Below are 228,613 nucleotides of genomic sequence, written 5' to 3'. Positions count from 1 at the left end.
GTGACCATCGACACGCCCGGACGATGCACGCCACGCGTAGTCATGCACTGATGCCCCGCCTCGAGGATCACCGCCACGCCATGCGGCTGCAGCACGTCGTTGATGGTGTTGGCGATCTGCGCCGTCAGCCGCTCCTGGATCTGCAGCCGCCTGGCATACACATCGACCACGCGCGCCAGCTTGCTGATCCCAACCACACGCCGCGCCGGCAGGTAGGCCACATGCGCGCGGCCGATGATCGGCACCATGTGGTGCTCGCAATGGCTCTCGAACCGGATATCGCGCAGCAGCACGATCTCGTCGTAATCCTCGACCTCCTCGAAGGTGCGGGCCAGCATCGCGACTGGGTCGTCCGAGTAACCCTGGAAGAACTCGTTGTACGAACGCACCACCCGCCGTGGTGTATCGAGCAGGCCCTCCCGGGTGGGATCCTCGCCGGCCCAGCGCAGCAGCGTGCGAACTGCCGCCTCCGCCTCCTCCTGGCTCGGCCGCGCCGCGGCGAGCTCGGACGCACCGGCCTCGCCGAGAATGCCGTCCTCCAGGATGTCGATGAGCTTGTCCATGCGACGGTCGCCCGCGCTCCTGTGACTAGTGGACGATGCCCGGCTGGTGCGGGCTGTCCAGGCTGAATGGCGGGATCGCCACGTCGAAGCGCTCCCCCGATACGGTGGCGATCATGTGGTAGGCGCCGGACATGAATCCAGACGGCGTCTCCAGCGGCGTGCCCGATGTGTATTCGAACGCCTCCCCCGGATCGAGCTGCGGCTGCTCGCCGACCACACCCTCGCCCTGAACGTGCTGCACCCGTCCGGCCGCGTCGGTGATCAGCCAGGTCCGACGCAGCAGCCTGACATTCTCGGCCCCGTGATTCTCGATGCGGATCCGGTACGCCCAGAGGTACTGGCGATCCTCCGGCTGCGACTGGTCCTCGAGATAGAACGACCGCACGCTTACCTTGATGTCGCGGGTGACGCTCGAGTAGTCGCCGCCACCACCGGGGCCATCGCCCGACCCGAGGTCGGTGTCCATCGCCACATGCACCGGCACGCGTCCCTTGTCCTTCATGACGGCCGACCCTTCATTCCGCTGCCTGGCGCCCCGGCTGGACCACATCCGCATGCCCGCCTGCCGACAGCAACGCCAGACCGCGCGAAAGATCATCCGTCAGGTCGCGCACGTCCTCGAGCCCGACCGACAGCCGGATCGCCCCGTCGGTGATGCCCAGCAGGGCGCGCGCCTCGGCACCGATCTTCATATGGGTGGTGGTCGCCGGGTGCGTCACCATCGACCGGCTGTCGCCCAGGTTGTTCGACACCGCGATCAGCCGCAGCGCGTTCATCAGCCGGAACGCAGCCTCCTTGCCGCCCTCCACCTCGAACGTCACCAGCGTGCCGCCATCGGTCATCTGCCGCATCGCCAGCTCGGCCTGCGGATGGTCCGCCCGACCCGGATACCACACCCGCGACACCCCCGGCGCGCTCGCCAGGAAGTCCGCCACCGTCTCCGCATTGCGGGTCATGGCATTCACCCGCAACGCCAGCGTCTCCAGTCCCTTAAGCAGCACCCACGCGTTGAACGGCGACATCGCCGGCCCGGTGTTGCGGATGAACGGCTGCAGCGTCTCCTCGATCCACGCCTTGCGGCCGAGCACCGCTCCGCCGAGCACGCGGCCCTGGCCGTCGATATGCTTGGTGCAGGAATACACCACCACGTCGGCGCCGAACTCGAGCGGCTTCTGCAGCAGCGGCGTCGCAAACACGTTATCGACGACCACGACGGCGCCCGCCTGGTGCGCCATGTCGCACACCGCCCGCATGTCGACGATGTCGAGCATCGGGTTCGACGGTGTTTCGAGCAGCACGCACGCCGTCGGCACCGACAGCGCCTCGGCCCAGGCCGCCAGGTCGCCGCCATCGACGAACACGCTCTCGATGCCGTAGCGCGGCAGCAGCGTGGCGACGATCCAGTAGCACGAGCCGAACAGCGCCCGCGCGGCCACGATGCGGTCGCCCGCCTTCAGGTGGCTGAGCAGCGCCGAGCTGACCGCGGCCATGCCGGTGGCGGTGGCGCGGCAGGCCTCGGCCCCTTCCAGCATCGCCATTCGGCGCTCGAACATGGCGACGGTCGGGTTGCCGAAGCGGCTGTACTGGTAGTGCGTGGCCTGGCCGAGGAAGGTCGCTTCGGCCTGCTCGGCGTCGTCGTACACGAAGCCGGAGGTGAGGAACATCGCCTCGCTGGTCTCGCCATACGGGGTGCGCTCGGTGCCGGCATGCACCAGCAGGGTGGCGGGCCTATATGCGGCGGCGTGGTCGTCAGGCTGGTCGTTCATCTCGGCGTCCCCGATCGATCGAAGAACACGGGCGGGCCCGCGCTTCCGGGAGGTGGTGGATGCCCGAGCCGTGGCTGCCGAGACGGGCCGCATCGCGCGAGCCACCGCCTGAGCCTCTTTAGCGCGCTTGTTTCACCTCGCCGCAAGCCGGCCGGACAAATCACGAGGGACCCCGGATGACCGCGATCAGTCCCAAGTTCTAGGAGCCCCGCCCCGCCCCCGTCAACACTGACGCGAAGCCCGCCCCGACCGTCATTGCGCCCCCTGGCCGCCGTTGCGAACCGACGGAGGCCGACTTATAATCCCGGAGACAGTGCCACCGCGACGGCGATCCGGGCGGGTGTAGTTCAATGGTAGAACGGCAGCTTCCCAAGCTGCATACGAGGGTTCGATTCCCTCCATCCGCTCCACGGCACTCCCTTCCCCCCGCGCTGATCCCTGGCGATCACTGACCGCCAGGTGCCGCCGCTGCGGCAGCTGCGTGGGCGCGGGCGCGTTCCTGGTGGCGTTCGACCGAGCGCTTCAGGTTGCCGATCGGTTCGGCGGGCAGGGTGTCCTGGTATCCGGTGCCGGCCCAGACCCAGCGATCCTTGTCGCCGACCACGAGGTCGTGCATGCCGCCGCGGCTGGTGGGCAGCACCTTGATCGGCCCGCTGACGGAATCCAGCACCTTCACCCACTCGGCGCCCTGCTTGAGATAGACCGACGTCGAGCAGCCGGCCGACCCGCACAGGCTCGCCGACTGCACCTGGACAAACAGGGCGGTGTCGCCGTGGTGGGTGGAGAGCGGTGCCGAGCCGATCAGCACCACCGGCTGCTCGCCGCGCTTGACCGCGCCGGCGATGTCCTGGTCGTTCAGCAGCCGCGCCGCCCGGTCGAGCGCGCTGCCGGTCTGCTGGGTGAGGATGACCGGCGCCGCACCCGGCCCATGCGACGGGCGGTGGTGTGCCGCGTTGGCGGGGATGGCGAGTGCCAGCGGCAGCATCAGGGGCAGCAGGAGCGGCAGGCGGCGGATCATGTGGACTTCCTGGTGGCGCGTCGCCGGAGTGCGATCCGTCCCAACATAAACGGATCCCGGAAATGCGACGAGAGGGCGAAACGATGCAGCCAACGCAGCCTGAGCCTGGCCTCTACCGGCACTACAAGGGCGGTTTCTACACGGTGACCGGCCTGGCCCGCCACAGCGAGACCGAAGAGTGGCTGGTCCTCTACCGCGCCGAAGCCGACGGCTCCCTGTGGGTGCGTCCCCAGGCGATGTGGGTGGAGACGGTGGTGCATGAAGGGCGGGTGGTGGCGCGGTTTGGGCTGGTTTCTGGCTAGCGGTCTGGAACGTGTGCGGATGCACGTTGGTTCTGCCGAGCCCGGAAGGCCGAACAGGTCCTTGACGGTCGTGCGCTAACTAATTGCCTGTTAGGCTTTAACTGGCTGCGTCGAGAGCGATCGTCGCTGATAATATGACTACGACATATGAAGCAAGCGTTCCAGCACCTCTGGCATAGCCGGTGTAAGAAGCAGCATGTCTATCGACAACGACCGGCAAATAACTGCCGCGGTCTTGATCGCGTAATCTTGCTGATCCTCCAATTGCTCGACCGTCCGTGCGGGTCGCGAACGGATCTCGTCGCGCGATCGACGAAGTCTGATCCTATCCGGCTCGTCTTGCAGAAAAACCATATGCTTCGCGCCGATCCGACGGAATGTCTCAGCAGGGATCGGAACTATACCGTCTTTTCCGTCGATGAGCACGTGGCCATCCAGAATGATCGGAAGAGTTGTCCCAGCGGCCTCGTGAAGAAAGCCATTAGCTAGTAATCTCTGATTATCGAGTATGGCGCCGAGCCGCAGTTCTTCCGAAGATAAGTCGCCCTCACCTTGTCGCACGAGCTCATCCCTGATGATCTTGCTGGCAACAAAATGATGGAAATCGACCTTCTTAGACACGATGTCGAGAAACGTGGATTTGCCAACGCCCGAAATTCCTACCAAGACTATTAAGCTCATGTCACACCTCAAACCCCATACAGCCGCGTTTCAGCACCTCTCGTGTTTTAGCTACGTCAAGAGAAGCTATTGCCTGCGGGTGCGCAGAAAGGATCTTGTCCCGCCGTAAGTCTTGCAGTGTCACTGCAGGCACAATGTGCCTAGCGAGCAGAAAGTTTATGACTTTTACAGGCGATTCTGGACGCGCGTCCAGAAGTTTCAATTGCACCTCACTATAGACAGAGCGACCGCCGGCTAACTGCCTAAGATGCTCTGTTGAGTAGGCGAGTGTCATGTCTTCAAAGATGCCAACTGCCGTGACGGCCTGTGATGGCCTCATTACGGATTTTCCCTTGTAGAAAATTATTACTGCTCCTGGATCCTCCATTAGCGCGGGGGCACGGCAAAGGTAAACTTTTCGAATCGTATTACCTGGAGTCTTCGGTTGAGAGTTTCCAAAAAGCACAAGCTGGCTGTGATCCGCAAGTTCTGGAAATAAAGCATCATGAAACGCTTCTTGTATTGGGATTGTATACGCTTTTACAGATGGACCGAGATGAAACCGAGGATAATTTTGTCTTGCTAAATCAAAAGAAGAAACGCCGAAAACCGGCTGTAGCGCGTCAATGCCCATCGGCTTCTCGTACACTAACTCCTCGTTTTTCTTCGTGTAGGTATGTCTAAATCCATAATATACTAGCAAGTCTATTAGGGTTGCCTGTCGCGCAAAAGTTGTCAGATAAACGACATCATACTTGTTTGACTGAGAGAACCACAGAATCTGCTTGAGTAGAAGTTCACCAAGTTTGACGCCGCGCTGTTCTGGACTGACCTTAAACGTGCAAATCTTTAGTATCTTCTTCCCAGGAAGCCTTGCGTCGGTATCGTCTGTATGCTCGTCTTTGCGAACAACCAATCCGGAGAGGCTGCCACCATCCACGACAACCCAACACTTCCGCATCGGCTGAACACATTTATTACGCCACCACTGGTCGAAACCGGGATAGTCGTCGCGGAGGCCAACGAAAATAGGATCTGTCTGCGGAATGCTATGCGCCTCGACCTCTTCAACATAACGCAGAGGGACATCGATCGGTTCATAGGAGGATCGAAGAAGTAAGACCGCATCGGCTACATAAAGAACCCGATCGGCAAGCTCTGGCGCATAACGACGGGCACGTTCATGAAGACCGCGATCCTCCGTTATGACGAAATCCGCGACGCCTAAACGCAGAGAATGAAGAAGCGTAGCGTCAACTACATCGTTTACTTTAGAGAGCGGTCCAAACTCGGCTGACAAGGCGTCCTTTTTTAGATCGCGCACCTTAACAATAATTTGGAACTTTTTAATTTTGCTTAGCGATACTTGACGCCGATTAACGTTTTTATCTCGTTCAATGTCGTCGACAGCCGCTGCATGAATAAATATGCCAACTCCATGCCTTGCTGCCAGCTGAAGCAACGCCGCGAAATTCGGCGACACTTCAGACTGATCTTCAAGACCTATGAAGACGTTAGTGTCTATTAGGTAGTTCGGAGCACTCATAGTCAAGAGCTTCCCGCATCTGGCGAGTGACATACAGAAACGATTGTGGTGGTTCAAAGTTAAACCGTTGCCGCAGCTCGCTTAACTTAAGCGCCCGGCGCAGCGGGCGTGCGCAACATAGCTCAATTGCCACACCTGTTTCGACGCCTGAGAAATAGGACTCAAAGTCCTTATGCGGAATGCAAGCACGACTTGCAAAACGATCCCAGATCTCAGATGGCGAGCACCGTTGAATCTCACCGATTTCAGCAACACCAGTAAGCGCCCTTATTGGACTCGTGGCATAAATCAATGCCAAGGTTCCACGACTTACCGCACTTGGAAAGCGACGCCGGAGTTCAATAGTCTTAGCCCCATCAACAATTTTTTCGCTATATTCCGGCTTTATACTAAATACGACGTCACGCCGGGCAACAAACGGTGCTTCCCCGATAATTGGAAGCACAAGCTGATGTTCGTCGGCCACGTCAAAACGCAGCCCTGCCTCTTCAAAGCCCGTAATCAAACCTGACGCGTCATTGAAGTGAGCGCCGACTCTGAGAGTTGCGCCTAAGGCACTTAGATAGTCCCGCAGTGTTGAAACAAGGATGTCGCTACGCCTCTCAATACGCGCGAGCGCGGATTGGCCGATCTGCAGACGCCCAGCTAATTCCTTTTGCGTCAAGCCTGCAAGCTTTCTGATATCGCGTAAACGCTCCCCAACGCGACCTAGGTCGTCACCTGTCCCAGCACGTGCCTCAAAGATCTTACCTAAAACTGGCAACCGAGTAGCCTCACCTAGCGAACGCACTAACCCTATCGCGGCTGAATATTACACGCAAGGCATATTCGGCCGGAAGATGATGGCATTGCGTTCACGATGGTGATGAGCGACATTTTGATCTATGCGCGGAACACTAGCCCTCTGGTATGAACCTACGGAGTCCTTGGATCCGCCGGATGTTGACACACCGGCGGCACCACCGGCCGTTGAGATTCACCTCAACCTGTGGCGCGACATGCCTAGCTGGACGAATGCGCTCGATATAGGGTTGAAGTTAACGAACATGGCGGCAGTTAGTCGCTTCTACCTTTATGTTCCGGGTCCAGTTGAACGGAGCAGCGTTCAAGACCTTGCCCCTGTTCTCCGGATCGGATCAACTTTAAATGCAGTGTTTAATGATGTGGTCACACTCGGGCCAGAGACAGATACGAGTTATGAAGTTACTGTGGGTGGGCGAGAATCCTTTACGATACTATTTGTGACAGATCATGACATATTAATAGAGCCCTTTAAGCAGGAAGAAAACACAGTTGGGAGCCGGATTGTATTCGTTGAGCCCTTTTGTCGCCGGATCAACGAAAGTAGGCGAGGCGCAGTCTACATTCGTGTACGGATAGAGCTACTCGGCCCGACCGCTGATTTATTCAGCTCGGAGCTTGTCGCAGGTGATCGGTTCTTTGCATCGACAACAGGACGTTTAGAACTCACGGAGTTACGTCTTAACGAGCGACGTAGCTATCCTCAGCGCATTCTAGAGTTGACCAACCGCGGCGATTTCCGTATTACCGCCGTCCACTATTTTCTGATCCGCGACCTTCAGCACCGTTTAGTCATACAGCACGCACCCTTTCGGAAGGTTCGGCGCCTGGAACATAATCTTTGGGCCGAATATCTCGCCGGTGACACGTCACCAGCAAGGTCTCAACTAGGTGCAAAACTCGCCTCCCGGTTGGCAATCTATCACTGGCGCGAGAAGGCGGCTGAAGGCAAAACGCTAAACGGTTTTATAGCCTTCGCAAGCTTTAGCGCGTCGTCAGCTAGCTTATTCCCCTACGCCGCTGGGATTGTGTTGCTGGGAGCTACAGGAAGTGCTTTGGCGGCCGGGGTTGCCGTCGCCCTCGAACACGTTGGGCCGTTTGAGCGGAAAGCTTCTATCTATTGTGCAACAAAGCCGGACTGCATAACGGAGATCAGCAACCTTACGCTCGTGCTTCTCTTACTCATTGCGTTAGTTGTACTTATCACCGCGATTGCCCCTTGGAGTACACGTCGAAGCTCCGCTCGCGGGAGAGTAAGATCTGGATGGGTCGCGATCAGGCGCCGGTGGTCAACTCCCTCAAGCACCAGCGCTTCTTCAGACATGCCAAACTCAGAATAATTAGTTCCTCCACGGTTGGTAAGCTTGCGTTGATCTTGAAATGCCCCATGATCTTCCATTTAATCATGCTCGAACCCGTACATCTCCGGCAGAATGAAGATCGCCGCCAGAAGCCCCGCCAGCGGGAAGATCGCCACGAACAGCGTCGCCCCCGCATGGCCGATCGCGGCGAACAGCGCCGGGAACAGGAAGATCGCCAGGAACGACGGCAGCTTGACGAACATGTAGGCGAAGCCGCTGGCGGTGCCGCGATATTCGGGCTTCGCCACCACGGTCGGGATGGTCATGCAGTTCGACGCGTCCCAGTAGTGGCCCCACAGCATCGTCGCCGCCGCGATCGGCAGGATCACCAGGTGCGACGTCCACAGCGCCCACGCCGCCACCACCAGTGACACCAGCACGATGCCGAACCCCGCGATGCTGATGCCGCGCTGGCCGATTTTTGGCGTCAGCATCGGGCCGACCCAGCCGGAGATCGCCGCCAGCACATAGAGCCCCATGGTGACCAGGTCGGTCCCCAGGATCGTGCTGACGCCGACGCTCAGGAACAGCGTCGGCAGGTAGAAGGCGAAGGTCGAGAACTCGCTGCCCTGCGCGAAACAGGCGATCCAGCCGAAGATCGTCGCACGCCAGCGGATCGGATCGCGCCGCATGTCGGCCAGGAACGCCGACGCACGCGGCCGCGGCACCAGCACGTCCTCGTCGGGCAGCATGTCGAGCGGATCGTCATACATCGAGCGCGCCACCGCCTTCGCCTCGCGGAACCGGCCGCGGCGGACCAGCCACACGGCGGTCTCGGGCAGGTTGTGGCGCATCAGCAGGATCACCAGCGCCGGCAACGCACCGAGCCCCAGCGTGACCCGCCAGATCAGCTCGTGCGGCAGGTGGGTGACGAGCAGCACGGCGATCACCGCCAGCGTCAGCACCTCGCCCAGCGCGAACATGAACTGCCAGCGGTTGCCCATCACCTCGCGCTTGCCCTTCGGCATGCTCTCCATGATGTAGGTGAAGCCGTTGGAGATGTCGCTGCCGAGCGGCACGCCGAGCAGGAAGCGCACCACCACCAGCCAGGCCACGCTGGTCACGAAGGCCTGCGCCAGCGCCAGCACGATGAACATGATCATCGTGGAGAGGAACATGATGCGCCGGCCGATCCGGTCCGACAGCCAGCCTCCCAGCAACGCGCCCACCATGGCGCCACCCTGGGTGCCGGCGGCGGCCAGGCCCAGCAGCAGCGGGCCCGGATGGTACTGCTCGCGGATGAACACCAGCACGAAGGCGATCGAGTAGAGATCCCACGCCTCGATCAGGATCGAGGAGATCATCAGCCAGCCGACCCGGTTGCCCTTCGGGTTGTAGTGGCTGACCAGGTGGCGGACAGCACTGTCCATGGCCGATTGCGGCGGTTGCGCCGACGAGCTCGCAAAAGACAATGCGTGTTCCTTCCCAGATGGTCGTGTGGCCGGCCATGCCGCGCCCCGAGCCTTGGAAGCGATCATGCCCCGCTCGCGCCGACTGGGAAAGGCCACGACCGCCAGGGAGTGCCCGGCTCCCGCGACCGGGACGCAAAAAAGGCCGGAGCGAACCCCGGCCTTTCCTGTCCGTGATGCCCGGGAACCGACCGTTTCCGGCCGGCCCCCGATACAGGGAGTTTCCTACTGGAACGGATAGTAGCGGAAGGAGAACATGACGATGTTCTCGTTGGTGCTCGGATCGCCGCCGACGCCGCTGAAGATCGACTTCTTGGTGTAGGAATACTGCATGCCGGTCTGCATCGTGCCGTAGCTGCCGTGCAGGAACTTCCACCAGGTGCCGATGGTGCCCTGGACGACGCCCGAGGTGTTGGCGGTGCAGGTCCCGGTGCTCAGCTCGACGTCGCAGCCGACGTTGGAGTAGCGCGGGTTGCCGTAGCCGTAGTTGTTCTTGCCGATGCTGTAGGCCTCGCGGTGGGTGATCTGCTCGGTGCCGACATAGGTGTAGAAGTCGAGCGCCTTGGTGGCGTGCAGCGTCAGGCCGGCCAGCGCCATGACCTCGGGCAGCGGCTGCGGCGCGCCGTTGCGGGCGATCGTGGCATCGGCGAGCTGCGCCGACCCGTAGCGGCCGATGCCCTCGCCGGCCATGAACGAGCCGCGGAAATCGAGAACCTTCGGGATGATCGGGAAGGTCATGCCGGCACCGCCGCCGCCCGCGAGGACGGTGTTGTTGACGCCGCTGCCGACCACGCTCTCGCGGTCATGCAGGAAGCGCGCGACGCCGAACAGCTCGTAATGGCCGCGACCCGGATCGGCGGTGACCTTGGCGATCACGTCGGGCGCATACTCGGTCGAGTAGGTGGCGAGCGAGTTGAGCGTCGAGCCGTTGCCGCCGAGGCCGGCGTTGGTGGTGTTGAGCGTAGCGCCCGGCAGCGAGGTCGCGGTCTGCGAGTAGCTGTCCTGCGGACTCTCGACCGACACGCCGACGTCGATCTTGTCGTGGTTGAAGCCCTTCACCACGCGCAGGCCGACGTTGCGGGTCCAGACGAAGCCAGGGACGTACTGGGCGTCGATGACCGACGGCAGATCCTCGCTGCGGCCGGCCATGCCCGCCTTGCTCATCGTCAGCAGCGACCAGGCCTGGCCGCCGAGGACGAGGAAGTCGAGATCGGAGCGGGCATACTGCGCGAACAGCTGGCGGGTGCGCAGCGTGTAGCTGTTGCTCTCGTTCGAGTTCGAGGTCACGCCCGAGCTGTTGAAATCGGTCTCGTAATAGGCGCTGAGCGTGGTGTGATCATCCGGGTTGCCCTCGGCGAGCAGCGAGAAGCGGCTCTGACGGGCGGTGCCGCGGAACTCGCCCTGCGCGTAGTTCGGGCTCTGCGGATACGGGATGCCGGTATTGAAGCTGGACGAGATGTCGGCGGTCTCGTTGCGGGTCCGGTAGATGCCGGCCGCCTCGATGAAGCCGCCGAGGGTGACGCGCACGCCGCCGACCGCAAACTGGCCCTGCTTGAGCTTCGGACCGCTCGGCACGTAGGCCGGATAATTGGCCGTGTTCATGTAGGGCGAACCCGAGCCGCTATAAATATAGCCGGGCGGTGCCGAGAGCGGTCCGGGGGGTAGCGGACGACCACTGGCATCGTAACGAACCGGCCCCATCCGCTCCTCGGCTTCGCGCGCCTGGCGGCTGGCCGTGGCGGCCTCGGTGCGCGCCGCCTTCACTTCCTCGCCGCGGGCGGAGAGGTCGTGCTTCATGTGGTTGAGCTGACCTTCGAGCGCGTGGATCTGCTTCTCGATCGAGCTGATCTGCGTGGTCGTCGTGTCGGCCATCGCGGGGGCAAATGTGATGGCCGCACTGCCTAGCGCAGTTGCGGCCAGCAGGCCCGCCTTCGGGAAGGAGCGTCTTGTCATCAATTTAAATTCCCTGCCCGACAGGAACCCCCCTGCCGCTCGGCTGCGGAACGAATAGCCAAAAGTTCGTTCTGGATGAGTGTCGGTTCGGCGATACTATCATGACGGTTTCAAGACCACGCGATTGTGATCGCTAGTGGCAAGTGGCTGTTTTCGCGTGACATCGGAGCAACAGGTTCACCCTGGTGACCGCGCAGTCTCACGGCGTGACACGTGGCCACGCCGGTCCGGCCGATCCGGTCGCGGCGGCCCGCGGGATCGCCGGCGGCAGCCAGACACTGAAGCGTGCACCCAAGCCGGGGCGGCCATCGATGACCAGACGGCCTGCATGCCGCCCGACGATGTGCTTGACGATGGCTAGGCCGAGCCCGCTCCCGGCCTTGCCGGCAATACCTTCCTCGACCCGGTAGAACCGCTCGGTCAGCCGCGGCACATGCTGCGCGGCGATTCCCGGCCCGTCATCCTCGACCACCAGCACGACTCCGTCCGCGGAGGGATCGCGCCCCGGATCCGGCCGCCGCGCCGCCAGCAGCACCCGCCCGGCCCGATCCCGCCGGCCGGCATATTTCAGTGCGTTGTCGAGCAGGTTGTGCAGCACCTGGACGAGCTGGTCCGCATCCGCCGGCACCTGCGGCAGGTTGCTCTCGATCTCGATGCTCAGCGTGATCCCGCTCGCCTTGATCTGCGGCTCGTGCTCGTCCGCCACGTGGCGCAGCAACGCATCGACCGCGACCAGCCCGCTCGGACGCTCATGCTCGTGCATCTGGATGCGCGACAGGCTGAGCAGGTTGTCGATCAGCCGGCGCATCCGCGCGGCCTGGCTGGCCATGATGCTGAGGAAACGGATCCGCGCCGGCGCATCGTTCGCCGCAGGTCCTTGCAGCGTCTCGATGAAACCGATCAGGCTGGCGAGCGGCGTGCGCAGTTCATGACTGGCATTGGCGATGAAGTCGGCGCGCATCCGCTCGAGCGCCTCCTGCTCCGAGCGGTCCGTCAGCGACAGCAGGATCACCCCGGGCCCGCGGCCGGGCCCCTCCGGACGTCCCTCTGCACGCAAGGTCGCACGCAGCACGCGCCGGATCGGCACGTCCACCGCCAGCTCGACATCCACCGCCGTGGTGTGGGCGAGCCGCTGGATCGCGTCGCCGAGCAGCTTGTGGCGCAGCAGCGAGGCCAGCGCGTCGCCGAATTGCGCATGCGCCGCCTCGTTCGCATGCAGCAGATGGCCGTCATGGCGCAGCGCGATCACCGGATGCGGCAGCAGGTCGATCAGCTCGCCGAGCAGCCAGCGGCGCTCCGGCTCATTCGATTCCGTGCCGGATGAGGCGCCGGATGAGGTGCGGCCGGTGCCGAACCGAAGCGGGGATTCCATAAGCGGCGCATCGGGATCGTCGCGGGGCGGCGGTGCCGGGCCGAGCGACTGGAAGGCGCGCCGTTGAATGGCGCGGCTCCCGCCAGCCGTACGGAACCAGGCATGGTGCCGCTGCCGCCACAGCGCCGCGCCGGTGCCCGCCAGAAGGATGACGGATCCGCAAACCGACCAGCTGAGCTCGAACATCGGCCCTCCGTCGTCAGCCGGCTTCAGTCCAGGTACGGCAGCGTGGTCAGAGTGCGTCGAGGTCGAGTGCGTACCCGGCGGTGCGAACGGTGCGCACCACGTCGATCTCGTCCGGGCCGTTCAGTGCCTTGCGCAGCCGGCGGATATGCACGTCGACGGTGCGCGCCTCGACATGGATGTCGGCACCCCACACCGCATTCAGCAGGTCCTCGCGCGAGAACACCCGGCGCGGGTGCTGCATCAGGAACTCCAGAAGCCGGTATTCGGTCGGCCCCAGATGGATCGGCCGGTTGTTGCGCTGGACCCGATGCTCCGCGCCGTCCAGCACGATATCGTGGAAACGCAACGTGCGACCCACCGCCTGCGGTTGCGCCCGACGCAGCAGCGCGCGCACCCGGGCGGCCAGCGCCTCCATGCTGAACGGCTTGGTGATGTAGTCGTCGGCGCCGATGTTCAGGCCGCGGATCGAATCCTGCTCCTCGACGCGCGCGGTCAGCATGATGATCGGCAGGTCCCGCGTCTGTGGCCGGCGGCGGATCTGGCGGCACACCTCGATGCCGGACAGGCTCGGCAGCATCCAGTCGAGCAGCACGATGTCCGGCGTGGTTTCCGCAACGCGCAGCAGCGCCTCCTGGCCGTCCGCCGCCTCGTCGACCAAGTAGCCGAGCTTCTCCAGGTTGTAGCGCAGCATCACCGCGAGCGAGGGGTCGTCCTCGACCACCAGCACGCGCAATCGCACCTCCTCGCGTGCGGCGGGAGCGCGGCGGCTGACCGCCGGCTCCTTGGTGGCACCTGTGCGCGGGAAGCCGCTCAACTGGTTCATGGCGTCACTCCATCGGATACGAAGCCGCTGCTGCCGCCGCCTTTCGGGCGGCTCGCGGGAAGCATCTCGCCGGTCACCGAGTAATGCACGCGCTCGGCGATGTTGGTGGCATGGTCGCCGATCCGCTCGAGGTTCTTGGCGATGAACAGCAGGTGCGTGCAGGCGCCGATATTGCGCGGGTCTTCCATCATGTAGGTGACCAGCTCGCGGAACATCGCGGTGTAGATCTCGTCGATCGCCTTGTCGGACCGCCACACGTCGAGCGCCTTGCCGGCATCGTTCTGGCCGAGCGCGTCGATCGCCAGGCGCAGGCTTTCCTGCACCAGCCGGCCCATGTTGCGCAGCCCGCCCAGCGAGATGTCGAGGCTCGCCGGCCCCAGCCGCAGCGACCGCTTGGCGACGTTGGCGGCGTAATCGCCGATCCGCTCGAGATCGCTGGTGACCTTCAGCGCCGAAACGATCTCGCGCAGGTCCTGGGCCATCGGCGCGCGCAGTGCCAGCAGCTTGATCGCACGGGCCTCGACCTCGCGCTCGAGGGCGTCGACCTCGGGGTCCTGCTCCATCGCCATCTGCGCGCTGTCGGCGTTGTGGTCGATGATCGCCGAGATCGCATGCGCCGTCTGGTTCTCGACCAGTCCCCCCATGCGCGCCATCAGCGCACGAAGCTGGTTCAGCTCCTGCTCGTAACTCTTGACGATGTGGCCAGGCTCACTGTTTGCCATGATCTACCTTCGAAGCCTTATGACCGTCGCGGACATGAGAGTGTTCGGGAACGTGTTGTGCCGAGTGAGAGCGCAGCGCTCAGCGTGGATGTGGAGAACCGGAGCGGAGCGGCCCCGGACACTCTCAACCGAACCGGCCGGTGATGTAGTCCTGTGTCCGCTTCTGCTTCGGCGTGGTGAACAGGCGGTCGGCGGCATCAACCTCGACCAGCTCGCCCATGTAGAAGAACGCCACGCGATCGGCGCAGCGCGCGGCCTGCTGCAGGTTGTGCGTCACGATGACGATGGTGAAATCACGTTTGAGTTCGTCGAGCAGCTCCTCGATGCGGGCGGTGCTGATCGGGTCGAGCGCGCTGGTCGGCTCGTCGAGCAGGATCACCTCGGGCCGCGTGGCGATCGTGCGCGCGATGCACAGCCGCTGCTGCTGACCACCGGAGAGCGAGCCGGCGCTGCTGCGAAGCCGGTCCTTGACCTCGCCCCACAGCGCCACCCGCTTCAGCGCATCCTCGATGCGGGCTTCCATGTCGGCGTTCGACAGCCGTTCGTGCAGCTTCACCCCGAAGGCGATGTTGTCGGCGATCGACATCGGGAACGGCGTCGGCTTCTGGAACACCATGCCGACGCGGCTTCGCAGCTGGTTGGTCTCGACATGCGGGCCGACGATGTTCTCGCCGTCGAGCAGCACCTCGCCGGTCGCGCGCTGCCCCGGATACAGGTCGTACATCCGGTTCAGCACGCGCAGCAGCGTTGACTTGCCGCAGCCCGACGGCCCGATCATGCCGGTCACCTGCCGCACCGGGAAATCGATGGTGATCGACTTCAGCGCCTGCGACGCACCATAGAAGAAGTCCAGGTTGCGGATCGCGATCTTCGCCGGCGCATTCGCCGGGGCCGCGTTGATGCCCGAGAAGGCAAACGAGGTCATTGCCGGAACCTGCACGGTGCGGTTTGTGCGCTCGTCCATCTACCTGTCCTGTCTGCGCAAGCCCAAGCGGGCAATGATGTTGATCAGGAGCACGCCGGTGGTGATCAGCAGCGCCGAGGTCCAGGCAAGCTGCACCCAGTCATTGTACGCCGATCCCGCGTACTGGTAGATCGTCACCGGCAGGCTCGCCATCGGGCGGGCGAGCGATACCGACCAGTTCAGGTTGCCGAGCGAGGTGAACAGCAGCGGCGCGGTCTCGCCGGCAATGCGGGCGACCGCCAGCAACACGCCGGTCATCAGCCCGGCCCGTGCGGCCCGCACCGACACCAGCAGCACCACCTTCCAGCGTGGTGCGCCCAGCGCCGCGGCGGCCTCGCGCATCGAGATCGGCACCAGCCGCAGCATGTCCTCGGTGGTGCGCACGACGATCGGCACCACCAGGATGGCGAGTGCCGCGACACCCGCGAAGCCCGAGAAGTGTCCGACCGGCGCCACCAGGATCAGGTACACGAACAGCCCGACCAGGATCGACGGCGCCGAGAGCAGCATGTCGGACACGAAGCGGACCGAATTGGCGATCACCGACCCGGCGCCGTACTCGGCCAGATAGATGCCGGCGAGCAGCCCGACCGGGGTTCCGATCAGGGTGGCGAGGGCCGTCTGGATGATGCTGCCGAGGATCGGGTTGAGCAGCCCGCCGCCGCTGCCCGGCGGCGAGGTCACCCGCGTCAGCGTGTCGAAGGTCAGGCCGCGGATGCCGTCCGAGACCAGCGTGAACAGGATCGAGGCGAGCGCTGCCAGAACGATCAGCGTGGCAAGCGCGCACAGCACCGTCACCGTGCTGTCGACCAGCCGGCGCCGGCGCAGCAATCCGGCATTCTGCCGTGTGCGCTCGCGGACCGGATTGGTCGAGGGACCTGCGTTCTGCGTGAGGGTCGGGGACATGTCGGCTACCCCCCGCCCTATCGCATCGCCTGGCCGCGTCGCAGCAGGATGCGCGAGCAGGCCAGGGTGATGAAGGAGATGACCATCAGGATGAAGCCGAGTGCGAGCAGCGACGACAGCTTCAGGCTGCCGGCCTCGCTCTCGGGAAACTCGAGCGCGATCAGCGACGCGATGGTGTTGCCGGGCGAGAACAGGCTGGCGCTGATCCGGTTGGTGTTGCCGATGACGAAGGTGATCGCCATCGTCTCGCCCAGCGCCCGGCCGAGCCCGAGCATGATGCCGCCGATCACCGCGGTGCGCGACCACGGCAGCACCACCTGGCGCATCACGTCCCAGCGTGTCGAGCCGAGGCCGTAGGCGCTCTCCTTCAGCACCGGCGGCATCGAGTTGAACACGTCGCGCATCACCGCCGCGATGAACGGCGTGATCATCACCGCCAGGATCAGCCCGCCGGTCAGCAGTCCGGTGCCGAAGGGTGCTCCGGAAAAGAACGGATGCAGCAGCGGCACATGGCCGAGGCTGTGGATCAGCGCCGGCTGGATGTCGCGCGCCATGATCGGCACGATCACGAAGAAGCCCCACATGCCGAAGATGATCGACGGCACGGCCGCCAGCAGCTCGACCGCCGTGCCGATCGGGCTGGAGAGCCAGGCCGGCGCCATCTCGGTGAGGAAGAAGGCGACGCCGAACGCCAGCGGCACCGCCACCGCGAGGCCGATGAACGAGGTGACGATGGTGCCGAACACCGGTGCCAGCGCGCCGTAATGCTGCAGCACCGGATTCCAGGCCGAACTCGTGAGGAAGTGCCAGCCGAACGTGGCGAACGCGTGCCGGCCGCCGATCAGCATCACCGCGATGATGCCGCCGATCAGCAGCAGCACCAGGATGCCGCAGGCGCGAACCAGGCCGCCGAACGCCGGATCACCCCAGTCGCGCCCGGTGCCCGGGGCCCCGGGCTGGCCGGGACCCTGATGCATCGGGGATCCGCTGGTCGAGAGGCTCACTCTTCACCCATGGGTCGTTTCCCCGCCGGCCTGTCGCGTCGCTCCTTATCGGCTCATGGCGGGTGCACCCGCAACGTTGGTCCAGGCGTGGCGGACGTTCGCCTGCACCGCGGCCGGCAGCGGCACGTACTGCAGCGAGCGGGCCGTGGCGGCACCGTTATCGAACGCCCAGTCGAAGAACTTCAGCACCGCCGCACTGCGCGCCGGGTCCTTCGGGTTGGTCGGCAGCAGCACGAAGGTGGCCGACACGATCGGCCAGGCGCCCTCGCCCGGGGTGTCGAGCAGGTCGACGGCGAACTCGTTGGCACCCGCCCAGTCGGCAGCGGCGGCGGCCTTGGTGAAGCTTTCGAGGTTCGGGGCGACGAACGCGCCGGCCTTGTCCTTCAGCTCGACGGTGGTCAGGTGGTTCTTGTCGGCATAGGCGTACTCGACGTAGCCGACGCCACCCTCGGTGTTGCGCACGGTCGCGGCCACACCGTCATTGCCCTTGGCGCCGGCGCCGGTCGGCCAGGAGATCGAGCTGGCGGCACCGACATTGGACTTCCACGACGCGCTGGCCTTAGCCAGGTACGAGGTGAACACGAAGGTCGTGCCGGACCCGTCGGCGCGATGCACCGCAGCCACCGCCGTCTCGGGCAGCTTCAGGCCGGGGTTGAGGGCGGCGATCTTGGGGTCGTTCCAGGTGGTGATGGCGCCCGAGAACAGGTCGGCCAGCACTTCGCCGGTCAGGTGCATCTGGTTCGGCGCGATCCCGGGCAGGTTCACGATCGGCACGACGCCGCCCATCACCGTCGGGAACTGGATCAGCATGTTGGCGGCGAGCTTCGCTTCCGGCACCGGTGCATCGGAGGCGCCGAAATCGACGGTGCGGGCGATCACCTGGTTCTGGCCGGCGCCCGAACCCAGCGCCTGGTAGTTCAGCGCCACGCCGATGGCGGATTTCGCTGCAGCACCCCAGGCGCCGTAGATCGGCGCCGCGAAGGTCGACCCGGCACCGGTGATGTCGACGGCGCGGGCACCGGAAGCGGTGGCGCCGATGAAGCCGAGCCCGAGCAGCAGGCTGGTTCCGCAGGCGAGTGAGAGCCGGTGCTTCGGAGACTGGCGGGCCATCTTCGACGTGGAGCGCATTATTGGGATTTCCTTCAGGAAAGGTGCCGCATCTGAAGGCCTGCGGACGCGCCGGCTTGTAGGCTTTAGCCGTGGCGTCCCTGTTGCAGTCTCGTGACCGTTGCATGACAACGGTTACCGAGCGAAATGATCCTTTCGGCGCGTGAGGGACAAGCCCCTCAGGACGCGGAGGATTTGCGGCCCTTGGTGACCTGGTCCGAACGCTGCTGCCAGAACGCCATGTCGGCGGCCTTGCTGAACATCACCCGCGTACCCTTGCCACCCTGGCTGACGCGGATCTTGCCGCCGTTGCGGGCACGATGGTCGGCCAGCCACTCCAGCAGGATCGGGTCCTCGGCTCCGCGTCCCTCGAACTCCAGGATGCCGGCGATCTCTTCCTCTTTGTGACGTCTGACCATGGTCTGTCTCTCCTGGGCGCACCGCCCGGTATGGCCACGTCGGCGCGACCCGGCGCGATCCGTGACCCGGCATGACTGAATTGTGGCAAAGGATATGGGCCCGGCGACCACGCCGTTCACGCACGACCCCTCACGATGCAGCGGCTTATGGAGGCATTCTACCGCCGCTGTCATCCCGCCGGACGACGAATTATGCGACACCCGGGCGGTCGCGTCAGGCCCGGCTTCTGGTGAGCCCCGACTGTGCAACCACCGCGAGCAGCAGGAACGCGCCACTCGCCAACCCCTGGTAGGCGGCACTCAGCGATCCGATCTGGTTGATCACGTTATCGATCAACCCCAGCAGCAGAACGCCAGACAGCGCTCCGAGCATGGTGCCGACACCGCCGGTCAGCAGCACGCCTCCGATCACCGCGGCCGCGATGGATTGCAACTCGTAGCCGGTTCCGGCGGATGACAGCCCCGACGACAGATGTGCTGCCAGCAGCGACCCAGCCAGGCCCGCGAGGCCGCCCGACAGGCAATAGGTGAGGATCTTGGTGCGCTCGACCCGCAGGCCGAGCATCCGCGCCGCCTCCTCGTTGCCGCCGATCGCGAACACAGCCGCGCCGTACGCGGTGCGGTTCAGCAGCAGCGCCGCCAGCATGTAGGCGACCGCCAGGATCACCACGAGGTTGGCGATGCCGAACCAGCCGCCATTGGCGATCTGCCCGAACAGCCCGGGAGCCGCGATCACCAGGCTCTCGCCGGCCAGCACCACGGCGAGCCCCTTCAGCGCCAGCAAGGCCGCGAGCGTCACGATGAACGGCGCCATCCGCGCCCGCACGATCAGCAGCCCGTTGACCAGCCCGACCAGGATGCCCGCGGCAACCGGCGCGGCGATGGCGGCGAGTGCCCCGTATGGTGCCGCATAGGCCGCGAGCACGGTGCCGAGCCCGACCATCGAGCCCACCGACAGGTCGAAGCCGCCGAGGATCACCACCAGCGTCTGGCCGATCGCCACCAGGCCCAGAAAGCTCGCCGCCGCAGTGATGTCGCTGAGGTTGCCCGGCCGCAGGAAGTCGGGGAACGCGGCGCCGGCGGCAATCACCGCCGCCACCAGCACCGCGATCGCACCGCGCGACTGGATCAGCCCGATGATGCGCTGGCGGGTATCCGATTGACCCGCGGGAACGATCGCCTGGCCGCTCATGCGCCGGCCCGCTGGACATACAGGGCGCCGATGATGAACGCGGCCTTCAGCATCTGTGCGTAGTTCGCATCGACGTTGTTCATGATGAAGCTGGCATCCAGCACCACCAGCAGAAGCACCCCGAACACCGTGCCGAGCGTCGAGATCCGGCCGCCGGACAAGGGCGTGCCACCGATCACCGCCGCCGCGATCGCGTCGAGTTCGAACTGCACGCCGATATAGTTGGCGTCCGCCGCTCCCAGGCGGGCGGTGGCGAACACCCCCGCGATGCCGGCCAGCATGCCGGACAGGCCATACACGAAGGCCAGCGTCGCGCGGACCGGATGCCCGGCCAGCACCGCGGCGGTCCGACTGGCGCCGACGAAGATCGCGTAGCGGCCCGGAGTGGTGCGACGCACGACGAAGGCGAACAGCGCCGCCACCGCCAGCGCCAGCAGCGCCGTCATCGGCAGGCCGTGGAACGTGATCTGGCCGATGCCGGCAAGCGGCCCGTCGAGTGGCAGGTCGAGCCTGGCGCCCCCGAGCAGCGCCTGTGCCAACCCGCGCGCCGCCACCAGCAGAGACAGCGACGAGATCAGCGGCGCAATGCGGAACACCGCCACCAGCAGCCCGTTCAGGATCCCGCACAGCAGCCCGGCGCCGATGCCGGCCGCGATCGACACGCCTTGGCCCAGGCTGAGGGTGATGCCGATCACCGCCGAGGACAGCGCCATCACCGAGCCGACCGAGAGGTCGATGCCGCGGGTGCCGATCGCCAGCGACTGCCCCAGCGCGATCAGGATGACCGGCGCCGCCTCGAACAGCAGGCTGCGCACCACGTTCGGATTGCGGAAGCCGGGCGTCACCACAAGGTCGAACAGCACCAGGGCGGCGAAGGCGATATAGACGCTGCGACTGCGCAGGACGTAACCGGACACCCGGATCCGGCGCTCCGGCGGCAGCGTCCCGGCTGGTACGCTCACGATGCGGCTCCCGCGGGCGCGCTCTCGCCGAACCCGCCGGCCAGCAGCGCCAGCACGTCATCGCCGTCGCGGCCTTCGGTGGTGAGCTCGCCGGTCACCGCACCCTCGTCGAGCACCACCAGGCGGTCGGCCAGCTCCACCACTTCCTCGATCTCCGACGACGTCACCAGAACTCCGAGCCCTTCCAGCGCCAGCCCGCGCACCACCCGGTGCACCTCCGCCTTGGCGCCCACATCGATGCCGCGCGTCGGGTCGTCCAGCATCACGATGCGCGGGCTCGTGCAGAGCGCGCGCGCGATCAATACCTTCTGCTGGTTGCCGCCGGACAGCGAGGTGATCGGCGCACCCGGGCCGCCGCTCTTCACGCCCAGCTCGCGCAGGTAGCGCGCCACCAGCTCGTCCTGCCGGCGCCTGGAAATGATGCCCCAGCGCGAGATCCGCGGCAGCACCGAGGCGGTCAGGTTCTCGGCGACGGAGAGGTTGCCGAAGATGCCCTCGGAGCGGCGATCCTCCGACAGGAACGCGAGCCCGCGGCGGATGCTCTCGGACGGTCGCGGCGCGCGCATGCGCTGCCCGGCGATCTCGACCGTGCCGGCATCCGGCGGCTCGGCGCCGTAGATCGCCTTGAAGGTCTCGGTGCGTCCGGAGCCGAGCAGACCGGCCAGCCCGAGGATCTCGCCGCGCCGCACCGTCAGCGACACGCCACGCACCCGCCGCCGCCAGGACAGATCCTGTACCCGCAGCGCCGCCTCCTCACCCGCGACGTCGCCGCCGGTCGCCACCGGTGCAGCCGGGTTCCGCACCCCTGCCGGCCCGGCCTCGCGACCCAGCATTGCCGCGATCAGCCGCGCCCGCGGCAGGCTCGCTGTGGCGGCACTTTCCACCACGGCCCCGTCGCGCAGCACCGTCAGCCGGTCGCACAGCCGGTAGCATTCGGACAGGCGGTGGCTGACATACACCAGCCCGATGCCGTCGCGCCGGAGCTGCTCGACGACGCGATACAGCAGCTCCACCTCGGCACTCGACAACGCCGAGGTCGGCTCGTCGAGGATCACCACCCGGGCGCCGAGCGACACCACGCGCGCGATCGATACCAGCTGCTGCAGCCCGAGCCCGAGGGTGCGCAGCGTGCGCCGCGGGTCGATCTCGAGCCCGTAGCGCGACAGCAGCGCCTGCGCGTCGGCGATCATCCGGCCGCGGTCGACCAGCAGCCCGAAGCGCCGGGGCTCGCGGCCGAGGAACAGGTTGTCGGCGACGCTGCGCTCGGGGATCAGGTTGATCTCCTGATACACCGCCGCCACGCCGGCCGCCTGCGCCTCGCGCGGGCTGGCGAAGCTCACCGGCCGGCCCTCGAGCAGCATCGTGCCGCTGTCGGGCTGGTTCAGGCCGGTGAGCAGCTTGATCAGCGTCGATTTGCCGGCGCCGTTCTCACCCATCAGGCCATGGATCTCGCCGGCCTGCAGGGTGAAGGACACGTCGCGCAGCGCCTTCACGACGCCGAACGACTTCGTCAGCCCACCCGTCTCCAGCAGCATCCGGTCAGGTCCCCGGGCGACGCGAACCGCGGACGCTCAGTACGGCGCACCGCTGGCAACCGCGCTGGCGGCGTTGTCCTTGGTGTAGAGCGCATCCTTCATGATGATGCTCTGCGACACCGCGTCGCCGTTGAACCAGGCCTTCAGCGCGTCGAAGGATTGCGGCCCGAAGCGCGGGTTGGTCTCGACGTCGGCCTGCGCCTGGCCGGCCGCGATCGCCTGCACCAGCGCCTTGGTGCCGTCGATCGAGACGATGCGCACGTCGGTGCCGGGCTTCTTGCCGCCCTGCTGGATCGCCCGCATCGCGCCCAGCGTCATGACGTCGGCGTGGCTGTAGAGCGCGTCGATGTTCGGATGCGCGAGCAGCAACTGCTCCATCACGCGCTGCGCGTCGGTGGCCGACCAGTTGCCGGTCTGCGCCGCGAGCAGCACCAGGCCGGGGTGCTTCTTGATGCCGTCGGCGAAGCCCTGGGTGCGCTGGCTCTCGACCGAGTTGCCGTAGGCGCCCTGGATCTCGACGATCTGCGCCTTGGAGCCGGTGGCATCGGCCATCGCATCGGCAGCGCGCACGCCTTGCGTGTAGAAATCCGAGCCGAGGAAGGTGATGAAGTCGCGGCAGGGGGTGCCGGCGGTGGCGCGGTCGATCGTGACCACCGGGATGTTCTGGCTCGCCGCCTGCTCGAGTGCGGGCTGCAAGCCGGTCGCGTTCAACGGCGCCACGATGATCGCCTTGGCACCCTGCGAGATCATGCTCTGGATGTCGGCTACCTGCTTGGCCTGGCTGTCATTGGCGTTGGTGTAGAGCAACCGCGCCACGCCGGCCTGTGCGGCAGCCGACTTCACCGACGCCGTCTCGGCCGCACGGAACGGATTCTGCTCGTTCTCCGACTGCGAGAAGCCGACGACCATGCCGGACAGCGAGGCGTGGCTCGGATGGCCATTGGTGCAGGTCTCGGCCGACTTCTTGCCGATCACCTGGCCGCCGGTGTCGCTGGTCGCCTGGGCCAGCGCCGGGCCGGCGGCGAGTGTCAGGAGCGCCAGCCCCGCGACGGCGCGTGTGGCGGCGACACGGCCGCGTCCTGTGCTGAATTGAAGCATCGTCCATCCCCGAAGATGTCGGGCTTTGCGCCCGATCCACCCCTGCTCGTCGCAGGATTGACGACGACCCTAGCCCGGTCGGGGGCGCTGCGACAGGTGCTTTCCGCATTGCGGCCCTGCCGGCGCCCCGACGGCTCGTTCAGAAACGGACCCCGGCCTTGAAGTAGTAGTAGCGGCCGAGATAGTCGTAGCTGTTGGTCAGCGAGTTCGTCGATCCGTCGTAATAGAACGGCGGGTCGCGGTCGAACATGTTGTCGATGCCCGCAATCAGCGTGACGGTGTGCTTGCCGGCGACCTTCAGCGCGTAGCTGCCGACGATGTCGTGGTAGACGATCGCGCCGACGCTGCCGCCATAGCTGGTATCCGCCGGCTGGCCCGGCGCCACGTAGTTGCTCGACGGGCCGATATAGCGAACGGTCCACTGGAACGACCATTTCGGCTGGACATAGGCGATGCTGCTCGTTGCCTTGAAGCGGGTGAAGGCCTGCGGCGTCGTCGTGGAAATGATCGCGCCGGCATCCTGGCGCACGCTCCCGTCCGGCAGCTGTTCGGTGTAGTCCAGCAGCAACGTGTCGAGGTTGCTGAACTCCAGCCGGCCGGCCCAGCTCGGCAGTCCGAGACGGCTCAGCTTGAGGTTGTAGTTCAGCCCGAAATCGAGACCGTCGGTATTGACGAAGCCGGAGTTGGTGTTGATCGCGCTGATTGTCGTCAACTGGCCGCCGCCACGGTTGCCGACCAGCAGGCATTGTGGGCTGCTCAAGCCGGCGGAAGCGTAGCAGCTATCCACGATCGTCTGCGCATCCGGCGCCGTGATGTGGTTGGCGATCTTGATCCGATAGTAGTCGACGGTGGTCGACAGGTCCGGGATCCAGCGCGGCGTGATGATGGTGCCGAGATCGAGCTGCCGCGACGTTTCCGGCTGGAGCCGCGGATTGCCGCCGATATAGGTGTAGAGCTGCGTCTGCTGCTGCGTGAAGGTCCCGGGCGCCAGTCCAGCACCGGACAGCACCTTGTTGCAGTTCGCCGCGGCATTCGCGTTGCTGCGTCGCAGACCGACATTGATGTCGCAGGGATCGTTGACGGTGTTGGCCGCCTCGTACTGGCCCGAATACAGGTCGGTGATGCTCGGCGCGCGGAAACCCGTGCCGGTATTGAAGCGGAACCGGACATCACGCGTCGGCGCGTAGGCGACCGAGACGTTCCAGGTCTCGGCACTGCCGAAATCGCTGTAATCCGAATACCGGGCGGCGCCGTCGACCGACAGCTCCTTGGCCATGAACATGTCCTTGAGCACCGGTATCTTGAACTCGAGGTAGCCTTCCTTGGTGTTGAAACTTCCGGCCGTCGGGGCCTGGTCGAAATCGCCGTTGCCGCTGGTGATGGTGCTGTCGGGCGCGTACTTGCCGGACTCGTGCCGCAACTCGCCGCCGAGGGCGAAGCTGAGCGGGCCGGCAGGAAGTTGCACGATCGGACCGGTGACCTTGCCGAACCAGTAATGCTCGCCGACATCGACCTTGTTGATCTGGGTGAAGCCTATATAGCGGGCCTGTGCCGGTGTCAGGGTGTTGGGTCCGAAGAAATCACCGACGCTGCAACCCTGTGCGGCATCGGCTGCACTGCACGGCAGATACCCGCTGACCTGCAGGATATGGGTCTGGTTGTACTGGTTGGTGAAGGTGAACTTGTCGTGCGACGCGCCATTCTTGTAGCCGGCCTCCCAGTCGAAGCGGTTGAACAGCGTCCCGGACAGCCCGATCCCCAAACGGTAGGTCGAGCCGGTCTCGATGTAGTCCCGATTGCCGACTTCTGCCCGCCTGGTCCGCTCGACGACATCCACGCCGTACGGATTGTACGGGTTCGAGGCGGGAATGATGAAGCCGTTCGGATAGCGGTCGGTCACGACATCGCCACCTTCCGCGTCGGGCCCGAGCTGCTGCTGGGCGTGATGGTCGGTGAACAGCTCGTCGATGTTGACGTTGACGTTCGGCAGAATTTCGTAATGGCCGATGGCATTGAAACTGCGCCGGTCCAGCTGCGTGCTGGAATAGCCGTAATCGTTCAGCAGCAGGTCGTCCTGTGCCGGATTGAAGGTCCGGAACACGCCGTTGCCGAAGGCGCGATCATTGATCGATGGCTGGCCGGTGACGACGTCGAACGCGGTCGGGTTCTGCACCAGCCCACCCAGCGTTCGGGTGCTGCCGAGCGTCTGCGAGCCATCCGGCAACGACTTGTTCTGTGACCAGGCGCGGTTGTTCTGCGGCAGCGGATCGCGATCGCTGTATTCGAAGTTGAAGAGGATGTTGCCCTTGTCGAAGTTATGCCCGGCGGTCCCGCTGAAGTCGTAGGACTGCGCGTCGTGCCGGTCGCTGATCCCCTCCTGCGCATTCACCGTGATGCCGTCGAAATGCTTCTTCAGGATGATGTTGACGACGCCGGCGATCGCATCCGATCCGTAGATCGCCGACGCGCCGTCGCGCAGGATCTCGATGTGATCGACCATCGAGACCGGAATGTTGTTGAGGTCGACCGCGTTGACGGTGTCGGTGCCGCTCGACACCATCCTGTGTCCGTCGATCAGCACGAGGGTGCGGGTCACGCCGAGATTGCGCAGCTCGACGAACGAGACACCCTCGCCGCCACCGTTCTGGTTGGAGTTGACGCCCTGCTGGCCGAATTCCGGGATCTTCTGCAGATACTGCTCGAGCGTGACGGTGTTCGAATCCTGCAGCTGCTTCGACGTGATGACCGTGATCGGCGTGTTGCTCGACGTGTCCTGCCGGATCTGCGACCCGGTGACCGTGATCTGCTCGCTCGGCTCGCCGATCTGCCCGGACTGCACCGGCGTCTGCGCGAATGCAGCGCCAAGCGGCAGCGCCAGTCCACCCGCGACGAGCACCAACCCTGCCGCAGTTCCCTTCTTCAAGGCGTCAATCGGGCCAATACGCATCGAGGACCATCCTTTATCACTGAACCATGCAGAAAGCCCGACCCGATCGCTCGCCATCCGGAACACGTTCAGTCTCCGGAACGGCGTAAACTGAGCGATCGTGCGTCTCAATTGATACGTTATTGAGACGGTCGGGAACCGCCGATGCAAGACCCTTCTACATCCTGTTCACATGACCTCAGCGCATATGCGACTACCGAAACACCTCGCTCCTGATGCAGGCAGCCTGGTGATCGTGCCCGATATGACGCAGCGCCGGCAGCACTTCGTCGCAGGCCGCGATACGATGCGGGCAACGCACCGCGAAGGGGCAGCCGTTCGGTGACGACTGCCGTTCACCGGGTTCGACCAGTGGCGGTAATTGCTGGCGCCGCATGGCAGGATGCGAAACCGGTGCCGCATCGAGAAGCGCCTGCGTGTAGGGGTGCGCCGGGTGGCGAAACAGCGTCTCGACCGGCCCGGTCTCGACGATCCGCCCGCGATACATGACGATCACGCGGTTGCAGACATGGCGGATCACCGACAGGTCGTGGCCGATGAACAGCATCGCGAGCTGGCGTTGCTCCTGCTGTTCCATGAGCAGGTTCAGGATCTGCGCCTGGATCGACATGTCCAGCGCCGAGACCGGTTCATCTGCGATGAGAAAGTCCGGTTCGACCGCGAGTGCCCGGGCGATGCCGATCCTCTGGCGCTGGCCGCCGGAGAATTCATGCGGGAAGCGGGAGCCTGCGTCGGCCGGAAGCCCGACCTGCGCCATGACCGCAGCAACACGCGAGGCGATTTCGTGGCGCGCGCACAGGCGCTGCAGCCTGATCCCTTCGGCGATGTTGTCCGCAGCACTCATCCGCGGATTGAGGCTCGTGTAGGGGTCCTGGAAAATCACCTGCATGCGGCGGCGCAACCGCCGCATCTCGGCGGCCGGCAGTGTCAGCAGGTCGACGCCTTCGAAGCGGACGGTGCCGGAGCTCGCCGGCAGCAGGCGCAGCAGGGCGCGCGACAACGTCGTCTTGCCGGAACCGGACTCGCCGACCAGCCCCACGATCTCGTTCGGCCGCACCGTGAACGACACGTTGCGCACCACAGGGATCGCTGTCGGACGTTGCCACGGCAACCGGCGGCCCTGGGCGAACTCGACGCACAGGTCGATGACATCGAGAACCGGCGGCGGCTTCACGCGAGCTCCTGCCAGCGCAGGCAGCGCGACCGGTGCGCCAGGCCGATGGTCCATTCGCCCGGCACCGCCGCCTCGCAGGCCGGCAGCACCATGTCGCACCGCGGCGCGAACCGGCAGCCCGGCGGCGGACGGCGCGGGTCCACCACGCTGCCGCGGATCATCGGCAGCCGGCGGTGCGTTTCCGGGACCGCGTCCATCCGCGGCAGGCTGGCCATCAGCGCCCGCGTGTAGGGATGACCCGGCGCGTCGAACAGCGCCCGCACCGGCGCCGACTCGATCACCTGGCCGCCGTACATGACCGAGACCCGGTCAGCGATCTCGGCGACCACGCCCATGTTGTGGGTGATGAACAGGACGCCCATCCCAAGCTCGAGCTGCAGGCTCCGGAGCAGCCGCAGGATCTGCGCCTGCACGGTCACGTCCAGCGCCGTGGTCGGCTCGTCGGCGAGCAGCAGCGACGGCCCGCAGGCCAGCGCCATCGCGATCATGACACGCTGGCGCATGCCGCCGGACAGCTGATGCGGATAACTCTCGACCCGGCGTGCCGCGTCGGCGATCTCGACCAGCCCCAGCAGCCGCACCGCCTCGGCCATCGCCGCGCGGCGTGTGATCGGACGATGCAGACGCAGCGCCTCGGCGATCTGCGTACCGATCGTGCCCGTCGGGTTCAGGCTCGTCATCGGTTCCTGGAATATCATGGCGATCTCGTTGCCACGCAGCGCCCGCATCGCGCGCGCGTCGAGCTGCGCCAGATCGCGCTCCAGTCCGCTGCGACCACGGAACAGGATCCGCCCGGAAACGATGCGGGCGGCGGGCGCCGACAGCAACCGCATGATCGACATGCTGGTCACCGACTTGCCCGATCCGCTTTCGCCGACAAGCGCCACCGTCTCGCCGCGGGCAACCGTGAGATTGACCCCGTCAACGGCCCGGAACTCGCCGCGGGGTGTGCGAAATGCGGTCACCAGGTCGCGGACCGCCAGCACCGGTATGTCCCTGTCCGCAGACGGGCCCGCGTCGCTCACCTGAGTTGGCCGGCTCGCGCCATCTCCGCCTCGATCGCGTCGACCGGAGCATGGCCGTATCCGAGCAGGGTGTCGTGGAACTGCTGCGTGCTGCCGGTCCAGCGTGCGCGCAAGCCACGGATCGCCTCGACCCCGGCCCAGTACATCAGCCGGCTACCCGGAAACATCGAGTTCCGGACGACCTCGTTATGCACGCGCTGCAGCGCGAAGCCGGCCTCGTCCCGGTAGAAGCGCTCCGCCTCCTGCTGGCTCCACACGCCGCAATGCAGCCGCACATCGACCAGGACGCTGGCCGCATTGCGCCGCTCGTACTGCTTCAGCAGCAACGTCTCGGCGTCGCCATAGAAGCCTTGAGCCTCCATCAGCAGATCCTCGGCGTAGCAGGCCCATCCCTCCACAGCCATGCCGCCGGACAAGAGCGCGGTGCCGCTGGCGCAGTCGGTGCCGGCGATGCGCGCGAGCAGGCTTCCGGCGCTCCGGGCCCGGGTGTTGTGCGTGTGATGGCCGATGCTGCCGTGATGCACCGCATGGATCAGCTTGATGGTCGCGTCGTTCTGCTGGCGCAGATAGGCGTCGAGGTCGGGCCCGGCGGGCATCACCCAGTACACGCTGCCGACGCCGGAACGCATCGGCGGAGGTGAGCGATACGACAGGAAATACATTTCGCCCGCGATGCCCAGCATCGCCTCGGGAAGCAGGCGATACTCCAGGCCGTACTCCGTCGCCGGCGTCACCAGCCCCTGCGCGGCCTCGATCGCCGCCGCGTTCCAATGCCGGTAGCGGGGCATCACCGCATCTGCGTCGGGGTGCAGCAGGGCCAGCTCGTCGAGCACATCCTGGCAGCGCCGGCCGCCGAAAAGCCGCGCCGCGTCGGCCTCGAGTTCGTCGCCGAGCCGGTCGAATGCCGCCTGGGCCGCATCTGCCAACGCCTCCGGCCCCTGCTCCAATCCGTGCAAGGCGGCCATGGTCAGCGCCAGCCGGTTGCGCCCCGCAGCGGGGTCGGCATCAGCCAGGCTCGGCAGCATGTCCGCGAAGTCCCTGAACGCACCGGCAGCGGCCTCTGCCGGCACCCGCCACCCGGACTGCCAGGCCGGATGCCGGGTCACGTCGCCGGTGAGGAAGCGGCTCATGGCGTCGCACTCGCGCGCCGCCCGCTCGCTCCATCCGGCCGGCGCCGCACCCGCCTCCCGCAGCCTCTCGCGCCCGTCGGCAAGAAAGTCCGGCAAGGCGTGCAGCCGGGCAGCGAACCCGGCCGGATCGAGCGGCTCAGATTGCGGCAGCAGCAGCCCGATCAGCGCGAACGCCGCCTCGCCGGTGAACCAGGCCGGATTGTGCCGGCGCGGCCGGTCGTCCAGGGCCGCGTCCGCGCAGGCAAGCTCGCCGGCGACGATCCGCTTGTCGATGCGCTGGCCGACGCTGTCCTCGGGTTCGTTCGGCAGCCGGGCGCGCAGCGTGGCGATGCCACGACGTTCGTCGGCAGCAACCGCGCGGTCGGCACGTGGCAGCAGGTGGTCATGGCCGCCGACCCCCATGAAGCTGGCATCGACCGGGTGGAAAGCCAGATGGTGGTCGAGAAATGCCTGCCCCAGGCTGTGCGGATCGTTCATCGCGACGTTGCCGGCAGATCGACCCAGCGACGTTCGAAATGCGCCTGCACGACCGCGTCGACGATCTCCTGGCTCTTAGCACCGTCGAAGAACGTGCATTCCTCCGGCCGATCATCGAGGATCTCGTCGACGAAATGCCGGATCAGGTTGCGATAATACAGTTCCGGCCATGGCGTGTGCAGGTCCGCACCTGGCGGCAGATGCTCCGGTCCCAGCACGACCGGCTTGAACTCGACCTCGTCCGCGGTGGCGGCGTGGAGGGTTTCGGCGATGCCGAACTCCGAGATCAGCCGGGCGACCGCAGCACCCTTGGAGCCATAGACGCGGATCTCCACGCCTGGATAGTTGCCGACCGCGATGTAGCTCGATTGCAGCATGCCCTGGGTGCCGTTGGCGTATTCGACCAAGGCCACGGTGCCGTCCTCGACCGGGATCGCCTGCCGCCCGACCATGCCGCGCACCAGCCGTTCGGGCACGAAGTTGCGCATGCTTGCGGCCACCGAGCCGAATTCGCCACCGAGCCACCGCATCAGATCGACCAGGTGCGAGCCATAACCAACGATCGAGGACGGGATCAGCCGGTCGCGCGGCGCATCCGGCGACACCTGACGCAAGGGATAATCCGGATCCAGAAACTGCGAGTTCTGCTCGAAGCCGTGGATATGGAAAATCGTCCCCAGCGTCCCGTCATCGATCCAGCGCTTGATCTGGCGGATCGCCGGCGAGTACCGGAAGGTGAAGCCGAGCTTCGTGCGCACACCGCGCGCGGCCGCAGCAGCAGCGGCCTCGAAAGCCGGACCGGCCGACGTCGCCAGCGGTTTCTCCGACAGCACGTGACGTCCGGCGGCGATCGCATCGAGGCTAAGCGGCAGGTGGGTGTGGGTCGGCGTGCAGACATCGACCGCCTGCACCGCAGGGTCGGCCAGCAGCGCATGGTGATCGGTATAGACACGCGCGATGTTGAACCGCGCCGCCATGGCCGCGGCACGTTCAGGCACCACGTCGCAGATTGCCGCCAGATGCACGCGCTCATGCGCCGCATAGGCCGGCAGATGCGCCTTTTCCGCCCAGTCATGCGCGCCGATCACCCCGACGCCGAGGCGCGTCGCGGCACTCATGGCAGTGCCCTGCCGATTTCGGCGGCGTAGGCCTCGAGCTCGTCGTAGTTCTGCAGGCCGAGCGGGCGGGTGCCGTTCTCGATCTCGTAGATCATGCTGCACATCCTGTCGTTCAGGCGGGTATCGGCGCCGACCCGTCGGCCATACTCGACCAGCTTGCCGTTCGACGCCCGGACTTCGGACGGACGGTTGCGATAGACGATGTCCCACCAGATCCCGGACCCCTGCTTCTTGAAGGCATAACCGGTATTCTGGTCCTTCTTCAGCAGCCAGATCGCGTGGTTGATATTGTCGAGCAGCCGCCGGGTATCGTCCGGTGTCTGCGGGCGATAATTCGCAGGGTCGAAGAAATCGAACGCCTCGACGACAATACCGTTGGCTTCCGCGATCTCGAGCGCCTCGCGCACGATCGCCCCAGCGATGCGGGCATAGCGTTCGACGCCCAGCGTTTCGCGGATCGGCGCATCGACCAGGGCGGAAAATACCACCTGCGCGGAATAGACCTCCTTCGCCCAGATCTGGCCCCAGATGTTGGCCGAGAGCTGCACCTCGGTCAGCGCCGACAACTGTCCGGCGAGCGATCGCAGCCGCTCGCTCATCGCGCCGTCCATCTCGCCGAGCTGGATCGCGCCCTCATGCACGAACTCGATCCGGCCCGGATCGAGCAGCGCGCCGCCATAGTTCGGGATCGAGCCGATCACCTGGCTGATGCCCGGCAGTCCGTGGCCCGAAAGCAGCTCCGCGATATCCGGCTCGTTGAAGCCGTTCTGGAACGACACGATGGCGCTGTCGGCGGTCAGCAACGGCAGGATCTGCCGGATCGCCTCGATCGTGTGCTGCGACTTCGTTGCCACCAGCACGACGCCGAGCGGGCCCTCGAGGCTCTCCGGGGTGCTGGCCCGCACCGGGATGGTCATCGGCCCGCGGACGCCGTCGATGACCAGGCCGTGGCGGTTCATCGCCTCGACATGCTCGACCCAGCGATCGACCAGCACGACGTCGTGCCCGGCCTGCGTCATGAACGCTCCGGCAAGGCCGCCGATCGCCCCGGCGCCGAGCACCACCAGCCGCCCGGACGCGGGTGGAACAGGATCGGCCATCACGCGATGCCCGGCTGGAACAGTGCCAGGCTCTGCGGCGAGTGCGCATTGGCGTAGAGATACTCGATGAACTCCGGCATTGCCTCGGCCGGGGTACGCTCGCGCACCTGCCTGACCGCAACCGCCCCGGTCCAGTACGACGAGATGAACGGACCGCGGAACGGGTGTGCCGCCATCCGCAGCCGACCCTGCACCCACGGTTCTTGGCCGGCCGCGACCTCGCGCAGATAGTTGGCGACGGCATCCGGCTCCCAGCCATCCGCCATCATGTACCAGGCCGCACTGGTCTGCACCGCGCTGCGCAACCGGCGCAGCTCGATATGGATCATGTCGTCCTCGTCCTCGAGCCAGTCGATCAGCGCCACGCCATCGTCGGCGATGCCTTCCTGGACGCAGCCGAGCACCGTGTTTGCCGTGCAGAGCAGCACTTCCGGCTGCGCCCGCCCCTGATCGACCCGCGCCCGCGTATAGAGCAGCTGTGTCGCGTGCCCCGGAAACACCTCGTGTGCGACAAGATGTTTCAGCGATGCGTGCGTGAAGCCGTTATCGACGTTCAGGTCCATGAGCCCGTCGCCGAAGCTGCAGCGCGCCGTATAGGGCACGTCGCGCACCGGGTTGAGCGCCATCCTGAAGTCGCCGCAATCGAAGACCCGGTCCGCGGTGCGGCGCCTGCCCTCTGCCATCAGCTCCTCGTAGGTCGCCTCGATCCGGGATGGCTCCAGGAAATTCGAAGACTCCCATTGCGAGATCCGCTGCGACAGATCGCCGCGCACGATCCCGCGGCGGGTGAGCAGCGTGTCGAGGGTGTCGCGCAGGCCGTCGATGATCGCCGGTTCGACCGGACCGGTCTGCGCGCCGACGAGATCGCGCACCTTGACCTCGAACGAGGGACTCGATCCGGCGAACAGCCGCAAGGCGATCTTCAAAGACCGGATCATCGCCGTTGCGAAGAGCTGTCGGTGCTGCGGCACGAGTGCGGGAAGACGCTGCTGCAGTTCGTTCAGATCGTCCTCCACCACCCACCAGTTCTCGTAATGGCGTGGCCCGACGATGTCGTTGCCGAGATAGATCGGCACCAGGCCTTCGGTATCCAGCAGACCGGCCTCGCGATTGATCCGTCGCTCGAAGGCGTCGATCCCCATCGTGATGGCCGCGAGGTCGGCGCCGAAGGACGCATTCGACGCCGATGCAGAACTGATCATGGAAAGCCTGTCTCCGATGGCGGTGCGAGTGTTCCGGATGTGGTACGGTGCGGTTTTTGCAAGGCCTCGCCTGCTCAAGGCTATAGGTTCGAACGTGGCGCGCAAGCACACTTAGATCCTGCCCTCATGCGACAAAGGAATGCATCGGATGCGCCGACGCCTGCTCCCGTCCCTCAGTGCCCTGCGGACTTTCGAGGCCGTCGCCCGATACGAGAGCTTTACGCTCGCCGGGGCCGAGTTGAACGTGACCCAGAGTGCCGCCAGCCGACAGGTGCGCGCACTCGAGGAGTATCTCGAGCTGGCCTTGTTCAATCGCACCAGCCGGCGCAGCGAGCTGACCACCAGCGGTCGCTATTATTTCAACCTGATCCGCGAGGCGCTCGACAAGATCGAGGCCGGCACGAACGAGCTGATCGCGACGCGCAAGGGCGGTGGCACACTGACGATCGGCGTGCTGCCGACCTTCGGGACCCGCTGGCTGATCCCGCGGCTCGGGCTGTTCCGCGCCCAGCACCCCGAAATCCTGATCAACATCATCAGCACCGATGGCGAACTTGCCGTCGACATGCCGAAACTCGACGTGGCGATCCAGTTCGGCAGCGGCAGCTGGCCCGATACGGTCGCCGAACCGCTGCTGGCCGAGGAAATCCTGATCGCCTGCGCGCCGGCGCTGCTGCAGGCGGGAGCACCGCTGCGCACGGTCGGAGACCTCGCCGGGTATCCCCTGCTGCAGCACACGACGCGGCCGCATGCCTGGTCGCACTGGTTCCATGCGGTCGGGTTCGCCGAGGAGGATGCCAACTGGGGCGCCAGCTTCGAGCACTTCTTCATGCTGATCCAGGCAGCACAGTCCGGGCTCGGCGTGGCGCTGCTGCCCCGCATCCTGATCGAGGAGGAACTGGCGCGGGGCGTGCTGGTGGCGCCCCTGGCCTACCGTGTCGCCGGTCCCGGCGCCTATTACCTGGTCACGCCCAAAGCCAAGCAGGACGTTGCGCGGGTTCGACTGTTCCGCCGCTGGCTGCTCGACGAGGTGGCGCGCCTACCCTCCGACGAGGCGCTTTCGCCGGCGGCGACGGTCCAGTCAATGGCTCCGACTATCCAGCGCGTCGCGCAGCCCGTCGCCGAGGAAATTGACGGAGAGCACGGTCGCGAAGATCAGAATCCCCGGCGGCAGCGCCATCCAGGCCGCGGTGCCGATCCACGGCGTCGCGGCGTTGAGCATGTTGCCCCAGGTCGGGATCGGCGGCTGCACACCGAAGCCCAGGAATGACAGCGCGGATTCCAGCATGATCGCGTTGCCGACCGCCAGGGTCGCCGAGACGATGATCGGTCCGGAGGCATTCGGCAGGATATGGCGCAGCATGAGGCGCATCGACGTCGCCCCGAGTGCCCGCGCGGCATCCACGTAATCGAGCGTCCGCAGCGACAGGAACTGACTGCGCACCAGCCGGGCGGCACCCATCCAGGTGAGGCCGCCGATCACCAGCACCAGCATCGGCACGTCCGGCCGGAACAGCCCGGAGAGCAGCAGCACCAGCGGCAGCAGCGGGATCGACAGCACGACATCGGTCAGGCGCATCAGCAACTGGTCGACATGCCGGCCATGGAACCCCGCCAGCCCGCCGACCAGGGTGCCGAGAAACGTCGAGACCACGGCGCTGGCGATGCCGACGGCGAGCGAGATCCGGCCGCCATACAGCAGGCGCATCAGCAGGTCGCGCCCGAGCTCGTCGGTGCCGAGCCAGTGCGCCCGGCTGGGTGGCGCCGGCTGGCCGATCAGGGTCAGGTCCTGGCCATCGAACGAATATGGCGACAGCAGCGGCCCGATCAGCACCAGCACCGCCAGGCCGCAGAGGAACACGAGTGCGATGCTGGCCGGACGATGCTCGAGCAGGCGGTGCAGCATGCCCGTCAGCCGAACCTGATCCGCGGATCGATTACCGCATAGGCGATGTCGGCCGCGAGGTTGGCCAGCACCAGCGCCAGCGAACCGGTCATCATCAGTCCCATCAGCACCGGATAGTCCCGCCCATCCATGCTCTCGATGAACAGCCGGCCGATCCCGGGCCAGGCGAACACCGTCTCGGTGATCACCGCGCCGGAAATGATGCTCGCGAGATCGAGCGCCATCACCGTCACCATCGGCACCAGCGCATTGCGCAGCGCGTGGTGCACGAGCATGCCGGCGGTGGTCTGACCCTTGGCGTAGGCTGTGCGGATGTAGTCCTGGCGCAGGACGTCGAGCAGGCTCGATCGCAGGAAGCGGCTCCAGCCGGCGGCGGTGGCCAGCGACAACACGCAGGCCGGCATCGCCAAGTGGGCCAGCCGGTCGCCGAGCGAGGCGTCGCCGAAAACGGTGTATCCGGCCGCCGGCAGCCAGCCCAGCATGATGCTGAACAGCAGCTGCAGCATCAGCGCCAGCCAGAACACCGGGATCGAGATGCCGGAGAACGACAGCAGCGTCAGCAGATGGTCGAGCCGGCTGGAGCGGTGCAGCGCCGTGAGCACACCGACCGGCAGCGCCAGCAGGAAGGCGAGCAGCATGGCGGTTCCGCCGAGCAGCAATGTCGCCGGCAGCCGGTCGGCGATTTCCGCCAGCACCGGACGCCCGGTGCGGATCGAGAAACCCCAGTCCCCGACGACCATCGATCGCAGCCACATCAGGTATTGCAGCGGCACCGGCCGATCCAGTCCGTAGGCGCGGCGGATATGCTCGAGTGCTGCGGGCGTCACCGACGGGTTGTCGGTGTACATGTCGAGCGGACCGCCCGGCGCCAGATGCACGATCGCGAACAGGATCAGCGAGATCGCCAACAGCAGCGGGATCGCGCCGAGCAGCTGCCGCAGCAGATAGGCGGGGCTCATGGTGCGCCCGGCGCTGTCACGGGCGCCAGCCACCAGGTCGCGGCGCCGACGAAATCGGTCATGTTGGTCGGGTTCGGCACGTAGCCGCGCAGGCGGTCGGACGTCGCGTTGACCGAGACCGTGCTGAGCAGCGGGATCGTCGGCAGGTCGCGCGCCAGGATCGCCTGCATCGCCGCCGCATCCTGCCGTCGCGGCTCCGGGTGCATCTCGGTTTCCAGCCGGCGCATCGCCTCGTCGAGCTCCGGGCTGGCATAGCCCTGGCCATTGTTCGGGCCATGCGTGCCGTAGAACACGCTGTACACGGGGTCCGCCGCGGTGACCCAGCGGCCGTACAGCAGGTCGTACGTGCCGCGGTAGCGTGCCTGGCGGAAACTGATGCCGGACTTGTTGTCGGCGGCAAGCTCGATGCCGATCGCGCGCAACTCGGCGATGATGATCTGCTCGGCGATCTCGTCGTCGATCTGGCCGGTCTGCGCGGTGATCCCGAACGACAAACGCTTGCCGTCCCGCACGCGAATGCCATCCGGACCGCGCGCATAGCCCGCTTCGTCGAGCAGCCGGTTGGCCTGCGCCGGATCGTAGGCCAGCACCGGGACCGCCGGATCGTACAGGTCGGTCAGCGTCGGCACCACCACCGAGCGGATCGGCAGCGGGAAACCGCCGGCCGCACGCACCAGGATGCTGCGGTCGATCGCCTGCGCGATGGCCCGGCGCATGACGGGATCACGCAAAGCCGCCGGTCCCTTGAAGCTGAAATCGAGATGTTCCCAACCAAGCGACGGACCGCGCACGATCCGGGTGCCGCGTGTGCCCTGCAGCTGCTTTGCCAGCATGTAGGGGATCAGCGGCGCCAGCCCGATCTCGCCGGCCCGGATCAACGTCCCGAGCGTGTTCGAATCCGGCACGATGCGGAACACGATGCGATCCAGGTACGGCAACTGCCGGCCCGCGGCATCGTGCTGCCAGTAGTTCGGATTGCGATCCAGCACGACATATTCGCCGCGTCGGAACTCGCGCACCATGAACGGCCCGGTGCCGATCGGCCGGGTATTGTACGGATCGTGGTTGAGGTCGTGGCCCAGCAGCAGGTGACGCGGCAGGATACCGAAGGTGAACAGCGTCGATGCGAAGGCCGCCGAGCTGTGGCGGTAGTTCACCACGACAGTCAGATCGTCGGGCGTATCGATGCCTTCGATATCCTCGCTGCCATCCTTCGATTCCGCCAGGAACGCCGGATCGCGCACCGCATCCCAGGTGAATTTCACATCGGCGGCGGTGAACGGCGCGCCATCCTGCCAGCGGACACCCGCCCGGAGGTGGTAGGTGACATGCATGCGGCCATCGGCGTCGAGCACGATGCCGCCATTGCCGACCGTCGGCACCATGGTGGCGAGCACCGGCCGGTACCTCGCCTGCGCATCCGGTGCTACCAGCCCCTCCACCACCGCCGCCTCGACATCGCCGAGAAAACCGGTGGCGTACACGTTCAGCGTGTCGAGATCGAAGGACAGCCCGACCGTCAGCGTACCCCCCGGTTGCACCGCCTCCGCAGCGCACTGCACCGCGGGAAACAACACCAGCAGGAAAACCGATGCTGCAGACGCCAGGTTTCGGAACGCCACCGGCCGGCGCCGTCGCTCGTCAGTAGCCGCGCGACCGGTCCACGACATGGCGCAACGCCATCCCGGACTCGAAGCCACGGATGTTCTGGGTGATGGCGGCGACGGCCGTTGCGGGATGCGTGGGGGCCGCGACATGCGGCGACAGATAGACGCCCGGATGGCTCCAGAACGGATGCTCCGGCGGCAGCGGCTCGGTGCGGAACACGTCGAGCACAGCCGCCCGGAGATGGCCCTCGTCGAGCAGCGCCATGACCGCCTCGTCGACCACGTGCCGACCGCGACCGCCATTGATCAGCACCGCACCCGGCGCCAGCCGCCGCAGCAGCACTGCATCGATCAGCGTCTCGGTCTCCGGCGTCAAGGGCAGCAGGTTGATCAGGAAGTCCGCAGCCTCGACGGCGGCGGGCAGCTCGTCGATCCCGCGGCACGACGCAACGCCCGGGATCGTCGTGCCGCTGCGGCTCCAGGCCCTGGTGCTGAACCCGAGCGACGCAAGCTGCTCGGCCACCGGACGTCCGAGATGGCCGGCACCCAGCACGCACACCGTCCGCTCGAAGGCCATCTTTTCCGCGAGCGGCGCCCAGCGTCGCTCGAGCTGCGCCGTCCGGTAGTCGAAAAGGTTGCGGTGCCAGGCGAGCGTTTCCGCCATCACCCATTCCAGCATGCCGGCCGCGAGCCCGTCATCGACCATGCGGACCAGCGGCATATCGTCCGGCACCTCGCCGCTCTCGAGCAGCGCCTCGATCCCGGCATTGACGCTGAACAGCGCGTCGAGCCGGCCGAGTGCCGCGATCGCACCAGCCGGCGGCTTGCCGACGACCGCATAGGACAGCGGCCCGTCCGCCTCGGACGCGTCGGTGACGACCGCGTGCTCCGGCAAGCCGAGTTTCAACAGCCGCACCCAGTCGTCGGCGTGCGCACGGAGCATGACGAGGATCGTTTTCATTCAGCGATGCTGGCACACGCTTGCGCACGCGCAACAACAAAAAACTTATGCCGATCGACGATCCACGCGGCCCGGCACTCCCGTCATTCCGCAAACTCATGCGTACAAGACAACTTTCGACATTGTCGGTGCATCACGGAGTTCGTAGAGCCGTGGTGTCCGGAGACTCGCGTCACGGGCCCCCCTCTTCCGGCAGGCGCGCATGTTCGATCCATCGCATTATCTGCGAGATCCGGGGCCGAAGGAAACGGTCACCGGCAAACGCTGTGTCTGCAGCACAGACAATGCGATCGTCACCGAGACCGTTCTCGCGACGCTCGCTGCCGGCGGCAACGCGGCCGACGCCGCCGTTGCCGGGGCGATGGTGCAGGCTGCCGTCGAGCCGTTCATGACCAACCATACCGGAACGGTCAGCCTGCTCTATCGGGAGGCAGCGACCGGCCGGTATCACCAGCTGCACAGCGCCGGCACCTTCCCGCCGCACCTGCCGCCGTTCAGGCCGACGCCGAAGACCGATGGCGGTCTCGGCCGGATGCCGCCCTCCGCGTGCATCCCGGGCTTCATGCCGGGCCTCGCCGCGATCCACCAACGCTTCGGGACGCTGCCGTGGGCGGACCTGTGCCAGGACGCGATCCGCTGGGCGGAGACCGGCCACCCGGTCTCGAGCTTCGAATACGGCGCCCTGCTGGGCGAGCTCGACTTCACGACCTACTTCCCGGAAGGCCGGCGCTTCTTCATGCCGGGCGGCCGGCTGCCCATCGTCGGCACCCTGTTCGGCAACGCCGACATGGCGGCAACGCTGCGCCACGTCGCGGCCGAAGGTCCCGGCTACATGATCGACGGGCCCTGGGCGGCGGCCTTCGTCGCGACCGCCAATCGCATGGGCTGGCCGATCTCGATGTCCGACATGAGCGCCAACCCGCCGCGCTGGATCGAGCCGCTCCGCTTCGGCCATGGCGGGTTCGAGATCGTCGGCCTGTCGGCGCCCGAGCAGCAGGGCGTGTTCCTGTCGATGGTGCTGGGGATGCTCGACGAACTCGGACTGCGCAACATGGTGCACGGGTCGGCCGAGCATCTGTTCGCGATGGGTCACGCGCTGCGGCTCGGCCTGTATTTCTGCGGGTTCCTGGGGGATCCCACCGTCGGGCCCTACGACACCGACCAGCTTCGCGACGGCGACTTCCACCGGGCGCTGGCCCGCCTGATCCGCGGCATGCGGCCGGCGCGCGACCTCGCGAACCACGTGCGGCTCACCGACGCCGCCTCGTTCCGCAGCGACGGTCATGGCCTGCCCGGTATCCCGTCTTCCGAGATCCAGTCCCGGCAGCCGTCCGGAAGCTGCGAGCTCAGCATCGTCGACGCCGATGGCAACTGGCTGCAGATGATGAACACGCTGCAGTCCGGCGGCATTCCGGGGATGGTCGTCGGCGGCATCCCGATGATCGGCTCGCACGCGACCTTCGCCGGCGTGAGCGGACATTTCGACATCAAGCTGGTCGAAGGTGCCCGGCTGCGCAGCATCGTCGGCCACAGCTTCATCCTGCAGGACGGCGAACCGATCTACGGGCTCGGCACACCCGGCAACGTCTATTGCACGGTGCCCCAGGTGATCAGCAACCTGCTGGATTTCGACCTGTCTCCCGAGGCGGCCGTCGAGGCGCCGCGCATCCTGCCGCTCGGCGAGGACAACCGCCTGATCATCGAGGACCGGGTCAGTGCCGGCACGGTGCAGGGGCTCGCCCGGATGGGTGTCGGGATGGCGGCGATGCCGGCCTATGACTGGCACATGGGCTCGTTCCAGATGTGCTTCCGCGACACCGCCGGAAGCCTCGGCGCGGTGGCCGACCCACGCCGGTGCGGGATCGCCGGCGGTCTCGACTGACCGGCATCACCGCTTCGAACGATCAGCGAAAGGACTTCGATGTCGACATTCCACATGGCGTTCCGGATCGACGAGATCGAGAGCACGCGCCGCTTCTACGGCGACCTGCTGCAATGCAGGCAGGGCCGGGAAACCGCCACCTGGATCGACTTCGACTTCTTCGGCAACCAGATCTCGGCGCATCTCGGACCACGGCCGGACTGGAAGCTCGAAACCATGGTCGACGACACAGCCGTTCCGCTGAACCATTTCGGTGCGGTCGTCAGCTGGCAGGAGTGGGAGCAACTGCATCGGCGGCTGCAGCACGCAGGCGTTCCGTTCATCCTGGAGCCGCAGGTCAGGTTCGTCGGCATGCCTGGGGAGCAGGCGACCTTCTTCGTCAGCGACCCATCCGGCAACGCACTGGAATTCAAGGCCTACCGACACGAGGACGCCGTCTTCGAGCGCTGAACCCGCGATTGCGCCGACGATCCGGGGTCATCCCCGGGAATGCCCGATCAGGACCTGTTCGCCCGGAAGGCCGCCGGGCATGACACGGTCTGTGTCACTCGGTGGCCATCAGCAGACCCTCGATGTCGTGCTTCTGGGTGATCGGGATCAACTCCTCGACCACCCGGCAGACCAGGTGCTTGTGCACCGAAGCCGGCAGCGCGTCATGGAAGTGCTGCGTGACCATCATGTCGTGGAACGCCGAATGACCGGCACCCGGGGCATCGATCCCCAGCACCAGCACGGGCCGCGAGATCGGTGACAGATGCGTGGTGCCGCGGTGAACCGTCAGCGCCGACCGGCAGGAAATGTCACCCCGCTGCGGATACTTGCGCACCGCCTTCGCCTCGAAGCGCGGCCAGACCGCCCGGTCGGGAAACATCCCGCCCTTCCAGTCCAGCCCGTCATCCCACTGCGTCCCGGGCGCCACTTCGAACGGCCCCATGTCCGGCGTCACGTCGACGCCGGTGAGGTTGAACGCGAGCGAGGTGATCCGGTGATCCCGGTAGGTCTCGACGGTGGACGGGAAATCGCGGTGCCAGGGCTGGTTCCGGGCGCCCTGGACCGGCATGTCGAAGCCGATCTCGACGATCTGGTAATCCGCGCCCAGTACCCGCTCCGCCATGCCGGTGATCCACGGATGGGTGACCAGGTCGACGAAGCCCGTGAGCGCCTCGGGATGGAGCTCGACATACCAGCGCCGCGGACCCCGGCCGATCGCGCCCCCCGGGCGCTGAATCGCATCCCAAAACGCCGTCATCATGTCGTCGCGGAGGCGGTCGGCCCACTCGGCGGTAAAGCCACGCTTCCTGCCCGCGACGCCGTCCCGCTCGAGGATGGCCACGTCCCTGTCGATACTATCGATCAGGCTGGTCTCAACCCCCGTATTCATTGTCACGGCTGGGCCTCCCTTCGGGCGCCGCCACCCGATGCCGGGGCGACGCACCGCAAGCATCGATTTCGGCGGTGGATGACTAGATCCGATCCGCCTCAAGCAGGGCTGAACGTCAGGCGAGACAGGCGGTTTCCCGCCACCCGGCCCGGATTACCCGGCGATCCGCTCCGGACCCATCGACTTGATCAGATCCAGCACCCGCTTGCGAACAGGTTGCTCGCTGATGCGATAATAGGCGCGGACGAGGTCGACTGTCTCCTTGCGGCTGAACAAATCGTCCGGAGCGCCGAAGCCGTCCTGCGATTCCGCGAAACCGCCGATCTGCATGGCGGGGCTTCGGGCGCCACCGCCATTCCCGTAAGCGGCCGGCATGTCGTCGAAGAAGAAGCTGACCGGCACGTCCAGCACCTTGGACAGGTCGAACAGCCGCGATGCGCCGACCCGATTGGCGCCGCGCTCGTATTTCTGCACCTGCTGGAAGGTCAGGCCCAGCGCATCACCCAGGCGCTCCTGCGACATCTGCAGCAGCGTCCGACGCAGCCGGATGCGACCGCCCACATGAACGTCGATCGGACTAGGCCGCGTTTCGCGATCGCCCGTCGCAGCGTCGGTGGAAGACGCGGATTTGCCGGGATTCTCCGACATTTTGGCGGAGGCACTCTTTACCATCGGACCTGCTCGCCCATTCGATGCATCCAGGCTAGAATTACAACCTTGAATTGTCAAGACGAACCAGCTGCAAGGCATGTGTTCCCACGTCGGTCAGACGCGCAAACGACATCCCGACATCCCGCCAGGCGAGCGGTAGCGGTCCAGCGACAATCCCTGGATGTGGTATATGTCCCACGCCACGCGAAGGCGAGTTTATTTTGAGACTACACGCCGATTTCGTTTCGGCGCCAAGCCGGCCAGGATGATTACGAGGCTGATCGAGAATGGAATGACCAGGCCGAGCCGGGCAAACAAGGTCAGCGGCAGCGCTCCCGGAAGCGGCACCACCAGCGTGCCGGCAGCCCCCCAGCCGAGCCTCGCAAGCTGCCGGCCGTAGCCGTCGAACGCCGCCGAGATCCCGGTATTGGCGGCCCGGGCCAGCGGCAGGCCTTCCTCCACGGCGCGCATCCGGGCCGCGTCGAGATGCTGGCGCGGCCCGGAGCTGTTGCCATACCAGGCATCGTTGGTGATGTTGAGCAGCCACGCCGGCCGGTCACCCCGACGCACCACACGACCCGGGAAGATGACCTCGTAACAGATCAACGGCCCGATCGGCGCCAGCCCGGGAACATGAAGCGTTCGGATGCCGGGCCCGGCGACGAACCCGCCACCCGGGACGATCTGCACCGGCAGCATCGCCGGCTGGTACTCGCCGAACGGCACCAGATGCGACTTGTCATAGATGCCGCCGACGCCGGCATCGGGCATCACCACGACCAGGCTGTTGCGCGGCCGCTCGTCCGCCCCGAACCGGACGCTGCCGATCAGCCCCGCGGCCGCGCCGGGAACCGCCTGCATCAGCACCTGGCGCGCCTCGACGTCGCGATCGAGCAGCCCCGGGAAGGCACTTTCCGGCCAGGCGAACACGATCGGCCGCGGCGTCACCCCGGGCGCGGCCCTACGCTCGGCCGCAGCCCGGTCCACGCCTTCCCGGGTCAGTGCCAGGTAGCGCCGATAGATGCCGAGCGCCGCCTCCCGGTCCTGCTTCTCCTGCTCCGGCACGTTGCCCTGCACCAGCACGACGATCGGACCCTGAGCACCCTCCGCCGGCGGCCATTCCAGCCGGGCACTGCCGGCCGCGATCCAGGCAACCAGCAGCGCGGCCCCGGCCGGCATCCCGGCCCGGCCCAGCACCGGCGTCGCCGCGACCAGCACGGTGAGCAGCGTCAGCCCGTGCACCGAGACCCAGGCGGCCGGCTGGATCATCACGTCGCCGGCCAGGCCCGGAAATTCCCAGACGCTGCCCCACAGGTTCCACGGAAAGCCCGACAGGATGAACTCGCGGCCGAGATCGGAGAGCGTCCACACCCCGGCGAACACCAGCACCCGCCGCCAGCCGACCCCCTGCAAGCCAGGCGGCACCAGCCGCACCGCGACGCACGGCATCGCGGTGAAGCATGACAGCGGCACCGCGCCGAACGGGGCGGCGAACGGCACCAGCCACCAGAACTCGTCCGCCCTGACCAGCACGGCGTCGGTCAGCCAGTACAGCCCGGCGGTGTGCAGCCCCATGCCGAACACGAAGCCGTAGCGCAGCGCCACCTTCCAGCTGGCAGCCTGCCCGACCAGCCGGAGCAGCATCGGCATCGTCAGCAGCAGCACGAACACCAGGTGCAGCGGCGGCAGCGCCAGTGCCGAAAGCAGCCCGAGCGCAAGCGCCAGCGCGTCATTCCTGAAGCGTCTCATCGAACCGCCGTGATGCTTTGCTAGGGGCTTCGCTCAGGCCACCAGGGGCCGGCTTAGTAGATCGCTTCGCGCAGCTGCCGCTCGTAATGGCGGTAGTACTTGTCGGTAATGAGGTCGGTCTTCACCACCACCGCGACGTCGGTGGTGTTGAACTGGTGGTCGATCACCGCGCCATCGCCGATGAAGCCGCCCAGCCGGAGGTAGCCCTTGATCAGCGGCGGCAGCGTCTGCTGCGTGCGGCGGTGGTCGAAGCTGGACGGGTCGATCCGGCGCATCTCGATGTGACGGCTCGGCAGCGCCCGCAGCCGCAGCGCCGGCGGTGCCAGGTGGTTGTGGTACAGGTAGGTGAGCTCGTTATCGAGCCTGTCCGGATCGGTCCCGGGCAGGCTGGCGCAGCCGAACATCACGTCGATCCGGTGCAGGAACACGTAGGCCGCAATGCCGCGCCAGAGCAGCTGCATCGCCGCCCGGCCGCGATACTCCCGGTCGATGCAGGACCGCCCGAGCTCCAGCAGCCGGCCGGGGAACCCGGTGATGGTGCTGATGTCGTATTCCGCCGAGGTGTAGAACCGGCCGATCCGCTCGGCGGCCTCGTTCTGCACCAGCCGGTAGGTGCCGATGATGCCTTTCGGGCCCGGGCCGATCGCATGGTCGACCACCAGCAGATGGTCGGCGACGTCGTCGAACACGTCGATATCGCGTTGCAGCCGGCGCGCCTGGTCGTCCGGAGCGGCGCCCATCTCGTTGTAGAAGATCCGGTAGCGCAGCGCCTGTGCCGCATCCCGCTCGGCGTCGGTGGTGGCGATCCGCACGCCCAGATGGCCGGCCCGGAGCTCGCCGATGCCCATCAAAGGTGGGCTCGGCGCGAGCTGCGATGCCAGGATCGGCTTGGTGATGGTCACCGGCTCTTGCCTCCGCCGCTCGCCGTTTGTGGGGTCGTTCCAGGCTGTGAGCCAGGCGCCGAAGCCGTCGTCGCGCCGGCGACCGGAGCCGTCCGGGCCAGTGCCACCGGTGCCTCGGCCCGCCTGCGTCCGAACAGCTCCATGCGGTGCGACATCAGGTCGAACCCGAGCCGGATGGCGATCTGCCGCATCAGCTGCTCATGCTCCGCATCCTCGAACTCGATGACCTTGCCGGTATCGATGTCGATCAGGTGATAGTGGTGGCCATGCTCGGTCGCCTCGTAGCGGGCGCGGCCGCCGCCGAAATCACGCCGCTCCAGGATGCCCTTCTCCTCGAGCAGACGGACCGTGCGATAGACCGTGGCCACCGAGATGCGGCTGTCGAGGGCAGTGGCGCGGCGATACAGTTCCTCGACGTCGGGATGATCCTCGGCCTCGGAGAGGACGCGGGCGATCACGCGACGCTGCCCGGTCATTTTCAGCCCGCGGTCGATGCACAGGCGCTCTATGCGCGATTCCATCGGTTCACCACCGCGAGCCATGTCAGGCGGCGTAGCCGATCAAGGGCCGTACTGTCCAATCGCCGCTCCGCATCTGTTGCCCGTGTGCAACACCCCGCTACCGGCCCTGCCGTGCCGTCCGGCCAAGGCCGATCTTCTTGGCCAGGGAAGAGCGGTGGCTGGCGTAGTTCGGCGCCACCATCGGATAGTCGGCGGGCAGCCCCCAGCGCGCACGATACGCGTCCGGGGTCATGTCGTAGGCGGTCTTCAGATGCCGCTTCAGCATCTTCAGCTTCTTCCCGTCCTCGAGGCAGATGATGTAGTCCGGGAAAACCGACTTCTTGACCGCCACCGCAGGTGCCGGCTTGTCGACCAGGACCGGTGGCTGGCCGACCTCGCTCAGGGCGCGAAACACGTCGTGGATCAGCGCGGGCAGGGATTCGCCGTCGACCGGGTTGTTGGAGACGTGCGCGGCAACGATCTGTGCCGTGAACTCAAGCAGGTCCGCGTCGCCTGCGTGATCAACCATTGCCGTTTCCCGAAACCTTATTGTTGTCCAATATTAGACACTCGTCCGACCCCTGCAACCTGTATTCCGCAACCCGATGAACTGGCTGAAATGATCGAACGTCCCGTAATCGAGGAGCTCGACATCACGCGCGAGGTCTGCCCGATGACCTTCGTGCGGACACGCCTGGCGCTCGACCGCATCGCGCCCGGCAGCATCCTGCGGGTGCACCTGCGTGGGCCAGAACCGCTGCGCAACGTGTCGGCGAACAGCATCGCACTTGGGCATGAGCTGCTCGAGACCCGCGGCCTCAAGGACGGCTCCACCCTGGTCGAGATCAGGCGTCGCTGATGCCGGACGATCGGGCGCCGGCGACACCGATGTCGCGCGCGAGCAGCAGCGCGTCGGTGCCGTCCGGGTAGTACTGCCGGCGCCGGCCGAGTTCGTCGAAGCCGAGGCCGAGATAGAGCGCCAGCGCCGCCGCGTTCGCAACCGAGACCTCGAGGAACAGCCGGACGGCGCCACGTGCCGCCGCCGCCCCGGTGAGCTCGCCGAGCAGGCGGCGGGCGACCCCCTGGCGCCTGGCTTCCGGCAGCACGCCGAGCGTCAGCAGCTCGGCCTCGTCCGCCGCGACCCGCACCAGTGCCAGCCCCGCCGGAAGCGACCCTGCCCCCATGACGACGCAGGCAAAGCTGCCCGGGACCGCCAGCAGGGCTGCCATCGCGGCCTCGTCCCACCGCTCGCCGGGCGGGAAACACTGCGCATGCAGGGCGGCCGCCAGCCCGGCCGTGGCGGCGCCCTCCAGGATCATCCGGCGGCCTGCCGTTCCTGGTGCGGCACCGGCGGCTTCGGAGCGGGTAGCTTCGCTTCGGGGGGATCCACGTAGAGCGGCTGGGCGTCGCGTGGCGGCAGTGTTTCGGCCTGACGGGCCAGCGCCGCCGCGGCAACTGCCAGCGGCGTGGGGCCCGCGAGCCCGGACGGGTGCACGGCAACGCCCAGCTGGTGCAGCCTGGCCGCCACCGCATCCGCCGCGTCGCCGCCGAGCAGCACCGGACCGGCCGGGAGCGGCAGCGCGTCCAGCATCGCCGCCTGGACGCTCCAGCCGGACGGGTGGCCGGGCGGCTGCTCGATGAACACGCGGTCCCGGCGTGCCTGGCTGACGCACCAGATCTCGGAGAGGTCGCCGATCGTTGCTGCGGCGGCGTGCAGTGCCGGTGCCAGCGTCTCTCCCACGGTGACGCCGACCACCGCGGCCGAGCCACCGAGCGCCAGGCCATGCGCCAAGGCGAGCGTTGCCCTGAGGCCGGTGAAGCTGCCAGGCCCGACCACCACGGCGATCAAGGTGAGGCTCGCGGCGCGCCAGCCCAGGACCCGCAGCTGCTCGGCCAGCAGCACCGGCAGACGTTCCGACCCGCCCTGCCCGGCAACCAGCGTCTCCGCCACCACCGCGAGACCACCTGCCGGTGCCAGCCCGGCTGCATCACCGTTCAGCAAGGCGAAAGCTGCACCGGTGCCGCTCGACGCGCCGTTCAGCACCAGGATCCGCATCTGCCCCTCAACGAACATCTACGTCTGCGCTCCCCGAGCGGAATTCGGAGCACGGTGGGACCGGCAGGACCGCGTCGAATGACCGCCGCAGGTGCATCCCCGCACGGCCCGTCAGAGCAGCATGCAGGCTTCGTCGAAGGTCAGCCGCGGACCCCGAGGCGTCGCCGGCGCACCGTCCGCGTAGCCGAGATTGACCAGGAAGTTGGACCGCCAGCCGCTGCCGGCCAGGAAGATCTCGTCGACCTTCAGGCTGTCGAAGCCGGACATCGGCCAGGCGTCCAGCCCAAGGGCGCGGGCGGCGAGGATCAGGTAGCCACCCTGCAGCGTCGCGTTGCGGAACGCCGTCTCCTCGGCCAGGCCATGGTCGGCGGCGAACCAGGAGCGCGCCTCCTCGGCCGGGTACAGCCGCGGCAGGTTGTCGAAGAACATCGGGTCCTGCGCCACGATCACCGTCACGGCGGCACTCATGGTGCGCTCGACGTTGCCCGCGGAAAGCGCCGGACGCAGGCGCTCGCGACTGTCACGGGTGGTCAGGAACACGAACCGGCCGGGCGAGCAGTTGCCGGATGTCGGCCCGAGCTTCACCAGGTCGTAGAGAGCCCGGATGGTCTCCTCGGCGACCGGCGCCGGGCTCCAGGCGGAGGGCGTGCGTGCGGTGCGGAACAGCCGGTCGAGGGCTGCCGCATCGATCGCGTCGACCGGCGGTGGTCCGAATTCCGGGGTCGCCGAAGACACCTCCAGTGGGGGGGCCGCCGGCGGGGCCACTTCGAGGCCAGGCTCCTCCAGCGGGATGCCCTCGGCCGGATGCCCCACGACCGGCGTCGCCTCGATCGGTGGCGCAACGCCGTACGCGGGCGCCGCCACCGGCGTTGATGCCACCGGAACCGCGTCCGTCACCAAGGCTGCATCGTCGTGTGTCATGTCGTCACCGGCCGTCGGACCCTCGGGAATGCGCTGCGCCCGCCTACACTATCCCGCAGCGTCGGGCCGGGGCCAGCCCGCGTCGTTCAGGCGTCGACCTGCTCGACGCTGGTGACTTCCGGAACATAGTGGCGGAGCATGTTCTCGACGCCATGCTTCAGCGTCGCCCGCGAGGACGGGCAGCCGGAGCAGGCGCCCTGCATGTGCAGCCTGACCACGCCGTCCCGATAGCCGCGGAACACGATGTCGCCGCCGTCACCCGCCACGGCCGGACGCACCCGGGTGTCGAGCAGCTCCTTGATCTGGTCGACGATCTCGCGATCCTCGGGCGCCACGTCCTCGTCGGCGGCCTCGGCGTGGCCCTCGATGAGCGGCTGGCCGGAGACGAACTGGTCGACGATCACCGACAGCACCAGCGGCTTGAGCTCGCTCCAGGCGACGTCGTCGGACTTGGTCACCGCGATGAAGTCGGCACCCATGAATACCCGCGAGACGCCGGGCTCCGCGAACAACGCGGACGCCAGCGAGGAGCGGCCGGCGGTCTCGGCCGAGGTGAAGTCCGCGGTGCCGGTGCCCATGACGTCGCGTCCGGGCAGGAACTTCAACGTGGCGGGGTTCGGGGTGTCCTCGGTCTCGATGAACATGCGATCGCGTCCTGAAATGGGAAGAGTGGGCGTGGGCAGAGCGGGCTGGTGCTCCACATGTGGCAAAGCCCGGCCCGGAGGCAAGGCACCGCCGGTATTCGCCGGAATTCGATTGACACGGTGCTGCCGTCTCTGGCCATCCATGCAGCGCAATGACGCCATGCTCCCGGTGCCGGAAAACGTGGCCGCACCGGACCTTGGCCGAACGAGCTGGTGCGATAGATGAGCAGATCCCGCCTTTCCCGCATGCTTGCCCCGGTCCTCGCGGTGGCCGCCGTCGCCGCGCTTCCGGCCGCCGCCGCACACGCGACCGGGATCGCCTTCGTGCTGAATTCCGCCGACGCGTCGATCAGCGAATTCGACATCGACACCCACAAGGAGATCCGCCGCCTCCCCGTGCTGCGCGAGCCGCACCACATGGCGCTGACCCCGGACGGCCGCTCGCTGGTGGTGGGCGACACGGCCGGCAATGCGGCCTTCTTCCTGGATGCGCAGACCGGCGAGATGCAGCGCCACGTACCGATCAGCGACCCGTACCAGCTGCAATACAGCCCGGATGGCCGCTTCCTGACGGTGGCCGGCCTGGCGCGCGACCAGATCGACATCTACGACGCCAAAACCCTCGCGCTGCTGCACCGCGTGCCCGCCGCCTCGATGCCGAGCCACATGAACTACGCGCCGGACTCCTCGGTCGTGTACGTGAGCCTGCAATCGACCGGCAAGCTGATCGCCATCGAGACCGCGACCGGCCGCGTGCTGTGGGACATGCCCGTGGGCAGCACCCCGGCCGGCGTGCTCTGGCATAATGGCCGCATCCTGGTCGGCGACATGGGCGAGACCTTTGTCGCGGTGGTCGACCCCGCGGACGGCCATGTCGAACGCAAGCTCACGATGGCGCCCGGCCCGCACAACCTGTTCGTCTCGCCGAGCCACCGGCTGCTGTACGTGACGTGCCGGGTGTCCGGCACCATCGAGCAGCTCGACTGGGACAGCCTGGCAATCGTGAAGAGCTGGCACGTTCCGGGCGGCCCGGACGACATCGTCATCGCCCCGGACGGCAAGCTGTGGGCGACGCTGCGCTGGCGCCAGAAGGTCGCGATCATCGATCCGGCGGGTGGGGCGACGAGCTACATTCCCACCGGTCGCAGCCCGCACGGCATCTGGCTGAACACCAACGCTCCCCCACGCCAGCTCAGCATGCGGTAGCCCACGAGGCGACGAGCGCCACCACTTGTTGGCGGAAACCACCCGGCCGGGCTGTACCCGCAACGGCCAAGTCGCGGATATCATGACGTAAACGCGCTGGCCTGTTGCTTGCCTTGTCGGGAGATATCCCGCCTGGCGGAACAAGGAGCCAACGTGCCACGCCCATCCGATACCGCCCCCCATCCATCCCCCGCGCGCCACGACCGTAGCCTGTTCCGGCGGCGAGCCGTCCGGTCCGTCCTGGCGCTCGGCGTCGCGGCAGGTGCCTTGGCCGCTGCGGGCGCCGCGTTCGCGCAAGCACCGCCGACGCTGCCGGCGTTCGACCAGGAGCCGTACACCCACCCGCAGCGCCTGGTTGCGATCGCGCCCGGCCGCCGGCTCAACCTCTATTGCACCGGCCATGGCGCACCGGCCGTCATCCTGGATTCCGGCTGGGGCGGCCCGACCACCGCCTGGGCCTATGTGCAGCCGGCGGTCTCCGCGTTCACCGAGGTCTGTTCGTATGACCGCGCCGGCCAGGGCTTTTCCGACCCGGGCCCGCTGCCGCGCGACACCAGGGCGCTCGTCTCCGACCTGCACGCGCTGCTGCACAAGGCCGGGATCAGGCCGCCCTACATCCTGGTCGCGCACTCGCTCGGCGGTCTCGATGGGGTGATGTTCGCCGACCGATACCGAAGCGAGCTTGCGGGCATGCTGCTGGTCGATCCCGCGTTCGCGCACCAGGGCCGGGAGATGTCACACATCCCGGGGATCGACGCGGTGATGAAGCAGACCAATCCGGACCTGAAGCCGTGCGAGGCGGCAGCGCGCGCGCATCGCCTGCCGACGACACCGCAACTGGTCGATCTGTGCCTGAGCCACGACCCAAGCTACACGCCGGCGCTGGTGTCGGCGCTCGACGCGATGGCGCTACGTCCGGAGTACTGGTCGGATGTCGCGTCGGAGACTGCATCCTTCGAGAGCGGACCGGGTTCGACGCGCAATGATCTGGATAGTCGCGAACTCGATGCGGCGGCCCGGGGGTTCGGTGCGCTGCCGCTGATCGTGCTGACGGCGGGCGACAGGATCGCGCTGCCGGGCATCACGCCGGCGCAGGCGGACGCCGAGTTCGCGGTCTGGAAACACGGTCACGACGTGATCTCGGCCCGATCGGCGCAAGGCCGCAACCAGGTGGTGCCGAACACCAGCCACTATATTCAGTTCTATCAGCCGGCGACCGTGATCGCCGCGATCCACGAACTCGTCGACAGATCCGGCAGGAAGCCGGGCAAGGGCTGAGTTTCCAGGCCCGCTCGGGCACAAAAAAAGGGACCGGCACTGAATGCCGGTCCCCCGCAGAAAGTTTTTGTCGGATCGTTAGAAGTGGGCTTTGACCGTGAAGGTGACGGCGGCGGGCTCGCCCGGCAGGCCGTCGTTGAAGGCGGCGCTGCAACCATAGTTGCTGATCGGCTTGCCCTTGAACGGACCGCTGGTGAAGTTGCCGCAGGAGGCCGGAGTCTCCTGGTTATAGAAGTACTGGAAGTAGCCCTGGTTGAAGATGTTCTGCACGTTCAGGTCGAAATCCAGGGACTTCAGCGGTCCGGCAGAGCGGATCGGCATCTTGTAGTTCATGTCGAGGTTGAAGATCGCGAACGGCGAGATGCCGCCACCGGTGGTGTTGGTGAAGGTCTGGCCGGAGGTGGCGTTGTAGTAGTTGTAGCTGCCATAGGCGTAGGGCAGGCCGGGGATCGGGCCGAGGTTCTGGAACCCATTGCCGTCGATGGTGGTGTACTGGTGCCCGGTGTACTGGCCCTCGAAGCGGACGTTCAGCTCGTCATTCGGCAGCGCCAGGCTCTTATGATCGTAATCGACGCCGAAGGTCGACAGCCAGTCAGGAATGCCGGAGATCGGAGCACCACGGATCGCCAGGCCGAACTGGTCCTCCTGCACGGTGACGGAGGCAAGCGACGTCTCGAGGTATTTGGCAAGCGTATAGGACACGTTGCCGAACACCTGCCAACGCGGCGTGATCTGATAGATCGCCGAGGCCTCGATACCCTTGAACTCGCGCTGGCCGTCGTTGGTGAAGACTTCCTGCCCGAGGAAAGGTCCGGACTGATACTGGAAGAAGCCGAAGTCGCGGGTGACGTGCTGGTAGAAGTAGTCGAAGTTCAGGCTGAGGTTGTTGCGGTTGTACTTGATACCGGCCTCATACATATGAACGATCGACGCGTTCGGCGGGCCGGCTCCAGGGACCGCATTCGGCGTGTAGTCACCGATCGGTGCGAAAAGTGCCGATGTGCCATAGCTTGCATAGAGCGAAACGCCACGCAGCGCGGGAACGACCTTGTCCAGGTCATAACTGGCGTTGAGGAACGGCAGCCAAGTGCGATCCCACTTGTGCACCTTGTAGGGGCCGTAGGCGTCGCCGAACTCCTGGTAATACGCAGTCTGCTGGGTCGCGGGGCTCGGCGTTGCGTTGAGGGTGTAGGTACCGTTCTCGCTGCTGTCGCTGGTCTGCAGGGTCACGCCCGGGGTGATGTGCAGGGTGTTGTGCAGGAGGTCGATCTTGTCCTGCGCGTAACCGTTGTAAATGGTCCGCTGGCCGCCGCCATCAAAGCCCTGGATCTGGTTGGATGTGGTATGCGCGAACTCGGAGGTTGTGCCGAGATAGGCTTGGCCGCCGTTCGGACCGTTCTCGGTCTCTTTGGCAATAATGCCACCGATGTGGATGGTATTGTTGATGCCGAAGATCTCGGGCGGCGTGATGCTCACATGCGGCTGGATGCCGTAGGTGTCGTTATGCTGCCTCAGATACTCGGAATTCGTGCCGCACGGGCTGGTCTGGCCGGCAGCGGCAAAGCTGTTCGTCACGCTTGCCGGGCAGTTTGCGGTCAGGTTCGGGTTGTACGGGTATGCGGTCGGCTCATAGAAGAAGTTGCCGTAGCCATAATCGCCCTGCTCGCCGAAACCGGCGGGAGTCTGGATGAACGGGTTTGCACCTCCGACGGCTGCCGAGCCAGGACCGCCGTTCGGGGCAAACACTGTCGGGTTGGCATAATCCTGGGTGTAGCTATCGGAATACAGGTAGAACCCGGTCAGGCCGGCACTCAGGTAGTCGTTGATGTAGGTGTCGTTCTTCAGGATCAGGGTGAAATAGTCGTTATTCTGCCGGAAGAATTCCTGGCCCGGGTTGTAGTTGCTGAAGGCGCCATTCTGCTGGGTGTACGGCGTCGGCACCGGCTCCGGCGTGATCAACGCGTTGGCGGTATTGTAGATCGTGGTCAGCTGGAACAACGACTGGCCCTGGTCGTAGGGCTTGTCGAAGGCGAACTCCATGTTGTTGTAGCGCGCCGGCGTGTAGTCGATGTAGCCGCTGGTCTGCAGGTTGGAGTATTTCAACATGAACTTGGGTGCATCGACGCCGGTGCCGAGCGGCCCATCCAAGCGGCCGGAATTGACGTCGAAGCCCTCGTTGAAGGTCTTGAACGAGCCGACCGAACCGAACAGGTCCGCGCCTGCCTTGTTGTCAGGGCGCAGGCTCGTATAGGCGACCGTGCCGCCGATGGTGCCGAAGGTGCTGTGATCGGGGAAGGCGACGCCCGGATAGATCGACACGCCGCTGATCTGGTCGAGATTGAAGTGCGAGCCGACGATGTCGCTCAGGAACGAACCCGAGCCGCCGCTCAGCAGGTCCTGCGTCGGCACGCCGTCCAGGGTGCTGGCGACCTCGCTACCGCGGATGCCGCGGATGGTCAGCACCGGCTCGTTGTCGCCGATGCCCTGCTGATAGACGTTCACAGACGGAGCCTGACGCAGCAGCGTCGCCACACTTCCCTGAACGCCGACCTGCGAAATTGCTGCAGCGCCAAGCTCGGTCACCGCACTCGGTGCATCCTTTTCACGCAGCAGGCGCTTCTGCGCGCGAACCGTAATGGTCTCGCTGCTGGACGGCGTGTTGCCGTTCGCGGTGGTCGGCTGGCCGGTGCCGGCGTTCTTCGGAATTCCCGACGGAACAGTTTCCGATGAAACCTGTGCCCACGCCGGTGCGTAGGACAGTCCGACAATGATCATGGCAGTGGCGCCATGAAGAGCGGTGCGGCGGCTGGGCCGCGGTATCGTTGGCATCAAGTCACTCCTGGCGCGGTCCGTTGGGACCTTGTGGCCCGATCGCTGTCGCAAGCGCTAGGCCATCAGTGTCAAACCATGAGCGTCACGTAATGTTCGCCATGCGTATGTTGCAATCGTGACACACCATGGACGCGTGGCCGTCTGGATCAGCCCGGCGTCGGCCCTTCCGGCCACAGGATCGACACCCGCAGCCCGCCTTCGGAACGGTTTTCCAGGGTCAGGATCCCGCCGTCGCGCTCGACTTCGCGCTGCACGATCGCAAGTCCGAGCCCGAGACCGCCGGTGGCACGTCCGCGCGAAGCTTCCACCCGGTAGAACGGCGTCAGCACGCGCTCGAGTTCCGCATCCGGGATGCCGGGACCGTCATCCTCGACCATGACCCGCATTCCGTCGGGCGTCCGGGCAAGCGTCACCACCACATTGCCTGCGTACGCGAGTGCATTGCTCAATAAATTGGCAAACACCCGCTTGGTCGCGAGCGGTCGCAACCGCGCGCTGGCATGGTCCGGCCCGATGAAGTGCGCGTTCCGTCCGGCATCGGCGGCCTCGTCCACCAGCGTCGCCAACAAGGCCGCGAGATCGATGATGCGGACCGGCTCCGGATGGCTCTCGCCTGCCAGGTAGGACAGCACCGAGTCGACCATCGCCTCCATCTCGTCCAGGTCTGCCTCGATCGCGCCCTGCACGTCCGCATCATCGAGGAAGCCGGCGCGCAGCCGCAGCCGGGAGAGCGGCGTGCGCAGATCATGCGAGACCGCCGCCAGCGCTTCGGTGCGGTCGGCGATCAACCGGCTGATCCGCGACTGCATCGCGTTCATCGCGCGGGCCAGGTGACGCACCTCGCGCGGTCCGTATTCCAGCACCGGCACCTGTGGCCCGCGACCGATCGCGTCGGCCACCCGCGCCAGCGCCCGCAGCGGCAGGCTGAGCGTGTGCACCAGCATCGCCGCCGCCAGCAGCACGCAGCCGGCCAGGATCGCGGCCGACAGCAGGCCGCGGGTGACGGTGTGGCGCGCCATCATGCCGGGCGAGGTGAAATCCAGCACGCTGCCATCGCCGATCGGCAGCACGCCGCTGACATCGCCGGCCTGGCCGGGCTCGTGCAGCATCAGCCCCTGCCGGCCGTAGGCGAGCAGCTGCTTGCCGAGCTGGCGATGCAGCCGGTGCATCTGCGCAGTTTCCGGCTCGACCGTGGCGTCCGGCCGCCACTCGAGCCGCAGGTCGCTGGTCGAGAGCATCCCGGCGAGCAGCGTCCGGTGGTCCTTGGGCGTGACGCTCAGCAGCCGGACGTCGGTGGCGAGCTGCTCGGCGGTGCGGGCGAGATGGGCATTGTCGGCGCTGTAGGTTTCGGCCTGCTCGTAGAACACCGTGCTGCCGGTGAACTCGAGCAGCACCGCGGCGAGCAGCACCACGGTGACCCGGCCAACCAGGCCACGCGGCCAGAGCTGGATCCGGGAGGAACGATCCGGTGGGCGCGCGTCCGGCAGCGTGTGCGCCCGGCTACACGCGTTCGACGGCGGCGGTGAAGATGTAGCCGAGACCGCGCACGGTGCGGATCAGCGCGTCGGACTCGACCCCCAGCTTGCGTCGCAGCCGGCTCACCAGCACGTCGACACTGCGGTCCGACACGTCGCCGAGCCGGGTGCGCGACAATTCGAGCAGCCGGTCGCGGCCGATCACCCGTTGCGGGTTTTCCAGGAAGCTCGCCAGCAGGTCATGCTCGGCGCCGGACAGCTCCACCGCGGCGCCGTCCGGATCGCTCAGCTCGCGCCGGCGCAGATCGAGGCTCCAGCCGGCGAAGCGGAAGATCTCGCGCCTGGGCTCGGCATCGGCACGCTGGCTGTTGGGACCGCCACGACGCAGCACCGCACGCACCCGGGCGAGCAGCTCCTTCTGGCCGAACGGCTTGGCCACGTAATCGTCGGCGCCGAGCTCGAGCCCGAGCACCCGGTCGAGCTCCTCGCCACGGGCACTGACCATGATGACCGGAACCTGGCTGTCGGCACGCAGCTGGCGGCACAGGTCGAGACCGTTGGTCCCGGGCAGCATGACGTCGAGGATGACCAGGTCGAACGGGGTGGACGCGAACGCCTCCCACATCTCCCGGCCGTCCTGGGCCCCGCGGACCGCGAAACCGTTCGATTGCAGCACGCGCAGGATCAGCATGCGCATGCCGGGATCGTCCTCGACGACCAGGATGCGGGGGAGAGGATTGTGTTCTGACATCGGCCGCCATGATGCCGCGTCCTGCAGCATCATGGCGATTTCAAAGTACGTCGGCGCGTGGGCCGGCGCGGCGGGTATGGATCAGCGCTTGCCGATCTGCAGGATCCAGAGCTGCGCCAGCTGGGCTGCGCCATCGGTGCCGCCCACGGTCTTGAGGATGCGTACGGCGTCGGCCTTGCGACCGGCATCCATGTTGGCGAGCCCGAGATGCAGGGTGGCGTCGTCGACCGACACCAGGTGGTCCTTGGCAATGCCCTGCTGCATCAGCGCCAGCCCATGATCGGCCTGGCCGAACGCGACGTAGTTGTAGCCCAGCACCAGCAGCGGATCACCGCTCGGCAGCGCCTGCGCCGCGGTCTCGTCGGTGGCCAGGCTGGCCTTCTTTGCCGCTGCGGTCTGGTCGACCAGCGCCTTCAGCCGGGCCTCGCGTGCCGCACCGGCATCCTTGCCGAGCGCCCCGCTGGAGTAGCCATACGCGATGATCTGCTGCGCCTGCCCCGGATAGCCGGCCTGCACGGCAAGCTCGGCCATGTCCATCAGGTCGGCGGTCGAGGTCAGCAGACCGACGGCCAGCCGGATGCGGTCGACGTCGTATTGCAGGCGGTCCGGAATGTTCGGATTGGTGCGCAGGCCGTGCACCAGCTGGGCCCAGTACAGCGGCTTCGGGTAGTACTGGACCAGCTTCACCATGGTGGCGTTGAAGCCGTTCGGATCGTTCGACAGCTGCTGCACCGAGGCCAGCAGGTTCAGCTGGTTCTCCGGCGGCACCTGGCGGGCACGTTCCTCGGCGGCGATCTGCGCCGACTGCGTGCGAGCTGCGTTCGGGTAGTCCTTCTGCAGATAATACGACTGGATCAGCAGGGTGCGCATCGACGCGTCGGTGCCGCCCGCCTTGAAGTAGCGCTCCAGGGCGGTGATCGTCCGGGCGTAATCATGTGCGGTGTAGGCGATGCTCGCCTCGGCCATCAGCAGCCGGGTCTTTTCCGCACCGGGCGTCCGCGACGAGGCGATCAGCGCGTCATCCGCGGCGATCGACTGCGCCACATCACCCGACGACTGCGCCACCGCGGCGCGCATCTGCGCGATCACGTAGGTCTCGTTCGGGGTCTTGTCGCGAACCGCGTCGGCCGTGTTCACCGCCGCCATCGCCTGCGGGAACTGCCTGGCCCGCAGCGCTGCCTGGGCGCGCTGCAGCGGCTTGCCGACCTCGGGACGCAGCGCCTCCTGGGCCTGGGCCTGGGTCGGTGCCAGCAGGGACACGGTGGCAGCGCAGCTAGCGGCGAGGATCGAGCCGGAGAGCAGAGCGGCGTGGAAGAGGCGAGCCGTCATGTGATCAATCTTGTCCGATGAACTGTTCGTTGCCGACGATGCCGAGCTTGGTCATGCCGAGCCGCTGGGCGTCGGCCAGGACGTGCGCCACGTACTTGTAGTCCGCGAGCTTGTTCGGCCGCAGATGGATCTCCGGCTGATCGGGCTGGGCTGCGGCATTCTGGAAATGCTGCACCAGCGCCGCCTCGTTGGCCATCGGATCGCCGTTCCAGGACACCTGGCCATCAAAATCCACGTCGATCGTCACCACCGTGGGCGGCGTCAGCGGCGGAGGCGGATTGCCCTGCGGCAGGTCGAGCTTCACCGCGTGCGTCTGAATCGGAATGGTGATGATCAGCATGATCAGCAGCACCAGCATGACGTCGATCAGCGGCGTCGTGTTGACGTCGACCATCACCTCCGGGTCGCCGGAAGAGCCTTCGGATCCGACATTCATCGACATGGCGGTTCATCCCTGAAAAGGCTGGCCTGGTGGCCGGCCTGGAGTGCTGCCGCGTGCCGGGCCGAGGCATGACGCCCGACCGGCACGCGGATGGAGTGGGAAGCGGGCCCGTCACCGAGCCCGCACGTGACCTAGCCGCCGTGCGGTGGCGGCTGGGTGATGAAGCCGACCTTCGAGATGCCGGCCTGCTGGCAGGCGAAAATCACCTTGCCGACGCTCTCGTAGCGCGACATCCCATCGCCGCGGATCTGCACCTCGGGCTGCGGCACCTTGACCGAGACCTGCTCCAGACGATGCAGCAGGTCCTTGGTGCCGGTGACCGGGGTCGTGTCCCAGAAGATCTGGCCGGCCTGGTCCACCGCGATGGTGATGTTCTGCGGCTTCGTTTGCGCGACCTGGTTGGCATCCTTCGGCAGGTTCACCTTCACCGTGTGGGTGACCACCGGGATGGTGATCAGGAAGATGATCAGCAGCACCAGCATCACGTCCACGAGCGGCGTGGTGTTGATGGCCGAAACGACCTCGTCCTCGTCGTCCGGGGACCCGACATTCATCGACATGGATCAGGCGACCCGTGTCACGCCGGTGGTGGTCGCAACCGGCACCGCCGGAACTGCCGTCGACTGGCTGCCGACGCGCACGCCGCCGAGCAGGATCGAGTGCAGGTCGGACGAGAAGTTGCGCACCCGCTCGACCGCGCCCTTGTTGCGACGGACCAGCCAGTTGTAGCCGAGCACCGCCGGAACCGCGGTGGCCAGACCGATCGCGGTCATGATCAGCGCCTCACCCACCGGGCCGGCGACCTTGTCGATCGAGGCCTGGCCGGCGATGCCGATGGCGGTCAGCGCGTGGTAGATGCCCCAGACGGTGCCGAACAGACCGACGAACGGTGCGGTCGAGCCGACGGTGGCGAGGAACGCCAGCCCGCCCTGCAGACGGGACTGGATGGTCTCGACCGAGCGCTGGATCGACATCGTGACCCACTCGTTCAGGTCGATGCTCTGGGTCAGCGTGCCCTCGTGGTGCTCGGTCGCGGCGATGCCGGTATCGGCGATGTAGCGGAACGGCGAGCTGGTCTTGAGGGCTTGGGCGCCGTCCTGCACCGTCGGCTTGGTCCAGAACTCCTTCGCCGCCGTACGGCTGGCGCTGAACAGGCGGGCCTGCTCGAAGTACTTGGTGATCATGATGTACCAGGTGCCGAGCGACATGATCACCAGGATGATCAGCACGCCGCGGGAGATGAAGTCACCACCCTTCCAGAGCGCGTTCAGGCCGTAGGGATTGGCGACTTCCGCAGTGGGGGTCGCAGCCTCCGGGGTCGGCGTGGTCGGCGATGCGCCGTTTGCGGTGGCGCCGGCGGCGTCCGGCGAGCCAGGCGCACCGGGGGCGGTCGGCGAGACTGCAGGTGCGGCACCCGGAGCGCCCGGAGCAGTGGCATCCGGAGCGGCGGGCGCACCGGCGGCAGGCGGTGCACCAGGGGCCGGCGGTGCACCGGGTGCGGCACCCGGCGGCACGGCGGCCGGTGCGTCCGGAGCCGGGGCGGTGGCAGCCGGAGCCGGTGCGGCCGGGGCCGGAGCGGCGGCGGGCGGGGTTGCCTGGGCGAACGCGGCCGGGGCGAACGCGACGGGAGCCGCCATGCCCAACGCCATCGCCAGGGCCGGGGCTGCAAGAACGGGAAGGCGATGCAGTCTGGTCATCGAGAGATCCTCTAGTGGCGGCCGGGGGGCGATTGGGCCCGCACCGGCACAAGGCGGCGCTGAAGGTTTCGGGAGTAGGCGGTGAGCTACTGGTCGCTGTCGGCGAGCGTGTAGTTGATGCTCCAGACGTGGTGCGGCTGGGCGGCCGGCACGCCGTTATGGATCGCCGGCTGGAACCGGGCGCGCTGCACGTATTCCAGCGCCGAGCGGGCGAACGACTGTCCACCGACGACGCTGACCACGGCGCAGTTGCTGGTCGTTCCGGCCGCGCTGATGTCGCAGGACATCACGACCTTACCCGACCGACCGGCCTCCTGCATGTCGTCCGGGAACTCCGGCTTGACGTTGTTCAGCGGCACGACGCCGGCCGAGCGATCCGGCACCGACGGGCCCGGAGGTGCCGGACGCGCTGCCACGAACGGCGCCGGGTTCGGCGTCGGCGGCGGCGTGCGCGTCACGGTGCGGATCGCGTGCGGCGGCGGCGGCTGCTGGATCTGGATGTCCGGCGGCGGGATGTAGGGCGGCGGCGGCGACGTCAGCACCGGCGGCGGCGGCGGTGGTGGCGGCGGCGGTGGCGGCGGCACTTCCTTGACGATCTTGGTGGTGATCGGCGGCTTGATCACGTCGATCACGGCGCGGCCGAGGCCGTTGATCAGCGCGTAGATCAGGATGATGTGCAGCAGTACGACGATGCCGAGGCCGATGATGTGGCGCATCGGGCTTCGTTGCTGTTGCGCGTAGTCCATTCACAAACTCCCTGGGCCGTCCCGCGGGACGATCTGATGCCACCGGCCTGCACGTCCGTGCGCAGGACCGGCCGCACGCAAATCTCTACCGGCACGTCCTGCAGACGGTCGGAGAGCCTCCGTCAGACGTGTCCTTGAGGGACAACAAACGGTTCCAGTGCGTGTCATGTCAAGAACGTTGTCCAGCCATTCGGACAAGGCCGTTCTCGCAGCAAATACACGCGCCGTGCCTAATTTTTGAGCGCACGAGAATTGTGCGTAGCAACAGGGGGTGGCCTTGGTGTCGAGGGGCATCGACGGCCGCCACCCGGCGTGGCTGCCTCTTTAGTGTGCAGATTTCGGCATTACACGTTCCGGCGAGGTGGTTGCCGCGAACCCCGTCAGGCGCGTGTTCTGCCTTGAACCGACGTCCTACTGGGCCGAAGCGCTCGCCTCGCTGCGGGTGGCGCCGACCCTGGCGGCGAGGGATGCCGCCATGAAATCATCGAGCCCGCCATCCAGCACGGCGTCCGGATTGCCCTTCTCGACGCCGGTGCGCAGGTCCTTCACCAGCTGGTAAGGTGCCAGCACGTAGGATCGGATCTGGTGGCCCCAGCCGATATCGGTCTTGCCGGCCTCGGTGATCGCCGCCGCCGCCTCACGCTTCTGCAGCTCGGCCTCGTACAGCCGCGCCTTCAGCATGCCCATCGCGGTCGCGCGGTTGCGGTGCTGCGAGCGATCCGTCTGGCAGGCGACGATGATGCCGGACGGCACGTGGGTGATGCGGATCGCCGACTCCGTCTTGTTGACGTGCTGGCCGCCGGCGCCCGACGCCCGGAAGGTGTCGACCTTCAGGTCGGCATCGTTGATCTCGATGTCGATGGTGTCGTCGACCACCGGATACACCCAGATGCTGGCGAACGAGGTCTGCCGGCGGGCGGCGGAATCGAACGGGCTGATCCGGACCAGGCGATGCACCCCGGCCTCGGTCTTCAGCCAGCCATAGGCGTTCGGGCCGGTGATCTGCAGGGTGGCGGATTTGAGCCCGGCCTGCTCGCCCTCGCTCTCCTCCATCAGCTGGATCTTGTAGCCATGCTGCTCGGCCCAGCGGGAATACATCCGCAGCAGCATCTCGGCCCAGTCCTGCGCCTCGGTGCCGCCGGCACCGGCATTCACCTCGAGGAACGCGTCGTTGGCGTCGGCCTCGCCGGACAGCAGGCTCTCGATCTCACGCCGCTTGGCATCCGCCGCCGACGCCTTCAGACTGGCGATCGCGTCGGCCACCATCGCCTGGTCGCCCTCCGCCTCGGCCATCTCGGCGAGCTCCATCGCGTCGCGCACGTCGGTCTCGAGCTTCTGCACGCCCTCCATCCGGGCGGCCAGGGTGTTGCGCTCGCGCATCATCGCCTGCGCGGCGGCAGAATCGTTCCACAGGTCCGGATCCTCGACCCGGTTGTTCAGCTCCGCGAGGCGGTCGAGGGCAACATCCCAGTCAAAGATGCCTCCTCAGCAGCGCCACCGACTGCTTGATCTGCTCGTTGAGGGCTTCGGTCTCGGCGGACATGTTTGATCCACTTGGGAAAAGCTGCGCGGTCGCCGCTGCATACTGCCTGGGGCCATCGCTGTCATCCCGGACTTGGCGTGGCCTCAATCAGGCTGCAACCCGTGCCCAATTCCGGGCGATTGCGGTTACGGGCAGCATGGTCAGGACACCCGCCTTGCCGGGGCAGCCGGCAGGATGCCGATCAGCAATACGAGCGCGTCATCGCGAGGCTTGAATGCCGCCTCGCTGCGCCATGTCCGCCCGCCCGGTCAATACAGCCCGCCCATGCCGATATCGGCAGCCCCCGGCTTGGCCGGCGCGTTGCCGGCGGCGAGCGCGCCAGGCTGCCCAGGCGGGTTCAGGCCTGGTTGTGCCGGATTAGCGGGCGATCCGAGGGTGCCGGCCCGGCTATCCACCGACTGGCCATCCACCGACACGCCGCCGGCGGATGCGATGTCGGCACCAGGTGCCGGCGCCGAACCCATGTCGCTCTCCGCATCCGGCACGTTCTCCGCGCCGGTATCCATCGCGCCGAGCTCGGCCGGCGTCGCCTTGGCGACGAACAGGTTGTTGCTGATGCCCGGGATCTGGCCCGGCTTGTAGGCGTCGATCGCGTCGCCAACCTGCACCACCGCCACGCCGTCCGGGACGCGGAACTGGACGTGCGGCCGGTTCGCCATCGCCGCCTTCATGAAGCGGTTCCAGATCGGACCGGCGACGGTATCGCCATCCTCCTTCTCGCCGAGCGACTGCGGGTTGTCGAAGCCGACCCACACGATGGTCAGCAGGTTCGGCGCGAAACCGGCGAACCAGGCATCGCGGAAATCCTGGCTGGTGCCGGTCTTGCCGGCGATCGGGAAATCGATCCCCGCCCCGGCCTTGCGACCGGTGCCGCCGGGCTTCAGCACCGCCTGCATCATCTGCACGACCTGGAACGCGGAAGCCGGATCGGCGACCTGCCGGCGGGTGTCGGTCAGCACCGGCGGCTGGCTCGGATCGGCGGAGGCCTGCACGCCAAGCCCCGCGGGACGCCAGATCACGTGGCCGTCGCGATCCTGCACGTCGTCGATCAGGCTCGGCAGGACCTCCTTGCCGCCCGAGGCGATCGAGGCATATGCCCCGGACTCGCGCAGCACCGTGGTTTCCACCGCACCGAGGGCTGCCGGCAGCACCTTGGGCATCGCGTCGACCTCGTGCAGGTCGATCGCCAGCTTGGCCACGTTGCTCATGCCGATATGCGCCGCCAGCCGGATCGTCACCAGGTTCAGCGACCTGCGCAGCGCGTCGTGCAGCGTGGTGGGGCCGCCGAAGGTCTTCTCGTAGTTGTTCGGATGCCAGGTGCCGTTGGAATACGGCTCGTCCTCGAACTTCTGGGACGGCGAGATGCCCTGCATCATGCCGGCGAGGTACACGATCGGCTTGAACGAGGAACCGGGCTGGCGCAGCGCCTGGGTCGCGCGGTTGAACTGGCTGCTCTCGAAGCTCCAGCCGCCGACCAGCGCCAGCACCCGGCCGGTGGTCGGGTCCATGCTGACGATCGCGCCCTCGACCTGCGGGATCTGCCGGATCGCCACCTTGTCGGTCGGCTGGCCGTCGGTGCCCTTGTGCGGCTCGACCATCAACACGTCGCCCGCCCGCAGGCCCTTGTAGGTGCGCATCCAGGCCATGTCGTCGCTGTCCAGAGTGGCCTGGTGCGGCGAGCCCGGGCCGCCCGCGGCGTCGGGATTGTCGAGCCAGCCGACCGAGCCGAGTGCCGGCGACAGCACCACCGCCATCCGCCAATCGGGCACCATGCCGGCCGGCCGGGCGACGGCCGCGAGCGACGCCTCCCAGCTCAAGGCGGGCGCGTCCGGAGCGTGGCCGCGTCGGGCATGATGGACGACGACCGGTCCGATCCCGTCCAGATGCGTAACCGCGCCGCGCCAGCCGCCATGTGCCCGGTCGTAATGCATCAGCCCGTCGCGGAGGTCCTGGGTGGCCTCGTCCTGCAGCGCCGGATCCAGGCTGGTATGCACCACCAGGCCACCCTGCATGGTCTGGTTCTCGCCGTATCGATCCAGCAGCTGGCGGCGCACCTCCTCGGAGAACCACTCGGAGCCCGGCACCGGACCCGGACGCACGAACGCCTTCGGCACCAGCGGCTCGGCTTTGGCGGCCTGGGCTTCGGCGACGGTGATCGCGTGGGTGTCGGCCATGCGGTCGAGCACCCAGTCGCGGCGGGTCTTGGCGGCCTCGGGATTGCGGTACGGATTGTAGTTGGTCGGCGACTTCGGCAGCGCGCCCAGGAACGCGGCCTCGGCGGCGTCGAGCTGGTCGAGCGGCTTGTTGAAATAGGTCTGGGAGGCCGCGGTGATGCCGTAGGCGCCGGCGCCGAGATAGATCTCGTTCAGGTAGATCTCGAGGATGCGGTCCTTCGACAGCGTCTGCTCGATGCGCATCGCCAGCACCGCCTCCTTCGCCTTGCGCTCGAAGGTGCGGGCGTTGGAGCCGAGCAGCATGATCCGGGCGACCTGCTGGGTGATGGTCGAGGCGCCGATCGGCCGTCGCTTGTGGAAGGTCTCCAGATCGGTGACCGCAGCGCGCAGGATCGCCAGCGGATCGACGCCGCCGTGAGTGTAGAAGTTCTGGTCCTCGGCCGAGACGAACGCCGCCTTCACCTTGTCGGGGATGGCGTTGTACGGAACGAACAGGCGCCGCTCGGCCGCGAGTTCGGCAATCACCCGGCCGTCGCCCGAATAGATCCGGCTCATCACCGGTGGCTGGTAGGTGCGCAGCACGCCGACGGTCGGCAGGTCCGACACCAGCTGCTCGTACTTGCGCCAGACGATCAGCGACGCGGTGCCGACAGCCAGCAGCAGCACCGCCAGCATCGCGCCCGCCAGCTTGCGCACGACCCGGAATCGCGGCCGCCGCGGGCCGGGGCCGCCGGGTCCGAACCGACCGCCCGGACCGCGGCCCATGGGGGTTCGGCGGCTTGCACCGGCACCGGATTCGGGCGTTGCCGACGCGCGGTCGCCCGACATGGGACGACCCGCTGTCAAGCCAGGTGGGGTCGGACGATCGTAGGGGCCGCTCATGCCGCGTTCCTTACCATCGCCGCGTGCGGTCGTCGCCCCTCCTGCACGCGTCGGCCCGGCACTTCGGCGTGGCTACCTGGCGGACGCTTTCTTCCAGGCCTCCGCCCCTTGCGCATCGAGCCTCGCCGCCTCGTCGTCGCTCAGCTGCAGGGACGCACCCGCGACGTTCTCCTCCAGGTGCGACGGGCTGCCGGTGCCCGGGATCGGCAGCATCACCGGCGAGCGACGCAGCATCCACGCCAGCGCCACCTGGCCCGGCCCGGTGCCGCGATCCTTCGCGATCTCGGTCAGCGCCGACCCCTCGCGGGCGAGCGCGCCGCCATCCAGCGGCGCCCACGGGATGAAGCCGATGTTCTCGCGCTGGCAATGCTCGAGCACGTCCTCGCTCTTGCGGTCGACCAGGTTGAAGCGGTTCTGCACGCTGACCACCGGGAAGTGCTTGCCCGCAGCCTGGATGGTCTCGACCGACACCTCGCTCAGACCCACGTGGCGGATCAGGCCTTCGCGCTGCATGTCGGCGATCACCCCGAACTGCTCCTCCTCCGGCACCTTCGGATCGACGCGGTGCAGCTGCCAGAGGTCGATGCGCTCGAGCCCGAGCCGGCGCAGGCTCATCAGCACGCACTGACGCAGATATTCCGGCCGCCCGACCGGCCGCCAAATGTTCGGACCGTGCCGGGTCAGCCCGCCCTTGGTGGCGATGACCAGGCCCTTGTACGGCCGCAGCACCTCGGCGATCAGGTCCTCGCTGACGAACGGGCCGTAGCTGTCGGCGGTGTCGATGAAGTCGATCCCGAGTTCGACGGCGCGCCTGAGCGTCTGTTTGGCGCCATCGAGATCCCTTGGCTGCTCCCAGATCCCGGGCCCGGTGATGCGCATGGCGCCGAACCCGAGCCGGGTGACCTCGAGGTCGCCGCCGATAGTGAAGCGGCCCGAAGTCCTGGCGTCGAGGTCTGGGTGTTGCGTCGGCATGAGGAGATCTCCCGGCTGGTGATCCCCTGCAGATGGGTCGCCGGAGCGCCACCGCCAGCCACGCTCGCCGCACTCGCACGCCGGCCGTGCCGCGTAGAAGCGGCACTCTCACTCGCCACACCACATTCTCGATCCGTCTCCGGACCTTGGATACAAAGCGCAGCATCGACGGCACCCGCGGGTTTCGCTAGAGCAGCGGCCCATGTCGACACCGACCCGCGCGCAACAATTCTCCGTCGTCCTGATCATCGAGCTATGGGAGCGGTTCGGCTTCTACGGCATCCAGGCCGTGCTCCTGCTGTTCATGGTCGAGCGCCTCGGCATGGACGATGCGCGCGCCACCCTGCTGTGGGGCGCTTTCACGGCACTCCTGTACTGCACCCCGGTGCTCGGCGGCTGGCTCGGGGACCGCGTGCTTGGGTCCAGGCGCTGCATGGTGATCGGCGCCACGACGCTGGCCTTCGGCTACCTGCTGATGGCGTTGCCCGCCAGCACGACCACACTCCTGTACGTGGCGATGGGAGCGGTGGTCGCCGGATACGGGCTGTTCAAGCCGAACGCCGCCAACCTGGTCCGCAGCATCTATGCCGGCGACGACAGCCGCCTCGATGCCGCGTTCACGCTCTATTACATGTCGGTCAATGTCGGCTCGACGGTCTCGATCCTGCTCTCGCCGTGGCTCAAGGACCGCTTCGGCTGGCACGTCGCATTCGCCGCCAGCTTCGTCGGACTGAGTGCCGCACTCGCCGGCTACGCGCTGCTGCATCGCCGGCTCGAGGGCATCGGCAGCACGCCCGATCTCGTCCCCCTTAATCGCGGCCGCGCGGCGGTCACGCTGGCCGGCATTCCGGTGGTGACTCTGGCGTCGGCGATCGTGCTGCAGCACCCCGCATTGGCACGCGCCTGCGTTTGGCTGGCGGCGATCGGCGTGGTGGCGTTCGCGGCCGAGCTGTTCCGGCGGTCGAGCCGCGCCGAACGTCCCGGCCTGCTCACGATGTACCTGCTGACGCTGCAGGCGATGCTGTTCTTCGTGTTCTACCAACAGCAGGCAACGTCGCTGACCCTGTTCGCGCTGCGCAACGTCGACCTGCATTTCGGGATCGGCGGCACCACGCTGTTCACCATGTCGCCGGGGCAGTTCCAGGCGCTGAACCCGATCTGGATCATGGCGCTGAGCCCTGTGCTGGCCTGGGGCTACAGCCAGCTCGGCCGCCAGGGGCGCGACCTGCCGATCGCGGTCAAGTTCCTGCTCGGCTTCACCTCGATCGGGGCGGCGTTCCTGGTCTGGATGCTGAGTGCAGGCGACCCGGCGCATCCGATCGTCTCGCCGTGGATCATGGTCGCCGGCTACGGGCTGCTGTCGTTCGGCGAGCTGCTCACCAACGGCCTCGGCTACGCGATGGTGTCGCGCTACGTGCCGAAGCAGACCGGCGCGCTGATGATGGGCGCGTATTCGGTGGCGGCCGGCGTGGCGCTGTATCTCGGCGGCATCGTGGCGAACTGGGCAGCAATCCCGCACGGCCTCGGCACCCTCGACCCGGCCATCAGCCTGCCGGTGTACCACGCGCTCTTCCTCCGGCTGCTGCTGCTGGCGCTCGGTGTGATGGTGCTGTGCGCGCTGCTGCTGCCGCTGATCGCCAGGCTCGATCGGGCGCACAAGCTGGCGCAGGCGCCGGCATCGCCCCGGATGTAGAAGCGCAGCGCGAATGCTTGCACCATGCCGGCGGTCCACAGTGCCGGAACTGCCGTCACGGGGGCATGAGCCGGTCGGCCTTCACGTGCGGCAGGCCCGGTACGAAGTAGCGGCCCTGGACACCATCGACAGAGCGGGCGCCGACACGGGTGCGGCACAGGTCGTCGAGAAGGAAGATGCGCAGGATCGCGGCGACGGCTGCAAAAGCCATGACCCCCTGCCCCGCCGGATCCAGCAGCGCACGATCGGCTCCCGACACCAGAAGTACCGCAACAGCCGGAGCCGGCCGTCCAAGAATACGCCGCCGACAATGCGACGTCGCTCCAGCCCAGCACGCCGACGAACTCCTGGAGGGAGGGCAACGCCGGTCGCGCGTGGCCGGTGGAACCGCCGAGCGCGACTGCGCCGAGCTGCCCGCTATGTCCGAGCAGGAAGTGCAGCCGGGCACCCGGGGCGACCCCGCAATAGCCGTTGGCGTCGATCAGCGTGAACCAGGTCGCGAGGGCCGCCCAGGGCACCGCCGCCGCCACCATGCCCGTCGACGCAAGCACGTGCTGGCAACGGGGCAACTCCGGCAGCAGCGGCGGCGTGATCAGGGCGGAGGTCCGGCTGCCGGCATACCGGCGCGCGAGCCATCGGCCCAACGCCACCTGTGCGGCGCGGTGAACGTGGTCGATCTCGTCCAGCGGCGTCACCAGCAGCACGGCGATCGTCGCATGGGCGAGCAGCCTCGGCCCGTCGGACCGGATCGCGCTTGGTTCGGGTTTTCCGCGGGCGGGTGATCGGCCCCCCGGCTACGGGCAGCCGTTGCGGAAGATCAGGATGATCGAGCGGCGATCATGGCCGACGCTGTATCCGGGTCCGGTGGGGCGGTAGCCGGGACAGAGCGAGGCGGCCGGGTCGGGATCGCTGAACACGATGCCGTCCTCCAGGCCGTACTGCCAGAGCAGCGCCACGCCGAACCAGGAGATCCCGTTCAGCGGGTTGTCGAACAGCGGCTGCAGTCCGCTGGCACGGTCGAGCCCGTGCCGCATCACCACCGGATACGGCATCGCACCGAGCATCTGCAGCGTGCCGATGCCGGTCGCCGCGTGCACCGTGTTGATGTCGCGGGCGATGCCGGGCAGCACGCTGGCCTCGTATCGATCGAGGTCGCGGATCAGTGCGCCATAGGCGAAATCCTCGCGCATGAAACAGCCCGCCAGCAGCATCCCGGCAATGATCGGCAGGGTGCGGAACCGGCCCGAGGGCAGCAGCCGCATCGTGCACAGGCTGGCCGCACCCACCATCGCGCCGATGCCGACGAACACCCGCGGCTGCACCACCGGATTGCGCAGCAACGCCATCGGGCCGGCGAACGCGGTCAGCAACACCGATGCCGCTGTTCCGAACAGCAGCCACGGCAGGATCCGGGTGCGCGCGCCGCTGTCGCGCAACCGGGCCCGGAGGCCAGTGCCGCACAGGATCAGGCAGCCGCCGAGCAGCAGCAGGATCAGCACGCCCTGAACGCTGCCGGCCGGGATCACCCGGGTGACCAGCGACAGCATGTCGGCCAGGTTGTCAGGCAGCAGGCGGTGCAGCTCGCGCACGCTCATCATCGACACGTGCTGGGACTGATAGGTCGGGAACACCACCAGCCCGGTCGCGCGCAACAGGACGAGGACGATGCCGTCGACCAGCACTCCGGCTACCAGAACGGCCAGCGCACGAACCGCTGCGTGCTGTGCGGTCATCGGGGTGCGCGCCAGGCGGTAGAGGATGTCGGCGGCGTTGAAGGCCAGGAAGACGTTGAGCGACGGCTGGTAGAGCATCAGCACCGCGACCAGGGACACCACACCGGCGGCCGCGTGCCGTCGCCCCGGCCGTTGCAGCAGCAGCCACGACCACAGCGCCAGCACCACCGACGTGGTCATGCTCAGGCTGTCGAACACGTAGGTGATGTTCTGCAGGTAGAACGGCGTGGCGAACAGCAGGATCGACACGATCACGATGCGGCCAGGCGAAAGAGACAGGAAGGCACGCGCGAGCAGGGTCGCGGCCACCCCCATCAGCGCGACGGCAGCGAGTTGCGGACCGGGCGAGATGTCGAACAGGCGGCCGCCGAAGCTCAGCCCCGCCATCATCGCGGCGGTGAGCAGCCGTCCGTCCTCGGCCCACAGGTTGTAGCCGACCTGCACCCGGCCGAGATCGTCGAGCTCGAGATAGCCCGTCGTCAGCAGCCGAAAGTAGCAGCAGAGGAAGAAGCCGACGACGCAACCGAACGCCGTCAGGTCGCGGATGGTGAGCCGCCCGGTCACGCGGCGCTCACTCAGAGAGGGCGGTGAGCACGGCCTGGTCGAACGGATCGGGCCACTGCAGCATCGCGAAATGACCGACATCGGGGAGGATCACCAGCCTGGCGCCGGGGATCGCGTCCGCCATGAAGCGGTCATGCGCCTGGGAGATCGCCTCGTCGTGGTCGCCGTCGGCGATCGTCGTCGGCACGGTGATGGCGGCCAGGTCGGCGCGGGTCCAGTGCGGCTCGCTCTGCCACATATGGCCGATCTGGCGCACGAACAGGTCGTACTGGTCGGGCGTCGGCGACAGAGCCTGGTATTCCTGGCGGGCGCGAAGGATGAAGGCCGCGAACACCGGCGAACGGGCAAAGCCCTTGTTCAGGCCCGACGGATCGGTGTTGGCACCGAACGCGAACAGGTGGTCGATCCGGTCGGGGTCGTGCATCGCCAGGTCGAGCCCGATGATGCCGCCATCGCTCCAGCCGACCAGGTCGACCTTGGCCAGATGCAGCCGGTCGAGCAGACGCAGGATGTCGGAGGCCATCAGGTCGTATCCGAAGGGCTGGCTCGAGCGGGTGCTTCGGCCATGCCCGCGACTGTCGGCGACGATGACCGTACGGTGGTGCGCCACCAGGAACGGCACCAGGTGGCCCCAGTAGTTCGAGTTGGCGAGACCGCCATGCAGCAGCAGCACAGGCTTGCCGACCCCGAACTCGGCGTACCACATCCGGATGCCGTTGACCGGGAGATAGCCGCTGCGCATCGTCGCGGGCAGGTCTGGTGTCGGCGGAAGCGTCTGCCAGGGTGCGGCTGCACGGGCGACCGGTGTGCCGGCTACAAGCGCCAGGAACACGCCCAGCCACGGCAAGGCTCGACCCATCGTCATGAAACGTGGGCCTTCAGCTTTCCGGCTCAAGATCCTTCGCCACCACCGGCGAGCGCAGCAGGGCGTCGATCTCCATCGCGTAGTCCAGCGCGGTATCCGGCTGGAAATGCAGCTCCGGAACGCCGCGCAGCCTCACAGAATGGCTGAGCTGGCTGCGCAGGAACGGCGAAGCCCGCTTCAACGCCGGCAGGTAGGCCTCGACGTCGCTGTGCCCGAGCCGGGTGATGAAGGCGGTGGCATGGCGGAGGTCCGGACTGATCCGCACCTCGGTCACGGTGATCTTGATGCCGACCAGCGTGGGATCGCGAAACTCGACGCGCGTGAACAGGTCCGCCAGCACGTGCCGGACCTCCTCGGCCACACGAAGCTGGCGCTGCGAGGGACCGGCCGGACCCGGCGCACGACGCTTGCCCGGGGCTTTGGGCTTGCCCTCGGCCCTTGAGTCGCGAAGGCCGGCAGGTTGCCCTGCCGGCCCTTTCGTCTCGGTCCTGCTGCGGGAGGCGTTCCGACTCACGCCGGGACGAGCTCCATCTCGTAGCACTCGACCACGTCGCCTTCCTTGAGGTCGTTGTAGCCGGCGAACGACAGGCCGCACTCGTAGCCGCGTGCTACTTCGCGAACGTCGTCCTTGAAGCGCTTGAGCTGGCTGAGGTCGCCCTGGTGGATGACTACGTTCTCGCGCAGCAGACGCACGCCACAACCGCGCTTGACCACGCCCTCGGTGATGTAGCAACCGGCGACCATGCCGGTCTTGGTGATGTTGAACACCTTGCGGATCTCGGCGTAGCCCAGGAACTTCTCCCGGTGCTTCGGCGCGATCTTGCCCTTCACGAGCTGCTCGATGTCGTCCGACACCTGGTAGATGATCGAGTAGTAGCGGATGTCGACGCCGTCCCGCGTCGCCAGCTCGCGCGCCTGGCTGGTGGCACGCACGTTGAACGCCACGATGACCGCGTCCGACGCGCGGGCCAGCTGGATGTCGCTCTCGGTGATCTGGCCGACGCCCGCGATCAGCACGCGGACCTTCACTTCCTCATGCTCGAGCTTGAGCACGGTGGCCTGGATCGCCTCCGCGGAGCCCTGCACGTCGGCCTTGATCAGGACCGCGACTTCCTTCTGCGCGCCGGCCTGGATGCGGGCGAGCATCTGGTCGAGCGTGCCGCGCGCCGCGGTGATGCCGGCCGACATGCGCTCCTTGATCTTGCGCTGGCGGAACTCGGAGATCTCCTTGGCGCGGGTCTCGTTCTCGACCACCACGAACGGCTCGCCGGCACCCGGCACCGAGGACAGCCCCAGCACCTCGACCGGCGACGACGGACCGGCTTCCTTGATCGGCCGGTTCTTGTCGTCGAGCATCGCCCGGACCCGGCCCCATTCGGCGCCGGCGACGATGATGTCGCCCTGGTTCAGCGTGCCCTTCTGCACCAGCACGGTCGCGACCGGACCGCGGCCACGATCGAGACGGCTCTCGATCACGGTGCCCTCGGCGGCACGCTCCGGATTGGCGCGCAGGTCGAGGATCTCGGCCTGCAGCAGGATCGCCTCCTCGAGCTTGTCGAGGCCGGTGCGCTTGGTGGCCGACACCTCGACGTCCTGGGTGTCGCCACCCAATTCCTCGACGACGATTTCGTACTGCAGCAGCTCCTGGCGCACCCGGTTCGGATTGGCGCCCGGCTTGTCCATCTTGTTGATGGCCACGATGATCGGTGCGTTCGCCGCCTTGGCGTGGCGGATCGCCTCGATCGTCTGCGGCATGACGCCGTCATCGGCCGCGACCACCAGGATCACGACATCGGTCACCGACGCGCCACGGGCGCGCATGGAGGTGAATGCCTCGTGGCCGGGGGTGTCGATGAAGGTGATGCGCGAGCCGGCCGCGGTCTCGACCTGATAGGCGCCGATATGCTGGGTGATGCCACCGGCCTCGCCCGCCGCCACGTCGGTCGCACGCATCGCGTCCAGCAGCGAGGTCTTGCCGTGATCGACATGGCCCATGATGGTAACGACAGGCGCACGCGGCAGACGGTCGAGATCCTCGTCGACCTCGCCCTCGATGCCGATCTCGACGTCGCTCTCCGACACGCGGCGCACGCGGTGGCCGAATTCCTCGATCACCAGCTCGGCGGTGTCGGCGTCCAGGATCTGCGTGACGTTGGCCATCACGCCCATCTTCATGAGCGACTTGATGACGTCGGCGGCACGCGTCGCCATGCGGTTGGCGAGCTCCTGCACGCTGATCGTCTCGGGCAGCACGACGTCGCGCACGACGCGGACCTGGTCCGCACGCAGGCGCTCGAGCTCGGCCTGGCGACGCTCGCGATCGCGCTGGCGACGCACCGAGGCGAGCGAACGGGTCTTGTCGTCATCACCCTCGATCGCGGCCTGCACGTCGACGCGACCGGTCACCCGTCGGTTGCCGACTGCCTTCGGCGCAACCAGGGGCGTCTTGCGGGCAGGAAGCACCGCACCACCCGGACGACGGACCGGACCGCCGCGACGGTCATCCTCCTCCGGACGGCTGGTGCGCAGGCGCAGCGTCTCGGCCGGCGCTGCGGACGGGGTGGAACCCGGACGGGTGTTGACGACCGGCGCATGGCCGATCGCGCGGGAGGCGATGGTACGCAGCACTTCCTGCGCGCCACTGACCGGAGCCGCAGCAGCACGGGGCGCTGCAGTTTCGGTCTCGGGCTCGCCACCGGCGGCAGGAGCCGAACGCTCCTCCTCGGCGCGACGGGCCTCGGCCTCGGCACGCGCGCGAGCCTGGTCGGCCACCGCAGCGCGGGCGGCTTCCTCGGCGGCCTTGCGGGCCTCGTCTTCACGGCGCCGGGCTTCCTCGGCGGCCGACAGGATGGAAATCTTTTCCTGCTCGCGACGCTCGGCATCGCGGCGGGCAGCATCCTTCTGCTGCTCCTCGAGCACCCGCTGGCGGGTCGCCAGCTCGGATGCCGTCAGGGCCCGACCGGCACCCGCCGGACGTGCGCCCGGGGCGCTGCCGGGGCGCGTCGCACCACCAGCCGGCGCCGCACCCGGCGTCGGTGTCGGCCCACGCTTCTTGCGGACCTCGACCTGGACAACCTTCGAACGGCCATGGCTGAAGCTCTGCCGCACCGATCCGGCATCGACAGTGCGTCCCACTTCGAGACGTGCCGCCGGCCGAAGCGAGAGGCGCCCCTTGCCCTGGTCCTGATCGTTACCTTCGCTCATACACCCGCCTGTTCCAACCCATCCGCCGGACCGACCACCTGACCATTGTCAGACCCGTGGCCCCGTCGGACCGGAGCCGCCAACCCGGCAAGCCCCGCAAACCGTTCACTTTCCACGACCAGGCGATCCGCCAGGCCCCCACGCGACAATGCCGCGTGCACTACATGGTCGCGCCCGAAAGCGGCAGCCAGCCTCGTTCCGGACATGACTGCCACGACCGGTAAATCGCGTGCCCCGGAGAGGAGCCGCGATCGTTCGTCCGGACTTCCGTCCGTCGCCTGCACGATGACCACCGCACGACCCTCGGTGATCCATTCGCGGGCCTTCGCGTAACCGCACACCGCCTGTCCGGCGCGTCGTGCCAGGCCGAGACAATCGGCAATACGGCGGAGCAATCCGTCCTGCAGCAACGCGGGGAGCTCGGGAGGCAGAATGACCTGCCCACGAGCAGCCCTTGCGAACGCTCCGCGCGTCCGGGCGGTTTCTAGCACATCCCTATTCGCACTCAACCAGATTCCCCGTCCGGGCAGACGCGCGCCCAGGTCTGGGGTCAGCACGCGATCGGGCGAGACGACGAAACGGATCATCCGCTCCTTCTCGATCCGCTCGCGCGTGACCACACACCGCCGCAGCGGACCCCGTTCGGGCTCGTCGGCATCCGGACCCGGATCGGCGACCGGATCCTGCATCAGTGCCGGATGCGAAAGGTCGGGCGCGTCAGACGTGAGAGGCCTCCGCATCGCCGCCGCCGACTGCTTCCTCGGCGATCGGGTCCTCGGCGTCTGCGTCCTCGGCGTCCGCAGCCTCCTCGCCCGTCGCCGCACCGGCCTCGGCCTTCACCGCGCCGTCCTCGTCCGCAAACCAGTGCGCGCGCGCCGACATGATGATCTCGTTGGCGGCCTCCTCGTCGAGCCCGTCGGCGCCCAGGATTTCCACTAGCTCGTCGCCGGCCAGGTCCGCCAGGTCGTCGAGCGACTTCACGCCCTTCTCGCCGAGGGCGACCAGCATCTGGTTGGAGAACACCTCGAGCGCGATCAGCTCGTCGCTGACACCCAGCTCACGATGCTTCTCCGCTAGCGCTTCTTCCCGGCGGCCCAGGAAACCCTCGGCGCGGCGGATCAGTTCCTCGGCCACGGTCTCGTCGAAGCCCTCGATCTCGGACAACTCCTCGAGCGGCACATAGGCCAGCTCCTCGACGGTGTTGAAGCCCTCGGTCACCAGCAGCCCGGCGATCACGTCATCGACATCGAGCGCCTCGACGAAGGTGCCGGTGCGGCGCCGGAATTCCTCCTGGCGGCGCTCACTCTCCTCCGCCTCGGTCAGGATGTCGATGTCCCAACGGGTCAGTTGCGAGGCAAGGCGCACGTTCTGCCCGCGACGCCCGATCGCCAGCGACAGCTGCTCGTCCGGCACCACGACTTCGACGCGGCCGGCCTCCTCGTCCATCACCACCTTGGACACCTCCGCCGGCGCCAGCGCGTTCACCACGAAGGTGGCGGCCTGCGGGCTCCACGGAATGATGTCGATCTTCTCGCCCTGCAGTTCCTGCACGACGGCCTGGACACGCGACCCGCGCATGCCGACGCAGGCGCCGACCGGGTCGATCGAGCTGTCCCGCGACAGCACCGCCATCTTTGCGCGGGAGCCGGGATCGCGGGCCACCGCCTTGATCTCGATGATGCCGTCATAGATTTCCGGCACTTCCTGGGCGAACAGCTTGGCGAGGAAGGTCGGATGCGTGCGGCTCAGGAAGATCTGGGGCCCGCGCGGCTCGTCCCGGACGTCATAGATGTAGGCACGCACGCGATCCGAATTGCGGAAGCTCTCGCGCGGGATCAGCTCGTCGCGACGCAGGAGTGCCTCGGCGTGACCGATCTCGACCATCAGGTTGCCGTACTCGGTGCGCTTCACGGTGCCGTTGACGATCTCCCCGATGCGGTCCTTGAACTCGTCGTACTGGCGCTTGCGCTCGTATTCGCGCACCCGCTGCACGATCACCTGCTTGGCGGTCTGCGCTGCGATGCGGCCGAAATCGATCGGCGGCAGCGGGTCGATCAGATGCTCGCCGATCTGGATCTCGGGCTTGAACTTGCGCGCGATGTGGACGGGGATCTGGGTCTCCTCGTTCTCCACGGTCTCGACCGCCTCGGTCCAGCGCGACAAGCGCACGTCGCCGCTGCGGCGGTCGATGGTGGCACGGATGTCCTTCTCATGGCCGTACTTGGCGCGGCCGGCCTTCTGGATGGCCTGCTCCATCGCCTCGAGCACTTCCTCGCGATCGATCGACTTCTCTCGCGCGACAGCATCGGCGACCAGCAGCAGCTCGGGACGGGAGACGGCAGTGTCCATGATAACCCTCTAATGCTCGTCGATCGTGAAGCTAATGCGTCTTCCGGCTCGGCTTGCCGGCGCCGCTGCCCTTGTTGCCCGGCTTGGCACCAGGCGCCTTGGCCGTCTTGCCGCCACCCACCTTGGCACCACCGACCTTGGCGCCCGTGGAGCGACCGTCTGCCTGACGGGTGATCGGCTTCACCGGATCCAGCTTCGGCACCTGCGGCGCGTCCGTGTCCTCGTCGTCAGCCTCGTGCACCACACCCATCATCTGCGCGGAGGCCTCGATCAGCGCGTCGGTCAGCACCAGCCGCGCCTTGCGGATCTCGGCCAGCGGCAACGCTACCTCGGCGCCATCGTCGGTGCGCATCCGGGCGAACCCGTCGGCTGCGCCCAGCGCCACACCGGAAAAGCGGCGGCGGCCATCGACCGGCAGGTTCGTCTCGGCCTTCGCGGCATGGCCGGAAAAGCGGTTCCAGTCCTTTTCCCGGGTCAGCGGCCGGTCGATCCCGGCTGAGCTGACCTCCAGGTTCCAGGCCCCCGGGATCGGGTCGTCGACGTCCAGCACGGCGCCGACGGCGTGGCTGATCGCCTCGCAATCGGCGACACCGATCAGCGAGCCGTCGGCGCGGTCGGCCATGATCTGCACGGTCGGCGTGTCGCGACCGAGCACCGCCACGCGCACGAGCTCGTAGCCCATGTCGAGGAGCGTCGGTCCGACCATTCCGGCGATGCGCGCCTCGAGGCCGTCAAGTTGAAGGAGATCAGTGTCCAAAGCAGAAAAGGCGGCCCGTGAAGGCCACCCTCCAAGAGAGCGGAAGATGTAGGTGAGGCTCGGAACCTAGTCCCGGCCGCGTGATCCTGCAAGCATTTGCGGCGGTTCGCCCGAACTCAGTAGGCGCAGCCGCGATCGACTAGATTGGCGACCTGCCGTCCGGCACGCAGATCACGGATTGCCTGCGCCGCGATCAGTGCCGCGCTGCGTTGGTCGATGGGCGTGACATGCGGCGCCAAGGTGATGCGCGGGTGGGTCAGGAAGGGATGCATGGGCAGAGCCGGCTCCACCGCCACCACGTCGAGCAACGCATTGTCGGGTTGCCCGGTCTCGAAGGCATCCAACAGGTCCGCCTCCCGCCGTGACAACGCCGCGGTCACATCGGACCGCACGAGATCGGCACCGGGCTGCAGGATGACCTCTCCGGGGAGCGCCACCGACAGCGCACCGAGCCAGCGCGCGTAGTCCTCCGCGTCCCCGACAACGAGCAGCACGCTCATCGGCGGAGCCCCCCGGTTATTCCGCCGCGACCGACAGCGCCGGCGCCGCATCGAGCAGGGTCTCGATGAGCGTCCGGTCGGCGGGTGTCGCCGGGTTGAAGACGATCAGGCTGAGGTCCGGCCGCCCGTCGATCGCCAGCGCCGAGTATTCCAACGCGAGCGGCCCGACCTCGGGATGGCGCAGGTGCTTCACCCCGTCGCCGTATCGCCGCACGTCGTTGTCGCGCCACATCGATGCGAACTCGGGGCTGAGACGGGATATCTCCTCGACCAGCGGTGCCACCTCCGCTTCGGCGCCCGCACGGGCCGCATCGAGACGGAAGACGCCGACCACGAAACGCGCCACGGCATTCCAGTCATACTGCGCGGCGCGGATTCGGGAATCGCTGAAGATCATGCGCAGGATGTTGCGCTGGTCGGGCGGCAGCTTGTCGTAATCGGTGAGCACGACCGCCGCGGCCCGGTTCCAGGCCACCACGTCCCAGGTCACCGTCTTGACGATCGCCGGGCTGTGGCCGAGCGCGTCGAGCAGGCGTTGCAGCCGCGGCGTGATCGGATCGCTGCGCCGATAATGCACTTCCGGCAGGCGGCCGAGACCGACCAGGAACAGATGCTCGCGCTCGATCTCGGTCAGGGTCAGTGCGCGCGCGAGTCGGTCGAGCACATCCGACGACGGGGCGCCGCCACGGCCCTGCTCCAGCCAGGTGTACCAGGTCGTGCTGATGTTCGCCCGCTGCGCCACCTCCTCGCGGCGCAATCCCGAGGTCCGCCGGCGGCCGGCGGGCAGACCGAACGACGCCGGATCGAGCTTGGTGCGCCGGTTCCGCAGATAGGCGCCGAGGGCGTTGCTATCGGCCATCTCTAGACACCCTGTTAACCATTATACCGGTATGACGTCCCTACTTTAACGGCATGGGAAGAGCGCCGACAACAGCCTCGCAAGGATCATTGGAGGCCAGATCATGAAGGTATTCGTAACCGGCGCTACGGGTTGGGTGGGATCGGCGGTGGTCGACGAGCTGATCGGCGCCGGCCACCAGGTGACCGGCCTGGTCCGTTCCGAGGACAGGGCAGCACTGCTTGCCGCGACCGGTGCCGAGGTCATCCGCGGCACGCTCGACGACCACGACACGTTGCACCGAGCCGCCGCGGCAGCCGACGCGGTGATCCATACCGCGTTCAACCATGATTTCTCGAAGTTCGCCGAGAACTGCGAGCAGGATCGCCGCGCCATCGAGACGCTGGGTGGCGCGCTGGAGGGCTCGGATCGACGGCTCGTGGTCACCTCCGGAGTGGGCATGCTGGCGCCCGGCCGACTTGCGATCGAGACCGAGACGCGGGCACTCGAACCGTCCTTCCCCCGCAAATCGGAGTCCGCGGCGACAGCGCAGTCGGCGCGTGGCGTGCGCACGACCTGCATCCGGCTGGCACCATCGGTTCACGGTCTGGGCGACCATGGCTTCATCCCGATCCTGATCGGCATCGCGCGCGAAACGGGCGTCTCGGCCTATGTCGGCGACGGCCAGAACCGCTGGTCCGGCGTGCATCGGCTGGACGCGGCGCGACTCTACCGGCTCGTGCTCGAGCACGGCGCCACCGAGGCCGCCTATCACGCGGTCGCCGACGAAGCCGTGCCCTTCAAGGCGATTGCCGACGTGATCGGCCGCCATCTCGGCCTGCCCGTGGAGGCGCGGGACGCCACGCATTTCGGCTGGTTCGGCATGTTCACAGGTCTGGACATGCCGGCCTCGAGTGCTCGCACGCGGTCCCTGCTGGGCTGGGATCCGACCGGGCCGGACCTGCTGAGCGATATCGACCAGCCCGGCTACTTCACCATGTAGTCTCGCCCGCGGCCGGTATGCGCGGCGCTCAGGGAGTCGCGCACAGCCGGTCGTAGTTGCGCCGGAACAAGGCGATCGCAGAGTCCGGACCGACGCCCTGCACCGTCTGGCAGACCCATCCGCGCTGGTACCGGAACGGCCGCGCCAGACCCTCGGCGATCAAGGTCGCGCCGAGGGCGGGGCTGGTTGCGAGGTGGATCGCGCCGTCCAGATGGATATGCCCGAGTTCCGCCTCCCCCACGTAGAAGTCGATGCCGTCCACCTGCGTCGGCTGGAACAGGTTCCAGTGCGTCGTCGCGATCACCCCCGGCCACCCGCCGATCTCGCCTGCGACGGTGCCGAGCGGACCATCCAGATGCGGCGGCGGCGCCACGGGTCCCTTGTCGGTCCGAGGCAGGGTTCCGAGTGCGTCTTCGGTCATCGGCAGGGCTCCTTTCTGAGGACGGGTCGCGACGCGCTTCCGCCGGGGGCGCCGGGGCCCGATCCTCGGTTCTTCCTCAGGCGGGTCCGATCGTAACCATTCCTTCAGTCTTTGCAGCCATCAATGGAGTGCCGGATCGGTTCGCACACTGGAGACATGCCTTTGCTTCGCGCCACCAACGTCACGATCCGAACCAGGCTCATCGCAAGCTTTGCCGCGGTGTTTCTCTGCACCGTCGGGCTCGGCCTGTTCGCCATGCAGCGGCTCGATGTCCTGAACACGGCGTCCGCGGAGGTCCGCAACAGCATCCTTACAGGCACCCGGGCACTCGGCGAGCTCGCGTTCCAGACCATGCTCTATCGCCAGGTCGAAGCCTCGGCAGCGCTGGCGCCCGATCCTGACGCCCGGCTCCGGGAAGAAACCACGCTGGCCCAGGTGCATGATCGCGCGGATGCCGCTCTGACCGCCTATGCAGCGTCACGCAGCCACGGCGCTCAGCAGACGCTCGCCGATCTGAGGCGATGCTGGACCGACTACGTGGCGCAGAACGAGAAATATTTCGCGTCCCTGCACGCCAGCGATATCGACGGCGCGAGCGCTTTGTATAGCGGCGACATGCGCAGCGGGTTCAGCCTGTTCCAGGAGAAACTCCAGGCCGAGATCGGTCACAGCGTCGGCAACGGCATCGCGGCATCCCGTCATGGCGACAAGCTGGGCCGGTCCGCCCGCACCTGGATCGGCGCAGTGCTGGGCCTGACCGCGTGCCTCTGCAGCATCATCGGCTGGTCGCTGATCCGCGGGATCTCGCGGCCGCTGACGGCAATGACATCGGCGATGCGCCGTCTTGCAGACCGCGATCTCGCGACACCGGTGCCGTATTCCGGGCGCAGCGACGAGGTCGGGCGGATGGCGGCTGCCGTCGAAGTGTTCAAGGACAGCATGATTGCCGCCGAGCGCATGGCGGTCGAGCAGGCGGCCGATCAGCAGGCGCGGCAGCAGCGGAGCGAGCGGATCGAAAGCCTCGTCGCGGGGTTCGAGCGACAGATCGGCGGCACGGTGGCGGTCCTCGCCTCGGCATCGTCCGAAATGGAGGCCACCGCTTCATCCATGACCAGGACGGCCGACCAGACCGACCAGCAGGCGATCGCGGTCACGCGGGCCGCCGAGGAGTCCAGTTCCGGCGTGCAGACGGTCGCCGCCGCCTCCGAGCAGCTTGCCGCTTCGATCTCCGAGATCAACCGGCAGGTCACCCTGTCGGCGGGCTTGACGAGCGAGGCGGTCGGCAGCGTCCGGCGCACCGACGACACGGTGCGGGCTTTGTCCGAAAGCGCCGGCAGGATCGGCGACGTGGTCGCGCTGATCAACTCGATCGCCAGCCAGACCAACCTGCTGGCACTGAACGCCACGATCGAGGCCGCGCGTGCCGGAGATGCCGGCAAGGGTTTCGCGGTGGTCGCGTCCGAGGTGAAAAGCCTGGCGCAGCAGACGGCGCGCGCCACCGGCGATATCGCCGCCCAGGTCACGCAGGTGCAACGGGCCACCCACGCCGCTGTCGCCGCGATCCAGGAAGTCGGCGGCATCATCGAACAGGTCGGCGTCATCACGACATCGATCGCCTGCTCCGTGGCGCAACAGGGTGCCGCCACGTCCGAGATAGCGCGCAACGTCCAGCAGACCGCGATCAGCGCCCGGACCGTCACCACGAGCATCTCCGGCGTCAGCCACGCCGCAAACGATACCGGCATCGCCGCCGCGCGGATGCTCGGTGCCGCCGGCGACCTGTCACGCCAGGCGGGAACCCTCTCGAGCGAGGTCGATCGCTTCATCACCTCGGTCCGGCTGGCCTGAAGAGCATGCGTGTGACAGTTCGGCCGCAGGGAACTTCGAGCGCCCCAAGGCCGATTGCACGTGCGTGGACATGCAGGTCGGCCCGCAGATCGAAACGGACGGATCATCGGGCTCACCGCGTCGCCGGCTGACAGGCTGGCTGCCGGCCCATGCGTCGCGTGGCAATGGCCGGGCGCACCGGCTGTTCCACCCGCTCTGCGGTGCTGCGCCCGATACGCTGCTGCAACTGCTGCTGAAGGGCGGCGTCCAGCCGGCGCGCGCGCATGTCGTGGCCATCGCAGTGGCGATGACGGTGCTGCGGCTGCCCTTCACGCTCGGCGAGGCCGCAACCGCTCATGCGATGCTTCGGCTCCGGACGCACCGGCACGGAACCCTGCCTGCGCCTGTTTTCATCGTCGGCCACTGGCGCAGCGGCACCACGCATCTGACGAACCTGCTGAGCAACTCGCCCGAGTTCGGCATCCTGTCGCCGATGTCGGTCGGATTGCCGGCGGAGGCGCTGGGCCTCGGACGGCTGGCGCGACCCTTCATCGAGCAGTTCTTTCCGCGCACCCGGCTGATCGACACGATGCCGCTCAGGCCCGACCTGCCGCAGGAGGACGAGCTGGCGATGGCCAACCTGTCCACCCTCTCCTGCACCCACGGCCTGTATTTTCCCGACCGCCTGCTGGCCGAGTTCGACCGCGGCGTGTTCCTGCAGGACGTCGGCGCTGCCGAGTTGGCAAGCTGGACGCGCCGGCTGGTCCACTATGTCGGCAAGATGACGCTCGCTGCCGGTGGCCGCCCCTTGCTGATCCGTAATCCTGCGAACAGCGCCCGCATCCCGCTGCTCCGCTCGATCTGGCCGGACGCCCGCTTCATCCATATCCACCGCGAACCGGCCGATGTCTGCGCCTCCTCCACGCGGATGTTCGCGACACTGATCCGTGAATTGTCGCTGGGCAAAACCGACGCCGCCGACACCCATGCGCGAGACCTGGTGGCCCGGCTCTATCCCCGCCTGATGACGGCGCTGGCCACCGACCTGGAGACGATCCCGGCCGGACACGTCACCGAGATCCGCTACGAGACGTTCCGGCAGCATCCACTCGAGGAGCTGGAACGGGTTCACGCCGAACTCGGCCTCGCGCTGAGGAACACCACCCGTCAGGCCTTCGCCAACACGCTGGCGGCAGCTCCGCCGCATGTGCCGTCACGGGCGCCGATGGGCAGCCCCGGTCTGGACTGGCTCCCGGCGCACCGGGCCATCTTCGAGCGCTGGAACTACGCAGTCCCGTCCGGCTAGCGACGCCGCGGCTGCGCCACCCCCGCCGACAGCCGGCGCTCCGCGATCCGCGCCAGCCGCACGAACGGCAGGCCAAGCAGCAGATAGGCGGCGCCGATCAGCAGGCCGGTGCCGAAATAGTCGTAGTACGTGGTCGAAAGCCGCACATAAGCCTGCGTCAATTCTGTGAGCGTGATCACGCTGACCAGGGAGGAGTCTTTCAACAGCGAGATGAAGTCGTTCGTCATCACCGGCACGACGAAGCGGAACGCCTGCGGCACCACCACATGCCGCACCGCCTGGAACTGCGTCATGTTCAGCGCGAGTGCTGCCTCCATCTGCCCGTGCGGCACCGACTGCAACCCGGCGCGGTAATTCTCCGCCTCGTATGCTGCGTAGTTCAGCCCAAGCGCGATCACGCCGGCCAGGAACGGATCGAGCCTGACGCCGAGCGACGGCAGACCGTAGAAGATGAACAGGATCTGGATCAGCAGCGGCGTCCCGCGCACGATCTCGATATAACCCGTCGCCAGCATCCGCAACGGCCAGCTGCCGTAGCGCCGCGACAACGCGAGCACCAATCCCCAGGCCACCGCCAGCACCATGGCGCAAGCCGAAACCGCCAGCGTCATCAGCGCCGCCCGGCCGATCAGCGGCAGGAAGCTCGCATACCGATCCATCCGGTCGCGCCAGCCTGGCGTCGGCCGAGTCGCCTGCAGCCAATGCTGCCATGCCGTCGCCGCCACCGGCTCGGTCGAGGCGTCGCCGGTGAATGCCGCCATCTCCGGCGTCCACATCGCCCAACGCCCGAGAATGCGACGTAGCGTGCCGTCCCGGCGCATCCCCTCGAGCCCATCATCGATCTGCTGCCTGAGCGCATCGTGACCTTTGGCGATCGCAATGCCGTAGGACAGCTCACCGATCGGGGCGCCGACGAGTTTCAGCCGCGGGTCCGGCACCGCGTAATACAGCGCGATCGGCGCATCCAGCATCACCGCATCGAGCCGGCCGTTGGCCAGATCGGAATAGGCGTTGGTCTCGTCCTCGTACGATCGCAGCGTGATGCCACCGGCCTTCTCGAGCAGACGCTGGCTGGTCGTGTCCTTCAACGTGCCGACCACATGCCCGCGCAGTGCCGCTATCGTATCCAGACCGACCGCGTCGCGTCGCACCGCGATCTGCTCGTACGTGCGATAATACGGCGCTGAAAAATCGACCGCCTCCTGGTGCTCGGGAGTGATCTCGATGCCGTCGAGCACAACGTCGTACAGCCCGCGATTGAGCCCCGGGATCAGCCCGTCCCAATCGTTCTGCACGAACACCGGAGCGCGACCGATGCGTTTCGCCAGCGTCTCGATCAGCTCGGTCTCGTAGCCGGTCAGCTTCGACTGGTCGGCCGGGTCATGGATGACGTACGGCGCCCCGGATTGCGCATCGGCGGCCCAGCGCAGCGGCTCGGCGGACGCGGCACCCGACAACAGCAACCACACCGCAGCAAGCGCGCCGCACAACGCCCTCACAGGAACTGCCGCAGGAAACGCCGTGTGCGCGGGTCGGCCGGATTGCTGAACATCACCTCCGGCTCTGCGATCTCGACGATCCGGCCGGCCTCCATGAACACGATGCGATCGGACGCGGCCCGCGCAAATCGCATCTCGTGCGTCACCACCAGCTGCGTCATGCCCTCGTCGTCCAGCGTGCGCATCACCTGCAGCACCTCCTCGGCGAGCTCCGGATCGAGCGCCGAGGTGGGCTCATCGTACAGCATCACCCGCGGCGCCATCGCCAGCGCCCGGGCGATCGCCGCGCGCTGCTGCTGGCCACCGGACAGCGTCGCCGGATAACGCCGCGCGACCGATCCAAGCCCGACCTTCTCGAGCAGGCGCATCGCATCGCGCTCGACCAGGCCACGCTCGCCCCGTTTCACCACGCGCGGCGCCAGCATCACGTTGTCCAGCACCGTGCGATGCGGAAACAGGTTGAACCCCTGGAACACCATGCCGACCTGCGCCCGCAGATCATGCGCCAGCGCCTCGTCGACACGCCGCCACCGACCACCGTTGCGCGACATTCCATGCCCGACCAGCCGAAGTTCTCCGCTATCGGGCACCTCGAGCAGGTTCAGGCAACGCAGCAGCGTCGACTTTCCGCACCCCGATGGGCCGATGATGGAGACCAGTTCGCCGCTGGCCACATCCAGCGAGATCCCGTCCAGCACGGCCTGGCCGTCGAAGCTCTTGCACAGGTCGCGCACGCACACGACCGTCTCGGGAAGGTCGATCGTCAGCGGGATGCTCCGGGCGGGCGGGCGGCGGTTCTAGGCCGCCTGCGCCATGCCGCGCAGCACGTATTGCAGGATGCCGCCGTGACGGTAGTACTCGACCTCGTCGACGGTATCGACGCGGCAGATTACCGGCACGTCCAGCGTCGAGCCGTCGGCGCGGGTGATCGCAAGCGTCAGCGTCATGCGCGGGCTCAGCTTGTCGAGGCCCTTGATGTCGATCACCTCGTCGCCGACCAACTCAAGGGTCTGGCGCGTCGTGCCCTCGTTGAACAGCAACGGCAGCACGCCCATGCCGACCAGGTTCGAGCGATGGATGCGCTCGAAGCTCTCGGCCACGACCGCACGGATGCCGAGCAGGACTGTGCCTTTCGCCGCCCAGTCGCGCGACGAGCCCATGCCGTATTCCTTGCCGCCGAACACGATCAGCGGCACGCCCTCCGCCTTGTATTCCTCGGCCACGTCGTAGATCGAGCCCTGCGTGCCGCCCGGATAATGCTTCGACACGCCGCCTTCGACACCCGGCACCATCTCGTTCTTGATGCGGATGTTGGCGAACGTGCCGCGCATCATCACCTCGTGGTTGCCGCGACGGCTGCCGTACGAGTTGAAGTCGTTCTGCGCGACCTGGTGCTCGGTCAGGTACAGACCCGCGGGCGAACTCTTCTTGATCGAGCCGGCCGGCGATATGTGGTCGGTGGTGATGTTGTCGCCGAGCAGCGCCAGCACGCGCGCCCCGAGGATATCGCCCTTGTCGACAGGCTGCATGGTGATGCCCTCGAAATAGGGCGGGTTCTGCACGTAGGTCGAGCCACCATCCCACTTGAAGGTTTCCGATCCCGTGGCGACCTGCAGCGCCTGCCACTCCTTGGTACCGCGCGACACCTGGCCGTAGCGCTCGATGAACTCGTCACGCGAGATCGAGCTCGCCATCAGGTCGGCGATCTCCTTGTTGCTCGGCCAGATGTCCGCGAGATACACGGGCTTCCCGTCGTGCGAGGTGCCCAGCGATACGGTGGTGATGTCCTCGCGGATGGTGCCGAGCAGCGCGTACGCGACTACCAGCGGCGGGCTCGCAAGATAATTCGCGCGCACGTTCGGGCTGATGCGGCCTTCGAAGTTGCGGTTGCCCGACAGCACCGACACGGCAACCAGATGGTTGTCCTCGATGGCGTCGACGATATGCTCCTCGAGCGGCCCCGAGTTGCCGATGCAGGTGGTGCAGCCATAGCCGACGGTGTTGAAGCCGAGCGCATCCAGATCCACCGACAACTCGGCCTTGTCGAGATACTCGGTCACCACCTGCGAGCCCGGCGCCAGCGACGTCTTCACCCACGGCCTCGGGGTGAGGCCGAATGCGCGGGCCTTTCTTGCAACCAGCCCGGCCGCGATCATCACCGCCGGGTTGGAGGTGTTGGTGCACGACGTGATCGCCGCGATCACCACGTCGCCATGCCCGATCGAATAGTTCGTGCTCTCGACCGCAACCTTCTTGTCGACGTCGTTGGCCGGCACACCCAGCGAACCGGTCAGCTCGGCGTTGAACGCGGTCGCGGCATTCTTCAGCGCCACCCGATCCTGCGGCCGCTTCGGACCGGCCAACGACGGCTCGATCGTGGAGAGATCCAGTTCCAGCGTGTCGGTGAACACCGGGTCCGGCGTGTCGCTGTCGCGGAACATGCCCTGCGCCTTGAGGTACGCCTCGACCAGCCGGATGCGGTGCTCGTCACGGCCGGTCTGGTGCAGATATTCGAGCGTCAGCGCATCGACCGGGAAGAAGCCGCAGGTGGCGCCGTATTCCGGGGCCATGTTGCCGATCGTGGCGCGGTCCGCCACCGGCAGCGTATCCAGGGCGGCGCCGTAGAACTCGACGAACTTGCCGACGACGCCCTTCTTGCGGAGCATCTGCGTCACCGTCAGCACGAGATCCGTGGCGGTGGCGCCCTCGGGCATTTTTCCGGTCAGCTTGAAGCCGATCACGTCGGGGATCAGCATGGCGATCGGCTGGCCGAGCATGGCCGCTTCCGCCTCGATGCCGCCGACGCCCCAGCCCAGCACGCCCATGCCGTTGACCATCGTGGTGTGGCTGTCGGTGCCGTACAGCGTGTCCGGATAGGCGAAGGTCTCGTCCCCAATGGTCGCCGTCCACACCGCCTGCGCGATGTATTCCAGGTTCACCTGGTGGCAGATGCCGGCACCCGGCGGCACCACCGAGAAGTTCTCGAACGCCTCCTGGCCCCAGCGCAGGAACGCGTAGCGCTCGCCGTTGCGCTCGAACTCGACCTCGACGTTGCGCTGCAGGCTGTCGGCGGTGCCGGAGAAGTCGACCATCACCGAGTGGTCGATCACGAGGTCCACCGGCACCAGCGGGTTCACCTTCTGCGGATCGCCGTTCAGTGCGGTGATGCCGTCGCGCATGGCGGCCAGGTCGACCACCGCGGGCACCCCGGTGAAGTCCTGCATCAGGATGCGGGCCGGCTTGAACGGCACCTCGCGCCTGCTGCTGCCGGTCTCGAGCCAACCCGCGACCGACCTCGCGTCATCGACCTTGTAGGAGCGGTTATCCTCGAAGCGCAGCACGTTCTCGAGCAGCACCTTGAGGCTGACCGGCAGCCGGCTGACGTCGCCGATCGCCTTCTGCGCCTCGGGGATGGAGAAATAGTGGTAAGTCTTGCCGTCCACTTCGAGCAGCTTGCGGGTTCCGAGAGTGTCCTGACCGACCGACTTCATGATGGCATCCCCTAGCGGCTGTCCGTGCCTGCCGTCGCCGTGCGGCGTCCGAGGCACCGAGAGAGCGGCGATACGGACGGCAGGGGCGCGGCTTGAATTCACATTCCGCTTAGAACATACCGTGGCGACCGTCCGAAACAAGCCGACGCGCCCGCAGCCCTGCCCCGGGGAGTCCATGATCCTCGCTCCAGCGGCCCCGTCTCCTCCCATCGGGCTGCGCGCGGCGGCACTGGTGGTGCTGCGCTCCGACCGGCTGGTGCTCGACGGCATCAACCTGCAGCTCGCACCAGGCGAGGCGCTGCTGCTCACCGGTCCGAACGGCGCCGGCAAGTCCACCCTGTTGCGCGCCATCGCCGGCCTTTGCCCGCTTGCCGCTGGCCGGATCGAGTGGGACGGCGCCGACATCTCCGACGACCTCAGCCGCCATGCCGCCAGGCTTGCCTATCTGGGCCACCAGGACGCGCTGAAGCCCGGCCTTACTGTCCGCGAGAACCTGCGGCTCACGGCCCGTCTTGGCGGCGGCGATCCCCTGGCCGCGCTTGGCGCGTATGGGCTTTCGGACCTTGCCGACCTGCCCGTCCGGCTGCTCTCGGCCGGCCAGCGACGGCGTGCGGCTTTGGCGCGGGTGCTGCTGGAAGCGGTCCCGCTCTGGTTGCTCGACGAGCCCTCGCTCGGCCTGGACGACGCCGCCCTCGATCGGCTCGGCACGGTGCTCGCGTCGCATCGCGCGCACGGCGGCATGGTGATCGCCACCACCCATGTCGGGCTGCCGATGCCGGAAGTGCGTCACCTGGCGCTCGGCGCATGACCGCCGCCACCGCCGGCGCCCTTACCCGCTTCAACGCAGTGCTGATGCGCGACCTGGTGCTCTCGTGGCGCCACGCGTCGGACACCCTGGCCGCGGTGCTGTTCTTCCTGCTGGCCGGCGCGCTGTTCCCGCTAGCACTCGGGCCGTCGCCGGCGCTGCTGGCCCGGATGGCGCCCGGCATCGTCTGGGTGTGTGCGCTGCTGGCGGCCCTGCTGCCGCTGGATCGGCTGTTCGGCGCCGATCTCGAGGACGGCTCGCTCGACCAGCTCATGCTCGTGGGCCTGCCGGCGCCGGCGATCACGCTGGCCAAGATCTGCGCCCACTGGCTCACCACCGGGCTGCCGCTGCTGCTCGCCGCCGCCCCGCTCGCGGTCATGTTGGGGCTCGGGCCGGCCGCGATCCCGGTGCTGCTGGCAGGGCTCCTGCTCGGCACCGCGGTACTATCCCTGATCGGCGGCATGGCCGCAGCGGTGGTGTGTGGTGCCAGGCGGGCGGGGGTGCTGTTGCCGCTGCTGGTGCTGCCGCTGGCCACGCCGGCGCTGATTTTCGGCGCGGCGGCGGTCGATGCGGCGCAGGCTGGTCTCGACTGGCATCCCGACCTGCTGCTGCTCGGCGCGTTCCTGGCACTTGCGGCGCCACTCTGCCCGCTGGCTGCCGGGGCTGGCCTGAAGGCTGCATTGGAATGAACTGCAACATCGGGGTCACCCGTCGGACCCGGTGCTGGCGGAACCGCCCGACCGCAGCCACGTCAAGACGGCACGAGAGGAATTGCGAACCATGTTGATCGAGACGATTCTGGATATGAAGGGTCACGATGTCGCCAAGCTGCGGCCCGAAAGACGGGTCTCGGCGGCGATCGCCCTCATGGCGGAGCGGCGGATCGGCGCCGTCGTCATCGAGGACAGGGGCCGTGTCGTCGGCATCTTCTCCGAGCGCGACCTGGTCAAGCTGCTCGCCCGCGAGGCCCACGCTGCCCTCGACAGCACGCTGAGCTCGGCCATGACCTCGCCGGTGATCACCTGCCGCAAGGAGGACCGGCTGGATCAGGTCCTGGCGGTGATGAGCCAGCGCAACGTGCGGCACCTGCCGGTCATGGAAGGCGAGAGCATGTGCGGGATCGTCAGCATCCGCGACCTGGTGCGGCACCGGCTCCAGGAAAAAGAGCTCGAGGCGGCGACGCTGCTCGACATCTCGCGCATGCAGGGCTGACACGCGCCGACCGGGCACGAACGAAAACGGCGGCTCCCTCAGGAGCCGCCGCATCGAACCGGGAAAAAGTCGGTCCGAGACCTATTCGGCGGGCTCGACCACGACCTTGCGGGTCGCCGCCTTCTTGATGGCGAGTTCCTTCACCCGCGCATCGACGTGCTCGTTATAGTTGTATTCGGCCGGCCGCTGGTTCGCGAGCGAGATCTCGGGAGCCATCTCGCCCTCGGTCTGCGGACCCTTGAGCGCCACCTTCAGGATGTGCAGCGGCCGCTTCACGGCGTCGATCACCGCACTCGACTCGTAGCCCGAATGGACCATGCAATCGGCGCACTTCTCGTAGTTGCCGGTGCCGTACTGCTCCCAGGCGGTGTCCTCCATGAGCTCCTTGAAGGTCGCCGCGTAGCCTTCGCCCAGCAGGTAGCAGGGCTTCTGCCAGCCGAAGACGTTGCGCAGCGGCTTGCCCCAGGGGGTGCAGTGGTAGGTCTCGTTGCCGGCGAGGAAGTTCAGGAACAGCGGCGACTGGGTGAACTTCCACTTCTTGCCCTTGCCGAGACGGAAGGTGTCGCGGAACAGCTGCTTGGTCTTCTGGCGGTTCAGGAAGTGCGCCTGATCGGGAGCGCGCTCATAGGCATAGCCCGGCGCGGTCATGATGCCGTCGACGCCCATCGCCATGACTTCGTCGAAGAACTTCGCCAGCCGCTCGGGTTTGGCGCCGTCGAACACGGTGCAGTTGATCGAGACCCTGAAGCCACGCTTCTTGGCCTCGCGGATCGCCGCCACGGCCCGGTCATAGACGCCGTCCTGGCAGACCGACGCGTCGTGCATGGCCTGGTCGCCATCGAGATGGACGTCCCACGAGAAGAACGGGTTCGGCTTGTAGTCGTCGAGCTTCTTCTCGAGCAGCAGCGCGTTGGTGCAGAGATACACATACTTCTTGCGCGCCAGCAGCTTGGCGATGATCTCGGGCATCTCCTTGTGCAGCAGCGGCTCACCGCCGGCGACGGCGATGACCGGCGCGCCGCACTCGGTATCGGCGTCGAGGCACTCCTGCACCGACAGGCGCTGGTTCAGGATCGGCGCCGGATAGTCGATCTTGCCGCAGCCGGCACACGCCAGGTTGCAGCGGAACAACGGCTCGAGCATCAGAACCAGCGGGTAACGCTGGCGCTTCTTGAGGTGCTGCTTGACGACGTAGGCGCCGACTCGGACAGCCTGCATGATCGGAACGGCCATGCGAACGTGTTCTCCTAAACCTTCCGGCGAGCGCCGGATCATCTGCTCGGGTGCGCCACGGTCGATCGCCCGCGCATCGCCGATCTCGTGTCATCAATGATGGGGGCAAACCAGTCTGCCAACAATCACGGAAACGAGACCAGATCGACGATGATGGGCGCTGGATGGCGTGAAACGCTGAATAGACGCATAGCTATAGGGCATTCACTGTTCCGGCAGCAAACGCGGCAGCTGCTTCGGCATGGCAATTCTGCAACAGGATGCACCTGGACCCCTGTCGGTCGGCGTCGCTTGGTTCTAAAGGATGCTGCATTGGGCGTATCCGTGACCAGCCACGGCTCGGCGCCCCGAACCAGACCGGACGACGGCCGCCACCGGGCCCGATGCAGCCGGCGCGAATGGACACTTCAGTGGACATGGACGAATTGGATCTTCCGGGTATGAATTCGCGCTACCCGCTTCTCGACCGCGTCTCGTCGCCGCGTGACCTCCGCAACCTCTCGGCCGAGCAGTTGCGCCAGGTGGCGGACGAGTTGCGTGGCGAGACGTTGGACGCCGTATCGATCACCGGCGGCCATCTGGGCGCGTCGCTCGGCGTCGTCGAGCTGACGGTTGCGCTGCATGCGGTGTTCGACACCCCCAGCGACCGTCTGATCTGGGATGTCGGCCACCAGACCTACCCGCACAAGATCCTGACCGAGCGCCGCGACCGCATCCGCACGCTGCGCCAGCCCGGCGGCCTGTCCGGCTTCACCCGCCGGTCGGAGAGCGAGTACGACCCGTTCGGCGCGGCGCATTCCTCCACCTCGATCTCGGCCGGCCTCGGCATGGCGGTGGCGCACGACATCCTCGAGGCCCAGGGTGCCGCCACGGTCGCCGACCGGCACGTCATCGCGGTGATCGGCGACGGCTCGATCTCGGCCGGCATGGCCTACGAGGCGATGAACAATGCCGGCTCGTCGAAGGCCCGGCTGATCGTCATCCTGAACGACAACGAGATGTCGATCGCCCCGCCGGTGGGCGCGATGTCGGCCTACCTGACCCGGCTGCTGTCGAGCCAGAAGTTCCTGAGCCTGCGAGATCTCGCCGGCAAGGTGGCCCGCCGGCTGCCCAACGGCATCGAGCGCACCGCCAAGAAGGCCGACGAGTATGCCCGCGGCATGCTGACCGGCGGCACGCTGTTCGAGGAGCTGGGCTTCTATTACATCGGCCCGATCGACGGCCATAACATGGACCACCTGCTGCCCGTGCTGCGCAACCTGCGCGATGCCGACGAAGCAGGTCCCGTGCTGCTGCACGTCATCACCCAGAAGGGCCGCGGCTACGCGCCGGCCGAAGCCTCGGGCGACAAGTACCACGCGGTCGCCAAGTTCAACGTCGTCACCGGCGAGCAGACCAAGGCGCCCCCGGGACCCCCGACCTACACCGCGGTGTTCGGCCGCGAGCTGGTCGCCGCCGCCGCCGCCGACCCCAAGATCGTGGCGATCACCGCGGCGATGCCGTCCGGCACCGGGCTCGATGCGTTCGCCAAGGCCTATCCGGACCGCTTCTTCGATGTCGGCATCGCCGAGCAGCATGCGGTGACCTTCGCCGCCGGCATGGCGACCGAGGGCTTGCGGCCGTTCTGCGCGATCTACTCGACGTTCCTGCAGCGTGCCTACGACCAGGTCGTGCATGACGTGGTGCTGCAGGGCCTGCCGGTGCGCTTCGCCATCGACCGCGCCGGCTTGGTGGGGGCCGACGGCGCCACCCATGCCGGCAGCTTCGACCTGAACTATCTCGGCTGCTTGCCCGGAATGACCCTGATGGCGCCGGCCGACGAGATCGAGCTGCTGCACATGACCGCCACCGCGGCCGCCTTCGATGACGGCCCGATCGCCTTCCGTTACCCGCGCGGCAACGGTTTCGGGCTGGAGCCGCTGCCGGCGCGTGGTTCGATCCTGGAGATCGGTCGCGGTCGGGTGCTCCGTGAGGCCGGACGCCAGCAGGGTCGCGAACAGGGCGGCATCGCGCTGCTCAGCCTCGGCTCGCGTCTCTCCGAGACACTCAAGGCCGCCGACGAGCTCGCCGCGCGCGGCCTACCGCCGACCGTGGTGGATGCCCGCTTCGCCAAGCCGCTGGATACCGAACTGGTCGAGCGCCTGGCCCGCGACCATGCCGTGCTGATCACCATCGAGGAGGGTGCCGCCGGCGGCTTCGGCTCGATCGTGATGCACCATCTGGCCCGCACCGGCCTGCTCGACCAGGTGCGCGTCCGTCCGCTCACCCTGCCCGACCGCTTCATCGATCACGACACTCCGAACGCCCAGATCATCGAGGCCGGCCTGTCCGCACGCCACATCGTGCAGGCCGCACTCGGCGCGCTGGGTGTCAGCGATGCGGCGGCAGGGGGCTTGCCGCTCAGCCGCTCGGCACCGACATCCTGACCCTGATGCGCACAACGAACCTCCTCACGGGGCTCTGCCTGGCGATGCTGGGCACGGTTTCGCTCTCCTCCTTCGGTCATGCGCAAGCGACGCAAGCCTCCGCAACCCAGCCGGCAACCTCCGGTCCCGTGGCCACGGTCTCAGCCCTGTATGCCGGGCTTACCCAGGTCGAGCATTCCACGGCGCCGTTCAGCCAGCGCGTACAGCTGCTGACCCCGGTGATCGACCGGGCGTTCGACCTGCAGACGGTGCTGCAGAACTCGCTCGGCCTGCGCTACAGGACCATCCCTGACGCCCAGAAGCAGCAGCTCCTGGAGCAGTTCCGGCAGTTCACGGTGGCACGCTACGTGTCCAACTTCGCCGCCGGGGGCAACGACAGCTTCACCGTGGATCCGGCGGCGACCGCCTCGCCGATCCCCGGCGAGCAGATCGTCCACAGCACGATCGGTGGCCATGACGGCGGCTCCGGCACGCAGATCGACTACGTGATGCGGCAAGGCCCGGCAGGCTGGCAGGTGGTCGACGTGCTGCTGAACGGGAACATCAGCCAGGTCGCCGTGCAGCGCGCCGATTTCGGTTCCAGCCTGACCTCGGGGGATGCTACCCCGCTGATCGCCAGCCTGAAGAAGAAGACGCAGTCCTTCTCCGAGGGCTGACCGAGCAGAGCCTGATCGACCGCCAGAAGTCCGACCGCCGTCATCCGATCGTCACCCCCCGACCGCCGCCCAGGGCCCAACCTGCCTCATGATGCTTCAGCACACCCCTGCCATCATGAGCGTCGTGTCGGGCGGAATTGCCGGGCTGGGGTGCGTACAGGCCATCATCGGCGCCGGATTGCTGTCAAGCTTCGGCCGCCGCGCGGCACTCCCTGACCGCTCCGGCAGCGCCGGCGGATCGTTCCTGCCGCCGGTCACGGTGCTGAAGCCGCTCTACGGCGACGAGCCGCTGCTCGAGGACGCGCTGGCGAGCTTCTGCATGCAGGTCTATCCGACGCTGCAGATCGTGTTCGGGGTACAGAGCCGCAGCGACCCGGCGATCGCCGTCGTCAAGCGGCTGCAGGCACGCTTCCCCGACCTCGACCTGATGCTGGTCGTCGACTCGACGCCGCACGGTGACAACCACAAGATCGACAACCTCATCAACATGTTGCCGCACGCGTTGCATGATGTGCTGGTGATCTCGGACTCGGACATCCATGCCCAGCCGGGGTACCTGCGCCGGGTGGTGCAGGCGCTGCATCGGCCGGGTGTGGGCCTGGTGACGACGCTGTATGGCGGTCGTGCAGCCAGCCCGAGCATGTCGCGCAGGCTCGCAGCCGGCCAGCTCAACTACAATTTCCTGCCGGGTGTTTTGATGTCGCGGCTGCTCGGCCGCCAGGATTGCCTGGGTGCCACGATGGCGCTGAGCCGGCGCATGCTCGACTCGATCGGCGGGTTGCCGGCGCTCTCGCCCCACATCGCCGACGACTCGGCGCTCGGCCAGATGGTGCGCGCCGAGGGTGGCTCGATCGCCATCGCCGACGTCATGACCGTCACCACGACCGCCGAGACCGGCGTGCGCGACCTGTTCCTGCACGAGCTTCGTTGGGCCCGCACGGTGCGCAGCGTCGAGCCGCTGGGCTATGCGCTCTCGGCAATCCAGTTCCCGCTCTTCTGGGGAGCCTTGACGGTGCTGCTGGCCGAAGGCGCCCACTGGAGCTGGGCCGTATTGGCACTGGCATGGCTGGTCCGCGGCGTGTGCGGCGCGCTGATCGACCGGATGCTGGGCCTGCCCAGGACGCTTCCGGTATTGCTGCTGCCGCTGCGCGACTGGCTGTCGGCGGCGGTGATGGCGGCAAGTTTCACCGGACGCCGGGTCGCCTGGCGTGGCCAGACGATGCAGCTGCCGGACCGTGTCAGCCTCGCGCAGACACGACGTGAGCTGGCGCCGGGCGTGGATGCCGGCGCATGATCGGCCGCGGTGAATCGCCTTACCCGCAAGAACTAGATGACGCTGGGGCTGCCAGGGCGTATTGGACCCGGCTGCCCGTTCGACCCATGTCAGCGCATTGCTCGACCCGAGGACGCCCTGCCCGATGATGAAGACCCTGTTCCTGCAGCCGCCCTCGTTCGACGGCTTCGATGGCGGCGCCGGCTCGCGCTACCAGGCCAAGCGCGAGATCAAGTCGTTCTGGTATCCGACCTGGCTGGCCCAGCCGGCGGCGCTGATCCCGGACAGCCGGCTGATCGACGCCCCGCCCGCGCGCATGGGCATGGAGCCGGTGCTGGCCGATGCCATGACCCGCGACATGGTGGTGCTGCACACCTCCACCCCGTCCTTCGCGTCCGACGTGAAGGTCGCGCAGATGCTCAAGGACGCCAAGCCCAGCCTCAAGATCGGCATGGTCGGCGCCAAGGTCGCGGTGCAGCCGGAGGAGAGCCTGGTCAAGGGGCTGCCGATCGACTGGGTCGCCCGCAACGAGTTCGACTTCACCTGCAAGGAGATCGCCGAGGGGCGTGACCTGAAGGACGTCGACGGCATCTCGTGGCGCAACAACGACGGCGTGATCGTCCACAACAAGGATCGCCAGCTGATCCACGACATGGACACGCTGCCGTTCGTCACCGACGTGTACAAGCGCGACCTGCATATCGAGGACTACTTCATCGGGTACCTGATGCACCCGTACATCTCGATCTACAGCGGCCGCGGCTGCAAATCCCGTTGCACCTTCTGCCTATGGCCGCAGACCGTCGGCGGACACGTCTATCGCACCCGCACCCCGGCCCATGTCGCGGCCGAGATCGCGCATGCGCAAAAGATGTTCCCGCAGGTCCGCGAGTTCTTCTTCGACGACGACACCTTCACCGACGACCTGCCGCGCGCCGAGGCGATCGCCCGCGAGCTCGGGAAGCTGGGCGTCACCTGGTCGTGCAACGCCAAGGCGAACGTGCCGCGCGACACGCTCAAGGTGCTGAAGGATAACGGGCTGCGGCTGCTGCTGGTCGGCTACGAGAGCGGCAACCAGCAGATCCTATACAACATCAAGAAGGGCATGCGGATCGAGGTCGCGAAGCAGTTCACCAAGGACTGCCACGAGCTCGGCATCAAGATCCACGGCACCTTCATCCTGGGCCTGCCGGGGGAGACCAAGGAGACGATCCAGCAGACCATCGAATTCGCCAAGGAGATCAACCCGCACACCATGCAGGTGTCCCTGGCAGCCCCGTATCCCGGCACCTTCCTGCACAAGCAGGCGACCGAGAATGGCTGGCTCGATGCCGCGAATGCGGAGCTGATCGACGAGAACGGGGTGCAGATCGCGCCGCTGACCTACCCGCATCTCAGCCACAGCGAGATCTTTGAGAGCGTCGAGGTGTTCTACCGGAAGTTCTATTTCCGGGCCCCGAAGATCGCCTCGATCGTCGGCGAGATGGTGCGCAGCCCGCAGATGATGAAGCGCCGCCTGCGCGAAGGCGTCGAGTTCTTCCAGTTCCTGCGGGACCGGCACGCCGCCTAGACCTTTCGGGATCCACGCGGCGATGTCGCGCCGCGTGCTGATCTCGGCGGATGATTTCGGGCTCTCGCTCGCGGTCAACGAAGGGATCGAGCAGGCGCATCGCGACGGCCTGCTGAGCACCGCCAGCCTGATGGTCGCAGGCGGAGCGGCAGCCGATGCGGTAGAACGAGCGCGGCGGATGCCTAACTTGCGGGTCGGGCTGCATCTCGTGGTGATCGAAGGGCCGGCGGTGCTGCGGCCGGCGCAGATCCCCCGTCTGGTCGATCGACAGGGGGTGTTCCCGTCGGACCAGCTCTCCCTGGGCCTGCGCTATTTCTTCAGGCCCGACGTGCGGCGGCAACTGGCACGCGAGATCGAGGCGCAGTTCGCCGCGTTCGCCGCCAGCGGCCTGCGGCTCGACCACGCCAACGCCCACAAGCACATGCACCTGCACCCGACCGTCGGCGCGATGATGATCCGCGCCGGCCGCCGGCATGGCCTCCGCGCGATCCGCATCCCCTGCGAGCCGCCGGGACCGCTGCAGGAACCCGACACTGCCGGCGCCCGCGCGCTGCGAGCCTGGACCCGGCTGCTCCGGAGGCAGGCGCGACGTGCAGGCCTCGCGACCAACGACAGCTGCTTCGGCCTGGCCTGGAGCGGCCACATGACGGAAGCCCGCCTGCTTCGCCTGGCGGCGGAGCTCCCCGATGGGTTCAGCGAGATCTATTTCCATCCCGCGGCCGGCCGCGACGCGCTGCTCGACACGCTGATGCCCGATTACGAGCATGAGGCCGAGCTGGCCACGTTGTGCAGTGCCCGGGTCGCCCGGGCCCTGCGCGAGGCCGGCGCCGCACAGGTCACCTGGCCGGACGCCTGAGCCGATCTCCCGCCGGCATCGCCACCCACCTGTCCTGCGACGGGCCTCTGCTGCCTGACACGGCATGGGTCGCCCGCCTTGCCCTCGATTGTCATGATGTTCCCCGTTGGCTCATCGCGGGACCCGGCTATGCTGGGGGCGACCGACGAACGGTCATCGCCTGGCGACGTCGTGCCGCCCCTGCCAGGTGATGCCGACCCGCCCTGCTGATCAGGTGACACTCTTGCGCAAGGCCGAGCCGCCTCCCCTTTCCGTCGGCGACACGCTGGGCAAGAGCCTGCGCCTGGTGCTCGCCGAGGGGCTGGACCATCTCGATGCCCACCGCACCGATGCGCTCGCGGGCGTCCCGGAGGCGATCCACCAGGCGCGGGTGGCATTGCGACGGCTGCGTTCCGCCCTGAAGCTGTTCCGGCGGCATCTGAACCCGGCCGCCCGCGACGGCTTCAACGACGCCTTGCGCGGGTTCGGCAGGACCCTGGGCGATGCGCGCGACTGGGACGTGTTCGTCACCGAGACCGTGCCGGGCGTGAAGAAGGCGCAGCCCGGCCTTGCCGATGCCCTCACCACGTTGCTGGAGCCGGCAGAACGCGCTCGGATGCAAAGGCATGCCGCCATGCGGGCGCTGCTCGAGGACGCGCGCACCGATGCGGTCCTGCACGACATCAGGGACTGGAGCGCCGAACCGATCGCCTTCTTCCCGCGCAAGATGGCGGGGCGGCTCATCGAGCAGGAGGCGGCGCCGCTGCTCGACGGGCTGGCAAGAACGGTGCGCCGCCGCGGTTCCAGGCTCCCGGAACAGGATGACGAGGAGCGGCATGCCTTGCGCAAGGCATTGAAATCGCTGCGCTATGGCATCGAGATGCTGGAGGCCCTGCATGATCGCGAGACCGCCAAGCCGTATCGCCAGGCCTTGAGCCGGCTGCAGGAGGATCTCGGCCAGCTCAACGACGCCATTGCCGCCGCGGAACTCGTGCATCGCCTGCCCGACCTGCCGGGGCGCGCGGTGATCGAGGCCTGGGCTGCGGACCGGCGGCAGACCGCCCTGGAGGAGCTGCCTGCCGCCTGGACCCAGTTCCGGGCGATGCCGTCGTTCTGGTAGGCCTAGGCCAGGTGCCGCTCAGCCGAGGTTCTGGCGAACCCATTCCTTGAGCTGGCTCTTGGGCAACGCGCCGACCTTGGTCGCGGCCGGCTTGCCGTCCTTGAACAGGATCAGCGTCGGCACGCCACGCACCGAATAGGTGTTCGGGGTCAGCGGGTTCTGGTCGATATCGACCTTGGCGACGGTGAGCTGGTCCTTGAACTCGGCACCGATCTCCTCGAGCGCCGGCGCGATCATCTTGCAGGGGCCACACCAGGTCGCCCAGAAATCGACCAGCACGGCGCCTTTCGACTTCAGCACGTCGGCATCGAAGGTCTCGTCGGTGACGGCCACCGTGTTCTCGCTCATCACGCTCTCCTAGATCGGTCTGGCCAGGCCGCCACGAAACTCCGCGCGGTGCAACAGGCCGTGTTTCGAAATGGTCAGTCCGGAGCTGGCGGTCAAGCTGTGCCGGATGCCGGCTGGGGCCCGCCGGCTCCACTCCGGTATGTGCCGGGCGCATGCGGCAGGAGCACAGACCCGGGCAGGCGCATGACTGCCGTCTCCTGCGTCCACACCAGGGCGCACTCGATCCGGCGGTCGGGATACAATGCCGTCAGCAGGGCGCGATAGGCCGCCATCTGACGCAGGTATGGCACCGGAACATCCTCCGGGCGTGCCGGCGTGCGCCGGTTGGTCTTGAAGTCGCAGACCAGCACCCGGTCCGGCAGCACCCGCAGCCGATCGATCTGGCCGGTGATCACGACACCGCCGACCAGCCCCGAGATCGGTTGCTCGGCCAGGGCGTCCGGGTCGAACAGCGGCGCCAGCAGATCGTGCGCCAGCACCGCCAGAACCTGCGTCGCCAGCCCGGCCGCCGCGTCCGCCGGAAGCCCGTCCGGTCCTGCAGACAGGAAGCGCCGGGCCGCCGCCTCCCGATCGGCCGCCGCGACGCCCGGCAGATGCTGCAGCAATGCATGAACCAGCCGGCCGCGACGGAACGCATCGAGACGACCGCCCCGCCCGCCGACGGCCGTGCCGTGTTCGCGATCGAGGGGCGAGCGCAATGCCGGCACCGGTCCCAACCCGACATCGTCCGGACGGCTGGGCGCCAGCGGTCGCGGGAGGTCGGGTTCCGATGGAGGTGACGCCGGCCTCCAGGCTGGTGCACGGCCCATCCATTCCGGCAGCGCCGGATCGACCCGGCCCTCGGGCGCCGATTGTTCTGCGGGCGCGACGGCCGAGTCGCGCTGCTCCAGCACCAGGCGCACGCCCGGCCAGCCGAGCCCGAACGGTTCCGCCGACGCCTCCGCGGTCGCGAAGCCCTGCCGGCACAGCTCATACCAGCAGGCCGGCGGCAGCCGGGATGCACCGGTGGCGCTCTTTCGGCCGGGCTCCCAGCCACACACCACCAGGCGATCCGCGGCCCGGGTCAGGGCCACGTAGAGCAGCCGGTTGCTCTCCTCGTGCGCCGCCTGGCGGATCCGGTCGCGCAGCCGGCGGGTCGGTGCCGAACCGAGATCGGCGCGCGGGACCCAGAACGGCAGCGTCAGGCCGCCGGCGTCGCTCCACAGCAAATTCTCGTCGGTGGGGGCGATCGAGGTGGTGTCGGGCAGCACCACGAGGCGCGCCTGCAGCCCCTTGGCACCGTGCGCGGTCATCACCCGCACGGCGTCACCGGCCGTGTCAGGCTCCCGCTTGATGGTCTCCTCGGATCGCCGCAGCCAGTGCAGGAAACCCTGCAGCGACGGCGGATGAGTGTCCGCGTGGCGCAGTGCCGCCGACAGCAGCTCGTCCACCGGTTCCGCCGCTTCCGGACCGAGCCGTGCTAGCAGCCGGGCACGGCCGCCGAGCCGTCCCAGCGCCTCGCTGAGCAAAGCGTGCGGCGACACGTGATCGACGCGGCCGAACAGCGTCGACAGCATCCCCCAGGCGCGCCGCCAGTCCGGCTGCTGCTCCGAGCGCTCGCGCAGCGCCTCCCACAGCGTGCCGCTGCGGCCGATCGCCAGCGCCATCAGGCTGTCGTCGGACAGGCCGCCGAGCGGGCTGGTCAGCACGCAGCCGAGCGTCAGGTCGTCCTGCGGCAGCAGCAGCACGTCGCACAACGCCATCAGGTCCTGCACGGCGATCTGGTCGACCAGGCCGGTCCGCACCAGCGTCGCCACCGGCACGCCCTCCGCCTTGAGCGCCCGGATCAGCGCCCGCACGAACGGACTGCGCCGCGGCACCAGCACCAGCACGTCGCCGGCGGTCAGGTTCGCGCCACCGGTCGAATGCGGCCGGCCGATCTCGCCGGCGATCCAGCGTGCCAGCGTCTCGGCCAGCCGTTGCGGCGCCGAGGCCTGGCCGCGATTGCGCGCCGGCGCGACCCAAGGATCGTCCGTTACCGGCTCCGGCTGCTCGGCCCCGTTCTCCACCACGGCCGGTGCAAGCGGCCAAAGCTCGACGCAACCGGGTGCGTCCGCGCGGGCGGAATAGTGCGTCACCGGCGCCGTGCTGCCGGGCTCGACCACGCCGGCCGCCGCGTCGGGACTCGCGAACACCGCATCGACCAGCGTCAGCACCGGCTCCACCGACCGGAACGACACGTTCAGCTCGGGCTCCCGCCACTGCTGGCCGCCATCCTGCACGCGCGATCGGAAGCGCTGGTGCCAGTCGTGGAAGGCCTTCGGATCGGCGCCCTGGAACGAGTAGATCGACTGCTTGTAGTCGCCTACCGCGAACACCGTGCGCGGCAGCGCCCGCTCGGTATCGGCGCCGGCACCGCTGAAGAAATCCTCGGTGAGCGCGCCGGCGATGCGCCATTGCAGGTCGGAGGTGTCCTGCACCTCGTCCAGCAGCAGATGGTCGATGCCGCCATCGAGCTTGTACAGCACCCAGGCCGAGCCCGGCTCGCGCAGCAGGTCCAGCGTGCGGGCGATCAGGTCGTCGTAATCCAGCAGGCCGCGCTCACGCTTGGTGCCGGCGTAGCGACGCAGCACCGGGCCCGCCATGCGCAGCAACGCCAGGGTCAGCGCCACCATCCGGATCGCGCGGCAGGCATCGTCCACCGACGCCACCCGCTCGGCTTCCGCAACCAGCGCCTCGGCGATCTCGGGATGCAACGTGGCGACCTTGCCGCGCACGAAACCGCCGGACGCGCGCGGCTCGCCGGCCGCGGTCAGGAACAGCTCGCGCCAGGCGTCCCAGGCCTGGTGCCGGTCGGGATGGCTGCGGGCCAGCCAATCGGCGATGCGCCCGGCGGTGGCCTTGAGGCCGGGCGGCCCGACCTGCATCGCCAGCCGCAGCAAATGCTGCATGCGGGGCTCGTCCGGCAGCTCGGTCGAGGCCATCAGACAGGCATTCTCGTCGGCATGGACGATGCCGGCGATCGCCCGCAGCCGCGTCTCGAGCCCGTCCGGATCCTGCTCCAGCAGGTCGAGCGCGTCCGCCAGCAGGGGCGCTTTTTCCTGCAGCCGGCGCACCAGCCGGGCGACCTCGGACGCATTGACCTGACCCGCCAGCAGGGTCAGCGCCGCCCGACCTTCGGACGAGCCGGCCCGCGCGCTCAGCACCTCTTCCCAGGCGCGGTTGAGCGCGATCCGGCTGTCGGTCTCCTCGACCAGGCGGAAATGCGGGCTAATCGCCGCCTCGATCGGGAACCGGCGCAGCAGCGACTGGCAGAAGGCGTGGATGGTGCCGATCCGCATGCCGCCCGGCAGGTCCAGCACGCGCGCGAACAACGCCCGGGCGGACTGGCGCAGGCCGGCATCGATGGCGCCGTCCGGTCCCGAGCCGCAGCCGAGTGCCGACAGCCGCAGGTCCAGCGCCGCGTCATCCAGCGTGACCCAGCGTCCGAGTTCGCGCTGCAGTCGGATCGACATCTCCGCCGCCGCCGCCTTGGTGAAGGTCAGGCACTGGATGCGCGCCGGATCGGTACCGGCGATCAGCCGACCATGCGGGTCGTCGGGTGCTGCACGCGGCAGCATCAGCCGCAGCAGCCGGTCGATCAGCAGCTTGGTCTTGCCGCTGCCGGCCGACGCCGACACGAACGCCGACACCGCCGGATCCGACGCCAGCCCCTGCTGCCGGTTGGCAAGCTGGATCGCGGTCTCGGGCACGCTGGTCATGCGCCGTCCTCGCGCGCCGCGCTCCATTCGGCCACCCGGGCCAATTGCGCGTAGTCCGGATAGGCCGGCGCCCAGTCCGGCCGCGGATGCGACAGATAGGGCTGGTCCGGCTGGTCGTAGGCAGCGACCAGGGCTGCCAGCGCGTGCCAGCTGCGCTCGACCAGCGCCTGCAACGCGTCACCCTCGAGCGGCCTGCGTTCCTCGCCCGGCGTCGCCCCGCCCGAGAGCTTCCAATAGACGATCTCGCTGGCCTGCGCCTGCAGCTCCGGGCCGAACGCACCGTGCAGCGCCATCGCCGCCTCCAGCACCAGCTGCGACGACCAGCCGGCCTGCACCGACCGATCGCTCGGCAGCGTGCCGGTCTTGTAGTCGAACAGCGCAAGCGTGCCGTCGGCGCGTTTCTCGATCCGGTCGGCGCGGCCGCTGAGCGTGAACGGGCCGCCGGGCAACCCCTCGATGGTCGACCGGCCGGCGATCTCGGTGCGCAGCTCCGCAGGTGCGGCGATGGCCCGCCGCTCGGCTTCGGTCCGCGCCACCCAGCCGGCGATCCGCGCCAGCCGCGGCCGCCACCACGCCGCCAACGCTGGCCGCAAGCCCTGGTCATCGAGCTCGGCATCGAATGCGTGCGCGAGGCCGACCGCGGCATCGGCCGGCCACCGGCCCGGGTGCGCGTCGAGGAACTTCGCCAGCCCGTCATGCACGATGGTGCCGTAATCGGCGGCGTCCGCGGGCTCCTCCAGGGCGCCGAGCGGGCGCAGGCGCAGCACGTGCTTGGCATGCACGGCATACGGGTCGCGCATCCAGGTCTCGATCTCGGTGACGCTGAGGCGACGCGGCCGCAACGCCACCGGCGGCATGGGAGATGGTGGCCGCACCGGCACCGCGGCACCCTCCGGCTGGTCCAGCCGCCGCAACCACGAGCTCGCCGGGTGCGCCGGCAGCACGAGGCCGCGACCGGCGAGGAACGCATCCAGCCGCACCAGCCAGCGTGCCGGCACCGCGGGCGCACCCTCCCGGCGGGACGGGCACGACAGCACGATCTCGGGTGCCGCACAGCAGGCCGACAGGAAATCGTGTGCCGCCTGGCCGACCGCCTCCTCGGGCGCCGGCAGCCCGACCCGGGCGCGCATCGGCCGGCTCATCCACGGCCCCGGATCGACGGCCGGCGGCCACACGGTCTCGGTCAACCCACCCAGCACCATCAGCTCGACGGTCTGCAGCCGCGCCTCGAGCAGCCCCCAGATGAACAGCCGCGGATGCTCCGCAGCACCCTCCGGCAGGCCACGCAGCACCCGGCGGCTGCGCACCGCGATGCCGGCGAGCGATGCCTCCAGCAGTCCGGCGAGGGTGCCGGGCGTCTGCTCCGGCAGGCCGTCCAGCGCGTCGCCGAGCTCGGACAGGTGCAGCGCCAGGGCGTTGCCCTCCTCGCCTGCCCAGAGAATTGCGGCACCGGGCTCCTGGTCGGTCGTGGCCAGCGCTTCCGCGGCTTGCAGCAGCGCCCGCAGCAGCTGGCCAGGTTCCGCCGCCGGCAGCGACGAGACCAGCAGCAGCGGCGACAGGCAGCGGAACACCCGGTCGAGAAACGCCGGCACGTCGGCCAGCGGGCGCGGCGCCCGCGGGTCCTCTGCCGCCTGCCGGGCCGCGTCGCGCAGGCCGTCGACGCCGGGAGTCGGTGCCGGCCCCCGCAGGCAGAGCAGTTCGAGTGCACGCGCCTGCCGACGGCATTCCGCAGGAGCCGCGCCTGCGGCCGCGAGCGGATGCTTCAGCAGCGACAGCAGCGCCACCGGAGCCAGACCCTCCGATACCGCTTCCGCCAGGAGCCGCAACAGCATCGCCGGTGGCGTCGAGACCAGCGGCTCGCCGGCGCTGTCATCGACCGCCACGCCCCAGCGCGACAGCTCGACGCCGACCCGGTTGGCCAGCGCCCGATCGGGTGTTACCAGCGCGGCCCGCCGACCCGGAACCTCGAGTGCCGCCCGCAGCACCAACGCGATCGCGGCGGCTTCCTCCTGCTGGTCGGCGGTGTGCAGGCGGCTGATGCCGTCGATGTCTGACGGGCTGCTGCGGTCATGCTGATCCAACGCTCCGCGATCATGCTGATCCGACGCTCCGCGATCATGCTGACTCGACGCCCCGCGATCATTTTGATCCGACGCTCCGCGATCATTTTGACCCGACGCCCCGCGATCATTTTGATCCGACGCTCCGCGATCATGCTGACTCGACGCTCCGCGATCATCCAGCCAGTCCCCCAGCGCCTGCTCCGGCAAGAGCGCGCGTGACAGCATCCGCACCCGTCCGGTGGAGCAGGTGACCATTTCCGCAGCACCGTCCCAGTGCTGCAGGTCGCCACGCCTGGCGCCGATCCGGTCGAGCAGACGCGCGAAACCGGCCTGCGGATGGCTGTCGGGCAGCGTCTCCCAGTCGGCATCGGCCAGCTGCTCGTCGACACCCGCAAGAACGACCTGCCCGTGCGGCATGCCGCCGATCGCCCGCAGCAGTGCCGCCACTGCCGGATTGGCCGTGGTGAAGCCGGCAGCCCAGATCGGGGGAGCCGCGTGATCCTGCGCCCATGCCTCCGACTGGGCCCGCAGCAGCGCCATCTGCCGTGCTGCCGGATTGCCCAGCCCGTTCTCGGCCAGCCATTGCGGCCAGGCGGCGGTGACGATCTGCAGGAACCGCAGCGTGTCCTGCCAGTGCTGCGCGAACCCCTCCGCCGCGTCCGGCAGGGTCCGCGCCAGGTCGCACTCGGCGCGCTCCGCCTCGTCCATCAGGTCGGCCAGCGCCTGCGCCAAGGGCCAGGCCTGGTCCAGCGTCGGCGCGGTACCGAACTGCCGCCCGGCCTTCAGCACCAGCCCGCTCAGCAACGCCAGCCGGCGCATCGGCTCGATCGCAGGGGCCAGGTCGAGCCAGCCGCCCAGTGCCAGCGGCGCCTCGTCGAGTGCCCCGATCGCCGAGATCCGCGGCAGCAGCATCACCCGGCCGTCGGCAACCCGCAGGAACGCCTCCGACAGCGCCCGCGCAGCACGGCGGGTCGGCAGCAGGATGATGCCGCGGGCCAGCGCCAACGGATCATCCGCACCCCCCGAGGCAGACGCCTGGGCGATCCAGCGCGTGGCGATCACGTCGAGGAACGGCAGGTTCTGCGCGACGAGAGCCAGCCTGGGTGCCATCTGCATGCGGCCTCGGGTCAGGTGTTGGGCGGCCCGAAGAGCGGGTCCCGCAGGGCGCGCTCGGTTTCGGCGATGTCGGCGGGGCGCGACAGGTGGAACCAGGGACCGTCATGCACCATCGCACGGATCCGGCCGCCGGCGATCGCCTCGTCCCACAGCGCGTTCATGCTGAAGCTGCCATGGCGGATGCCCTGGAACAGCGCCGGCGACAGCAGCTGCACGCCAGCGAACATGTACGGCACGATCTCGTTCTCCTGCCGGCGCCGCAGCCGGCCGTCCTCGTCGATCGCGAAATCGCCCGCACCCACCTCGCCGATCGCAGACGCGGTGCGCGCCACCAGCAGCAGCGCGTCGGTCGAGCTCTCGTCGAACCCGTCTGCGAGTCGCTGCAGCGCCGGGCGCGGACCGTCGAGCCAGAAGCTGTCGCCGTTCAGCACCAGAAACGGCGACTCCCGCGAGAGTGCACCGGAGTTCAGAGCTTCCAGCACGGCGCCGCCGGTATCCAACAGGTCGGGTTCGGACTGCAGGATGGTCTCCGGACGGGAGCCCGCCTGCGCCGCACGGGCTCGCAGACGGTCGGCCACCTGGTTGCCGAGCCAGTGCGCGTTCACCACCACGCTCTCGACGCCGATCTCGTGCAGCCGGTCCAACGCGTGGTCGAGCAGCGACCGGCCGGCCACCGACAGCAGCGGCTTCGGCGTGGTGCCGGTCAGCGGCTGCATCCGGGTGCCGAGGCCGGCGGCAAGGATCATCGCGCGCCGGACGCTCACACTCATGCGCGGACGTGCCCGAGCCCGGCCAGCACCGCCGGCAGGCGGTCCGGCCAGCCCTGCAGCATCACCCGGCGGGACGCATCCAGCGCATCGAGCGCATCGGGTGCCGCGGCACCGGGGTCCGGCATCAGCTCCAGGGTCAGGCGCAGTGCGTCCGCGGGGGCGAGTGCTCCGAGACGGTCAGGCCATTCCACCAGCACCGCACCCACCCGCGCCTCGTCCCAGCCGAGCTCCTCGAGCGCCCCAGCGCCGTCACGACTGCCAAGCGCCCCAGCGCCGTCACGACCCCCAAGCGCCCCAGCGCCGTCACGACCAGCAACCGCACCGGCACCGTCGCGACCCCCGGTCGGTTCCGGGACGCTCAGCCGCCACAGGTCGAAATGGGCGATCGGGAAGCCGGCACCGTCGTAGGCCTGGACCAGCGTGTAGCTCGGGCTCGGCACCTCCATGCCGGGATCGCCGCAGGCCGCGCGCAGCAACGCACGCGCCAGTGCGGTCTTGCCGGCGCCGAGCGGTCCCTCCAGCAGCACGCAGTCTCCGGGACGCAAGACACGTCCCAGCGCACGCCCGAGCGCCTCGGTACTTTCAAGGTCAGGTAGCTCGCGTATCCGGCCCGCGTTCATCCCGCCATCTTGCCGTAGCCCCACCTTGCTCCACAATGTGTCAGGGCCGAGACCAGGCGGGTGGCGTGCAGGAGATCGGGCCAATGCAGATCGAAACCGATGTGGCGATCGTCGGCGCCGGTCCCGCCGGCCTGTTCGCCGCCTTCGAGTGCGGCATGCTGCGCCTGGAGTGCGTGCTGATCGACGCGCTGTCGGAGGCCGGAGGACAGTGTGTCGCGCTGTATCCGGAAAAACCGATCTACGACATCCCGGCGCACCCCGCGATCGAGGCCGGCGACCTGGTGGCATCGCTGGAGCGCCAGCTCGCGCCGTTCGCAGTGCCGCGGCTGCTCGGGCGGCGGGTCGAGTCGCTGTCGGGCCTCCGCGGCGCCTTCCGGCTGCGCACCGACGCCGGCGACGAGGTGGCGGCGAAGGCGGTGATCATCGCCGCCGGAGCCGGCGCGTTCGGCCCGAATCGGCCGCCCCTGGAGGGCATCGAGAGCTTCGAGTCGACAGGCGCGGTGCAGTATTTCGTGCGCCGGCGGGAGTCGTTCCGGGGCCGCCGGGTGGTGATCGCCGGTGGCGGCGACAGCGCCGTGGACTGGGCGCTGTCATTGCGTGACGTGGCCGCCAAGGTATGGCTGGTGCATCGCCGCGACCGCTTCCGGGCAGCACCCGAAAGCCTTGACCGGCTCGACCGGGCGCACGCGCGCGGCGAGATCGAGAAGGTGGTGCCGTATCAGCTGCACGGCCTTACCGGCGAGAACGGCGTGCTGTCGGGCGTGACGGTGGCCACGCTGGATGGCGAGATCCGGACGCTGGATGCCGACCGGCTGCTGCCGTTCTTCGGGCTCGCGACCGATCTCGGCCCGATCGCCAACTGGGGCCTGCAGACCGGCCTGCACACCCTGATCCCGGTCACCCCTTCGACGCTGGAAACCACCCTGCCGGGAGTGTTCGCGATCGGCGACGTCGCGACCTACCCCGGCAAGCTCAAGCTCATCCTGCAGGGGTTCAGCGAGGCGGCGATGGCGGCACACGCGATCCATCCGATCGTCCGCCCGGAGCAGGCGCTGCATTTCGAATACTCCACCACCAAGGGCGTACCTGTTGCCTGAAGACGCGCACGTGAACCCGGGCTGGGCCGGCGGCTGGCTGTCGATCGATCTCGGCGCGATCGTCGCCAACTGGCGCGATCTGGCGGATCGGGTGGCGCCGGCCGAGTGTGCCGCGGTGGTGAAGGCCGACGCGTACGGGCTCGGCATCGACCGGGTGGCGCCGGCGCTGTCCGCGGCCGGGTGTCGCAGCTTCTTCGTCGCCCACCTGGCCGAGGCGGTGACCCTGCGTCGCCTGCTGCCCGACCGGACGGTGTTCGTGCTGAACGGCCTGCCACCCGGCACCGCGCCCGACTTCGCCGCACATCGCCTGCTGCCGGTGCTGAACAGCCCAGAGCAGATCGCGGAATGGCAGGCGCACGCGGTCATGGCCGGGCAGCGGCTTCCCGCGGCATTGCAGATCGATACCGGGATGTCGCGCTTCGGTCTGGCCGCCGCCGATCTTGCACGGCTGGCCTCCGAACCGGAGCCGTTCGCCGGCATCGACACCAGGCTGGTGATGAGCCACCTGGGTTGCGCCGATACCCCCGACCATCCGGCGAATGCGATGCAGCTGGCCGGCTTCCAGGCCCTGCGTCCGTTGCTGCCGGCAGCAGCGTCGAGCCTGGCCGCGTCGTCCGGCATCTTCCTGGGCCGGCCATTCCATCTCGACATGGTGCGTCCCGGAGCCGCGCTGTTCGGGGTGCCACCGACGGCGGGGCAGCTCAATCCGATGCGCCCGGTGGTCAGGCTGCAGGGCCGCGTGGTGCAGACGCGCCTGATCCAACCCGGCGACTGGGTGGGCTATGGTGCAACGTTCGTGGCGACCCGGCCGACCCGTATCGCCACCGTGGCGATCGGCTATGCGGACGGCTTCCTGCGGTCGTCGCAGGGCGGCGTGGCATGCGGGCCCGCGGGCGAGATGCTGCCGATCGTCGGCCGGATCTCGATGGACTGCCTGGCGGTCGACGTGACCGACCTGGCCGAGCCGCCCGTCGAGGGTGCCCCGCTCGACCTGATCGGGCCGCACCGCCGCCTGGAGGACGCAGCCGACGCCGCCGGCACGATCGGCTACGAGATGCTCACCTCGCTCGGGATGCGCTACCACCGCACCTGGAACGGCCCCACTTGACCGCTGGGCGCGACACGGCGCCGCTGCCGCAACCCGGGGTCGCCTGGCCCGCTATACCGCCCGAGGAGCACCGCCATGATCGAGTTCCATACCTGGAAGACGCCGAACGGCCGCAAGGTGGCGATCATGCTGGAGGAGCTGGGGGAGCCGTATAAGCTGCATCCGGTCGACTTCTCCCAGAAGCAGCAATTCACCCCGGAATTCCTGGCCATCTCGCCCAACAACAAGATCCCGGCGATCGTCGACACCGACGCCGCCGGTGGTCCGCTCGCCATCTTCGAGAGCGGCGCGATCCTGACCTACCTCGCCGAACGTAGCGGCCGTTTCCTCGAGCCTGCCGGGCCGGTGCGGTTCAAGACGCTGGAATGGCTGTACTGGCAGGTCGGCGGCCTGGGACCGATGCTGGGCCAGTTCGCCTACTTCGCGGTGATGTCGAAGGACCCGCCGAACCCGGCGGCGATCGAGCGCTTCGGCGCCGAAGTCGGACGCCTGCTCGGTGTTCTGGAAGGTCGGCTGCAGGCGTCGGCCTATCTCGGCGGTGAGCAGTACACGATCGCCGACATGGCGAGCTACCCGTGGATGGTCGGCGCAACCACGATGATGGCCGACGCACTCGGCGACCGGCTGGCGGGCAAGCCGGCAATCCAGGACTGGATGGCCCGGGTCGGCGCGCGTCCCGCGGTGCAGGCCGGCATGGCGATCCCGGCCTGATGGCGCTGGCTTCGAGAAGGTCCCGCGCATGAAGGTCGCGGTGCTTGGCGGCGGCGTGATCGGCGTCACCTCGGCCTGGTATCTGGCGCGGCTGGGGCACGAGGTCGAGCTGATCGACCGCCAGCCCGGCGTGGCGATGGAGACCAGCTTCGCCAATGCCGGCCAGGTCTCGCCCGGCTACTCGACGCCGTGGGCGGCACCGGGGCTCCCGCGCAAGGCGCTCGGCTGGATGCTGCACAAGCACAGCCCGCTCAGGATCCGCGCCCGGGTCGATCTGGCGATGTTCCGCTGGATGACGCAGCTGATGGCGAACTGCACCGAGGAGGCGTACGACCGCAACAAGAGCCGGATGCTGCGGATCGCCGAGTACAGCCGCGACTGCCTGGACGACCTGCGCCACGAAACCGGCATCACCTACGACGATCGCCAGGGCGGGCTGATCCAGCTGTTCCGCACCCAGGCGCAGCTCGACCATGCCGCGGACGACATGCGTATCCTGGCCGCAAGCGACGTGCCGCACGAGCTGCTCGACCGGGACGGCGTGCTGCGCCATGAACCCGGGCTGGCGCACTCGATCGACCGGCTGAAGGGCGGCCTGAGGCTGCCCGGCGACCAGTCCGGCGACGCGCATCTGTTCACCCGGCGGCTGGCCGAAAAGGCTGCGGCAGCGGGCGTTCGGTTCCGCTTCGGCGTCGGCATCGAGCGGCTGCTGCACTCACCGGACCTGATCGAGAGCGTGCAGACCACCGAAGGTCCGGTGCTGGCCGACGCCTACCTGGTGGCGATGGGGGTGCACACGGCGCGGTTGCTGCGGCCGCTCGGGCTGCATGTGCCGGTCTATCCGGTGAAGGGCTACTCGCTCACCATCCCGCTCACCGATCCGGCCCGCGCCCCCGTCTCGACGGTAAACGACGAGACCTACAAGGTCGCGATGACCAGGCTCGGCGATCGCATCCGCGTCGGCGGCACGGCGGAGCTGACGGGTTACGACCTGCGCCTGCGTCCGGAGCGGCGGGAGACGCTGGAGCTGTCGTTCGGCGAGCTGTTCGGCGGCGGCGACCTCGAGCGCGCGACCTACTGGACCGGCTTGCGACCGAACACGCCCGATGGCACGCCGATCATCGGCAAGGCAGGCCGTTATCGAAATCTGTGGCTCAATACCGGCCACGGCACGCTCGGCTGGACCATGGCCTGCGGCTCCGGCCGACTGATCGCCGACCTCATTTCGGACCGGCGCCCGAATATCGAGCACGAGGACCTGTCGCTCTCCCGCTACTGAGATCGACCGCTCGAGGATGCGCTGTGCCGGCGATCCGGCACTCTCACCCGGCACACCACATTCTCGAACCGGTCTCTTCGTGCCTCGCGAAGGTCAGGCCGCTTCGTGTTCCGTGGGCTCTTCCACCGCAGGGTGCAGCCTCGGGGTGACATGGGCGGCGATCAGGTCGCGGACCTGGGCGAACACCAGGGTCTCGTCCAGCGTGTAGTTGCTGCGATCGACACCCTCGGAGCCCGGCTCGGCAACGTCGGTGACCGCCTCGATCGCGTTGAAATACATCGGGGTCGGGTGATCCATCGCGGCCGGGTGGTGATAGATCGCGAGGTCGTGCCGGTTCTCGAGGTTCCAGCGTCCGACCGTGGCGAGGCCTGGCGTGTTGCAGACCCACCGGTACTTGGCCAGCGCCGCACCCCAGGGGGCCACGAAGAAATCCGCCTCGCTGCACCAGATGACGCTCTCCTGCACCGGGCGGTCGATGTTGCTGACGATGGTGACGTCGGTCCCGCGGTAGCGCTGCTCGAGTGAGTCCGCGATCGCCATCTCGCGCTGCATGAAGGTGGAGCCGCCGGTCAGCGTGTCGCCGAAGCTCGCATAGGTGCTGCCGGGCTGGTCACCGGCGCTGTTATGGCCGTCGATGACGATGGTGACGCGGCCGAGCTCGCGCGCCAGCATGGCCACGAGGTCGATGGTGAAGCCCTCCATGTCCTCGATGGTGCGGTTGCCGATGCGCAGGCCCACCACCACCACGGCACCCCGCGCATTCGCCTGCGCTGCCTGCAGCACCGGCTCGTGCCACCGCTCGGACCGGCGCAGTGCGGCGATGATCCGCCGGCCGACCTGGCCCGGAACGCTGATGCCGGTGGATTTTATGACGCTCTGCCGATCACGGTAGAACTGCTCGATATGGCTGACGAACGAGCCCTCGATCCGGACCACCTTGCCGGCGAGCTCGGGAAAGATCTCGTCGATCGGGCCGTAGATCTCGGGGTGGTGCGCGGTGTCGAACACATAGAAACGCGGCAGCTTCTCCGGCGGGAACGCGTCCACCAGGTAGGACACGCCGCTCAGATCCTGCCAGACGAAGTGCCCCAGATGGATCGCAGGGTAGCCGCGGAAGGCGTGAACGATCTCGGCCGGCGGCTGCAGCAGGCTGGTGGCGAGGTCGGCGCCGTAGAGCGTCACGTGGCGCAGCAGCGTCTGCCCCGCCTTGTGGGTGTAGCGGATGGAGATGTCCATCTGCAGGCGATCGGCGCCGACGACCAGGTCGGCGGACGGGAAATAAGCCGCGAAGCCCCTGAAGAAGCCTTCCTGCGCGAAGATGTAGAAGGTGAGCCCGGTGCGGTCGTCGCACATCTGGTACGCGAAGCTGAAATCGTCGATGTAGAAGGTCCTGGGGACCACCCGGATCATGTGGCCATCGACCGGCGACGGCCACATCATCGCGCCGTCCCCGGCCTGCCTGAACAGCTCGGTTCGTAGGAAATGCTGGCAGGTGGCCCGGGTATGGTTCGGATCCAGCAACACCTGGCCGGTCGGTGTCGAGGCCGAATAGCTCATCGGCGCCGGCGGCGGCTCGTCGGCGGGCCAGCGATGGGCCACCGTCTCGTTCAGGCCGGAGCTCAGGAAATAGAGGCTCAGCAGGTCGTCCCGGGTCAGCCGCTGCAGCTGCAGGAACGATGACGCAGTCTCGCTGAGCGGCAGCGCCGGGGCCATGATCAGCCGCTCGCGCAGCTCCTCGAACACCACCGTGCACACCGACTCCAGGTGCGTGCGCATGGCCCCGCGCAGCTGCTGTGCCGTGTTGCCGAGCAGCTCGACGCGCCGGTCGACGTACCAGACGCCCTGGTGACCGTCCTCATGCAGCAGCTCTAGGATCACCACCGGCGCGAACAGCGTGCTCACGCGGTCCACCCGCCACCCGGCCCCGAGATGGGTCGGCATGTCGGCAGCGGTGATCACGAGGTCGTCCGGCGGGGCGATACGGGCCTGCGCCGGCGACAGCACCAGCGGATCGTCGGCGGCGATCTCGAGCATGGCGTCGGGCAGCATCGGCTGGCCGGCCTTGGCGCAGAGCGTGCGCACGATCTCGCGCCGGACGTCGAGATGCAGCGCGAGCAGGGCGGACACCGATGCGGGCTGCATGCAGGCAAGGCCGGGCGTGCCCATCGCGGCCAGCCAATTCACCGCAGGCCCGCCACGCAGGCCGACGAGCTCGAACAGGAACGGCGGCAGCGCGGTGAAGTCGTTGCCGATGAAGACGCCTTCCGGGTTGAGCAGCCAGAAGCCGGCATGGCCGCCTTCATGCAGGAACTCCAGCAGCAGCACCGGATGGAACAGCGTCAGCACCAGGCCCGGACGCCAGCCGTCATTGAAGGATTTCAGCGGGCCGGCGGAATTGACGATCGGCACCTCGACATCGGCGAGCAGGCGCAAATGGTAGGTGTCGCCACGCAGCACCACCGCGTCGCTCAGGATCGGGTTCAGCACGGCGAGCTGCTCACGGGTCAACATGATCGCATCCTATGTCCATCGCAGCACTTCGGACGGCACGATCATCCAGCCGATCCGCGCCGTTTCGCCAGTCAAGATTTCAAGGCGTTAGGTGGTTCCGGACGATTGCCGGACCGGTCGAAGGCGCACAGCTTCACGGCAGACTGCCTCAAGGCAGTGCCAACCCGTTCCCTGCGTCGGTCGACGAGCCTGCCCAACCGGGATAGCGGCCGGAGACGCGGTCCCGTTCTTCGCCACCGGCGACACCGATCGAGAAGCCATGGCCGAGATCGGTCTCGATGCCGACCGCGGCACTGCTGCCGGTGACTTTAGGCTGATCTTTCCAGTGCGGCCCCTGCCCGGCCCCGATCGCCACGAAGGCGTGGGTGTTGCCGCCGATCAGGCCGCTATCCACCCGCATCGAGGTGCTGCTGTAGCCGTTGGAGCCGAAGGACTGGCTGACCTCGCCACCGGCGATCACCGGCGACGGGAACAGCGCTCCCGAAGGCTGGAACCCGGTTGGTTGGGGCCCGGGGGGTTGCGGCGCAAGCGAGTAGTTGCCGGGTGCGGCGAGCGGGTTGGATGCCGTCAGGCTGCTTGCCGCCCCCGGATCGGCCGCCCGGGCCGACTGCAGGGACGCATGAACCCCGAAAAGCAGCACGCCGAGCGCCAGGCGACGCCGGATCAGCGCAGCTCCGGAGCGCGGCGTGCCACCCATCAGTCGACCTTGACGACGCGAAGCGTGTTGGTGGTGCCGGCTCGCCCGAACGGAACGCCGGCGGCAATCACCAGCAGGTCGCCCGGAACCGCCAGACCCGCCTTCTGCGCGGTCTCGACCGCCGCCTCGACGACATGCGCCATGGTCTCGTTCGGCTCGTGCTCGCCGACCGCCAGCGCCTGGACACCCCATGCCACCGACAACCGGCGGGCGGCCGGCAGGTTGGCAGCCAACCCGAGTACCGGGCAGGCCGGACGCTCGCGCGAGATCCGCACCGCACTGCGGCCCGACAAGGTGTAGGCGACGATCGCCACCGCGCCGATCGACTGGGCGACCTGCTGTGCGGCGTAGGCGATCGCGTCCGCCGTGGTGCCGTCGGGGGCCGGGCGCGCGGCTTCCTGCATGGCGAGCCAGCCCTGGTCGGCTTCGACCTGCATGGCGATGCGCTTCATGATCGACACTGCCTCGACCGAATACTGGCCGACCGCGGTCTCGCCCGACAGCATCACCGCGTCGGCGCCGTCGAACACTGCCGTCGCCACGTCGGAGGCCTCGGCGCGGGTCGGCGTCGGGGCAGAGATCATGCTCTCCAGCATCTGGGTCGCGACCACCACCGGGATGCCCATCTGGCGGGCGGCGCGGACGATGCGCTTCTGCTCGAGCGGCACCCGCTCCGGCGGCAGCTCGACGCCGAGATCGCCGCGGGCGACCATCACCGCGTCGGAGAGGCGCAGGATCGCGTCCAGGTTGTCGAGGGCCTGCGGCTTCTCGACCTTGGTCATGATCCAGGCGCGACCCTGCACCAGCGAGCGGGCTTCCTCGACGTCGGCCGGGGTCTGCACGAAGGACAGGCCGATGAAATCGACGCCGTGATCCAGCGCGAAGGCGAGGTCGGCGCGGTCCTTCACGGTCAGCGCCGGGATCGGCAGGATGACGTCCGGGACGTTGACGCCCTTGCGGTCCGACAGGATGCCGCCGGTTACGATCTCGGTCTCGAGCCGGTCGGAGTAGCAGGCCCGCACGCGCAGGCTCAGCCGGCCGTCATCGAGCAGCAGCATCGAGCCGACGGTGGCGGCCTGGATGATCTCCGGATGCGGCAGCTGCACGCGGCGCTGGTCGCCTGGGGTGAATTCGAGGTCGAGCCCGAAGCTCTCTCCCGGCACCAGCAGGGCGCGGCCGCCGGCGAACGCGCCGACCCGCAGCTTCGGCCCCTGCACGTCGGCGAGGATGCCGATCGGGCGGCCATGACGCTGCTCGACCGCGCGCACCGCGGCGATCCGGGCGCCATGATCGGCGTGCTCGCCATGCGAGAAGTTGACCCGGAACAGGTCGGCGCCAGCCTCGACGAGGGCGGCGATGCGGTCCTCGGAGCTGCTGACCGGCCCGAGCGTGGCGACGATCTTGGTGCGACGGCTAAGCAGAGCGGCGGGTGACGTGTGAGCTGACAAGGACTGGCCTCCTGTCCAAGAGAGATGAACTGCCCGGTGTCCCGACAGTTTGGGAGCACCGGTCAGGGCGGCTGGATCGTCTCGCCAGGCAGAAGGCCCCAGAAGGCAGCACGCGGCAGCCAACCGGCATACTCCTTGAGGCTGACCCGGCACCAGTCGGAGCCGGCCGGACAGGCACGGATTCGGCCGATGACACCAGGCTTGAGGATCGCAACGACTGCCGCATCCTCCCGCGGCTCGCTGCGTAACAGCTGGCTCCCCGCGACGGAAGCACCTGCAGCATTCGATTCCGAACTTCCCGCGGCACTGTCCCCGGACGTCGGGGGCGATTGCGGCGCCACGACCACGAAGCTGCGGCTGCCGACCAGCGTCGCCTGGTGCACCCAGCCCTTCACGCCGTCGGAATCCTCGATCAGCCGCCAGACATCGAACTCGCGCTCGATCTCGACCGGCAGATCACGCCGCTTATACACCCATTGGATCGGATAGCGCGTGCCCGGACCGCCGCGCAGGTTGACGTCGTCGGCGCGCAGGGATGCGAAACGCGGGAGCGGCAAGCCGGTGTTGCTGCCCTTGGCCTGCACCGGCGGCACGACGGGGGCCGGCACGACCGGAGCTACCGGAGCCGGAGGGGGCGGCGGTGGTGGCGCATGCCAAGCCGGATGCAGCGGATGCGCCGGGGCCTTGGCATGGTGGATTGCAGCATGGTGGCCGGGGTCATGGTGCGCCGGCTGGTGATGCGCCGGTTCGTGAGGCGCGTGCGAGACGGGTTTGCCGTGCATCGGCGAATGCCCCGGCGTGGAGGGGTCTCCGCTCGGGGTCTGCGCCGGAACGCTGGCAGGCAGGAGGGCGACCATGAGGGCGACCGTGGGCGCGGCCAGGCGGGCGAAAGACATGGCCCCATCCGTGCCAAGCCCGGCGCCCGAGGGCAAGAGGCGGTCGCGTGTCGGCGCCGTCAGATCGAGAGCATCTGGCCGTCGCCCACGGCGTCGAGGAAGGTCGGGACGCCGACGCGTTCGACCGCACCCAGCAGCGCATCCGGAGCCAGGTCGATGGCGCGCAAGCCAGCCTCGCAGGCCATCAGCCGCACGCCGAGCAGCGCCAGCGTGTCCTGCAGCTGGCCGAAGCCTGCGACGCCGCGGGCCTGGAAGAGCGTATCGCGCTCGCTGCCGGCAAGGCCGGACCAGTCGCTGCAGAGCGCGTGCAGGCCGCCATGGGTCGCGAACAGCACCACCGGACGGTCCAGCGATGCCGCACTCGCCGCCATCACCAGCGCATGATGCGCGTGCTCGAACCGGTCGCTGACCAGCATGATGCCGAGGGTTCGTGGCGTGGCCGCGCCCTCACCCATGCGCACGGGCGCCCTCGCGCGCCACGGGTACGGTCGCGTGGGCCGACAGGTCGTGGATGCGCGGGTGGGGTCCGCAGAGCGCGCACTCCGGGTCCGGCTTCAGGCGGAACACATGGAAGCGCATCGCCAGCGCGTCCCAGGCCAGCACCCGTCCGGACAGGCCTTCACCGAGCTGCAGCACCTCCTTCAGCACCTCGGTGGCCTGCAGGGTGCCCATCACGCCGGTGACCGCACCCAGCACGCCGGCTTCGGCACAGGAGGGCGTGGTGCCGGGCGGCGGCGGCTCGGGATAGAGGCACCGGTAGCAGGGGCCGCCGACATGCGGCTTGAAGGTCGAGAGCTGGCCCTCGAAGCGCGCCACCGACGCCGACACCAGCGTCCGGCGGCCGAGTACGCAGGCATCGGCTAGCAGATAGCGGGTGGCGAAGTTGTCGCTGCCATCGCAGACGATGTCGTGCTGCGCCACCAGCCCCGCCACGTTCGCGGCATCGAGCCGCACCGGATGCTGGCGGATCCGCACCAGCGGGTTGAGGGCCGCCAGGGTCTGCGCCGCCGACCCGACCTTGGACCGGCCGATGCTGGCGGTGTGGTGGATGACCTGGCGCTGCAGGTTCGACAGCTCGACCACGTCGTCATCCACCAGGCCGATGGTGCCGATCCCTGCGGCGGCCAGATACAGCGCCAGCGGGGCTCCGAGGCCGCCGGCACCGATCACCAGCACCCGCGCGTCCCGCAGCGCCGCCTGCCCGACCCCGCCGACCTCGCCCAGGAGGATGTGGCGCGAGTAGCGGTGGACTTCGTCTTCGCTGAAATCGAGGCTCATGCAGTCGCCCGAGGATATGCGGAACAAAGGCCGCGATTAACCGCAAATTGTGATGTCCGTCGCATGATCCGGAGCACTGCGGAGAGCCGGTAGGGTTTCCCGCGACGATCAGGATCACGCAAAACGTGAAGATTGCTGCGCGATGTTACTTGACCGCCACAGGTCGGGAAGAAGACACTCCCGACATAGCAGATGCGCACGATCAACAAGGACCTGTGCCATGCCGCGTCGAACGTTGAAGTCCCGGCTTTTGCGCTCCGCCCGGCTCCCGGCCGGTTGCCTGGTGGCGTCCTTCACGCTGTATGCGGTCTCGCCGTTCGTGACGCTCTGGTCGGTCGCGGCCGCCTTGCAGAACGACGATGTCGGCACGATCCAGGAGGCGCTCGACTGGCGCACGGTCCGGACCGGATTGAAGACAGATCTTGATCCGGGTGCTCCGGTCAGCCTGGCCAGCGCCCATGCCGCTCCGGTGCAGGACGATCTGCCCGATTTCGGCGAATCCTTCGCGACGACGATCGTCTCGCACGTGGTCGATGACGTGGTCACGCCGGAACATCTGGTGGCGATGCTGGTCCAGGCCAAGCCGGCGCATCACGGCAGCACCGCCGACACCCATGCCGGCGGATTGCTCGCGATGCTGGACCGGGTCGATCATGTCAGCTTCGTGAGCCCGAACGAGTTCGAGGCGTCGGTGCGGCTGGTCGACGATCGCAATGCCGCGCCGGTGACGGTCTCGATGCGGATCGAGAAGTGGAAGTGGAAGATCACCCGCATCCACGTGCCCGACGAGCTGCTGACGCAGGGTTCGCCGCAGCGCACCTGACGCATCCGGAACCCATCTCGAGGCGTACTTCCGACGGGCAGGCGGTTGCGCCGGCCCGTGGAACAAACCAGATACGTATCGATGGACCTGCTTGCCAAGCTCGAGATCCTCGCGGATGCCGCGAAGTATGATGCCTCCTGTGCCTCCAGTGGCACCGAGAAGCGCAGCAGCAAAGGCGCGACGTCGGGCATAGGCTCGACCGAGGGGATGGGCATCTGCCACGCCTACGCGCCGGATGGCCGCTGCATCTCGCTGCTGAAGATCCTGCTGACCAATTTCTGCCTCTACGAGTGCGCGTACTGCATCAACCGGTCGTCCTCGTCGGTGCGGCGCGCCCGCTTCACCGTCGCCGAGGTGGTGGAGCTGACGCTGGGCTTCTACCGGCGCAACTGCATCGAGGGGTTGTTCCTGTCGTCCGGCATCATCCAGTCGCCGGACTACACGATGGAGCAGGTGATCGGCGTCGCCCGCACGCTGCGGGTCGAGCACGGCTTCCGCGGCTACATCCACCTGAAGACGATCCCGGACGCGGACCCTTTGCTGCTCGAGGAGGCCGGCAAGTGGGCGGACCGGCTGTCGATCAATGTCGAGCTGCCGACCGAGGCGGCACTCAAGGATTACGCTCCGGAAAAGGACATGGGCGGCATCCGCAAGTCGATGGGCCGGATGCGGCTCGGCATCGATGCGGCGCGGGAACGCACCAGGCCGGGTGCCGCGAAGCCGCCACGTTTCGCACCGGCCGGGCAGAGCACGCAGGTGATCGTCGGCGCCGACCCGAGCCCGGACCGCACTATCCTGCGCATGAGCAGCAACCTCTACGGCGCCTACGGACTAAAGCGGGTGTACTACTCGGCGTTCAGCCCGATCCCCGACGCGTCGTCCGCCTTGCCGCTGCAGCCGGCGCCGCTGATGCGCGAGCACCGGCTCTACCAGGCGGACTGGTTGCTGCGGTTCTACGGCTTCGGCATCGAGGAATTGGCCACCGACGCCACCGGCAATCTCGACCTGGTGCATGACCCGAAGCTCGCCTGGGCGCTGCAGAACCGGGCGATGTTCCCGGTCGACGTCAACACGGCCGATCGCGAGACGCTGCTGCGGGTGCCGGGCCTCGGTGTGAAGTCGGTCGATCGGATCCTGCAGGTGCGGCGGCACAAGCGGCTGCGGATGGAAGACCTGGCGCGGCTTCGGCTGTCGCTGGCCAAGATCGCCGCATTCGTGATCGCTGCCGACCACCGGCCGGCCGTGGAACTCGATAGCGCCCGGCTGTCGCAGCGATTGGCGCCGCAACCGAAGCAGCTCGCCCTGCTTTGAGTGCTCCATGCGCAGCGTCGTTCTGGCCCATCAGGTTGATTTCAATGGCTGGCGCGATGCCGCCCGCCAACTCGCCCTCGAAGGGGTAGCACCGGAGCAGGTGCATTTCTCCGTCGGCGCGCCGGACGACCTGTTCGCACAGGGCGGCGCCGATGCCGCACCTGCCGCGGCGCCCTCGGGCGTGTTCACGGTGTCCAGGGCCCTGATGCAGCTGGCCCAAACGGTGATCCAGGCGAACGAGCCGGAGCGCTTCGACCTGATGTACGGCCTGGTCTGGCGGGCCCACCAGGGTGAGCGGAAAATCGCCGAGCTGGTCACCGACCCTGCGGTTCAGCGGGCCATCCGGCTGGCGCAGTCGGTGCGGCGCGACACCCACAAGATGCGCGCGTTCGTGCGCTTCCGCGAGGTCCCCGAGCCGGACGCGACCCGCTACGTCGCCTGGTTCGAGCCCGACCATTTCATCGTCGAGGCCAACGCCGAGTTCTTCGTGCGCCGCTTCGCCACCATGATCTTCTCGATCCTGACGCCGTATCGCAGCGTGCATTGGACCGGCACCGCGCTCGAGTTCGGCCCCGGGGCGGACCCCTCGCAGGTGCCCGACGACGACGCGCTGGAGCGGTACTGGCGAGCCTATTTCAGCGCGATCTTCAACCCGGCGCGGCTCAAGGTGTCGGCGATGACGTCGGAGATGCCGAAGAAGTACTGGCGCAACCTTCCCGAGGCGGCAGCGATCCCGGAGCTGATCCGCGGTGCCCGCGAGCGTACCGAAACCATGCTGGAGACCCCGCCCTTGGCCCCGAGCGAAAGCCGCCCGCGACGGGCCCCTGCCCCTCCCAAGGCTCGGGAGAGCGAGCCGGTCACCGCGGGCCCGCTGGCCGAGCTCGCGCACCAGGCGGCCGGGTGCCGGCGCTGCCCGCTCTGGGAGCCGGCGACGCAGGTGGTGTTCGGCGAGGGCCCGACCGACGCGCGCATGATGATGGTGGGCGAGCAGCCGGGCGACCAGGAGGATCTGGCCGGACGCCCATTCGTGGGACCCGCTGGACAGCTGCTCGACCGGGCGATGCGCGAGGCCGGCATCGACCGCGCCGGCGTCTATGTCACCAATGCCGTCAAGCACTTCAAGTTCGAGCCGCGCGGCAAGCGGCGCATCCACGCCAAGCCGGACCTGACCGAGATCGGCGCCTGCTCGGTCTGGCTCGCCGAGGAGCGTCGCACAGTGCAGCCGGCCCTGGTGGTGATGCTGGGCGCCACCGCGGCGCGAGCGGTGCTGGGCCGGACCGTCACCATCTCGCGCGAACGGTCCACGCCGATCGCCCTCGGCGACACCTACGGCGCCAACACCCAGGGCCTGGTGACGGTGCATCCCTCCTACCTGCTGCGGCTGCCGGACGAGGACAGCCGGCAACGCGAGTACGCGGCGTTCGTGGCTGACCTGAAACACGCCCTCAGCCTGGTGACCGCATGACCGCCGCACTCCGCATGGTCGAGACCCCGACATTGAGCCTCGGCTGCCTGGTCGGCGGTCTGGAGACCGGGCGGCCGGTGATGCTGCTGCATGGCTGGCCGGACGACGCCACCACCTGGGACGCGCTGTTGCCGGCGCTGCACGAGGCCGGCTACCGCACCATCGCGCCGTTCCACCGCGGCCACGGCCCGACCCGCTTTCATGACGGCACTACGATGCGCTCCGGCGAGATCGTGGCGCTGGCGCAGGACATGCTGGACCTCGCAGACGCGCTGCAGCTCGAGCGGTTCGCGGTCGTCGGGCATGATTGGGGCGCACGCATCGCCTACACCCTCGCCTGCGTGGCCCCGGAGCGGATTGCCGGCATCGCGGCGCTGTCGGTCGGGTGGAACGGGAACGACCCGAACCAGCCGATCTCGCTGCCGCAGACCCAGGCCTACTGGTACCAGTGGCTGATGGCGCTGGACCGCGGCGCCGACCTCGTGCGCACCGACCGCCGCGACTACACGCGCCATATCTGGTCGATCTGGAACCCAGGCTGGACGGTGCCGGACGCCCTGTTCGACGCCGTCGCGGCCTCCTTCGACAACCCGGACTGGGCCGACATCACCCTGCATTCCTACCGGGTGCGTTGGGAGCTCGCGCCGAAAGATCCTGCCTACGCCCACCTGGCCGAGCGCGTGTCGCAGGATCCGGTCATCGGCGTGCCGACGCTGATGCTGCAGGGTGACGCCGATCCTTGCGGCCTGCCGGAGACGTCGGAGGGCAAGGAGACGCTGTTTTCGGGCCGCTACGAGCGCGTCCTGCTGGACGACGTCGGACACTTCCCGCAGCGGCAAAGTCCGGACCTGGTGCTCGACGCATTGCTGCCGTTCCTGGCCGGGACCTATCCGGCCTAGAGCATCATCCGATCGGTCCTGCTTATCGATCGGATAAAGATGCTCGCTACACAACAAGCCTGAGCTTTCTTCCGATCCTTTTCGATCGGAAAAAGCTCTAGCCCGGAGCCACGCCGCGGTCGGGCTCCCGTGTCCGCTGCAGCAGCAGCCACGCACCGGCCGCCAGCAGCGCGAACAGCAGCATCGGCCCGGTGACCGCCAGGATGCCGAACCTGGGAAACAGCGCAGAGACCAGGGCGCTGCCGAATGAGCCGCACACCATCTGCGTCGTCGTGAGCAGACCAGATGCGACGCCGGCCTGGCGCGGCACCGGCTCGAGTGCGCCGTGTGCGGCACTCGGCGCTATCAGGCCGAACGCGAAATTGGCCAGCAGCAGCAGCGGCACCAGGCGCGGCAGGGTGATCCAGTGGGCCAGCGTCAGGGCGAGCAACGCCAGGTCGGCGGCAAGCGCCAGCAACGTGCCGATGCCGAGCATCCGCGCCGGGACCGCCAGCCGCACGGCAAGCTGTCCGTTGACGAAGGCGCCGGCGATGATGCTGAAACTGGTGGCGGCGAACAGCATCGCGTAGGTCGCCTGGGTCGCCTTGAGCAGGCCGAGCACGATCAGCGGCGACCCGCTCACATAGGAGAACAGCGCCGCGAAGCCGAGCGCGTTGATCGCGCTGTGCAGCAGGTAGGTCCGGTTGTGGTTCAGGCTGATCACGTCCTGCACCAGTTGCGGCAGCAGCAGCCCGCGCCTGCGCCCGGTCGGCGGCAGCGTCTCGGTAAGGCCCCACATCACCATCGCGATCACGGCGAGTGCCAGCACGCCGGTGATGCCGTAGATCGCCCGCCAGCTGGCGACGCCCAGCACCAGCGCGCCGAGCGAGGGTGCGATCATCGGCGCGGTGGTCGACACCACGGCGACCGAGGCGATGCGCCGGTGCGCCGCGCGTCCCTCGAACAGGTCGCGGATGATCGCGTAGGCCAGCGTCGCGTTGCTGCCACCTCCGACGCCCTGCAGCGCCCGGGCCACCAGCAGCCAGCCGATCGAGGGGGACGCCGCGGCCGCCAGTCCGCCGATCGCGAACAGCACCAGGCCGGTGAGCAGCAGCCGCTTGCGTCCGAGCCGGTCGGACAGAGGGCCGGCGGCGAGCGGCCCGATCGCAAAGCCGGCCATGAACACGCTAAGGGTGAGGCCGGCGATTGCGGGGCGGATGTCGAGGCTGCGGCCGATCGCCGACAGGGCCGGCAAGCCCATGTCGATGGCCAGCGGCGAGAGCGCGCCGATCGCTGCCAGGAACAGGGTGAAGGCGAACGAGTCCGGCTTCAGGCGCATGGCGCGCACCGGGCTGGCTGTGGGTCGTCGGAACGACCAGCGGCCAGCCCGGCCCACGTCATGGGTCCCGGCGCCGTTCCGGGAGCAGCGCCGGCTCGAAGATCATCGTCGAGATGAGCGTGCAGGCGAGGCTCAGCAGCAGCAGCCGGCCCATGCTGGCGGTACCCGGGTGATGCGAGGCGGCGAGCGACCCGAACGCCGTGCCGGTGGTCAGCGCCGAGAACAGCACCGCACGTGCCGTGGGCGAGCCGAGCGGACGCGCCAGGCCACGCCGCCAGTTCATCACGAAGTAGATGTTGAACGACACACCCACGCCCAGCAGCAGCGGCAGCGCGATGATGTTGGCGAAGTTGAGCGGCTCCGGGATCAGCACCACCAGGATCACCGTCAGCAGCGCTGACAGCACCAGCGGCGCCAGCACCAGCGCCACGTGCGTGAGCTTTCGCAGGAACACGAGCAGGATCACCGCAATGGCCACCAGCGCGCTGATCGCGGCGATCGCGAACGCCCGGACGATGGTGTCGGCACTGTCGACGATGGTGACGGCAGCACCCGCGGCATCCGGCCACACCGACCTGACCTGGCGGACGAAATCATGCAGCACCGCATTGTCGTTCAGGGCGCCGCGCGGATGCACCTCCATGTGCGCCTGGCCGTTCGGCAGCAGGTAGTTCTCGCGGATCTGCTGTGGGATGTCGGCCTCGACGGCAGGGCTGGTCACCGTGAGCACAGTGCGCAACTGGTCGAGCTGCATCGGCAGGAACCGGGTCAGTGCCGCATCGGCGGCCAAGAGGGTCGCGTCCGGGGCGGTCGACAGGGTGCGCAGCGCGGTCTCGATGCGCGCCAGCGGGTCGGTGGCCGCGAGGTGGCTTACCACCGGGGCCAGGGCGGCGACGGTACTGACCGCGCTCGCCCGGATCGCGGCCGCGTCCGGTGGCGGCAGCGGCGACGGGACCACCAGGGTCGGCAGCAGGATCTGCGCCGCATCCTGGATCATCTCGAGCTTCTCGGGCTGGTCGGTCGGCACGAAGCTGTCGAGATACAGCACGTCATGCACCAGCGGCAGCGCCTCCAGCTTCGGCACCAGCGCCCGCGCGGTGGCGATGTCCGGCGTCAGGATCTCGGCGCTGTAGGGCGACGTCACCGGATCGGCCATGAGCAGGTGCAGGGTCTGCATGCTCTCCGATTTCGGGTTCTTGGTGTGCAGCGGGTCGCCGTCGAAATGCAGCAGCGGGATGCAGAACAGGCCGCCGATCGCCAGCACGGCGAACCCGGCCAGGATCGGCACGCGGCGCCGCCTGATTGCATCATCGATCGGCCGCGCCCAGGCAAACCCCATCTCGCCGGCGAGCGGCTTCGGCCGGCACAACGTGAGCAGCGCCGGCAGTATGGTCAGGGTGCAGCCGAACGCGATCAGCATCCCGAACCCGGCGATCAACCCGAGCTGGGCGACACCCACGAACGCGGTGGGGGTGAAGGCCAGGAAGCCGGCCGCGGTGGCCAGCGATGCGATCAGGATCTGCACGCCGGTCTCGCGGCCGGTCATGGAGAGTGCCGTCTGAACGTCCGGGCGGGAGCCGTCGGGCAGCGATTGCGCGCGGAAGCGGACCGAGAACTGGATGCCGAAATCGACCGCGATGCCGACGAACAGCACCGCGAACGCCACCGAGATCAGGTTCAGGGTGCCGACCGCGACGGCCGCGAAGCCGGTGGTCAGCAGCAGGCCCAGCACCAACGTGATGATGATCGGCACGATCACACGCCAGGTGCGCACCGCCAGGATCAGCCACAGGCTGACCAGCACCAGGCTGCCGATCAGCCCGGCGACCATGCCCTGGGCGACGGTGGCGAATTCCTCGTCATCCAGCGCCACCTGGCCGGTAAGATAGACGTGCGCGCGACCGGTTTTCACGAACTCGAGCTGGGAGATCGCGTGCTTCATCACGGCGGTGGCGGCCCCGCCCGGCTGGAACGAGCCGTAATCGAGGCGCGGCTGGGTGACGACGAACTGGTAGTGGCCGCCGAGCTCGCTGAGCTTGCCGGAGATCAGCCGCTGCCATGACAGCGGGGCCGGGTGGCCGGCGGCGGCGGCGCTGAGGTTGTCCGCGAACCCGTCGAGCGAGGCGGCGAAGCTGGTCAGGTTGGCCTGGCCACGCGCGACGCCCTGGCCGATCAGCGACAAGGCGCCGAACAGCCCGCGGGCTGACGGGTCGGTCGCCAGCTGACCCAGGAACGGCTGCGCGTCGATGGTCTTTTCGAGCAGGTCGCCGAGCGGCTTGGCATCGAGGAACAGCAGGCCGTTCTTTTCCAGGTATGGGACCTGGTCGGGGGTGCGGACGAGCTTGTAGTGGGCCGGATCGGCCCGCAGCGCCTCGGCAAGCTGGCTGGCGGTGGCCTGTGCCTCCTCCGGGATGTCGCCCTGGACGACGGCGACGAGCTGGTCCTCGCCCTGCGGGAAGTCCTTCTGGAACTGCTCCTGGCGCTGCTTCCAGGGCAGCTTCGAGGAGAACAGGCCGCCGGTGTCGGTGGTGACGTTGAGCCAGGTGCGGGTGGCGGTGACGGCGCCGATCCCGACCAGCACCGCCAGCAGCGTGACCAGGATGGCGTTGCGGGAGCAGAACGCCGCGAGGCGCCCGAGTGGTGTGGACAGCATGCGGGGTTCAGGTCGCCAGGCGCGGACGGGTCGGGGCGGCGTCGGGGCCCGTTCTCGGCCCACGTGGCAGCCGAAGCAGTCGCGTCAGGAGCAGCACCGCCATCACGCCGGTGCCGGCGACGGCGCCCAGCAGGATCGGCAGCAGCCACCCGAGCCAGGCGGCCGGGCCGAGCAGGTAGAGCGCGTCATCGGCGTGGAAGCCCCAGGCGCCGCCGATGATCCGGGTGTCGGTCACCTGGTTCTCGAAGCGTTCGGCGACCCAGTTGCACAGGAACAGCAGGCCGGCGGCCACCGCGCCGAGGAGCACCGACCAGCCATGCAGGGGGTGGCCGAACAGCGTGGCGTTGGTCAGGCCGACGCCGATGCTGAAGAAGAACAGGCAGTTGATGCCGTTATCGACCAGGTAGTCGTAGCGATGGCCACCCGGGCTCATCATGTTGCCGACGCGGGCGAGCTCGCCATCGGCGCGGTCGAGGAAGGCCGACAGGATCCAGAACGCGCCGCCCCAGAACGCCAGCGAGTGCGTGAGCGTGCGCGGATGCGGATGCGGCTGGTATGGAAGCAGCGCCAGCAGCAGGCACCCCGCAAGTCCGGTCAGCAACCGCAGCGTGGTCAGATGGTTGGGCGTGACGCCGGTTCCGAGCAGCGGACGGATCGCCAGCCGGGCGAGGCGATGGGTCCAGGTGTCGTTGTTCAAGACGCATCTCCAAACTCGAGGGCGGCCTCCCGGGCAGCCCCCCGCGGTAATCCCGATTGCTGCCCCGCACCGCCCGATGCCGGCTGCAGCTCCGACTGCTCGTCTCCCAGCCCTGGCAACCGCGGCCAGCGCCGGTCGAGCCACTGCCACGCCGCCAGGGCAGGCAGTCCGAGGACGATCTCGCGCAGCCGCTTGATCAGGGCGAGCGCGATCGACACGGCGGGCGGCAGGCCGAACAGCGCGCCGACGACCACGAACCCGCCCTCTGACACGCCGAGCGCTCCCGGCACGACGAACCCGGCCGCCTTCACCGCCTGGCCGAGGCTCTCGATGACCAGGCCGGTGCCGAGCCCGCGATCATGACCCAGATAGTGCAGCGCCAGGCAGACCTCGACGGCGCCGAGCAGCCAGGAGATCGTCTGGTAGATCGTCGCGAGTGCCACCTGGCGGGGCGACTTGTAGAGGGAAAGCAGGGTCTCGTGCAGGCCCTTGATCTCGCCGGCGCCCTCCCAGCCGAAATGCGCCGCGAGCCGCACCAGCCCGCCCTCGATCAGCCGCGCGAAGCCGAACCACTGGACACCGAGGAACAGCCCGCCCACCAGCACCGCGACGCCGATGCCGCCGACCACCTCGTCGGTCACCTGGCTGCGGCCGAGCAGGTGCAGCAGCAGCAGCAGCCCGCAGACGGTGAACAGGATCTGGGTCAGCATCTCGATGGTGAGGTCGCTGACCGTGCAGGCCGCCGCCTGGACCAGGGACACGCCGCGCCGGCGCAGCAGCCGGACCGCCGCGAAGTCGCCGCCGACCTGCGCCACCGGCAGCAGGTTGTTGATCCCCTCGCGCACCCAGCGCAGCAGCATGAAGTCGAACAGCGACGGTCGTGGCCGCGCCCGGCCGGCGATCGCCTGCCAGCCGAGTGCCGAGAACAGCACCTGCACTAGGTGGAACGCCATCACCACGAGGATGCCCCAGCCGGCCGCGTGCAGCAGCTCCAGCACGTGGCCGAACCCGAAGCGCATCAGCAGCCAGATCGCCAAACCGGCGCCGACGGCACCGCCGATCAGGGTGAGCAGCTTCATGCAGGAGATCCAGTCGGACAGGTTTCGGCGCTGGTCGCGGAGCCGAGTTTGAGGCAGTGAACACCGGACGTCGCCACGTTGCTCTTGAAAGGAGCAGGCGCGCCCAAGCGCCCTCATGTATCGGACACGCACCGCCTTGAGAACCACGATCGCTCCCGGCTGTCATCCTCCATCCGGCCGGATGCTGCTCCTGACCCCCGGACCGTTGACCACGAGCGACACCACGCGTGCCGCCATGGGCCGCGACTGGGGCTCGCGCGACGAGGCGTTCGTGGCGCTGACGGGACGGTTGCGCACCCGGCTGGCGGCCATCGCCGGGGGTACCGGCACGCATGAGACGGTGCTGCTGCCGGGCAGCGGGACTTTCGCGGTGGAGGCGGCGCTGCAGAGCCTGGTGCCGCCTGACGGCCATGTGCTGCTGCTGGTGAACGGAGCGTATGGCCGGCGCATGGTGGAGATGCTGGTCCGGCTGGGTCGCTCCCACCAGGTGCGGGAATGGCCGGAGGACGAGGCGGTCGACGCCGGCGAGCTCGACCGGATCCTGGGCGCCACGCCGTCGATCACCGACGTGGCGGTGGTGCATTGCGAGACCACCACCGGACTGCTGAACCCGCTCGAGGCGGTGGCAGGTGTCGTGCGGCAGCACCGACGGCGGCTGCTGGTGGACACGATGAGCAGCTTCGGTGCACTGCCGATCGATGCCGCCGGACTTGGGCTCACGGCGGTGATGGCGTCATCGAACAAGGGGCTGGAGGGGGTGCCGGGGATCGGCTTCGTGGTGGTCGAGTCCCAACATCTGGCGACGTGCAAGGGCAATGCCGTCAGCCTGAGTCTCGACCTGCATGAGCAGGCAGCCGGATTCCGACGCAACGGCCAGTGGCGTTTCACCCCGCCGGTGCAGGTGGCGGCGGCTCTCGAGTCGGCACTCGACCAGCTGGCCGCGGAAGGTGGGGTAGCGGCGCGTGGCGGGCGCTATCGTCGGCTGCATGCGCTGCTGGTCGAGGGCATGCAGGCACTGGGGTTCGAGACCTATCTGCGCCCCGAGTTGCAGGCGCCGATCATCGTCACGTTCAGCGATCCAGGGCCGCCGTTCGCGTTCGAGGCGTTCTACGACGCTCTGCAGGCGGAGGGGGTGGTGATCTATCCGGGCAAGCTGACACAGGCGCCGAGCTTCCGGATCGGCTGCATCGGGGCCATCACCGAGGCCGACATGCGGCGGGCGCTGGAGGTGATCGGCCGGCACCGTCCGAGGGCGGAGAGCGCCGGCCGAGAGGTATGACCCGTCGGCTCAGGCGCCGGAGGTGGTCCTCGGGGTAGTCCCGGTCAGCGACTGGTGGCCCGGGCCCTCGATCTCGACCTCCTCGCGACGCAGGGTGTCCCTGATCGTCTCGACATGCTCCTCGACGCCCTTCTGCACCACGACCTCCTCGACGACGTGCGCGGTCTTGGACACCACCACTTCCTCGTCGGTCTCGGTCATGACGATCTCGCGGTCGGTGAAGGCATCGGCACCGACCGTGGCGCCGGCGCCGACCGGTCGGCGGAACACCGAGACCGTCTCGTTGCGCAACTTGATCTGTTCCTCGACCGGCCGCTCCACGACATAGCGGCGCACCCGGGTGGTCCCGCGATCGACCGTCCGCTTGCCGACCTCCAGCGTCTCCTCTGACAGCGCGATCACTTCCTCGCTGCGCCGGTCGGTGCCGGCGGTGCCGGACAGGTCAGGCATCGGCAGCGCGCTCGAGGGGTCCGCGTGCGGCGCCGTCGCGGCCGGGCTGTCGAGGCTGACGGCGGCCGCGGCCACGGGTGCGGGCACGGGCACGGGCACGGGCACGGGTGCGTCGCCATAAACGCCGGTCGCGCTGTACTGGGAATGACGCTCATCGAGGTCGATCGGGTCGTGCCGATCCAGGATGTCGTTGATCTCGTCGATGCGGTCATGCTCGGCGACGACCGTCACGACGGTGCCGCCCGACCGGATCGACTGGTCATACAGCGCGTGATGCTCCCGGGTCACCTCGGAGTCGCCGGTCAGCCACGCCCAGAAACCGCGATGTTCCGGCTCCGCGGCGGTGCCGGCGGCGTCGTACGACTGGGCATAATGCTCGATCGAGTTTGCCGGGATGCCGGCAGCGATCAGGTCGTTCACCGCCGCCTCGGCATGCGGCGCGGTATCGAAGACGGCGACGATCGTTTCAGTGGGCATCTTGCTCTTCCTCGGATGGGACGGCGGGCGAATGCGAAGATGTGCCCACGGGCGATCGCGTCACCACGGCTTCCTGCGCCCGAAGCTCGACCACCTCGTGGTGGTGGCGGACGCTGCGGACGCGGGTGATGCGGACCTCCTTCGTGAGCCTGAGGCGCCGCACGACGACCGCGACTTCCTCCACGACCGGAATGATGAGCGTGTCGCCTTCCTGCCGGATGTCCGGCACCTCATCGATCAAGCGACCGATTTCGACATGCTCGATGTCCACGTGCTCGCTGGCGAGGGTCTCGTCCACCGTCTGCTGGCGCGTCCGGGTGACGGTGGCGACACGGACCTGGCCGGTCTCGTGGACACGCCGCTCGATCTCCAGGCGTTCGGCGTGGAGCCGCATGATCTCGGTGTCGGGCAGGTGCGCCGGAAAACTGTCGCTCAAACTGCACCCCCAGGGATCGGGGTCGAGGTGACGCCCGAAGCGTGAGCGCGTCCAGGGGGCCGGCGGTTGCCGCGACCTCTCGCGCGTGCAGTCACGGCGGCGTGAGCGGTGGTCAGACCTTGGTATCGGCCTTGAATGCGCCACGGCTGCCCTGCGGCTTTTCCGGCCCCACCGTGGAGTCACGCTCCGTCTGCTGCTCGAGTTCGGCGTTCAGCTCGGCGCCCATCAGCACGACGATGCTGGAGATCCAGATCCAGGTCATGAAGCCGACGACCGCGCCGAGCGAGCCGTAGGTCTTGTTGTAGCTGCCGAAATTCGCGACGTAGTAGGAGAAGGCAAGCGAGACCACGACCCACAGGACCGCCGCAACCGCACTGCCCCAGCTGACCCACTGCCAGCGGGCACGATTGCGGCTCGGGCCGTAGCGGTAGATCAGCGCCAGGGTGCCGGTGAGCACGGCCACCATGAACGGCCAGCGTGCCACGTCCAGCACCGTCCCGGACACTTCGCCGAGGCCGACGAACGCCAGCACCAGCGGCACGGCGACCACCGCCAGCAACGCCACGATGATGAACGCCACCGCACCGAGGGTGAAGGCGAGCGAGGTGAGCGTCAGCTTGACGAAGCTGCGCTTCTCCTTCTCGTGATAAACGACGTTGAGCGCGTCGAACAACGACTTCATCCCGGCATTGGCGCTCCACAGCGACGTCGCCAACCCGACGATCGCGCCGAAACCCAGCGCCTTGTGCCCGCTCGAGGTCAGCGCCGTGACCTGCGCCTTGATGATGTCGAGGCCGCCTCCCGGAATGACGCCGCCGAGACCCTTGAGCTGGTCGCTCAGGCTCGCGGGGTCGGTGATCAGGCCGTAGATCGAGATCAGGCTGGCGAGCGCGGGGAACAACGCCAGCAGGCCGTAGAAGGTGACACTGGCCGCCTCCGCCATCACCCGGTCCTGGTTGAAGCCGGCGCCGGCGCGCTTCAGGACGTTCCACCAGCCCTTGGCCGGGATCTGCCGCGGCGAATACGCATCGGCGCCGGCGCGGGACGACTCGGCGTCGGTGGCGACGGTGCCCTTCATGTCGGGCTTCGGCGAGTGCGCGGGCTGGTCGGCGTCATGGGGAAAGGTGGACCGGGATCCAGCGTGTTCGCGACGCGGGTCGGGCAGCACCAGCCCGGCAAGGGCAAGGCCTGCCAGCAATACGGGATGGGGCCGGTTCACCTGTGCCATGGAGAGCCGATCCTGCAATGAAGTGGCGACAGCGCAACAACCGGGTGGAAGTTGCCGGCGATCGGCAGAGCCACTGTGCGGGTCGATCGGGCGCGACGGCGCGCCAGGCGGGTGTCATGTCCCGGCGCCAGAGCGGCGCCTTTTCGTCATTGACCTGGTTGGTGGCACGCGGCCGGTGGCGACCCGCGCTCGATGCCGAGTTGCTGACCGCCGATCACGATGTCAGGCCATACCGGCGGGACGGTGGAAACCTGACCACCCAGAAGGGCCGTTCGGATCTCCGGGCAATCGTACGGCAGGATGAAGGATCCGGCGACGTCCCAGTTCCCACCGGGCCGGGCTTCGTAGATCTCCACCCTGCCGCCGACCGAGCCGACGAAGGCCAGCTGCTGCGATCCGTCATGCCTCAGATCGAGGAAAACCGCGTCGCACGACATGGTCCTGACCGTCAGACACGGCGGTATCCACCCGTACGAACCCGACTTCGGGGATGCGAGCGATGCAAGCAGAGCAGAAGGAAGCGTCCGACCGGCCGGATGCACCGTGACGTTATGACGGATATCCTCGGCGTCGGGTTTCGCCTGCGGCGTCCCGGTAGGATCTCCCTGCCGCGACAGGGCGATTTCAGCGCGCGCCTTGTCCCTGATGACATCGGTGTCGTGCGCCGGCGGCTCGTCCCGCAGGCGCTCCAGGGCTGCCAGGCCGTAGCGCAGGCCGTGGACCCGCAGGAAATCGTAATCGAACGTCGCTGCAGGCGCCTCGCCGGAACGCAGCCGCGCCACCTGGCTGGCGACGGCCAGTCGGGTTGGATCCAGCACCGGGCTGAGCAGGCTGACGGCGAGCAGCACCATGACCATCGACGTGGCGACGTTGACGCTCTCCAGGATCTCGAGCCAGCGCCCCGGCCGAACCGCGGCCACCGCGTAGCCGATGGCGTAGAGCGCTCCGACCAGGAGTGACGCCGCCGAGTAGATGCGCTCGATCGACCAGCCATGCTGGGCAACGCGCAGTCCGAGCGCCACGATCGCGAGCGCAACGATCGGCACCAGCAGGATGGCGCCGACCCGCCCGGCCACCAGGATCAAGGCGGGGCGGTCGCTGTTGGACAGGCCGTCCTGATATGCCCCGTTGATCAGAAGAACGAGAAGCAGGGCGGCTACGGAAAGGATGAGGCCGGCATGGCGGGTGCCCCAGAGCGGATGCAACGACACGAACAGCAGGCTGACGACAAAGACGGTCGTGATGGCGACCAGGACCGGCAGAAGCGAGGAGAGCAGCATCAGGACCAGCGAGCGGGCTCCATCGACGAGGCGGGCCCTGGATGCGGTCACATGGATCGAGAACGCCACCGCCAGCCACGTCGTGGGCTCCGCGAACCATGGCTTCGTGATGACGCGCTGAAACCCGTGCAGCCCGATCAGTGCGAACAGAGCCACTCCGAGCCAGAGGATGGCCCAGAAAAAGCCGACAAAGACGAACGTCAGGCCAAGCTGGATCGCCAGTCTCCAGGACGTCTCGAACAGGCGCGGATAACCGGGGCGCCAACGCCGATCCGCCTCGCCCGCCATAATCAGGGACTGGGTCATGAACAGCGCGGCCGTCAGGAGCAGACCGAATCCGAAGGTCTGCCCGACCGCCGCAACCCCCGCGCCCGGCGGGGACATCTGCCGCGCGCCGTGATGGAAACTCAGCGCGGCCACCATGACGGCGGCAATCGTGAGCCAGCAGGCGATCGTCCGGCCCCGGAGACTTCCGATACTGACGGACGCCAGCACAGGCAGCGCGACAACCAGGGTCAGGAGAGGCCCGAACAGCAGGGGACGCGTCGCCGGCCATGAATGTCCACGCGCAGCCTCGAACAGAAGATACAGCAACAGGCCCTGCGCCAGCCCGAGACACGCCCTCGCGACAAGATTGCGACGCGATGCAGTCTCGCCGCTGAGTGCAGTCAGTTTCATGAAGTGGTCGCCTCGCAGCCGCCCCGGCAGGTTTCCGACACCGTGCATCCCGCACGCGTGGCCGCTCCGTATCTGATCCGGCTGCGTCCGCTAGCCACATCTGGCGGGCGTTCGTCACACTTATCAAGCGTCGGCGCGGAAATCAGGTTCGCGCGCGCGGTGCTGCATCAGCAGCGCGACCCCGAGACTGATCCCGTAGCCCCAGAGCAGCCACGCGGCGCCGAGGCGGCACACCTGGTCGCTGCCGGAATACAGGCCCGGCTGCCAGCGCAGCGCCGTGGCGTCGATCAGGGTGGCGACGGTGACCACGAGTGCCGTGCCCGGCACCAGTTGCGCGGGAGCGAGTGCCGCCATCCGACGGGCCGCCAGGATGCAGAGCCAGCAACCCGGGAGGCTGGCCAGGAAGAGGAGATCTCCGCGCCACGGATCGGCGACCTGGGCGGGAAGAAAGCGGATCCAGGCAAGCGCTCCGACCCAGAACCCGATCGCGATGGCGCACAGGATGACGACCTGGCGAATGCTCAGCATCGAACGTCTCCCAACCGTGTAACACACGTTACATAGTAGATCGATGTAACGGGTGCTACAGGAATCGCATGGCGATCCGAGCAGACGGTGAAGAACCCGGAGAGCGCAAGGCGCGCCGGGCGAGCCTGACCGACGACATCGCCCGCATCGTGCTGGCGGACGGCCTCAGCGAGTTGGGATTGCGCGGGTTGGCGGCCCGGCTGTCCACGAGCGGGCGCATGCTGCTGTATTACTTCGGCACCAAGGAGGCGCTGGTCGTCGCCGTTCTGACGCGCATCTCGGAGCAGATGGGCGTGATCCAGTCGGCTGAATTCAGCGGGGCGCTGCTGACACCGGGGGCCTTCCTCGGCAGGGTGCTGGAACTCGCCCGCTCACCGGAAATCGTCCCGTTCATGCGGGCCTGGACCGAAGTGGTCGCACGTGGCGCACGGGGCGAAGCGCCCTACGACAGCTTTGCCGCGCACACGGTGGGCGAGTGGATCACGTGGATCGACAGCCGGCTGCTGCCCGCATCGCGCAGGCCGGGTCAGGCGGCCGCGATCCTGGCGATCGTCGACGGGATCACGCTGCTGGAGATGGCACGGCCCGGCACGACGATCCAGGCGCAGACTTTGCTGCCGGGGCTGCTGGACGGAACCGGGCCGACGGACGGCGTTTGAACCGTGTTGGTCCTGATGATCGCCGAGGTAGCCATGACCGAAACGCACCACCCAGCTTCCACCCATCATGCCGCCGCGACGCATGCGCGGAGGCCCGGCTTCCGGACCCTCGGCGGCAGCGCCCGCCAGCTTCCGGCGAACAGCCGGCATGTCGGCGCGGTGCCGGACGACCATTTCATCGAGACCAGCATCTATGTGCGCCGGCGCGACGAGACGGCGCTGGTGGCCAGCCTCGACCAGGCAGGCAGTGATCCGGCTGCACGGCGGGTCAAGCTCGGCGCCGGGCGCGCCACCCTGTACGCCAACGACCTCCGCGAGCTCTCCGACTATGCCAGCCTGCACGGCCTCACCGTCATCCAGGTGGACCCGGCCCGCCGGCTGATCCGGGTCGGCGGCAACGCGGCCGCGATCGATGCGGCATTCGGCACCGCGATGGGGATGTACGACGCGGGCTCCGGCCAGTTCCGCGGCCATGTCGGCGACATCCAGCTGCCGGACCACCTGCACGGGCTGGTCGAGTCCGTGCTCGGGCTCGACAGCCGGGCGATCGCGCACACCCGCATCGTGCGTCCGCACAAGGCGCAGCCGGCCGGGCTCGAGCCCAACAAGATCGGGCCACTCTACCAGTTCCCGACCGGCGTCGACGGCACCGGCGTCACCATCGCGCTGATCGAGCTCGGCGGCGGATTCACCGCGGCCGACAACACCGCCGCTTTCGGGGCGATGGGACTGGCGGTGCCGAGCATCACGGCGGTGTCTGTCGATGGCGGCACCAACATGACGGGCACCGACGCCGATGGTGAGGTGGCGCTGGACATCCAGGTCTCGGGCGGCCTGGCGCCAGGCGCGCGGATCGCGGTCTATTTCACGCCCAACACGGACGCCGGCTTCTCCGACGCGATCAGCCAGGCGGTGCATGACACGACCAACACGCCGTCGGTGATCTCGATCTCCTGGGGCGGCCCGGAGAACAGCTGGACCTCCACCTCGGTCACGACGATGAACGGGGTGCTGCAGGACGCGGCGACGCTCGGGATCTCGGTCTATGTCGCGTCCGGCGACAGCTTCGCCACCGACGGGGTGGATGACGGCAAGGCGCATGTCGACTTCCCGGCCTCCTCGCCGTTCGCGATCGGCTGCGGTGGCACCCACATCACCGTTAGCGGCACGAAGATCAGCCACGAGGTGGTGTGGAACGACGGTGCCGCGGGCGGTGGCGGCACCGGCGGCGGCATCAGCGACCTGTTCGACATTCCCGCATTCCAGAGCGGCGTGACGCTGCCACCGAGCGTGAATGCCGGGCGCAAGGGACGCGGCGTGCCGGACGTGGCGGGCGATGCGGCCCCCGGCAGCGGCTACATCGTTGTGGTTGGCGGGCAGAAGGAGGTGGTGGGCGGCACCAGCGGCGTCGCACCGCTCTGGGCCGGGCTGACCGCGCTGATCAACCAGAAGGCGTCGGTGCCGGTCGGTTTCCTGCCGGACTACCTGTATCCGCAAGTCGAGGCCGGCCAGGCGCTGACGGTCGAGATCACCACCGGCGACAACAAGCCGGAAGGCTCGGCACTCGGCTACGCTGCCGGCCCGACCTGGAACGCCTGCACCGGGCTTGGACGTCCGAACGGGCAGGCGTTGTTCACGGCCCTGACCGCCCGGACTGCCTCAGGTGGCCCGACGGCGAGCTAGGACTCGCTTATCCGGCGATCCGCTGCAGGATGGCGATGCTCTCGACGCAGGCTGCGGCGGCTTCCCGGCCCTTGTTGTGGACGTCGCCGCGCGAGCGGCTGATCGCCTGGTCCTCGGTGTAGGTGGTGAGGATGCCGAACGCGATCGGCACACCGGTGGAGAGCGTCGCCTGCATGAGGCCGGTCGCCGCACCCAGGCTGATGAACTCGAAATGCGCGGTGTCGCCCTTGATCACGCAGCCGAGGCAGATCACCCCCTGGTAGCGGCCGGTGCGCGCCAGCGCCTGGGCGATCAGCGGCAGCTCGTAGGCGCCCGGGGCGGCGATCACATCGGCATCGGCGACCGGGATCTCATGCTCGGCAAGCCATTCCAGCGCGCCGCGTCGCAGGCCGCCGGTGATGTCGTCGTTGAAGCGGCTGACCACCAGGGCGATCCGGGGCGGCGTCTCGAAGCGGAGGTCGGGCAATGCGGGCGGTGTGTTGGTCGCCATGATCGTCTTCTACTCCGCCGCGTACTGCGTTGTCTGGGCTGCATCAGGGTGCAACGTGTGGCCCATCCGGTCGCGCTTGGTGCGCAGGTAGGCCTGGTTGTAGGCGGTCGCAGGCACCTCCAGCGAACGCCCGGCCACGGTGAAGCCGCGCTCCTCGAGAGCCGCGATCTTGGCCGGATTGTTGGTCATGAGGTCGAGGTGGCGCACGCCGAGATGGCGCAGGATCGCCGCCGCCACCGACCAGTCGCGCGCGTCGGTCACGAAGCCCAGCCGGTGGTTCGCCTCGATGGTGTCGAGCCCCTCGTCCTGCAGCGCGTAGGCGCGGACCTTGTTGGCGAGCCCGATGCCCCTGCCCTCCTGGTCCCGCAGATAGAGCAGCACGCCGGAGTCCGAGGCGGCGATCTGGTCGACCGCGGCATGCAGCTGCGGACCGCAGTCACAGCGCAGCGAGCCGAACACGTCTCCGGTCAGGCACTCCGAATGCAGTCGCACCAGCGGCGATCGGCCGGGCGGAGCGGCGGCGGGATCGCCCTTGACCAGCGCCAGGTGCTCGCCGCCGGCGGCGTCGCGGTAGGCGTGCATCTCGAACACGATGTCGCCGCCGGCCTCGGAACGGATCGGCAGGCGTGTGGTGGCGACGTGCGTCACCGCCGCATCGGCGGGCGGTTCGGCATCGGCCGGCTGGCGCAGATACGCGACCAGTTCGGCGATGGTCACCACCGGCATCCCGTGCCGGGCGGCAAACTCACGCAGTTCCGGCATCCGCGCCATGCTGCCATCGGCGCTCATCACCTCGCAGATCACCGCCGCCGGCTGCAATCCGGCCAGCCGCGCCAGCTCGATCGAGCCCTCGGTGTGGCCCGGCCGCGCCAACACGCCGCCCTCGACCGCACGCAGCGGGAACACGTGGCCGGGCGATACCAGGTCGGATGGCGCCGCCGCGGGATTGATCGCGGCCTGGATGGTGCAGGCGCGATCATGCGCGGAGATGCCGGTACTGACGCCCTCGGTCGCCTCGATCGAGACGGTGAAGGCGGTGGTCCGCGGCGCCCGGTTGACGGGCACCATCATCGGCAGGCCGAGCCGGTCGACCTGCGCCGCCTCGAGCGGCAGGCACACCAGCCCGCGGGCGTGGGTCACCATGAAGTTGATCGCCTCCGGGGTCGCGAATTCGGCGGCGAGCACCAGGTCGCCCTCGTTCTCGCGATCCTCGTCATCGGTCATCACGACCATGCGGCCGGCACGGAGCGCCTCGATTGCCGCCTCGATGCCGGATGTCATTGATCTCGGGGCCATTCATCATCATCCCAGGCGGTGGTCAGGAAGTCGGAGAATTCCGGCAACAGCGACAGCGGCGAGACGTCGCCATCATCGCGGGCCAGCGCAATCGCCCAATGGTCGGGCGCGGCGTCGTCCAGGGGCGGCCGGCGGATCGTCAGCCAGTCGTCCCAGAGCCCGGCCTCGCGCAGGCTCCGCAGCAGGGTCGGGCCGGCCTCGACCATCGCCCACAGCACGCCCGCGTCGGCGAGGGTCGGCAGCAGCAGCTCGAGCCTCGGCACCGGGCGAACGTCGAAGCCGCGGGCAGTGGCGGCCTGCACATAGGCGGCCGGGAGCCGGTGCGGCTGGCCCAGCACCGCCAGCAGGCGGCGGCGGCCGGGATGGTCGGTCAGGTGGCGCACGGTGAAGGAAGGGGTGTCGGCCAGGATGGTGCCGGTGCCGGTGATGATGGCGTCGGTGCAGCGCCGCAGCCGGTGGGCGAGCCTGAGCGAGGCGGCGGACGTGAAGGTCGTGGCCCCCGGCGGCGGCGTCATCCCGCCGGTCGCATCGAGCGCCTGCTTGACGGTGATCCAGGGGCGGCCGGTGGTGGCACGATGGCGGAACGGGGCGATCAGCGCGGCACAGGCTTGGGCGGCCGCAGTCCCGGGATGGTCGTGGGCGAGGGTATGGACCGCGAGGCCGGCCGCGCGCAGGCGTTCCGCGCCATGGCCGGTGACCCGGGTGTTGGGGTCGGGCACGCCGATCCAGACGGTCCGGATCGGGGTGGCCAGGATGGCTTCGGTGCAGGGTCCGGTGCGGCCGGTATGGTTGCAGGGCTCGAGCGTCACCACCAGCGTCGCGGCCTGCGCGGTCAGACCGGCCTGGTCGAGCAGGCGCAGGGCGAGCGCCTCGGCATGCGGCTCGCCGGCCCGGCGGTGTGCGGCCGCGACCAGGATGCGGCCGCCGGCATCGAGCACCGCACAGCCGACCGGGGGGTTTGGCATGGTGGCGCCGACAAACGCGCACGCCGCCTCGACCGCAGCCCGGAAGGCCGCATCGATCTCCGGCGGCAGGTCCGGCGACGGAGCCCGGGCCGGCGCATCGGCGGACGCAAACAATGTGTCGTGCAACGGCAACGCCGCGATCATGGCCAGTCGGATCCCGTCCAGTCGGACGTTATCAGGGCGCAGCCGTCCGACCGCGCCGTCCCGCTTGCCGGGAGGGCACGTGCGTCGGCGTTCTCTCTCATCCGGACTATACCGTCGGCTCCGGGATCACACCGGATCTGCTGACCCTGCCGGGTGTGACCGGCAGGCGCTCGCGGGCTGATGGGCCGGATGACTGTCGCCACCCGATATCCAAATACCGCCGGTGGGGAGTTGCACCCCGCCCCGAGAACGTCTCTGACACCGCATATGGCCCTTTCGGCGTGCACCGCCAAGTGGTGCGGGCGGCTGGCCGCGGGTCGGGTGTCGCAGCGGCATTGCCTCGAGCGCGGGCATCACCCAACTACTGGGGCGTCGGCCGGCCTGCGTGTCTGCAGCCGCCGCGACAGGATGAGAGGCGCTCGGACATGTATAGCGGGATCGCGCAGGCGGTGGTTCCGGTGATCGACCGGACCGCGGGCGACGGCAGCACCAGCTACACGCTGCGACTGCCGGCCGAGCTGCTGGACGGGCTGAAGCTCGGCGCCAGCGTCAACGTCGATGGCGTGTGCCTGACCGTGGTGACGATGGCGGGCGACCTGGTGTCGTTCGACGTGTCCGACGGCACCATGGCGATCACCAATCTCGGCGACCGCACGGTCGGCAGCCGGGTCACCGTCGAGCGATCGATGCGGGCCGGCGACGAGAACGGCGGCCACAACGTGACCGGCCATGTCAGCGGCACGGCGCGCGTCACCGGCATCAATACCTCCACCGGGGCGCTGTTCCTGCGCGTGGCCATACCGGAGCCGCATCGCAGATACGTGTTCGTGCGCGGCTACCTGGCGCTGAACGGCTGCAGCCTGACGGTCGCCGAGGCGGACGAGGCCACCGGCGAGGTCAAGATCAACCTGATCCCGGAAACCGTGCGCCAGACCAGCCTCTCGGACTACCGGATCGGCGACCGCATCAACTACGAGGTCGAGCTGCAGACGCAGATCATGGTGGACACCATCGAGCGCTGCGTCCGGCAGTCGCTCCAGCGCGCCGCCTGATCCTGGCCATCGCCCAGCCGACGCGCTTCGGGCTGCCCTCCGACGAGGGATCGAAGGATTTCGGCATCTTCATGCCGATCGCCAATGGCGGCTGGATCCTGTCCTCGACGACGCCGGTGATCGACGGATCCTACGAGTCCAACCGCCGTGCGGCGCTCCTGGCCGAGGAGATCGGGCTCGACTTCATCATGTCGATGGCGAAGTTCCGCGGCTATGGCGGCCGCACCGACCACTGGCGCAGCTCGCTCGACAGCATGGTGCTGATGTCGGCGCTCGCGGCTCTCACCAGCCGGGTCAAGATCTGGACCACCTTCCACACGCTGCTGCAGAACCCTGCCGTGGCCGCCAAGATGATCGCCACGCTGGACCAGGTGAGCCATGGCCGCGCCGGGCTGAACGTGGTGCCGGGCGCCTTCAGGGGCGAGTTCTCGCAGATGGGCGCCTGGCCGGACACCATCAGCCACGACGACCGCTACGAGCTTGCCAGCGAATGGCTGCGTGCGATCAAGGCGCTGTGGACCGAGCCGTCGGTGACGATGCAGGGGCGCTATTTCAACTTCGAGGACTGCCAGTCGGATCCGAAGCCGGTGCAGACGCCGCGGCCCTTCATCGTGGCCGCTGGGATGTCGGAACGCGGCATGCGGTTTGCGATCGAGGAGACCGACGCGATCTTCATCGGCGGCCGCGACGATGACGAACTCCGCAGCACCAGCCTGCGCGCGAAACAACTGGCCCGCGACGCCGGTCGCCGGCTGCGCACCTACGCCATGCTGATCCTGGTGATCGAGGATAGCGACGCGGAGGCCGACGCCACCATCGAGCGGTTCCGCGCCGGCTTCGACGAGGAGGCGTTCGTCGGGATGATGCGGTCGTACGGCATGATCGATGCCGAGATCGGCTGTGAGAACGCCTTCACCGCCCGCGCCCGCACCGGCATCACCGCACCGCACGCGGCGGGCAGCCCGGCCACCATCGGCGCCCGGATGACGCAGCTGATCGAGCACGCCGACCTCGACGGCATGATGCTGATCTTCCCGGACTACCAGAGCGGCCTGGCCCGTTTCGGCGCCGAGATCCTGCCGTCGCTGCGCGCGCGGTTTGCGGCGTGACCGATGCTGCTCCGGTGGCCGGGTTCCGGCTAACGCGACGCCTGGTCTCCTGACCCGGTCGGGGCGCGCGTGGCCTTTTCCTCCGCAGCCTCCCAGCCGCCGCCCAGTGCGCGATACAACGCGACCAGGTCGGTGTCGATCTCGGTGTCGCTGGTGGCGAGATCGTTCTGCGATTGCAACAGCTGCGCCTGTGAGGAAATCACGTTGAGGAAATCCGCGACGCCCTGCTGGTAGCGCTGCCGTGCGGCGTCCAGCGCGACCGCGTTCTGGCGTGCGGCATCGGCAATCTCGCGGTGCCGCCGCTGTGCCTCGGCATATGCGGTCAGCGCGTTATCGACATCCTGCCAGGCTTGCAGCACGGTCTTCTGGAAATCGAGTGCCGCCTCGCGCTGCTGCGACTTTCTCAGGCGGAGTTCGCCGCGCAACTGGCCGCCCCGGAACAGCGGGATGCTGATCTGCGGACCGAGCTGGAAGGCGCGGCTCGGCAGGCTGAACGCGTCGGCGATGATGCGGCCGTCGGCATTGACGGCGCCGGTGAGCGACACGTCGGGATAGAAATCGGCGACCGCGACACCGGTCTGCGCGGTGGCCGCGTGCAACCTGGCTTCCGCTTCGCGAACATCCGGGCGGCGACGGACGAGCGAACCCGGCACGCCGACCGGAACCACCGGCGGCACCGCGGGCAAAGCCGCCGGCATCCGCAGTTCGGCGTCGAGCGCACGCGGCGGCTCGGCCAGCAGCAGGCCGATCGCGTTGATCAGCGCTGCTTCCTGGGTGCGCAGCGTCGGCAGGCTGGCCGCCACCGTCGCCAGCTGCGATTGCGCCTGCGCGAGATCGAGCGTGTTGGCGACGCCATTGGCAAAGCGGGTGTGCACCAGACGGTTGTTCTGGTCGGCCAGCGCCAGGTTGGTCTCCGCGACACCGATCTGCGTCTGCACGCCGCGCAGCTGCAGATAGTTCTGCGCCAGTTCCGCCAGCGACGACAGCGCGATGCCGCGGCGGTTCTCGACCGAGGCCTGCAGCTCGGCATTGGCGGATTCGACGCTGCGGCGCACCTTGCCGAACAGGTCGAGTTCCCAGGAACTGCTCAGGCCGTTCTGCCAGATGTCGTAACCGAGCGGCGCATAAGGCGCCGGCTGCACCAGCGAGATGAAGCCGGTCGGGCTCTGCCGCTCGTGCAGGTATGAGGACTGCTCGCTGATCTGCGGCAGACCCTGCGCCGCCGCCACCTGACGTTGCGCGCGGCCCTGGATGATGCGCTCGGCCGCAGTCTGCAGGTCGAGATTCTGCGCCACCAGGCGGTCGACCAGCGAGACCAGCTCGGGATCGTTGAAGCTCCGCCACCATGTCGGGTCGATCGTACCGGCCACCGTGCGGCTCGGCACGTCGGCAGTTTCCGGACCCCACACGCTCGGCGACGCCACGGTCGGCGGGCGAAAATCCGGCCCGACCGTGCATCCCGCAATTCCGAGGCAAGCGCTCACAAGGAGCGTCCGGGACAGGGAAAAACGCACCCGCATCGCTCAGTGCACGGTGATGCGGTTGGGGGAGTTCTCCTGGTCGGCGACGACGTTCTCGAGGCCGGTATGGATCGTCGTCTCCACCGAGAAGCCGACACGCAGCAGTTTCGCCAGCGGCTGGTTCGGCGAAAGCACGATCTTGACCGGCAGGCGTTGCACGATCTTGGTGAAATTGCCGGTGGCGTTGTTCGGCGCGATCGGTGCGAACGCCGCACCCGACGCCGGCGGCACGCTGTCCACGATGCCATCGAGATCGATGTCGTAGGCATCGACATGAATCGTGACATGCTGGCCGCTGCGCACGTGACGCAGCGCGAGCTCCCGGTAGTTGGCCTCGATATACACCCGGTCGAGCGGCACCACCGTCATCAGCACCGCACCCGGCCCGACATAATTTCCGACCTGCACCGAGCGGTTGCCGACCATGCCGTCGAACGGTGCGGTGATGGTGGCGTAGCTGAGATTGAGCCTGGCCTGCTCGAGCTGCGCGCGATCCGCCTTGACCGTGCCCTCCGACGAGGCTTGCTGCGCCTGCAGCACCTGCATCTGCCGGCGCGACGCCTCGAGGGCAGCCTTGGCACTATCCAGCGACGCCTGGTTTTCCGCCGTCGTGGTGTCGGCCTGCTGGCGCTGCTGCGTGGTGCCCGCACCGGTGGCGGCGAGATTGCCGTAACGGCGCGCGTCGGCCTTGGAGAATGCGAGCCTGGCTTCAGCCGATGCCACCGATGCCTGCTGCTCCTCGATCAGCGGCGGCTGCCGGGCGACGTTCGCGGACGCGTTGGTGACCTGCGCGGTATCGCGCGCCACCGCCGCCTCCGCCTGCGCCACCGAGGTCTGGAAGTCGCGCGGATCGAGCGTCGCCAGCACCTGGCCGGCATGCACCAGCTGGTTGTCGTCGACCATGACGCCGTTCACCTGGCCGGACACCCGCGGCGCCACCGTCGCGTAATGCACGGTGACGTAGGCATCGTCGGTCCAGACGTCGGGCTTCGGCACCAGGATCTGCACCAGCACCACGGCCACGAACCCCACGACGATCAGCCCGGCCACCACCCACGGCCACTTTGCCGGGGGCGCCGGCGGTGGTGGCGGCGGTGGCGGATCGGCCGGCTTGTCGTCCTTGTCCGACCCGGGCTTGTCGGACCTGAATTTTGGGGCGTCGTCAGCCATCCGGAATTCCTATTTCTTCGCGAACAGCAGGCGCGGCGGCAGGGTATATTCGGTGAGCAGGACGAGCACCACCATCAGCACGGCGGTGATTCCGGCGAAGACCAGGAACATGTCGCTGATGGTCAGGATCCGCGCCTGCTGCTCGATTGCCTGGGCGAACGCCTGCAGGCTGCCGGGCGAGCTTGGCTGGCCGTTCGGCAGCAGCGGCGGCGGATGTTGCGGCGTGATCTGTGGCGCCTGGATCAGCCGGTAGCGATCCTGCCCGACCTGGTCGACCAGTCGGTTGTAATGCAGCCCGCCGCGCCAGCGCTCGATCAGCTGCACCAGCCAGATACCGACCGCTTCGGAAATGGCGCGCGGGGTGTTGACGATGGCCGACGCGAACGGCGCCTCCTGCGGCCCCTTCACGGTGTTGGTCGCCATCATCAGCAGCGACACCACCACCATCGGCTGCCCGACGGTCTGCAACGCGAGCCAGAAAAAGAACGGTCCGCGATACCAGTCGATCGTCGCGAACGAGAGCCCGATGCAGGACGCCAGGATCATCGCCAGGCCGGCGAAATTCACCAGCCGGACATCGATGCTGGGATGTTCCAGCACCCAGGACACCGCCGGCAGCAGCACCAGCTGCGGGGCGGCGATCGCCAGTGTCACCAGGTAGAACTGCTCCGGCCGGTAGCCCTGCACCTGGCCCAGGAATGCGTTCGGCACGGTCCCGGCCGACTGCCCGATCAGCAGGAACAGGAACAGGCAGATGCCGCCATAGGCGAGGTTGCGTCGGCCCAGCAACTGCAGCTTCAGCAACGGCAGCTCGTGGAACCACTCATTGACCAGCAGCAGCGGGATCGCGACCACGCTCGTGAGCCCGAGCACGCAGATCAGCGGCGAGTTGAACCAGTCGAATCGGTCGCCCTGCTGCAGCATGGTGGTGAAGCTGCCCATGCCGACCACCAGCAGCAGCGCCCCGCGCCAGTCGAAGATGCGGAACCGCTCGAACCGCTGCGGGTCCTGCGGGATGCCGTACCAGGCAAGGGTGGCGGCTGCGGCACAGATCGGGATCGAGCTCAGGAACACGAAGCGCCAGCCGACCAGGTCGGTCCAGAGTGCCGCCATGGTCGAGGCGAGTGCGGGGGTGAAGGTCGCGGTCAGGGCGTAGAGGGCCAGGCCGTACAGCCGGATCGGCGGGTTCAGCACGCGCAGCGCGGTGGTCATCAGCAGCGGGATGGTGAAGCCGCCGGACAGGCCCTGGACGATCCGCAGGATGTATAGCGCCGACGCATCCGGCGAGAACGGGATCATGGCGCTCGACACGGCATTCAGCAGCAGCACGAACAGCGCGAACTGGCGCAGGCTGAACGTCACCAGAAGCCAGGGCGATAGCGCCATGCCGACCACCTCGGCACTGACATACAGGCTCTCGAACCAGGTGCCCGGATCGTGGCTGAGGCCAAGGCCGCCGGTCACGTCGCCCAATGCGATCGAGGTGACCTGATCGTTGAATTCGGAACCGATGGCGGCGATCAGGATACCGAGCAGGCCGAGAAATGGCCTCATCCGCGGCAGCCGTGGTCCGGGCTGTGGCGGCTCAGGATGAGTTCAAGCACGCCGTCCGATCCCCGCTCCGGTTGCGCGCAAAGAACCTCATCCGTTTCCCGCTCGTCAACCGTGCGCGGAACCCGTTTACGTGTGCGCCCGGTCGCGGATGCGGTCGGCAAGCGCCATCGCGGCAGCCGGTGCTCGGTGCTTGGCGCCGGAGATCACATAGGCGAACACGTCGCGTCCCCCGGCGGACAGCTCGCGCAGCCGGTGCGCCCAGCGATCGAGCTCGGCCGGCGCATAGCCCGCGGGCTCCGCGTCCTCGGTCCGCTGCAGCCGCAGATACACGAAGTCCGCGGTGATCGCCTCGACCAGGGCGTTCTTCTCGGAGTCGATGATCGCCCGCGCCACGCGGCGTTCGGTTAGCAGCGCGAGGGCCTCCGGGGAGGCAAAGCTCTCGTGCCGGGCTTCGATCACGTGGCGCAGCGGGAGCCCGTCCAGGGTCTCCGGCAGCAGGTCGAGGAACGGCGCCATCGCGGCCGCATCGAATTTCCGGGTCGGCGGCAGCTGCCACAGGATCGGCCCGAGCTTGGCCCCAAGCTCTGCCAGCCCGGAGTGGAGAAACCGCTCGATCGCCGGCGCCGCCTCCGCCGCATCCTTGCGCTGGGCCGCCCCGCGCGCCGCCTTGACCGAGAACACGAAGCCGTCCGGCGTCTCGTCGCGCCATTTGGCGAAGCTGGCCGGGGTCTGGGTGCGGTAGAAGGTGGCGTTGATCTCGATCGAGGCGAGCTTCGAGCTGGCATAGGCCAGCTGGTCCGCGGCCTTCACCGAGGGCGGGTAGAAGGTCTCGCGCCACGGCGGATACACCCAGCCGCCGATGCCGGTGCGGATCGTGCCGCTGTCCTTCGCCTGTTTCGCCATCGGCTCTCCCCGCTCCGGTGATTATCGTGACGCAGGCATGGCCGCCAGCACCAGCCTGATCCGGTGGCCGGGCAGCCAGCCGCCCGGGGTCGGGCTGAGGCCTTCGCGCACCAGTTCGGCCTTGATCAGGTCCGGATAGCGCGTGCAGCAGCCGGGCCGGTCCTGTGGCCGCTCGATGGTGATCTCGGTGAGGCCGGCGCGGCCGTAAGCCTGCACCGCACGCTGGACGATCCAGAGCGACTTCGCGTCGAGCGCGGCCTCGTCGTCCGCCTGCACCGCGAAGCGTACCTGCACCACCGGCGGGGGTGCGGCGGTCAGGTCCTCGCCGGGCACCTTGGGCATCGGCTTGGGCGGGTAGCCCCACTCGAACACCACGAAGCTCAGGCCGCCGACTTGCGGCACGTTCGCCGACTTGCTGGCGGCGTTGGCCACCGAACTGTTGCCATCGGTGCCGTTGAGCGGGTTGGGATAGGTGTACGCGGTGCCGAACGCGCTGGTGTCGGCACCGGTGGCAGGGTCGTGCAGGCTGTTGTCGAGCTTGGGGCGTGTCGACGGGTCGGGCAGCGGCGCGTCGTGCAGGCGCTGCGCCTCGGACGGTGGTCCGACGGCATGGAAATCGTAGCCGCCCTGCACCGGCAGGCTGAGCTTGAGCCCGCCGGGGGCTGGGTTGGTCGGGGATGCGGTGTCCGGTGACGACGCGTCCTGGCCGAGGGCCGCAAATGGTGCCAGCGAAAGCAGCAGGGCCAGCGCGCATCGGCGGAACACGGGCGCGAGCAGTGGCGTCATGCCCCGGACGCTAGAAGCAGCACGGCCTTCGGGCAAACGACGCTCTGTGTCGATCTGCAACCCGTCGACGCTTCGCGACACGACGCGGTAGGACAGGATCCTGCATCCTTGAACGAGCGCCGGCTGCATGAACACCGACGAATTCCCGATCGAGCTGCTGAAATTCCGCAGGCTCTGGATCCTGACACCGCTCGCCCAGATCGGGATCATCGCCACGCTCTACGTGCTGACGACATTGCTGTTCGCGCGCGGCTTCCGGCTGACCGGAAACATGCTCGGGGGACCACCGGAGGTCTGGATCCTCTTCGTTCCCATCACCGAAGAGATCCTGTTTCGCGGCTTCATCCTCGGGGCACTCGAGCGAGCCTACGGGGCGATATGGGCGATCGTCATCTCGTCGGCGCTGTTCGGCCTTTGGCACCTGAAGAACACGTTCTGGATGACCGATGACGACCTGGAAAGCCAGATCCTCTATACGGCTTTGGTTTTCGGCCCGATCACCGCTGCTCTCGCACTCAAGCTCCGCACGGTGTGGCTGGGCGTCATCCTGCACTACCTGAACAATTTTCCGACGGAACTGATGCCGCCACTCGGACACTGGCTCTGACGGAGCACATCGAGGCGCCTAACCGGTGCGAAACGCCACCACCGGGCCGTTGACGGCGATCCGCACCAGGTCGCCTTCATGCAGCGACAGGGCCTGTGCGCCGTTGATGCGTGCCACCAGCGGGGCGTCGAGCGTCGGCAGCATCAGGCCCAGGCTGGCATCGTGGCCGTAATAGGCGACCGACACCACGCGCGCATCGGCGCCATCCGAGAGCGCCGCACCCAGCACGATCTGCTCCGGCCGCACCATGACCTGCACGGGGCCCGCCTGTAGGGTGCCGGGCGCCAACACCAGATGGCCAAGCGCGCATTCGACACCGCCATCCTGGGCATGTCCCGGCAGCAGCACCGCCTCGCCGACGAAACGGGCGAGTTCGGCATCGACCGGGTTGCGATACAGCTCGGCGGGGGCGGCGATCTGCACCAGGCGGCCGCGGCGCAGCACCCCCACCTGGTCGCCCATCGACAGCGCCTCCGACTGGTCGTGCGTCACCAGCAGCGCGGTGGCACCGGCGCGTGACAACGCCTCCGCGACCGCGCGCCTGGTGCCGGCACGCAGCGCCGCGTCGAGGGCCGAGAACGGCTCGTCGAGCAGCACCAGGCCGGGCCGCGGCGCCAATGCGCGCGCCAGGGCGACCCGCTGCTGCTCGCCGCCGGACAGCGCCTGCGGCGGCCGCATCGCGTAAGTCGCCGGCAGCCCGACCAGTTCGAGCAGCGCTTCCGCCCGTGCCTGGTCGCGACGGCCGGTGCGATCGAGACCGAACAGGATGTTCTGGCCGACCGACAGATGCGGGAACAGCGCACCGTCCTGCGCGACGTAGCCGATCCGGCGATGCTCCGGCCGCACGTGCAGCCCCGGGCCCGACACCGGGCGGCCGGCAATGACGATGCTGCCCGCATCCGGCCGGTCGAAGCCGCAGATCAGGCGCAGCAGCGTGGTCTTGCCGCCACCCGACGCACCCAGGATCGCCACCAGGCTGCCCGGTGCCACCTGGAGATCGAGATCCGCCAGCACGGCCACGTCGCCGAACGACTTGGCGACGCCGACGATGTCGAGTGCGGTCATGCGTGACGCGTCCTGAGGGAGATCATCGCCTCAATGCGCAAAGTCGATACTTTCAATGGCAGCTGACCTGAGGATACTGCGTGATCCGACAGTTCGAGACGGTCGGCGGCAGCCTGATCGCTAGCGGCGTGGTCCTCGTCGCATAATAGCATCCGAGATAGAAGTGCCCATCGGGCGCTGCCGCCTTGTAGTTCAAGGTCCATCCGCCATCGCCCGGCTCCAGCGACGCCATTTCGGCGGGTGGACCGTCGAACACCTCGACAGCGCTCAACGAGTGTCCTCCGTCTGCCAGGGGGCACCGCGCGTCCGCACACGCTGCGGTGCCGGAGGCGATCAGGAGCAAGACGGCCTTCAGGCTACTCGACCACATAATAACGGCTCCCTTGATCAACCGGCTGAGCGTTCGAGTTCCGGAACCGCAGTATTCGTTTTTGCGGAGCATGCTTCGCCACGATCTTATGATGCTGCCGGATATTCCACTGATCGATAACCTCGAGACCCCGCGCATCCTGCCCAAGATAGATCGCCGCGTGGCTCGTTCCGTCCGTGTGGTTGCCGTAGCGCCCACTTGCATCGAACGTCGCGATCGCGGTTCCCGGCTTCAGGCCGGTATTGCCCTGGACCAGGGCCCCGCGCTTCCAGAAAGCAGTCAGGGGTGCACCCGTCGCTGTCTGGACCAACGGGACGCACTCACCCGTCCCGACGGATGATCGGCCAATGAACGAAAATGGCGCAGGGGAAACGTAGGGCACGGAACTGGGCCTCGTCGCGTGGAAAGAAGAACGGGTAACAGAACGGTTGTACGATCAGCAGAGAATGTATCAATGCGCTAGTGCTACAACCGTCTGCTCCTCATTCGAGTGGGAGAAGAACAATCAGGGTCGATCTGCCGGCACCGTTCGCCCAGGGCCGACTCCGGGTGCCACACCCTCACCCCGGGCGGAAAACACAGCATCAGATTACTGGAAGAATTCGGGATGCAGCTTTCGTAAAGCTTCCCGCTCGGCCAGAACCCGTGGAATGATTTCGCATATATCGCTGATTCTTCGGTCCAGAAGGAAACCCACCCCCGCCGCTCCTGCAAGGTCGGTTATCGCCTGTGCAGCATCGAGACATTCAACAAGAAATCGACTCTCGAGAAGAGGCCACCACTGCACTTCTCAGAGACATTTCGAACCTCGGGAACTTGGATAATGTGGATGAGCCTGTGTCTCAATCTGCGCTTCAGCGTGGCCGCCCTGCTCCAGCCGCCATAGAAGTCGGCCGAATCCTTTTTGACTGCCGGATACGGTCTTCAGAGCCTCTTCGCTCGGGCGTTCGTTGAAAAGCGCACAGGACGCCGCGTATCTAAGGTGACCCTGAAGGGCGTTGATGTTCTGGATCATTCCGACACGTTCAGCCACCTCCGCCTGCCTTCTCGCGGCCTCGGCAGGTCTCGCGAGCTACTTCAAGGCTCTGTTCCGTATCTTCCACCGCCTTCTTCGTCGCCTTCCAGAGCCGATAAGTGAAGAATCCCAGGGCGATTGTGGCAGCTGTCAGGGTGAAGGTGAAAACTGCAACCCAGACGTCCGGCTTCGTCCACCACTCTCGGTCGTTTCCGGCGGCGATTACGACTGGCCACGACGGCTCTAACGGCACTCCGGCCGCGCAACTTCCTAAGCTTGTTCCATATGCGGGCATCGCCTGCTGCTCCACGTGCAACAATGACAGCAGAGCATTTCGGGCGAGTGTATGGCCAGGGCGGTCCTCTTGAGGAAGCCCTCGACGGTCTAGCCGATCGCCGGGAGGACGCCGCCGCTGCGGCCGAAGCGGCGGGCCAGCACCCAGGTCGAGGTCAGCGAGAGCAGCACCATCATCGCGGCATACGGGGCGGCCGCGGCGAAGGCGAGCGTGGTGGTGTCGGCCCAGACCTGGGTGGCCAGCGTCTGCATGCCGATCGGCGACAGCAGCAGCGTGGTGGTGAGCTCGGTCACGATCGCCACGAATACCAGCGCCGCCGCCGCACCAAGTCCGGGAGCCGCCAGCGGCAGCACGACGCGGATCGCAACCGCGATCGGCCCGAGCCCGAGCACCCGCCCGGCCTCCTCAAGACGCACCTGCGCCTGCGCGAAGGCGGCGCGGACACTCACCAGGGCGAGCGGCAGGAACAAGATCGAATAGGCGATCACCAGCAACGGCGCGCTTTGATAAAGCGGCTGCAGCAGGCGGATGGTCAGCGTCACCAGGGCCAGCGCCACGACGATCCCGGGAACGCCCTGGCCGAAATAGGCGAGCCGCTCCAACAGGATGGCGGCGCGTCCGGGATAGCGCACCGACAGGAAGCCGAGCGGCAGGGCCAGCAGAACGGTCAGCGCCGCACCCGACAGCCCGAGCGACAGCGAGCCGCCGGTTGCCTGCAGCAGCAGCGGCCACGACACGCCCACGGCCGAGGTGGCGGCTTCGTTGTGCTGGGTCAGCCAGAACACGATCATGCCGAGAGGCACGCCGAGTGTTGCCACCGCCAGTGCTACGAAGAACGCCAGCGCCGGCAACCTGGTCCAGCCAAGATGGTAGCGCGCGGCTGGTCGCCGGGCGCCGCGGGTGAGTGAGGCATAGACGCTGCCGCCGCGCACCTTCAGCTCGAGCACCAGGCAGAGCAGGCAGAGCAGGATCAGCACGCACGCGAGCAGCGCCGAACTCGGTCCGACCAGGCCGGTGCGATATTCGGCGTAGAGCTCGGTGGTGAAGGTGCGGTAGCGCAGCAGGGCGAAGGCGCCGAACTCGACCAGCACGTTGAGCGCCACGAGAAGCATGCCGCCGAGCAGCGCCGGCCGCAGCTGCGGCAGCACCAGCCGGATGAAGCACCGCCAGGGGCTGAGCCCGAGCACGCGGCCGCTCTCCTCGATCGCCGGGTCCATGCCGCGCAGGGCGGCCGCCACCGGCAGATACACCAGCGGCATGTAGGCCGAGCCCACCACCAGCAGCGCGCCGTTGAAATCCTGCAGGCCCGCGCTGAGCGAGACCCAGGCGTAGCTGGTGATGAAGGGCGGGATCGCCAGCGGCACCGCAGCCAGAACGGCGAACAGGCGTCGCCCCGGCAGGTCGGTGCGCTCGACCAGCCAGGCGCAGAGCACACCGACCAGTGCCGTGACCGCCACCGACGCCAGCACCAGGCCGATGGTGTCGAGCAGCAGTTCACCGACCAGCGGGCGCCACAGCAATGCGACGGCATCCGCCAGCGGCTCGCCGGTCGCCTGCAGCACGGTCAGCACCAGCGGCAGCAGCACCAGCGCAGTACCGAGACCGGCGAGCAGCAGCAGCAATGGTGGCGACCGATGCGCTCCGGGCAACCGGGTTCGCAGGCGGCGACCGGCCTGGCGGACGGCGACGATCAGAGCAGCCCGGCCTCGCGCAGCAGCTTCGCGGCGTCCTGGTCGTCGCCGAGGTTCTTCACCGAGATCGAGGGCGGGTCGAGCTGGTCGAACGGCTTGAGCAGCGGGTTCGCCTTCACGTCCTTGGCCAGCGGATACTCGAAGTCGACGTTGCCGGCGGCGAGCTCGGTCTGCGTCGGCCTGCTGACCAGGAAGGCCAGGAACTTCTGCGCGATGGCTTGGTGCTTCGATGATTTCAGCACCGCCGCCCCCGACACGTTGAGCAGGCCGCCGACATCGCCGCCGCCAAAGTGGTGGATCTCGCTCTTGGTGGCGGCACCCTTCTCCTGGTGCATGCGTGCCCAGTAGTAGTTATTGACGATACCGGTCGCGACGGCGCCACGCTCGACCGCGGCGACCACGCCCTCATCGTCGTCGAACACCTGGGCATTGACCTTGAGCGCCTTGAGCCAGGCCAGCGCGGTGGCGCGATCCTTCAGCTTCACGACCGCCTCGACCAGCGGCAGGAAGTCGGCGTCCGCGGGGGCGATGGCGACGCGGCCCTTCCATTCGGGGCGCGCCAGGTCGAGCAGCGAGGGCGGCAGCTTGTCGGCGCCGATCATCGACGGGTTGAAGGCGAGCACGTTCTCGCGGACCAGCACGCCGACCCAGTCGCCGGTCTCAGCGCTGAAGCGCGCCGGGACGTCGGCGAGGGTGGCTTTGTCGACCGGCGCCAGCAGGCCTTTCTCGTCGAGCAGCACGAGCTCGGGCGAGTTCTCGGTGAAATAGACGTCGGCCGGCGAGGCGCTGCCTTCCTGGACGATCTGGCTGGCGATCTCGGGCGCCTCGCCGGCGCGGATCCGCACCTTGACGCCGGTCTGCTTGCTGAAGGCTTCGGTCAGCTGGGTGACCATCTGCGGGTGCTGCGCGCTGTAGAGCGTGAGCGTCTCGGCGCGTGCCGTTTCGCTGCACAGAGCTGCCACGCCGACCGACGCCAACACTGCATGTGCCAGCAGCATGGATGTCCTGGACGAAAGACGCATGAAGACGAATCCCCTGGGTGAGCCGAAGTGGAACGAATTGCGACTTGTTCTTAACTGCGAGCTGTCGGGACGTCAAACAAGGCCGGTGTGTGAAAGCCGTCGCGCGATTCGCCGTTTCTGACAAAGGCTTCATGTGCAAATGCGTCGCGATTCATGGATGGTTAACAATCGTCCCGTATTGGTCAGAACGGCCGCTCCGGCTCGTTTCTTGAGGCCAGAATGATCGCATCCCGTCCGCCCACCCTGCTCCGCGTCGTCCTGGGTACCGCCATGGCAGCCTGCATGGGAGCGGTCCTCCTCGTCAGCGCGCGTGATCGCGTCCCGGATGGTGCGGTTATCGTGGTCGAACAGGCTGCTCACCCCGCGATCGTTGGACCGACCCGGCCTATCCAGCTGACCGCCCTGTTCACCGGGCTGCCTGCCAACGACCCGATGCTGGCGATGCAGCACCTCATGGCACGACAGATGCGGGAGCGGATCGGCTTTCGCGCGGTGATCGCCCCTGCGTCCGATGACTGCACCCATGCCAGGCTCTGGCGCCAGGGCGCGCCGAACACCGCTCCGGTGCTTGTTCTGGATAGCGTCACCGATCGCTGCCCCGGCAGGCTCCGCCCCGGCACGGCCATGCAGCGCATCGAGCCGGGAAAGCATCCGGGCCTGCTGCCTCCGCTGTCGGCGGGCGTCGACCGGCATGTTCGCGCCCCGACGATCACCCCGACACGTCCGTTCTGAACTCAGTCGTGGCCTCGGCCGTGGCATGGGCTGTGACCTGGCGGACACAGGCGGCCGTTACGGTGACGTGAGGCTGCAACCTGGAGCAGCCGATCTCCGTTGTTGCGGAAACCTCCTGGAGATGAAGAAGATGTTTTCCGCCCCCTGCCGTATCATTGCAACGATCGGCCTGCTGATGGCGGGCTGCGCCACGCTTTCCGCCTGCAATACCGTGAGCGGCATGGGTGAGGACGCGGCTGCCGTCGGCCACGACGTGTCGCATGGCGCGACCGCGACCCAGGGCGCCGTCACCAACAACACCGGCCTGGCGACCCACTAAGCGGACTGGCGACCGGGTGAACTCTCCCGGTCGCCTTTCTCTCGTAAAGGTGACAACGGGGTAGCACTCCGTAGCCGCGTAGGGCGCATACTGATCCTGGGAAGATAAGGATTTTCCAGGAGCCGATCATGCGAAATCCGGATCCGCACAAGGCTGATCCACTGCCCGGGAACCACGGTCAGTTCGGCCAGTCGATCTCTACCGAAGATTACAAGCCGCTCATGGCGACGCAGCGGGTCCGCGTGCGACCCGTGATACCCCGGTCACATCAGGCGGAAGCCGGCAGCACCACGCCGGACACGTCAGACCCCGCCGACGACAAGTCGGAGGCGCACCCATCCTGAGCGGCGCCCCAAGGTTATTTTTCTCCTGAACCGGACAACCAGGATCGGGAGCGTTAGCCCTGGTTGGCGTGCGCCGACTTCAACTGCCACTGCTTGACGGCCTCGAGCATTCGCGCGACGTGCCCATCCGGATCCATCGCGCTGTAGGCTGCCAGGATGGTGCCGTCCGGTCCGATTGCATACGACGTGCGGCTCGCATGCCCCGGGATGATCATCATCGCCGCATCGAAGGAATGGGTGATGCTGCCATCCGGGTCCGCGGCCACCGGGAACTTGCTCTGGCAGGCGCTGACCGAGAACTTGTCCAGCTTGGCGATGCCATCCTCGGACACCCCGATGACGTGGGCACCGAGCTGCTCGAACTCGGGGATCGCCTCGGCGAAGTCATGCGCCTCGACGGTGCATCCGCTGGTGAAGGCAGCCGGGTAGAAATACACCACGACCGGGCCCTTCTGAAGCATCGCCGCCAGCGAGACGTCGAACTCCTTGCCGCCGAGCGTGGCGCGGGCCTTGAAGTCCGGAGCCTTGGCTCCTGGGGCCAGGACCGCGTTCGCTGCCGATGCGGCCAGCAAGCCGGCCCCCAGGGTGAGTACGGCGGCAAGCGTGCGGCCGCGGGAAAGCTTATGAGCGCGCATCGGGCGACACCACCATGCAGTCCGACCTTCGGCTCAGGCGCTCGCAGGCCTGCAGCGCGTCGCCGCGGGATAATCCGGTCAGCCGCGCGCGATACACTTTGCCGCCACGGGTCTGCCGCAGCCCCGCGATCTCGGCGCGTGCGTGCAACAGGCTGGGTGCATGCGACTGTGCGGCGCCGGCGGCTTCGCTGGCCTGTGCCTGAGTGCCAAACGCGCCCACCTGGACCGACCAGTTATGTGCACCGCTGACACGGCCGGCGTCACGCAGCAGCGGCGCCGGCTCGGCCATCGCCTGGCGGATCAAGCGGAAACGCTCGCGCGACACCGCCCGCGGCGGCGCGGCAGGCGTATCCGCCGCGGCGACGCGGACCGGGGGCGGCACCGGCGCCGACGCGACCGGAGCCTGCTGCACCGGATCGACCACGCCGACGACCTGCGGTGTCGGCGCAGGCGACCAATCCCGCGCGGGTTCTGCACTGGCGACCGCCATCGGGGCGGCCGGGGCCGGCTGCGTCTGGATCTGGCCGCGGGACGCCCACGCCGCCCTGACATCGTCGCTCGACGAAGCTTCTGCGACGGGCTGGGGCGGGACCGGTTGGGTGGCGATCGGCGCGGCGGCGGGGAGCGTGGTCCAGGCGCGGGTATAGGCCGGTGCGGGCGCAGGGGTGTCCGCTCCCGGGGCCTCGGCGACCTGAACCGGCTGGTCGGCGCCCTGGCTCAGGTCGCGGCGCTGGTTCCAGGCCATGCGCACCGAGCGGGTGTCGGCGCTGGTCTGGGCGGCCGCATACATCACGCCGGAATTGCCTGCGTGGCTCGCCACCAGCAGGTCCGTCTGCGACCGGTTGGCGGGCCAGATGCCGGCGATCTGCGGGCCGATGATGGACACGTACTGGCGCGTCTCCCGCGGCAGCGGCCGGTTGCGGGTCAGGAAGTCATCGAGCCGGCCGGGCCCGGTATTGTATGCGGCAAGGAAGCCGGGGGAGCCGTAGATGTCGTACATCTGCCGGACATAGGCGGTGCCGGCCATGATGTTGTCGTGCGGCTCGAAGGCGTCGTCGCCGAGATTGTACTGCTGGCGCATGTCGTCGTAGGTCGGCGCCATCAGCTGCATCAGGCCCATGGCACCCACCGGCGAGGTGGTCAGGGTGCCGGCGACATACTGGTGGCCGCCGGATTCCTGGTGCATGACCGCGCGGATCCAGGCATCCGGCACGTCGAAGCGCTTCGAGGCCTCGTCGATATAGGGACCCCACGGATCGTCCGGCGGGCCGGGCGGCGCGTAGAAGCTGCGGGCATGGGAGCGATACTGCGCGGCCTCCTGCGCGACCGGGATGTCAGGGCGGTTCGGTGTTCCGGCGCAGGCGGCCAGCAGCGTCATCAGCGACACCGACGACAGGATCCCGAGCAGCGACCGCGTTGCGGCCGGCATGTTGGCAGGTCGGGCGGGCACGGCGCGGCGAACGGCAGGTCGCGTCATCGGTCGGGCATCTCCGGCGTGCCCGGCGCGAGGCCGGACGGTCAGATCAGGGACGGCGACACGCTGCCCGGTTCCACCGCCGAACGGGCCTGGCCCCGAACAGGGACCTTGCCGATCACGGCGGAAGCTCAGCCACTTGTGCAGAAACCCCCGCTAAGTCATTACCGCGCATCCATGTCTGCCGCAACATCAACCGTATCGCGGTGGCATCCGGTATCGCCGATGTTGCCGCAATCCGGCGGATCGGCTACGCCCCCGGGATGAACGCCCTCCCGCCCGTGTCGGAGCGTCCGATCGCCATGGACGGGTCCTGGGCGGGCCGCACCGGCGACCCTAGCGCAGCAACGCGTGATCTTGCGCCGGCCAGGGCCGCGTCTGCGGACCTGCTGCTCGACGCCCGCACCGGACGCGCATCACGCGGCGCCGCTGCCCGTGCCGACGTCCGCGACGGCTTGCGGCTGTGGGGGCTGGCCGTCTCGCTTGGCTGGCTCGACATCAAGCTGCGCTATCGCGGCTCGGCGCTGGGCCCGCTCTGGCTGACCCTGTCGAGTGCGGCGATGGTCGGCTCGATGGGCTGGATCTACAGCATGCTGTTCCACCTGGTGCTGCGCGACTACCTGCCGTTCCTGGCGGTGTCGCTGGTGCTCTGGCAGGCCGGCATCGGCGCCGTCGCCGGCGATGCCTGCAACAGCTTCCTGAAAGCCGAGCAGACCATTCGCTCGATGCGCATGCCGTTCACCGTGCAGGTGCTGCGGACGGTGGTCAGCAACGTCATCGTGCTCGGCCACAACGTGATCGTGCCGCTGGTGGTGTTCGCGATCTTCGGCGTCTGGCCCGGGCTGCACGCGCTGATGTCGCTGCCCGGCCTGGCCCTCTGGCTGCTCGACGGCGCTGCCGCCTGCTACATGCTGGGCAGCATCTGCGCACGGTTCCGCGACGTTCCGCCGATCGTCGGCTCGCTGATGCAGATCGCATATTACATCACGCCGGTGATCTGGAAGCCGTCGCAGCTCGGCGCCCGCGGCTGGTGGCTGCCGCTCAACCCGTTCTATCCGCTGCTCGAGGTGGTCCGCGGACCACTGCTGAGCCAGCCGCCCAGCCTGCTGATCTGGGGCGCGGCGCTCGGCTACAGCGCCGTGTTCTGGATCATCGCCGGCGCCCTGTTCATACGCGCCCGGCCGCGCATCGCGTTCTGGGTCTGAGCCGGATGGACGGCATCTCACCGGGGCCGGCCGTGCTGTCGGGGCCGAACGCTCAAGCCCATGCCGACGCCTTCATCCATGTCGACGATCTGTCGCTGGATTTCCCGCTCTATCATGGCGGCGCGCGGTCGCTGAAAAAGACCGTGCTGTCGCTCGCATCGAACCGGGGTACCTCGAGCCGGGCCGGTTCCGGACGCGGCGGCACTCCGACCGGCGGCACCGTCGGTGCAGACCGCACCCGGCGGGTGGTGGTCGAGGCGTTGCGGCATGTCAGCTTCCGGCTGGTCTCGGGCGAACGGCTCGGCATCGTCGGCCATAATGGCGCCGGCAAGTCGAGCCTGCTGCGGGTGCTGGGCGGCATCTACGAGCCGGTGGCCGGGCGGGTGCATGTCGGTGGCAGCATCAACACGCTGCTCGACACCAATTTCGGCATGAACCTCGACCTCACCGGACGCGAGAACATCCGGCTGCGGGCCCGCTATGTCGGGCTGTCGCGCGATGGCAGCCGCGCGCTGGAGGATGATGTCGCCCGCTTCGCCGATCTCGGCGCGTTCCTCGAGCTGCCGGTGCGTCTGTATTCCTCCGGCATGGTGGTGCGGCTGGGTTTCGGCCTGGCCACCGCGATCGCGCCGCAGGTGCTGCTGATGGATGAGTGGTTCATGGCCGGCGACATGCATTTCCGCGACCAGGCGCATGCGCGTCTGGAGACCGTGGTGCGCGGTGCCGAGATCATGGTGCTGACCTCGCACACCCCGCAGGTGCTGAAAACCTGGTGCACCCGCCTGCTCTGGCTGCAGGCCGGCCGAGTCGTCGCCGACGGCCCGGTCGACGAGATCCTGGACCGCTACACCAGCGGAGCCGCGCCCAATCCCTGACAGGGGGCCCGGTAGCAGTGCCGGGGACGTTCGATACGCGCCGGGTTCTCTATGACATGACCATCGCCGAAATGCTCGCCGATCGTCTTTCAAAGCAACTTCCTCACGTCAAGCATGGAAGTCTGCGTATATCGGGTGAATGGTCTGGGCGGCCTTACGACAACGTCCACACGGTGATCGCCGCCCTTGCTCAAGGTGACACGCTCACCGTCTCCTTCGACCAGGGCGAGACGCTCGCATTTGAAAACCCGGACGAAGCCGTGTTCGACCAGAACACGTTTGAAGTCGGTGTGGCGTCGCGTGCCCGTTGAGAATGGTTTTCCCATGGCCGCAAGCGCTTACCTGAGAACCTGCAATATCTTGATTACGTGCTCGGTCCTGAGGGTTGGGCGCTGAATGGGAACGGGCTGCCCAGCAACCTCCCAATCGACAACCCCAGGTCCCGCGGCCGAACTTGTTTGACGGCGCCACCCACGCGGTGCAGCCGCGGAGGGGCCTGAGCTCTAAAACAGCTCGATGTGGGTCTTGAAGCCGAGCAGCGCTGCATTGTGCAAGTTGGTCTGCGCGTTCGGCCGGATGAAGTACTGGAAATCCGGTGCGAAGGTGACGCCGCGCATCACGTGGATCTGGTAGTTCGCCTCGATGTCCATGGTGTGGCTCTGGATGCCGGGCGTGCTGTCGTCATAGAACTGCGCGCCATTGCCGGTGATCGGCAGGCCGAGTTCCTGTTGCAGTTCCTCAGTGCGGGTCAGCGCGTTCGACACCTGCAGGTAATTGAACGCGACGCCGACCAGATCCTTCGGACGCGCCTTCCAGAAGCCCTGGTCGAGCAGCGCGATCTCGTACTGGTCGTTGCGCGTCGAGGTCGACGGATCGTTGTGGTAGTAGCCGCCGAACACGATCAGGCCGTTGGTGTCGCCGGGGCCGTTGCGCAGCAGCATCTGGTCGAACAGCACCCAGGCGGCCGTGGTGCCCTTGCGTTGGCGCGGCGGCAGTCCGGTCTCGCCGAGCGCGCTGCCGTCGATGTCGAAATAGCCATCGCTGTGATTCACGTTGTCGTAGGCGAAGCCGAGCTTGTAGTGGCCCGGCAGCTTGTCCGGCCCGACCAGCGGTTCGTAGCCAAGCTCGACGGGGAATGCCTCGCCGTTGATCTGCGCCGAACTGAAGCGGAAGCCCGAGCGGAACCCATTGCCGGCGCTGTAGATGTTCTCCTCGGAGAAGAAGATGCCGGTCTGGATGTAGGTGCTCTTGGTCGGGCGCACCCGCACCCGCGTCGCCCAGTTGCCATCCGGGTAGGAGGAGTGGGCGGGGTTGTCCGACGACGCCTTCGGGTTGCCGCAGAACGAATTGTTCATGAAGTTGCAGTAGAGCGGCGAGGAGGAGAAGTCGTTCAGGAACGGAATGCGGCCCGCGGTGATGTCGAAGCGGCCGCCGGCCAGCGTCTCCTCGCCGTAGGCATAGACCAGATGCACCGCGACGTTGCCGCCGCCGCCATAGATTTCCTGGCTCGGATTGAGGTTGTCGCCGAAGATCCGGCTCGCCGGGATGCCGTAGCGGCCGACCACGACGGTGTGGGTGGAGAAGCCGGTCAGCCCCGCCAGCTTCTGCCAGTCGATGTCGGTCTCGAACCCGTACTGGCCGGAATTGGTGGCGCCCTTCTGCGGGCCGGAGATGATGCCGGCGAACTCGTTGGTGTTGTCGAGCAGCAGGGCGACGCCGGCCGCGCGCAGCCGGTCGAGCCCGAACAGGTTGGGCAGCAGCGCTTCCGGCGCCGGCAGCGGCGGCACCGCGGTGACGTTGAGCGGCAAGGCGACGCCGAGCGGGGTCGATACGCGGGTACTCGGATTGGTCGAGGTCTGCGCGGCTGCCGGTCCCGCAGTCAGGGCAAGCCCGGTTCCAAGGGCCAGTGCGCTCATCGCCGACAGGAACAATGCGGATGCCGGGCTGGCCGCAGACCAGCGACGCCTCGCCCGCAACATGTTGGTCTCGACCATGGTGTCCCCCAGGGCTGGCGCGCATCGAGGCGCGCGGCGGGTGGTTTTTCGCGGGGCCCGTTGTGGCAGGTCGGAGCCGGGGCGTGGGTATAGTTTGCCGGTCCCGGCGCGGAAGGCTCATGGTCTGTTGCCGGATTGTCGCAATAAAGTGTGCAACCCGGAGTTGTCCTGCTCGCGGAATTCGACAGCAAGTGGCGGAGTGTTGCGGCGGCGCGTGTTGCTAAAGATCGTGCCCTGGGCGACGGGGAGGAGATGTCGATGAGCCAGCGAGCTGCTGCGGACACCGCCGCCGATCCGCGTTGGGCGCGTGTGCTGGCACGCGACGCGGCGGCGGATGGACGGTTCTGGTACTCGGTCGCCACCACGGGCGTCTATTGCCGGCCGTCCTGCCCGTCGCGCGCCGCCAACCCCGGGAATGTCAGGCTGCACGACACGACGGACGATGCACGGGCCGCCGGCTTCCGGGCCTGCCGGCGCTGCGATCCCGACGGGCCACCGCCCGGCGCCGGACCCGCTTCCATCGTCGCGAGGGCCTGCCGGCTGATCGAGCAGGCCGACGAGGTGCCGTCACTGGGCGAGCTTGCCGGCGCGGTGGGACTCAGTCCCGGCTACTTTCACCGGCTGTTCCGGAAGGCGACCGGCCTCACCCCCAGGGCCTACGCCGCCGGGCAGCGCGCCGGCAGGATCCGGGCGGCGCTGATGGCGGATCGCAGCATCACGCAGACGTTCTACGAAGCCGGGTTCAACTCCAGCGGCCGCTTCTACGAGGCCTCGACCGGCATCCTCGGCATGACGCCCACGGCGTACAGGACCGGCGGTATCGACGAGACGATCCGCTTTGCCGTCGGGCAATCGAGCCTCGGCGCCATCCTCGTTGCCTCGACGGCACGTGGCGTCGCTGCAATCCTGCTCGGCGATGATCCGGACCGATTGGTCCAGGACCTGCAGAACCGCTTCCCGAAGGCGCGCCTGGTCGGCGGCGACAGCGACTACGAGGCGCTGGTCGCCCGGGTGGTGGGCTTCGTCGAGGCGCCGCGAGTTGGTCTGGATCTGCCGCTCGACGTGCGCGGCACCGCGTTCCAGCAGCGCGTCTGGCAGGCCCTCCGCGCGATCCCCCCGGGACGGACTGCGTCATACACCGACATCGCAGCTGCGATCGGCGCACCGGATGCGGTTCGCGCCGTCGCCGGAGCATGCGCACGCAACCCGCTCGCCGTCGCCATTCCCTGCCACCGGGTGGTCCGCACGAACGGCGCGCTGTCCGGCTATGCCTGGGGCGTGGACCGCAAGCGCGCGCTCATCCTGCGCGAGAAGGATACGGACGCCCCCCTCAGCTCGTCAGCACCACCTTGATCGGGCCTTCGCGCTCGATGACGTTCAGCGCCACCTCGGTGCCGACGCGCTGCAGATGCACCGTCGCCCGGCCGCCGCCGACCGACAGGTTGTACAGGGTCAGCTCGTCGAGGAACGCCGGCAGCCGCGGGCGCTCGAAATGCACCGTTGCGGTGGAGGGATCGAAACGCAGCCCCAGCGTCGACTGGATCAGCGACGGGATGGTCGCCGCCGCCCAGGCCTGCGGGCTGCACGCCACCGGATAGCGCACCGGCCCCTCGCCGCGCTGCCGGGCAAAGCCGCAGAACAGCTCGGGCAGGCGGCGCAGGTCGGCATACAGCGAGGCGTCGAACAGGCCGCTGAACACCCGCGCCGCCTCGTCCTTGAAGCCGTAGCGGGCCATGCCGATGGCGATCAGCGCGTTGTCGTGCGGCCAGACCGAGCCGTTATGGTACGCCATCGGGTTGTAGCGCGCCTCGCCGGCCGGGATCGTGCGGATGCCCCAGCCGGAAAAGAACGTCCGGCTCATCAGCCCCGACACGATCCGCGTGGCGCGATCCCTCGGCACGATGCCCGACATCAGCAGGTGCCCGGCATTGGAGGAGCGCACCGCGCAGGGTCGTTTCTGGCCGTCCAGTGCGATCGCGTAGGTGCCGAGATCCTCGAGCCAGAAGCTCGTGTTGAAGGCGATGCGCAGCGCCAGCGCGTCGGCCTCCATGCGTTCGGCGAACACCGCATGGCCGAGCCGGCGGCCGATCGTCGCGGCGGCGCGCTTGGCGGCATAGACGTAGCTCTGCACCTCGCACAGCGCGATCGGACCTTCCGCCAGGGTGCCGTCGGCGTGGAAGATCGAGTCGAAGCTGTCCTTCCAGCCCTGGTTGACCAGGCCGTTCAGGTTGCGCCGGCCGTACTCGACGAAGCCGTCATTGTCGCGGTCGCCGTACTTGTCGATCCAGTCGATCGCGCGCTCGATGTTGGGCCACAGCCTGGCCATCATCGCGACGTCGCCGGTGCGGTCGAGATATTCGCCGGCCAGCACCACGAACAGCGGCGTGGAATCGACGCTGCCGTAATAGTGGCGGAACGGCACCTCGCCGAGCTCGGCCATCTCGCCGTGCCGGACCTCGTGCAGGATCTTGCCGGGCTCGGCGTCGGCGATCGGGTCCTCGGTCTCGGCCTGGTGGCGCGCCAGGTAGTTCAGCACGCCGCGGGCGATCGCCGGGTCGAGCCACAGCGTCTGCATCGCGGTGATCAGCGCGTCGCGACCGAACGCGGTGCTGTACCAGGGCACCCCGGCATAGGGATACGGGCCGCCCGGCTTGTCGGTCAGCAGCATGTAGATGTCGCAGATGCAGCGCCGGATCGCCTCGTTGAAGATCTCGTTCGAGGAGGCGATGCCGGCCGCGCGCGCCGACGACAGGCGCAAGGAGCGACGGGCCTCGACCATCGAGAGCAGGAACGCTTCCGCGACATCGCGATCGGGGGTGTCGGTCGGGTCGCAGGCGGTCTCGATATGGATCAGCTGGCGCTGCCCCGGCTGGAGCGTGAGGCTGAAGCGCGCGGTGCTGGCGGTCAGCCGTTCCGGCACGGGTGAGAACCGCAGCCGGGTGGTGCGCAGGCGGTTATCCAGGCCATCGTAGGCGAGCAGCACGGTGTCGGTGCCGACGACCGGCGGTCGTAGCGTGCCACGCCTCAGGCGCTTGGTGCCGCGGGCCTCGAACAGGTCGGCGAAGTCGGCGCGGAACGACAGCTCGACGACGACCGTGCGCTCGATGACGTCGTAGTTGCGCACCTGCAGCCGCTCGTACGAGGTCTCGTCGCGCAGGAACAGCGTCCGCCGCAGATGCAGCAGGTCGTGGTCGAGGGTGGTGCCGTTGATTTCGACGTCGGGGTTGGTCAGGTCGCAGGAGAGCGTCGCGTTGTTCTCGCGCAAGGTGGCGCTGAGCAGGATCGGCTGGGTGCCGCAGATCGACAGCGACAGCGACGACAGGTGGCGCGTGTCCAAATAATAGAGACCGTCGGCGATGCCGGGCCCCGACATGATGTTGCCGTTCTGGTCGAACACGCCGAACAGGTCGCCGTATTTCAGCGTGTGCAGCCGTCGCTCCGCCAGCACAGAGCTGGCCGCGACCGGATAGCCGTCCTGCGGCGCATTCGCGTCCGGTTCCGGAGCATGCGCGGCTTCGGGCTCGGCAGAGGAAGTCGGCGGCGGCAGGTCGGTTCGGAGGTCCAAGCGTCTATCCTTCGGGCCGGTGGTGCGCCAGGCACGCAACGACGACATTGGCGCGCAAAGTGCGCGACGGCAGGTCGGAGAGAACTCCTCCCTCGGCAAGACCGCAACCGCCGGATGACCCTGCACGTTCGATGTCACATGGCAGACCGTGCGGATACCACTCCCAAGGCTAGACGGATCTACGGCGAGATGCGTGATTTCACACGCACGCCCGAGCCGCGTCCGGCACAGGACGACGCACGGGCGACAGGGGCTGCGCCGATCTTCGTCGTACAGAAGCACGACGCGAGCCACCTGCACTGGGACTTCCGGCTCGAACATGACGGAGTGCTCTGGAGCTGGGCGGTGCCGAAGGGCCCGTCACTCGACCCGCACGACAAGCGCCTGGCCATGCATGTCGAGGATCATCCGGTCGAGTACGCGAGCTTCGAGGGGATCATCCCGGAGGGAAATTACGGTGCTGGAACGGTCGAGATCTGGGATCGCGGCACCTGGGCGCCGGTGGAAGCGGATGCGGCGGCAGCGCTTGCGAAAGGCGAGCTCAAGTTCAGGCTGGATGGCGAGCGGCTGCATGGCGGTTTCGTGCTGGTGCGGCTGAAGCCCCGGCCGCGGGAGAAAGCCGAAAGCTGGCTGCTGATCAAGGAGCATGACGCGTTCGAGCGCGACGGTGCTGATGCGACTGCACTCGAGGCCACGCCGCTGGGCACGACTGAGGGCGCGAAACCGGCGGGCAGGAGAAAAGTCGCAAGAAAGACCGGCACCGCGGCACTTCCGGAGGCGCAGGAGCCGCAGCTCGCACAGCTGGTGCGCACGCCCCCCACCGGTGAGGGCTGGATCAGCGAGGTCAAGTTCGACGGCTACCGCATGCTGGCGCGCAAGGACGGCGACCAGGTGCGCATCATCACCCGCAACGGCCTGGACTGGACCGACCGTCTGCCCGCATTCGCCGAAGCGGTCGCCGCGATGCAACCGGAGACGTTGATGCTCGATGGCGAGCTGGTGGCGCTGGCGAAGAACGGCGTGTCGAGCTTCTCCGCATTGCAGGACGCGTTCTCCACCGGACGCACGCGGAACCTGCTGTACTACGCGTTCGACCTGCTGCACCTGGACGGCATCGACATGCGGCCGAAGCCGCTCTCGGAGCGCCGGGACGCGTTGGAGCAGCTGCTGCAGGACGCGCCGGCTTCCGGCCCGCTGCGGTTCAGCGAACACCTGGCATCGGACGCCGCAAGGGTGAAGCAGGAGGCGTGCGCGATCGGGCTCGAGGGGATCATCTGCAAGCGGCTCGACGCACCCTACCGGCCTGGCCGGGGACGCGACTGGGTGAAGGTCAAGTGCGGCAACCGCGAGGAGTTCGTGATCCTCGGCTACACCCCGCCGGGCGGGACGCGGCAGGGGTTGGGCTCGCTGCAGCTCGGCTTCCACGACGAGGCCGGGCAGCTGTATTTCATCGGCGGTTGCGGCACCGGCTTCTCCGGCAAGGTGTTGAAAACACTGACCGAGCGCCTGGAGACGTTGCAGGCCGGGCGGCCGGGTAGCCTGCTCGGTGCCGAGAAGCCGCCGCGCGACACGATCTGGGTCAAGCCGGAGCTGGTGGCGGAGCTGAGTTTCGCGGGCTTCACCGGCGGCGGGATGCTGCGGCATGCGAGCTTCCTGGGCCTGCGCGAGGATAAGCCGGCGGACGAGGTGGTACGCCCGGTGCCGCCATCGGATGCCGAGCGGATCGAGCTCGGCAGCGGCAAGGCGCCCGCCTCCAGGGCGCCCGCCTCCAGGGCAAAGCCGGCGGCAGCGGAACAGCAGGAGGCGCCGGCAGCGCGGTCGAACATCGTCGTCGCGAAGTCGAGCGAACGGGGCGCGATCGAGATCGGCGGCCAGCGCATCAGCCACGCCGACCGGGTGTTGTGGCCGGCAAGTGCGAGCGGGGACGCGATCACCAAGCGGGATCTGGCGGAGTACTGGCAGGCGATCGGCGACGTTGCGGCGCCCGGCATCGTCGGGCGGCCGCTCGCATTCGTGCGGTGCCCGGACGGCATCGAGGGCGAGCAGTTCTTCCAGAAGCATCTCGGCCGCGGCATGCCTGCCGGCCTGCACGAGGCGGAGGCGGATGGCGCGCCGTATGTGGCGATTGCCGAGACCGCCGGGCTGATCGGCGCCGCACAGATCGCCGCCCTGGAGTTGCATAGCTGGGGCTCGAGCGAGGCCGATCCGCTGCATGCCGACCGGCTGGTGTTCGATCTCGATCCGGGTGACGGCGTGGCCATGCCGACCATCGTCGAGGCGGCGCTCGAGGTGAAGCAGCGGCTGGAAGCGGTGGGGCTCGCGGCGTTCTGTCGCACCTCCGGCGGCAAGGGGCTGCACGTCGTGGCGCCGGTCGAGACGAAAGCCGGCTGGGACGACGTGCGCGCCTGGTGCAGGGCCTTTGCGGAATCGATGGAAGCCGACGCGCCGGATCGGTTCATCTCGACCACACGCAAGAAGGATCGCGACGGCCGCATCCTGGTGGATTGGCTACGCAACGGACTGGGATCGACGGCGATCGCCTCGTTCTCGCCGCGTGCCCGGCCGGGCGCCGGTGTCGCGACCCCGCTGGCCTGGCGCGAGGTGACGGAGAAGCTGGATCCGCAGGCGTTCAACCTGCGGACCGTGCCGTCGCGGCTCGCCAGGCAGAAGACCGATCCATGGGACGGGTTCGAGGACGCGGCGCGCGACCTGCCGGGCGTTGCCGGCAAACCCGTGCGACGCAAGAAACCCGCCCGCTCCAACAAGGAAGAGTAGAAGCATGGCCGACCGTCCGATCTGGCGCGGGCAGCTTCGCCTCGCCCTCGTCTCCTGCCCGATCGCCCTCTACAGCGTGCGGCAGCCGAGCCAGGAGCTGCATTTCCACTTCATCAATCCGAAGACCGGCAACCGCGTGCGCATGGTGACGCAGGATGCCGAGACGGATGACGAATTGTCGCGCAAGGACCTCCAGCGCGGCTACGAGTTCAAGAAAGACCACTACGTTCTCCTGAACGACGAGGATTTCGAGAAGGCCCGGATCGAGAGTTCCTCTGTGTTGTCGATCGACAAGTTCGTTCGCGCCGACAGCATCGATCCGATCTACTACGACAGCAGCTACTACCTGGTGCCGGATGGCAGTGGCCGCGACGCCGCGGACGACGTGTTCGTCGTACTGCGCGAGGCGATCGCGAAAACCGGACGCGTGGCGCTGTCCCGGCTGGTGATTTCCAGGCGGGAACGGGCGGTCGCGTTGATGCCGATGGGGCGCGGCATCGTGTTGCACACGCTGAACGACACGCGAGAGATCACAGCACCCGACAAGCTGTTTGAGGGGATTTCCGAAGCGCCCGCCGATGAAGAAATGGTGGCACTCGCGGTGCAGCTGATCGACCGGCAGACGGCGAAGTTCCAGCCGGGGGACATGGAAGATCGCTACGAGGCCCGGCTGCGCGAGGTGATCGACGCCAAGCTCGCCGGCGAGGACGTGCACGTGCAGGCCGAGGAGGAGGAACGCGACAACGTGGTCGACCTGATGGCTGCGTTGCGCAAGAGCCTCGGCGAACCGAAGGGTGCGCCGTCAGCAAAGAAGCCTGCCGCCGCAAAAACCCCCGCAAAAAAGACCACGCCGAAACGCAAGACGGCTTGAACACGGCGTCCGCTTCACGGACCGTACGCTACCGTCGGATATAATGCTTTTGGTTTGCCCATGCTGGCGATGGGCTCTACATCATCGGTGCTCTTCCGTTACAGGAACCACCAGATGATCACTGTCACGGTCAACGGCACGCCACACCAGGTCGATGTCACCGCCGACATGCCGCTCTTGTGGGTGATCCGGGACGTGATCGGGCTCACCGGCACCAAGTTCGGTTGCGGCATTGCGCAGTGCGGCGCGTGCACGGTGCATGTCGCGGGCAAGCCGGTGCGTTCGTGCCTGTATCCCGTCGGGCAGCTCGGCGAGCAGCCGGTCACGACCATCGAGGCGATCGGCCAAACGCCGAACGGCGCCAAGGTGCAGCAGGCCTGGCTGGCGTCCGAGGTGGTGCAGTGCGGCTACTGCCAGTCCGGCCAGATCATGTCGGCGACGGCGTTGCTGGACGTGACGCCCAGCCCGACCGACGCCGAGATCGACCAGGCGATGGCGGGCAATATCTGCCGATGCGGCACCTACGTCCGCATCCGTGATGCGATCCACCAGGCCGCCGGCACCGCCCCGGGGCAGCCCGGATGACCGCCATGCTGTCGCGCCGGATCGTCATCCAGGGCGGGCTCGCGGCGGGCGGGCTGATGCTGGGTCTGCGGTTGCCGGGATTCGCGCGAGGTGTTGCCCAGGCAGCGACGACCGGGACGGCGCCTGCCGGGGATTTCGCCCCGAACGCCTTCATCCGTATCGATCGCCAGGGCCTGGTCACCCTGATCATGCCGAATGCCGAATTCGGCCAGGGCATCTGGACCTCGGCCTGCATGCTGATCGCCGAGGAGCTCGAGGTCGGGCTGGACCAGGTGAGACCGATCGCGGCACCTCCGGATGCGAAGGCCTACACCGACCCGGCGCTGGGCGAGCAGGCGACCGGCGGCTCGGCCTCCATCCGTGGCGACTGGATGCGGCTGCGTGAGGCCGGTGCGGTCGGGCGCACCCTGCTGATCCAGGCGGCCGCGACCCAGTGGGGCGTCGATCCGGCGACCTGCACCGCGGCACGCGCGGTGGTGACACATTCGGCGAGCGGCCGGACGCTGGCCTACGGTGCGCTGGTCGACGCGGCGGCGCTGCTGCCGGTGCCCCCGAAGGTCGCCCTCAAGGAGCAGTCGGCCTTCACGCTGATCGGCACCTCGCCGCGCCGTCTCGACACGCCGCCGAAGGTGAACGGCACCGCGGTGTTCGGCATCGACGTCAAGATCCCCGGCATGGGGATCGGCACGGTGAGCGCCTGCCCGGTGAAGGGCGGCCGGCTGCGATCGTTCGACGAGAAGGCGGCGCGGGCGATCAAGGGCGTGCGCGACGTGGTGGCGCTGGACGACGTCATCGCGGTGATCGGCGACCACATGTGGGCAGCAAAGCAGGGCCTGCAGGCCGCCGCCGCGCAATGGGACGAGGGGCCGAACGCGGCAACCAGCATGAAGCTGGTGATCGAGCGGCTCGATGCGGCCTCCCAGGGCCAGGGCGTGGTGGCCAAGAACGAAGGTGACGCACCGTCGGCGATCGCGGCGTCGGCGAAAAAACTCGACGTTGTGTATCAGCTGCCGTTCCTGGCGCATGCGCCGATGGAGCCGATCAACACGACGCTGCATGTGCGGCCGGACGGTGCGGATCTGTGGGTCGGCACGCAGGTCCCGGTGCGCGCGCAGGCGACGGTGGCGAAAGTGACCGGGCTACCGATCGAGAGCGTTCAGGTGCATTGCCAGATCATCGGCGGCGCGTTCGGTCGCCGCCTCGACGTCGACAGCATCACCCAGGCGGCGCGGATCGCCAAGCACGTGAACTACCCGGTGAAGCTGATCTGGACGCGCGAGGAGGACATCCAGCACGATTTGTTCCGCCCGTACTATTACGACCGGATCTCGGCTGGGCTCGATGCGGATGGCAAGCTCACCGGATGGTCGCACCGGGTGACCGGCTCGTCGGTGATGGCGCGCTGGGCGCCGCCTGGCATGCAGATGGGCGGCAAGCTCGATCCGGACGCGATCGAGGGCGCGGCCGAAACGCCATACAAGTTCCCCTCGCAGAAAACCGAGTATGTCCAGCACGAGCCGAGTGCGGTCACCACGTTGTGGTGGCGCGGCGTCGGCCCGACCCACAACGTGTTCGTGGTCGAGAGCGTGATGGACGAACTTGCCGCGATGGCCTCGAAGGATCCGGTCGAGTTTCGCCGGGGGCTGTTGCCGGCGGACGATCATCGCACGCATGCGGTGCTCGATCTTGCTGCCGAGAAGGCCGGATGGGGCACGAAGCTGCCCGCCGGCACGGGGCGGGGGATCGCGTTGCAGGTCGCGTTCGGCACGACGATGGCGACCGTTGCCGAGGTTGCCGTGAGTGACAAGGGCGAGATCCAGGTCAAGCGCGTGACGGTGGCACTCGATTGCGGCCCGGTGGTCAATCCAGACACGATCAAGGCGCAGGTGCAGGGCGGGATCATCTTCGGCCTCACCATGGCGCTCTACAGCGAGATCACGATCGAGAACGGGCGTGTCCAGCAATCGAACTTCCACGATTACCGCATGATGCGGATCAACGAGGCGCCGGCGATCGACGTGCATATCGTGCATAATCCGACCGGCACGATCGGCGGCATCGGCGAGACCGGCACCGTCGCGGCGGCCCCTGCCCTCGCCAATGCGATCTTCGCCGCCACCGGACGGCGGCTCAGACGCATCCCGTTCGCGACCGGCCAGCTGAACGAGGCTTGAGAGTGATGCGTCGCGTACTTGTCTCGCTGCTGGCGCTGCTGGCGGGCGGGGTTTCCGTCGCTCATGCGGCCGACCAGACGCTGCTCCAGCGCGGCGAATATCTGACCCGCGCTGCGGATTGCGTGGCGTGCCATTCGGCGCCGGGTCGGGCTGCCTGGACCGGTGGCCGGGAATTCGATCTGCCGTTCGGCGTACTGTACTCTCCCAACATCACGCCGGACCGCGACGTCGGGATCGGGCTCTACACCGACGACGAGTGGGTCGAGATGCTGCATCATGGCATCGGCCGCGGCGGCAAGCATTTGTATCCGGCGATGCCGTACAACTCCTACACGCAGATGAGCCGGGCCGATGCATTGGCGATCAAGGCGTATCTGTTCACGCTGACACCGAGCAACGCGGCTGTTCCCGCCAACCGGATGCGGTTCCCGTTCGACCAGCGCTGGCTGATGATCGGCTGGAACATGCTGAACAATCCGGATCACCGGTTCCAGCCGGTGGCCGGAAAGTCCGATCAATGGAACCGCGGCGCCTACCTGGTCGAGGCGCTCGGGCATTGCGCGCAGTGTCATACGCCACGCAATTTCATGCAGGGGTTGAGCAGCCAGCAACTCGCCGGTGCCGAACAGCAGGGGTGGCTCGCCTACAACCTGACCAGCGACAAGGACCATGGTCTGGGTGGCTGGAGCGACGACCAGCTCGTGCAATATCTCCATGCCGGACAGGCGCCCGGACACGGGCCGGCGTCCGGACCGATGGCCGAGGCGGTGCAGAACAGCCTGAGCTACATGACCGAGGACGATCTGCGCGCGATGGTGGCGTATCTGCGGGACGTGCCGGCACGGGCCGATGGTCCGGCGCTGGTGTCGGCCGCGTTGCCTGCAGGTGCCGCGAGCGACGATGCGCTGGGTGCACGGATCTTCGCGGAGGCGTGTGCCGGGTGCCACCTGCCCGACGGCAGTGGTCGCCAATCCGCGTGGGCGGCGCTCGCCGGGGATCACAGCGTGGGCGATCCCTCGGGAGCCAATATCGTGCAGGTGCTGGAGCACGGCTCACAGTTGCAGACCGACCAGGGGCTGATGTTCATGCACGGTTTCACCGGCGCCTATACGCATGAGGAACTGGCGGCTTTGTCGAATTACGTGATCCGGCATTTCTCCGGACGCGCCGGGACCGTGACGGCCAGGCAGTTCGCTCACTGATCGACCCCGGAGGGGCCTTGGCTAGAAACGCTGGCTGATGCCGGCGAGGATGGTGCGACGCAGGCCGTATTGCGGCGCACCCACGCCGATGCCGGTGCCGTCGCGAATGATGTAGCGCCGATCTAGCAGGTTCAGCAGGTCCAGGCGCAGCGTGGTGCCTCGTAATACGGCACGCTTGAAGGTCTGCGCCAGCGCCAGGTTGATCGTGTAGTATCCCGGCAGCGCGCGACCGTTCGGCGTGCTGCCGTCCGCACGCAGCCCCGAACCGACGACGAGATCGGCTGACGCACGCAGTGGATCCGGCGTGCCTGCGAAAACGGTGTAGGCAGCGCCTCCGGATCCGGTCCAGCGCTGGTCATGATCGAGATGCACCCAGCGGTTGCTGATATAGGCGAGATCGCTGGCGCTGAAATCGAACTGCGACGAGGTGATGTCCTTGCCGATCGCGCGCGACCAGGCGACGTTGCCGTACAGCGAGAGCGGCCCGCGATCGTAGGAAACGCTCGCCTCGTAGCCGTGCACCTCTCCCTTCGCGTAATTGAACGCGGACAGGATGATCGGCGCACCGAACTGTCCCTCGTCGATGAGGTTGGTCGCCTGCTTGTAGTATGCGTCGAGCCCGACATGCAGGCCGGGCAACACGATCTGGTCGATCCCGCCATCGAAATAATGATCGCGCTCCGGCTGCACCCTGCTGTTCTCGGTCACCTGGGCGGCGGCGCTCGTGTTCTGGAAGCTGCCGATGCTGGTGTCGCTCACCTGCTCGAACGGTGGTGGCGTGAACAGACGGGAATAGCCGGCATGCAGCGTGGTGCTGCCGGTCGGGCGCCACACCACGTTCACCCGCGGGCTCAGCTGCGTGGCGCTGACATATTCGCTGACGCCGTCGAACCTGACGCCATAATTGATCGTGACCCTGGGCAGGATCCGCCACTCGTCCTGCACATAGAACCCATACACCATGCCGGTCTTGCCGCTACCGTCCTGGATGGTTTCCGGCGTGCTTCCATAGACCGGGTTGCCATTGGCATCGGTGCCGATCTGCGGCGACACGACGGAGCTGGTGCGGGAGACGTTGCGCTCGACGAAAACCTGCTCGCCAGTACGGAGCGTGTGCTGGTCATCGAGGTGCCAGCTCGCATCGGTTTGCCATCCGGTCGACATCACCGAACGCGCGGCCGTCTGGCTGATGCCGTCGAACAGCAGGTCACCCACCGGATCGGGCGAATAATACAGGCTGCTGTAACGGGTGAACACCGAGCTCTGCAGCGTCAGCGTGCCGATCTCCTTCTGCAGTGACAGGATCCCGAAGTCGGTGATTTCCTTCTGGTGCTCGGCGAGGTTCCGGCTGTCGAAACTGGTGACGCCGTTATCGGAGATCCCGAGATCTGCGACCTGCCCGGGATTGTCGGGGATCTGGTATTCCGCGTCGGAGACACCGGCGATCAGGCTGACCCGCGTATCGACGTCCGCCGTGAAGGTCATTTTGGCAAGGTCGTGGTACTGGTTGCTGAGATCGTGAATGGCGTTGAAGGTGCTGGTCGGGTTCTCGATCCCGACGCGGTCATGCAGCGCGTCACCGGTGACGAACAGGTCCCAGCGCCCGCCGGCAACACCGTAGCTGAAGGATGGCTGGACATAGTCCCGCGCACCGCCATAGAGCGACACCTCGCCGCCAGGTGAATTGGCGCCGGTCTTGACGTCGATATCGATGACGGCCGCGGTCAGGAAACCATATTGTGCAGGCAGCGCGCCGGTGGTCAGCGACAGGTCGTGCGCGAACCGCGTCTGCAGGCTCTGCCCGAACACCGCGAGCCCTTCCGGCAGTTGCACGCCATCGATGCGGAACTGCACCTCGTTATGGTCGCCGCGGACATGGATCTGGCCGAAGCTGTCCTGCGCCACACCGGGTGCCTGCAGCAGCACCTGGTTGAGCGGCGCGTTGTCGCCCTGAGGGATGGTCCCGAGCGTGCTGCTGCCGAACCGATAGACCTGCGCGCCGAGGCTCGGCAACAGCTCCGACCGCGCCCGGTCCAGCCGGACGGTGACCTGCTCGGGCTGGTCGGGAACGGCGGGCGCGGGATCACCGGTGGTCGCCATCGAAGGAGGCGTCGGGACCGTCTGCGCAGCCGCGACACCGCCGGTCACGGCACCGACCGAGAGGCCCACGACGAGAAGAGCAAGCGGAGACGGAGGCGGCATTGGAACCCTCTGTTATGTTATACGGTAACGTTCCTTATGCTGCAGAGCCGGCTGTGTCCAGATGGCTCCGGACCTCCTCGTCGCGCGGGGAAGGTGTTGCCCCGCATCGGTCGTTTCGACGGGCGCTTGACCGTGCTCGGCTTCGGCCTGCACGGTGCGGACGACGCTCCGGACGGGGAACAGCGGTGGGACGGTCACAGACGCCGGTGGACGTGCTGACGCTGCGCAGCCCGATGACCACGTTGTTCCTCGGCCCGCTGGATGATCGCGGCCTCGCATCGGTCCGCCCGCTGACCGTGCTCGCGCGTCCACATGAAGGCCCGGCGGACATGCAGGCCCGCGCGGCGATGGGCTGGGTGGAACGCGATCCCAGCCAGATGAACGCGCTGCGCACCTACCTGGCACGTCATCATGTCGCGGGTGCCGCGGGGCCTCTGACCGATGCCGCCGTCATCCAGGCGCTCCGTTCGGCCCTCGCGGCGCATCGTCTCGGCATGGTCGCGGCGACGGTCTCGACACCCCACCCGGCTCAGCTGACGTCGAACCGCCCTGCGCCAGCCGCGCCCGGGGCCGCATCGCCGCCCGCTGCCCCCGCCGCCGATGTCGGCCACTGGAGCACGCAAAAGCGGCTGACGACGATGGCCGGGCGCGCCTTCAAGCGCATTCCGGGTGAGGTGGGTCACCAGATCCAGGCCATGCTGACGCCACGGAACCTGCTGCTGCTGGATGCCGGGCTACTGGCCCTGGTGATCGCGCAGGGCTTCGGCGTCGGTGAAGTCGTGGACGCCGTGCTGGTCGCAATGGCGATCCGGGCCGCCGGCTGGAGCGGCATGATCGCCCTGGTCGAGCTCACCGGCGCCTGCATCAAGGGCGCCCGCGCGACCAGCGACGCCGCTCTGGACGCTGCCGCCGACAGCGCCGCCGAAGCGCTCGCGATCCTGGGCGTGCTGTTCGTGAGCATGCTGATCACCAGGATGGCCAAGCGCGCCACCAGCGGCGGCGGTGAATCGGCCTCGGGCAGCGGCGGTGGCGCCGACGATCCCTCGTCGCAGACGGTCAATCCGAACCGCGGCCAGGGTGTCGGTGGAAAAACCGCGAGGGGCCCGACGGTCACCGAGAATGCCGCGCAGGGGAAGGCTTTCGAGGCACAGGGCCTGCAGAATTTGGAGACGACCCAGACCAACGTCGCGTCCCAGGTCAGCGTCCGGCCATACACCGATGATGGCGAGCTCGCTGATTACCGGGTACGTCTGGACGCGATCGGCCAGGACGACACCAACACCTTGAGGCTGACGGACTTCAAGTCCTCCGACACGGCCGGCTTGACGCCCAATCAGACCACCGGCTACCCGCTTCTCGAAAACAATGGCGGCCAGGTTGTCGGCAATGCGGGCGGGCCTGACTATCCCGCCGGCTTCCAGATCCCCCCCACGAAAGTCGACATCGTCCGGCCAGGAGACTTCTGAATGGGTCATGATGCTGCAGACCAGGAACACCTGAAGCGGGCAGTCTTCGACCGCCTTGCGCCTCGGCTCGCCGAACACGGCTTCAAGCTGAAACGCACCAAGGATACGTTCCGTCGCGAGCATGATGGTGTTTGCGACATGTTCCATCTCGCCTTCCTCGACAACAAGCTGGATGGAAAGCCAGGTTGGCGGGTTCAACCAACGGCCGCTGTTCGAAACGAACGTGTGGAGACCATCTTCCATCGGACGTCGGGCTTCGAGCCGAAGTATCAGCCAGACACGGCAACAATCGGCAGCTTCGTCGGACAACTGACGTCCGGAAGCAACAGCGCCTGCGAATTTCCGGTCAACTCGATCGAGGATGTTCCAGCCGCCTGCGACTCGATTTTCCACGTCTTTACCGATTTCGCGCTCGGCTATTTCCAGAGGTTCGACGTTCTGGATGAGATCGACCGGGAGCTCAATTCCGCACCGCTCGAGCACAACGTCAATCGCGGTGTATCCTACTTTCGCTGTACGACAGGCGTCATTGTTGCGAAGCTTGTAGGACGTGCCGACTACGAGCACCTGGTCGACGTCTATACCGAAATAATGCGCACTTCGAACAAGGGCTTCTACCTGAAACGGTTTCAGGCACTCGTCGCCTCGCTCGAGGCATCGGACACGTAGCACACGCGAACACCGTCGATGCTGACGACAACCTGGCGCGCCGGCGTCGTGATCGCCCTTGTGTCGGGGATCGGTGCATTGTCGATCCTGGCGCTGCCGTTGCTGCTGGTGCTGCTGATGGTGCTGTTCGATACCGTGGCGCACGGGCTGCTCGTGCTGCTGGGAATGATCGTGACGTGGGCTGCCACGCTGCTGCAATCCGGCGGGGGGTTGCCGCCCTACTCCGCGATCGCCCTGGCGCCGCTGCCGGTGGCGCTGCATGCCGCCCTGCGGTCGGCGCCATGCCTCGCCGGCATCATGCTGGTGTTGTTCAGGCCACGGCCGGGGCGGAGCTGGTGGCTGGTCGCCTTGCTTTGGGGTGCATCGGCGGCCATCGGCGGCGGGCTAGCGGCGGTGACGCTGCTGCCCGGACTGGCGGTTGCGGTGGCGCTCGCCGTGCTGCCTCAGCCCTCGGCCGCCGCCTCGCCGTCGGACGCCGCATCGCACAGGTAGGGCTCCACCGCCTTGCCGACGGCGACGCTGATCCAGCCCTCGCCGACGCAGTATGTCTCGACACCGGTCTTTTCAGGCAAGGCGGGTGGCGGCTGCATGTCACAGCCCGGCGGCGAAGCACGGTGCCGCCTTCAACGGCTGCGGCGGCCACACCACGCCGCAGGATGGATGGTCGCGGATGACGTCGCCACGCCGTATCCGGCAGCCGGACGCTCGCAGGGCGGGCCGCTGCCTCAGGCGGTTCCGGGCGAGGTCCGGCTCGTATGCGACGTCGGGCCGGTACCTGCCGGACGCAAGGTCAGGCGCGTCGCGCGGCCGGTGACAGGCGTCCGAGCAATGCTGCGTCGGTGGCGCGACGCACCTCGAGGACGCTGCGAGCCGCCCCCGCCGGCAGTGCCAGCTCGAACGCGTGGCAGCCGCTACCCAGCCCGGCGGCGCGCAGATCGGCGCGGAACCGATCGGCCATGACGCGGCCGATCACCTCACGCCCGGCAAGCACCTCCAGGCAGACCGGCATGTCGGGCCGGCCGGGGTTCTGCGCCCATCCGCGCAGCACCCTGCCCGCGATGCCATCCACATAGCCGCGCAGGGCCTCGCCGCTGCCAGGCGCGGCCAGTCCGGCCCGGCTGTCGATCTCGCGGCGGATCGTTTCCAGCAACGGTCCGTCCGCGACCCGCGGGGCGCAATACACGGCAGGCACCGGATGGCGATCCGGATAAAGCCCGTAGAATTCAGCCACGTTCTGGAACTGGCCGCGGCTATCATCATCGACGAAGCTCTCCGAGGGCGTCCCCTCGGCGATAATCAGCTGGTGCCGGTCGAGCTCGAGATGCACGTATTGCACCGCGTCGCGCAGGTCCGGCTGGGTGATCGACACGCCGTTGATCAGGGCCACCGCCGGAACCAGCACGCCGTGCAGGCTTATGGCATGCTGCGGCGACACCAACAGATCGCGGCGCGGCCGGCCTTGCCCGAGCGCCCCGGCGGCGATCCGCACCGGCAGGATATCGGCTCGCCCGGCGACGAAGCGGCTGTCGTAGGAACGGCGACCGATCCAGCGGATGGTCTCGACGCCACCAACGGCCGTGAGCACCCGGTCACCGATCGCCAGCTGCTCGATCGGCATCTCGCCGGCCTCGGTCAGGATCAGCGTTCCGGGGCAGTAGCAGGCGCTGGCGCCGAGCTCGATGTCGCTGAAGAAGCCGGCCCCGGGCGGATCGGCGGTGACCCGAAGGTCGAGGCTGACGGAGAGGAAAGTGGTCGAGGTGGTGAGCGTATCGATCGGGCCGAGGTCGATCACGTTCCCGGTGAAGAAGGCGACCGCCGCGGCGGGATCGGTGAACTGTTCGTGCATCGAGGTGCTGCCGACATCGATGTCGAGCGACACTCCGGTCACGCCGCTGCCGACCAGGGTGGCCTGGTGCAGGTCGATCAGCAGGTCGCCGGTCAGCGAGAGCTGGGTCAGATCCAGGTTGGCGGTGAGCCGCGACTCCTCGGTGACCGTTCCGGTGGCGCCGGCGGACTCCGTGCCGCCGGCATCCCAATCGAACAGATCCACCAGGCCGGCCGAAAGATCGGTCCCGCCCGGCGTCGATGCCGGCGTGCCGACGACGTCGGAAACCGCCTGGTCGGTGGTGTCGGTGCCGGCGACCCCCCCGATGCTGGCGCCGGCGCGCGCAACGGTCAGCCCGGCGACGCTCGTACTGGCGTTGGCGTCGAGCTCGGTGATCGGGTTTGCATAGTGGCCGGCCGGCGCGTTCAACTGCGTGTCGGCGCTGGCCATCACCTGGCCACTCAGGGCGGTGGCCTGGGAGACCGCGGTCGCGGACCCTGCAATCTCGGTCGAGGCGCGGGCTTCCGCCGAGCTGTCGATAGTCGCCTGTGCAGCGGCGCCGATGCCGGTGGCGCTTGCGTCGCCACCGAATTGGCCACCGCCGGCATGCGCGTCGAGGTCGATGGTCACACTGGTGGCCGCGCCGCTCTCGAGGCTGTTGCCGGTCGAGATGGTCGCGGCGAGTTCGGCCGATCCGCCGTGCCCATAGGGGGTGACGGTACCCCCGGTCCCGGCGCCCTCGCCGCCGCCAGTACCGCCATAGGCCGTCTCCGAAACGTCGATCGCCTGGCTCTGGCTGGTGCTTTGGCTGTCGTCCAGGGTCAGGCTGGCGCTCGCATTGCCGCCGTCACCGCCGGTACCCTGCACGTTCGGCTTGTAGGCATAGGACGGTGTCGGAATGCCCTCGCCGCCGTTGCCGCCCTCGACCTGCTGCCGCAGGCTGAGCGTGCCGCCGATCGTGGTGCCGCCGGCTGCGTTGACCATGCTGACGGAACCGCCATTGCCGCCCCGCCCGCCGGTGCTGCTGCCGCCGTCGCCGCCGGTCTCGTCGGTCGAAACGTCGGCCACGATGCCGCCGGTGGCGAAGGCCGACACGCCGGATGGGGCGCCGCCATTGCCCCCATCGTTGGGAATCCCGAACCCCTCATAGGCGCCGCCGGTGCCGCCGAGGGCGGACACGCTCAACGTCACGCTGCCGGTGGCCGAAAGTGTCCTCGCCGTGCCGGTGGCGCTGGCAGTGGTGCCGTCACCGGCGCGACCACCCGCGTACGTGCCGATATCCGGGCCGTTGCTGGCAATCCCCGCGGCGCCGCCCGCACCGCCGGTCGCCACGACGTCGATATTGAGGTCGCCGGCGCCGGTGATGCCGGCTGCAGCGGTGGCGCTCCCACCCAGCGCAGCACCGGTGATGCCGAGCCCGCCACTGCCGGCGGTCGCCTCGATATCGGCGTTCACCAGCGCGCTCGGCGTGGCGCTGGTGGCGTCGTTCAGCGTGAGGCTCGAGCTGGCGCCCCCGCCCGTACCGCCAGCTTCGGCCTTCGACTGACCGCCGCTGCCGCCGAACGCGAGCTGCGTGAGGGTCAGCGTCCCGGCCTCGGTCGTGCTGCCGGAGACGGCGTTTGTCAGGCTGCTGGCCGCGCCGTTGCCGCCGGTCGTGCCGCTGCCACCGGAGCCGCCGGTCTGTCTCACCGCGGCGTCCGCAAAGGTGGTGCCGGTGGCACTGGCGGTGGTGCCGGTCGCCGCGGCGCCATTGCCGCCGACATGGGCGCCGCCCAGGTAGATGCCGGTGCTGAAGGCGTCGTCCGGGGTCGAGCTGCCGCCGTCGCCGCCGGTACCCGAGGCACTGGCCAGCGCGCCTCCTTCGGCGTTGACGTCGACCGCGGAGGCTCCGGTGGACGCGGCCCCGTCGGTCCCGGAATTGCCAAGTCCTGTGCTGCCAGGTTGTCCGGCGCCTCCGCCGTCGCCTCCGGTGGCGGTGGCGAAGGCTTCGGTCAGGCTCGTGGATGCGACGCTGGTGGTGGCACTCGCACTGGCGGTTCCGGCAGCGCCACCGGCCCCGGCGTTGCTGCCGGGGACCAGGCCGTCACCGCCCTGGCCGCCCTGGCCACCGCTCGCCGTGGCGCTGTTCTCGGTGTCCGTTGCCGAACCGGCGACCGCGACGGCGCCGCTGCCGGGTCCGCCATCGCCCCCGGTCTGGCCTGCATTGGAGGCAGCGCTACCGGACGAGCCGCTGGCACCGTACGTTGTAACGTCCATGTGGCTATGCCCCACGCCGATGAGACTCGTTTCTATATCGGGACTATTGCAGACTGTCACGCCCACCCATGAGGTTGCGATGCCGTTGCAAGGCTCGATCGACGACAAGGCTCGCAGCGGTATCCGCGGCTGGGTGCGCGATCCATCGTATCCCGAGCTTGCAGTCGGCATCACGATCACAGCCGACGATATGCTGCTGGAGCGGCTGATCGCCAATCGCTACCGGCCGGACCTGCAACAGGCCGGTTTCGGCCGGGGCCGGCATGGTTTCGAGGTCGAATTCAATCCTCCGCTGCCGCCGCATCGCGATTGGCTGGTGCATGTCCGAGGCGAGCTGGACGGCCTGGACATGCCGGGCTCGCCGTTCCGCATCCCGGCCGCCACCCATTGGGATACCGATGCGCAAGCAGGGGTCGCCGCGCTGCTGTCGGCCCATGCAACGGACGGTGAGCTGGAAGCGCGGATCGATTTCCTGACGCTGCAGCGAACGCGCCTGGCGGAACTTCGTGCGGCCGCCCGACCCGCGCGGCTGACGGCACTGGATGCCCGGCAACCGCAGGCGCTGGTGATCGACGAATGCCTGCCCGATCCCCGGCGCGACGGCGGCTCGAGCGCCCTGGTCTCGCACATGCAGTCGCTGCAGCGGCTGGGGTTCGCGGTCCGGCTTGCCGCTCCGTCGATGCGCCGCGAACCGGCCGCCGCATCTCTCGAGGCGTACGGGATCACGGTCTGCTGCATGCCGGGAGTGGCGTCGGTCGAGGAGGTGCTGCGGCGCGATCCCGGGGAATACGCCCTGGTCTATCTGCACCGCATCGCCAGCGCTGCCGCCTATGCCGGGCTGGTGCGACAGACCCAGCCGCAGGCACGGCTCATCTACAGCGTCGCCGACCTGCATCATCTGCGACTGGCCCGGCAGGCGCTGGCCGAGAACCGCCCGGACCTGGAACCGGAGGCGCGTCGGCTCGAGCTCATGGAGCTGCAGGCAGCGCGGGCGGCCGATGCGGTGATCACCCACTCCGGCGTCGAGGCGGAGATGCTGCGTCGTTACCTGCCGACGGAGCGGGTGCACGTGGTGGCCTGGTCGGTGCCGGTGCGGGACAGCGGGATCGGATTTGCCGAGCGCTCAGGCGTTGCCTTCATCGGCTGCTTCAACCACGCACCGAACCAGGCGGCGGCCCGGGTGCTGCGCGACAGGATCATGCCGCTGGTGCTGGCAGCCGACCCCACGATCGAATGCCGGCTGGTCGGAAGCGGGCTGCCCGCCGCGCTCTGCGAGACACGGCCGGGGCTGCTGGCGGAGGGCCATGTCGAGGATCTGGGAGCCGTGCTCGATCGCGTGCGGCTGACCGTGGCTCCGCTCTCGTTCGGCGCCGGATTGAAGAGCAAGGTGCTGGAAAGCCTCGCCGCCGGCGTTCCGTGCGTCTGCTCTCCGGTCGCGGCGGAGGGGCTTGAGCTGCCGGGAGAGCTGGGCCGGCTGGTCGTTCCGGACATCCCAGCGGCGGCCGCATCGATCGTGCGGCTGCACGGCGACCGCGAGGAGCACGAGCTGCTGTCCGAGCAGTCGCGCGCCTATGCCGCGCAGGCATTCTCGGCAGAGCGGCTCGATCGCCTCATGGCGGGGATCGTCCGGTAGCCATGCCGCCTCGAGGTGCGATCGGATGGTGACTGCATCCTGCCGATCGCCTGTCCGTGGGCGCAGACGATGTGCCCATCCTGGAGGTCGGAACCGCGTGAGCCGAGGCCCCGACCAAACCGGCGTTCCAGCAAGTTGCCCCGCAGCTGGAGGCGTCCTGCCCGGCCGCGCGGCCAAATCCAGCCGACGCGGATTGTCACACGCTGTTTGGGTCTGGCGCAGCGGCGTCGCCCCGTCGTCCGGAGTGCGTGCGCTGTCGATCCTGGTGCCGCTGATGGCGCTGATGGCGCTGTTCGACACCGTGGCGCTCGGGCTGCTCGTGCTGCTTGGAATGATCGTGACGTGGGCTGCCACGCTGCTGCGATCCGGCGGTGGCGGGTCGCCACCCTACCCCGCCATCGCCCTGGCGCCGTTGCCGGTGGCGCTGCATGCCGCCCAGCGATCGGCGCCCTGCCTCGCGAGCGCCATTCTGGTGATGTTGAGGCCGCGGCCGGGGCGGAGCTGGTGGCTGATCGCCCGCTCCGGGGCGTGTCCGCGACGTTCGGCGGCGGGCTGGCGGCGGTGACGCTGCTGCCCGGCCTGGCGGTTGCGGTGGCGCTCGCCGTGCTGCCTCAGCCCTCGGCCGGTGCCTCGCCGTCGGACGCCGCATTGCGCAGGTAGGGCTCCACCGTGCCCTGCAGCTTCATCGTCATCGGGTTGCCGTCGCGACCCACCGTCTTGCCGACGGCGACGCGGATCCAGCCCTCGCTGACGCAATATTCCTCGACATTGGTCTTCTCGACGCCGTTGAAGCGGATGCCGATGCCCCGCGACAGCAGTGCCTCGTCGTAGTGCGGGCTCTTCGGGTTGATGGCGAGGCGGTCGGGCAGCGTGGTCGAGCTCATGCGGGAATTCCGGTCTTGACGGGTTTCGCCCGGGCGAAGCGGGCGGCGGCTGCATACCACAGGCCGGCGGCGAGGAAGCCCACATAGTAGCCGATGTCGGCGCCACCCAGCAGCCGCGCCACCGGCCCGGTATAGAGGTCGCTCGTCGAGAACAGCGCGATGGTCAGCACCGCAGTGACCAGGAAGATGGTGGCGCCGAGCGTCCAGCCGGGCGGGTCGGGTGCCGGATCCGCCTCGTGGGTCCGGCGCACGAGGTACCAGTCGGCGAGCACGATGCCGATCCAGGGCGCGATCCAGTACAGGGTCACCACCAGGTAGCTCGCATAGAGGTCGGCGTAGTGTCCGGCCCCGGCGACGGCCAGAACGTAGCCCAGGCTCGCGGTGACGATCGCGGCCAGCACGCGCGGCACCCGGATGCCGGCCGAGATCAGGCTGTAGCTGGCGGTGTTGTCGTTGACCGAGTTGCCGGTGATCGAGGACAGCGCGATCCCGGCCAGCACCACCGGTCCGAGCACTCCGGACGCGTGCTGCAGGCTGGCGATCACCGCGACCGGGGACGCCTCGCCGATGCCGCCCGCGGTCAGCAGACCGAGCAGCTGGAACGGGATCGCAGACCCCACCAGGCCAGCCATCGCCAGCCAGACCACCTTCGAGGGTGCCGTGTCGGCCGGCAGGTAGCGGGTGTAGTCGGACGAGTACGACGCCCAGGACAGGTTGAAGCTGGCCAGGATCGCGGTGGCGAGGACGAACACCGCGATCGAGGGCGGGTGTGCCGCCACCGGAACGCCGCCGGCCCGGACGACCACCAGGAGGCCGATCGCGCCCAGCACCACCAGCAACAGGCCGCCGAGGTACTTCTGCAGCGCCTGCACCATGTCGTGACCATAGATGCTGGCGACCATCTGCACCGCGGCCAGCAACCCGAGGGCCAGCCAGAACGGGGGTCCGAGCCCGATGGTGGCGACCAGGGCGATCAGGGCCGCCGCCGCCGGCACGTTGTTCACCGCGTCCCAGCCGATGCAGTAGATCCAGTTCAGGAACGCCGGCAGCCGCAGTCCCGATCGACCGAGTGCGCGTCGCGAGGACTCCATCTGTGGCAGGCCGGTGCGTGGCCCGATCGCCGCCGCCAGCGCCACCGGCAGGGCGCCGACCAGGTTGCCGACAAGGATTGCCGCCAGCCCCCAGCGGAAATCCAGCCCGAGATGCACCAGCAGCACGCCGGTCACCCAGCCCCCCGGACCGAGGTTCGGCGAGAAATGGCTCCAGAACACGCTGTCCAGGCGCATCGTCTTCAGCGCCACCGGAACCGGTTCGGACACCGTGTCGGCGCCCGTGCCCTCCATCGCGGGCAAAGGATGAGAGAGGCTGCGTGCCGTCATGATCGTCAGCCTCCGCCGGGTTCCGGCGATCATGCCAGGGCGACGCCGGTGAACAAGTGAGAACGCGCCGCGTTGACGGTTTCGGCATCCGCCGCTCCAGGCGGAGCAAGTGGAGGATTTAGATCCATGATCACGCATGGTTCGGCGGCCTGGGAGGGCGGCCTCAAGGACGGCAAGGGCAAGCTTTCGACCAAGAGCGGCGCGCTGTCCGACTACCCGTATGGCTTCGCGGCCCGCTTCGAGGGCAAGGCCGGCAGCAATCCCGAGGAGCTGATCGGCGCCGCCCATGCCGGGTGCTTCACCATGGCGTTCTCGCTGATGCTGGGCGAGGAGCACCTGAAAGCCGATCACATGGAGACCCGGGCCGACGTCACCCTGGAGCAGGTCGATGGTGGGTTCGCGATCACCAGGTCGCACCTGACGCTGACGGCGAAGATCCCCGGCATCGACCAGGCGAAGTTCGAGGAACTGACCGCCAAGGCCAAGGCCGGCTGCCCGGTCTCGAAGCTGCTGAACACCGAGATCACCCTGGACGCGACGCTGCAATCCTGAGCCTCCACTAAATCGGGGCGGCGGCGGGATGCCCGTCGCCGCCTCGTGCGGTCAGATCACGGCAGGGTAGGCCGTGGGTCGGCGGATCCACCCGGCCAAGAGCATGCGCAGGCCGCGCTGATGAAGTCGGCCCTCCCGGCGCGATGGGGTGCACGATCCAGCACGGTGCCCGGAACGTGCGCGGATTTCCGCTTTCCGTTAACCAGCGATATACGAACGCCCCTTATTCAATGTGCCGCCGCGCAAGAAGGACCGACCATGAGCCAGGACTACAAGGTCAAGGACATCAGCCTCGCCGGTTGGGGTCGCAAGGAGATCTCCATCGCCGAGGGCGAGATGCCCGGGCTGATGGCGCTGCGTGAGGAATTCGGTCCCGGCCAGGTGCTCAAGGGCGCCCGCATCGCCGGCTGCCTGCACATGACCATCCAGACTGCGGTGCTGATCGAGACCCTGACGGCCCTCGGCGCCACCGTGCGCTGGTCGTCTTGCAACATCTTCTCGACGCAGGACCAGGCTGCCGCCGCGATCGCCGAGGCCGGCATCCCGGTGTTCGCCTGGAAGGGTCTCGACGAGGAGGAGTTCTGGTGGTGCATCGAGCAGACCGTGCGCGGGCCCGCCCAGGCTGATGGAACGACCTGGGTTCCGAACATGATCCTCGATGACGGCGGCGACCTGACCGTGCTGATGCACGACAAGTACCCCGAGCTGCTGGAGGCCGTGAAGGGCATCTCCGAGGAGACCACCACAGGCGTGCACCGCCTCTGGGAAATGGCGAAGAAGGGCACGCTCAAGGTGCCGGCGATCAACGTCAACGACAGCGTTACCAAGTCGAAGTTCGACAACCTGTATGGCTGCCGCGAGAGCCTGGTCGACGCGATCCGTCGCGGCACCGACGTGATGATGGCCGGGAAGGTCGCCGTGGTCGCGGGTTACGGCGATGTCGGCAAGGGCTCGGCGGCGTCGCTGCGCAATGCCGGCTGCCGCGTGCTGGTGACCGAGGCCGACCCGATCTGCGCGCTGCAGGCGGCGATGGAGGGCTACGAGGTCGTCACGATGGAGAAGGCCGCACCGCGCGGCGACATCTTCGTGACCGCCACGGGCAACGTCGACGTCATCACCATCGACCACATGCGCGACATGAAGCACCGGGCAATCGTCTGCAACATCGGCCACTTCGACAGCGAGATCCAGATCGAGGCGCTGCGCAACTACGTCTGGGACAACGTCAAGCCACAGGTCGACGAGGTCGTGTTCCCGGACGGCAAGCGGCTGATCCTGCTGTCGGAAGGCCGCCTGGTGAACCTCGGCAACGCGACCGGTCATCCGTCCTTCGTGATGTCGGCCTCGTTCACCAACCAGACGCTGGCGCAGATCGAGCTCTGGACCGCGCCCCCGGGCAAGTACGAGCGCAAGGTGTACACGCTGCCGAAGCACCTCGACGAGAAGGTGGCGCTGCTGCATCTCGCCAAGGTCGGCGCCGAGCTGACGAAGCTGTCGGGCAAGCAGGCGGATTATCTCGGCATCCCGATGTCGGGCCCGTTCAAGCACGACCTCTACCGCTACTAGCCGCAGCGGCCGCCACACCAGCCGGAATCCCATTGGCGGCCCGTCGACCCTCTCGCCCTGGTCGCGGATCACTACGTCGGCCGCGCGTGCCGGCGACCCCCGGCGTGACGGGGTCGTTCCTTTCATGCCCTGCGGCGCAGCCTTGGTGACGACGCATCGCGACGGAGTGCGGGACGTGCCGACGGTGGCGCCCGCCTCCGAGGTCACGAACTGGGCTAGCTGGTCGTGGCGGCGGTTCGCGCCGTCCTCGGGCACGTGCAGGATGCGACGATCGGGCTCCGGTGGCGCGGCTCGATGCATCGACTTCCACCGGGGCGGCCCGAACTGACGCCCTCGTTCTCATCACGATCAGCGGCGAACATCGGAGCGTCACAGACCCGCCTTTGTTTCGACTGGATCGGTCCCATCTTATGAGCATCAGCGAATGGCCAAGGAGGCGACTATGCGCAAATCCCTGATGGTGGCGACGGCAGCTCTCGGTCTGGTCGGTGCGGTTTCCGTATCGAACGTGGCGGACGCACGGCCGGGCTATGGTGGTGGATACCGTGGCGGTTACGGCGGCGGCTATCACGGCGGGTATCGCGGTGGCTACGGATATCGTGGCGGCTACGGTTACCGGGGCGGATACGGCTACGGCGGATACGGCCTGGGTGTCGGCCTGCTGGCCGGAGCGGCATTGGGTGCTGCGGTCGCGGCGCCGTACTACGGCTACGGTTATGGATATCCGGCATACGGCTATGGCGGTTATCCGGCCTACGGCTACGCGCCGGGAACCGTCGTGTATGCCGCACCAACCTACGGCTATTACGGCTACTAAGTCCTCGGAACAGTTGACGATCGCGGCACCGTAGAAAGTTGCGGTGCCGCGGTCACGAAAGCGAATGGCGGGCAACCGGCCTGTCGAGACTCCCTTATCAGGCAACTGAAACAGGGAGAAATACCTCATGAGTTCACAAGCCTGGCTCTGGCTGACGACAGTGATCATGACACTGGGCGGCCTGGGCATTCTGCTTGTCGGCAAGCGCCGGACCCCGACCGAAGAGCTGCAGACGGTCCTGCATGGTATCGTCCCGATCATCGCAGCATGCTCTTATTTCGCGATGGCCGTCGGACAGGGCGCCGTAACGCTTCCAATCCTCCCTGGTGCAGCGGCGGCTTCGGTTGGTGACACGCGCATCTTCTACTTCGCGCGCTACATCGACTGGTTCTTCACGACGCCCCTTCTTCTGGTGTCGCTCGCCATCAGTGCGATGCATGCCGGCCCGAAGCGCAGCGGTGCGATCACCGGCATCGTCCTCGCCGACGTGATGATGATCGTGACAGCGCTGTTTTTCGGGTGGTCCGAGATCCCGGAATTCAAGTGGATCTGGTTCGCCATTTCCTGCGTGGCATTCCTTGGCGTCTATTACGTCATCTGGGTATCGCTCATGGAAGCGAACAAACTCGAGCGTGACGACGTGCAGACACATTACCGCCGCAGCGCACTGTTCCTGTCGGTGGTCTGGTTCATCTACCCGTTCGTCCTGCTGGTTTCGCCCGACGGTCTCTATGCGATCGGCGATACGGCTGCGATCGTCGGGATCCTGGTCATCGATACGTTGGCGAAGGTGGTTTACGGCTTCATGGCGGTTGCGGCCGACGGCCGGATCACCGAACGCGATTTGGCCTCACGCACCACGACCACGTCGACCACGCGCGTCGCTGCCTGATCGATGAACCGGGGCGGAGGCCTGCTGATCGGCCCGGCATCGGCACCCGCTCCGGCCACCACGCTGACCCCACCGATCCTGGTCATGCTGTTGGCCGCTTCCGTCGCTGGAACCGCGCTGCTGCCACCAGGACCGCAGATCCTCACAGCCTTGCTCGTGATCATCGCGCTGGGGGTCCCGCACGGCGCCCTCGATGGCGAGTTGGCGCGGGAGGCCCTGAGGCCCGGGTTCGGCCGGATCTGGTTCCTCGTGTTCTCGACGCCCTACCTGCTTCTGGCCGGACTGGTCCTGATCAGCTGGCAGGTGGCGCCGACCGCGACCCTGGTTGCATTTTTCGCGGCCTCGGTCTGGCACTTCGGCTCCGAAGAGACGTCCTCGCCATCGACGGTCGAGATCCTGGCCCGGGGCGGCCTGCCGATCGGCATGGCAGTCCTCGCCCACCCGGTCGCCACGGCAAGCCTGTTCGCGACCATCTCGCACACCACGATGGCGCAGCCACCGGCCTGGATGTGGTTCGGCTCGCTCGCCTGGCTCGGGTACGCCGGGCTATGGGCTGGCCGGTGCGCCGCTGCAGGCACTGGAAATCGCCTGATCCTGCCGGGCGTGCTTGCGTGCGTGTTCCTGGCACTGCCGCCGCTGACGGCTTTCGCAATCTATTTCGTCTGCATCCATGCGCCTGCGCATACCCGTGCGGTGATAACGGACCGCATGCGAGGTCGTCGGGTTCATGATGTCCGCAGCGCAGTCCTGCTGTCGCTGCCGGTGACGGCGCTGACGCTGATCCTCGGCGCAGCGCTTTGGCCGCTCTATTCCGGTCCGCCCGACCAGCGCCTGCTCTCGCTGACCATCCAGGGCCTGGCGGCGCTGACCTTGCCGCACATGCTGTTCGAGGCCTGGCTCACCCGGCGGGTGAGGATACCGCGCCCGGGCCACCTCGCGCCGCGCTGACGAAACGCCGGATCAGGTCCGCATCCTTCTGACCGGGCCGGCTCTCGACACCCGATGAGACATCGACCGCCGGGGCGCCGCTGGCTGCGATCGCAGAACCGACATTGTCGGCCGTGAGGCCACCCGCCAGCAGCCAGGGCGCCGGCGCCGACCAGCCCGCCAGGATCGACCAGTCGAACGCCACCCCGTTGCCGCCCGGCCGGTTGGCGTCCCGGGGCGGGCGGGATTCGATCACCAGGCCGTCCGCCCGGCTCTCGCGTGGCAACTGTTCCCGCCCGCTCACGCCATGCGCGAGCCAGACCGGCAGCCCGAACCGGGCACGTACGGCCGCCGCGCGATCGGGATCGGTGTAAAGTTGCAGGATCTCAAGCGGCACCGTCTCGAGCACCAGCGCGATCTCGGCATCGTCCGGCTCGACGAACAGACCCACCGACGGTATCCGGCCCTGCAACCGGGCGTGCAGCCGTGATGCCTCGCGCGGCGTCACGACACGCGGCGATCGTGCGAAGAACACGAAGCCGACCCAATCGACGCCGGCGTCGATCGCTGCATCCAGCCCGACCTCATCCCGAATGCCACAAACCTTCACGCCGACACGCCGCACACCGGAGGGCGCTGCACCGCTCACCGGCGATCAACCCGGGCATTGAAGGCTGCATGATCCTCGGCCAGCGCACGCGCAATCCGGGCTGCCGCGTCGGCGGGATCGGCGTCACGGGTGATCGGCCGCCCGACGACGATCCAGTCCGCGCCGGCCCGTTGCGCCTCCTCCGGCGTCATCACCCGCTTCTGGTCACCGACCGCCGCACCGTCGGGCCGCACCCCCGGGACCACCAGGCAGGGATCGTCGCCGAGCATGTCGCGCAACGCCGACACCTCGTGCGGGCTGCACACGAGACCATCCGCTCCGGCAGCGATCGCCAGCCGGGCGAGGCGCAGCACCTGCTGCCTCGGGCCGCCGGACACGCCGGTCGCGGCCAGCGCTTCGGAGTCCAGGCTCGTCAGCACGGTGACCGCCAGCAGGATCGGACGCTCACCCTCGGGCGCGCTGTCGTCGATCGCCTGCCGGGCTGCGGCCACCATGGCGGACCCGCCGGCGGCATGGATCGTCAGCATGGCGGGGCGGACCGGCGCCAATGCGCGCACGGCGCTCGCCACGGTATTCGGGATGTCGTGCAGCTTCAGGTCGAGGAACAGCCGGCGCCCCTGGGCCAGCCGGACAGCCGCGTCGAGCCCGCAGGCGTAGGTGAATTCCAGCCCGAGCTTGATCGCGCCGCAGGAGGGTCCGGCGGCGGCGATCCAGCGCTCGGCCTGCACCGGGTCGGTGGTGTCGACGGCCAGGATCACCCCGGTCGCAGGTCGAACCCCGGACGCTTGCCGCCTCGCGTGTGCGGCGCCCGCCATCGCCTCGTCAGTAGGACGCAGGCGGCAGGCCCGCCGGGACGATCGTCGTGCCGCCGGGATGCATGCTGCCCTGATAGGTTGCCACGCCGTTATTCGCCACGTCATGCGCGACGTTCTGGGCCACCGACTGCGCCAGCTGCCCGCGCAGCTCGGCGATCTGGGTCTCGAGCGCCCGGACCTGCTGCTCGGCACGGCGCGCCCGGCGGCGTTGGCGGAGCTCAGCGAACCACACCATCAGCGCACCGAGCAGGAAGAACAGCACCGCCGAGATCAGCGTCACCACGCCAGGCGACGACTGCCAGGAGTAGCCAGGCAGCAGCATGGCCTGCGGCGTCTCGTTGAACAGCACGAAAACGACCAGCAGGATCAGGAAAGGAAGCGTAATGATCAGGCGCAGCATCATCGGCTCCTACCGGTCGAACGGCCACTCGGCAAGCGGGCCGGCCGGAAGCCGATATGGCTCGCCGAGGCAGCTACCGCCATCGTTCAGCATCAAATCGGAACGGATGCAACGCAACGGAGGTTCCACCGGGCCCTGGGTGTCGAGCGTGCCGCTCATTCCGGTGGCTGGCGCCCTCCGCCCGGACACACTTGCATCGCACGCCGACGGCATGATCTCGTGCTGGTCGACGGCATGGTCCACGATCGAGCGACGAGGCAACGCCACATGAGCCCTTGCCAATGAGTTCCGGCGCATGAGCGACGTCGTTCCATTCCCGCGGCAGGGACGGTCCGGCGAGGACAGCCTCTGGGCAGTCATGGCGGAAGCCGGCCGGATCAGCCGCATTGCCGAGATCTTTCCGAGCCGCGACGCGGCACTGGCCGACCGTGCCTGGCGAGAGTCGCAGGTCAAGGCCTACGCGCACTTCCTGCGCAGCACCCGGCAGCCGATCCCGCGCTACAGCGTGGCGCCGATCCGTCGGGCCGACCTGCCGCGAAGCTGGACTCCGCTCCCGGCCCTCGGGTTCCTGCGCAGCCGCTTCATATAGCCTCGGCACCTGCGGCCGCGAGATCGGCAAACCCGGTGGGGGCCCAGCTGCCGCCGGTCAGGGTGGCCAGTGTTCCGCTGACGATGAAGATCCGGTTGCGCCGGTTGCTGGAATGCGGCGTCACGATGCCGAGCCGCTGCAGGGTGGCGACCGCGGCATTGGCGGTCTGGAACGACACGCCGAGCATGGTCTGCGCCGCCCCGACGGTCAGCACCGGCACGCCAAGCGCCAGCTCGGCAAGGCGGCGCGCCGTCGAGTCCGAGCGCAGGGAAAAGAGGTCCGCAGCACGGGCGCGTTGCAGGCCTTCGGTGCGGTCGAGGCGCGCGGTGGCACCATCCGCCGCCTCCGCCAGCCGTTGCAGGAAGAAGCCGACCCACGCTTCCCAGTCGCCGGTCGACCGCAATCCCGCCAGGGCCGTCTCGTAGTGCTCGCGCCGGGCTGCCAGCGTCTGGGCCACGAACAGGGGTGGCCGGTTTTCCGCCGCGGTCATCAGCGGCATCAGCAGCCAGGCCAGCTGGCGGCTCCCTTGATCGAACGACGACAAGCACTCGACCTTGGCCACGACGAGAGCCATCCGCACCGGCAGCGGCAGCCTCGGCGGATCGAGCAGAAAACGCTCGAGGTCCTGAAGCCCGGCGCCGGGCTGCACACGCGACGGGACCTGGCCGTCACCTGACCAGCCGGGCTCCCGGCGTCGACCGTCCGAGAGTGCGATACCGGCAGAGGTGCTGCCGGACTCGCCCAGCCCGAGGAATAGCAGCCGGTGCAGATCCTGCAGCAGCCCGGCCGTCAGCGCCCCGGTGCCGTTCGCACGCACACGCTGAAGCCCAAGCTCGAAGGCTGCGACCCCATTCACTGACGGCCGCAGCGACCGCGGCGCGGCCCGATCCTCGGACGCCTCGAGCACCAGCAGTCGCAGCAGGTTGTCCGACGCGGTGCCGCCGAATCCGCCAGGAAGCTCATGACGGGCGGCGGAGGGCTGTGGCAGGGCCAGCGCCAGGGCGTCGAGCCGGCTCTCCGCACGCATCAGGCTGTCGCGATACGGCACCGTCCGAAGCCTGGCGCGCAACGTGCTGCAGGCATCGACCGCCTGTTCGAGCGGCGCCAGCGCTGCCGAGAGGGCGAGGCTCCGAGGCAGCTGCAGCAGACCTGCATCAGCATTGATCTGCATGTCCATTTTTTGGTACCGCCCGTCAATGACTGGACCTCTGATCATGCGATGAGGATGGTCCATTATCGATCCGAAATTTTCTCCGGATCGATCATCCTGCTACGGCCGTCCGCCCTGATCGGATGCAGTGCGATGCGGCAACTTGCAGCTTTTCCGACGTTTGTTTCGGCACGGGCCTGCGAAACCCGGTTCATACCCTCGCCCGCCCGGATGGCCTCCTGTAGGCTCGTGGCATTCACCGCTCCGAGGCGACCTCATGTCAGACTCACCGACGGGAAGTGCCGGGCATCTGCCCCAAAACCTGGCACCTCAAAACCTGGCACCCCAAAGCTTGGCGCCCCAAAGCTTAACGCCCCAAAGCTTAACGCCCCAGGGCCTGGGGCCGTTGATCCTGAGCAATCAGTACGTTCGCGACCTGAACTTCCGGGTGCCCGGAGCACCCGCGATCTATGCGCTGCAGTCGCAGCTGAAGCCGCATGTCGCGCTGAACCTCGACATTCAAATCAGGCAGGCCCAGGAGAACCACCCGGTTTTCGAGGTCGCGCTGATCATCCGGGCCAACGCCATGATCCATCAGCCGGTGGAAGGGCAGGACCCGCCGGGCGTCGCGTTCACCGTCGAGCTGGCCTATTGCGGCATCTTCACCCTGCAGAACGTCGCGGCGACGGAGGTCGAGCCGCTGCTGCTGGCGGAGTGCCCGCGACTGCTGTTCCCCGCGGCCCGCAACGTGCTTGCCGACATCACCCGCGAGGCCGGCTTCCCGCCGGTGCTGCTGCAGCCGATCGACTTCGTGGCGATGTGGCAGGCGCGCAAGCAGGCGCAGAGCCAGGCCGCCTGACCGGCTGACAACCGGCGGGCGTCGGTGCAGACTGCACCGATGAACGCATCCCTTCCCCCCATCACCGGGGCCGGCACCGGCCCTGCCTCGGCACTCCACCATGTCGACAGCCAGCTCGAGGCGAGCCTGGAGCGGCTGTTCGCGCTGCTGCGGATCCCCAGCATCTCCACCCAGCTGGAGCATGCACCGGACTGCCGGCGGGCGGCCGAGTGGCTCCGCGACGACCTGCAATCGCTCGGCTTCCAGGCGAGCGTCCGCGACACGCCCGGGCTGCCGATCGTGGTGGCGCATGACCGCTCGGCCAGTGCCGCGGTCGAGGGTGCGCCGCACGTACTCTTTTATGGCCATTACGACGTGCAGCCGGTGGACCCGCTGGATCTCTGGACCAACCCGCCGTTCGAGCCTGTGCTGATCGACGCGCCGGCGGTGGACGGCGTGACGCCGGACCGCTGGATCACCGCGCGCGGCGCCTCGGACGACAAGGGCCAGGTGATGACCTTCCTGGAGGCGCTGCGGGCGATCCGGGCGGCCGACGGCAGCTACCCGCTGCGCATCTCGATCCTGCTGGAAGGCGAGGAGGAGAGCGGCGGCCCGAGCCTGCGCCCGTTCCTCGAGGCCCACGCCGACGAGCTCCGCGCCGATTACGCGCTGATCTGCGACACCGACATGCTGGGCGACCACACGCCGGCGATCACCACGATGCTGCGCGGCCTGGTCGGCGAGGAAATCATCATCACCTGCGCCGATCGGGACCTGCATTCCGGCCTGTACGGCAATGCCGCGCGCAATCCGCTGCACCTGCTGGTCGAGATCCTGGCCTCGCTGCGGGACGCCGAGGGTCGCGTCACCCTGCCCGGCTTCTATGACGACGTGGCGCCGCTGCCGCCGAGCGTGAAGGCGAGTTGGGAGCGCATCGGTTTCTCCGACGCCGAGCTGCTCGGCCCGATCGGACTGTCGATCCCGGCCGGCGAGGCTGGCGATTCGGCGCTGGAGCAGACCTGGGCGCGGCCGACCTGCGAGATCAACGGCATCACCGGCGGCTATGGCGGCGAGGGCTTCAAGACGGTGCTGCCCGGCAAGGCGTCGGCCAAGGTGTCGTTCAGGATGGTCTCCGGGCAGAACCCGGAAGCCGTCCGCGATGCCTTCCGGGCGCATGTGCGGTCACGCATCCCCGCCGATTGCAGCGTCGCGTTTCGCTCGCATGGGTGTTCGCGGGCGAGCAGCCTGCCGATCGACAGCGCGTCGCTGCGGGCGGCGCTGGGCGCACTCGGCGAGGAGTGGGGCACCGAGGCGGCGGTGGTCGGCAGCGGCGGCTCGATCCCGGTGGTGCGCGACCTGCAGGAGGCGCTCGGGATGGACAGCCTGCTGATCGGGTTCGCCCGCAACGACAACCGCATCCACTCGCCGAACGAGAAGTACGACCTGTCGAGCTTCCATCGCGGCACCCGCTCCTGGGTGCGCGTGCTCTATGCGCTGGCCGCCGGGGCTCCCGAGGGCACGCCTACCAGCGTGTGAGCCGGGGCAGCAGCAACCTGGTGATCACGCACACCAGGCCGCAGCCGACGCTGTACCAGACGGCGATATAGAGCGGATCGTCGGAGGGGCAGGCGAACACGAACACGAACGCCCCCCAGGCGGCCGACGCGATGCCGACGCTCCATGATGTCGCGGCGCGCTCGGTGGCGGCACCCCGGCGCATCAGCAAGCCGAGTGCCACCAGCGGGGGCACCGCCAGCAGCACCATCCGATAGGCGCATTGCAGGCCCTGCCGCCAGTCGAGCCGTGCCGTCAGGGTCGTCGCGTGGCTCCCGGGGCCGGAGCCCAGGCCGACGAGCACGAGCCAACCTGCGGCCAGCGACACCACGACCAGGCCGAGCAGCCAGGCGAGCGGCCGGGTTGCCGACTTCTCCGGGGCGAAGGACAGCAGCGCGGCAGTCCCGGCGAGCAGGGCGATCAGGCCCAGGCAGCCGAGCCGCCACCAGAAGGACGGCTGCTGCATGCCATGTCCCATGTCCGGGCGCATGCCGCTCATCTGCAGGAACAGCACCAGCTCCGCCAGGCAGACGGCGGCGAGGATCAGCCCCTCGCGGCGCACGTCGCGGGGCCGCACCGGCGCCAGGTCGGTGGCCAGGCGGTCGATCAGCACGTCAATCGGCATCGGAATGCTTCCCGACCAGGGCGGTCAGCCGGCCGAGGCCGCGATGGATGTTGACCTTCACCAGCGACATGGTCTGGCCGGTGCGGGCGGCAGCCTCGGCGATGCTCAGCCCCTGCAGCTTGACCAGGCGGATGACGTCCGCCTGCGCCGGCTTCAGCTCCCGCAGCAGCCGCTCGAGCGAGCTCGCGCTGGTGACCGCGTCCTCGTGGCCGGACACCGAAATGTCGTCGGTCAGCGCCTCGGTCGGCGCCGACTTCATCGCCCGCAGCCGGTCGATCCACTTGTAGCGAGCGATCGCCGCCAGCCAGGGCCCGAACGGCCGGGTCGGATCATAGGTGTGACGCTTCTCGTGCACTGCCAGCAACGTGTCCTGGACGGCATCCTCGACCATCGGCGGTGGCAGCCGGCGCGCAAAATACCGGTGCAGCCAGGTGTCGATCTCGCCGAGCAATTGCCGGTAGCGCACGGCGTCGCCGGCCTGCGCCGCCGCCATCAGCGCGCTCCAGTGAAGGTCGCTCACGGCGATACCGGTTTCAGCCGCACGCCATGGCGGCGAGCCGGGCGACGGTGTTGATGTTGCGTGCGGTGCCGCGAGCCGCCGCCGGGATCCGGAGCTTCGAAGCGCCGATGCCGGACCCGTAATGGACATAGATCTCGCGCCGGCCGATCCGAAGCTGCTCGTCATCGGCGCGGCCCGTCACCTGGTCGAGCAGGCCAGGCGATGCCGGCTCGTCCAGGAAGATCACCGTGACGCGGTTGCCAGGCGCCTGGCGGAACGGGTTGGCGTCCAGGATTTCGGCCAACTCGGGGCCCGTCCGCACCAGGATGCCGGTCGCCAGGCGATCCTGCAGTGCGGCCTTGATCGCCGCCTCGTCCAGGTCGCTCCTGAACACCACGTTGCCGCTGGCGATGTAGGTCTGGACCGCGTCCAGCCCGGCATCCTCGCAGATCGCCCTCAGCTCGGACATCGCCAGCTTGCCGGTCCCGCCGACATTCACGGCGCGCAGGAGGGCCACGAACCACATCATGCGATCGATGATACATCGATATGGCCGATCGGGCACTCAGCCGCGTGCGGCGGCGATGATGGGTCCGCCACCTGCCCCCTGCACCAGCACCGCGGTGTCCAGGCCGGGTAGGCGGGGCGCCGGCAGCGGATAGATCCGGGTGCCGCCGGTCCAGCTGCCGAGCGGCACGAGCTCGCGCACCACGTTGCGGTGCGGCAGCGTGCGACCGGCGTTCTCGCCGCGTCGGATCGGCACCTGGATGATCCGCGGATCGTAGCGCACCAGCAGCACCGTGATGCCAGCGCCCGTCTGTGCCGCCGGCAGCGTCCCGGACACGGTGACGTGGTCGCCGGCGATGGTCACGCCCGGGCCGTCGGTGCCGCGATCATCGCTGCGGATCAGCGCATCGAGTTCGTTCCGCTCGACGCCGACCACGTCGCTGCGACCATTCACCACCACCTCGGGCGTGAACACGTTGGTGCGGCCGAACCCGGCGGCATAGTCGTACTGGCGCCGGGTGAAGGCCGGGTCGTCGAAGGTGTCCTTCCAGCCCAGACTATCCCAGTAGGTCACCTGCCAGGACAGGGTGAGCAGATCGGGACGGCCGGCCAGCGCCATCACGTTGGCATTGGCCGGCGGGCAGGACGAGCAGCCCTGGCTCTGGAACAGCTCGACCACGGTCGGATGGGCGGCGTCGGCAGAAGCGGCTGGCCTGGCGCCGGCGAGTGTCGCTGCGGCCAGGACGCCATAGGCGAGACGGCTCCGGCGCTGGAGCCTGGTGGTCGGCGTCATCGGCTGCATCCTTGTCCGACGAAGCCGCTCCACCAGGGGGCGACGATCGTCGCAAGGGCATCCGGATCAGCCGGCCTGCTGGTTACACGACAGCAGGTTCCAGGACAGCCGCGTCGAGCAGCGCGTCGACATCGGCGGCCTCGGTGTCCAGTCCGGTCACCAGCCGCACCGAGGCCGTGCCGGCTTCAAGAGTCTGCCCGGCCGGCAGGTACCAGCGATAGAACAGGAAACCGGCCGCCTCCAGCCGGCCGATCACCGGCTCCGGCAGCACCACGAACACCTCGTTCGATTGCACCTCGTGCAGCAGCCTGGCGCCGCGGATCCGGACCAGCCCCTGCGCCAGCCTGAGCGCCATGGCGTTGGCCTGGCGTGCGTTGCGCAGCCAAAGGTCGTCCGACAGGTAGGCGATCAGCTGCGCGCTGAGGAACCGCGCCTTCGACCACAGATGCCCTGCCCGCTTGCGCCGGCGGGCGAATTCCACTGCGAGATCGCGCCGGAAGAACACCACCGCCTCCGCCGCCATGGCACCGTTCTTGGTCGCACCCAGCGACAGCACGTCGACACCGGCCTTCCAGGTGATCTCGGCCGGCGAGCAGCCGAGCGTTGCCATGGCGTTGGCGAAGCGGGCGCCATCCATGTGCAGCGACAGGCCGAGCGACTGCGCCGTCTCGCCGATCGCCTGCACCTCGTCGAGGGCATAGACGGTGCCCCATTCCGTTGCCTGGGTGATGGTGATCGCGGTGGGCTTGCTCTTGTGCACGCCGATCGCGCGGCTGGCCTCGAGATGCGCGCGCAACGCCGCCGGTGACAACCGCCCGTCGTAGCTCGGCAGGCCGAGCAGCTTGGCGCCGCCGGTGAAGAACTCGGGCGCGCCGCACTCGTCGGTGTCGACATGCGCGGAGCTGTCGCAATAGACGGCGCCGTAGGGCGGCACCAGCGCCGACAGCGCCAGGGCGTTCGCCGCGGTGCCGGTGGCGACGGAGAACACCTCCACCTCCGTCTCGAACACGTCGCGGGTCAGTGCTGCGAGCTGCGCCGTCCACTGGTCGCCGCCATAGGACGGCACGGCGCCGGTGTTGGCTTCGACCATGGCGGCCATGATGGCAGGGCTGACAGGACCGACATTGTCGCTGCCGAAATTCTTCCGTATGGGCTTCATGCGCCGCATCCTGCCCGCATCGTTCGCCGGTTTCCAGCCGCGACCCGGCAACAATTTCCGGCCCCTGCCCCCGCTACCACATCAGGAACCGCATCAGGAGAGGCGCGCATGACCGAGACACGGCTGATCGACGGCAAGGCCTATGCCGCGCGCCTGACCGCCGAGATCCGCACCGAGGTGGCGCAGCTGGGCGAGCGGCACGGGATCGTCCCCGGTCTCGCCGTGGTGCTGGTCGGCAACAATCCGGCGAGCGAGGTGTACGTCCGCAACAAGGTCGCGCATACCGGCCAGGTCGGGATGCGGTCGATGTCGCACGTGCTCAGCGGCTCGACCACGCAAGCCGAGCTGCTGGCGCTGATCGACCGGCTGAACGACGACCCGGCGGTGCACGGCATCCTGGTGCAGCTGCCTTTGCCGCGCGGCATCGACAGCGCGATGATCACCGGCGCGATCAACCCGGCCAAGGATGTGGACGGCCTCGGCCCAATGAATGTCGGGCTGACCACGCTCGGGCTGCCGGGGCTGGTGCCCTGCACGCCGCTCGGCTGCCTGCTGCTGCTGCGCGGCGAACTCGGCACCCTGAAGGGGCTGCATGCGGTGGTGGTCGGCAAGTCGAACCTGGTCGGCCGGCCGATGGCGCAGCTGCTGCTGCAGGAGGAATGCACCGTCACGGTGTGCCATGTCGCAACCGCGGATGTGGGCGCGCTGGCCAGCCAGGCCGACATCCTGGTGGTCGCCACCGGGCACAAGGGGCTGGTCAGGCGGGAATGGATCAAGCCGGGCTCGACGGTGATCGATGTCGGCATCACCCGCGTCACCACGCCCGAAGGTCGCACGCGGCTGGTCGGCGACGTGGTGTTCGAGGAGGCGATGGGGCGCGCCGGACGCATCACCCCGGTCCCGGGCGGGGTCGGGCCGATGACCATCGCCTGCCTGCTGCGCAACACCCTGACGGCGGCGCAGCGCTCGATCATCAGCTGATCGCCGGCGCCTGCATGGCCGCCTGCGAGGGACGCTTGAAACGAACCGGGGGGAAACCCGTTGTCGTGCGTGCTGCACCATGCAGAACGTCTAGCTCCGAGGAACCTCCAATGAAGTCCGCGACACTGTTCGCCGCCATCGCCTTCACGGCCCTGGCCGGCGGCGCCTACGCACAGGACACGACCGGTACCACCACCACCGGTGCGACCGCCCCAGGCACTCCCACGACCACCGCTCCCGCGGCGGGCGCTCCGGCGACCGGCATGAATGGCCCGGCCACGCCGGCCGACCACAACCAGGCCGTCGCCACGACCGCCGCCGATACCGCCACGCCTGCGAAGGGCGCCAACAGCTTCACCAAGAAGCAGGCGGCCCACCGCATCCGCAACCACCACTTCACCCAGGTGAAGGATCTCACCAAGGACGATAACGGCGTCTGGCACGGCACCGCGATGCAGAACGGCAGTCCGGTGAAAGTCTGGGAAGACTACAAGGGCAGCGTCGGCACCGAGTGATCGCGGCGATCGTCCGGCAACAGAAACAATAAGCAGCAGGGAGCCATACCATGGCACAGCGCACCATCACGCGCGCCTATGACAGCTACGAGGACGCGACTCGCGTCGTCACGGAGCTCGAGGCAGCAGGCGTTCCACATAGCGACATCAGCCTGGTCGGCCGTTCGGGCGCCATCGACACCGGCGTTCCGGGCACCGTGACGACGGCTGGCACCACCCCCGCCTACACCACGGCCGGCACCACCACGACGGGTACCACCACGACCGGCGCCACCACGACCGATCGTGTTGTCGCGCATGAGGAGAAGGTCGAGGACGCGGAGCAGGGTGCCGGAACCGGCGCCTCGATCGGCACCATCCTCGGCGGCGGCGCGGGCCTGCTGGCCGGCATCGGCTCGCTGGCGATCCCGGGTGTCGGCCCGGTCGTCGCAGCCGGCTGGCTGATCGCGACCCTGACCGGTGCCGGCGTCGGCGCGGCAGTCGGCGGTGGCGCCGGTGGCCTGGTCGGGATGCTGACCGGTGCAGGCGTTCCCGATGACGACGCCCATGTCTATGCCGAGACGGTTCGCCGTGGTGGCAACCTGGTGACCGTGCGCGTCGACGAGGACCGCGCGGCGATGGTCGAGAGCGTGCTGGATCGTCACGTTGCGATCGACACGACCACGCGTCGCGGCGAGTACCAGGCCGGCGGCTGGACCAGCCACGACGAGACCGCTGCTCCGTGGTCGCCGACCACCGACACGCGTGCCACCGACCTGCCGCCGCGTATCTGATGAAATGTCCCCGGGTGGTTCAGCCGCCCGGGGATTTTCGGCTGCCGGTGACGAACTCCCGGAAGCGCCGCGCAACGTCGTGCGGCGCGACAGTCGGCCGACCGAGAACGGCCATCGAGCCTGGCTTGATCCGGGCATGCAGCAGGACCGGACCGCCGTCTTCCAGCGCCTGGCGCAAGGCCAGGTCGAAGCCTGCGACGTCATCGACGGAGATCGCCGAGCGGTAGCCGCAGGCGAGAGCCACCGCGGCGAAATCAACCGACGCCGAGACCGTGCTCTGGCCTCCGGTGGAATCGTGGACACCGTTATCCAGCAGGACATGGATCAGGTTGCGCGGCTGCCGGGCACCGATGGTGGCGAGCGAGCCAAGCTTCATGAGCGCCGCACCGTCGCCGTCGAGCACCACGATCGGCCGCTCCGGCACTGTCAGCGCGACGCCCAGCGCCATGCCCGAAGCACCGCCCATCGAGCCGACCTGGTAGAGATGCTGCGGCCGATCCGACAGGGTGAACAGCTCGCGGCCGGACTTGCCGGTGGTGGCGATGACCGCGGCCTCCTCCGGCAGCAGCGCCAGCAGCCGCTCGAGCAGGGCCACGCGGGTGGGGCAGTCGCCGTGATGGCGCAAGTCGGTGCGGGTCCCGGCGGGCGGCAGGGAACGCGGCGTCTCGTCCAGGCTCTCCTCGGCCACGCTGCCCTGCTCCATGACCAGGCCGAAGGGCAGGCTGTCGGTATCGAAACGTACGAGAGCCGCATCGAGCGCCGGGCCGATCGCGGCAGGGTCGGACGGGAACGGCAGGTTCGGGACGCCGCACAGATCCAGCATGGACTGGGTGATCTGGCCCATCAGCACGTGCTGCGGCTCGTCCGGCCGACCGGGCTGGCCACGCCAGGTGGTGATCAGCAGCAGCGGGATCCGGAACGGTACATTCAACGATGTCAGCGGGTTGATGCAGTTGCCGAGCCCGGAGTTCTGGCACATCACCACCCCGCCGCGGCCACCGAGCCAGGCGCCGGACGCGATCGCCACCGCCTCGCCTTCGCTGGCGGCACCGACATAATCGAGGCCCGATCCGCCGCCGGAGCCACCGGCCGTGATGACCCGGTTGATCATCGGGGTCAGGAACGAGCACGGCACGCCGCTATAGAAGTCGAGGCCGCGCGCGGCGGCTGCGTCGATGAATGTCTGGGCCTGGATCATCCGCGGATTTAGACCGGATCCGCCGCCATCGGCCAGCCCGGCTTCAGTGCAGCGAAAGCTCGGGGGGCGCGACCTGGGTGGTCGATTGCGGGATGCGGCTGCCGGTCAGGGTGATCGAGCTGTTCCGGTTCGGCGTCCGGTTCACGAAGGCGATGTTCTGGGTGGTGGTGAGTTCCTGGTAGTACGGATCGCCGGTCAGGTCGACGGTGCGGGTGCCGGCGCACTCGTGTGCCGCGGTCGCGAACGGCTCCGAGCGGATCGGGTAGTCGTAGAGCCGGTGGATGCAGGCGGTGTCGCTCTCGCCCGCCAGCTTGACCGGACCCGCCTGCCTGTCGGACACGAACGAGCAGGCGGCGAGCAGCGATGCCAGCACCAGCGACAGGGCGCGGGCGCAGGCAGCCCTCAAGAGAAGTTCCGTGCGTCGGCGAGATCGGTCATGGTGTCGACGTCGAGCCAGTGGCCGGTGATGTAGTGCACCGCGACCGGATGCCGACGCATCAGCCGCTCGAGCAACGCCGGCATGTCCGCCTGGTCGGCCGAGCCATCCGCCTGCATCGCCACAAGCTCGGCGCGGACCAGGGCGGCACCCCGCGCGCTCAGCCGCATCAGCCCGATCCACTCGCCCATGCTGGCGTCTGCCGTGACGGCACCGATCGCCTGCAGGGTCGCCGGGGTGTCGTCCAGGTAGCTCGTCGAGAACGGCCGGTCGGCGAGCACCAGATCCTGCGGATGCGGGTTGTGGGCGCCGCGCTTGCCCTCGGCACGCTGCCGGAGCGCGTCCACGGCGATGACGATGTCGGCCTCGACCCCCATCAGGGCGTCCAGGATGTAGCGCCGGAACAGCACGTCCCCATACACCAGCACCGTCTCGCCGGTCAGGCGATCGGCCGCGCAGATGAGCGACGCGACCTCGCCGGTGGTCTCGTAGCGGTCGTTGTCCAGCAGGGTCAGCCCGGCCGCTGGCACGGTGTCCGGCCCGATCGCGTCCTTGGCGAACCCGCGCACCACGGCGATGTCGCGCACGCCGCTCTGCGCCAGGGTGTCCAGCAGCTGGCTCAGCAGCGGCCGGCCGCGGACGTCGACCATGCATTTCGGGCGGTCAGCGGTGAGCGGGCCCAGTGCGGCACCCTGCGAGGCGGCCAGCACGATGCCGCGGACCGGCACCTCCGGAGCGACCAGGTCGCCGGCGGCGCCGGTGGCCTCGGCAATCGCCGGGTCGGTGGCGATCGGCGCTCCGGTGACCGGCAGATAGCGGTCGCCGGCGGCTTCCAGCTCGTCATTGTCCATCAGCGCGAAGATGTCCTTCACGCTGGCGACGCGACCCTCGACCTGCACCAGGCTCTGGTCGGCGTGGATCTGGGCGGCGGTCTGGCGCATCGCGGTGATCGACGAGCGTACCAGGTGGTTGGCCCAGATCACGGTCGAGACGCCGGCGTTGCGGAAGGCGTCGGTGGGGGTGCCGTAGTACATGGTCGGCACGATCACCACCGGGCAGCGGTCGCCCCAGCGCTCCATGAAGCCGATGATCTCGTGCGCGGTACGCTTCTTGGAATGCATCAGGATCGCGTCGGCGCCGGCGCGATGGTACGCCTCGGCACGCCGCAGCGCCTCGTCCATCGAGTGGCCGGAGATCAGCGCCTCGACCCGGGCCACGATCGAGAAATCGTCGTCCGGCTGGCTGTCCTTGCCGGCCTTGATGCGGCCGCAGAATTCCTCGATGTCGGCGAGCGGCTGGGCCTCGCCGATGAAGCTGTTGGTTTTCGGGAACAGCTTGTCCTCGATGCAGACGCCGGCGACGCCGCGCTCGCACAGCTTGCGCACCAGGCGGCGGACGCTGTTGAAATTGCCGTAGCCGGTATCGCCGTCGAGCAGGATCGGCAGGCTGGTGGCGTCGGCCATGTACTCGACCTGCTCGAGCACCTGGGTCCACGACGCCTCGTTGTTGTCGCGCAGGCCGATCGACGCCGACATCGACAGGCCGGAGCCCCAGATGCCCTGGAAGCCGGCCTCCTCGACGATCTTGGCGGAGAGGCCGCTATGCGCCTCCATCAGGAAGGCGAGTTCCGGGCCTGACAGCAGCGCGCGGAGCCGGGCGAACCGCGAGGCAGGCGGCCATGCGGGCTGGCTCTCGACGCCGGCAGTGCCCTGGCGACCGGAGAAACTGGCGGAAACGCTGGTCTCCATGCCATCGGCCACGCGCGCCGGAGTGCCGCGCATCGCGTCAGTTTCCGTCGTCAATTTGCGCAATCCTCTCGAGAGTGTCATGTAAGCGCCACATCAACTGCATGATTCTGTCGCAAACGGCTACAAATAAAAATGAGCGTCACGTCCGGTGAACCGGCCTTCCCAAATGTGCTGATGCTCGCCGCCGGACGTGGACGCAGGCTCGGGCGTGATCCCGGGGAGGCACTGCCGAAGGTCCTGCTGCGCTTCGGCGGACGATCGTTGCTGGAGCGGCATCTGCAACGGCTGACCAGCGCCGGCGCCGGGCGCGTGCACCTGGTGGTCGGGTACAAATCGCAGCTGATCGAGGCGGAACTGGAGCGGCTCGGACGCCGTGCCGACGTCACCCTGATCCACAACCCGGATTGGCAGGAAGGCAGTGCCGTGTCGCTCGATGCCGGCCGCGCGGTGCTGCAGGCCGGCGGCCCGGTGGTACTGATGGACGGCGACGTGATCTACGGCCAGGCGTTGATCGAGCGGTTGTTCCGCAGCCGTCACGAGGCCGCCCTGCTGCTCGACCGTGAGCTCGAGCCGGGTGACGAGCCGGTCAAGATCTGCGTCGACGGACGGGGCCGGATCATCGATTTCGCCAAGCGACCAGAGGCCGCGCATGAATGGCACGGGGAATCGGTCGGGTTCTTCCGCTTCTCGGCCGGCGTCGCCGCCGGTCTGGCGGAGCGGTTACAGGCCACGATCGCGCAGCCGGGGGGTCGGGCGCTCGAATACGAGGAGCCGATCCGCGCGATGATACGCGAGGATGCCGAGCGGGACACATCGTCCGGACCGGCCATCTTCGGATTCGAGGACGTGAGCGGCCTGCCCTGGACGGAGATCGATTTCATGGAAGACATTGCCAAGGCGGAAGCCCTGTTGCCGTTTCTGGATGGAGTGCCGGCATGAACGCGATGTCTCAGTCACCGCAGCGCATGGGCGATCCGGCCAGCGCCCGCCTGCCGACCGCAGGCGAGATCGAGGCGATGCGGCGCGACGGCTACCTGGTCGTGCACGGGTTCTTTTCGCCGGCCGAAACCGGCACGCTGGTCGAGCTGACCGGCGAGATCGCGTCCGCGCCGGAAGTGGTGGGCGGCCAGATGGTCTATCACGAGGACAGCCTGCTGGTGCCGGGCCGCCGCGTGGTGCAGCGGATCGAGGATTTCTGCACCTACCACCCGGCGATGGACGAGGTCGCCCGGGCCGGCGCGCTGAGCCGCTGGTTGTCGGTGCTGATGGGCGGCGAGACGGTGCTGTTCAAGGACAAGATCAACTTCAAGTACCCGGGCGGTGACGGCTTCAAGGCACACCAGGACCAGCAGGCCGGCTGGACCAGCTACGCGCCGGTGTTCGTGACCGCGCTGGTGACCATCGATGCCGCCACGATCGAGAATGGCTGCCTGGAGATCGCCACCGCGCCGCGGGTGCAGGAGTTGATCGGCGCGGAGTGGACGCCGCTGTCCGAGGAGGCGCTGGGCCTGGTGCCGGTGCCGACGCAGCCGGGCGACGTCATCTTCTTCGACAGCTTCGTGCCGCATGCCTCGAAGCCGAACCTCACCGATGGCGCCAGGCGGGTGCTGTACCTCACCTACAACATGGCCGAGGCCGGCGACCACCGTCGCCGCTACTTCGACGAGAAGCGCGCGGCCTTCCCGCCGGACATCGAGCGTGCGCCCGGCGCCAGCTACGTGTTCCGGGTGTAGCTCGAGGCTTCGTTCGGGTGGGTAGCCCGCCCCTGAACGACGTCCGGGCGCCGGAACGGGCCTCCGCCTTGATCATCAGGAACGCCGAGGCCGCCGACGCGGACGCGATCGCGCGGATCATCGTGCCGACGATCCGGGATGGCACGACCTACTGCCTCGACCCCGGCATGAGCGAGGCGGATGCCCTGTCCTACTGGATGGGACCGGACAGGGAGACCTTCGTCGCCCTGGACGAGGGACGCATCGTCGGCACCTACTTCATGCGGCCCAACCAGGGCGGTGGCGGAAGTCATGTCTGCAACTGCGGCTACATGACCTCCGCGACGGCGGTGGGCCGGGGCATTGCCGGCGGCATGTGCCGGCACTCGCTCGACCATGCACGCTCGCGCGGCTACCGGGCCATGCAGTTCAACTTCGTTGTCAGCACCAATGAGCGGGCGATCCGTTTGTGGCAGCGGATGGGCTTCGAGATCGTCGGCCGGCTGCCGGGTGCGTTCTACCATCCGGCAATCGGCCATGTCGATGCCCTGGTGATGTTCCAGCGGCTTCAGGATGCGCCGTCCCGCAGCCCTCCCGGCCGTCCGACCGAGTGAATCCCCCCCGGGGTGCTTCACACTCGCCTGCACTTCGTGGCCGACCTGTGGCAGCGCTGCTCTTCCCCGCGAGCCCGGTAGCTTCTACTCATTCCCGACGAGACCGCGCCCGAACGTGCGCGACGGCAAGAGCGGGGGAGGCACGATGCGGCAGATGATCCGGGCGAGGCGAGAGGGCCGCATTGCCGGCCGGCGTGACCTCACGGCACTCGTTTCGCGAATCGCAGCCCTGGCGGTCTCGCTGTCCGTGGTCGGGTGCGCGACACCGCCGCCTGCCAGCGATCCGGAAGCGCTGGCCGACTACAAGGCCACCAACGATCCGTACGAGCCGACGAACCGGGTGTTCTACGCGTTCAATGACGGGCTGCTGACCTACGTGCTGACGCCGGTGGCGCGCGGCTACAACTACGTGTTCCCGGCGCCGGTCCGCACCGGCATCCACAACGTGCTGAACAACCTCGCCTCACCGGTGCAGTTCGCCAACGACGTGCTGGAGACCAAGCCGCGTCGTGCCGGCGACACCTTCGTCCGCTTCATCGTGAACTCGACCGCCGGTGTCGGTGGCGTGTTCGACGTGGCCAAGCTGATCGGCTACCGCGACCATTCCGCCGAGGGCGCCACCACCCTGGCACTCTGGGGGATCCCGGCCGGGCCCTATCTCTATCTGCCGGTGTTCGGTCCGTCCGGCGTGCGCGACGGCGTCGGCCGCGGCGTCGACACCCTGGTCAGCCCGTACACCTGGGTGGCGTTCAACGGCATCAACCACCTGAACGACATCTCGACCGGGCTTGCCGCGGTCGATGGCATAGCCCCGCATATCGACGACCTCAAGAAGCTCAACGAGCAGGCGCTCGACCCGTACGCGACGCAGCGTTCGCTCTACCGGCAGATCCGCCAGACCGACATCGACGCGGTGCGCAACGACCGGCGCGCCACCGTTCCGGACTGGTATCCGCAGGCCGACAACACCGTCGCCGAGGGTCCGCCGCCGGACAGCGCTAACATGGGCCACGGCACGCTGCCTGCGCCGACGGTCAGTCCGGTGGTCGGCAATCTGCGCGGCCAGGACTCGCCGGCGGCCGCACCGCAGTAGCGAACCGGTCCCGCGCCTGGCTCAGGCTGGCGCGGGTGTCGGCAGCGGGCGCACCAGTGCGGCGAGCTGGCCCGCGAGGAACTCGGCCTGCTGGCGGATGTCGGGCACCGCGGTCATTTCCCAGAAGGTGCCCTTGGTCATCGGGCCGACTGCGAACAGCCGCCTCGAGATCGACCCGTCGCGATCGAGCAGCGCACAGTTCGCGGTAACGTCGAGCCCGAGGCAGAGCGGGTCCGGCCGCACCAGGCCTTTCTCCAGCAGCGTGCGCACCAGCGGGTCGCGGATCCGGCTGTAGTCGGCATCCGGTCCGGCGCAGTTGATCACCCGGCCGACCGTCAGGCTGTCGAGCTCATCCTTGAAGCGCGGTCGGAACACCACCTCGACCAGCCCGCCCGGCAGGCCCTCCCGATAGGAACGGATCCGGCCTGCCCGCACCCGCAACTGTCCGCTGGCACGCGCCGCCTCGATGCGATCGGCGACCGGCCCGGATACGCGATGCCGATGCGTGTCCCACCACGGACGCAGGTGGCGCAGGAAGCGCTGCCGGTCCTTGAGGCACATCGCCTGCCAGATCTCGGTGGTGATCGGCCTGATCTCGTCGATCACCGAATGCCAGCTGCCGCCACACGCCGCCTGGCGCCGGCTGCTGCGGCGAAGCGCCCTGGTGAGGGTGTTGAGCCGGGTGGGGAAGGCGTCGCTTTCCGGCGCCGGACTGCCTCCGCTGGCATGCCGGTGCGGCATCAGCCCACGACGCGACAAGGCGGTGATGGGTCCGCGGTGGCCCTGGTCGAGCAGCGAGATGATGGTGTCGATGGTGGTCAGGCCGGTGCCGATCAGCATCACCGGCAGGTCGGGATCGAGGTCGGACACGGTGTCCGGGCCCCAGGGATCGGCCTTGTAGAGCGGGCTGTCGTAGAAAGCCGGGTCATCGACAGAGGGGGCCGCCGGCGGGAAGTTGCCGGTCGCCAGCACCGCGCGGTCGGCGTTGACGGTGCGGTTGCGATCCAGCGTCAGGGTCAGGCCGCCGCCGTTGGGCGTGATGTCGAGCACGTCGCCGCGCACCAGGTCGAGCTGGTCGCCGTGCCCGGGCACCTTCATCTCGAGATTGACCAGGTGGCGCACGTAGCGGCCGAACATGTGGCGGGGCACGAAGGTGCCGGGTGCCGGCGTGATGCCGCAGAGCTCGGCCGGGGTGAGCGATTGCAGCCAGTGCAGGAAGTCGAGCGGGCGGGAGTGGAACGCGCTCATCTTGCCGGCCGGCACGTTCAGCAGGTGGCTGGAGTTGCCGCTGGAGTACGCGGCGCCGCGGCCGAACTGGGCGTTGCGCTCGATCAGGATGACGCGGGTATGCGGCGGGCTGCGCTGCAGCAGGTGGAGTGCCAGCAGGGTGCCGCTGAACCCGGCGCCGACGATGGCGATCCGCGCACTGACCGGCCCGGAGGGGTTGGAAGCCGGGAAGGCGCCGGAGATGGTGCCGGGAGCGGCCATCTCGTTCATGCGCGACAGGATTTCGTCAGAGGATGCGGCATCGCCACGGACATCTCCTTTGCGGGGTCACGCAGAGCCGGGTGATCCCGTTGGCCCGGAGGCAAGCAGCTTGCGCGCGCAGGGTAAAGCAAATTCGGGCCGTGCGCCCGGTTGCGGTGTCTCAGCCGGCGACGCCCGGATCGCTTTCCGGGCCGCGGTGACTGAGATAGGCCAGCCGCTTGAACTCCAGCCGGCCGCGGGTCACGCTGTCCAGGATCAGGCCGCATACGAAGCTCAGGCACGCGATCATCACCAGCCCGACTGCGAGCACCGCACTCGGCAGCTTGGGCACACGGCCGGTGGCCAGGAACTGCAGCACCACGGGGACGCCGAAGGCCAGGCCGGCGACCAGCAGCACCAGCCCGATGACGGAGAAGAACGCGAACGGACGTTCCTGCTTCATCAGGACGATGATGGTGCGCAGGATGCGGATGCCGTCGCGGTAGGTGCGCAGCTTGGAGGTGGAGCCTTCCTGGCGCTCGATGTAGCGGGTCGGCAGCTCGGCGATCGGCATGCGCAGCTCGAGCGCGTGCACGGTGAGCTCGGTCTCGGTCTCGAAGCCGGCCGACAAGGCGGGGAACGACTTCACGAACCGGCGCGAGAACACCCGGTAGCCGGACAGCATGTCGGACAGCCGCTTGCCGAAGATGGTGTTCACGAGGCCCGTCAGCACCCGGTTGCCGAGCACGTGGCCGCGCCTGTAGGCGGCGGTACGGTCGGTCACCCGAGAGGCGTTGACCATGTCGAGGCCGCCCTCGCGCAGGCGCTGGATCAGGGCCGGTGCGGCCTGCGCGTCGTAGGTACCGTCGCCATCGACCAGCACGTAGAGGTCGGCCTCGATGTCGGCGAACATCCGGCGCACGACATGGCCCTTGCCCTGCAGCGTCTCGATCCGGACCACGGCACCGGCGGCGCGGGCGACCTCGCGGGTGCCGTCGCTGGAATTGTTGTCGTACACATGGATGGTGGCGGTCGGCAGCGCCGAGCGGAAGTCGCGCACCACCTGGCCGATGGCGACTTCCTCGTTGTAGCAGGGGATCAGCACGGCAATGCGGACGGACCTGGCTATGCCCGCCACCGCGCCTGCCGGAGCACCGCTCAAGAGAAGAATTGCTGCGTCGAGTGGGTGAGGATGGCCACCTCGACCGCGACCAGCAGCGGCACCAGCAGGTACTGCACCACGAGCAGCACGACCAGCGGGCTCAGGTCGACATTGCCGAACTGCGGCAGGATGCGACGGACCGGCGCCAGCACCGGCTCGGTCGCCCGATACAGGAATTCGCCGATGCTGCGCACCAGGCGGTTGCGGTTGTCCAGCACCCCGAAGGCGAACAGCAGGCTGAACAGGCACGAGATCAGCAACACCGCGACATAGATGCGGATCACCAGAAACAGCAACGCGAAGATGGCCGTGATCACGGCGTGGTCCTTTTAGGTCGTTCGGAGCAGCCGGAAGCTACCCATACGGATGCGCCGGTGCAACGGCCGGACGGCACGAGGCTGTCGAACCGTGCCGGCTGGCGGTGCGGCCCTTGACTTGCCCCCCGCCTTGGCTATTAACCGCTGCCTGCACGGCGGGGCTGTAGCTCAGTTGGGAGAGCGCCTCGTTCGCAATGAGGAGGTCAGCGGTTCGATCCCGCTCAGCTCCACCACCGCCTGCAGGTCGGGTTACCAAGGCCGGGCCGCTGGATGGGATGAGAACCTTGGACCTCGCCCCCGATGATGCGGCGTTCGACGCCGCTGCCGACCAGATCATCGCGGCCGGGCAGCGGATGGACCGGTTCGGCTGGGTGCCCTCGTTCGGCGGCAATATCAGCGCCCGGCTCGACGAAGAGACCATCGCGATCACCCGGAGTGGCGGGCGCAAGGGCTTCCTCGCACGCGACAACGTGATCCGGGTCGACCTGGCTGGAATGCCGTTGCGGGACGGCGACCGTCCGAGTGCGGAAACCACGCTGCATTGCCAGATCTACCGGCTGGTGCCCTGGGCCGGCGCGGTGCTGCACGGACATTCGGTGGTGGCGACGGTGCTGTCGCGGCTGGTGTCCGGTGCCGGCATCCGGTTCAGCGGCTACGAGATGATCAAGGCGTTCGAGGGTCAGGTGACGCACGACACCACGGCGATCCTGCCGGTGTTCGACAACAGCCAGGACATGCAACAGCTCGCGACCACCGTCGGGCCGCGGATCTCGAGCGAGGTTCCGGGTTACCTGTTGCGTGGTCACGGCGTGTATGCCTGGGGCCGCACGGTGGAGCAGGCGACGGCGAATTTCGAGGCGATCGAGTTCCTCCTGGCCTGCGAGCTCGAGACCCTGAAGGTGCGGCCGGCCTCCTGAGGGCGGGACTTGCTGGCGAACCGCCCGGTGGCTAAGCCTGTTGCCGGTGCAGATACCGGCGGGACGGGTTCATGCCTCTGACGGATGTCGGTCAACTCATCGGCGACTATGCGGTGATCGCGGACGATCCCGACGTGCTGACCATGCGGAATGTCATCTACACGCCATTCGGCGAAGCCGGCCCGCATTGGGGGCTGTTCGACCATGGCCGCAAGCTGATCACCCAGGCCGCGTTCTGGCAGGGTGGCGCGCCCCGCACCCCGTCGCAGGTGCCGATCACCCGGCTGTCATGGCGCGAGGTCACCGAGGAGGCACCCGACCCGTCCTATATCTATGGCGGGATCATGCACGAGCATTACGGGCATTTCCTGCTCTCGACATACTCGCGTTATTGGAACCACGCGCTTCTTGCAGATACCAGCAGGAAGATCCTGTACCATTCCGATCACAACATGGAATTCTGGTTTGCCCGCCCCTACGTCGCGGCGATCCTCGGCGGGCTTGGTCTGTCGCCGGACCGGTTCGTGCGCTTTCACACATCGTTGCGAGTACGCGAGATCATCCTGCCGGCGCCGGGGATGGAGGAAGCGGGTTTCGTCTACACGGGGTTCGCCAGCGCCAGCAACGCGCTGGGCCGCCGCATCGCCGAGCGGCATATCGGCCCGGCTTCGGATCGGCCGGCTTATCTTTCCAAGGCGAAACTCACCAGCGGTGTCGGGCACATCGTCAACGAGCAGGAATTCACCGACGTGCTGGCGGCGGCCGGCGTGCAGATCCTGCATCCGGAAGAGATGAACTTCGGCGAGCAGATCTCGGTGTTCTATAATCATCCGATCGTGTGCGGACAGACCGGCTCGGCATTGCACACCAGTCTGTTCGCGCCTGGCCGGCGAATCGTCGGGCTGTCGTTCATCAACAGCAATTTCTCCAGCTATCCGATGATCGACGAGGCGAACGGCACGCGCAGCCGCTACGTGTTTCCGAGCGAGGAGATCGTCGAGGTGGCCGATGCCGGGCAGTTCCGAAACAGCTTCCGGCTGACCGATCCGGCCAGGACCGCCGAGGAGTTCCTGGCGATCCTGGCGGACAGCGCCTGAGCCTCAGGCGAACAGCGATTCCGGCAGCCAGGCGCGGTGGGCTTCCAGAAGCTCGTTGACCAGGCTGCTGATCTGCTCGAGGTCGAGCTCCGCGGCGGTATGCGGATCCAGCATCGCGGCGTGCAGGATGTGCTCCCGCCGGCCGGTCAGGGCGGCCTCTACGGTCAATGACTGCACGTTGATGTTGGTCTGCATCAGGGCGGCCAGGTGCAGCGGCAGCTTGCCGACATGCACCGGGCGCAAGCCGTTGCCGTCGACCAGGCATGGCACCTCGACGCAGGCGTCCTGCGGCAGATTGTCGATCAGGCCGGAGTTCGGCACGTTGCCGTAGATCACCGCAGGTTCGCCGGTTTCGATCGCGTTGATGATGCGGCCGCCATACTCGTTGCTTCGCACCACCGGCATCGGCCGGCCCAGGTCCTGCAGCTCCCGCTCCTGCGCGCCCCACGCGGCGATCTGCAGCTCGCACCGGCGCGGATATTCGTCGAGCGGGATGTTGAAGCGGCCGATCAGCTCCTTGCGGTTCTGCTTGATGTACCACGGGACATATTCGGCGATGTGCTCGCTGGATTCCGTCACGAAATAGCCGAGCCGCTTGAGCAGGTCGTAGCGGACGCGGTTATGCGGCGGCACCCGGCCCTCGGCGGCGACCTGGCGGATCCGCGGATACAGGTCCTCGCCGCCGCTGGCGAAGCGCAGATAGAACGACATGTGGTTGATGCCGGCGGCCAGGTAGTCGATCGAACCCAGATCCACACCGATATCGCGCGCCAGCTCCTCGGCGGTGCCCTGCACGCTGTGGCAGAGCCCGACGGTCTGGATCCGGCTGCTGCGACTCAGCGCCCAGCAGTTCATCGCCATCGGGTTGACGTAGTTCAAATGCAGCACGTCGGGGCAACGACGCTCCATTTCCGCGGTCATGCCGACCAGCACCGGGATCGTGCGAAGTGCGCGCATGATGCCGCCGATGCCGAGGGTGTCGGCGATGGTCTGGCGCAGGCCGTAGCGGTTGGGGATCTCGAAATCGGTCACCGTGCAGGGCCGGTAGCCGCCGACCTGCACCATGTTGATGGCGTAATCCGCACCGTCGAGCGCGCGGCCGAGATCGGTGGTGGTCTCGATGCTGGCCCCTGCCCCGAGCGTCTGGACGATCCGGCCGGCCACGACCTCGGACACACGCAGGCGCTCGGGGTCGATGTCGTACAGGCAGATGCGGCTCGACGAGAGCGCCGGTTCGCTCAGGATGTCGCCGAGCAGGTTCTTGGCGAACACCGTGCTGCCGGCGCCGATGAACACGATGCGCGGGCCGGTTGCCTTGTGTCGGAGGATCTGGCCGCCCTGCTGGCGCTCGGGGTTGAGGGTGGCGTCGGCCAGCATCTGCCGGCTGCGCGCGACGGTAGCGGCAGCCGGTCCGGCCAGTGCCGGGTTGCGCGACAACGCCATGAGGGCGCGTGACACGGTGTCGGCATCGGCGCGGCCGAGGGCGTCCAGGGTGTTCGCCTGACGAGCCTCGGCCAGCACCGGCGCGTAGATCTCGAGCCCGCGGGTTCGGCCTTCCGAATCCACGGCGGCGACGTCGACGGTGCCGTCGAGCAGCTCCTCGGGCAGTGCCAGGCCGGTGAAATCGAGCGCGAAGGCGGCGTCGATCAGCTCGTCCTGGGTGACGTCGATGCGCGGTCCGGACGGCAGCACCTCGGCCAGAACCGCCTCGCCACGCCGCAGCACGACGCGCAGGTCGCTGGCGTAGTGCTCGCCGCGCCGCTTGACGACCCACCCGCTGATCCGGCCGGACAGTTTGAAGCCGTCGATCGCGCCGAAAATCTCCGGTTCGGCTTGCGGCACCGGCTCCGGGCTCGGCGCCGACGCCTGCTCCGGCTCCTGGTTGGAAGGCGGCGCGTGGCCGGTCGCGTGGTCATCCGGCATGTCGATCTCCTGGCAGGCCTCTAGACCATGGAGCATACGGCGCTGAGATCGGCGAGCCTAGCCGTGCGGCGGACCCCCGGGATCGCCGTCCGCCACCACCTCGGCCAGGATCTGCTCGAGCTGCCGCAGGTAGCCGGCGCGGTTGTTCTCGCGCTCGATGCGGTGCAGCGCGCCCTCCCGCACAGCGGTCCAGAGCTCCGGGTCGGTGTAGGCCTCGACGATGCGGTCGGCGAAACGCTGCGGGTCGTCGGTGCCGCCGGACAGGATCTCGGCGCCGTCGTCCCAGCCAACCTGGCGGCACAGCAGGTCGGTCGCCACCACCGGCAGCCCGAACGCGGCCGCCTCATGCACCTTGAACGGGATGCCACCGGCGAACCGGGTCGGTGCGACGAACACGCGGTGGCGGCCATAGATCTCGGCGAGATCGTCCACCGGGCCGTGCAGATCGACGCGCGGGTGGCGGCCGAACGGCGACATGTCGACGCGGCGATCGACGAAGCCGGCGATGGTGAAACGGACATCCGCGGGCAGCCGATCGGCCAGCAGCGGCAGCACCTCGTCGGTGAACCAGCGCAGGCTGTCGTAGTTCGGGCTCGATGCCTCGTGGAACGCCCCGAGGAACAGCAGGTTGGCGCGCCTGGCCCAGCCGGCGGGAGTCGGTGCGGCGTCCTTCATGTGGCCCAGGACGGCGACGTTGCTGTGCCCGGCGAGGCGGATCAGCGATGCGTCGTTTTCGCTCACCGCAACGATCTTCTGGCAGAAATAGGCGCAGGCCAGTTCCTTCCGGAGCAGCGTCTCGAGGTCGTCCGCCAGGGGCCGGCCGAGCACCCGTGCCTGCTCCACGGTACGCGGCGCGCTCACCGCCTCGGTGTCGAGAACGAAGCTGTGCTCGGGCAGCGACGAACTGGCGTCGCTCAGGATCGGCAGCAGGCGTTCGAGATTATGCGTCCGGCCGATCCAGACGATGTCGTAATAGCCGCTGCGCTCGGCGATGAAGGCGGCCAGCTGGTCGAGGCCACGGTCGTAGAGCACCTCGACGGTTTCCGGGAAGTCGGCGAGGGTTTCCACCACGCTGCGGACCGACGGATAGATCGGATAGACGCCGACCTGGTGGCCGAGCGCTGCCATCACCTGGATGATGTCGTTGGAGCGCACGTAGCCGGAGCCGAGATCGCGCAGGGGGATGCGGTCCTCGATGAACAGGATGCGGCTGCGGGCGGGTTTCGGCGAACGGGCGAACAAGGCGTTGCGGGACCGCGCCGGGTATTTGTAGCGCAGCCAGTCGCGGTGCTTGTCGACGAACACCTGGTGGTTGCGCTGGATCATGCGGGTGGAACGCGCCGAGCTGGCGGATCCGTACTCGACGTGCTGCACCACCACCGCGGGGTCATAGACGATGCGGTAGCCGGCCTTTTTCAGCCGTACGCAGAGGTCGGTTTCCTCGTAATAGGCGGGGCGGTAGTCGTTGTCGAAGCCGCCCAGGGTTTTCAGGATCGAGGCGCGCACCAGCAGGAAGGCGCCGGAGCAGAAATCGACGTCGCGGACGAAGTTGGCTTCCGGCAGATTCGGATCGGCGTCGCGCAGGTAGCCGACGGTCGAGCCGTCGCGCCAGATGATCGAGCCGGCCTCCTGCAGCACGCCGTTGGTGCGGATGAACTTCGCCCCGACGGCGCCGATCCAGTCGTCCGACCACAGCCGTGCCAGGGCCAGCTCCAGCGACTTGATGCCGAGGGTGACGTCGTTGTTCATGTACAGGACGGCCGGCGCGTCCGCGTGGTCCAGGCCGGCGTTGCAGGCCTCGACGAAGCCGGCATTGTGCGCGAAGCGGATGACCCGGGCTCCGGTGAGGTATCGGCCGATGCGGCAGGTTTCGTCGCGCGATCCGGAATCGACCAGGATCAGCTGGATGCCGCCGGCGTAGCAGGCGCGCAGGGCGGCCAGGGCGGTCATGGTCAGGGCGAACTTGTTGTGCACCACGACGATGACGCTGACCGCGGCGAGGCCGGAGACGGTGAAATCGAGCTTCGACCGGGCGAACTGCGGCAGCATGTTCTCGGCCTGGCGGACGAACAGTGCCTTGCTCTGGGCTTCGAGGGCGGGCTCGGGGGCCGGCTGGTCCTGGGCGGCTGCCCGGTTGGCGACCCAGTGGGTGAAGGCGTCCGGGAAGTCGCCGCGCTCGAGCTCGGCCTGGACGCGCAGGGACTGGTAGTACTTGACCAGGTCGATGTCGGGATGCGGTTTGCGGCGTTCGGCGGCGCCGTGGCGGACGAAGTGCTCGTAGGTGTTGCGGAAGGTGCCGTCGACCACGGCCTCGAGCACGTCGGGGTAGGTCTTGCCGTATTCGTCCTCGGAGAACCATTCGAGGCCGCGGAAGGCCAGGGGTGTGCGGTTGCACAGGAAATGGTGCAGCGCGCAGGTCCACCAGCCCTGGTCGATCTCGTCCTGGACCTGCGGGTAGGTGCGGAGGTACCAGGCTGGATCGAAGTACCAGGACAGCCGGGCTGTGCTGCCGGCGCGGCAGCCGTCGGCGAGGAAGCGCCGGAAGGAGGGCAGGAAGCGGGCCGGGCCGGTGTCGGTGGAGGTGTCGTTCTGGCGGTAGAGGCTCGGGTCGAAGAAGCGGTGGCCGCTGCGGAATTCGCCGTCGCCGACGGTCAGGTAGTGGTCGTAGCCGTTGACCAAGCCGTGTTGGGCGAGGAGGCCGCGGGTGACGTCCTGGTTGGACGCAATGTAGAACACCTCGCTGAACAGCCAGTGCGGGGCGCGGCCGCGGTAGCCGTCCTGGCAATAATGGTCGAAGCCGGAGCGGGCCCCCCCGGCGGCGACGTGGGCGACGATGTCCGGGTAGGCGCTGAGATACCAAGTTTCGTCGAAGAACATGTTGGGCGAGTGGCCGAGGCGGGATCCGCGCTCGCGGTAGAAGGTTTCGATGTCGGGATGGCCCTCCGCCTGCATCTGCTGGACGGCGTCCGGGTATTGCGTCACGTACCAGGCCGCGTCGAAGACCTGCCAGAGCGGTTGGCGAGACAGCACGTCCATCTGCGTTCCTGGTGGCTTCAGATCGTCTGCGATGATCATCTCTTCCACAACTAACACTCGCACTTGTGATCATAGCATGCATGTTGGTGGTGAAACACCATTCCGCGAGGAGCGACGGCGAATGCGTTAGGCGCTGCGCCTTGGGCCAGGGTAGAGCGGTGCGGCTCGAATCGGCCCGCATCGCGCCGACGGTGGATCAGGGACTGCTCTACTGGTCCTAGGCAGGCGGCGGATGGGGTTCAGATCATAGTGACGTTCAGCCAATGACGGCTGCATCCACCACGGGGTAGTATGATGATTACCGGGCGTATCACTCTGGACGGGCTGGATGAAGATGCGTTGATCATCCTGATCGAGGGAAACAAGTATCCGCCTGGCCTCGGGTTCAATGCATCAACAATGCAGATGCAGCTTCTCAGCAAGCGGCTCCAGGACCGTACTGTGCAGGTAGCGCGTTACAATGATGCGACTCTTACCTGGACTGGTCGTGAAGGCCTGAGAGCCGTCGAGATCCTCCTGGGGAAACTCCGCATCTACCAACAGACCCCTCCTGGCCTTGAGCGACCACCGCTTTAGCTTTGAGGTTAGCGCGGGCAGTGGCGGCGGGCCAGCCTGCCGCCGCCTTGGATGCGGGATAGATTGATCACCTGAGTATGGACCCAGGACCTCTCCAAAGAGTCGGCACGGTAGATGAACGACCGGATGACCAGCTACGGTAGCGCCCACGGTAGCTTCATGAGGCTGAAAGCGACACTGCGCGCAAGACGCGACACCAGAATGCCTATACGCTCAGCCAAGCTTGCATAGGCCGCCGCTGTCGGCGATGCCTTCTGTTTGTTATGAGAGTAAGACAATATGAGCGAGAGACTAATAATCTTTGTAGTAATGTTGCTTTGCTTGCTACCGTTCATCTTATACGCCATCCTAACCGATCTCACGAAGCGACAGTTTCTTGTTATAGTCGGTATGGCGGTGGCATTTGGATCCACAGCCTCTACGGCTGCCGGACGCTCGATGTTACATTGGATGGTACAGTCGGAACGTCTTGTTCCTCTTCTGCTAATTGTAGGAGGCATCCTGATTGGGCTGTTTAGCGCGAGGTTTGTCGTTGGCCGGCGAAGGCGCTATCGGTTGGCATGGCCAACCAAACCGTCGCAGCGAGATTTCGCATCAGCAGGCTACGATATGTTGGTTCGGAAGAATTGGACTTACCAGGTCGATGTTAACCATACGTTCTTCAACGTTTACTGGATGACGCTCGGTAAACAGCGAGTTATGTTCGTGTTTTCTGTTGGTCCGCTGGAAATAGATATCCTTCAGCGTACTTTTACCACCACACGCATTATGCCCGCTCAAAAGGTTGTTGTTGTCCTCTGGGATGAGCCACTAAGGGCAATGCAGGCTATTCTCGAAGAACTGGGATGGCGCTTCATGCTGCTTGACGATTTTAAGCGATCAGACACAAACCTAATCGAAACTTCTAAAGCTTCCGACAGACCGATTGTTGTTGCGCCAGCGACTGATAGCCGGGAATCACCTCGGACCGAACAGCATTAACCCGCTCTACGATCTATTTGCTTTGATTAGTAAAGGAAATATCGTCTGCATCAAAACATCTTTGACTTGTTAGGGAAGGCATTCTGACGCTTAGAGACGAGATTGCCCATCGGGCCAGGAACCTCTCGTATATCTAGCCGGGTACCGAGCGGAGCAAGCGAAGCATCATTTAGTAATCCGCCTTGAACAGCACACAAGGCAGCTATATGGGCAAATTGTGCGACACGAACAGCATTCCCAAGTTCTCCATAAGCGTAGGAGTTCTGGAATTCCGCAACGCTCGCTCCATATCTCAGCAGATCCTCGGCAGCCTGCCACCGCTCAACGGCAGCTGAGGTATCACCCCGCTCGTAGAGCAGGTAGCCGGTGATAACCACGCCGATTAAAATGTTGGTCAAAGCCTGAGGCCAGCGCTTCAACTCGATCGCGAAGCTTCCGATGTCTTTGAACTGGTTGAAGGCATCTACATCGGCACCGGCCTGATAAGCCAGATAGCCGGCGATAAGCCGGAGGGATGTATGCCATCTTATAAAAAGCCCGCGATCGATCCGCGGATTTTCGCTGAGCAGACGCTTCATCTCGTCGAGGATCACAGCTCTTTGCCGCTCGGCCTCGCTATTGCCGTCGAGGAGCCTGTATCCAAGGACACAAATCGCGGCAGCTCCAAGAACATAGTTGTCCTGGTTGCGAGACAGGACATGCAGCGCCAGGTGCACCAGCACGTTGGTGTCGCCTATTCTCGTCGACGGCGTCTGGACCATCCGGAAAAAGTCGTGCCCGGTCAGTATCTGCAGCTTCCCGAGCTGATCGTTGTCCTTCAGGACCGGCAACTCGGTCATGATCCTGCGGTCGTTGCAGGCGAAGTACCGAAGTCTGGGCGCAAACAAGCCGCCGATCAGTTTGCGCGGGATCTCCCCGACGACACCGCACAACGCCGATTCCGGGCCGAAACGCCTCGCAATGTCGCTCCTGTTGACATTGGGCGCCACCTGGATGGCCCCATGATCCGAGGCAACGATGAAGCTTCGAGCCGGGCGTGACGCCGTTCGGTCCAGAGCCCAACCGGCAAACCTGCCACCAAACAGGGTGGTGCTAGTCTCGTCGACGGATCCAATATGCAGGCCAGGATCTTCGCGGAAGGTCGTGAGATCGACCATCTCGACCTGGAGGTCTGGTTCGTTCCCACTGTTGTGTGACGGCGGCATCGTGATCCTGCTTAGACGAACAAGGCTTCGGTCCACGATACCATCACGGGCACAGGCTGCCTAACAGCCCATAGGGTCAGCCCCCGGGGTGGCAGCACACGCACAGGCTGCCTCGCTCCCATCCGCCACGTGACCCTGGATCAGGCCGAAGCCCCCTACCCCGGGGATACCTCGAAATACCCATGAATGTGATCAGGGGCCTCGATGAGCTCAATGATGAAAGCCAGCGGAGAAACGAAGAACTGCACCCTCCTCCCACCATAGGCGACGGCTGGCATGGCGGGCCCTGCCGGCAGGCAACGCAACCGGCGGATGCGCGCCGTCTCCGCCTCCAGATCCGGAACCAGGTAGGCGACATGGTTGAGGATGCGGTCCCGAGAGGCCAGCGCACGTGACACGGGACTGTCATCGCGGAGGGGTGCAACGAGCTCATAGCACATGCCGGACGGGTCGAGGCCGAACTGCACATAGACACCGATCCCGTGATCGGCAAACTCCTCGGACCATCGGGTAATGCTGAAAAGGGCCGAAAGATGATCGCGTCCTGACGCCATCTTGGCGACCACCAGGCCAGCATGGTCAAACTTCATATCATCTTCCAAGACACCTTCGGGGCACTGCACCGGAGACAATCGCCCAGTTGCACGGCCGGAGCAGGCACCGGCCGTGATCGATCACAAGCCGGCAGTCAGCCCTTGGCGGTAATCAGGCGCACGAGATCGCCGACATTCTTCATGGTATCGAGATCTCGCGTCTGGAACTTGATATCGAACTTCTCCTCGACTGCCATGATGATCTCGATCTGCTTGAACGAGTCCCAGCCATCCACGTCCTTGGCCGTCAGCTCCGGCTTCAGCGCAATGTCATCCCGCATGAACACGTCGCTGAAGATCTCGGCAAGGCCTTCATACGCCTGTGGTTCTGTGGTCATTCTATCCCTCTACCGTGGTGATGAAAATCGGACGCTCGGAGAACTGGCCGAGATCGAGGACACTGCGGCTCGCGCCGTTTTCGTCCACTTCAGCGGTCTCAAAACCGAGCTTCTGGTAATGTTTTTCAACCATCCTGTTCTTCGGCGTCGGCGCATACTCGCCGATCAGCGAGCGGGCGCCCATGCTTCTGGCGGTTTGGGCGACAAGATTCAAGGTTGCCTGCTCGACCTGCCGCCCGAGCACACGGCAGCTCATGAGCCAGGTGTCGATCAGCATCGCGCCGTCGTCCTGCAGCCGGCCGATGACGATGCCGATGATGCCGTTATCGCCGAAGCGGTCGGTGAGGCGCAGTTGCAGCCCGACGGCGCGCGGGTCGGACATGATCGACTGCACGTCGGTGTCGGTGTAGCGGCGCGTCATGAGGTTGAACTGGTTGGTCTTGTTGATCAGTTGCACGGTGCGCTGGAGGCCGATCTGGTCGAAGCGGCTCCAGATCAGCTTCATCTCCAGGCTGCGCAGGTAGGAGTCCATGTCGGTGGCGCTTTCCCGCAGCGCTTCACGCTGGGTGTTGCCCTGATACTGCGACGAGCGCTCGCGATCCTCGTCGGTCACCACCAGGCTCTCGAAATAGCCGGCATCGGCGAGAGCGTAGGGATAGAGAGCTGGATCGTCCGAGACTTCGGGCACGGCCACCATCGGCAGTTCCCGCCGGATCAGCGCGCGCTCGAAGGGATTGTCATCGAGGAAGACGAGGGAGTCGATGCCGATGTTCAGCCGCTCGGCGATGTGGCGCAGGTTCGATGCCTTGTCCTGCCAGTTGGCGACGAAACACGCGATGTCGCTGATCTTGAGCACCATGTCGGGGTGTTTCTCGAAAGGCTCACGGGCGATCGCGTCGTCGTTCTTCGAGCAGACGGCGAGGATGATGCCGCGACGTGCCTGCTCGCGCGCATACTCCTGAACGGCAACATAGGCCTCGCCGGTCGCACTGCCCTGCCCCAGGACAATGCCCTCGAGACCGTCATCGCCGATCACGCCGCCCCAGAGCGTGTTATCGAGATCGAGCACGAGGCACTTGTATGACAGGCCCTGCTTGGTGGCGAGAAGGCGTCCCACGAGATCGCCATAGACCGGGGCGGCGGCGGGTGCGACTTCCTGTTTCGCGCGATACCAGAGTGCCGGGTTGAACCAGCTGAAGATCCCGTCCTGCGCCACATGACGGTCGAGAGCCAGAAGGTCGACGCCCGCGATCTGGGTGGCCTGGCGTAGTCGGTCGTTGAGCCTGGTGATGAAGGCGGAGCGCGAGCCCGCCAGCCGATGGTCGTTCTCGCCGATGACGCTGGGGAAGACATCGAGGGCGGTTTGCTGGATGATATGACAGCCGAAGGCGTCACGCGCGAGCTTCCAGCAGGTCTCGATCTTCTGCATGACATCGTCCAGCGCGCCGGCGGCGACGGGAGGCGTCATCCCCGCGGTGGCACCCTGGGCAAGCTCGAAGGCATCGAATGCGAAGAGCAGCGCAGTCGGCTGGAAGTCATATAGGCCGGATGATGTGTCGGCGAGCTCCTGGAAGTACTGGCCGTAATCAGCCTCGTATACGTTGAGCCAGATGCCCCGCCTGAGTGCGGCAACCCGGATCGCCGGGATGAGGTGGTTCGTGGTCGAGGAGCCGAGGATTGCAAGGCGGACCGGCTTGGTGTTGAGGCCGGGAGGCGGCTCGTTGCGGAATTTCGCAACAACCGCCTGGTCGAGCGCATTGGTAGCGGTGAAGTCGAGGCGCAGCCTGGAGATGGCGATGGCCTCGGCCCAGCTCTCGCGAGGAGCCTCGCCTCCGCTGCGAAACGCCTTCAGCCGCGCGCGCAAGGTGTCGCCTGCGGGCAACCAATGCAAGGAAGGAGCAGCACTTGTCATCGGACTTGTCTCCGGCACTCCGCGTGTGTTCTAGCGCCCAAGCGTCCGAGGCGAAAGTGTTTCGAGCTTCGCCCTGAGCTTCCTCTCACCGACGGTGCGGGACGGCAACGAAGTTCCACCTGCCGCGCGCTCCTTCGGTGGCTAGCTCCCTGACCTATCGAGAGAAGATGGTCAGTCAGGCGGCAGCGGCGGCCAGCTCACCGATCTTATGGGCCCCGTGACTGGCCTGCCAAAGCGCATGGCTACGCCGGCAGATTGCGAGCCAAATATCGAAGGACGGATCGGTCGTCGAGGTCCGGTCAAAGTATCCAACAATCAGACCCGGCTCAACAACACGCACCGTGCCTGGTGCATTCGTCTCATCGGCGATACGAGCCACGACTAGAGTGTTCGGGCCGCAGGCGGAGACGGCGTGCCATAGCGGCATGATCTGCGCATCGGTGAGCGGATCGACCGCCTTGTACAGGAAGATCTTTTCCGCAGCCCGAAGATCATCCAGAAGCTTGGAGCGGAGATATTGCAGACGCTTGCAGAACTTTGGCAGCAACTCTTCGGGCGTCGCCTGTGAGGGCAGAATGAAGGTATGCATGAGCATGAAGTACCGCGTGTCTTTGGTGCGGTAGTCTGAGTCTAGCACGATCCGTGTGTATTCGGGCAGGCCGACACCCTCGAGCCGGTTGTTCAGGGCTTCCGCCAGCAGATCCGGCTCCGTTGCAGTCCAGCGCAGCAGGCTGAGCGGCTCAGCGCCGAAATGCCGCTGCACGATGCCGAACTCGCAGTTATAACCGAGCGACTCAAACTTCATTAGCAGTTCGCGCGGATCGATCTCGGGTATGGCATCCTGATCGCTTGCCGATGAGGCGGGGATTACCATTTTCGTATCGGCCAGATGAGATAACTGCTTGGCCAGATCATGTTGCTCGCTCAGGAGCGCCTTCATAGCGGCCTCGTTCGCCGCAACGGCGAAGGCGCGGTTGTCCGAATGGTCCTGGTGGGCGGCGCGCCACCGCGTCTCTGCCGCAGCCCAATCGGAGCGCTCGACAGCCAAGCGCGCAAAGGCAATCGCGGTCGCGGCGTCCTTCGGGAACCGGGCGCTCAAGTCGGCGAGGATCGCATCAGCTTGGCTGGTCTCCCCGGTAAGCGTTAGCGCTTCGGCAAAGCCGATCCCCGCCGACGGAATATGGCTCGCAAGATGGTACGCCTGCTGCCACCGCTCGAGCGCAACCGAATGCTGGCGCAGTTGCTTCGAGCACCTGGCCGCTTCAATGAAGAGCTCGCCATCTGCAGGAAATAGCTTCAAGCCGGCAAGGACCACAAGTTCGGCCTCCTCAAAGCTCTTGAGTCTGATCAGGGCTCGCGCTTCGAGCAGGTAGGCGACCCGGTTTTCCGGGAACTTGATCCGGACCCACCGCCAACGGCGCACGGCCTGGGTCCAGTTCCGGCCCTGGGAGGCCATGGCGGCGTAGCTTGTCAGCAAGTCACCATCATCAGGGAAGCGGTGGAAGGCGTGGCCGACAAGCGCTTCGGCCGCAGGCAGATCTCCGCCCTCGCGCAGAGCCACCGCACCCTGAAGGTAGCCGAGCTTCACATCAGGTGAGTAGGTGCGGAACAGCTCCCAGCGCTCCGCGGCCTGTGCCCAATTGCGGGCATGATGCGCGCTCCATGCGTAGTTAATTTTCAGAGCAGAGTCGTCGGGGAAGCGGGCGAGGCCATCCATTGCCAGGGCATCGGCTGCGTTGACTTGGCCCAGCTTGTGATGGACGTGCACCGCAGCGGAATACCCTACCGGGTTCGTCCGAGCTATAATCCGCACCCGCGCCCAGCGCTCAAGCGCCTCCTCGGGTCTGCCGCTTTGCTGAGCGACCCATGCTGAGCATATCAAAAGGCCTGGGTGGTCGGGAGATGCCCGAAGGGCCTCTGACACCACCGCCTCGGCTTCATCGTAGCGTTGGGCCTGCCGGTGCACATCGGCGGCAGCCAGGGCGTCGGCGGCCTTTGCGGCTCTGCTTTGCCGTGAAGCAAGGTCCGTCATGTGCCGCTGCTCATGATCGAAGCGCAGTCGTGGCTGGACATTACGCTGATCCTCTCCGATAGCGATGTTTACGATGCAAGGAAGCGACCGCCGGCCCAGTAAGCGCGATTGAGACTGACGACAGCAAAAGGGGTCCTCCGCTCCTGCACGGCTTACACACGACCCGATAACGCAAACCTCGACCGTTTCATAGCGGAACTGTCGGCTCGGCGAGGAACTTGGCTCGTCCCCACCGCAATCGGTGGAAGCCACAGGTTGCACCGGGGGCGCCATTTCGGCATGTTTCCATGGCATAGCTGGTGACGGATCGGTAGGCTGGACCGCTTCAGAATCCGGAAGCCGCTAGTGCGGGTGTTACTGCTTGCCTGGCGAACCAAGCCAGCAACCTGCAGGTCGACAAGATGAGGGCGTATCGTTTGGAAGCAACGGTCAAACGAACAATCTTTTATCACGGGCACCCAATCGAGGTCGAACCCGGCAGGT

The 228,613-nt window shown here is 67.8% G+C and carries 199 protein-coding genes, 2 tRNA genes, 2 pseudogenes and 2 riboswitches (2 of these 205 running past the window's edge); of the genes and pseudogenes, 71 read left to right on the top strand and 132 right to left on the bottom strand.

Annotated features, from left to right (window positions below; all coding sequences use genetic code 11):
- The 3 genes in view from folE to metZ are tightly spaced (at most 49 nt apart) and all read right to left on the bottom strand, a layout consistent with a single transcriptional unit that may run on beyond the window.
- Positions 1-563: the 5' portion of a GTP cyclohydrolase I FolE gene (gene folE, locus ACOEQ2_RS11670; protein WP_419728149.1), read on the bottom strand. The gene continues 97 nt to the left of window position 1, outside the view; only the first 563 of its 660 coding nucleotides appear in the window; its start codon is at positions 561-563; its stop codon lies off the left edge, out of view.
- 25 nt (positions 564-588) lie between these two features.
- Positions 589-1,029: a Co2+/Mg2+ efflux protein ApaG gene (gene apaG / locus ACOEQ2_RS11665; protein WP_419731205.1), complete on the bottom strand. Its 441-nt coding sequence runs from the start codon at positions 1,027-1,029 to the stop codon at positions 589-591.
- Between the two features lie 49 nt (positions 1,030-1,078).
- A complete protein-coding gene (gene metZ / locus ACOEQ2_RS11660; RefSeq protein ID WP_419728148.1) occupies positions 1,079-2,329 on the bottom strand; it encodes an O-succinylhomoserine sulfhydrylase in 1,251 nt (416 codons plus the stop codon).
- Between the two features lie 97 nt (positions 2,330-2,426).
- Positions 2,427-2,506, bottom strand: a riboswitch (SAM riboswitch).
- Positions 2,507-2,665: 159 nt separating this feature from the next.
- Between metZ and ACOEQ2_RS11655 the strand changes: the two genes are divergently transcribed.
- Positions 2,666-2,739 (top strand) — tRNA-Gly (locus ACOEQ2_RS11655).
- A gap of 35 nt (positions 2,740-2,774) precedes the next feature.
- Here ACOEQ2_RS11655 and ACOEQ2_RS11650 read toward each other — a convergent pair.
- On the bottom strand, positions 2,775-3,347 hold the full coding sequence (locus ACOEQ2_RS11650; RefSeq protein WP_419728147.1) for a hypothetical protein: 573 nt from the start codon (positions 3,345-3,347) through the stop codon (positions 2,775-2,777).
- Between the two features lie 62 nt (positions 3,348-3,409).
- Here ACOEQ2_RS11650 and ACOEQ2_RS11645 point away from each other — a divergent pair, with 62 nt between their 5' ends.
- Complete coding sequence (locus ACOEQ2_RS11645; RefSeq protein ID WP_419728146.1) at positions 3,410-3,649, top strand: DUF1653 domain-containing protein; 240 nt, start codon at positions 3,410-3,412, stop codon at positions 3,647-3,649.
- A gap of 138 nt (positions 3,650-3,787) precedes the next feature.
- On the opposite strand, the gene ACOEQ2_RS11640 is transcribed toward ACOEQ2_RS11645, so the two are convergent.
- From ACOEQ2_RS11640 to ACOEQ2_RS11525, 24 genes are all read right to left on the bottom strand, one after another.
- The gene (locus ACOEQ2_RS11640; RefSeq protein WP_419728145.1) at positions 3,788-4,330 is read right to left on the bottom strand and encodes an ATP-binding protein; all 543 of its coding nucleotides are present in this window, start codon (positions 4,328-4,330) and stop codon (positions 3,788-3,790) included.
- A 1-nt stretch (position 4,331) separates the two neighbouring features.
- Entirely contained in the window at positions 4,332-5,855 is a 1,524-nt protein-coding gene (locus tag ACOEQ2_RS11635; RefSeq protein ID WP_419728144.1) for a hypothetical protein, read from the bottom strand.
- Positions 5,824-6,519: a helix-turn-helix domain-containing protein gene (locus ACOEQ2_RS11630; protein ID WP_419728143.1), complete on the bottom strand. Its 696-nt coding sequence runs from the start codon at positions 6,517-6,519 to the stop codon at positions 5,824-5,826. The genes ACOEQ2_RS11635 and ACOEQ2_RS11630 overlap by 32 nt, the downstream gene beginning before the upstream one ends.
- Positions 6,520-8,055: 1,536 nt before the next feature.
- Complete coding sequence (locus tag ACOEQ2_RS11625) at positions 8,056-9,387, bottom strand: MFS transporter (RefSeq protein ID WP_419728142.1); 1,332 nt, start codon at positions 9,385-9,387, stop codon at positions 8,056-8,058.
- Positions 9,388-9,651: 264 nt separating this feature from the next.
- A complete protein-coding gene (locus ACOEQ2_RS11620) occupies positions 9,652-11,379 on the bottom strand; it encodes a hypothetical protein (protein WP_419728141.1) in 1,728 nt (575 codons plus the stop codon).
- Positions 11,380-11,578: 199 nt separating this feature from the next.
- Positions 11,579-12,937 (bottom strand): sensor histidine kinase, encoded by a 1,359-nt coding sequence (locus ACOEQ2_RS11615; protein ID WP_419728140.1) that lies wholly within the window; start codon positions 12,935-12,937, stop codon positions 11,579-11,581.
- A gap of 46 nt (positions 12,938-12,983) precedes the next feature.
- A complete protein-coding gene (phoB, locus tag ACOEQ2_RS11610) occupies positions 12,984-13,628 on the bottom strand; it encodes a phosphate regulon transcriptional regulator PhoB (protein WP_419731204.1) in 645 nt (214 codons plus the stop codon).
- A 128-nt stretch (positions 13,629-13,756) separates the two neighbouring features.
- Positions 13,757-14,482: a phosphate signaling complex protein PhoU gene (gene phoU / locus ACOEQ2_RS11605; protein ID WP_419728139.1), complete on the bottom strand. Its 726-nt coding sequence runs from the start codon at positions 14,480-14,482 to the stop codon at positions 13,757-13,759.
- A gap of 124 nt (positions 14,483-14,606) precedes the next feature.
- Positions 14,607-15,407 (bottom strand): phosphate ABC transporter ATP-binding protein PstB, encoded by an 801-nt coding sequence (pstB, locus tag ACOEQ2_RS11600; RefSeq protein WP_419731203.1) that lies wholly within the window; start codon positions 15,405-15,407, stop codon positions 14,607-14,609.
- A 39-nt stretch (positions 15,408-15,446) separates the two neighbouring features.
- Positions 15,447-16,352 carry a phosphate ABC transporter permease PstA gene (pstA, locus tag ACOEQ2_RS11595; RefSeq protein WP_419728138.1) on the bottom strand — a complete coding sequence of 302 codons (906 nt, stop codon included), beginning with the start codon at positions 16,350-16,352 and terminating at the stop codon, positions 15,447-15,449.
- Between the two features lie 17 nt (positions 16,353-16,369).
- Complete coding sequence (gene pstC, locus ACOEQ2_RS11590) at positions 16,370-17,329, bottom strand: phosphate ABC transporter permease subunit PstC (protein ID WP_419728137.1); 960 nt, start codon at positions 17,327-17,329, stop codon at positions 16,370-16,372.
- A gap of 72 nt (positions 17,330-17,401) precedes the next feature.
- Complete coding sequence (gene pstS, locus ACOEQ2_RS11585) at positions 17,402-18,484, bottom strand: phosphate ABC transporter substrate-binding protein PstS (RefSeq protein WP_419728136.1); 1,083 nt, start codon at positions 18,482-18,484, stop codon at positions 17,402-17,404.
- Positions 18,485-18,642: 158 nt separating this feature from the next.
- Positions 18,643-18,882 carry a hypothetical protein gene (locus ACOEQ2_RS11580; protein WP_419728135.1) on the bottom strand — a complete coding sequence of 80 codons (240 nt, stop codon included), beginning with the start codon at positions 18,880-18,882 and terminating at the stop codon, positions 18,643-18,645.
- 214 nt (positions 18,883-19,096) lie between these two features.
- On the bottom strand, positions 19,097-20,074 hold the full coding sequence (locus ACOEQ2_RS11575) for an ABC transporter permease (protein WP_419728134.1): 978 nt from the start codon (positions 20,072-20,074) through the stop codon (positions 19,097-19,099).
- Positions 20,071-21,036 (bottom strand): ABC transporter permease, encoded by a 966-nt coding sequence (locus tag ACOEQ2_RS11570; protein ID WP_419728133.1) that lies wholly within the window; start codon positions 21,034-21,036, stop codon positions 20,071-20,073. Before ACOEQ2_RS11570 ends, ACOEQ2_RS11575 begins: the two co-directional genes overlap by 4 nt.
- Positions 21,033-22,571: a sugar ABC transporter ATP-binding protein gene (locus ACOEQ2_RS11565; protein ID WP_419728132.1), complete on the bottom strand. Its 1,539-nt coding sequence runs from the start codon at positions 22,569-22,571 to the stop codon at positions 21,033-21,035. Before ACOEQ2_RS11565 ends, ACOEQ2_RS11570 begins: the two co-directional genes overlap by 4 nt.
- A 36-nt stretch (positions 22,572-22,607) precedes the next feature.
- The gene (locus ACOEQ2_RS11560) at positions 22,608-23,669 is read right to left on the bottom strand and encodes an ABC transporter substrate-binding protein (RefSeq protein ID WP_419728131.1); all 1,062 of its coding nucleotides are present in this window, start codon (positions 23,667-23,669) and stop codon (positions 22,608-22,610) included.
- A gap of 139 nt (positions 23,670-23,808) precedes the next feature.
- Entirely contained in the window at positions 23,809-26,616 is a 2,808-nt protein-coding gene (locus tag ACOEQ2_RS11555) for a TonB-dependent receptor domain-containing protein (RefSeq protein ID WP_419728130.1), read from the bottom strand.
- 193 nt (positions 26,617-26,809) lie between these two features.
- Positions 26,810-27,790 carry an ABC transporter ATP-binding protein gene (locus ACOEQ2_RS11550; RefSeq protein WP_419728129.1) on the bottom strand — a complete coding sequence of 327 codons (981 nt, stop codon included), beginning with the start codon at positions 27,788-27,790 and terminating at the stop codon, positions 26,810-26,812.
- On the bottom strand, positions 27,787-28,815 hold the full coding sequence (locus tag ACOEQ2_RS11545; protein WP_419728128.1) for an ABC transporter ATP-binding protein: 1,029 nt from the start codon (positions 28,813-28,815) through the stop codon (positions 27,787-27,789). The genes ACOEQ2_RS11550 and ACOEQ2_RS11545 overlap by 4 nt, the downstream gene beginning before the upstream one ends.
- On the bottom strand, positions 28,812-30,422 hold the full coding sequence (locus ACOEQ2_RS11540; RefSeq protein ID WP_419728127.1) for a DUF885 family protein: 1,611 nt from the start codon (positions 30,420-30,422) through the stop codon (positions 28,812-28,814). Before ACOEQ2_RS11540 ends, ACOEQ2_RS11545 begins: the two co-directional genes overlap by 4 nt.
- On the bottom strand, positions 30,419-31,540 hold the full coding sequence (locus ACOEQ2_RS11535) for a Gfo/Idh/MocA family protein (protein WP_419728126.1): 1,122 nt from the start codon (positions 31,538-31,540) through the stop codon (positions 30,419-30,421). Before ACOEQ2_RS11535 ends, ACOEQ2_RS11540 begins: the two co-directional genes overlap by 4 nt.
- Positions 31,537-32,640, bottom strand: coding sequence for a ketopantoate reductase family protein (locus ACOEQ2_RS11530; RefSeq protein ID WP_419728125.1), 1,104 nt, complete (start codon positions 32,638-32,640; stop codon positions 31,537-31,539). The genes ACOEQ2_RS11535 and ACOEQ2_RS11530 overlap by 4 nt, the downstream gene beginning before the upstream one ends.
- Positions 32,640-33,842 carry a hypothetical protein gene (locus ACOEQ2_RS11525; RefSeq protein ID WP_419728124.1) on the bottom strand — a complete coding sequence of 401 codons (1,203 nt, stop codon included), beginning with the start codon at positions 33,840-33,842 and terminating at the stop codon, positions 32,640-32,642. The genes ACOEQ2_RS11530 and ACOEQ2_RS11525 overlap by 1 nt, the downstream gene beginning before the upstream one ends.
- A 139-nt stretch (positions 33,843-33,981) precedes the next feature.
- Between ACOEQ2_RS11525 and ACOEQ2_RS11520 the strand changes: the two are divergent.
- Positions 33,982-34,821, top strand: a pseudogene (locus ACOEQ2_RS11520) (LysR substrate-binding domain-containing protein); the annotation flags it as partial.
- Between the two features lie 102 nt (positions 34,822-34,923).
- Here the strand turns inward: ACOEQ2_RS11520 and ACOEQ2_RS11515 are convergent.
- From ACOEQ2_RS11515 to ACOEQ2_RS11500, 4 genes are read right to left on the bottom strand one after another with little or no spacing between them, the layout of a single operon-like run.
- Positions 34,924-35,748, bottom strand: a complete 825-nt coding sequence (locus ACOEQ2_RS11515) for an ABC transporter permease (RefSeq protein ID WP_419728123.1) — start codon at positions 35,746-35,748, stop codon at positions 34,924-34,926.
- Positions 35,749-35,753: 5 nt separating this feature from the next.
- A complete protein-coding gene (locus ACOEQ2_RS11510; RefSeq protein ID WP_419728122.1) occupies positions 35,754-36,707 on the bottom strand; it encodes an ABC transporter permease in 954 nt (317 codons plus the stop codon).
- Complete coding sequence (locus ACOEQ2_RS11505; protein WP_419728121.1) at positions 36,704-38,329, bottom strand: peptide ABC transporter substrate-binding protein; 1,626 nt, start codon at positions 38,327-38,329, stop codon at positions 36,704-36,706. Before ACOEQ2_RS11505 ends, ACOEQ2_RS11510 begins: the two co-directional genes overlap by 4 nt.
- A gap of 19 nt (positions 38,330-38,348) precedes the next feature.
- Complete coding sequence (locus tag ACOEQ2_RS11500; protein ID WP_419728120.1) at positions 38,349-39,275, bottom strand: 2-hydroxyacid dehydrogenase; 927 nt, start codon at positions 39,273-39,275, stop codon at positions 38,349-38,351.
- Between the two features lie 202 nt (positions 39,276-39,477).
- Between ACOEQ2_RS11500 and ACOEQ2_RS11495 the strand changes: the two genes are divergently transcribed.
- Both ACOEQ2_RS11495 and ACOEQ2_RS11490 read left to right on the top strand, forming a co-directional pair.
- On the top strand, positions 39,478-41,157 hold the full coding sequence (locus ACOEQ2_RS11495) for a gamma-glutamyltransferase (RefSeq protein WP_419728119.1): 1,680 nt from the start codon (positions 39,478-39,480) through the stop codon (positions 41,155-41,157).
- Between the two features lie 39 nt (positions 41,158-41,196).
- Positions 41,197-41,607, top strand: coding sequence for a VOC family protein (locus ACOEQ2_RS11490; RefSeq protein WP_419728118.1), 411 nt, complete (start codon positions 41,197-41,199; stop codon positions 41,605-41,607).
- Between the two features lie 94 nt (positions 41,608-41,701).
- Here the strand turns inward: ACOEQ2_RS11490 and ACOEQ2_RS11485 are convergent, their stop codons facing one another.
- The 6 genes from ACOEQ2_RS11485 to ACOEQ2_RS11460 all read right to left on the bottom strand — a co-directional run bounded on the left by ACOEQ2_RS11485 (position 41,702) and on the right by ACOEQ2_RS11460 (position 46,869).
- Positions 41,702-42,538: a phytanoyl-CoA dioxygenase family protein gene (locus ACOEQ2_RS11485; RefSeq protein ID WP_419731202.1), complete on the bottom strand. Its 837-nt coding sequence runs from the start codon at positions 42,536-42,538 to the stop codon at positions 41,702-41,704.
- A gap of 153 nt (positions 42,539-42,691) precedes the next feature.
- A complete protein-coding gene (locus ACOEQ2_RS11480) occupies positions 42,692-43,186 on the bottom strand; it encodes a helix-turn-helix domain-containing protein (RefSeq protein ID WP_419728117.1) in 495 nt (164 codons plus the stop codon).
- A gap of 219 nt (positions 43,187-43,405) precedes the next feature.
- Positions 43,406-44,938: an apolipoprotein N-acyltransferase gene (gene lnt / locus ACOEQ2_RS11475; RefSeq protein WP_419728116.1), complete on the bottom strand. Its 1,533-nt coding sequence runs from the start codon at positions 44,936-44,938 to the stop codon at positions 43,406-43,408.
- Positions 44,939-44,991: 53 nt separating this feature from the next.
- Entirely contained in the window at positions 44,992-45,786 is a 795-nt protein-coding gene (locus tag ACOEQ2_RS11470) for a GNAT family N-acetyltransferase (RefSeq protein ID WP_419731201.1), read from the bottom strand.
- Positions 45,787-45,836: 50 nt separating this feature from the next.
- Entirely contained in the window at positions 45,837-46,361 is a 525-nt protein-coding gene (locus ACOEQ2_RS11465; protein ID WP_419728115.1) for a transcriptional repressor, read from the bottom strand.
- Positions 46,362-46,458: 97 nt separating this feature from the next.
- The gene (locus ACOEQ2_RS11460) at positions 46,459-46,869 is read right to left on the bottom strand and encodes a MucR family transcriptional regulator (protein ID WP_419728114.1); all 411 of its coding nucleotides are present in this window, start codon (positions 46,867-46,869) and stop codon (positions 46,459-46,461) included.
- Positions 46,870-46,959: 90 nt separating this feature from the next.
- On the opposite strand from ACOEQ2_RS11460, the gene ACOEQ2_RS11455 reads away from it, so the two are divergent.
- Positions 46,960-47,199 (top strand): sulfurtransferase TusA family protein, encoded by a 240-nt coding sequence (locus ACOEQ2_RS11455; protein WP_419728113.1) that lies wholly within the window; start codon positions 46,960-46,962, stop codon positions 47,197-47,199.
- Here ACOEQ2_RS11455 and ACOEQ2_RS11450 read toward each other — a convergent pair.
- From ACOEQ2_RS11450 to ACOEQ2_RS11435, 4 genes are all read right to left on the bottom strand, one after another.
- Complete coding sequence (locus ACOEQ2_RS11450; protein WP_419728112.1) at positions 47,186-47,659, bottom strand: GNAT family N-acetyltransferase; 474 nt, start codon at positions 47,657-47,659, stop codon at positions 47,186-47,188. The genes ACOEQ2_RS11455 and ACOEQ2_RS11450 overlap by 14 nt on opposite strands.
- Entirely contained in the window at positions 47,656-48,414 is a 759-nt protein-coding gene (gene tsaB / locus ACOEQ2_RS11445; protein WP_419728111.1) for a tRNA (adenosine(37)-N6)-threonylcarbamoyltransferase complex dimerization subunit type 1 TsaB, read from the bottom strand. The genes ACOEQ2_RS11450 and tsaB overlap by 4 nt, the downstream gene beginning before the upstream one ends.
- 93 nt (positions 48,415-48,507) lie before the next feature.
- Positions 48,508-49,131 (bottom strand): malonic semialdehyde reductase, encoded by a 624-nt coding sequence (locus ACOEQ2_RS11440; protein ID WP_419731200.1) that lies wholly within the window; start codon positions 49,129-49,131, stop codon positions 48,508-48,510.
- A gap of 272 nt (positions 49,132-49,403) precedes the next feature.
- Positions 49,404-49,961: a NifU family protein gene (locus ACOEQ2_RS11435; RefSeq protein WP_419728110.1), complete on the bottom strand. Its 558-nt coding sequence runs from the start codon at positions 49,959-49,961 to the stop codon at positions 49,404-49,406.
- Between the two features lie 222 nt (positions 49,962-50,183).
- Here ACOEQ2_RS11435 and ACOEQ2_RS11430 point away from each other — a divergent pair, with 222 nt between their 5' ends.
- Both ACOEQ2_RS11430 and ACOEQ2_RS11425 read left to right on the top strand, forming a co-directional pair.
- The gene (locus ACOEQ2_RS11430) at positions 50,184-51,167 is read left to right on the top strand and encodes a YncE family protein (protein ID WP_419728109.1); all 984 of its coding nucleotides are present in this window, start codon (positions 50,184-50,186) and stop codon (positions 51,165-51,167) included.
- 153 nt (positions 51,168-51,320) lie between these two features.
- The gene (locus ACOEQ2_RS11425; protein ID WP_419728108.1) at positions 51,321-52,445 is read left to right on the top strand and encodes an alpha/beta fold hydrolase; all 1,125 of its coding nucleotides are present in this window, start codon (positions 51,321-51,323) and stop codon (positions 52,443-52,445) included.
- Between the two features lie 78 nt (positions 52,446-52,523).
- Here the strand turns inward: ACOEQ2_RS11425 and ACOEQ2_RS11420 are convergent, their stop codons facing one another.
- The 11 genes from ACOEQ2_RS11420 to ACOEQ2_RS11370 all read right to left on the bottom strand — a co-directional run bounded on the left by ACOEQ2_RS11420 (position 52,524) and on the right by ACOEQ2_RS11370 (position 67,288).
- A complete protein-coding gene (locus ACOEQ2_RS11420; protein ID WP_419728107.1) occupies positions 52,524-55,274 on the bottom strand; it encodes a TonB-dependent receptor in 2,751 nt (916 codons plus the stop codon).
- Positions 55,275-55,423: 149 nt separating this feature from the next.
- A complete protein-coding gene (locus ACOEQ2_RS11415) occupies positions 55,424-56,689 on the bottom strand; it encodes an ATP-binding protein (RefSeq protein WP_419728106.1) in 1,266 nt (421 codons plus the stop codon).
- An 88-nt stretch (positions 56,690-56,777) separates the two neighbouring features.
- Positions 56,778-57,503, bottom strand: coding sequence for a response regulator transcription factor (locus ACOEQ2_RS11410; RefSeq protein ID WP_419728105.1), 726 nt, complete (start codon positions 57,501-57,503; stop codon positions 56,778-56,780).
- A gap of 81 nt (positions 57,504-57,584) precedes the next feature.
- Positions 57,585-58,832, bottom strand: a complete 1,248-nt coding sequence (locus ACOEQ2_RS11405; protein ID WP_419728104.1) for a hypothetical protein — start codon at positions 58,830-58,832, stop codon at positions 57,585-57,587.
- Positions 58,833-58,836: 4 nt separating this feature from the next.
- Entirely contained in the window at positions 58,837-59,274 is a 438-nt protein-coding gene (locus tag ACOEQ2_RS11400) for an ExbD/TolR family protein (protein ID WP_419728103.1), read from the bottom strand.
- Positions 59,275-59,405: 131 nt separating this feature from the next.
- Complete coding sequence (locus tag ACOEQ2_RS11395; RefSeq protein ID WP_419728102.1) at positions 59,406-59,834, bottom strand: ExbD/TolR family protein; 429 nt, start codon at positions 59,832-59,834, stop codon at positions 59,406-59,408.
- Between the two features lie 3 nt (positions 59,835-59,837).
- Positions 59,838-60,971: a MotA/TolQ/ExbB proton channel family protein gene (locus tag ACOEQ2_RS11390; protein ID WP_419728101.1), complete on the bottom strand. Its 1,134-nt coding sequence runs from the start codon at positions 60,969-60,971 to the stop codon at positions 59,838-59,840.
- 86 nt (positions 60,972-61,057) lie between these two features.
- Positions 61,058-61,717 (bottom strand): energy transducer TonB, encoded by a 660-nt coding sequence (locus ACOEQ2_RS11385; RefSeq protein WP_419728100.1) that lies wholly within the window; start codon positions 61,715-61,717, stop codon positions 61,058-61,060.
- Positions 61,718-62,128: 411 nt separating this feature from the next.
- A protein-coding gene (prfB, locus tag ACOEQ2_RS11380; protein WP_419728099.1) for a peptide chain release factor 2 occupies positions 62,129-63,260 on the bottom strand; the annotation gives its coding sequence in 2 pieces (ribosomal slippage) (positions 62,129-63,190 and positions 63,192-63,260; 1,131 coding nt in all).
- 248 nt (positions 63,261-63,508) lie between these two features.
- On the bottom strand, positions 63,509-66,262 hold the full coding sequence (locus ACOEQ2_RS11375; protein WP_419728098.1) for a penicillin-binding protein 1A: 2,754 nt from the start codon (positions 66,260-66,262) through the stop codon (positions 63,509-63,511).
- Between the two features lie 126 nt (positions 66,263-66,388).
- On the bottom strand, positions 66,389-67,288 hold the full coding sequence (locus tag ACOEQ2_RS11370) for an aldo/keto reductase (protein WP_419728097.1): 900 nt from the start codon (positions 67,286-67,288) through the stop codon (positions 66,389-66,391).
- A gap of 202 nt (positions 67,289-67,490) precedes the next feature.
- Here ACOEQ2_RS11370 and ACOEQ2_RS11365 point away from each other — a divergent pair, with 202 nt between their 5' ends.
- Complete coding sequence (locus ACOEQ2_RS11365) at positions 67,491-68,981, top strand: peptide MFS transporter (RefSeq protein WP_419728096.1); 1,491 nt, start codon at positions 67,491-67,493, stop codon at positions 68,979-68,981.
- 55 nt (positions 68,982-69,036) lie between these two features.
- Here the strand turns inward: ACOEQ2_RS11365 and ACOEQ2_RS11360 are convergent, their stop codons facing one another.
- The 10 genes and pseudogenes from ACOEQ2_RS11360 to ACOEQ2_RS11315 all read right to left on the bottom strand — a co-directional run bounded on the left by ACOEQ2_RS11360 (position 69,037) and on the right by ACOEQ2_RS11315 (position 79,812).
- Positions 69,037-69,192, bottom strand: a complete 156-nt coding sequence (locus ACOEQ2_RS11360; RefSeq protein WP_419728095.1) for a hypothetical protein — start codon at positions 69,190-69,192, stop codon at positions 69,037-69,039.
- A 583-nt stretch (positions 69,193-69,775) separates the two neighbouring features.
- On the bottom strand, positions 69,776-71,278 hold the full coding sequence (locus ACOEQ2_RS11355) for a glucosyltransferase domain-containing protein (RefSeq protein WP_419728094.1): 1,503 nt from the start codon (positions 71,276-71,278) through the stop codon (positions 69,776-69,778).
- 7 nt (positions 71,279-71,285) lie between these two features.
- Positions 71,286-72,143, bottom strand: coding sequence for an alpha/beta fold hydrolase (locus ACOEQ2_RS11350; protein ID WP_419728093.1), 858 nt, complete (start codon positions 72,141-72,143; stop codon positions 71,286-71,288).
- A 13-nt stretch (positions 72,144-72,156) separates the two neighbouring features.
- Entirely contained in the window at positions 72,157-72,657 is a 501-nt protein-coding gene (gene rbfA, locus ACOEQ2_RS11345) for a 30S ribosome-binding factor RbfA (protein WP_419728092.1), read from the bottom strand.
- Positions 72,654-75,347, bottom strand: coding sequence for a translation initiation factor IF-2 (gene infB / locus ACOEQ2_RS11340; protein ID WP_419728091.1), 2,694 nt, complete (start codon positions 75,345-75,347; stop codon positions 72,654-72,656). The genes rbfA and infB overlap by 4 nt, the downstream gene beginning before the upstream one ends.
- Complete coding sequence (locus ACOEQ2_RS11335) at positions 75,344-76,036, bottom strand: RNA-binding protein (protein WP_419728090.1); 693 nt, start codon at positions 76,034-76,036, stop codon at positions 75,344-75,346. Before ACOEQ2_RS11335 ends, infB begins: the two co-directional genes overlap by 4 nt.
- Before the next feature lie 28 nt (positions 76,037-76,064).
- Positions 76,065-77,696 carry a transcription termination factor NusA gene (gene nusA, locus ACOEQ2_RS11330; RefSeq protein ID WP_419728089.1) on the bottom strand — a complete coding sequence of 544 codons (1,632 nt, stop codon included), beginning with the start codon at positions 77,694-77,696 and terminating at the stop codon, positions 76,065-76,067.
- Positions 77,697-77,945: 249 nt separating this feature from the next.
- Positions 77,946-78,453: pseudogene (rimP, locus tag ACOEQ2_RS11325) on the bottom strand (ribosome maturation factor RimP); the annotation flags it as partial.
- A 116-nt stretch (positions 78,454-78,569) separates the two neighbouring features.
- Positions 78,570-78,953: an NAD(P)-dependent oxidoreductase gene (locus ACOEQ2_RS11320; protein ID WP_419728088.1), complete on the bottom strand. Its 384-nt coding sequence runs from the start codon at positions 78,951-78,953 to the stop codon at positions 78,570-78,572.
- Positions 78,954-78,969: 16 nt separating this feature from the next.
- Positions 78,970-79,812 carry a helix-turn-helix transcriptional regulator gene (locus ACOEQ2_RS11315; RefSeq protein ID WP_419728087.1) on the bottom strand — a complete coding sequence of 281 codons (843 nt, stop codon included), beginning with the start codon at positions 79,810-79,812 and terminating at the stop codon, positions 78,970-78,972.
- 103 nt (positions 79,813-79,915) lie between these two features.
- On the opposite strand from ACOEQ2_RS11315, the gene ACOEQ2_RS11310 reads away from it, so the two are divergent.
- Positions 79,916-80,794: an SDR family oxidoreductase gene (locus ACOEQ2_RS11310; RefSeq protein ID WP_419728086.1), complete on the top strand. Its 879-nt coding sequence runs from the start codon at positions 79,916-79,918 to the stop codon at positions 80,792-80,794.
- A gap of 28 nt (positions 80,795-80,822) precedes the next feature.
- Here ACOEQ2_RS11310 and ACOEQ2_RS11305 read toward each other — a convergent pair whose 3' ends face one another.
- Positions 80,823-81,215, bottom strand: coding sequence for a luciferase family protein (locus ACOEQ2_RS11305; RefSeq protein ID WP_419728085.1), 393 nt, complete (start codon positions 81,213-81,215; stop codon positions 80,823-80,825).
- Positions 81,216-81,371: 156 nt separating this feature from the next.
- Here ACOEQ2_RS11305 and ACOEQ2_RS11300 point away from each other — a divergent pair, with 156 nt between their 5' ends.
- Both ACOEQ2_RS11300 and ACOEQ2_RS11295 read left to right on the top strand, forming a co-directional pair.
- Complete coding sequence (locus tag ACOEQ2_RS11300; RefSeq protein ID WP_419728084.1) at positions 81,372-83,063, top strand: methyl-accepting chemotaxis protein; 1,692 nt, start codon at positions 81,372-81,374, stop codon at positions 83,061-83,063.
- 70 nt (positions 83,064-83,133) lie between these two features.
- Entirely contained in the window at positions 83,134-84,348 is a 1,215-nt protein-coding gene (locus tag ACOEQ2_RS11295) for a sulfotransferase family protein (protein WP_419728083.1), read from the top strand.
- On the opposite strand, the gene ACOEQ2_RS11290 is transcribed toward ACOEQ2_RS11295, so the two are convergent.
- The 3 genes from ACOEQ2_RS11290 to acnA form a co-directional block, all read right to left on the bottom strand.
- Entirely contained in the window at positions 84,345-85,847 is a 1,503-nt protein-coding gene (locus tag ACOEQ2_RS11290) for an ABC transporter substrate-binding protein/permease (protein ID WP_419728082.1), read from the bottom strand. The two genes, ACOEQ2_RS11295 and ACOEQ2_RS11290, sit on opposite strands and share 4 nt — an antisense overlap.
- Positions 85,844-86,572, bottom strand: coding sequence for an amino acid ABC transporter ATP-binding protein (locus tag ACOEQ2_RS11285; protein ID WP_419731199.1), 729 nt, complete (start codon positions 86,570-86,572; stop codon positions 85,844-85,846). Before ACOEQ2_RS11285 ends, ACOEQ2_RS11290 begins: the two co-directional genes overlap by 4 nt.
- A gap of 72 nt (positions 86,573-86,644) precedes the next feature.
- Positions 86,645-89,338 carry an aconitate hydratase AcnA gene (acnA, locus tag ACOEQ2_RS11280; RefSeq protein ID WP_419728081.1) on the bottom strand — a complete coding sequence of 898 codons (2,694 nt, stop codon included), beginning with the start codon at positions 89,336-89,338 and terminating at the stop codon, positions 86,645-86,647.
- Positions 89,339-89,513: 175 nt separating this feature from the next.
- Between acnA and ccmA the strand changes: the two genes are divergently transcribed.
- From ccmA to ACOEQ2_RS11265, 3 genes are all read left to right on the top strand, one after another.
- Positions 89,514-90,146, top strand: coding sequence for a heme ABC exporter ATP-binding protein CcmA (gene ccmA, locus ACOEQ2_RS11275; protein ID WP_419728080.1), 633 nt, complete (start codon positions 89,514-89,516; stop codon positions 90,144-90,146).
- The gene (gene ccmB / locus ACOEQ2_RS11270) at positions 90,143-90,832 is read left to right on the top strand and encodes a heme exporter protein CcmB (protein WP_419728079.1); all 690 of its coding nucleotides are present in this window, start codon (positions 90,143-90,145) and stop codon (positions 90,830-90,832) included. Before ccmA ends, ccmB begins: the two co-directional genes overlap by 4 nt.
- Before the next feature lie 91 nt (positions 90,833-90,923).
- Positions 90,924-91,355, top strand: a complete 432-nt coding sequence (locus ACOEQ2_RS11265; protein WP_419728078.1) for a CBS domain-containing protein — start codon at positions 90,924-90,926, stop codon at positions 91,353-91,355.
- Positions 91,356-91,436: 81 nt separating this feature from the next.
- Here ACOEQ2_RS11265 and hpnH read toward each other — a convergent pair whose 3' ends face one another.
- Entirely contained in the window at positions 91,437-92,588 is a 1,152-nt protein-coding gene (gene hpnH / locus ACOEQ2_RS11260; protein ID WP_419728077.1) for an adenosyl-hopene transferase HpnH, read from the bottom strand.
- Positions 92,589-92,986: 398 nt separating this feature from the next.
- On the opposite strand from hpnH, the gene dxs reads away from it, so the two are divergent.
- The 6 genes from dxs to ACOEQ2_RS11230 all read left to right on the top strand — a co-directional run bounded on the left by dxs (position 92,987) and on the right by ACOEQ2_RS11230 (position 100,468).
- The gene (gene dxs, locus ACOEQ2_RS11255; protein WP_419728076.1) at positions 92,987-95,014 is read left to right on the top strand and encodes a 1-deoxy-D-xylulose-5-phosphate synthase; all 2,028 of its coding nucleotides are present in this window, start codon (positions 92,987-92,989) and stop codon (positions 95,012-95,014) included.
- Positions 95,015-95,019: 5 nt separating this feature from the next.
- On the top strand, positions 95,020-95,670 hold the full coding sequence (locus ACOEQ2_RS11250; protein WP_419728075.1) for an ABC transporter substrate-binding protein: 651 nt from the start codon (positions 95,020-95,022) through the stop codon (positions 95,668-95,670).
- 115 nt (positions 95,671-95,785) lie between these two features.
- Positions 95,786-96,964 carry a bacteriohopanetetrol glucosamine biosynthesis glycosyltransferase HpnI gene (gene hpnI / locus ACOEQ2_RS11245; RefSeq protein WP_419728074.1) on the top strand — a complete coding sequence of 393 codons (1,179 nt, stop codon included), beginning with the start codon at positions 95,786-95,788 and terminating at the stop codon, positions 96,962-96,964.
- Positions 96,965-97,088: 124 nt separating this feature from the next.
- Positions 97,089-98,513: a hopanoid biosynthesis associated radical SAM protein HpnJ gene (hpnJ, locus tag ACOEQ2_RS11240; protein WP_419728073.1), complete on the top strand. Its 1,425-nt coding sequence runs from the start codon at positions 97,089-97,091 to the stop codon at positions 98,511-98,513.
- 22 nt (positions 98,514-98,535) lie between these two features.
- Positions 98,536-99,369: a hopanoid biosynthesis-associated protein HpnK gene (gene hpnK / locus ACOEQ2_RS11235; RefSeq protein WP_419728072.1), complete on the top strand. Its 834-nt coding sequence runs from the start codon at positions 98,536-98,538 to the stop codon at positions 99,367-99,369.
- 223 nt (positions 99,370-99,592) lie between these two features.
- Positions 99,593-100,468 carry a CHAD domain-containing protein gene (locus tag ACOEQ2_RS11230; protein ID WP_419728071.1) on the top strand — a complete coding sequence of 292 codons (876 nt, stop codon included), beginning with the start codon at positions 99,593-99,595 and terminating at the stop codon, positions 100,466-100,468.
- A gap of 18 nt (positions 100,469-100,486) precedes the next feature.
- Here the strand turns inward: ACOEQ2_RS11230 and trxA are convergent, their stop codons facing one another.
- The 5 genes from trxA to tsaE form a co-directional block, all read right to left on the bottom strand.
- Positions 100,487-100,816 carry a thioredoxin TrxA gene (trxA, locus tag ACOEQ2_RS11225; protein WP_419728070.1) on the bottom strand — a complete coding sequence of 110 codons (330 nt, stop codon included), beginning with the start codon at positions 100,814-100,816 and terminating at the stop codon, positions 100,487-100,489.
- 92 nt (positions 100,817-100,908) lie between these two features.
- The gene (gene addA / locus ACOEQ2_RS11220; protein ID WP_419728069.1) at positions 100,909-104,556 is read right to left on the bottom strand and encodes a double-strand break repair helicase AddA; all 3,648 of its coding nucleotides are present in this window, start codon (positions 104,554-104,556) and stop codon (positions 100,909-100,911) included.
- Positions 104,553-107,735, bottom strand: coding sequence for a double-strand break repair protein AddB (gene addB / locus ACOEQ2_RS11215; RefSeq protein ID WP_419728068.1), 3,183 nt, complete (start codon positions 107,733-107,735; stop codon positions 104,553-104,555). The genes addA and addB overlap by 4 nt, the downstream gene beginning before the upstream one ends.
- A gap of 11 nt (positions 107,736-107,746) precedes the next feature.
- A complete protein-coding gene (locus ACOEQ2_RS11210) occupies positions 107,747-108,505 on the bottom strand; it encodes a nucleotidyltransferase family protein (protein ID WP_419728067.1) in 759 nt (252 codons plus the stop codon).
- On the bottom strand, positions 108,502-109,125 hold the full coding sequence (gene tsaE / locus ACOEQ2_RS11205; protein ID WP_419728066.1) for a tRNA (adenosine(37)-N6)-threonylcarbamoyltransferase complex ATPase subunit type 1 TsaE: 624 nt from the start codon (positions 109,123-109,125) through the stop codon (positions 108,502-108,504). The genes ACOEQ2_RS11210 and tsaE overlap by 4 nt, the downstream gene beginning before the upstream one ends.
- An 83-nt stretch (positions 109,126-109,208) precedes the next feature.
- Here tsaE and ACOEQ2_RS11200 point away from each other — a divergent pair, with 83 nt between their 5' ends.
- The 4 genes from ACOEQ2_RS11200 to ACOEQ2_RS11185 all read left to right on the top strand — a co-directional run bounded on the left by ACOEQ2_RS11200 (position 109,209) and on the right by ACOEQ2_RS11185 (position 113,320).
- Positions 109,209-110,222 (top strand): NAD(P)/FAD-dependent oxidoreductase, encoded by a 1,014-nt coding sequence (locus tag ACOEQ2_RS11200; RefSeq protein WP_419728065.1) that lies wholly within the window; start codon positions 109,209-109,211, stop codon positions 110,220-110,222.
- Positions 110,215-111,330, top strand: a complete 1,116-nt coding sequence (gene alr, locus ACOEQ2_RS11195; protein ID WP_419728064.1) for an alanine racemase — start codon at positions 110,215-110,217, stop codon at positions 111,328-111,330. Before ACOEQ2_RS11200 ends, alr begins: the two co-directional genes overlap by 8 nt.
- A gap of 75 nt (positions 111,331-111,405) precedes the next feature.
- Entirely contained in the window at positions 111,406-112,041 is a 636-nt protein-coding gene (locus tag ACOEQ2_RS11190; protein WP_419728063.1) for a glutathione S-transferase family protein, read from the top strand.
- 28 nt (positions 112,042-112,069) lie between these two features.
- The gene (locus ACOEQ2_RS11185; protein ID WP_419728062.1) at positions 112,070-113,320 is read left to right on the top strand and encodes a D-amino acid dehydrogenase; all 1,251 of its coding nucleotides are present in this window, start codon (positions 112,070-112,072) and stop codon (positions 113,318-113,320) included.
- A gap of 93 nt (positions 113,321-113,413) precedes the next feature.
- On the opposite strand, the gene ACOEQ2_RS11180 is transcribed toward ACOEQ2_RS11185, so the two are convergent.
- From ACOEQ2_RS11180 to ACOEQ2_RS11155, 6 genes are all read right to left on the bottom strand, one after another.
- Positions 113,414-115,831, bottom strand: a complete 2,418-nt coding sequence (locus ACOEQ2_RS11180; RefSeq protein ID WP_419728061.1) for a hypothetical protein — start codon at positions 115,829-115,831, stop codon at positions 113,414-113,416.
- Positions 115,832-115,979: 148 nt separating this feature from the next.
- Positions 115,980-116,528 carry a hypothetical protein gene (locus tag ACOEQ2_RS11175; protein ID WP_419728060.1) on the bottom strand — a complete coding sequence of 183 codons (549 nt, stop codon included), beginning with the start codon at positions 116,526-116,528 and terminating at the stop codon, positions 115,980-115,982.
- The gene (pyk, locus tag ACOEQ2_RS11170; protein WP_419728059.1) at positions 116,528-117,976 is read right to left on the bottom strand and encodes a pyruvate kinase; all 1,449 of its coding nucleotides are present in this window, start codon (positions 117,974-117,976) and stop codon (positions 116,528-116,530) included. The genes ACOEQ2_RS11175 and pyk overlap by 1 nt, the downstream gene beginning before the upstream one ends.
- A gap of 62 nt (positions 117,977-118,038) precedes the next feature.
- Positions 118,039-118,872 carry an SH3 domain-containing protein gene (locus ACOEQ2_RS11165; RefSeq protein WP_419728058.1) on the bottom strand — a complete coding sequence of 278 codons (834 nt, stop codon included), beginning with the start codon at positions 118,870-118,872 and terminating at the stop codon, positions 118,039-118,041.
- 59 nt (positions 118,873-118,931) lie between these two features.
- Entirely contained in the window at positions 118,932-119,327 is a 396-nt protein-coding gene (locus ACOEQ2_RS11160; RefSeq protein ID WP_419728057.1) for a hypothetical protein, read from the bottom strand.
- Positions 119,320-120,150: a HesA/MoeB/ThiF family protein gene (locus ACOEQ2_RS11155; protein ID WP_419728056.1), complete on the bottom strand. Its 831-nt coding sequence runs from the start codon at positions 120,148-120,150 to the stop codon at positions 119,320-119,322. Before ACOEQ2_RS11155 ends, ACOEQ2_RS11160 begins: the two co-directional genes overlap by 8 nt.
- Positions 120,151-120,370: 220 nt before the next feature.
- On the opposite strand from ACOEQ2_RS11155, the gene ACOEQ2_RS11150 reads away from it, so the two are divergent.
- From ACOEQ2_RS11150 to ACOEQ2_RS11135, 4 genes are all read left to right on the top strand, one after another.
- A complete protein-coding gene (locus ACOEQ2_RS11150; RefSeq protein ID WP_419728055.1) occupies positions 120,371-120,973 on the top strand; it encodes a DUF2939 domain-containing protein in 603 nt (200 codons plus the stop codon).
- Positions 120,974-121,054: 81 nt separating this feature from the next.
- Positions 121,055-122,284 (top strand): putative DNA modification/repair radical SAM protein, encoded by a 1,230-nt coding sequence (locus ACOEQ2_RS11145; protein ID WP_419728054.1) that lies wholly within the window; start codon positions 121,055-121,057, stop codon positions 122,282-122,284.
- 7 nt (positions 122,285-122,291) lie between these two features.
- Complete coding sequence (locus ACOEQ2_RS11140; RefSeq protein ID WP_419728053.1) at positions 122,292-123,749, top strand: UdgX family uracil-DNA binding protein; 1,458 nt, start codon at positions 122,292-122,294, stop codon at positions 123,747-123,749.
- The gene (locus tag ACOEQ2_RS11135; RefSeq protein WP_419728052.1) at positions 123,746-124,648 is read left to right on the top strand and encodes an alpha/beta fold hydrolase; all 903 of its coding nucleotides are present in this window, start codon (positions 123,746-123,748) and stop codon (positions 124,646-124,648) included. The genes ACOEQ2_RS11140 and ACOEQ2_RS11135 overlap by 4 nt, the downstream gene beginning before the upstream one ends.
- Before the next feature lie 97 nt (positions 124,649-124,745).
- Here the strand turns inward: ACOEQ2_RS11135 and ACOEQ2_RS11130 are convergent, their stop codons facing one another.
- The 4 genes from ACOEQ2_RS11130 to ACOEQ2_RS11115 are packed head-to-tail and all read right to left on the bottom strand — an operon-like array spanning position 124,746 to position 130,395.
- Positions 124,746-125,966, bottom strand: coding sequence for a multidrug effflux MFS transporter (locus tag ACOEQ2_RS11130; protein ID WP_419728051.1), 1,221 nt, complete (start codon positions 125,964-125,966; stop codon positions 124,746-124,748).
- A gap of 58 nt (positions 125,967-126,024) precedes the next feature.
- Entirely contained in the window at positions 126,025-128,619 is a 2,595-nt protein-coding gene (locus ACOEQ2_RS11125; RefSeq protein ID WP_419728050.1) for an MMPL family transporter, read from the bottom strand.
- 7 nt (positions 128,620-128,626) lie between these two features.
- Positions 128,627-129,316, bottom strand: a complete 690-nt coding sequence (locus ACOEQ2_RS11120; protein WP_419728049.1) for a CDP-alcohol phosphatidyltransferase family protein — start codon at positions 129,314-129,316, stop codon at positions 128,627-128,629.
- Complete coding sequence (locus ACOEQ2_RS11115) at positions 129,313-130,395, bottom strand: lysylphosphatidylglycerol synthase domain-containing protein (RefSeq protein WP_419728048.1); 1,083 nt, start codon at positions 130,393-130,395, stop codon at positions 129,313-129,315. The genes ACOEQ2_RS11120 and ACOEQ2_RS11115 overlap by 4 nt, the downstream gene beginning before the upstream one ends.
- Before the next feature lie 136 nt (positions 130,396-130,531).
- Here ACOEQ2_RS11115 and ACOEQ2_RS11110 point away from each other — a divergent pair, with 136 nt between their 5' ends.
- Positions 130,532-131,674, top strand: a complete 1,143-nt coding sequence (locus ACOEQ2_RS11110) for a 2-aminoethylphosphonate--pyruvate transaminase (protein ID WP_419728047.1) — start codon at positions 130,532-130,534, stop codon at positions 131,672-131,674.
- Between the two features lie 9 nt (positions 131,675-131,683).
- Here ACOEQ2_RS11110 and ACOEQ2_RS11105 read toward each other — a convergent pair whose 3' ends face one another.
- The 5 genes from ACOEQ2_RS11105 to ACOEQ2_RS11085 all read right to left on the bottom strand — a co-directional run bounded on the left by ACOEQ2_RS11105 (position 131,684) and on the right by ACOEQ2_RS11085 (position 136,751).
- Complete coding sequence (locus tag ACOEQ2_RS11105) at positions 131,684-132,601, bottom strand: YsnF/AvaK domain-containing protein (protein WP_419728046.1); 918 nt, start codon at positions 132,599-132,601, stop codon at positions 131,684-131,686.
- Positions 132,591-132,995 carry a DUF2382 domain-containing protein gene (locus ACOEQ2_RS11100; RefSeq protein ID WP_419728045.1) on the bottom strand — a complete coding sequence of 135 codons (405 nt, stop codon included), beginning with the start codon at positions 132,993-132,995 and terminating at the stop codon, positions 132,591-132,593. Before ACOEQ2_RS11100 ends, ACOEQ2_RS11105 begins: the two co-directional genes overlap by 11 nt.
- A 154-nt stretch (positions 132,996-133,149) precedes the next feature.
- Positions 133,150-134,265 carry a YihY/virulence factor BrkB family protein gene (locus tag ACOEQ2_RS11095; protein WP_419728044.1) on the bottom strand — a complete coding sequence of 372 codons (1,116 nt, stop codon included), beginning with the start codon at positions 134,263-134,265 and terminating at the stop codon, positions 133,150-133,152.
- Between the two features lie 146 nt (positions 134,266-134,411).
- On the bottom strand, positions 134,412-136,223 hold the full coding sequence (locus ACOEQ2_RS11090; protein ID WP_419728043.1) for a DUF4153 domain-containing protein: 1,812 nt from the start codon (positions 136,221-136,223) through the stop codon (positions 134,412-134,414).
- A gap of 123 nt (positions 136,224-136,346) precedes the next feature.
- The gene (locus ACOEQ2_RS11085; protein ID WP_419728042.1) at positions 136,347-136,751 is read right to left on the bottom strand and encodes a hypothetical protein; all 405 of its coding nucleotides are present in this window, start codon (positions 136,749-136,751) and stop codon (positions 136,347-136,349) included.
- Positions 136,752-136,819: 68 nt separating this feature from the next.
- On the opposite strand from ACOEQ2_RS11085, the gene ACOEQ2_RS11080 reads away from it, so the two are divergent.
- Both ACOEQ2_RS11080 and ACOEQ2_RS11075 read left to right on the top strand, forming a co-directional pair.
- Positions 136,820-137,410, top strand: coding sequence for a TetR/AcrR family transcriptional regulator (locus ACOEQ2_RS11080; protein WP_419728041.1), 591 nt, complete (start codon positions 136,820-136,822; stop codon positions 137,408-137,410).
- Positions 137,411-137,443: 33 nt separating this feature from the next.
- The gene (locus ACOEQ2_RS11075; protein ID WP_419728040.1) at positions 137,444-139,093 is read left to right on the top strand and encodes a S53 family peptidase; all 1,650 of its coding nucleotides are present in this window, start codon (positions 137,444-137,446) and stop codon (positions 139,091-139,093) included.
- Between the two features lie 7 nt (positions 139,094-139,100).
- Here the strand turns inward: ACOEQ2_RS11075 and ribH are convergent, their stop codons facing one another.
- Genes ribH through ribD form a run of 3 tightly spaced genes read right to left on the bottom strand, consistent with a single transcriptional unit; the run spans position 139,101 to position 141,913 of the window.
- Positions 139,101-139,583, bottom strand: coding sequence for a 6,7-dimethyl-8-ribityllumazine synthase (gene ribH / locus ACOEQ2_RS11070; RefSeq protein WP_419728039.1), 483 nt, complete (start codon positions 139,581-139,583; stop codon positions 139,101-139,103).
- A gap of 9 nt (positions 139,584-139,592) precedes the next feature.
- Complete coding sequence (gene ribB, locus ACOEQ2_RS11065) at positions 139,593-140,879, bottom strand: 3,4-dihydroxy-2-butanone-4-phosphate synthase (protein ID WP_419728038.1); 1,287 nt, start codon at positions 140,877-140,879, stop codon at positions 139,593-139,595.
- On the bottom strand, positions 140,861-141,913 hold the full coding sequence (gene ribD, locus ACOEQ2_RS11060) for a bifunctional diaminohydroxyphosphoribosylaminopyrimidine deaminase/5-amino-6-(5-phosphoribosylamino)uracil reductase RibD (RefSeq protein WP_419731198.1): 1,053 nt from the start codon (positions 141,911-141,913) through the stop codon (positions 140,861-140,863). Before ribD ends, ribB begins: the two co-directional genes overlap by 19 nt.
- 160 nt (positions 141,914-142,073) lie before the next feature.
- Positions 142,074-142,243, bottom strand: a riboswitch (FMN riboswitch).
- A gap of 170 nt (positions 142,244-142,413) precedes the next feature.
- Here ribD and ACOEQ2_RS11055 point away from each other — a divergent pair.
- Together ACOEQ2_RS11055 and ACOEQ2_RS11050 are read left to right on the top strand one after the other, a co-directional pair.
- Complete coding sequence (locus ACOEQ2_RS11055) at positions 142,414-143,040, top strand: riboflavin synthase subunit alpha (protein WP_419728037.1); 627 nt, start codon at positions 142,414-142,416, stop codon at positions 143,038-143,040.
- Positions 143,041-143,111: 71 nt separating this feature from the next.
- Positions 143,112-144,149: an LLM class flavin-dependent oxidoreductase gene (locus tag ACOEQ2_RS11050; RefSeq protein ID WP_419728036.1), complete on the top strand. Its 1,038-nt coding sequence runs from the start codon at positions 143,112-143,114 to the stop codon at positions 144,147-144,149.
- A gap of 29 nt (positions 144,150-144,178) precedes the next feature.
- On the opposite strand, the gene ACOEQ2_RS11045 is transcribed toward ACOEQ2_RS11050, so the two are convergent.
- The 5 genes from ACOEQ2_RS11045 to ACOEQ2_RS11025 form a co-directional block, all read right to left on the bottom strand.
- Positions 144,179-145,573, bottom strand: coding sequence for an efflux transporter outer membrane subunit (locus ACOEQ2_RS11045; protein ID WP_419728035.1), 1,395 nt, complete (start codon positions 145,571-145,573; stop codon positions 144,179-144,181).
- A 99-nt stretch (positions 145,574-145,672) separates the two neighbouring features.
- Positions 145,673-146,839: an HlyD family secretion protein gene (locus tag ACOEQ2_RS11040; RefSeq protein ID WP_419728034.1), complete on the bottom strand. Its 1,167-nt coding sequence runs from the start codon at positions 146,837-146,839 to the stop codon at positions 145,673-145,675.
- Positions 146,840-146,848: 9 nt separating this feature from the next.
- A complete protein-coding gene (locus tag ACOEQ2_RS11035) occupies positions 146,849-148,393 on the bottom strand; it encodes an MFS transporter (RefSeq protein ID WP_419728033.1) in 1,545 nt (514 codons plus the stop codon).
- A gap of 126 nt (positions 148,394-148,519) precedes the next feature.
- Positions 148,520-149,296, bottom strand: coding sequence for a DUF72 domain-containing protein (locus tag ACOEQ2_RS11030; protein ID WP_419728032.1), 777 nt, complete (start codon positions 149,294-149,296; stop codon positions 148,520-148,522).
- A 21-nt stretch (positions 149,297-149,317) separates the two neighbouring features.
- Positions 149,318-150,082: a hypothetical protein gene (locus ACOEQ2_RS11025; protein ID WP_419728031.1), complete on the bottom strand. Its 765-nt coding sequence runs from the start codon at positions 150,080-150,082 to the stop codon at positions 149,318-149,320.
- A 127-nt stretch (positions 150,083-150,209) separates the two neighbouring features.
- On the opposite strand from ACOEQ2_RS11025, the gene ACOEQ2_RS11020 reads away from it, so the two are divergent.
- Positions 150,210-150,689 (top strand): CPBP family intramembrane glutamic endopeptidase, encoded by a 480-nt coding sequence (locus tag ACOEQ2_RS11020; RefSeq protein WP_419728030.1) that lies wholly within the window; start codon positions 150,210-150,212, stop codon positions 150,687-150,689.
- Positions 150,690-150,707: 18 nt separating this feature from the next.
- Here the strand turns inward: ACOEQ2_RS11020 and ACOEQ2_RS11015 are convergent, their stop codons facing one another.
- The 5 genes from ACOEQ2_RS11015 to ACOEQ2_RS10995 all read right to left on the bottom strand — a co-directional run bounded on the left by ACOEQ2_RS11015 (position 150,708) and on the right by ACOEQ2_RS10995 (position 156,123).
- A complete protein-coding gene (locus ACOEQ2_RS11015; protein WP_419728029.1) occupies positions 150,708-151,754 on the bottom strand; it encodes an ABC transporter ATP-binding protein in 1,047 nt (348 codons plus the stop codon).
- Positions 151,755-151,806: 52 nt separating this feature from the next.
- Positions 151,807-152,025, bottom strand: a complete 219-nt coding sequence (locus ACOEQ2_RS11010; RefSeq protein WP_419728028.1) for an STY0301 family protein — start codon at positions 152,023-152,025, stop codon at positions 151,807-151,809.
- An 85-nt stretch (positions 152,026-152,110) separates the two neighbouring features.
- Entirely contained in the window at positions 152,111-152,434 is a 324-nt protein-coding gene (locus ACOEQ2_RS11005; RefSeq protein ID WP_419728027.1) for a BPSL0067 family protein, read from the bottom strand.
- 1,089 nt (positions 152,435-153,523) lie between these two features.
- The gene (locus ACOEQ2_RS11000; RefSeq protein ID WP_419728026.1) at positions 153,524-155,056 is read right to left on the bottom strand and encodes an ABC transporter permease; all 1,533 of its coding nucleotides are present in this window, start codon (positions 155,054-155,056) and stop codon (positions 153,524-153,526) included.
- A gap of 68 nt (positions 155,057-155,124) precedes the next feature.
- Entirely contained in the window at positions 155,125-156,123 is a 999-nt protein-coding gene (locus tag ACOEQ2_RS10995; protein ID WP_419728025.1) for an iron ABC transporter substrate-binding protein, read from the bottom strand.
- A 243-nt stretch (positions 156,124-156,366) separates the two neighbouring features.
- On the opposite strand from ACOEQ2_RS10995, the gene ACOEQ2_RS10990 reads away from it, so the two are divergent.
- Complete coding sequence (locus ACOEQ2_RS10990; protein WP_419728024.1) at positions 156,367-156,879, top strand: hypothetical protein; 513 nt, start codon at positions 156,367-156,369, stop codon at positions 156,877-156,879.
- Between the two features lie 121 nt (positions 156,880-157,000).
- Entirely contained in the window at positions 157,001-157,198 is a 198-nt protein-coding gene (locus tag ACOEQ2_RS10985) for an entericidin (RefSeq protein ID WP_419728023.1), read from the top strand.
- 397 nt (positions 157,199-157,595) lie between these two features.
- On the opposite strand, the gene ACOEQ2_RS10980 is transcribed toward ACOEQ2_RS10985, so the two are convergent.
- Both ACOEQ2_RS10980 and ACOEQ2_RS10975 read right to left on the bottom strand, forming a co-directional pair.
- Positions 157,596-158,177 carry a peroxiredoxin gene (locus tag ACOEQ2_RS10980; RefSeq protein WP_419728022.1) on the bottom strand — a complete coding sequence of 194 codons (582 nt, stop codon included), beginning with the start codon at positions 158,175-158,177 and terminating at the stop codon, positions 157,596-157,598.
- On the bottom strand, positions 158,164-159,606 hold the full coding sequence (locus tag ACOEQ2_RS10975; RefSeq protein WP_419731197.1) for a transglycosylase SLT domain-containing protein: 1,443 nt from the start codon (positions 159,604-159,606) through the stop codon (positions 158,164-158,166). Before ACOEQ2_RS10975 ends, ACOEQ2_RS10980 begins: the two co-directional genes overlap by 14 nt.
- A gap of 308 nt (positions 159,607-159,914) precedes the next feature.
- On the opposite strand from ACOEQ2_RS10975, the gene ACOEQ2_RS10970 reads away from it, so the two are divergent.
- The 3 genes from ACOEQ2_RS10970 to ACOEQ2_RS10960 are packed head-to-tail and all read left to right on the top strand — an operon-like array spanning position 159,915 to position 162,042.
- Complete coding sequence (locus ACOEQ2_RS10970; protein WP_419728021.1) at positions 159,915-160,856, top strand: ABC transporter permease; 942 nt, start codon at positions 159,915-159,917, stop codon at positions 160,854-160,856.
- Between the two features lie 5 nt (positions 160,857-160,861).
- Complete coding sequence (locus tag ACOEQ2_RS10965; protein WP_419728020.1) at positions 160,862-161,731, top strand: ABC transporter ATP-binding protein; 870 nt, start codon at positions 160,862-160,864, stop codon at positions 161,729-161,731.
- A 56-nt stretch (positions 161,732-161,787) separates the two neighbouring features.
- Complete coding sequence (locus ACOEQ2_RS10960; protein WP_419728019.1) at positions 161,788-162,042, top strand: hypothetical protein; 255 nt, start codon at positions 161,788-161,790, stop codon at positions 162,040-162,042.
- A 192-nt stretch (positions 162,043-162,234) separates the two neighbouring features.
- Here ACOEQ2_RS10960 and ACOEQ2_RS10955 read toward each other — a convergent pair whose 3' ends face one another.
- A complete protein-coding gene (locus ACOEQ2_RS10955) occupies positions 162,235-163,725 on the bottom strand; it encodes a carbohydrate porin (RefSeq protein WP_419728018.1) in 1,491 nt (496 codons plus the stop codon).
- A gap of 258 nt (positions 163,726-163,983) precedes the next feature.
- On the opposite strand from ACOEQ2_RS10955, the gene ada reads away from it, so the two are divergent.
- Positions 163,984-165,078, top strand: coding sequence for a bifunctional DNA-binding transcriptional regulator/O6-methylguanine-DNA methyltransferase Ada (gene ada, locus ACOEQ2_RS10950; RefSeq protein ID WP_419728017.1), 1,095 nt, complete (start codon positions 163,984-163,986; stop codon positions 165,076-165,078).
- Here ada and ACOEQ2_RS10945 read toward each other — a convergent pair.
- Positions 165,056-167,290, bottom strand: coding sequence for a glycogen debranching N-terminal domain-containing protein (locus ACOEQ2_RS10945; protein WP_419728016.1), 2,235 nt, complete (start codon positions 167,288-167,290; stop codon positions 165,056-165,058). The genes ada and ACOEQ2_RS10945 overlap by 23 nt on opposite strands.
- Before the next feature lie 138 nt (positions 167,291-167,428).
- Here ACOEQ2_RS10945 and ligD point away from each other — a divergent pair, with 138 nt between their 5' ends.
- The 5 genes from ligD (at position 167,429) to ACOEQ2_RS10920 (ending at position 174,897) form a co-directional block, all read left to right on the top strand.
- A complete protein-coding gene (ligD, locus tag ACOEQ2_RS10940) occupies positions 167,429-170,065 on the top strand; it encodes a DNA ligase D (protein ID WP_419728015.1) in 2,637 nt (878 codons plus the stop codon).
- Positions 170,066-170,069: 4 nt separating this feature from the next.
- Entirely contained in the window at positions 170,070-170,936 is an 867-nt protein-coding gene (locus tag ACOEQ2_RS10935) for a Ku protein (protein WP_419728014.1), read from the top strand.
- Positions 170,937-171,050: 114 nt separating this feature from the next.
- Complete coding sequence (locus ACOEQ2_RS10930; protein WP_419728013.1) at positions 171,051-171,521, top strand: (2Fe-2S)-binding protein; 471 nt, start codon at positions 171,051-171,053, stop codon at positions 171,519-171,521.
- A gap of 5 nt (positions 171,522-171,526) precedes the next feature.
- A complete protein-coding gene (locus ACOEQ2_RS10925; RefSeq protein WP_419728012.1) occupies positions 171,527-173,695 on the top strand; it encodes a molybdopterin cofactor-binding domain-containing protein in 2,169 nt (722 codons plus the stop codon).
- Between the two features lie 5 nt (positions 173,696-173,700).
- Positions 173,701-174,897, top strand: coding sequence for a c-type cytochrome (locus tag ACOEQ2_RS10920; RefSeq protein WP_419728011.1), 1,197 nt, complete (start codon positions 173,701-173,703; stop codon positions 174,895-174,897).
- 21 nt (positions 174,898-174,918) lie between these two features.
- Here ACOEQ2_RS10920 and ACOEQ2_RS10915 read toward each other — a convergent pair whose 3' ends face one another.
- A complete protein-coding gene (locus ACOEQ2_RS10915; protein ID WP_419728010.1) occupies positions 174,919-176,997 on the bottom strand; it encodes a TonB-dependent receptor in 2,079 nt (692 codons plus the stop codon).
- Between the two features lie 287 nt (positions 176,998-177,284).
- On the opposite strand from ACOEQ2_RS10915, the gene ACOEQ2_RS10910 reads away from it, so the two are divergent.
- The 3 genes from ACOEQ2_RS10910 to ACOEQ2_RS10900 are packed head-to-tail and all read left to right on the top strand — an operon-like array spanning position 177,285 to position 179,726.
- Positions 177,285-178,565: a hypothetical protein gene (locus tag ACOEQ2_RS10910; RefSeq protein ID WP_419728009.1), complete on the top strand. Its 1,281-nt coding sequence runs from the start codon at positions 177,285-177,287 to the stop codon at positions 178,563-178,565.
- Positions 178,566-179,234, top strand: coding sequence for a hypothetical protein (locus ACOEQ2_RS10905; RefSeq protein WP_419728008.1), 669 nt, complete (start codon positions 178,566-178,568; stop codon positions 179,232-179,234).
- 18 nt (positions 179,235-179,252) lie between these two features.
- Entirely contained in the window at positions 179,253-179,726 is a 474-nt protein-coding gene (locus ACOEQ2_RS10900; RefSeq protein WP_419728007.1) for a hypothetical protein, read from the top strand.
- On the opposite strand, the gene ACOEQ2_RS10895 is transcribed toward ACOEQ2_RS10900, so the two are convergent.
- Together ACOEQ2_RS10895 and ACOEQ2_RS10890 are read right to left on the bottom strand one after the other, a co-directional pair.
- Positions 179,678-179,824, bottom strand: a complete 147-nt coding sequence (locus ACOEQ2_RS10895; RefSeq protein WP_419728006.1) for a DUF3297 family protein — start codon at positions 179,822-179,824, stop codon at positions 179,678-179,680. The two genes, ACOEQ2_RS10900 and ACOEQ2_RS10895, sit on opposite strands and share 49 nt — an antisense overlap.
- Positions 179,825-180,024: 200 nt before the next feature.
- Positions 180,025-183,315 (bottom strand): Hint domain-containing protein, encoded by a 3,291-nt coding sequence (locus ACOEQ2_RS10890; protein WP_419728005.1) that lies wholly within the window; start codon positions 183,313-183,315, stop codon positions 180,025-180,027.
- A gap of 79 nt (positions 183,316-183,394) precedes the next feature.
- On the opposite strand from ACOEQ2_RS10890, the gene ACOEQ2_RS10885 reads away from it, so the two are divergent.
- Both ACOEQ2_RS10885 and ACOEQ2_RS10880 read left to right on the top strand, forming a co-directional pair.
- Positions 183,395-184,948, top strand: coding sequence for a glycosyltransferase (locus ACOEQ2_RS10885; protein WP_419728004.1), 1,554 nt, complete (start codon positions 183,395-183,397; stop codon positions 184,946-184,948).
- Positions 184,949-185,141: 193 nt separating this feature from the next.
- Positions 185,142-185,513 (top strand): hypothetical protein, encoded by a 372-nt coding sequence (locus ACOEQ2_RS10880; protein ID WP_419728003.1) that lies wholly within the window; start codon positions 185,142-185,144, stop codon positions 185,511-185,513.
- A 46-nt stretch (positions 185,514-185,559) separates the two neighbouring features.
- Here the strand turns inward: ACOEQ2_RS10880 and ACOEQ2_RS10875 are convergent, their stop codons facing one another.
- Together ACOEQ2_RS10875 and ACOEQ2_RS10870 are read right to left on the bottom strand one after the other, a co-directional pair.
- Complete coding sequence (locus ACOEQ2_RS10875) at positions 185,560-185,832, bottom strand: DUF3297 family protein (protein WP_419728002.1); 273 nt, start codon at positions 185,830-185,832, stop codon at positions 185,560-185,562.
- A complete protein-coding gene (locus ACOEQ2_RS10870; protein WP_419728001.1) occupies positions 185,829-187,211 on the bottom strand; it encodes a purine-cytosine permease family protein in 1,383 nt (460 codons plus the stop codon). Before ACOEQ2_RS10870 ends, ACOEQ2_RS10875 begins: the two co-directional genes overlap by 4 nt.
- A gap of 126 nt (positions 187,212-187,337) precedes the next feature.
- On the opposite strand from ACOEQ2_RS10870, the gene ACOEQ2_RS10865 reads away from it, so the two are divergent.
- The 5 genes from ACOEQ2_RS10865 (at position 187,338) to ACOEQ2_RS10845 (ending at position 191,986) form a co-directional block, all read left to right on the top strand.
- Positions 187,338-187,763: an OsmC family protein gene (locus tag ACOEQ2_RS10865; RefSeq protein ID WP_419728000.1), complete on the top strand. Its 426-nt coding sequence runs from the start codon at positions 187,338-187,340 to the stop codon at positions 187,761-187,763.
- A 258-nt stretch (positions 187,764-188,021) separates the two neighbouring features.
- Positions 188,022-189,329 carry an adenosylhomocysteinase gene (ahcY, locus tag ACOEQ2_RS10860; RefSeq protein WP_419727999.1) on the top strand — a complete coding sequence of 436 codons (1,308 nt, stop codon included), beginning with the start codon at positions 188,022-188,024 and terminating at the stop codon, positions 189,327-189,329.
- Between the two features lie 442 nt (positions 189,330-189,771).
- Positions 189,772-190,146: a hypothetical protein gene (locus ACOEQ2_RS10855; protein WP_419727998.1), complete on the top strand. Its 375-nt coding sequence runs from the start codon at positions 189,772-189,774 to the stop codon at positions 190,144-190,146.
- A 127-nt stretch (positions 190,147-190,273) separates the two neighbouring features.
- Positions 190,274-191,038: a bacteriorhodopsin gene (locus tag ACOEQ2_RS10850; RefSeq protein ID WP_419727997.1), complete on the top strand. Its 765-nt coding sequence runs from the start codon at positions 190,274-190,276 to the stop codon at positions 191,036-191,038.
- A 3-nt stretch (positions 191,039-191,041) separates the two neighbouring features.
- A complete protein-coding gene (locus ACOEQ2_RS10845; RefSeq protein ID WP_419727996.1) occupies positions 191,042-191,986 on the top strand; it encodes a Brp/Blh family beta-carotene 15,15'-dioxygenase in 945 nt (314 codons plus the stop codon).
- Here the strand turns inward: ACOEQ2_RS10845 and ACOEQ2_RS10840 are convergent.
- The 3 genes from ACOEQ2_RS10840 to ACOEQ2_RS10830 are packed head-to-tail and all read right to left on the bottom strand — an operon-like array spanning position 191,937 to position 193,793.
- The gene (locus tag ACOEQ2_RS10840; protein ID WP_419727995.1) at positions 191,937-192,614 is read right to left on the bottom strand and encodes a phosphoribosylanthranilate isomerase; all 678 of its coding nucleotides are present in this window, start codon (positions 192,612-192,614) and stop codon (positions 191,937-191,939) included. The genes ACOEQ2_RS10845 and ACOEQ2_RS10840 overlap by 50 nt on opposite strands.
- Positions 192,611-193,390: an orotidine-5'-phosphate decarboxylase gene (pyrF, locus tag ACOEQ2_RS10835; RefSeq protein ID WP_419727994.1), complete on the bottom strand. Its 780-nt coding sequence runs from the start codon at positions 193,388-193,390 to the stop codon at positions 192,611-192,613. The genes ACOEQ2_RS10840 and pyrF overlap by 4 nt, the downstream gene beginning before the upstream one ends.
- 7 nt (positions 193,391-193,397) lie before the next feature.
- Positions 193,398-193,793, bottom strand: coding sequence for a lipopolysaccharide assembly protein LapA domain-containing protein (locus ACOEQ2_RS10830; RefSeq protein WP_419727993.1), 396 nt, complete (start codon positions 193,791-193,793; stop codon positions 193,398-193,400).
- Positions 193,794-194,085: 292 nt separating this feature from the next.
- Here ACOEQ2_RS10830 and ACOEQ2_RS10825 point away from each other — a divergent pair, with 292 nt between their 5' ends.
- Entirely contained in the window at positions 194,086-194,379 is a 294-nt protein-coding gene (locus ACOEQ2_RS10825) for a hypothetical protein (protein WP_419727992.1), read from the top strand.
- Here the strand turns inward: ACOEQ2_RS10825 and ACOEQ2_RS10820 are convergent.
- Positions 194,372-195,550: a Fic family protein gene (locus tag ACOEQ2_RS10820; RefSeq protein WP_419727991.1), complete on the bottom strand. Its 1,179-nt coding sequence runs from the start codon at positions 195,548-195,550 to the stop codon at positions 194,372-194,374. The genes ACOEQ2_RS10825 and ACOEQ2_RS10820 overlap by 8 nt on opposite strands.
- Before the next feature lie 385 nt (positions 195,551-195,935).
- Between ACOEQ2_RS10820 and secB the strand changes: the two genes are divergently transcribed.
- On the top strand, positions 195,936-196,388 hold the full coding sequence (gene secB / locus ACOEQ2_RS10815) for a protein-export chaperone SecB (protein WP_419727990.1): 453 nt from the start codon (positions 195,936-195,938) through the stop codon (positions 196,386-196,388).
- A 39-nt stretch (positions 196,389-196,427) separates the two neighbouring features.
- The gene (locus tag ACOEQ2_RS10810; protein ID WP_419727989.1) at positions 196,428-197,903 is read left to right on the top strand and encodes a M20/M25/M40 family metallo-hydrolase; all 1,476 of its coding nucleotides are present in this window, start codon (positions 196,428-196,430) and stop codon (positions 197,901-197,903) included.
- Here the strand turns inward: ACOEQ2_RS10810 and ACOEQ2_RS10805 are convergent.
- The 5 genes from ACOEQ2_RS10805 to ACOEQ2_RS10785 form a co-directional block, all read right to left on the bottom strand.
- Positions 197,890-198,546 carry an NrsF family protein gene (locus ACOEQ2_RS10805; RefSeq protein WP_419727988.1) on the bottom strand — a complete coding sequence of 219 codons (657 nt, stop codon included), beginning with the start codon at positions 198,544-198,546 and terminating at the stop codon, positions 197,890-197,892. The two genes, ACOEQ2_RS10810 and ACOEQ2_RS10805, sit on opposite strands and share 14 nt — an antisense overlap.
- Positions 198,536-199,066 carry a sigma-70 family RNA polymerase sigma factor gene (locus ACOEQ2_RS10800; RefSeq protein WP_419727987.1) on the bottom strand — a complete coding sequence of 177 codons (531 nt, stop codon included), beginning with the start codon at positions 199,064-199,066 and terminating at the stop codon, positions 198,536-198,538. Before ACOEQ2_RS10800 ends, ACOEQ2_RS10805 begins: the two co-directional genes overlap by 11 nt.
- A gap of 13 nt (positions 199,067-199,079) precedes the next feature.
- A complete protein-coding gene (locus ACOEQ2_RS10795) occupies positions 199,080-199,574 on the bottom strand; it encodes a DUF1697 domain-containing protein (protein ID WP_419727986.1) in 495 nt (164 codons plus the stop codon).
- A gap of 36 nt (positions 199,575-199,610) precedes the next feature.
- Positions 199,611-200,345, bottom strand: a complete 735-nt coding sequence (locus ACOEQ2_RS10790) for a DUF1223 domain-containing protein (RefSeq protein WP_419727985.1) — start codon at positions 200,343-200,345, stop codon at positions 199,611-199,613.
- Between the two features lie 82 nt (positions 200,346-200,427).
- Complete coding sequence (locus tag ACOEQ2_RS10785; RefSeq protein ID WP_419727984.1) at positions 200,428-201,504, bottom strand: threonine aldolase family protein; 1,077 nt, start codon at positions 201,502-201,504, stop codon at positions 200,428-200,430.
- A 108-nt stretch (positions 201,505-201,612) separates the two neighbouring features.
- Here ACOEQ2_RS10785 and folD point away from each other — a divergent pair, with 108 nt between their 5' ends.
- The 3 genes from folD to ACOEQ2_RS10770 all read left to right on the top strand — a co-directional run bounded on the left by folD (position 201,613) and on the right by ACOEQ2_RS10770 (position 203,773).
- A complete protein-coding gene (gene folD, locus ACOEQ2_RS10780; RefSeq protein ID WP_419727983.1) occupies positions 201,613-202,485 on the top strand; it encodes a bifunctional methylenetetrahydrofolate dehydrogenase/methenyltetrahydrofolate cyclohydrolase FolD in 873 nt (290 codons plus the stop codon).
- A 110-nt stretch (positions 202,486-202,595) separates the two neighbouring features.
- The gene (locus ACOEQ2_RS10775; RefSeq protein ID WP_419727982.1) at positions 202,596-203,000 is read left to right on the top strand and encodes a hypothetical protein; all 405 of its coding nucleotides are present in this window, start codon (positions 202,596-202,598) and stop codon (positions 202,998-203,000) included.
- A 50-nt stretch (positions 203,001-203,050) separates the two neighbouring features.
- Complete coding sequence (locus tag ACOEQ2_RS10770; protein WP_419727981.1) at positions 203,051-203,773, top strand: hypothetical protein; 723 nt, start codon at positions 203,051-203,053, stop codon at positions 203,771-203,773.
- A 19-nt stretch (positions 203,774-203,792) separates the two neighbouring features.
- On the opposite strand, the gene aepY is transcribed toward ACOEQ2_RS10770, so the two are convergent.
- The 3 genes from aepY to aepX are packed head-to-tail and all read right to left on the bottom strand — an operon-like array spanning position 203,793 to position 207,209.
- Positions 203,793-204,971: a phosphonopyruvate decarboxylase gene (aepY, locus tag ACOEQ2_RS10765; protein WP_419727980.1), complete on the bottom strand. Its 1,179-nt coding sequence runs from the start codon at positions 204,969-204,971 to the stop codon at positions 203,793-203,795.
- Between the two features lie 43 nt (positions 204,972-205,014).
- Positions 205,015-205,377, bottom strand: coding sequence for a hypothetical protein (locus ACOEQ2_RS10760; RefSeq protein ID WP_419727979.1), 363 nt, complete (start codon positions 205,375-205,377; stop codon positions 205,015-205,017).
- Positions 205,374-207,209, bottom strand: a complete 1,836-nt coding sequence (aepX, locus tag ACOEQ2_RS10755) for a phosphoenolpyruvate mutase (protein ID WP_419727978.1) — start codon at positions 207,207-207,209, stop codon at positions 205,374-205,376. Before aepX ends, ACOEQ2_RS10760 begins: the two co-directional genes overlap by 4 nt.
- A gap of 78 nt (positions 207,210-207,287) precedes the next feature.
- On the opposite strand from aepX, the gene ACOEQ2_RS10750 reads away from it, so the two are divergent.
- The 4 genes from ACOEQ2_RS10750 (at position 207,288) to ACOEQ2_RS10735 (ending at position 210,574) form a co-directional block, all read left to right on the top strand.
- On the top strand, positions 207,288-208,094 hold the full coding sequence (locus ACOEQ2_RS10750; RefSeq protein WP_419727977.1) for an NTP transferase domain-containing protein: 807 nt from the start codon (positions 207,288-207,290) through the stop codon (positions 208,092-208,094).
- Positions 208,091-208,888, top strand: coding sequence for a phytanoyl-CoA dioxygenase family protein (locus tag ACOEQ2_RS10745; protein WP_419727976.1), 798 nt, complete (start codon positions 208,091-208,093; stop codon positions 208,886-208,888). Before ACOEQ2_RS10750 ends, ACOEQ2_RS10745 begins: the two co-directional genes overlap by 4 nt.
- A gap of 68 nt (positions 208,889-208,956) precedes the next feature.
- Positions 208,957-209,481, top strand: a complete 525-nt coding sequence (locus ACOEQ2_RS10740; protein ID WP_419727975.1) for an N-acetyltransferase family protein — start codon at positions 208,957-208,959, stop codon at positions 209,479-209,481.
- Between the two features lie 145 nt (positions 209,482-209,626).
- Entirely contained in the window at positions 209,627-210,574 is a 948-nt protein-coding gene (locus ACOEQ2_RS10735) for a VacJ family lipoprotein (RefSeq protein WP_419727974.1), read from the top strand.
- Between the two features lie 21 nt (positions 210,575-210,595).
- Here ACOEQ2_RS10735 and ACOEQ2_RS10730 read toward each other — a convergent pair whose 3' ends face one another.
- From ACOEQ2_RS10730 to ACOEQ2_RS10720, 3 genes are all read right to left on the bottom strand, one after another.
- Positions 210,596-212,071 carry an FAD/NAD(P)-binding protein gene (locus ACOEQ2_RS10730; protein WP_419727973.1) on the bottom strand — a complete coding sequence of 492 codons (1,476 nt, stop codon included), beginning with the start codon at positions 212,069-212,071 and terminating at the stop codon, positions 210,596-210,598.
- 151 nt (positions 212,072-212,222) lie between these two features.
- Complete coding sequence (locus tag ACOEQ2_RS10725) at positions 212,223-213,203, bottom strand: glycosyltransferase (protein WP_419727972.1); 981 nt, start codon at positions 213,201-213,203, stop codon at positions 212,223-212,225.
- Positions 213,200-213,520, bottom strand: a complete 321-nt coding sequence (locus ACOEQ2_RS10720) for a YggT family protein (RefSeq protein ID WP_419727971.1) — start codon at positions 213,518-213,520, stop codon at positions 213,200-213,202. The genes ACOEQ2_RS10725 and ACOEQ2_RS10720 overlap by 4 nt, the downstream gene beginning before the upstream one ends.
- 157 nt (positions 213,521-213,677) lie before the next feature.
- Here ACOEQ2_RS10720 and ACOEQ2_RS10715 point away from each other — a divergent pair.
- The 3 genes from ACOEQ2_RS10715 to ACOEQ2_RS10705 all read left to right on the top strand — a co-directional run bounded on the left by ACOEQ2_RS10715 (position 213,678) and on the right by ACOEQ2_RS10705 (position 215,534).
- Positions 213,678-213,753: transfer RNA gene (locus tag ACOEQ2_RS10715), tRNA-Ala, on the top strand.
- Positions 213,754-213,795: 42 nt separating this feature from the next.
- Complete coding sequence (locus ACOEQ2_RS10710) at positions 213,796-214,437, top strand: methylthioribulose 1-phosphate dehydratase (RefSeq protein WP_419727970.1); 642 nt, start codon at positions 213,796-213,798, stop codon at positions 214,435-214,437.
- Positions 214,438-214,508: 71 nt separating this feature from the next.
- Positions 214,509-215,534: a glycosyltransferase family 61 protein gene (locus ACOEQ2_RS10705; protein ID WP_419727969.1), complete on the top strand. Its 1,026-nt coding sequence runs from the start codon at positions 214,509-214,511 to the stop codon at positions 215,532-215,534.
- Positions 215,535-215,537: 3 nt separating this feature from the next.
- On the opposite strand, the gene ACOEQ2_RS10700 is transcribed toward ACOEQ2_RS10705, so the two are convergent.
- Positions 215,538-217,457 (bottom strand): alpha-glucosidase/alpha-galactosidase, encoded by a 1,920-nt coding sequence (locus ACOEQ2_RS10700; protein ID WP_419727968.1) that lies wholly within the window; start codon positions 217,455-217,457, stop codon positions 215,538-215,540.
- 57 nt (positions 217,458-217,514) lie between these two features.
- Positions 217,515-220,493, bottom strand: a complete 2,979-nt coding sequence (locus tag ACOEQ2_RS10695) for a glycosyltransferase (RefSeq protein ID WP_419727967.1) — start codon at positions 220,491-220,493, stop codon at positions 217,515-217,517.
- A gap of 855 nt (positions 220,494-221,348) precedes the next feature.
- Here ACOEQ2_RS10695 and ACOEQ2_RS10690 point away from each other — a divergent pair.
- Positions 221,349-222,050, top strand: a complete 702-nt coding sequence (locus ACOEQ2_RS10690; RefSeq protein ID WP_419727966.1) for a hypothetical protein — start codon at positions 221,349-221,351, stop codon at positions 222,048-222,050.
- Between the two features lie 50 nt (positions 222,051-222,100).
- On the opposite strand, the gene ACOEQ2_RS10685 is transcribed toward ACOEQ2_RS10690, so the two are convergent.
- From ACOEQ2_RS10685 to ACOEQ2_RS10665, 5 genes are all read right to left on the bottom strand, one after another.
- Positions 222,101-223,207 carry a hypothetical protein gene (locus ACOEQ2_RS10685; RefSeq protein WP_419727965.1) on the bottom strand — a complete coding sequence of 369 codons (1,107 nt, stop codon included), beginning with the start codon at positions 223,205-223,207 and terminating at the stop codon, positions 222,101-222,103.
- Positions 223,208-223,410: 203 nt separating this feature from the next.
- Positions 223,411-223,845, bottom strand: a complete 435-nt coding sequence (locus tag ACOEQ2_RS10680) for a VOC family protein (RefSeq protein ID WP_419727964.1) — start codon at positions 223,843-223,845, stop codon at positions 223,411-223,413.
- Positions 223,846-223,943: 98 nt separating this feature from the next.
- A complete protein-coding gene (locus ACOEQ2_RS10675; protein WP_419727963.1) occupies positions 223,944-224,186 on the bottom strand; it encodes an acyl carrier protein in 243 nt (80 codons plus the stop codon).
- 1 nt (position 224,187) lies between these two features.
- The gene (locus ACOEQ2_RS10670) at positions 224,188-226,050 is read right to left on the bottom strand and encodes an HAD-IIIC family phosphatase (RefSeq protein ID WP_419727962.1); all 1,863 of its coding nucleotides are present in this window, start codon (positions 226,048-226,050) and stop codon (positions 224,188-224,190) included.
- Positions 226,051-226,273: 223 nt separating this feature from the next.
- The gene (locus tag ACOEQ2_RS10665; protein WP_419727961.1) at positions 226,274-228,130 is read right to left on the bottom strand and encodes a tetratricopeptide repeat protein; all 1,857 of its coding nucleotides are present in this window, start codon (positions 228,128-228,130) and stop codon (positions 226,274-226,276) included.
- A 401-nt stretch (positions 228,131-228,531) separates the two neighbouring features.
- Here ACOEQ2_RS10665 and ACOEQ2_RS10660 point away from each other — a divergent pair, with 401 nt between their 5' ends.
- Positions 228,532-228,613, top strand: the beginning of a protein-coding gene (locus ACOEQ2_RS10660) for a hypothetical protein (protein ID WP_419727960.1). The gene runs 1,079 nt beyond the window's last position; the window shows 82 of its 1,161 coding nt (coding positions 1-82); the start codon lies at positions 228,532-228,534; its stop codon lies off the right edge, out of view.

Source organism: Lichenicola sp., assembly GCF_965198575.1.
Classification (GTDB): Bacteria; Pseudomonadota; Alphaproteobacteria; order Acetobacterales; family Acetobacteraceae; genus Lichenicola.
This window is presented reverse-complemented; position numbering and strand designations above follow the sequence as displayed.

Excerpts from the sequence above, each read along its gene's own strand:
- ACOEQ2_RS11565 (WP_419728132.1), bottom strand. The coding sequence starts at position 22,571 with ATGCTGCTGGAGACGGGTGGGCTGACGAAGTCGTTCGGCGTCGTGAAG.
- ACOEQ2_RS10855 (WP_419727998.1), top strand. The coding sequence starts at position 189,772 with ATGCGCAAATCCCTGATGGTGGCGACGGCAGCTCTCGGTCTGGTCGGT.
- addA (WP_419728069.1), bottom strand. The coding sequence starts at position 104,556 with ATGACCAGCGTGCCCGAGACCGCGATCCAGCTTGCCAACCGGCAGCAG.
- ACOEQ2_RS11615 (WP_419728140.1), bottom strand. The coding sequence starts at position 12,937 with ATGTTCGAGCTCAGCTGGTCGGTTTGCGGATCCGTCATCCTTCTGGCG.
- ACOEQ2_RS11150 (WP_419728055.1), top strand. The coding sequence starts at position 120,371 with ATGCCGCGTCGAACGTTGAAGTCCCGGCTTTTGCGCTCCGCCCGGCTC.
- ACOEQ2_RS10900 (WP_419728007.1), top strand. The coding sequence starts at position 179,253 with ATGCTGACGACAACCTGGCGCGCCGGCGTCGTGATCGCCCTTGTGTCG.
- ACOEQ2_RS11410 (WP_419728105.1), bottom strand. The coding sequence starts at position 57,503 with ATGTCAGAACACAATCCTCTCCCCCGCATCCTGGTCGTCGAGGACGAT.
- ACOEQ2_RS11650 (WP_419728147.1), bottom strand. The coding sequence starts at position 3,347 with ATGATCCGCCGCCTGCCGCTCCTGCTGCCCCTGATGCTGCCGCTGGCA.
- ACOEQ2_RS10960 (WP_419728019.1), top strand. The coding sequence starts at position 161,788 with ATGACCATCGCCGAAATGCTCGCCGATCGTCTTTCAAAGCAACTTCCT.
- ACOEQ2_RS11450 (WP_419728112.1), bottom strand. The coding sequence starts at position 47,659 with ATGATCCTGGAGGGCGCCGCCACGGCCGGGCTGGCGGCCGCCCTGCAT.
- ACOEQ2_RS11375 (WP_419728098.1), bottom strand. The coding sequence starts at position 66,262 with ATGTCGGGCGACCGCGCGTCGGCAACGCCCGAATCCGGTGCCGGTGCA.
- ACOEQ2_RS10985 (WP_419728023.1), top strand. The coding sequence starts at position 157,001 with ATGAAGAAGATGTTTTCCGCCCCCTGCCGTATCATTGCAACGATCGGC.
- ACOEQ2_RS11030 (WP_419728032.1), bottom strand. The coding sequence starts at position 149,296 with ATGGCGAAACAGGCGAAGGACAGCGGCACGATCCGCACCGGCATCGGC.
- ACOEQ2_RS10990 (WP_419728024.1), top strand. The coding sequence starts at position 156,367 with ATGATCGCATCCCGTCCGCCCACCCTGCTCCGCGTCGTCCTGGGTACC.
- ACOEQ2_RS10785 (WP_419727984.1), bottom strand. The coding sequence starts at position 201,504 with ATGAAGCCCATACGGAAGAATTTCGGCAGCGACAATGTCGGTCCTGTC.
- ACOEQ2_RS11335 (WP_419728090.1), bottom strand. The coding sequence starts at position 76,036 with ATGCAGGATCCGGTCGCCGATCCGGGTCCGGATGCCGACGAGCCCGAA.
- ACOEQ2_RS10825 (WP_419727992.1), top strand. The coding sequence starts at position 194,086 with ATGAGCGACGTCGTTCCATTCCCGCGGCAGGGACGGTCCGGCGAGGAC.
- ACOEQ2_RS10665 (WP_419727961.1), bottom strand. The coding sequence starts at position 228,130 with ATGACGGACCTTGCTTCACGGCAAAGCAGAGCCGCAAAGGCCGCCGAC.
- ACOEQ2_RS11210 (WP_419728067.1), bottom strand. The coding sequence starts at position 108,505 with ATGAGTGTGAGCGTCCGGCGCGCGATGATCCTTGCCGCCGGCCTCGGC.
- pstB (WP_419731203.1), bottom strand. The coding sequence starts at position 15,407 with ATGACCTCGTTTGCCTTCTCGGGCATCAACGCGGCCCCGGCGAATGCG.
- ACOEQ2_RS10695 (WP_419727967.1), bottom strand. The coding sequence starts at position 220,493 with ATGGACGTGCTGTCTCGCCAACCGCTCTGGCAGGTCTTCGACGCGGCC.
- ACOEQ2_RS10905 (WP_419728008.1), top strand. The coding sequence starts at position 178,566 with ATGGGTCATGATGCTGCAGACCAGGAACACCTGAAGCGGGCAGTCTTC.
- nusA (WP_419728089.1), bottom strand. The coding sequence starts at position 77,696 with ATGGACACTGCCGTCTCCCGTCCCGAGCTGCTGCTGGTCGCCGATGCT.
- ACOEQ2_RS11405 (WP_419728104.1), bottom strand. The coding sequence starts at position 58,832 with ATGACGGCTCGCCTCTTCCACGCCGCTCTGCTCTCCGGCTCGATCCTC.
- ACOEQ2_RS10875 (WP_419728002.1), bottom strand. The coding sequence starts at position 185,832 with ATGAGCTCGACCACGCTGCCCGACCGCCTCGCCATCAACCCGAAGAGC.
- ACOEQ2_RS11510 (WP_419728122.1), bottom strand. The coding sequence starts at position 36,707 with ATGAGCCCCGCCTATCTGCTGCGGCAGCTGCTCGGCGCGATCCCGCTG.
- acnA (WP_419728081.1), bottom strand. The coding sequence starts at position 89,338 with ATGAAGTCGGTCGGTCAGGACACTCTCGGAACCCGCAAGCTGCTCGAA.
- pyrF (WP_419727994.1), bottom strand. The coding sequence starts at position 193,390 with ATGGCGGGCGCCGCACACGCGAGGCGGCAAGCGTCCGGGGTTCGACCT.
- ACOEQ2_RS10700 (WP_419727968.1), bottom strand. The coding sequence starts at position 217,457 with ATGCCGGATGACCACGCGACCGGCCACGCGCCGCCTTCCAACCAGGAG.
- ACOEQ2_RS11420 (WP_419728107.1), bottom strand. The coding sequence starts at position 55,274 with ATGCCAACGATACCGCGGCCCAGCCGCCGCACCGCTCTTCATGGCGCC.
- ACOEQ2_RS10770 (WP_419727981.1), top strand. The coding sequence starts at position 203,051 with ATGGCACAGCGCACCATCACGCGCGCCTATGACAGCTACGAGGACGCG.
- ACOEQ2_RS11075 (WP_419728040.1), top strand. The coding sequence starts at position 137,444 with ATGACCGAAACGCACCACCCAGCTTCCACCCATCATGCCGCCGCGACG.
- ACOEQ2_RS11035 (WP_419728033.1), bottom strand. The coding sequence starts at position 148,393 with ATGAGGCCATTTCTCGGCCTGCTCGGTATCCTGATCGCCGCCATCGGT.
- hpnK (WP_419728072.1), top strand. The coding sequence starts at position 98,536 with ATGTCGCGCCGCGTGCTGATCTCGGCGGATGATTTCGGGCTCTCGCTC.
- ACOEQ2_RS11525 (WP_419728124.1), bottom strand. The coding sequence starts at position 33,842 with ATGATCAGTTCTGCATCGGCGTCGAATGCGTCCTTCGGCGCCGACCTC.
- ACOEQ2_RS11090 (WP_419728043.1), bottom strand. The coding sequence starts at position 136,223 with ATGAAACTGACTGCACTCAGCGGCGAGACTGCATCGCGTCGCAATCTT.
- ACOEQ2_RS11185 (WP_419728062.1), top strand. The coding sequence starts at position 112,070 with ATGAAGGTCGCGGTGCTTGGCGGCGGCGTGATCGGCGTCACCTCGGCC.
- aepY (WP_419727980.1), bottom strand. The coding sequence starts at position 204,971 with ATGATCCAGGCCCAGACATTCATCGACGCAGCCGCCGCGCGCGGCCTC.
- ACOEQ2_RS11390 (WP_419728101.1), bottom strand. The coding sequence starts at position 60,971 with ATGACCAGACTGCATCGCCTTCCCGTTCTTGCAGCCCCGGCCCTGGCG.
- ACOEQ2_RS10675 (WP_419727963.1), bottom strand. The coding sequence starts at position 224,186 with ATGACCACAGAACCACAGGCGTATGAAGGCCTTGCCGAGATCTTCAGC.
- ACOEQ2_RS11300 (WP_419728084.1), top strand. The coding sequence starts at position 81,372 with ATGCCTTTGCTTCGCGCCACCAACGTCACGATCCGAACCAGGCTCATC.
- ACOEQ2_RS10925 (WP_419728012.1), top strand. The coding sequence starts at position 171,527 with ATGCTGTCGCGCCGGATCGTCATCCAGGGCGGGCTCGCGGCGGGCGGG.
- ACOEQ2_RS11105 (WP_419728046.1), bottom strand. The coding sequence starts at position 132,601 with ATGCCCACTGAAACGATCGTCGCCGTCTTCGATACCGCGCCGCATGCC.
- hpnH (WP_419728077.1), bottom strand. The coding sequence starts at position 92,588 with ATGGCCGTTCCGATCATGCAGGCTGTCCGAGTCGGCGCCTACGTCGTC.
- apaG (WP_419731205.1), bottom strand. The coding sequence starts at position 1,029 with ATGGACACCGACCTCGGGTCGGGCGATGGCCCCGGTGGTGGCGGCGAC.
- ACOEQ2_RS10870 (WP_419728001.1), bottom strand. The coding sequence starts at position 187,211 with ATGACGGCACGCAGCCTCTCTCATCCTTTGCCCGCGATGGAGGGCACG.
- phoB (WP_419731204.1), bottom strand. The coding sequence starts at position 13,628 with ATGCTGCGCTACAACCTGGAGAAGCTCGGCTACTTGGTCGACGAGGCG.
- ACOEQ2_RS10935 (WP_419728014.1), top strand. The coding sequence starts at position 170,070 with ATGGCCGACCGTCCGATCTGGCGCGGGCAGCTTCGCCTCGCCCTCGTC.
- ACOEQ2_RS11635 (WP_419728144.1), bottom strand. The coding sequence starts at position 5,855 with ATGAGTGCTCCGAACTACCTAATAGACACTAACGTCTTCATAGGTCTT.
- ACOEQ2_RS11305 (WP_419728085.1), bottom strand. The coding sequence starts at position 81,215 with ATGACCGAAGACGCACTCGGAACCCTGCCTCGGACCGACAAGGGACCC.
- ACOEQ2_RS10745 (WP_419727976.1), top strand. The coding sequence starts at position 208,091 with ATGAACGCGATGTCTCAGTCACCGCAGCGCATGGGCGATCCGGCCAGC.
- ACOEQ2_RS10970 (WP_419728021.1), top strand. The coding sequence starts at position 159,915 with ATGAACGCCCTCCCGCCCGTGTCGGAGCGTCCGATCGCCATGGACGGG.
- ACOEQ2_RS11180 (WP_419728061.1), bottom strand. The coding sequence starts at position 115,831 with ATGTTGACCCGTGAGCAGCTCGCCGTGCTGAACCCGATCCTGAGCGAC.
- ACOEQ2_RS11020 (WP_419728030.1), top strand. The coding sequence starts at position 150,210 with ATGAACACCGACGAATTCCCGATCGAGCTGCTGAAATTCCGCAGGCTC.
- ligD (WP_419728015.1), top strand. The coding sequence starts at position 167,429 with ATGGCAGACCGTGCGGATACCACTCCCAAGGCTAGACGGATCTACGGC.
- ACOEQ2_RS11530 (WP_419728125.1), bottom strand. The coding sequence starts at position 32,640 with ATGGCCGATCCTGTTCCACCCGCGTCCGGGCGGCTGGTGGTGCTCGGC.
- ACOEQ2_RS11320 (WP_419728088.1), bottom strand. The coding sequence starts at position 78,953 with ATGAGCGTGCTGCTCGTTGTCGGGGACGCGGAGGACTACGCGCGCTGG.
- ACOEQ2_RS10795 (WP_419727986.1), bottom strand. The coding sequence starts at position 199,574 with ATGATGTGGTTCGTGGCCCTCCTGCGCGCCGTGAATGTCGGCGGGACC.
- dxs (WP_419728076.1), top strand. The coding sequence starts at position 92,987 with ATGGACACTTCAGTGGACATGGACGAATTGGATCTTCCGGGTATGAAT.
- ACOEQ2_RS11100 (WP_419728045.1), bottom strand. The coding sequence starts at position 132,995 with ATGCGGCTCCACGCCGAACGCCTGGAGATCGAGCGGCGTGTCCACGAG.
- lnt (WP_419728116.1), bottom strand. The coding sequence starts at position 44,938 with ATGAGACGCTTCAGGAATGACGCGCTGGCGCTTGCGCTCGGGCTGCTT.
- ACOEQ2_RS11645 (WP_419728146.1), top strand. The coding sequence starts at position 3,410 with ATGCGACGAGAGGGCGAAACGATGCAGCCAACGCAGCCTGAGCCTGGC.
- ACOEQ2_RS10730 (WP_419727973.1), bottom strand. The coding sequence starts at position 212,071 with ATGAACGAGATGGCCGCTCCCGGCACCATCTCCGGCGCCTTCCCGGCT.
- ACOEQ2_RS11620 (WP_419728141.1), bottom strand. The coding sequence starts at position 11,379 with ATGACAAGACGCTCCTTCCCGAAGGCGGGCCTGCTGGCCGCAACTGCG.
- ACOEQ2_RS11435 (WP_419728110.1), bottom strand. The coding sequence starts at position 49,961 with ATGTTCATCGAGACCGAGGACACCCCGAACCCCGCCACGTTGAAGTTC.
- ACOEQ2_RS11535 (WP_419728126.1), bottom strand. The coding sequence starts at position 31,540 with ATGAGTGCCGCGACGCGCCTCGGCGTCGGGGTGATCGGCGCGCATGAC.
- ACOEQ2_RS11145 (WP_419728054.1), top strand. The coding sequence starts at position 121,055 with ATGGACCTGCTTGCCAAGCTCGAGATCCTCGCGGATGCCGCGAAGTAT.
- ACOEQ2_RS11155 (WP_419728056.1), bottom strand. The coding sequence starts at position 120,150 with ATGAGCCTCGATTTCAGCGAAGACGAAGTCCACCGCTACTCGCGCCAC.
- ACOEQ2_RS11555 (WP_419728130.1), bottom strand. The coding sequence starts at position 26,616 with ATGCGTATTGGCCCGATTGACGCCTTGAAGAAGGGAACTGCGGCAGGG.
- ACOEQ2_RS10830 (WP_419727993.1), bottom strand. The coding sequence starts at position 193,793 with ATGATGCTGCGCCTGATCATTACGCTTCCTTTCCTGATCCTGCTGGTC.
- ACOEQ2_RS11575 (WP_419728134.1), bottom strand. The coding sequence starts at position 20,074 with ATGAGCGGCCAGGCGATCGTTCCCGCGGGTCAATCGGATACCCGCCAG.
- ACOEQ2_RS11055 (WP_419728037.1), top strand. The coding sequence starts at position 142,414 with ATGTATAGCGGGATCGCGCAGGCGGTGGTTCCGGTGATCGACCGGACC.
- infB (WP_419728091.1), bottom strand. The coding sequence starts at position 75,347 with ATGAGCGAAGGTAACGATCAGGACCAGGGCAAGGGGCGCCTCTCGCTT.
- trxA (WP_419728070.1), bottom strand. The coding sequence starts at position 100,816 with ATGAGCGAGAACACGGTGGCCGTCACCGACGAGACCTTCGATGCCGAC.
- ACOEQ2_RS10705 (WP_419727969.1), top strand. The coding sequence starts at position 214,509 with ATGCCTCTGACGGATGTCGGTCAACTCATCGGCGACTATGCGGTGATC.
- hpnI (WP_419728074.1), top strand. The coding sequence starts at position 95,786 with ATGAGCGTCGTGTCGGGCGGAATTGCCGGGCTGGGGTGCGTACAGGCC.
- ACOEQ2_RS11485 (WP_419731202.1), bottom strand. The coding sequence starts at position 42,538 with ATGAATACGGGGGTTGAGACCAGCCTGATCGATAGTATCGACAGGGAC.
- ACOEQ2_RS11015 (WP_419728029.1), bottom strand. The coding sequence starts at position 151,754 with ATGACCGCACTCGACATCGTCGGCGTCGCCAAGTCGTTCGGCGACGTG.
- ACOEQ2_RS11085 (WP_419728042.1), bottom strand. The coding sequence starts at position 136,751 with ATGCTGAGCATTCGCCAGGTCGTCATCCTGTGCGCCATCGCGATCGGG.
- ACOEQ2_RS11640 (WP_419728145.1), bottom strand. The coding sequence starts at position 4,330 with ATGAGCTTAATAGTCTTGGTAGGAATTTCGGGCGTTGGCAAATCCACG.
- phoU (WP_419728139.1), bottom strand. The coding sequence starts at position 14,482 with ATGGCAAACAGTGAGCCTGGCCACATCGTCAAGAGTTACGAGCAGGAG.
- ACOEQ2_RS10690 (WP_419727966.1), top strand. The coding sequence starts at position 221,349 with ATGAGCGAGAGACTAATAATCTTTGTAGTAATGTTGCTTTGCTTGCTA.
- ACOEQ2_RS11395 (WP_419728102.1), bottom strand. The coding sequence starts at position 59,834 with ATGTCGATGAATGTCGGGTCCCCGGACGACGAGGACGAGGTCGTTTCG.
- ACOEQ2_RS10810 (WP_419727989.1), top strand. The coding sequence starts at position 196,428 with ATGAACGCATCCCTTCCCCCCATCACCGGGGCCGGCACCGGCCCTGCC.
- ACOEQ2_RS11130 (WP_419728051.1), bottom strand. The coding sequence starts at position 125,966 with ATGCGCCTGAAGCCGGACTCGTTCGCCTTCACCCTGTTCCTGGCAGCG.
- ACOEQ2_RS10930 (WP_419728013.1), top strand. The coding sequence starts at position 171,051 with ATGATCACTGTCACGGTCAACGGCACGCCACACCAGGTCGATGTCACC.
- ACOEQ2_RS11115 (WP_419728048.1), bottom strand. The coding sequence starts at position 130,395 with ATGAAGCTGCTCACCCTGATCGGCGGTGCCGTCGGCGCCGGTTTGGCG.
- ACOEQ2_RS10750 (WP_419727977.1), top strand. The coding sequence starts at position 207,288 with ATGAGCGTCACGTCCGGTGAACCGGCCTTCCCAAATGTGCTGATGCTC.
- ACOEQ2_RS10845 (WP_419727996.1), top strand. The coding sequence starts at position 191,042 with ATGAACCGGGGCGGAGGCCTGCTGATCGGCCCGGCATCGGCACCCGCT.
- ccmA (WP_419728080.1), top strand. The coding sequence starts at position 89,514 with ATGATCCTCGCTCCAGCGGCCCCGTCTCCTCCCATCGGGCTGCGCGCG.
- ACOEQ2_RS10920 (WP_419728011.1), top strand. The coding sequence starts at position 173,701 with ATGCGTCGCGTACTTGTCTCGCTGCTGGCGCTGCTGGCGGGCGGGGTT.
- ACOEQ2_RS11040 (WP_419728034.1), bottom strand. The coding sequence starts at position 146,839 with ATGGCTGACGACGCCCCAAAATTCAGGTCCGACAAGCCCGGGTCGGAC.
- ACOEQ2_RS11050 (WP_419728036.1), top strand. The coding sequence starts at position 143,112 with ATGCCGATCGCCAATGGCGGCTGGATCCTGTCCTCGACGACGCCGGTG.
- ACOEQ2_RS11140 (WP_419728053.1), top strand. The coding sequence starts at position 122,292 with ATGCGCAGCGTCGTTCTGGCCCATCAGGTTGATTTCAATGGCTGGCGC.
- ACOEQ2_RS10975 (WP_419731197.1), bottom strand. The coding sequence starts at position 159,606 with ATGCCGGCCGCAACGCGGTCGCTGCTCGGGATCCTGTCGTCGGTGTCG.
- ACOEQ2_RS10965 (WP_419728020.1), top strand. The coding sequence starts at position 160,862 with ATGGACGGCATCTCACCGGGGCCGGCCGTGCTGTCGGGGCCGAACGCT.
- ACOEQ2_RS11160 (WP_419728057.1), bottom strand. The coding sequence starts at position 119,327 with ATGGGTGAGGGCGCGGCCACGCCACGAACCCTCGGCATCATGCTGGTC.
- pstA (WP_419728138.1), bottom strand. The coding sequence starts at position 16,352 with ATGTCCCCGACCCTCACGCAGAACGCAGGTCCCTCGACCAATCCGGTC.
- ACOEQ2_RS11515 (WP_419728123.1), bottom strand. The coding sequence starts at position 35,748 with ATGCTGCACCGCCTGCTCGAGCATCGTCCGGCCAGCATCGCACTCGTG.
- ACOEQ2_RS11580 (WP_419728135.1), bottom strand. The coding sequence starts at position 18,882 with ATGGTCAGACGTCACAAAGAGGAAGAGATCGCCGGCATCCTGGAGTTC.
- ACOEQ2_RS11095 (WP_419728044.1), bottom strand. The coding sequence starts at position 134,265 with ATGGCACAGGTGAACCGGCCCCATCCCGTATTGCTGGCAGGCCTTGCC.
- ACOEQ2_RS11200 (WP_419728065.1), top strand. The coding sequence starts at position 109,209 with ATGCAGATCGAAACCGATGTGGCGATCGTCGGCGCCGGTCCCGCCGGC.
- ACOEQ2_RS11460 (WP_419728114.1), bottom strand. The coding sequence starts at position 46,869 with ATGGTTGATCACGCAGGCGACGCGGACCTGCTTGAGTTCACGGCACAG.
- ACOEQ2_RS11165 (WP_419728058.1), bottom strand. The coding sequence starts at position 118,872 with ATGTCTTTCGCCCGCCTGGCCGCGCCCACGGTCGCCCTCATGGTCGCC.
- ACOEQ2_RS11190 (WP_419728063.1), top strand. The coding sequence starts at position 111,406 with ATGATCGAGTTCCATACCTGGAAGACGCCGAACGGCCGCAAGGTGGCG.
- ACOEQ2_RS11465 (WP_419728115.1), bottom strand. The coding sequence starts at position 46,361 with ATGGAATCGCGCATAGAGCGCCTGTGCATCGACCGCGGGCTGAAAATG.
- ACOEQ2_RS11025 (WP_419728031.1), bottom strand. The coding sequence starts at position 150,082 with ATGACGCCACTGCTCGCGCCCGTGTTCCGCCGATGCGCGCTGGCCCTG.
- ada (WP_419728017.1), top strand. The coding sequence starts at position 163,984 with ATGAGCCAGCGAGCTGCTGCGGACACCGCCGCCGATCCGCGTTGGGCG.
- ACOEQ2_RS11310 (WP_419728086.1), top strand. The coding sequence starts at position 79,916 with ATGAAGGTATTCGTAACCGGCGCTACGGGTTGGGTGGGATCGGCGGTG.
- ACOEQ2_RS11175 (WP_419728060.1), bottom strand. The coding sequence starts at position 116,528 with ATGGGTGGCACGCCGCGCTCCGGAGCTGCGCTGATCCGGCGTCGCCTG.
- ACOEQ2_RS11080 (WP_419728041.1), top strand. The coding sequence starts at position 136,820 with ATGGCGATCCGAGCAGACGGTGAAGAACCCGGAGAGCGCAAGGCGCGC.
- ACOEQ2_RS11490 (WP_419728118.1), top strand. The coding sequence starts at position 41,197 with ATGTCGACATTCCACATGGCGTTCCGGATCGACGAGATCGAGAGCACG.
- ribH (WP_419728039.1), bottom strand. The coding sequence starts at position 139,583 with ATGGCGACCAACACACCGCCCGCATTGCCCGACCTCCGCTTCGAGACG.
- ribB (WP_419728038.1), bottom strand. The coding sequence starts at position 140,879 with ATGGCCCCGAGATCAATGACATCCGGCATCGAGGCGGCAATCGAGGCG.
- ACOEQ2_RS10735 (WP_419727974.1), top strand. The coding sequence starts at position 209,627 with ATGCGGCAGATGATCCGGGCGAGGCGAGAGGGCCGCATTGCCGGCCGG.
- ACOEQ2_RS10865 (WP_419728000.1), top strand. The coding sequence starts at position 187,338 with ATGATCACGCATGGTTCGGCGGCCTGGGAGGGCGGCCTCAAGGACGGC.
- ACOEQ2_RS11265 (WP_419728078.1), top strand. The coding sequence starts at position 90,924 with ATGTTGATCGAGACGATTCTGGATATGAAGGGTCACGATGTCGCCAAG.
- tsaB (WP_419728111.1), bottom strand. The coding sequence starts at position 48,414 with ATGTTCGTTGAGGGGCAGATGCGGATCCTGGTGCTGAACGGCGCGTCG.
- ACOEQ2_RS11315 (WP_419728087.1), bottom strand. The coding sequence starts at position 79,812 with ATGGCCGATAGCAACGCCCTCGGCGCCTATCTGCGGAACCGGCGCACC.
- ACOEQ2_RS11125 (WP_419728050.1), bottom strand. The coding sequence starts at position 128,619 with ATGCTGTCCACACCACTCGGGCGCCTCGCGGCGTTCTGCTCCCGCAAC.
- ACOEQ2_RS11480 (WP_419728117.1), bottom strand. The coding sequence starts at position 43,186 with ATGTCGGAGAATCCCGGCAAATCCGCGTCTTCCACCGACGCTGCGACG.
- ACOEQ2_RS11625 (WP_419728142.1), bottom strand. The coding sequence starts at position 9,387 with ATGGACAGTGCTGTCCGCCACCTGGTCAGCCACTACAACCCGAAGGGC.
- ACOEQ2_RS11400 (WP_419728103.1), bottom strand. The coding sequence starts at position 59,274 with ATGTCGATGAATGTCGGATCCGAAGGCTCTTCCGGCGACCCGGAGGTG.
- ACOEQ2_RS10995 (WP_419728025.1), bottom strand. The coding sequence starts at position 156,123 with ATGCTGCTGGCACATGCAGTGTTGGCGTCGGTCGGCGTGGCAGCTCTG.
- ACOEQ2_RS10890 (WP_419728005.1), bottom strand. The coding sequence starts at position 183,315 with ATGGACGTTACAACGTACGGTGCCAGCGGCTCGTCCGGTAGCGCTGCC.
- ACOEQ2_RS10805 (WP_419727988.1), bottom strand. The coding sequence starts at position 198,546 with ATGCCGATTGACGTGCTGATCGACCGCCTGGCCACCGACCTGGCGCCG.
- ccmB (WP_419728079.1), top strand. The coding sequence starts at position 90,143 with ATGACCGCCGCCACCGCCGGCGCCCTTACCCGCTTCAACGCAGTGCTG.
- pstC (WP_419728137.1), bottom strand. The coding sequence starts at position 17,329 with ATGCATCAGGGTCCCGGCCAGCCCGGGGCCCCGGGCACCGGGCGCGAC.
- ACOEQ2_RS11370 (WP_419728097.1), bottom strand. The coding sequence starts at position 67,288 with ATGCCGACGCAACACCCAGACCTCGACGCCAGGACTTCGGGCCGCTTC.
- tsaE (WP_419728066.1), bottom strand. The coding sequence starts at position 109,125 with ATGAACGCGGGCCGGATACGCGAGCTACCTGACCTTGAAAGTACCGAG.
- ACOEQ2_RS10915 (WP_419728010.1), bottom strand. The coding sequence starts at position 176,997 with ATGGCGACCACCGGTGATCCCGCGCCCGCCGTTCCCGACCAGCCCGAG.
- metZ (WP_419728148.1), bottom strand. The coding sequence starts at position 2,329 with ATGAACGACCAGCCTGACGACCACGCCGCCGCATATAGGCCCGCCACC.
- hpnJ (WP_419728073.1), top strand. The coding sequence starts at position 97,089 with ATGATGAAGACCCTGTTCCTGCAGCCGCCCTCGTTCGACGGCTTCGAT.
- ACOEQ2_RS10850 (WP_419727997.1), top strand. The coding sequence starts at position 190,274 with ATGAGTTCACAAGCCTGGCTCTGGCTGACGACAGTGATCATGACACTG.
- ACOEQ2_RS11295 (WP_419728083.1), top strand. The coding sequence starts at position 83,134 with ATGCAGGTCGGCCCGCAGATCGAAACGGACGGATCATCGGGCTCACCG.
- folD (WP_419727983.1), top strand. The coding sequence starts at position 201,613 with ATGACCGAGACACGGCTGATCGACGGCAAGGCCTATGCCGCGCGCCTG.
- ACOEQ2_RS10955 (WP_419728018.1), bottom strand. The coding sequence starts at position 163,725 with ATGGTCGAGACCAACATGTTGCGGGCGAGGCGTCGCTGGTCTGCGGCC.
- ACOEQ2_RS11385 (WP_419728100.1), bottom strand. The coding sequence starts at position 61,717 with ATGGACTACGCGCAACAGCAACGAAGCCCGATGCGCCACATCATCGGC.
- ACOEQ2_RS10980 (WP_419728022.1), bottom strand. The coding sequence starts at position 158,177 with ATGCGCGCTCATAAGCTTTCCCGCGGCCGCACGCTTGCCGCCGTACTC.
- ACOEQ2_RS10885 (WP_419728004.1), top strand. The coding sequence starts at position 183,395 with ATGCCGTTGCAAGGCTCGATCGACGACAAGGCTCGCAGCGGTATCCGC.
- ACOEQ2_RS11495 (WP_419728119.1), top strand. The coding sequence starts at position 39,478 with ATGTTCGATCCATCGCATTATCTGCGAGATCCGGGGCCGAAGGAAACG.
- ACOEQ2_RS11500 (WP_419728120.1), bottom strand. The coding sequence starts at position 39,275 with ATGAAAACGATCCTCGTCATGCTCCGTGCGCACGCCGACGACTGGGTG.
- ACOEQ2_RS10820 (WP_419727991.1), bottom strand. The coding sequence starts at position 195,550 with ATGCAGATCAATGCTGATGCAGGTCTGCTGCAGCTGCCTCGGAGCCTC.
- addB (WP_419728068.1), bottom strand. The coding sequence starts at position 107,735 with ATGCAGATGGCACCCAGGCTGGCTCTCGTCGCGCAGAACCTGCCGTTC.
- ACOEQ2_RS11470 (WP_419731201.1), bottom strand. The coding sequence starts at position 45,786 with ATGGGCATCGGCGAGCTCCGGGCCGGCCATCTGGGCGTGCGGATCGCC.
- ACOEQ2_RS11430 (WP_419728109.1), top strand. The coding sequence starts at position 50,184 with ATGAGCAGATCCCGCCTTTCCCGCATGCTTGCCCCGGTCCTCGCGGTG.
- ACOEQ2_RS10895 (WP_419728006.1), bottom strand. The coding sequence starts at position 179,824 with ATGCAGCCGCCACCCGCCTTGCCTGAAAAGACCGGTGTCGAGACATAC.
- ACOEQ2_RS11560 (WP_419728131.1), bottom strand. The coding sequence starts at position 23,669 with ATGCTTCAATTCAGCACAGGACGCGGCCGTGTCGCCGCCACACGCGCC.
- ACOEQ2_RS11350 (WP_419728093.1), bottom strand. The coding sequence starts at position 72,143 with ATGACGATGGGTCGAGCCTTGCCGTGGCTGGGCGTGTTCCTGGCGCTT.
- ACOEQ2_RS11135 (WP_419728052.1), top strand. The coding sequence starts at position 123,746 with ATGACCGCCGCACTCCGCATGGTCGAGACCCCGACATTGAGCCTCGGC.
- ACOEQ2_RS11455 (WP_419728113.1), top strand. The coding sequence starts at position 46,960 with ATGATCGAACGTCCCGTAATCGAGGAGCTCGACATCACGCGCGAGGTC.
- ACOEQ2_RS10685 (WP_419727965.1), bottom strand. The coding sequence starts at position 223,207 with ATGGTCGATCTCACGACCTTCCGCGAAGATCCTGGCCTGCATATTGGA.
- ACOEQ2_RS10680 (WP_419727964.1), bottom strand. The coding sequence starts at position 223,845 with ATGAAGTTTGACCATGCTGGCCTGGTGGTCGCCAAGATGGCGTCAGGA.
- ACOEQ2_RS11540 (WP_419728127.1), bottom strand. The coding sequence starts at position 30,422 with ATGAACGATCCGCACAGCCTGGGGCAGGCATTTCTCGACCACCATCTG.
- ACOEQ2_RS11365 (WP_419728096.1), top strand. The coding sequence starts at position 67,491 with ATGTCGACACCGACCCGCGCGCAACAATTCTCCGTCGTCCTGATCATC.
- ACOEQ2_RS10710 (WP_419727970.1), top strand. The coding sequence starts at position 213,796 with ATGAGAACCTTGGACCTCGCCCCCGATGATGCGGCGTTCGACGCCGCT.
- ACOEQ2_RS11360 (WP_419728095.1), bottom strand. The coding sequence starts at position 69,192 with ATGGCTTTTGCAGCCGTCGCCGCGATCCTGCGCATCTTCCTTCTCGAC.
- ahcY (WP_419727999.1), top strand. The coding sequence starts at position 188,022 with ATGAGCCAGGACTACAAGGTCAAGGACATCAGCCTCGCCGGTTGGGGT.
- pstS (WP_419728136.1), bottom strand. The coding sequence starts at position 18,484 with ATGCGCTCCACGTCGAAGATGGCCCGCCAGTCTCCGAAGCACCGGCTC.
- ACOEQ2_RS10775 (WP_419727982.1), top strand. The coding sequence starts at position 202,596 with ATGAAGTCCGCGACACTGTTCGCCGCCATCGCCTTCACGGCCCTGGCC.
- ACOEQ2_RS11250 (WP_419728075.1), top strand. The coding sequence starts at position 95,020 with ATGCGCACAACGAACCTCCTCACGGGGCTCTGCCTGGCGATGCTGGGC.
- ACOEQ2_RS10790 (WP_419727985.1), bottom strand. The coding sequence starts at position 200,345 with ATGACGCCGACCACCAGGCTCCAGCGCCGGAGCCGTCTCGCCTATGGC.